At 65.8% G+C, this 224,109-nt stretch carries 206 protein-coding genes and 7 pseudogenes (2 of these 213 only partly in view); 105 read left to right on the forward strand and 108 right to left on the reverse strand.

Translation table 11 applies throughout. The features are described from left to right. Positions 1 to 485: the 3' portion of an ABC-type transport auxiliary lipoprotein family protein gene (locus AC731_RS02985; RefSeq protein ID WP_048709159.1), read on the forward strand. Its footprint begins 190 nt before the window's first position; 485 of the gene's 675 nt are visible here — the last part of the coding sequence; its start codon lies off the left edge, out of view; its stop codon occupies positions 483 to 485. 19 nt (positions 486 to 504) lie between these two features. Here the strand turns inward: AC731_RS02985 and AC731_RS02990 are convergent, their stop codons facing one another. After that, positions 505 to 3,711, reverse strand: a complete 3,207-nt coding sequence (locus AC731_RS02990) for an error-prone DNA polymerase (protein WP_048709161.1) — start codon at positions 3,709 to 3,711, stop codon at positions 505 to 507. Positions 3,712 to 3,912: 201 nt separating this feature from the next. On the opposite strand from AC731_RS02990, the gene AC731_RS02995 reads away from it, so the two are divergent. The 4 genes from AC731_RS02995 (at position 3,913) to gltX (ending at position 8,151) form a co-directional block, all read left to right on the forward strand. Continuing rightward, positions 3,913 to 4,884: an ABC transporter substrate-binding protein gene (locus tag AC731_RS02995; protein WP_004253343.1), complete on the forward strand. Its 972-nt coding sequence runs from the start codon at positions 3,913 to 3,915 to the stop codon at positions 4,882 to 4,884. A 91-nt stretch (positions 4,885 to 4,975) separates the two neighbouring features. Further along, on the forward strand, positions 4,976 to 5,866 hold the full coding sequence (locus tag AC731_RS03000; protein ID WP_004253346.1) for an ABC transporter permease: 891 nt from the start codon (positions 4,976 to 4,978) through the stop codon (positions 5,864 to 5,866). A 1-nt stretch (position 5,867) separates the two neighbouring features. Continuing rightward, positions 5,868 to 6,662 carry an ABC transporter ATP-binding protein gene (locus AC731_RS03005; protein WP_048709163.1) on the forward strand — a complete coding sequence of 265 codons (795 nt, stop codon included), beginning with the start codon at positions 5,868 to 5,870 and terminating at the stop codon, positions 6,660 to 6,662. 76 nt (positions 6,663 to 6,738) lie between these two features. Beyond that, positions 6,739 to 8,151, forward strand: a complete 1,413-nt coding sequence (gltX, locus tag AC731_RS03010) for a glutamate--tRNA ligase (protein WP_048709165.1) — start codon at positions 6,739 to 6,741, stop codon at positions 8,149 to 8,151. A gap of 80 nt (positions 8,152 to 8,231) precedes the next feature. Here gltX and AC731_RS03015 read toward each other — a convergent pair whose 3' ends face one another. The 6 genes from AC731_RS03015 to lysS form a co-directional block, all read right to left on the reverse strand. Then, a complete protein-coding gene (locus AC731_RS03015) occupies positions 8,232 to 8,669 on the reverse strand; it encodes a phasin family protein (protein ID WP_004253351.1) in 438 nt (145 codons plus the stop codon). Positions 8,670 to 8,822: 153 nt separating this feature from the next. Further along, complete coding sequence (locus tag AC731_RS03020; RefSeq protein ID WP_004253354.1) at positions 8,823 to 9,470, reverse strand: response regulator; 648 nt, start codon at positions 9,468 to 9,470, stop codon at positions 8,823 to 8,825. A gap of 11 nt (positions 9,471 to 9,481) precedes the next feature. After that, a complete protein-coding gene (locus tag AC731_RS03025) occupies positions 9,482 to 10,606 on the reverse strand; it encodes a PAS domain-containing sensor histidine kinase (RefSeq protein ID WP_048710526.1) in 1,125 nt (374 codons plus the stop codon). A gap of 178 nt (positions 10,607 to 10,784) precedes the next feature. Continuing rightward, positions 10,785 to 12,704, reverse strand: a complete 1,920-nt coding sequence (mnmC, locus tag AC731_RS03030) for a bifunctional tRNA (5-methylaminomethyl-2-thiouridine)(34)-methyltransferase MnmC2/FAD-dependent 5-carboxymethylaminomethyl-2-thiouridine(34) oxidoreductase MnmC1 (RefSeq protein ID WP_048709167.1) — start codon at positions 12,702 to 12,704, stop codon at positions 10,785 to 10,787. A 37-nt stretch (positions 12,705 to 12,741) separates the two neighbouring features. Continuing rightward, entirely contained in the window at positions 12,742 to 13,662 is a 921-nt protein-coding gene (locus tag AC731_RS03035) for a DUF808 domain-containing protein (RefSeq protein WP_048709169.1), read from the reverse strand. Between the two features lie 8 nt (positions 13,663 to 13,670). Further along, positions 13,671 to 15,170: a lysine--tRNA ligase gene (gene lysS / locus AC731_RS03040; RefSeq protein ID WP_004253365.1), complete on the reverse strand. Its 1,500-nt coding sequence runs from the start codon at positions 15,168 to 15,170 to the stop codon at positions 13,671 to 13,673. 264 nt (positions 15,171 to 15,434) lie between these two features. Here lysS and AC731_RS03045 point away from each other — a divergent pair, with 264 nt between their 5' ends. Next, complete coding sequence (locus tag AC731_RS03045) at positions 15,435 to 17,222, forward strand: methyl-accepting chemotaxis protein (RefSeq protein WP_048709171.1); 1,788 nt, start codon at positions 15,435 to 15,437, stop codon at positions 17,220 to 17,222. Between the two features lie 10 nt (positions 17,223 to 17,232). Here AC731_RS03045 and AC731_RS03050 read toward each other — a convergent pair whose 3' ends face one another. From AC731_RS03050 to AC731_RS03080, 7 genes are all read right to left on the reverse strand, one after another. Further along, on the reverse strand, positions 17,233 to 18,072 hold the full coding sequence (locus tag AC731_RS03050) for a phosphate/phosphite/phosphonate ABC transporter substrate-binding protein (protein ID WP_237266593.1): 840 nt from the start codon (positions 18,070 to 18,072) through the stop codon (positions 17,233 to 17,235). A 104-nt stretch (positions 18,073 to 18,176) separates the two neighbouring features. Next, positions 18,177 to 20,969: an AAA family ATPase gene (locus AC731_RS03055; RefSeq protein WP_048709173.1), complete on the reverse strand. Its 2,793-nt coding sequence runs from the start codon at positions 20,967 to 20,969 to the stop codon at positions 18,177 to 18,179. After that, positions 20,969 to 21,685: a hypothetical protein gene (locus AC731_RS03060; RefSeq protein WP_048709175.1), complete on the reverse strand. Its 717-nt coding sequence runs from the start codon at positions 21,683 to 21,685 to the stop codon at positions 20,969 to 20,971. The genes AC731_RS03055 and AC731_RS03060 overlap by 1 nt, the downstream gene beginning before the upstream one ends. Before the next feature lie 11 nt (positions 21,686 to 21,696). Further along, entirely contained in the window at positions 21,697 to 22,977 is a 1,281-nt protein-coding gene (locus AC731_RS03065) for a hypothetical protein (RefSeq protein ID WP_048709177.1), read from the reverse strand. Positions 22,978 to 23,425: 448 nt separating this feature from the next. Then, positions 23,426 to 24,530 (reverse strand): peptide chain release factor 2 gene (prfB, locus tag AC731_RS19990; RefSeq protein ID WP_205626624.1). Its coding sequence is split into 2 segments (ribosomal slippage): positions 23,426 to 24,448 and positions 24,450 to 24,530, totalling 1,104 coding nucleotides; the frame shifts between segments, so codons are not numbered across the junction. A gap of 149 nt (positions 24,531 to 24,679) precedes the next feature. Next, the gene (recJ, locus tag AC731_RS03075; RefSeq protein WP_048709178.1) at positions 24,680 to 26,383 is read right to left on the reverse strand and encodes a single-stranded-DNA-specific exonuclease RecJ; all 1,704 of its coding nucleotides are present in this window, start codon (positions 26,381 to 26,383) and stop codon (positions 24,680 to 24,682) included. Continuing rightward, positions 26,380 to 27,456: a hypothetical protein gene (locus tag AC731_RS03080; protein ID WP_048709180.1), complete on the reverse strand. Its 1,077-nt coding sequence runs from the start codon at positions 27,454 to 27,456 to the stop codon at positions 26,380 to 26,382. Before AC731_RS03080 ends, recJ begins: the two co-directional genes overlap by 4 nt. Before the next feature lie 172 nt (positions 27,457 to 27,628). Here AC731_RS03080 and parS point away from each other — a divergent pair, with 172 nt between their 5' ends. Both parS and AC731_RS03090 read left to right on the forward strand, forming a co-directional pair. After that, positions 27,629 to 28,099 carry a type II RES/Xre toxin-antitoxin system antitoxin gene (gene parS, locus AC731_RS03085; RefSeq protein ID WP_048709182.1) on the forward strand — a complete coding sequence of 157 codons (471 nt, stop codon included), beginning with the start codon at positions 27,629 to 27,631 and terminating at the stop codon, positions 28,097 to 28,099. After that, entirely contained in the window at positions 28,099 to 28,611 is a 513-nt protein-coding gene (locus AC731_RS03090) for an RES family NAD+ phosphorylase (protein WP_048709183.1), read from the forward strand. The genes parS and AC731_RS03090 overlap by 1 nt, the downstream gene beginning before the upstream one ends. A 73-nt stretch (positions 28,612 to 28,684) precedes the next feature. On the opposite strand, the gene AC731_RS03095 is transcribed toward AC731_RS03090, so the two are convergent. Both AC731_RS03095 and AC731_RS03100 read right to left on the reverse strand, forming a co-directional pair. Further along, entirely contained in the window at positions 28,685 to 29,047 is a 363-nt protein-coding gene (locus AC731_RS03095) for a baculoviral IAP repeat-containing protein (RefSeq protein WP_004253402.1), read from the reverse strand. A gap of 234 nt (positions 29,048 to 29,281) precedes the next feature. Next, positions 29,282 to 29,488 (reverse strand): cold-shock protein, encoded by a 207-nt coding sequence (locus AC731_RS03100; RefSeq protein WP_004253404.1) that lies wholly within the window; start codon positions 29,486 to 29,488, stop codon positions 29,282 to 29,284. Positions 29,489 to 29,854: 366 nt separating this feature from the next. Between AC731_RS03100 and AC731_RS03105 the strand changes: the two genes are divergently transcribed. After that, positions 29,855 to 31,966, forward strand: a complete 2,112-nt coding sequence (locus AC731_RS03105) for a YgiQ family radical SAM protein (RefSeq protein ID WP_048710530.1) — start codon at positions 29,855 to 29,857, stop codon at positions 31,964 to 31,966. A gap of 22 nt (positions 31,967 to 31,988) precedes the next feature. On the opposite strand, the gene AC731_RS03110 is transcribed toward AC731_RS03105, so the two are convergent. After that, positions 31,989 to 33,986 carry a GGDEF domain-containing protein gene (locus AC731_RS03110; protein WP_237266594.1) on the reverse strand — a complete coding sequence of 666 codons (1,998 nt, stop codon included), beginning with the start codon at positions 33,984 to 33,986 and terminating at the stop codon, positions 31,989 to 31,991. 176 nt (positions 33,987 to 34,162) lie between these two features. On the opposite strand from AC731_RS03110, the gene AC731_RS03115 reads away from it, so the two are divergent. The 4 genes from AC731_RS03115 (at position 34,163) to AC731_RS03130 (ending at position 39,438) form a co-directional block, all read left to right on the forward strand. After that, on the forward strand, positions 34,163 to 35,419 hold the full coding sequence (locus AC731_RS03115; RefSeq protein WP_048710533.1) for a lipoprotein-releasing ABC transporter permease subunit: 1,257 nt from the start codon (positions 34,163 to 34,165) through the stop codon (positions 35,417 to 35,419). Next, positions 35,412 to 36,107, forward strand: coding sequence for a lipoprotein-releasing ABC transporter ATP-binding protein LolD (gene lolD, locus AC731_RS03120; protein ID WP_048709187.1), 696 nt, complete (start codon positions 35,412 to 35,414; stop codon positions 36,105 to 36,107). The genes AC731_RS03115 and lolD overlap by 8 nt, the downstream gene beginning before the upstream one ends. A gap of 132 nt (positions 36,108 to 36,239) precedes the next feature. After that, entirely contained in the window at positions 36,240 to 37,274 is a 1,035-nt protein-coding gene (locus tag AC731_RS03125; protein ID WP_048705947.1) for an IS630 family transposase, read from the forward strand. Positions 37,275 to 37,413: 139 nt separating this feature from the next. Continuing rightward, complete coding sequence (locus tag AC731_RS03130) at positions 37,414 to 39,438, forward strand: methyl-accepting chemotaxis protein (protein ID WP_048709188.1); 2,025 nt, start codon at positions 37,414 to 37,416, stop codon at positions 39,436 to 39,438. Positions 39,439 to 39,501: 63 nt separating this feature from the next. Here the strand turns inward: AC731_RS03130 and AC731_RS03135 are convergent, their stop codons facing one another. Then, on the reverse strand, positions 39,502 to 40,047 hold the full coding sequence (locus AC731_RS03135; RefSeq protein ID WP_004253421.1) for a DUF2062 domain-containing protein: 546 nt from the start codon (positions 40,045 to 40,047) through the stop codon (positions 39,502 to 39,504). A gap of 145 nt (positions 40,048 to 40,192) precedes the next feature. On the opposite strand from AC731_RS03135, the gene AC731_RS03140 reads away from it, so the two are divergent. Together AC731_RS03140 and AC731_RS03145 are read left to right on the forward strand one after the other, a co-directional pair. After that, the gene (locus AC731_RS03140; protein WP_237266595.1) at positions 40,193 to 42,616 is read left to right on the forward strand and encodes a DNA internalization-related competence protein ComEC/Rec2; all 2,424 of its coding nucleotides are present in this window, start codon (positions 40,193 to 40,195) and stop codon (positions 42,614 to 42,616) included. Positions 42,617 to 42,803: 187 nt separating this feature from the next. Beyond that, complete coding sequence (locus AC731_RS03145; RefSeq protein WP_418081498.1) at positions 42,804 to 43,610, forward strand: alpha/beta fold hydrolase; 807 nt, start codon at positions 42,804 to 42,806, stop codon at positions 43,608 to 43,610. Positions 43,611 to 43,619: 9 nt separating this feature from the next. Here the strand turns inward: AC731_RS03145 and rsgA are convergent, their stop codons facing one another. From rsgA to AC731_RS03160, 3 genes are read right to left on the reverse strand one after another with little or no spacing between them, the layout of a single operon-like run. Next, the gene (gene rsgA, locus AC731_RS03150; RefSeq protein WP_004253428.1) at positions 43,620 to 44,564 is read right to left on the reverse strand and encodes a ribosome small subunit-dependent GTPase A; all 945 of its coding nucleotides are present in this window, start codon (positions 44,562 to 44,564) and stop codon (positions 43,620 to 43,622) included. After that, positions 44,561 to 44,902 (reverse strand): hypothetical protein, encoded by a 342-nt coding sequence (locus AC731_RS03155; RefSeq protein ID WP_048709190.1) that lies wholly within the window; start codon positions 44,900 to 44,902, stop codon positions 44,561 to 44,563. Before AC731_RS03155 ends, rsgA begins: the two co-directional genes overlap by 4 nt. Positions 44,903 to 44,925: 23 nt before the next feature. Next, positions 44,926 to 46,200, reverse strand: a complete 1,275-nt coding sequence (locus AC731_RS03160; protein ID WP_048709192.1) for a M48 family metallopeptidase — start codon at positions 46,198 to 46,200, stop codon at positions 44,926 to 44,928. A 158-nt stretch (positions 46,201 to 46,358) separates the two neighbouring features. Here AC731_RS03160 and orn point away from each other — a divergent pair, with 158 nt between their 5' ends. Further along, positions 46,359 to 46,907, forward strand: a complete 549-nt coding sequence (gene orn / locus AC731_RS03165) for an oligoribonuclease (RefSeq protein ID WP_048709193.1) — start codon at positions 46,359 to 46,361, stop codon at positions 46,905 to 46,907. Between the two features lie 4 nt (positions 46,908 to 46,911). On the opposite strand, the gene AC731_RS03170 is transcribed toward orn, so the two are convergent. Both AC731_RS03170 and rpmE read right to left on the reverse strand, forming a co-directional pair. After that, entirely contained in the window at positions 46,912 to 48,567 is a 1,656-nt protein-coding gene (locus AC731_RS03170; protein ID WP_048709194.1) for an ArnT family glycosyltransferase, read from the reverse strand. A gap of 176 nt (positions 48,568 to 48,743) precedes the next feature. Next, complete coding sequence (gene rpmE / locus AC731_RS03175; RefSeq protein WP_004253439.1) at positions 48,744 to 48,962, reverse strand: 50S ribosomal protein L31; 219 nt, start codon at positions 48,960 to 48,962, stop codon at positions 48,744 to 48,746. Between the two features lie 190 nt (positions 48,963 to 49,152). Between rpmE and AC731_RS03180 the strand changes: the two genes are divergently transcribed. From AC731_RS03180 to AC731_RS03195, 4 genes are all read left to right on the forward strand, one after another. Further along, the gene (locus AC731_RS03180) at positions 49,153 to 50,172 is read left to right on the forward strand and encodes a tRNA dihydrouridine synthase (RefSeq protein ID WP_205626625.1); all 1,020 of its coding nucleotides are present in this window, start codon (positions 49,153 to 49,155) and stop codon (positions 50,170 to 50,172) included. Positions 50,173 to 50,202: 30 nt separating this feature from the next. Continuing rightward, positions 50,203 to 50,904: a tRNA (guanine(46)-N(7))-methyltransferase TrmB gene (gene trmB / locus AC731_RS03185; protein ID WP_048709197.1), complete on the forward strand. Its 702-nt coding sequence runs from the start codon at positions 50,203 to 50,205 to the stop codon at positions 50,902 to 50,904. A 54-nt stretch (positions 50,905 to 50,958) separates the two neighbouring features. After that, positions 50,959 to 51,687: a YecA/YgfB family protein gene (locus tag AC731_RS03190; protein ID WP_004253448.1), complete on the forward strand. Its 729-nt coding sequence runs from the start codon at positions 50,959 to 50,961 to the stop codon at positions 51,685 to 51,687. Positions 51,688 to 51,924: 237 nt separating this feature from the next. Then, positions 51,925 to 52,299: a YkgJ family cysteine cluster protein gene (locus AC731_RS03195; protein WP_004253451.1), complete on the forward strand. Its 375-nt coding sequence runs from the start codon at positions 51,925 to 51,927 to the stop codon at positions 52,297 to 52,299. A 21-nt stretch (positions 52,300 to 52,320) separates the two neighbouring features. Here the strand turns inward: AC731_RS03195 and AC731_RS03200 are convergent, their stop codons facing one another. Then, positions 52,321 to 53,229, reverse strand: a complete 909-nt coding sequence (locus AC731_RS03200) for an ATP adenylyltransferase family protein (RefSeq protein ID WP_004253455.1) — start codon at positions 53,227 to 53,229, stop codon at positions 52,321 to 52,323. A 96-nt stretch (positions 53,230 to 53,325) separates the two neighbouring features. On the opposite strand from AC731_RS03200, the gene AC731_RS03205 reads away from it, so the two are divergent. After that, a complete protein-coding gene (locus AC731_RS03205; protein ID WP_048710540.1) occupies positions 53,326 to 53,550 on the forward strand; it encodes an RNA-binding S4 domain-containing protein in 225 nt (74 codons plus the stop codon). 26 nt (positions 53,551 to 53,576) lie between these two features. Here the strand turns inward: AC731_RS03205 and AC731_RS03210 are convergent, their stop codons facing one another. The 3 genes from AC731_RS03210 to AC731_RS03220 form a co-directional block, all read right to left on the reverse strand. Next, entirely contained in the window at positions 53,577 to 55,277 is a 1,701-nt protein-coding gene (locus tag AC731_RS03210) for an NAD-binding protein (RefSeq protein WP_205626655.1), read from the reverse strand. Between the two features lie 62 nt (positions 55,278 to 55,339). Continuing rightward, a complete protein-coding gene (locus AC731_RS03215; protein ID WP_048709201.1) occupies positions 55,340 to 55,723 on the reverse strand; it encodes a DUF6394 family protein in 384 nt (127 codons plus the stop codon). 75 nt (positions 55,724 to 55,798) lie between these two features. Beyond that, positions 55,799 to 56,197 carry a YchJ family protein gene (locus AC731_RS03220; protein ID WP_048709202.1) on the reverse strand — a complete coding sequence of 133 codons (399 nt, stop codon included), beginning with the start codon at positions 56,195 to 56,197 and terminating at the stop codon, positions 55,799 to 55,801. A 280-nt stretch (positions 56,198 to 56,477) separates the two neighbouring features. Between AC731_RS03220 and acnB the strand changes: the two genes are divergently transcribed. The 3 genes from acnB (at position 56,478) to AC731_RS03235 (ending at position 62,401) form a co-directional block, all read left to right on the forward strand. Continuing rightward, on the forward strand, positions 56,478 to 59,075 hold the full coding sequence (acnB, locus tag AC731_RS03225) for a bifunctional aconitate hydratase 2/2-methylisocitrate dehydratase (protein ID WP_004253469.1): 2,598 nt from the start codon (positions 56,478 to 56,480) through the stop codon (positions 59,073 to 59,075). A 179-nt stretch (positions 59,076 to 59,254) separates the two neighbouring features. After that, positions 59,255 to 61,570, forward strand: a complete 2,316-nt coding sequence (locus AC731_RS03230) for a diguanylate cyclase (protein WP_048709204.1) — start codon at positions 59,255 to 59,257, stop codon at positions 61,568 to 61,570. Positions 61,571 to 61,588: 18 nt separating this feature from the next. Then, positions 61,589 to 62,401, forward strand: a complete 813-nt coding sequence (locus AC731_RS03235; RefSeq protein WP_048709206.1) for an ABC transporter substrate-binding protein — start codon at positions 61,589 to 61,591, stop codon at positions 62,399 to 62,401. Between the two features lie 25 nt (positions 62,402 to 62,426). Here the strand turns inward: AC731_RS03235 and AC731_RS03240 are convergent, their stop codons facing one another. After that, positions 62,427 to 63,449 (reverse strand): LLM class flavin-dependent oxidoreductase, encoded by a 1,023-nt coding sequence (locus AC731_RS03240; protein WP_048709207.1) that lies wholly within the window; start codon positions 63,447 to 63,449, stop codon positions 62,427 to 62,429. Positions 63,450 to 63,510: 61 nt separating this feature from the next. Between AC731_RS03240 and AC731_RS03245 the strand changes: the two genes are divergently transcribed. The 5 genes from AC731_RS03245 (at position 63,511) to AC731_RS03265 (ending at position 67,644) form a co-directional block, all read left to right on the forward strand. After that, positions 63,511 to 64,416 (forward strand): ATP-grasp domain-containing protein, encoded by a 906-nt coding sequence (locus AC731_RS03245; RefSeq protein ID WP_048709208.1) that lies wholly within the window; start codon positions 63,511 to 63,513, stop codon positions 64,414 to 64,416. Between the two features lie 109 nt (positions 64,417 to 64,525). Then, the gene (locus tag AC731_RS03250; protein ID WP_048709209.1) at positions 64,526 to 65,317 is read left to right on the forward strand and encodes an ABC transporter substrate-binding protein; all 792 of its coding nucleotides are present in this window, start codon (positions 64,526 to 64,528) and stop codon (positions 65,315 to 65,317) included. 129 nt (positions 65,318 to 65,446) lie between these two features. Then, complete coding sequence (locus tag AC731_RS03255; protein WP_048709211.1) at positions 65,447 to 66,133, forward strand: ABC transporter permease; 687 nt, start codon at positions 65,447 to 65,449, stop codon at positions 66,131 to 66,133. Further along, positions 66,130 to 66,855 carry an ABC transporter permease gene (locus AC731_RS03260; RefSeq protein WP_004253490.1) on the forward strand — a complete coding sequence of 242 codons (726 nt, stop codon included), beginning with the start codon at positions 66,130 to 66,132 and terminating at the stop codon, positions 66,853 to 66,855. The genes AC731_RS03255 and AC731_RS03260 overlap by 4 nt, the downstream gene beginning before the upstream one ends. Before the next feature lie 24 nt (positions 66,856 to 66,879). Next, entirely contained in the window at positions 66,880 to 67,644 is a 765-nt protein-coding gene (locus AC731_RS03265) for an ABC transporter ATP-binding protein (RefSeq protein ID WP_004253493.1), read from the forward strand. Between the two features lie 39 nt (positions 67,645 to 67,683). Here the strand turns inward: AC731_RS03265 and AC731_RS03270 are convergent, their stop codons facing one another. Continuing rightward, on the reverse strand, positions 67,684 to 68,829 hold the full coding sequence (locus AC731_RS03270) for an MFS transporter (RefSeq protein WP_048710543.1): 1,146 nt from the start codon (positions 68,827 to 68,829) through the stop codon (positions 67,684 to 67,686). A gap of 204 nt (positions 68,830 to 69,033) precedes the next feature. Here AC731_RS03270 and AC731_RS03275 point away from each other — a divergent pair, with 204 nt between their 5' ends. Then, on the forward strand, positions 69,034 to 69,933 hold the full coding sequence (locus AC731_RS03275; protein ID WP_048709213.1) for a LysR substrate-binding domain-containing protein: 900 nt from the start codon (positions 69,034 to 69,036) through the stop codon (positions 69,931 to 69,933). 19 nt (positions 69,934 to 69,952) lie between these two features. On the opposite strand, the gene AC731_RS03280 is transcribed toward AC731_RS03275, so the two are convergent. Both AC731_RS03280 and AC731_RS03285 read right to left on the reverse strand, forming a co-directional pair. Further along, positions 69,953 to 70,942 carry an HpcH/HpaI aldolase/citrate lyase family protein gene (locus AC731_RS03280; protein WP_048709214.1) on the reverse strand — a complete coding sequence of 330 codons (990 nt, stop codon included), beginning with the start codon at positions 70,940 to 70,942 and terminating at the stop codon, positions 69,953 to 69,955. 110 nt (positions 70,943 to 71,052) lie between these two features. Further along, on the reverse strand, positions 71,053 to 72,042 hold the full coding sequence (locus AC731_RS03285; RefSeq protein WP_048709216.1) for a malate dehydrogenase: 990 nt from the start codon (positions 72,040 to 72,042) through the stop codon (positions 71,053 to 71,055). A 234-nt stretch (positions 72,043 to 72,276) separates the two neighbouring features. Between AC731_RS03285 and AC731_RS03290 the strand changes: the two genes are divergently transcribed. From AC731_RS03290 to zapE, 11 genes are all read left to right on the forward strand, one after another. Next, positions 72,277 to 73,005 carry a GntR family transcriptional regulator gene (locus AC731_RS03290; protein ID WP_038010876.1) on the forward strand — a complete coding sequence of 243 codons (729 nt, stop codon included), beginning with the start codon at positions 72,277 to 72,279 and terminating at the stop codon, positions 73,003 to 73,005. Positions 73,006 to 73,116: 111 nt separating this feature from the next. Continuing rightward, a complete protein-coding gene (sdhC, locus tag AC731_RS03295; protein WP_004253518.1) occupies positions 73,117 to 73,506 on the forward strand; it encodes a succinate dehydrogenase, cytochrome b556 subunit in 390 nt (129 codons plus the stop codon). Further along, complete coding sequence (gene sdhD / locus AC731_RS03300; protein ID WP_048709219.1) at positions 73,500 to 73,847, forward strand: succinate dehydrogenase, hydrophobic membrane anchor protein; 348 nt, start codon at positions 73,500 to 73,502, stop codon at positions 73,845 to 73,847. Before sdhC ends, sdhD begins: the two co-directional genes overlap by 7 nt. A 2-nt stretch (positions 73,848 to 73,849) precedes the next feature. Then, complete coding sequence (gene sdhA / locus AC731_RS03305) at positions 73,850 to 75,643, forward strand: succinate dehydrogenase flavoprotein subunit (protein ID WP_004253524.1); 1,794 nt, start codon at positions 73,850 to 73,852, stop codon at positions 75,641 to 75,643. 31 nt (positions 75,644 to 75,674) lie between these two features. Further along, a complete protein-coding gene (locus AC731_RS03310; protein WP_004253526.1) occupies positions 75,675 to 76,385 on the forward strand; it encodes a succinate dehydrogenase iron-sulfur subunit in 711 nt (236 codons plus the stop codon). Positions 76,386 to 76,400: 15 nt separating this feature from the next. Then, positions 76,401 to 76,637: a succinate dehydrogenase assembly factor 2 gene (locus AC731_RS03315; protein WP_048709222.1), complete on the forward strand. Its 237-nt coding sequence runs from the start codon at positions 76,401 to 76,403 to the stop codon at positions 76,635 to 76,637. A gap of 60 nt (positions 76,638 to 76,697) precedes the next feature. Continuing rightward, positions 76,698 to 77,993, forward strand: coding sequence for a citrate synthase (gene gltA, locus AC731_RS03320; protein WP_048709223.1), 1,296 nt, complete (start codon positions 76,698 to 76,700; stop codon positions 77,991 to 77,993). 161 nt (positions 77,994 to 78,154) lie between these two features. Further along, the gene (locus tag AC731_RS03325; protein WP_048710545.1) at positions 78,155 to 81,007 is read left to right on the forward strand and encodes a 2-oxoglutarate dehydrogenase E1 component; all 2,853 of its coding nucleotides are present in this window, start codon (positions 78,155 to 78,157) and stop codon (positions 81,005 to 81,007) included. Positions 81,008 to 81,031: 24 nt separating this feature from the next. After that, positions 81,032 to 82,210 (forward strand): 2-oxoglutarate dehydrogenase complex dihydrolipoyllysine-residue succinyltransferase, encoded by a 1,179-nt coding sequence (gene odhB, locus AC731_RS03330; protein WP_048709225.1) that lies wholly within the window; start codon positions 81,032 to 81,034, stop codon positions 82,208 to 82,210. Between the two features lie 84 nt (positions 82,211 to 82,294). Next, positions 82,295 to 83,719 (forward strand): dihydrolipoyl dehydrogenase, encoded by a 1,425-nt coding sequence (lpdA, locus tag AC731_RS03335; RefSeq protein WP_004252204.1) that lies wholly within the window; start codon positions 82,295 to 82,297, stop codon positions 83,717 to 83,719. Positions 83,720 to 83,822: 103 nt separating this feature from the next. After that, entirely contained in the window at positions 83,823 to 84,935 is a 1,113-nt protein-coding gene (gene zapE, locus AC731_RS03340) for a cell division protein ZapE (protein WP_048709227.1), read from the forward strand. 7 nt (positions 84,936 to 84,942) lie between these two features. Here zapE and AC731_RS03345 read toward each other — a convergent pair whose 3' ends face one another. From AC731_RS03345 to AC731_RS03400, 12 genes are all read right to left on the reverse strand, one after another. Then, positions 84,943 to 85,689, reverse strand: coding sequence for a type II secretion system protein GspK (locus AC731_RS03345; RefSeq protein WP_082794232.1), 747 nt, complete (start codon positions 85,687 to 85,689; stop codon positions 84,943 to 84,945). Next, positions 85,689 to 87,710, reverse strand: a complete 2,022-nt coding sequence (locus tag AC731_RS03350; RefSeq protein WP_048709230.1) for a PhoX family protein — start codon at positions 87,708 to 87,710, stop codon at positions 85,689 to 85,691. Before AC731_RS03350 ends, AC731_RS03345 begins: the two co-directional genes overlap by 1 nt. 148 nt (positions 87,711 to 87,858) lie before the next feature. Further along, positions 87,859 to 88,392 (reverse strand): type II secretion system protein GspM, encoded by a 534-nt coding sequence (gene gspM / locus AC731_RS03355; RefSeq protein WP_048709232.1) that lies wholly within the window; start codon positions 88,390 to 88,392, stop codon positions 87,859 to 87,861. Positions 88,393 to 88,394: 2 nt separating this feature from the next. Continuing rightward, on the reverse strand, positions 88,395 to 89,642 hold the full coding sequence (gene gspL / locus AC731_RS03360; RefSeq protein ID WP_082794234.1) for a type II secretion system protein GspL: 1,248 nt from the start codon (positions 89,640 to 89,642) through the stop codon (positions 88,395 to 88,397). Positions 89,643 to 89,703: 61 nt separating this feature from the next. Next, complete coding sequence (locus tag AC731_RS03365) at positions 89,704 to 90,270, reverse strand: type II secretion system protein GspJ (protein ID WP_048709235.1); 567 nt, start codon at positions 90,268 to 90,270, stop codon at positions 89,704 to 89,706. 8 nt (positions 90,271 to 90,278) lie between these two features. Further along, positions 90,279 to 90,644 (reverse strand): type II secretion system minor pseudopilin GspI, encoded by a 366-nt coding sequence (gspI, locus tag AC731_RS03370; RefSeq protein WP_004252188.1) that lies wholly within the window; start codon positions 90,642 to 90,644, stop codon positions 90,279 to 90,281. Continuing rightward, complete coding sequence (locus AC731_RS03375) at positions 90,641 to 91,147, reverse strand: pilus assembly FimT family protein (protein ID WP_048709237.1); 507 nt, start codon at positions 91,145 to 91,147, stop codon at positions 90,641 to 90,643. The genes gspI and AC731_RS03375 overlap by 4 nt, the downstream gene beginning before the upstream one ends. Beyond that, positions 91,135 to 91,614 (reverse strand): type II secretion system major pseudopilin GspG, encoded by a 480-nt coding sequence (gene gspG / locus AC731_RS03380; RefSeq protein ID WP_082794235.1) that lies wholly within the window; start codon positions 91,612 to 91,614, stop codon positions 91,135 to 91,137. The genes AC731_RS03375 and gspG overlap by 13 nt, the downstream gene beginning before the upstream one ends. Positions 91,615 to 91,622: 8 nt before the next feature. Then, positions 91,623 to 92,822: a type II secretion system inner membrane protein GspF gene (gene gspF / locus AC731_RS03385; RefSeq protein WP_048709238.1), complete on the reverse strand. Its 1,200-nt coding sequence runs from the start codon at positions 92,820 to 92,822 to the stop codon at positions 91,623 to 91,625. Then, positions 92,819 to 94,294: a type II secretion system ATPase GspE gene (gene gspE, locus AC731_RS03390; RefSeq protein WP_048709240.1), complete on the reverse strand. Its 1,476-nt coding sequence runs from the start codon at positions 94,292 to 94,294 to the stop codon at positions 92,819 to 92,821. Before gspE ends, gspF begins: the two co-directional genes overlap by 4 nt. After that, positions 94,291 to 96,528 (reverse strand): type II secretion system secretin GspD, encoded by a 2,238-nt coding sequence (gene gspD, locus AC731_RS03395; protein ID WP_418081509.1) that lies wholly within the window; start codon positions 96,526 to 96,528, stop codon positions 94,291 to 94,293. The genes gspE and gspD overlap by 4 nt, the downstream gene beginning before the upstream one ends. A 3-nt stretch (positions 96,529 to 96,531) precedes the next feature. After that, positions 96,532 to 97,059, reverse strand: coding sequence for a type II secretion system protein N (locus AC731_RS03400; protein ID WP_082794236.1), 528 nt, complete (start codon positions 97,057 to 97,059; stop codon positions 96,532 to 96,534). 197 nt (positions 97,060 to 97,256) lie between these two features. Here AC731_RS03400 and AC731_RS03405 point away from each other — a divergent pair, with 197 nt between their 5' ends. Beyond that, positions 97,257 to 99,218 carry an ATP-dependent DNA helicase gene (locus AC731_RS03405; RefSeq protein WP_048709246.1) on the forward strand — a complete coding sequence of 654 codons (1,962 nt, stop codon included), beginning with the start codon at positions 97,257 to 97,259 and terminating at the stop codon, positions 99,216 to 99,218. 10 nt (positions 99,219 to 99,228) lie between these two features. Here the strand turns inward: AC731_RS03405 and AC731_RS03410 are convergent, their stop codons facing one another. Continuing rightward, a complete protein-coding gene (locus tag AC731_RS03410) occupies positions 99,229 to 99,687 on the reverse strand; it encodes a DUF3429 domain-containing protein (RefSeq protein ID WP_048709247.1) in 459 nt (152 codons plus the stop codon). Positions 99,688 to 99,854: 167 nt separating this feature from the next. On the opposite strand from AC731_RS03410, the gene AC731_RS03415 reads away from it, so the two are divergent. The 4 genes from AC731_RS03415 to AC731_RS03425 are packed head-to-tail and all read left to right on the forward strand — an operon-like array spanning position 99,855 to position 103,921. Next, on the forward strand, positions 99,855 to 100,853 hold the full coding sequence (locus AC731_RS03415) for an NAD(P)/FAD-dependent oxidoreductase (RefSeq protein WP_048709249.1): 999 nt from the start codon (positions 99,855 to 99,857) through the stop codon (positions 100,851 to 100,853). Positions 100,854 to 100,889: 36 nt separating this feature from the next. Beyond that, positions 100,890 to 102,410, forward strand: coding sequence for a cryptochrome/deoxyribodipyrimidine photo-lyase family protein (locus AC731_RS03420; RefSeq protein WP_048709251.1), 1,521 nt, complete (start codon positions 100,890 to 100,892; stop codon positions 102,408 to 102,410). 16 nt (positions 102,411 to 102,426) lie between these two features. Continuing rightward, positions 102,427 to 102,588, forward strand: coding sequence for a DUF2256 domain-containing protein (locus tag AC731_RS19385; protein ID WP_205626626.1), 162 nt, complete (start codon positions 102,427 to 102,429; stop codon positions 102,586 to 102,588). Position 102,589: 1 nt separating this feature from the next. Continuing rightward, entirely contained in the window at positions 102,590 to 103,921 is a 1,332-nt protein-coding gene (locus AC731_RS03425) for a DASH family cryptochrome (RefSeq protein ID WP_205626627.1), read from the forward strand. 29 nt (positions 103,922 to 103,950) lie between these two features. Here the strand turns inward: AC731_RS03425 and AC731_RS03430 are convergent, their stop codons facing one another. The 21 genes from AC731_RS03430 to AC731_RS03530 all read right to left on the reverse strand — a co-directional run bounded on the left by AC731_RS03430 (position 103,951) and on the right by AC731_RS03530 (position 128,048). Beyond that, positions 103,951 to 104,445: a hypothetical protein gene (locus AC731_RS03430; RefSeq protein ID WP_048709253.1), complete on the reverse strand. Its 495-nt coding sequence runs from the start codon at positions 104,443 to 104,445 to the stop codon at positions 103,951 to 103,953. Positions 104,446 to 104,456: 11 nt separating this feature from the next. After that, positions 104,457 to 107,648: a DUF6519 domain-containing protein gene (locus tag AC731_RS03435; RefSeq protein ID WP_048709254.1), complete on the reverse strand. Its 3,192-nt coding sequence runs from the start codon at positions 107,646 to 107,648 to the stop codon at positions 104,457 to 104,459. 12 nt (positions 107,649 to 107,660) lie between these two features. After that, positions 107,661 to 109,841: a hypothetical protein gene (locus AC731_RS03440; protein WP_048709257.1), complete on the reverse strand. Its 2,181-nt coding sequence runs from the start codon at positions 109,839 to 109,841 to the stop codon at positions 107,661 to 107,663. Then, positions 109,838 to 112,648, reverse strand: coding sequence for a baseplate J/gp47 family protein (locus AC731_RS03445; protein ID WP_237266597.1), 2,811 nt, complete (start codon positions 112,646 to 112,648; stop codon positions 109,838 to 109,840). The genes AC731_RS03440 and AC731_RS03445 overlap by 4 nt, the downstream gene beginning before the upstream one ends. Beyond that, positions 112,645 to 115,215, reverse strand: coding sequence for a putative baseplate assembly protein (locus tag AC731_RS03450; protein WP_048709260.1), 2,571 nt, complete (start codon positions 115,213 to 115,215; stop codon positions 112,645 to 112,647). Before AC731_RS03450 ends, AC731_RS03445 begins: the two co-directional genes overlap by 4 nt. After that, positions 115,212 to 115,580, reverse strand: coding sequence for a GPW/gp25 family protein (locus AC731_RS03455; protein ID WP_004252131.1), 369 nt, complete (start codon positions 115,578 to 115,580; stop codon positions 115,212 to 115,214). The genes AC731_RS03450 and AC731_RS03455 overlap by 4 nt, the downstream gene beginning before the upstream one ends. 2 nt (positions 115,581 to 115,582) lie before the next feature. After that, positions 115,583 to 115,903, reverse strand: coding sequence for a hypothetical protein (locus AC731_RS03460; RefSeq protein ID WP_048709262.1), 321 nt, complete (start codon positions 115,901 to 115,903; stop codon positions 115,583 to 115,585). 86 nt (positions 115,904 to 115,989) lie between these two features. Further along, positions 115,990 to 116,499: a phage baseplate assembly protein V gene (locus tag AC731_RS03465; protein ID WP_048709263.1), complete on the reverse strand. Its 510-nt coding sequence runs from the start codon at positions 116,497 to 116,499 to the stop codon at positions 115,990 to 115,992. Next, positions 116,496 to 117,635, reverse strand: coding sequence for a hypothetical protein (locus AC731_RS03470; RefSeq protein ID WP_048709265.1), 1,140 nt, complete (start codon positions 117,633 to 117,635; stop codon positions 116,496 to 116,498). The genes AC731_RS03465 and AC731_RS03470 overlap by 4 nt, the downstream gene beginning before the upstream one ends. Continuing rightward, complete coding sequence (locus AC731_RS03475) at positions 117,628 to 117,990, reverse strand: hypothetical protein (RefSeq protein ID WP_048709266.1); 363 nt, start codon at positions 117,988 to 117,990, stop codon at positions 117,628 to 117,630. Before AC731_RS03475 ends, AC731_RS03470 begins: the two co-directional genes overlap by 8 nt. Then, complete coding sequence (locus AC731_RS03480; protein ID WP_048709268.1) at positions 117,987 to 118,640, reverse strand: hypothetical protein; 654 nt, start codon at positions 118,638 to 118,640, stop codon at positions 117,987 to 117,989. Before AC731_RS03480 ends, AC731_RS03475 begins: the two co-directional genes overlap by 4 nt. Beyond that, positions 118,637 to 119,338 (reverse strand): YkgJ family cysteine cluster protein, encoded by a 702-nt coding sequence (locus AC731_RS19995; RefSeq protein WP_048709269.1) that lies wholly within the window; start codon positions 119,336 to 119,338, stop codon positions 118,637 to 118,639. Before AC731_RS19995 ends, AC731_RS03480 begins: the two co-directional genes overlap by 4 nt. Then, positions 119,335 to 119,751, reverse strand: a complete 417-nt coding sequence (locus tag AC731_RS20000; protein ID WP_169800050.1) for a hypothetical protein — start codon at positions 119,749 to 119,751, stop codon at positions 119,335 to 119,337. The genes AC731_RS19995 and AC731_RS20000 overlap by 4 nt, the downstream gene beginning before the upstream one ends. Positions 119,752 to 119,762: 11 nt before the next feature. Beyond that, positions 119,763 to 120,938 carry an eCIS core domain-containing protein gene (locus AC731_RS03495; protein ID WP_048709273.1) on the reverse strand — a complete coding sequence of 392 codons (1,176 nt, stop codon included), beginning with the start codon at positions 120,936 to 120,938 and terminating at the stop codon, positions 119,763 to 119,765. Then, on the reverse strand, positions 120,935 to 121,186 hold the full coding sequence (locus AC731_RS03500; RefSeq protein ID WP_156480634.1) for a hypothetical protein: 252 nt from the start codon (positions 121,184 to 121,186) through the stop codon (positions 120,935 to 120,937). Before AC731_RS03500 ends, AC731_RS03495 begins: the two co-directional genes overlap by 4 nt. Before the next feature lie 8 nt (positions 121,187 to 121,194). Further along, on the reverse strand, positions 121,195 to 123,132 hold the full coding sequence (locus tag AC731_RS03505; protein ID WP_048709277.1) for an ATP-binding protein: 1,938 nt from the start codon (positions 123,130 to 123,132) through the stop codon (positions 121,195 to 121,197). After that, complete coding sequence (locus tag AC731_RS03510; RefSeq protein WP_048709279.1) at positions 123,129 to 124,439, reverse strand: Pvc16 family protein; 1,311 nt, start codon at positions 124,437 to 124,439, stop codon at positions 123,129 to 123,131. The genes AC731_RS03505 and AC731_RS03510 overlap by 4 nt, the downstream gene beginning before the upstream one ends. Continuing rightward, positions 124,436 to 124,759 carry a hypothetical protein gene (locus tag AC731_RS03515; RefSeq protein WP_156480635.1) on the reverse strand — a complete coding sequence of 108 codons (324 nt, stop codon included), beginning with the start codon at positions 124,757 to 124,759 and terminating at the stop codon, positions 124,436 to 124,438. Before AC731_RS03515 ends, AC731_RS03510 begins: the two co-directional genes overlap by 4 nt. Positions 124,760 to 125,235: 476 nt before the next feature. After that, complete coding sequence (locus tag AC731_RS03520) at positions 125,236 to 125,943, reverse strand: T4 family baseplate hub assembly chaperone (protein ID WP_053085861.1); 708 nt, start codon at positions 125,941 to 125,943, stop codon at positions 125,236 to 125,238. 8 nt (positions 125,944 to 125,951) lie between these two features. Beyond that, entirely contained in the window at positions 125,952 to 126,476 is a 525-nt protein-coding gene (locus tag AC731_RS03525; protein ID WP_048709282.1) for a phage tail protein, read from the reverse strand. 12 nt (positions 126,477 to 126,488) lie between these two features. Next, positions 126,489 to 128,048, reverse strand: coding sequence for a phage tail sheath family protein (locus AC731_RS03530; RefSeq protein WP_048709284.1), 1,560 nt, complete (start codon positions 128,046 to 128,048; stop codon positions 126,489 to 126,491). Between the two features lie 426 nt (positions 128,049 to 128,474). Here AC731_RS03530 and AC731_RS03535 point away from each other — a divergent pair, with 426 nt between their 5' ends. Then, entirely contained in the window at positions 128,475 to 129,617 is a 1,143-nt protein-coding gene (locus AC731_RS03535; RefSeq protein WP_169800051.1) for a sensor domain-containing diguanylate cyclase, read from the forward strand. A gap of 223 nt (positions 129,618 to 129,840) precedes the next feature. Here AC731_RS03535 and AC731_RS03540 read toward each other — a convergent pair whose 3' ends face one another. From AC731_RS03540 to AC731_RS19400, 3 genes and pseudogenes are all read right to left on the reverse strand, one after another. Continuing rightward, positions 129,841 to 130,473 carry a type B-3 chloramphenicol O-acetyltransferase CatB3 gene (locus AC731_RS03540; RefSeq protein ID WP_000186237.1) on the reverse strand — a complete coding sequence of 211 codons (633 nt, stop codon included), beginning with the start codon at positions 130,471 to 130,473 and terminating at the stop codon, positions 129,841 to 129,843. A gap of 94 nt (positions 130,474 to 130,567) precedes the next feature. Then, positions 130,568 to 131,122 carry an aminoglycoside N-acetyltransferase AAC(6')-Ib4 gene (locus AC731_RS19395; protein ID WP_003159191.1) on the reverse strand — a complete coding sequence of 185 codons (555 nt, stop codon included), beginning with the start codon at positions 131,120 to 131,122 and terminating at the stop codon, positions 130,568 to 130,570. A gap of 119 nt (positions 131,123 to 131,241) precedes the next feature. Beyond that, positions 131,242 to 131,619: pseudogene (locus tag AC731_RS19400) on the reverse strand (dihydrofolate reductase); the annotation flags it as partial. Between the two features lie 45 nt (positions 131,620 to 131,664). Between AC731_RS19400 and AC731_RS03545 the strand changes: the two are divergent. Next, the gene (locus AC731_RS03545; protein WP_048705947.1) at positions 131,665 to 132,699 is read left to right on the forward strand and encodes an IS630 family transposase; all 1,035 of its coding nucleotides are present in this window, start codon (positions 131,665 to 131,667) and stop codon (positions 132,697 to 132,699) included. 22 nt (positions 132,700 to 132,721) lie between these two features. Here AC731_RS03545 and AC731_RS19405 read toward each other — a convergent pair. Beyond that, positions 132,722 to 132,817 (reverse strand): annotated as a pseudogene (locus AC731_RS19405) (DfrA family trimethoprim-resistant dihydrofolate reductase); the annotation flags it as partial. Positions 132,818 to 132,972: 155 nt separating this feature from the next. Here AC731_RS19405 and intI1 (AC731_RS03550) point away from each other — a divergent pair. Further along, on the forward strand, positions 132,973 to 133,986 hold the full coding sequence (intI1, locus tag AC731_RS03550; RefSeq protein WP_000845048.1) for a class 1 integron integrase IntI1: 1,014 nt from the start codon (positions 132,973 to 132,975) through the stop codon (positions 133,984 to 133,986). A 183-nt stretch (positions 133,987 to 134,169) separates the two neighbouring features. On the opposite strand, the gene AC731_RS03555 is transcribed toward intI1 (AC731_RS03550), so the two are convergent. Next, complete coding sequence (locus AC731_RS03555) at positions 134,170 to 134,790, reverse strand: tyrosine-type recombinase/integrase (RefSeq protein ID WP_004265658.1); 621 nt, start codon at positions 134,788 to 134,790, stop codon at positions 134,170 to 134,172. A 481-nt stretch (positions 134,791 to 135,271) separates the two neighbouring features. On the opposite strand from AC731_RS03555, the gene AC731_RS03560 reads away from it, so the two are divergent. From AC731_RS03560 to AC731_RS20395, 6 genes are all read left to right on the forward strand, one after another. Beyond that, complete coding sequence (locus AC731_RS03560; protein ID WP_048709291.1) at positions 135,272 to 136,495, forward strand: ABC-three component system protein; 1,224 nt, start codon at positions 135,272 to 135,274, stop codon at positions 136,493 to 136,495. Beyond that, positions 136,492 to 136,980, forward strand: a complete 489-nt coding sequence (locus AC731_RS03565; RefSeq protein ID WP_048709293.1) for a three component ABC system middle component — start codon at positions 136,492 to 136,494, stop codon at positions 136,978 to 136,980. The genes AC731_RS03560 and AC731_RS03565 overlap by 4 nt, the downstream gene beginning before the upstream one ends. Next, complete coding sequence (locus AC731_RS03570) at positions 136,977 to 138,923, forward strand: DUF3732 domain-containing protein (RefSeq protein WP_048709294.1); 1,947 nt, start codon at positions 136,977 to 136,979, stop codon at positions 138,921 to 138,923. The genes AC731_RS03565 and AC731_RS03570 overlap by 4 nt, the downstream gene beginning before the upstream one ends. Before the next feature lie 91 nt (positions 138,924 to 139,014). Beyond that, positions 139,015 to 139,704, forward strand: a complete 690-nt coding sequence (locus tag AC731_RS19750) for a hypothetical protein (RefSeq protein WP_156480636.1) — start codon at positions 139,015 to 139,017, stop codon at positions 139,702 to 139,704. Between the two features lie 270 nt (positions 139,705 to 139,974). Next, the gene (locus AC731_RS19755) at positions 139,975 to 140,481 is read left to right on the forward strand and encodes a hypothetical protein (protein ID WP_156480637.1); all 507 of its coding nucleotides are present in this window, start codon (positions 139,975 to 139,977) and stop codon (positions 140,479 to 140,481) included. A 144-nt stretch (positions 140,482 to 140,625) separates the two neighbouring features. Then, positions 140,626 to 141,186, forward strand: a complete 561-nt coding sequence (locus AC731_RS20395) for a DUF6988 family protein (protein WP_418081716.1) — start codon at positions 140,626 to 140,628, stop codon at positions 141,184 to 141,186. Positions 141,187 to 141,449: 263 nt separating this feature from the next. On the opposite strand, the gene ampC is transcribed toward AC731_RS20395, so the two are convergent. The 4 genes and pseudogenes from ampC to AC731_RS03605 form a co-directional block, all read right to left on the reverse strand. Continuing rightward, a complete protein-coding gene (ampC, locus tag AC731_RS03590; RefSeq protein WP_048709300.1) occupies positions 141,450 to 142,613 on the reverse strand; it encodes a class C beta-lactamase in 1,164 nt (387 codons plus the stop codon). Positions 142,614 to 142,830: 217 nt separating this feature from the next. After that, positions 142,831 to 143,070, reverse strand: a complete 240-nt coding sequence (locus tag AC731_RS03595; RefSeq protein WP_237266598.1) for a type II toxin-antitoxin system RelE/ParE family toxin — start codon at positions 143,068 to 143,070, stop codon at positions 142,831 to 142,833. 41 nt (positions 143,071 to 143,111) lie between these two features. Further along, a complete protein-coding gene (locus AC731_RS03600) occupies positions 143,112 to 143,390 on the reverse strand; it encodes a hypothetical protein (protein ID WP_011342941.1) in 279 nt (92 codons plus the stop codon). A 288-nt stretch (positions 143,391 to 143,678) separates the two neighbouring features. Then, a pseudogene (locus AC731_RS03605) lies at positions 143,679 to 144,050 on the reverse strand (dihydropteroate synthase); the annotation flags it as partial. A 101-nt stretch (positions 144,051 to 144,151) separates the two neighbouring features. Between AC731_RS03605 and intI1 (AC731_RS20200) the strand changes: the two are divergent. The 3 genes and pseudogenes from intI1 (AC731_RS20200) to AC731_RS03615 form a co-directional block, all read left to right on the forward strand. Next, positions 144,152 to 144,451: pseudogene (intI1, locus tag AC731_RS20200) on the forward strand (class 1 integron integrase IntI1); the annotation flags it as partial. After that, positions 144,452 to 144,805 (forward strand): annotated as a pseudogene (locus AC731_RS20010) (TCP-1/cpn60 chaperonin family protein); the annotation flags it as partial. A gap of 226 nt (positions 144,806 to 145,031) precedes the next feature. Further along, positions 145,032 to 146,564, forward strand: coding sequence for an IS91-like element ISCR3 family transposase (locus AC731_RS03615; RefSeq protein ID WP_001747814.1), 1,533 nt, complete (start codon positions 145,032 to 145,034; stop codon positions 146,562 to 146,564). Between the two features lie 91 nt (positions 146,565 to 146,655). On the opposite strand, the gene AC731_RS19420 is transcribed toward AC731_RS03615, so the two are convergent. Both AC731_RS19420 and tet(G) read right to left on the reverse strand, forming a co-directional pair. Further along, the gene (locus AC731_RS19420) at positions 146,656 to 147,378 is read right to left on the reverse strand and encodes a LysR family transcriptional regulator (RefSeq protein ID WP_223151157.1); all 723 of its coding nucleotides are present in this window, start codon (positions 147,376 to 147,378) and stop codon (positions 146,656 to 146,658) included. A gap of 89 nt (positions 147,379 to 147,467) precedes the next feature. Continuing rightward, complete coding sequence (tet(G), locus tag AC731_RS03625; RefSeq protein ID WP_001257840.1) at positions 147,468 to 148,643, reverse strand: tetracycline efflux MFS transporter Tet(G); 1,176 nt, start codon at positions 148,641 to 148,643, stop codon at positions 147,468 to 147,470. A 103-nt stretch (positions 148,644 to 148,746) separates the two neighbouring features. On the opposite strand from tet(G), the gene tetR(G) reads away from it, so the two are divergent. Beyond that, positions 148,747 to 149,373, forward strand: coding sequence for a tetracycline resistance transcriptional repressor TetR(G) (gene tetR(G) / locus AC731_RS03630; RefSeq protein ID WP_000163574.1), 627 nt, complete (start codon positions 148,747 to 148,749; stop codon positions 149,371 to 149,373). On the opposite strand, the pseudogene AC731_RS20105 reads toward tetR(G), so the two are convergent. The 8 genes and pseudogenes from AC731_RS20105 to AC731_RS03660 all read right to left on the reverse strand — a co-directional run. Continuing rightward, positions 149,370 to 149,486, reverse strand: a pseudogene (locus tag AC731_RS20105) (DUF3363 domain-containing protein); the annotation flags it as partial. The gene tetR(G) and the pseudogene AC731_RS20105 sit on opposite strands and share 4 nt — an antisense overlap. Positions 149,487 to 149,579: 93 nt before the next feature. After that, a complete protein-coding gene (locus AC731_RS03640) occupies positions 149,580 to 150,794 on the reverse strand; it encodes a chloramphenicol/florfenicol efflux MFS transporter FloR2 (RefSeq protein WP_000214125.1) in 1,215 nt (404 codons plus the stop codon). A 216-nt stretch (positions 150,795 to 151,010) separates the two neighbouring features. Beyond that, positions 151,011 to 151,982, reverse strand: a complete 972-nt coding sequence (folP, locus tag AC731_RS03645) for a dihydropteroate synthase (RefSeq protein WP_000259026.1) — start codon at positions 151,980 to 151,982, stop codon at positions 151,011 to 151,013. Next, positions 151,976 to 152,323, reverse strand: coding sequence for a quaternary ammonium compound efflux SMR transporter QacE delta 1 (locus tag AC731_RS19425; RefSeq protein ID WP_000679427.1), 348 nt, complete (start codon positions 152,321 to 152,323; stop codon positions 151,976 to 151,978). The genes folP and AC731_RS19425 overlap by 7 nt, the downstream gene beginning before the upstream one ends. Before the next feature lie 163 nt (positions 152,324 to 152,486). Continuing rightward, positions 152,487 to 153,278, reverse strand: coding sequence for an ANT(3'')-Ia family aminoglycoside nucleotidyltransferase AadA2 (locus tag AC731_RS03650; protein ID WP_001261740.1), 792 nt, complete (start codon positions 153,276 to 153,278; stop codon positions 152,487 to 152,489). An 84-nt stretch (positions 153,279 to 153,362) separates the two neighbouring features. Continuing rightward, positions 153,363 to 154,583, reverse strand: a complete 1,221-nt coding sequence (gene ere(A) / locus AC731_RS19430) for an EreA family erythromycin esterase (protein ID WP_032084014.1) — start codon at positions 154,581 to 154,583, stop codon at positions 153,363 to 153,365. Between the two features lie 408 nt (positions 154,584 to 154,991). After that, positions 154,992 to 156,176 (reverse strand): IS91 family transposase, encoded by a 1,185-nt coding sequence (locus tag AC731_RS03655; protein ID WP_048707283.1) that lies wholly within the window; start codon positions 156,174 to 156,176, stop codon positions 154,992 to 154,994. Between the two features lie 12 nt (positions 156,177 to 156,188). Continuing rightward, a complete protein-coding gene (locus AC731_RS03660; RefSeq protein WP_048707287.1) occupies positions 156,189 to 157,037 on the reverse strand; it encodes a tyrosine-type recombinase/integrase in 849 nt (282 codons plus the stop codon). Positions 157,038 to 157,291: 254 nt separating this feature from the next. On the opposite strand from AC731_RS03660, the pseudogene intI1 (AC731_RS03665) reads away from it, so the two are divergent. Next, positions 157,292 to 157,879 (forward strand): annotated as a pseudogene (gene intI1, locus AC731_RS03665) (class 1 integron integrase IntI1); the annotation flags it as partial. A gap of 52 nt (positions 157,880 to 157,931) precedes the next feature. On the opposite strand, the gene AC731_RS03670 reads toward intI1 (AC731_RS03665), so the two are convergent. Together AC731_RS03670 and AC731_RS03675 are read right to left on the reverse strand one after the other, a co-directional pair. Then, a complete protein-coding gene (locus AC731_RS03670; protein WP_001389365.1) occupies positions 157,932 to 158,696 on the reverse strand; it encodes an IS6-like element IS6100 family transposase in 765 nt (254 codons plus the stop codon). Positions 158,697 to 158,770: 74 nt separating this feature from the next. Continuing rightward, positions 158,771 to 159,049: a hypothetical protein gene (locus AC731_RS03675; protein WP_011342941.1), complete on the reverse strand. Its 279-nt coding sequence runs from the start codon at positions 159,047 to 159,049 to the stop codon at positions 158,771 to 158,773. 253 nt (positions 159,050 to 159,302) lie between these two features. Between AC731_RS03675 and AC731_RS03680 the strand changes: the two genes are divergently transcribed. The 7 genes from AC731_RS03680 (at position 159,303) to moaE (ending at position 165,797) form a co-directional block, all read left to right on the forward strand. Then, the gene (locus tag AC731_RS03680) at positions 159,303 to 159,881 is read left to right on the forward strand and encodes a recombinase family protein (RefSeq protein ID WP_013521166.1); all 579 of its coding nucleotides are present in this window, start codon (positions 159,303 to 159,305) and stop codon (positions 159,879 to 159,881) included. Further along, positions 159,878 to 162,907 (forward strand): Tn3 family transposase, encoded by a 3,030-nt coding sequence (locus AC731_RS03685; RefSeq protein WP_013521167.1) that lies wholly within the window; start codon positions 159,878 to 159,880, stop codon positions 162,905 to 162,907. The genes AC731_RS03680 and AC731_RS03685 overlap by 4 nt, the downstream gene beginning before the upstream one ends. A gap of 61 nt (positions 162,908 to 162,968) precedes the next feature. Beyond that, on the forward strand, positions 162,969 to 163,232 hold the full coding sequence (locus tag AC731_RS03690; RefSeq protein ID WP_048709324.1) for a GGDEF domain-containing protein: 264 nt from the start codon (positions 162,969 to 162,971) through the stop codon (positions 163,230 to 163,232). Positions 163,233 to 163,332: 100 nt separating this feature from the next. Further along, positions 163,333 to 163,827 (forward strand): molybdopterin-guanine dinucleotide biosynthesis protein B, encoded by a 495-nt coding sequence (gene mobB, locus AC731_RS03695; protein ID WP_004252084.1) that lies wholly within the window; start codon positions 163,333 to 163,335, stop codon positions 163,825 to 163,827. After that, entirely contained in the window at positions 163,824 to 165,029 is a 1,206-nt protein-coding gene (locus tag AC731_RS03700) for a molybdopterin molybdotransferase MoeA (RefSeq protein ID WP_048709327.1), read from the forward strand. Before mobB ends, AC731_RS03700 begins: the two co-directional genes overlap by 4 nt. A 27-nt stretch (positions 165,030 to 165,056) precedes the next feature. After that, positions 165,057 to 165,311: a molybdopterin converting factor subunit 1 gene (gene moaD, locus AC731_RS03705; protein ID WP_004252068.1), complete on the forward strand. Its 255-nt coding sequence runs from the start codon at positions 165,057 to 165,059 to the stop codon at positions 165,309 to 165,311. A gap of 3 nt (positions 165,312 to 165,314) precedes the next feature. Continuing rightward, complete coding sequence (moaE, locus tag AC731_RS03710) at positions 165,315 to 165,797, forward strand: molybdopterin synthase catalytic subunit MoaE (protein ID WP_048709329.1); 483 nt, start codon at positions 165,315 to 165,317, stop codon at positions 165,795 to 165,797. Between the two features lie 123 nt (positions 165,798 to 165,920). Here the strand turns inward: moaE and AC731_RS03715 are convergent, their stop codons facing one another. The 4 genes from AC731_RS03715 to AC731_RS03730 all read right to left on the reverse strand — a co-directional run bounded on the left by AC731_RS03715 (position 165,921) and on the right by AC731_RS03730 (position 168,803). Then, on the reverse strand, positions 165,921 to 166,424 hold the full coding sequence (locus AC731_RS03715) for a phasin family protein (RefSeq protein WP_004252063.1): 504 nt from the start codon (positions 166,422 to 166,424) through the stop codon (positions 165,921 to 165,923). Positions 166,425 to 166,667: 243 nt separating this feature from the next. Beyond that, positions 166,668 to 167,207, reverse strand: coding sequence for a TPM domain-containing protein (locus AC731_RS03720; protein WP_048709332.1), 540 nt, complete (start codon positions 167,205 to 167,207; stop codon positions 166,668 to 166,670). Then, positions 167,208 to 168,173: a TPM domain-containing protein gene (locus AC731_RS03725; protein WP_082794241.1), complete on the reverse strand. Its 966-nt coding sequence runs from the start codon at positions 168,171 to 168,173 to the stop codon at positions 167,208 to 167,210. A 12-nt stretch (positions 168,174 to 168,185) separates the two neighbouring features. Continuing rightward, positions 168,186 to 168,803 (reverse strand): LemA family protein, encoded by a 618-nt coding sequence (locus AC731_RS03730; protein ID WP_004252056.1) that lies wholly within the window; start codon positions 168,801 to 168,803, stop codon positions 168,186 to 168,188. A gap of 267 nt (positions 168,804 to 169,070) precedes the next feature. Here AC731_RS03730 and AC731_RS03735 point away from each other — a divergent pair, with 267 nt between their 5' ends. After that, positions 169,071 to 169,400 (forward strand): DUF2249 domain-containing protein, encoded by a 330-nt coding sequence (locus AC731_RS03735; RefSeq protein WP_048709334.1) that lies wholly within the window; start codon positions 169,071 to 169,073, stop codon positions 169,398 to 169,400. A gap of 47 nt (positions 169,401 to 169,447) precedes the next feature. Here AC731_RS03735 and AC731_RS03740 read toward each other — a convergent pair whose 3' ends face one another. The 3 genes from AC731_RS03740 to AC731_RS03750 form a co-directional block, all read right to left on the reverse strand. After that, on the reverse strand, positions 169,448 to 170,080 hold the full coding sequence (locus AC731_RS03740) for a glutathione peroxidase (protein ID WP_205626629.1): 633 nt from the start codon (positions 170,078 to 170,080) through the stop codon (positions 169,448 to 169,450). Continuing rightward, positions 170,077 to 171,267: a polyphosphate kinase 2 gene (gene ppk2 / locus AC731_RS03745; protein ID WP_048709337.1), complete on the reverse strand. Its 1,191-nt coding sequence runs from the start codon at positions 171,265 to 171,267 to the stop codon at positions 170,077 to 170,079. Before ppk2 ends, AC731_RS03740 begins: the two co-directional genes overlap by 4 nt. Positions 171,268 to 171,345: 78 nt before the next feature. Further along, the gene (locus tag AC731_RS03750; RefSeq protein WP_048709339.1) at positions 171,346 to 173,031 is read right to left on the reverse strand and encodes a methyl-accepting chemotaxis protein; all 1,686 of its coding nucleotides are present in this window, start codon (positions 173,029 to 173,031) and stop codon (positions 171,346 to 171,348) included. A 282-nt stretch (positions 173,032 to 173,313) separates the two neighbouring features. Here AC731_RS03750 and AC731_RS03755 point away from each other — a divergent pair, with 282 nt between their 5' ends. Continuing rightward, on the forward strand, positions 173,314 to 174,261 hold the full coding sequence (locus tag AC731_RS03755; RefSeq protein WP_205626630.1) for an alpha/beta hydrolase: 948 nt from the start codon (positions 173,314 to 173,316) through the stop codon (positions 174,259 to 174,261). Positions 174,262 to 174,269: 8 nt separating this feature from the next. Here AC731_RS03755 and AC731_RS03760 read toward each other — a convergent pair whose 3' ends face one another. Continuing rightward, the gene (locus AC731_RS03760) at positions 174,270 to 175,133 is read right to left on the reverse strand and encodes an HDOD domain-containing protein (RefSeq protein ID WP_048709341.1); all 864 of its coding nucleotides are present in this window, start codon (positions 175,131 to 175,133) and stop codon (positions 174,270 to 174,272) included. 85 nt (positions 175,134 to 175,218) lie between these two features. Then, positions 175,219 to 175,827 carry a xanthine phosphoribosyltransferase gene (xpt, locus tag AC731_RS03765; RefSeq protein WP_048709343.1) on the reverse strand — a complete coding sequence of 203 codons (609 nt, stop codon included), beginning with the start codon at positions 175,825 to 175,827 and terminating at the stop codon, positions 175,219 to 175,221. A gap of 160 nt (positions 175,828 to 175,987) precedes the next feature. Here xpt and tadA point away from each other — a divergent pair, with 160 nt between their 5' ends. The 4 genes from tadA to AC731_RS03785 are packed head-to-tail and all read left to right on the forward strand — an operon-like array spanning position 175,988 to position 178,160. Then, positions 175,988 to 176,452 (forward strand): tRNA adenosine(34) deaminase TadA, encoded by a 465-nt coding sequence (tadA, locus tag AC731_RS03770; RefSeq protein ID WP_048710590.1) that lies wholly within the window; start codon positions 175,988 to 175,990, stop codon positions 176,450 to 176,452. Next, positions 176,453 to 176,932, forward strand: a complete 480-nt coding sequence (locus AC731_RS03775; RefSeq protein ID WP_048709345.1) for a L,D-transpeptidase — start codon at positions 176,453 to 176,455, stop codon at positions 176,930 to 176,932. Further along, positions 176,929 to 177,387 carry a GNAT family N-acetyltransferase gene (locus tag AC731_RS03780; protein WP_048709346.1) on the forward strand — a complete coding sequence of 153 codons (459 nt, stop codon included), beginning with the start codon at positions 176,929 to 176,931 and terminating at the stop codon, positions 177,385 to 177,387. Before AC731_RS03775 ends, AC731_RS03780 begins: the two co-directional genes overlap by 4 nt. Further along, positions 177,384 to 178,160, forward strand: coding sequence for a spermine/spermidine synthase domain-containing protein (locus tag AC731_RS03785; protein WP_048709348.1), 777 nt, complete (start codon positions 177,384 to 177,386; stop codon positions 178,158 to 178,160). The genes AC731_RS03780 and AC731_RS03785 overlap by 4 nt, the downstream gene beginning before the upstream one ends. A 12-nt stretch (positions 178,161 to 178,172) precedes the next feature. On the opposite strand, the gene AC731_RS03790 is transcribed toward AC731_RS03785, so the two are convergent. The 3 genes from AC731_RS03790 to ygfZ are packed head-to-tail and all read right to left on the reverse strand — an operon-like array spanning position 178,173 to position 180,311. Continuing rightward, complete coding sequence (locus tag AC731_RS03790; protein WP_048709350.1) at positions 178,173 to 178,943, reverse strand: NRDE family protein; 771 nt, start codon at positions 178,941 to 178,943, stop codon at positions 178,173 to 178,175. A gap of 3 nt (positions 178,944 to 178,946) precedes the next feature. After that, positions 178,947 to 179,237 carry a DUF4936 family protein gene (locus AC731_RS03795; protein WP_237266599.1) on the reverse strand — a complete coding sequence of 97 codons (291 nt, stop codon included), beginning with the start codon at positions 179,235 to 179,237 and terminating at the stop codon, positions 178,947 to 178,949. Positions 179,238 to 179,279: 42 nt separating this feature from the next. Further along, positions 179,280 to 180,311 (reverse strand): CAF17-like 4Fe-4S cluster assembly/insertion protein YgfZ, encoded by a 1,032-nt coding sequence (gene ygfZ / locus AC731_RS03800; protein ID WP_048709354.1) that lies wholly within the window; start codon positions 180,309 to 180,311, stop codon positions 179,280 to 179,282. A 190-nt stretch (positions 180,312 to 180,501) separates the two neighbouring features. Here ygfZ and mltG point away from each other — a divergent pair, with 190 nt between their 5' ends. Genes mltG through AC731_RS03830 form a run of 6 tightly spaced genes read left to right on the forward strand, consistent with a single transcriptional unit; the run spans position 180,502 to position 185,121 of the window. Next, on the forward strand, positions 180,502 to 181,506 hold the full coding sequence (gene mltG, locus AC731_RS03805) for an endolytic transglycosylase MltG (protein WP_048709356.1): 1,005 nt from the start codon (positions 180,502 to 180,504) through the stop codon (positions 181,504 to 181,506). Positions 181,507 to 181,517: 11 nt separating this feature from the next. Then, entirely contained in the window at positions 181,518 to 182,171 is a 654-nt protein-coding gene (tmk, locus tag AC731_RS03810) for a dTMP kinase (RefSeq protein WP_048710595.1), read from the forward strand. Beyond that, positions 182,168 to 183,226, forward strand: a complete 1,059-nt coding sequence (holB, locus tag AC731_RS03815; RefSeq protein ID WP_048709357.1) for a DNA polymerase III subunit delta' — start codon at positions 182,168 to 182,170, stop codon at positions 183,224 to 183,226. Before tmk ends, holB begins: the two co-directional genes overlap by 4 nt. Next, positions 183,223 to 183,588, forward strand: coding sequence for a PilZ domain-containing protein (locus AC731_RS03820; RefSeq protein WP_004252011.1), 366 nt, complete (start codon positions 183,223 to 183,225; stop codon positions 183,586 to 183,588). Before holB ends, AC731_RS03820 begins: the two co-directional genes overlap by 4 nt. 56 nt (positions 183,589 to 183,644) lie before the next feature. Beyond that, positions 183,645 to 184,421 carry a TatD family hydrolase gene (locus tag AC731_RS03825; RefSeq protein WP_048709360.1) on the forward strand — a complete coding sequence of 259 codons (777 nt, stop codon included), beginning with the start codon at positions 183,645 to 183,647 and terminating at the stop codon, positions 184,419 to 184,421. Then, positions 184,402 to 185,121, forward strand: coding sequence for an ankyrin repeat domain-containing protein (locus AC731_RS03830; protein ID WP_004252004.1), 720 nt, complete (start codon positions 184,402 to 184,404; stop codon positions 185,119 to 185,121). The genes AC731_RS03825 and AC731_RS03830 overlap by 20 nt, the downstream gene beginning before the upstream one ends. Before the next feature lie 15 nt (positions 185,122 to 185,136). Here AC731_RS03830 and dbpA read toward each other — a convergent pair whose 3' ends face one another. Further along, complete coding sequence (dbpA, locus tag AC731_RS03835; protein WP_048709362.1) at positions 185,137 to 186,591, reverse strand: ATP-dependent RNA helicase DbpA; 1,455 nt, start codon at positions 186,589 to 186,591, stop codon at positions 185,137 to 185,139. Positions 186,592 to 186,678: 87 nt separating this feature from the next. Here dbpA and AC731_RS03840 point away from each other — a divergent pair, with 87 nt between their 5' ends. Next, positions 186,679 to 187,020: a zinc ribbon domain-containing protein YjdM gene (locus AC731_RS03840; RefSeq protein ID WP_048709364.1), complete on the forward strand. Its 342-nt coding sequence runs from the start codon at positions 186,679 to 186,681 to the stop codon at positions 187,018 to 187,020. Between the two features lie 46 nt (positions 187,021 to 187,066). Here AC731_RS03840 and AC731_RS03845 read toward each other — a convergent pair whose 3' ends face one another. From AC731_RS03845 to murJ, 3 genes are read right to left on the reverse strand one after another with little or no spacing between them, the layout of a single operon-like run. Further along, positions 187,067 to 187,885: a DUF429 domain-containing protein gene (locus AC731_RS03845; RefSeq protein ID WP_048709366.1), complete on the reverse strand. Its 819-nt coding sequence runs from the start codon at positions 187,883 to 187,885 to the stop codon at positions 187,067 to 187,069. Positions 187,886 to 187,889: 4 nt separating this feature from the next. Next, positions 187,890 to 188,810: a histone deacetylase family protein gene (locus AC731_RS03850; RefSeq protein WP_048709368.1), complete on the reverse strand. Its 921-nt coding sequence runs from the start codon at positions 188,808 to 188,810 to the stop codon at positions 187,890 to 187,892. Between the two features lie 31 nt (positions 188,811 to 188,841). After that, entirely contained in the window at positions 188,842 to 190,377 is a 1,536-nt protein-coding gene (murJ, locus tag AC731_RS03855) for a murein biosynthesis integral membrane protein MurJ (protein WP_048709370.1), read from the reverse strand. A gap of 177 nt (positions 190,378 to 190,554) precedes the next feature. Here murJ and rpsT point away from each other — a divergent pair, with 177 nt between their 5' ends. Then, positions 190,555 to 190,821: a 30S ribosomal protein S20 gene (gene rpsT / locus AC731_RS03860; RefSeq protein WP_004335008.1), complete on the forward strand. Its 267-nt coding sequence runs from the start codon at positions 190,555 to 190,557 to the stop codon at positions 190,819 to 190,821. 121 nt (positions 190,822 to 190,942) lie between these two features. On the opposite strand, the gene AC731_RS03865 is transcribed toward rpsT, so the two are convergent. Next, on the reverse strand, positions 190,943 to 191,233 hold the full coding sequence (locus tag AC731_RS03865) for a DUF3579 domain-containing protein (protein WP_004251989.1): 291 nt from the start codon (positions 191,231 to 191,233) through the stop codon (positions 190,943 to 190,945). A 234-nt stretch (positions 191,234 to 191,467) separates the two neighbouring features. Here AC731_RS03865 and AC731_RS03870 point away from each other — a divergent pair, with 234 nt between their 5' ends. The 6 genes from AC731_RS03870 to AC731_RS03895 all read left to right on the forward strand — a co-directional run bounded on the left by AC731_RS03870 (position 191,468) and on the right by AC731_RS03895 (position 195,993). Further along, positions 191,468 to 192,643, forward strand: coding sequence for an aspartate aminotransferase family protein (locus tag AC731_RS03870; RefSeq protein WP_038010513.1), 1,176 nt, complete (start codon positions 191,468 to 191,470; stop codon positions 192,641 to 192,643). 10 nt (positions 192,644 to 192,653) lie between these two features. Then, positions 192,654 to 193,577 (forward strand): ornithine carbamoyltransferase, encoded by a 924-nt coding sequence (argF, locus tag AC731_RS03875; protein ID WP_004251984.1) that lies wholly within the window; start codon positions 192,654 to 192,656, stop codon positions 193,575 to 193,577. A gap of 71 nt (positions 193,578 to 193,648) precedes the next feature. After that, on the forward strand, positions 193,649 to 194,878 hold the full coding sequence (locus tag AC731_RS03880; protein WP_048709373.1) for an argininosuccinate synthase: 1,230 nt from the start codon (positions 193,649 to 193,651) through the stop codon (positions 194,876 to 194,878). Between the two features lie 39 nt (positions 194,879 to 194,917). Continuing rightward, positions 194,918 to 195,148 carry a DUF2788 domain-containing protein gene (locus AC731_RS03885; RefSeq protein WP_004251977.1) on the forward strand — a complete coding sequence of 77 codons (231 nt, stop codon included), beginning with the start codon at positions 194,918 to 194,920 and terminating at the stop codon, positions 195,146 to 195,148. Between the two features lie 14 nt (positions 195,149 to 195,162). After that, positions 195,163 to 195,486, forward strand: a complete 324-nt coding sequence (ppnP, locus tag AC731_RS03890) for a pyrimidine/purine nucleoside phosphorylase (RefSeq protein WP_004251974.1) — start codon at positions 195,163 to 195,165, stop codon at positions 195,484 to 195,486. Positions 195,487 to 195,507: 21 nt separating this feature from the next. Next, positions 195,508 to 195,993 (forward strand): YajQ family cyclic di-GMP-binding protein, encoded by a 486-nt coding sequence (locus AC731_RS03895; RefSeq protein WP_004251971.1) that lies wholly within the window; start codon positions 195,508 to 195,510, stop codon positions 195,991 to 195,993. A 14-nt stretch (positions 195,994 to 196,007) separates the two neighbouring features. On the opposite strand, the gene AC731_RS03900 is transcribed toward AC731_RS03895, so the two are convergent. Then, positions 196,008 to 196,823: an ankyrin repeat domain-containing protein gene (locus tag AC731_RS03900; RefSeq protein ID WP_048709375.1), complete on the reverse strand. Its 816-nt coding sequence runs from the start codon at positions 196,821 to 196,823 to the stop codon at positions 196,008 to 196,010. Positions 196,824 to 197,002: 179 nt separating this feature from the next. On the opposite strand from AC731_RS03900, the gene AC731_RS03905 reads away from it, so the two are divergent. The 11 genes from AC731_RS03905 (at position 197,003) to AC731_RS03960 (ending at position 208,310) form a co-directional block, all read left to right on the forward strand. Beyond that, positions 197,003 to 197,206, forward strand: a complete 204-nt coding sequence (locus tag AC731_RS03905) for a YjfB family protein (RefSeq protein WP_048709377.1) — start codon at positions 197,003 to 197,005, stop codon at positions 197,204 to 197,206. A 127-nt stretch (positions 197,207 to 197,333) separates the two neighbouring features. Beyond that, a complete protein-coding gene (locus AC731_RS03910; RefSeq protein ID WP_048709378.1) occupies positions 197,334 to 197,786 on the forward strand; it encodes a type IV pilin protein in 453 nt (150 codons plus the stop codon). Beyond that, positions 197,780 to 198,316: a GspH/FimT family pseudopilin gene (locus tag AC731_RS03915; RefSeq protein WP_048709380.1), complete on the forward strand. Its 537-nt coding sequence runs from the start codon at positions 197,780 to 197,782 to the stop codon at positions 198,314 to 198,316. The genes AC731_RS03910 and AC731_RS03915 overlap by 7 nt, the downstream gene beginning before the upstream one ends. Continuing rightward, the gene (pilV, locus tag AC731_RS03920; RefSeq protein ID WP_048709381.1) at positions 198,313 to 198,777 is read left to right on the forward strand and encodes a type IV pilus modification protein PilV; all 465 of its coding nucleotides are present in this window, start codon (positions 198,313 to 198,315) and stop codon (positions 198,775 to 198,777) included. The genes AC731_RS03915 and pilV overlap by 4 nt, the downstream gene beginning before the upstream one ends. Beyond that, entirely contained in the window at positions 198,774 to 199,877 is a 1,104-nt protein-coding gene (locus tag AC731_RS03925) for a PilW family protein (protein ID WP_048709383.1), read from the forward strand. The genes pilV and AC731_RS03925 overlap by 4 nt, the downstream gene beginning before the upstream one ends. After that, on the forward strand, positions 199,877 to 200,503 hold the full coding sequence (locus tag AC731_RS03930) for a pilus assembly PilX family protein (protein ID WP_237266600.1): 627 nt from the start codon (positions 199,877 to 199,879) through the stop codon (positions 200,501 to 200,503). The genes AC731_RS03925 and AC731_RS03930 overlap by 1 nt, the downstream gene beginning before the upstream one ends. 9 nt (positions 200,504 to 200,512) lie before the next feature. Continuing rightward, the gene (locus AC731_RS19435; protein WP_082794242.1) at positions 200,513 to 204,727 is read left to right on the forward strand and encodes a pilus assembly protein; all 4,215 of its coding nucleotides are present in this window, start codon (positions 200,513 to 200,515) and stop codon (positions 204,725 to 204,727) included. 20 nt (positions 204,728 to 204,747) lie between these two features. Then, positions 204,748 to 205,389, forward strand: a complete 642-nt coding sequence (locus AC731_RS03940; RefSeq protein WP_237266649.1) for a retropepsin-like aspartic protease family protein — start codon at positions 204,748 to 204,750, stop codon at positions 205,387 to 205,389. Positions 205,390 to 205,426: 37 nt separating this feature from the next. Next, positions 205,427 to 206,035, forward strand: a complete 609-nt coding sequence (locus tag AC731_RS19440) for a CoA pyrophosphatase (protein WP_418081539.1) — start codon at positions 205,427 to 205,429, stop codon at positions 206,033 to 206,035. Positions 206,036 to 206,173: 138 nt separating this feature from the next. Then, the gene (locus AC731_RS03955) at positions 206,174 to 207,100 is read left to right on the forward strand and encodes a CobD/CbiB family protein (RefSeq protein ID WP_004251920.1); all 927 of its coding nucleotides are present in this window, start codon (positions 206,174 to 206,176) and stop codon (positions 207,098 to 207,100) included. 28 nt (positions 207,101 to 207,128) lie between these two features. Continuing rightward, complete coding sequence (locus AC731_RS03960; protein ID WP_048709387.1) at positions 207,129 to 208,310, forward strand: acetyl-CoA C-acyltransferase family protein; 1,182 nt, start codon at positions 207,129 to 207,131, stop codon at positions 208,308 to 208,310. 111 nt (positions 208,311 to 208,421) lie between these two features. On the opposite strand, the gene msrB is transcribed toward AC731_RS03960, so the two are convergent. The 3 genes from msrB to ppsR all read right to left on the reverse strand — a co-directional run bounded on the left by msrB (position 208,422) and on the right by ppsR (position 210,939). After that, positions 208,422 to 208,823: a peptide-methionine (R)-S-oxide reductase MsrB gene (gene msrB / locus AC731_RS03965; RefSeq protein ID WP_048709389.1), complete on the reverse strand. Its 402-nt coding sequence runs from the start codon at positions 208,821 to 208,823 to the stop codon at positions 208,422 to 208,424. 26 nt (positions 208,824 to 208,849) lie between these two features. Further along, positions 208,850 to 210,019, reverse strand: coding sequence for a DUF2863 family protein (locus AC731_RS03970; protein ID WP_004251911.1), 1,170 nt, complete (start codon positions 210,017 to 210,019; stop codon positions 208,850 to 208,852). An 86-nt stretch (positions 210,020 to 210,105) separates the two neighbouring features. Then, positions 210,106 to 210,939 carry a posphoenolpyruvate synthetase regulatory kinase/phosphorylase PpsR gene (gene ppsR / locus AC731_RS03975; protein WP_004251909.1) on the reverse strand — a complete coding sequence of 278 codons (834 nt, stop codon included), beginning with the start codon at positions 210,937 to 210,939 and terminating at the stop codon, positions 210,106 to 210,108. Between the two features lie 129 nt (positions 210,940 to 211,068). On the opposite strand from ppsR, the gene ppsA reads away from it, so the two are divergent. Next, a complete protein-coding gene (gene ppsA / locus AC731_RS03980; protein WP_048709391.1) occupies positions 211,069 to 213,435 on the forward strand; it encodes a phosphoenolpyruvate synthase in 2,367 nt (788 codons plus the stop codon). Positions 213,436 to 213,599: 164 nt separating this feature from the next. Here ppsA and AC731_RS03985 read toward each other — a convergent pair whose 3' ends face one another. Beyond that, the gene (locus AC731_RS03985; RefSeq protein WP_048709393.1) at positions 213,600 to 215,132 is read right to left on the reverse strand and encodes a fumarate hydratase; all 1,533 of its coding nucleotides are present in this window, start codon (positions 215,130 to 215,132) and stop codon (positions 213,600 to 213,602) included. 282 nt (positions 215,133 to 215,414) lie between these two features. On the opposite strand from AC731_RS03985, the gene acs reads away from it, so the two are divergent. From acs to AC731_RS04015, 6 genes are all read left to right on the forward strand, one after another. After that, complete coding sequence (gene acs, locus AC731_RS03990; RefSeq protein ID WP_048709395.1) at positions 215,415 to 217,379, forward strand: acetate--CoA ligase; 1,965 nt, start codon at positions 215,415 to 215,417, stop codon at positions 217,377 to 217,379. 188 nt (positions 217,380 to 217,567) lie between these two features. Continuing rightward, positions 217,568 to 217,765, forward strand: coding sequence for a hypothetical protein (locus tag AC731_RS03995; RefSeq protein ID WP_205626657.1), 198 nt, complete (start codon positions 217,568 to 217,570; stop codon positions 217,763 to 217,765). A 10-nt stretch (positions 217,766 to 217,775) separates the two neighbouring features. Beyond that, entirely contained in the window at positions 217,776 to 220,517 is a 2,742-nt protein-coding gene (locus AC731_RS04000; RefSeq protein ID WP_048709398.1) for a sensor histidine kinase, read from the forward strand. Between the two features lie 31 nt (positions 220,518 to 220,548). Then, positions 220,549 to 220,917, forward strand: coding sequence for a response regulator transcription factor (locus tag AC731_RS04005; RefSeq protein WP_004251893.1), 369 nt, complete (start codon positions 220,549 to 220,551; stop codon positions 220,915 to 220,917). A gap of 2 nt (positions 220,918 to 220,919) precedes the next feature. Next, entirely contained in the window at positions 220,920 to 223,112 is a 2,193-nt protein-coding gene (locus AC731_RS04010) for an exonuclease domain-containing protein (protein WP_048709400.1), read from the forward strand. A 43-nt stretch (positions 223,113 to 223,155) separates the two neighbouring features. Beyond that, on the forward strand, positions 223,156 to 224,109 hold the 5' end (the start) of the coding sequence (locus AC731_RS04015) for a VC_2705 family sodium/solute symporter (protein WP_048709402.1). Its footprint extends 1,098 nt past the window's final position; 954 of the gene's 2,052 nt are visible here — the first part of the coding sequence; its start codon is at positions 223,156 to 223,158; the stop codon falls past the right edge of the window.

Consider the following 224,109-nt stretch of genomic DNA (forward strand, 5'->3'; position numbering starts at 1 on the left):
TGTCGCTGCGGGTGTCCCGCCCGGTGGCGGGCACGCAGCTGTCCGGCCAGCGCATCCTCGTCGTGCCCGACGCGAACCGCGTCAGCGTGTACAAGGGCGCGAACTGGAGCGAACCCGTGCCGGTGCTGCTGCGCGATCGCATCGTCGAGGCCTTCCGCAGCGACGGCCGCATCGCGGCCCTGAGCAGCGATGAACAGCGGCTGCAGGCGGACTACGAGATCGCCAGCGAACTGCTGGCCTTCCACAGCGAGTACCGCGACGGTGCGCCCGAGGTGGTCGTGCGCCTGGACGCGCGCCTGGTCCAGCGCGACGGGCGCCGGATCGTCGCCTCGCGGCTGTTCGAGGCGCGCCAACGCCCGGCGGGCGTGGCGGTGCCGCAGGTGGTGGCGGGCTTCGGCGAGGCATCGACGGCGGTGACAGGCGCGTTGGTGGACTGGGCGGCTGGCGAGATCGCACGCTGCCTGCCGAAGGCCTGCGCCGACTGAAATCGCGCGTGGGGCGCGCTCAGTGAAAGTCGCGGCTCCTGGCCTGCAGCGTGCCCAGCAGTTCGGAGTGGTCCACCACCCGGCTCGCCACCAGATGCACGACCCGCCCCTGGCGGCTGATCTGGCCGAACACGCCCATCAGCCGCGCGCCGAGCAGGATGCGGCGCTGCTGCTCGAACAGCTCGGGGCGGACGATGACGTTGGTCAGGCCGGTCTCGTCTTCCAGCGTGACGAACAGCGTGCCCTTGGCGGTGCCCGGGCGCTGGCGGCAGGTGACCAGTCCGGCGCCGCGAGCGAGCATGCGGTCAGGCGCGCGGGCGATGTCGGTCGCGGTGAGGAAGCGTAGCCGCGCGAGCTGGTCGCGCACGAATGACAGCGGATGGCGGCCCAGCGTGAAGCCGAGGCGGGCGTAGTCGGCGAGCAGGTCCTCCGTCTCGGCCGGGGCGGCGAGGCTGACGGCCGCATCTCCCCCCGGCGCATTGGCCAGCACGCCGGGCAGGGGGGCAGCGCCGCTGGCCTGCCACAGCGCCTGGCGGCGATGACCGGCCAGCGTGGCCAGTGCGCCACCGGCGGCGAGCGTGCGCAGCGCGCCGGCATCGAGCCGGGCGCGAGCGGCGAGCTCCTGCACGTCGGCGAAGGCGTGCGAGCGGCGGGCCGCGGCGATGCGGGCGGCGGCATCCTGCCCGAGGCCGTGGATCATGCGCAGGCCGAGGCGAACGGCGGGCTGTGGCTGAACGGGGGGGGTGGCGCCGGCATCCGTCGGTGCGGGCGTCGTCGGGTCCGAGATCTGCACGCCTGCCGGCTCCAGCGTGCAGTCCCAGTCGCTGACGGTGACGTCCGCCGGGCGCACTTCCACGCCGTGGCGGCGTGCGTCCTGGATCAGCTGCGAAGGCGAATAGAAGCCCATCGGCTGGCTGTTGAGCAGCGCGGCGAGGAAGGCGGCGGGTTCGAAGCACTTCAGCCAGGCCGAGGCATAGACCAGCAGCGCGAAGCTGGCGGCGTGGGATTCGGGAAAGCCGTAGCTGCCGAAGCCCTCGATCTGCTGGCACAGGCGCTGGGCGAAATCGGCGTCGTAGCCGTTGTCGGCCAGGCCCTGCAACAGCTTGTCGCGGTAGCGCTCGAGCTCGCCCTTGCGTCGCCAGGCACCCATCGCGCGCCGCAACTGGTCGGCCTCGCCACCGGTGAAGCCGGCCGCCACCACCGCGAGCTGCATCACCTGTTCCTGGAAGATCGGTACGCCCAGCGTGCGCGCCAGCACGCCGCGGATCTCCGCGCGCAGGCCGTCCATCGGGTCTTCGTGCCGCGCCGCGCGTTCGCGCGCGTGCAGGTAGGGATGGACCATGCCGCCCTGGATCGGACCGGGGCGCACGATGGCGACCTCCACCACCAGGTCGTAGAAGCAGTGCGGCTTGAGGCGCGGCAGCATGGTCATCTGCGCGCGCGATTCGACCTGGAACACGCCGACCGAATCGGCGCGCGACAGCATTTCATACACCGCGTGCCGTTCGCGCGGAATGCTCGCCAGCGTCAATGACTGCCCGCGCCAGGCCGACACCAGCGCCAGCCCGCGGCGCAGCGCCGACAGCATGCCAAGCGCGAGCACGTCGATCTTCATCAGGCCGACCGCGTCGAGGTCGTCCTTGTCCCACTGGATCACGGTGCGCTCGGGCATCGCGGCGTTCTCGACCGGCACCAGCTCGTCGAGCCGGCCGCGGGCGATGACGAAGCCGCCGACATGCTGCGACAGGTGGCGCGGAAAGCCGATGAGTTCCTCGGTGAGTGCGACCAGGCGCCGGGTGACCGGGCTGGCGGGGTCGAGTCCGGCTTCAGCCAGGCGCTCGGGCAGGATGCGGCGGCCGTCGAACCAGTGGTGCTCGCGCGTCAGGCGTTCGATCTGCGTCTCGCCCAGGCCGAGCGCGCGGCCGACGTCGCGCAGCGCGCTGCGGGCGCGGTAGCTGATGACGGTGGCGGCGAGCGCGGCGCGGTCGCGGCCGTACTTGCGGTAGATGTACTGGATGACCTCCTCGCGCCGGTCATGCTCGAAATCGACGTCGATGTCGGGCGGCTCGTTGCGCTCGCGCGAGATGAAGCGCTCGACCAGCATGATGCCCAGGGTCGGATCGACTTCGGTGATGCCCAGCGCCCAGCACACGGCCGAGTTGGCCGCCGAGCCGCGGCCCTGGCACAGGATGCCCTGGCTGCGGGCGAAGCGGACGATGTCGTGCACGGTGAGGAAGTAGGGCTCGTAGCCGAGTTCGGCGATCAGCGCCAGTTCGTGTTCGATCTGGGTCCGCACCGACGGTGGTGCCGTTGCGTCCGTCTGGTCGCGGTAGCGCCAGGCCAGGCCGTCTTCCACCAGGCGGCGCAGCCAGCTGGCCGGTGTTGCGCCATCGGGCACGAGTTCGGCCGGGTATTCGTAGCGCAGCTCGTCGAGGCTGAAGCTGCAGCGGGCGGCGACGGCCAGGGTTTCGGCGAGCAGCGCGGGTGGATAGCGGCGGGCGAGGGTGTCGCGGTCGTGCAGCCGGCGTTCGGCGTTGGGGGCGAGCGCCAGGCCCGCCTCGGCCACGCTGCAGTGCAGGCGTAGCGCCGTCATCACGTCGGCCAGCGGGCGGCGCGCGGCGTCGTGCATCAGTGCGCCGCTGGCGGCCACGGCCGGGATGCCGGTGCCACGGGCGATGCGGCGCAGCAAGGTGATGCGTGCGCGGTCGCGGCCGTCGAGCTGCGTCGTCACCGCGATCCACGCTCGACCGGGAAAGTGCTGCGCCAGCCAGGCGGCGTCAGCCTCCAGTGCAAGGTGGTCTTCTGCGCCGTCCTTCAAGGGCGGAAAGCCGGGAGGGGGCACGAGCAGGGCGAGGCAATCGGGACAGGCGCCGTCGAGCATCGCCCGCGTGATCCGGTAGGTGCCCTTGTCGGCGGCGCGCCGGGCGCGGGTGACGAGGCGCGACAGCTGGCCGTAGCCGGCGCGGTTGGTCGCCAGCAGCACGACGCAGGGACCGTCGGCCAGATGCAGCTCACTGCCGATGATCAGCTTCGGGCGATTGTCCTCGGGCAGTGCCTTCAGTGCGCGATGGGCGCGCACGATGCCGGCCAGCGAGCATTCGTCGGTGAGGGCGATGGCCGCGTAGCCGAATGCGGCTGCCTGCGCGACGAGCTCCTCGGGGTGAGAGGCGCCGCGCTGGAAGCTGAAGTTGCTCAGGCAGTGGAGTTCGGCATGTTCGTTCGCCATGTGTTGACTGTAAAAAAATACAGTCATCGAGGCAATGCCGGCTTCCGGATCTCGCCTCGTTCGCTGGCGCAGCGTTCAATTTCGGGTCCACCACAGTCGCCTAAATCATTGATGCCCGGTACACTTCGCAGCCTTGCTCCGCCCCGGCGGAGCGAAGCCTGTCCAACCTTCCTGGCCGAGATGGCCGCAGAGGAGTCCTGAATGCCTTTCATCAAGTCCCGCAAGGTCCTGTTCGGTGCGATGGCGCTGGCTTTTGCGATGGCGGCACCGGTCCATGCTCAGCAGAAATCCGTCGCGATCACCGCCATCGTCGAGCATCCGGCGCTGGATTCCGTACGTGACGGCGTCAAGGAAGCGCTGACCGCCGCCGGCTACGAGGAAGGCAAGAACCTCAAGTGGCAGTACCAGAGCGCACAGGGCAACACCGGCACCGCGGCGCAGATCGCGCGCAAGTTCGTCGGCGACAAGTCGGACGTGATCGTCGCCATCGCCACGCCCTCGGCCCAGGCCGTGGCTGCGGCGACCAAGGACATCCCGCTGGTGTTCTCGGCGGTGACCGACCCGGTGGCGGCCAAGCTGGTGCCCTCGATGGCCGCGTCGGGTACGAACATCACCGGCGTGTCCGATGCGCTCGAACTCGGCAAGCAGATCGAGCTGATCAAGCGCGTAGCGCCCAACGCCAAGCGCGTCGGCATGGTGTTCAACCCGGGTGAGGCCAACTCGGTGGTGGTGCTGGAGCAGCTGCGCAAGCTACTGCCCGAGCACGGCATGAGCCTGGTCGATGCGGCCGCGCCGCGTTCGGTCGACGTCGGCTCGGCCGCCCGCAGCCTGATCGGCAAGGTCGATGTGTTCTACACCAGCACCGACAACAACGTGGTGTCGGCCTACGAGGCGCTGGTCAAGGTCGGCATGGATGCCAAGATCCCGCTGATTGCCGCCGATACCGACAGTGTCGGGCGCGGCGCGGTGGCCGCCTATGGCATGGACTACAAGGCCCTCGGCGTGCAGACCGGCCAGATGGTGGTGCGCATCCTCAAGGGCGAGAAGCCGGGTGCCATCGCCCCCGAGACCAGCAACAAGCTCGAACTGCACGTGAACCCCGGCGCAGCCCGGAAGCAGGGCGTCACGCTGTCCGAAGAACTCGTCAAGGACGCTTCCAAGGTCGTCCAGTAACAACGACCCGCACGCGGCCGGCTGGTGCCGGCCACGGCGGGTGCTTCCCTTCTGAACGCCCGCCAGGTTTCCTCCCCCAACGGTATCCCCCATGTCCCTCTACACCCTGCTCGGGGCGCTGGAGATCGGCCTGATCTTCAGCCTCGTCGCCCTCGGCGTGTACATCTCCTTCCGCCTGCTGCGCTTCCCCGACCTCACCGTCGACGGCAGCTTCCCGCTCGGCGGCGCCGTGGCCGCCACCATGATCGCGGCCGGCTACGATCCCTTCGTCTCGACCATCGTGGCGACCATCGCCGGCGCGGTCGCGGGGCTGATCACCGGCTGGCTCAACGTGCGCCTCAAGATCATGGACCTGCTCGCCAGCATCCTGATGATGATCGCGCTGTACTCGATCAACCTGCGCATCATGGGCAAGCCCAACGTGCCGTTGATCATGGAGCCCACCGTCTTCAACCTGCTGCAACCCGAGGCGCTGGCGGACTACGTGTTCCGTCCGCTGCTGCTGGTGTTCGTGGTGCTGGCGGTGAAGCTGATGCTCGATGCCTACTTCGCCACCCAGAGCGGTCTGGCGATCCGTGCGACCGGCTCCAACGCGCGCATGGCGCGGGCGCAGGGCGTCAATACGGGGCTGGCGGTGCTGGCCGGCATGGCGCTGTCGAACGCGCTGGTGAGCCTGGCCGGCGCACTGTTCGCGCAGACCCAGGGCGGTGCGGACATCTCGATGGGGGTGGGCACCATCGTCATCGGCCTCGCGGCGGTGATCGTCGGCGAGAGCCTGCTGCCCTCGCGCAAGCTCTACCTGGCGACGATCGCGGTGATCGTCGGCGCCATCGTCTATCGCTTCTTCATCGCACTGGCGCTCAACTCGGACTTCATCGGCCTGCAGGCGCAGGATCTCAACCTCGTCACCGCGGTGCTGGTGACGGTCGCGCTGGTGGTGCCCAAGCTGCGCGCCCACTGGTCCGGAAAGAAGGGGAACTGAGATGTTGAAAGCAACCGACCTGCGCCTGACCTTCAACCCCGGCACGCCGATCGAAACCCAGGCCCTGCGCGGCATGACCCTCGAGATCCCGACCGGACAGTTCGTCACCGTGATCGGCTCCAACGGCGCCGGCAAGTCGACCTTCCTCAACGCCGTCTCGGGCGAGCAGCGTGTCGACAGCGGCAGTATCGAGATCGACGGCATCGACATGACCCGCCAGCCGGTGTGGGGGCGCGCGCGCCATGTGGCGCGGGTGTTCCAGGACCCGCTCGCCGGCACCTGCGAGGACCTGACGATCGAGGAGAACATGGCGCTCGCCAAGATGCGCGGCCAGCGCCGCGGTTTCTCCTTCGCGGTCAAGCCGGCGCTGCGCGAGGAGTTCCGCGCCCAGCTTGCCACGCTCGGCCTCGGCCTGGAGAACCGCCTGTCCGACCGCATCGGCCTGCTCTCCGGTGGCCAGCGCCAGGCGGTGAGCCTGCTGATGGCGGCGCTGCAGCCTTCGCGCCTGTTGCTGCTCGACGAGCACACCGCGGCGCTCGATCCGCGCACCGCCGCCTTCGTGCTGGAGCTGACCGTGCGCATCGTCGCCGAGCACAAGCTCACGACGATGATGGTCACGCATTCGATGCGCCAGGCGCTCGACGTTGGCCAGCGCACCGTGATGCTGCACCAGGGCCGCGTGGTGCTGGATGTCTCCGGCCCCGATCGCGAAGGGCTCGACGTGCATCACCTGCTCGACATGTTCGAGAAGGTGCGCGGCGAGGAGGTCGACGACGATGCGCTGCTGCTGAGCTGAGCGCCGGTCCCCCGTCAGCTCCTTTTCAATCCCTTAGAATCCGCGCTTCGCCCGAGCGTCACCAACGAATTCAACCATGTCCCAGTCTCCTGCTTCCCGTCCCGTCCGTACCCGCTTCGCCCCCAGTCCCACCGGCTACCTGCACATCGGCGGCGCGCGCACCGCGTTGTTCTCGTGGGCGTTTGCCCGTCGCCATGGCGGCACCTTCATCCTGCGCATCGAGGACACCGACGTCGCCCGCTCCACCCCCGAAGCGGTGCAGGCCATCCTCGACGGCATGCACTGGCTGGGCCTGGAGCACGACGAGGGCCCGTTCTACCAGATGCAGCGCATGGACCGGTACAAGGACGTCATCCAGCAGATGCTGGCCGCCGGCACCGCCTACCACTGCTACATGTCCTCGGAAGAACTCGACCGCATCCGCGAGGAGCAGCGCGCCCGCGGCGAGAAGCCGCGCTATGACGGCCGCTGGCGTCCCGAGGCGGGCAAGACCCTGCCGCAGCTGCCGGAAGGCGTGCAGCCGGTGGTGCGCTTCCGCAACCCGACCGACGGTGTCGTGGCCTGGGACGACCTTGTGAAGGGGCGCATCGAGATCGGCAACGCCGAACTGGACGACTTCATCATCGCTCGCGCCGACGGCACGCCGACCTACAACTTCTGCGTGGTGGTGGACGACTGGGACATGGGCATCACCCACGTCATCCGTGGCGACGACCATGTGAACAACACCCCGCGCCAGATCAACGTGCTGCGCGCGCTCGGCGCCGAGGTGCCGCTGTACGCCCACCTGTCGATGATCCTCGGCGATGACGGCACCAAGCTCTCCAAGCGCCACGGCGCGGTGAGCGTGATGCAGTACGACGACGACGGCTACCTGCCGGACGCGGTCATCAACTACCTGGCGCGCCTGGGCTGGAGCCACGGCGACGATGAAGTCTTCAGTCGTCAGCAGTTCGTCGAGTGGTTCGACCTCGACCACATCACGCCTTCGGCCGCGCAGTTCAACACCGAGAAGCTCAACTGGCTGAACGCCCAGTACATCAAGAAGGCGGACGACGCTTTCCTGGCCGCGCAGGTGGCGAATCGTCTTGCCCGTCGCGGCGTTAACCCCGAGACCGGCGTGACGCTGGAGGCGGTGGTGGCGCTGTACAAGGATCGTGTCGCGAACCTGAACGAACTGGCCGATTCGGTCGAGTTGTTTGTCGCGGACGTGCATCCGGCGCCCGAGCTCATCGGCCAGCACCTCACCGATGCGGCGAAGGCGGCGCTTGCCAGCCTGCGCGGACGCCTGGCGGGCGCCGACTGGAACAAGGCGGCGCTGTCGCAGGCGATCAAGGACACCATGGCCGAGCACGGCCTGAAGATGCCGCAGGTCGCCATTCCGCTGCGGGTGGCGGTGCTGGGTGTGCCGCAGACACCGTCGATCGATGCCGTGCTCGAGGTGCTCGGGCGCGAACGGGTACTGGCACGTCTGGACCGCCATGCCTGAGCTGGACTGCCTCGCCGCGTAAACGACGAAGGCCCCGGAATTCCGGGGCCTTCGTCGTTCTACCGCGCGCGTTTCGGCGATCAGGCCGCCTTGCGCGTCGTCCGCGTGCTCGCCGGGGTGGCGATCATTTCCAGGCCGGCAGCCGGCGTCAGCTTGGCGACTTCGCCGAACAGCGTCTGCATCGAGCTGCTCATTTCGTTGATGTGACGGGTGCCGATCTCGGCGACTTCCGACTGCGTGCGCAGGCAGATCTCATTCACGTTGCGCAGGTATTCCGCAGCCTGCTCCAGACCCTGGTGTTGCGCGGCGATGCGGTCGGCCAACTGGTTGGGCAGGGCTTCGCCACTGACCGGCAGGCTCTGGGCCGAGGCGAAGGCGCACAGCGAGCGGGCGGCACCGACGTTCAGCGCAATCAGTTGCTCGGTGGCATCGAGCACGATGTCGGTGAGCGACTGGAAAGTCTGCAGGCTGGATTCGGTGGTGGTGGAAAAACGCTGCATGGACGGATGGATGTTCATCTGGTCTTCCTCTCGATTGACTCGGAGCGTGTGTGGAGCCCAGATGCTAATGCCTTGGGCATGAGCCGGATATACCTCGTTCTTGGTGTTTATACGTACCGGAAAACCGGTAGATCGTGTCACGTGGTGGAAAGGTGGCCGAACTTGGAACGCTCAGTCAGCCGCCCGGCATATGCCGTTGACGATGGCGTAGCGGGTGAGATCGGCGACGTTGTGCAGATCGAGCTTGCGCATGATGTTGCGGCGATGGACCTCGACCGTCGACGCCGCAATGTGCAGCCGATCGGCGATGCGCGCCGAGGTATGGCCTTCTGCGATCAGCTGCAGGACCTGACGCTCGCGGGCGGTGAGTTGCCGCGCACTGGCCTGCGCATCGGTGCCGAAGCGCAGGGCGCTGGCAATGGCGCCCGCCACATCCGGGCACAGGTAGGTGCGTCCCTGCCTTACGTTGTGGATGGCGCGCAGCAGTTCGTCGCCCGCGTCGGCCTTGGTCACGTAACCGTGTGCGCCGGCGTTGAGCAGGTCGATGACGAACTGGCGGTCGGCGTAGGCGGACAGGCCGATCACACGGATGTCCGGGCGCACTGCATGCAGGCGCCGCGTGGCTTCGATGCCGTTCATGCCCGGCATGCCGATGTCGATGCAGACGATGTCCACAGGCGCTTGCTCGACGAGCCGCAGCAATGCCTCGCCGTCGGCGGCCTCACCGACCACTTCGATCCCGGGATCGTTCTCCAGCAGCGCGCGCAGGGCGTGACGGAACATCTGATGGTCGTCGGCGAGCACGATGCGTAGCTTCATGGCGGACTCCTTCATGCGGTGCACGGCGGTACCGCAAGTTCCACTTCGATGTCGCATCCCTGATCCGCAGCCGAGCGTAGCTGGAAACGCCCGCCGGCCAGTTCGGCGCGTTCGCGCATGGTGATCAGGCCGAGCCCCGGCCTTGTGCCGGGCTGCCCCAGTTCCGCGGGCTCGAAGCCGCAGCCATCGTCGCTGATCCGCAAGCGGATGCATCCGTCCTCACTGTGCAGGCTGACGCGCACGAGGCTGGCGGACGCATGCTTGGCACAGTTGGTGAGTGCTTCCTGTGCGATGCGGAACAGCAGTGTCTGGAGGTCGGGCGGCAAGCGAATGTCGTCGTCGGCCAGATCGAGCAATACCGCGCTGCCGCTATGACGTGCGACCTGATTGGCGTATTCGCGGATGGCCGGCGCGAGGCCGGCGTAGTCGAGCGTGGCCGGGCGCAGTGTCGTGCAGATCTCGCGGATGCCCGCATCGGTGTCGGCCAGCAGCGCGATGGCATCGTCGAGCAAGGGTTCGAGTTCCGCGCGTACCGGGGCGGGCAGGGCGCCGACCAGATTGGTGAAGGTTAGCTTCAGCGCGGCCAGGTTCGGGCTCGCGTGGTCGTGCAGGGCCGCAGCAAGTTGTCGTCGCTCGCGTTCGCCCACGTCCAGCAGCCGGCGCGACAGTTCGGCCACGCGCGCCACATGGCTCAGGCGTTCCGCCTCGAGGGCCTTGCGTTCGGTGATGTCCTGCACCGTTCCATATAGCATGAACACCCTGCCGCGTTCATCGGCTACCGGAACGATCACGGTGACATGATGCCGCCTTGCGCCTGACGGCAGGATGACTTCCTGTTCAAGCGTGCAGCGTTCGCCGCTGTCGATGGCGTGCCAGAAGGCCGTGCGCGTGAGCTCGAGCGACTCGGCGCCGAAATAGGACAGGGCTTCATTTACGTCCGGCACGCCGTATTCGAGGGGTCGCTCGAACAGCCGGAACAGTTCGGGCGACCAGGTCATGCGCGCGGTGTCGCGCTCCAGGGTCCAGTCGCCGACGCGGGCGAGCGCCTGCGTCGCCGCCAGCCGCCGCTCCACCGCCTCGAGCGCGGATGCGATGTCGGCATCTCGGATGGCGTGGCCCAGGGTGCGGACGGACATGCTCACCTCGTTCGACAAGAAACCTGTCTCTGCCTCGAGCGAAGAGGCCCGTGGCGTCATTCGGCGTTGCGGACGCCAAGCTCCGGCGCACTCGAGGCATGCATGTTACGTACTCGCCCCAATTCTAGGTCATGGCGCCACGGTGTGCCGAGTCAGGCACCTGCAGTGCCGGATTGGATCAGTCCTCCAGGCGGACTGCGCGCGGCGGGCGCAGCAGGAAGCGTGCAGGATCGACGGCATCGCACAGATCGCGTTCAAGGGGCAGGGGGTCTCCCTCGATCTGGCTCGCCAGCAGCTCGGCTGCGATCGCCGACCACACCAGGCCGCGTGCGCCGTAGCCCGACAGCACGTATGCCCCCGGCTGGCGCGGAATGTCGCTCAAGACCGTTCCGCGGTCGATGCCGTGCGCCGCCGGCAGGGCGCCGACCATCGGCAGGCGGTCGGGTGAGGCCGGGCGGAAGCCGACGCGCCCGGCCAGCTGGTCGGCGTCGAACCCGGTCGCTGCGCCGGGCAGCATGTTCTCGAGCTTGGCCAGGTTCTCAGCATGATCGGCGGCGCGCAGTGCGGGCTCGGCATCGTCGACCGCGAACGTCGCGCCGGCGCAACGCACACCATCGACCTCGGGGCTGACGTAGCCGCCGCAGCAGACCACGACGCGTGGCGGGCTGCCGGCGCCGGCGGGCAGGAGGGAAACCTGGCCACGGGCGCTGACGACGGGCAGGCCGTGCGCCACCGGGAAGCGCATGACGCCGGTTCCCGCCGCCAGGATCAGCGTCGGCGCCTCGGCAATGACGCTGCCGTCTGCGGCGAGCGCTTGCCACCGCCCATCCACGCGGGCGAGACCTTCCACCTGGCGACCGAAGTGGGTGCGCAGCGGGGCACTGGCTTCGGCGCGCTGCAGCAGCGCACGGCACAGGCTGGGCGGTTGCACCCAGCCGCTGTCGCTGAAGAACCAGCCGCCGTACTGGACGGCACAGCCTGCGATCGCCGCTGCTTCGGCGCTGTCGACGAAGCGCAGGTGGGCCCGAGGCAGGTCCAGCGCATCGACGACCTTGCGCATCTTGCCCTCCTGCACGCCGTCGCGCGCGAGATGAAGCACGCCGCACGCGTCGGCCTTTGGTGCCAGGCCCTCGCGGTGCAGCCTGGCGATCGTCTGCCAGCCGTACAGGCTGCCGGCGCGGGTCAGCCGGCTCATGCGGTTGTCGTCGAGGCTGGGCAGCGGGCGCAGCACGCCGGCGTGGTTGCCGGAGGCGCCCTGGCCAGGGCCGTCGGCGGCATCGATCAGGTCGATGCGCCAGCCACGCGCAGCCAGCCGCTCGGCAATGCTGCAACCGGCGATGCCGGCGCCGAGGATCAGGGCGTGACGGTCTGGAGTGGACTCGCGCTGTGCGGGCCAGGTGCGGTGGCCGCGCAGCATCTGGCGCTTGCCGCCGAAGCCGGGCGACTTCTCGAGTTCGAAGCCGGCGCGGCGCAGCCCTTCGCGGACCGGGCCGGCGACCGACCAGGTGGCGAGCGTGGCGTCCGGTGCAGCCAGGCGGGCCAGCAGGTGGAAGATGCGCTCGGACCACAGTTCGGGGTTGCGCGCGGGCGAGAAGCCATCCAGATAGAAGGCGTCGGCGCAGAGCGTCAGGCGGTCGAGTCCGTCGCGTGCATCGCCGAGATAGAGCGTCAGGCTGACGCGTCCGCCGTCGAGGTGCAGCCGGTGCAGGCCGGGCGCAAGGACCGGCCAGCGGTCCTGGAGTTCGGCCGCGAGCGGCGCCAGTTCCGGCCAGCGGGCGTGCAGGGTGGCGAGATCCTCGCGGCTGAACGGGTGCAGCTCGCAGGAGATGAAGTGCAGCCGGGCGCAACGTTGCGGGTCGGCTCGCCAGGTCGCCCAGGTGGCGAGGAAGTTGAGCCCGAGGCCGAAGCCGGTTTCGAGGATGACAAAGCGTTCGCGCCCCTGCCAGCGCCGTGGCAGGTCGTTGCCCGCGAGAAAGACATGGCGGGCCTGTCCGAGACCGCCGTCGGCCGAGTGGTAGACGTCGTCGAAAGTAGCGGAGTAGGGCGTGCCATCTGCGGCGAAGGCCAGCCGAGCGGGGATGAGGGGTTTTGCTGCCATGCTGCGACCGGAAGGAAATCGCCTGGTGCGCCGCCGCTCAGTGCGTGGCGGCGCGGCGGGGCAGCAGACGCTTGCCGAGGCCGACGACCACCAGCACCAGGGCGCCGACGACCATCCCGACCACGCCGTCGAGCAGGGTGGGCAGCAGGGCGCCCGTCAGGCCCGTCATGCCGGCCGTGAGGGTTTCGATCAGGTGATGCACCGGCGGAAGACCGTGGCTGAGGATGCCGCCGCCGACCAGGAACATCGCCGCCGTGCCCAGCACCGACAGGGCCCGCAGCAGCCAGGGGGCGAGCCACAGGACGGCCGCACCGATGCCGCGCGCCACCGCATTGCCCATGCGGCTGAGCAAGAGCCCGGCGTCGTCGAGCTTGACGATGCCAGCGACAAGGCCATAGACCCCGATCGTCATCATCACCGCGATGCTGATCAGCACCGCGACCTGCGTGCCGAACGGCATGCCGCCCACCACGCCGAGCGCGATCACGATGATCTCGGCCGACAGGATGAAGTCGGTGCGCACAGCGCCCTTGATCTTGTCCTTCTCCAGCGCGACCAGGTCGACCTCGGGGGCGGCCAGCGCCCTGACCACCTCGCTGCGGTGTCCGGCTTCTTCCTTGCCGTGAAGGAACTTGTGCGCCAGCTTCTCGAAGCCCTCGAAGCACAGGAAGGCGCCGCCCAGCATCAGCAGCGGGGCGATCAGCCAGGGCGCGAACACGCTGATTGCCAGCGCTGCCGGCACCAGGATGGCCTTGTTGAGCAGCGAGCCCTTCGCCACGGCCCACACCACCGCGATTTCGCGGTCGGCGCGCACGCCCGTTACCTGCTGGGCGTTGAGGGCAAGGTCATCGCCCAGTACGCCTGCGGTCTTCTTGGTCGCCACCTTGGTCATCGTGGCGACGTCGTCGAGCACGCTCGCGATGTCGTCGAGAAGCAGGAACAGGCTGCCGCCGGCCATGGTGGGGATTACTCCGGACGCATCTGCGGGAACAGGATGACGTCGCGGATCGAGGGCGAGTCGGTCAGCAGCATCACCAGGCGATCGATGCCGATGCCGCAGCCGCCGGTCGGGGGCAGGCCGTACTCGAGCGCGCGGATGTAGTCGGCGTCGAAGTACATCGCTTCCTCGTCGCCGGCCTCCTTGGCCTCGACCTGGGCGCGGAAGCGCGCGGCCTGGTCCTCGGGATCGTTGAGCTCGGAGAAGCCGTTGGCGATCTCGCGGCCGACGATGAAGAGTTCGAAGCGCTCGGTGATCTCGGGGTCGGTGTCCGAGGCGCGCGCCAGCGGCGAGACCTCCACCGGGTAGTCGATGATGAAGGTCGGCTCCCACAGCTCGGCTTCGGCGCAGGCTTCGAACAGCTGCAGCTGCAGGCTGCCCAGCCCGCCCGGCTTCACCTTTTCGCCGAAGGCGACGATCTTCTCCTTCAGCCACGCGGCGTCAGCCAGCTGTTCCTCGGTGAAGCCCGGGTGGTACTTGCGGATCGCCTGCACGATGGTCAGGCGGTGGAAGGGCTTGGACAGGTCCAGCTCGCGACCCTGGTAGACGAAGGATTCGGTGCCCAGCGCCTCGCGTGCGGCCTGGCGGATCAGGCCTTCGGTGAAGTCCATCAGCGTCTTGTAGTTCGCGTACGCCTCATAGAACTCCATCATGGTGAATTCGGGGTTGTGGCGCGGGCTGAGGCCTTCGTTGCGGAAGTTGCGGTTGACCTCGAACACCTTCTCGAAGCCGCCCACCACCAGGCGCTTGAGGTAGAGCTCCGGCGCGATGCGCAGGAACAGCTCCATGTCGAGCGCGTTGTGGTGGGTGATGAAGGGCTTGGCCGCTGCGCCGCCGGGAATGGGGTGCATCATCGGCGTCTCGACCTCGAGGAAGCCGTGGCCGGTCATGTAGTTGCGGATCGACTGCACCATGCGGCTGCGCGCCACGAAGGTGAAGCGCGTCTGCTCGTTCATGATCATGTCGACGTAGCGCTGGCGGTACTTCTGCTCGACGTCGGTGAGGCCGTGGAACTTGTCCGGCAGCGGGCGCAGGCTCTTGGTCAGCAGGCGGATCTCGCTGGCCTTGACCGACAGCTCGCCGGTCTTGGTCTTGAACACGGTGCCCACGCAGCCGACGATGTCGCCGATGTCCCAGGTCTTGAACTGGGCATACACGTCCTCGCCCACGCCGTCGCGCTGCACGTACAGCTGGATGCGGCCGGAGAGATCCTGGATGGTGACGAAGCTCGCCTTGCCCATCACGCGCTTCAACATGATGCGCCCGGCCACCTTGACCTCGACCGGCATCGCTTCCAGCGCTTCGGCGTCCTTCTCGCCATACAGCTCGTCGAGCTTGCCGGCCGTGTTCTCGCGCGAGAAGTCGTTGGGGAAGGCGCGGCCGCTCTGGCGCCAGGCGGCGAGTTTCTCGCGGCGCTCGGCGATCAGGTGGTTCTCGTCCTGCGGCGGGGTGTTCGTCTGGTCGGACATGGTGTCGATTCGGATCGGATGGAAATTCGTCGGCGCCGGCGCGATGCCGGCGGCAAAGGCGTGATTGTCGCAGGCGGAGGGGGGGCAGGGCAATTGCGGCGGCGGGCCGGGGGGCTCGCGGACGGGCGGGCGAAGCGCGGCGGTGCAGTGCGAGGGTCGCAACCGTGCATTGTTTCGCGGAAATATTTCATCTTCAGCTCTAAAGTGCGCGTTTTGCACACCGATAGTGCATTTACCGATCCATCTCGTCTCAGGAACCCGGCGATGAGCAGTTTCCGCGAGCTTTACGAATCAGTCGAAAAGACTTTCTGGAACTCACTGACCAAGAAGCTCAGCAGTCTGCTGCTGCTGTTCGTGATCAACATCCTGTACCTGGCCGTTTACTGGTGGCATGCCTCCGAGATCGAGACGATGCTCGGACGTGGTCCCGAGGCCGCCGCGGGCATCATGGCGATGCTCGACAAGGGGTTCGTCATGATGGTCTCGCTCAGCGTGTTTGCACTGCTGCTGACGGTGGGACAGATCCTCTACCTGCGCCACCTGATCGTGAGGCCGGTACGCGCGATCCGCGAAGTCTTCGACGATGTCAGCCATGGCGAGGGCGATTTCTCGCGCAACCTGCCGCTGTGCAGCCACGACGAGTTCCGCGATCTCGCGATCAGCTTCAACCGCTTCGCCGACCGCATGCGCGAGATCATTGGCGAGGTGCGCAACATGAGCGTGAACATCGCCCGTGAGGCCGTGCAGGTGAAGCTGCGCATCGAGAACTCGGCGGCCGGCGCCCGCGAGCAGGAGCGCATGACGGCCGAGGTCTTCGAGACCAGCACCGCCTCGACCGCGGCGATCGAGGAGGTGTCGCACGGCGCCCGCCAGATCACCGAATCGACCAGCGCGAACCTCGTCATCGCGCGTGATTCGCTCGCGGAGATGCAGGAGATCGCCGGCAAGATCAACACGGTCAGCGAGAAGGTGCTGAAGTTCAACACCACGGTGGATGACCTGTCGACGCGGTCCGAGAGCGTGAAGCACATCGCGGTGCTGATCCGTGAGATCGCCGACCAGACCAACCTGCTGGCCCTGAACGCCGCCATCGAGGCGGCGCGGGCGGGCGAGGCCGGTCGCGGTTTCGCCGTCGTCGCGGACGAAGTGCGCAAGCTGGCCGAGCGGGTGAACAAGGCCACCGAGGAGATCGTCGGCAACATCAACGGCATGCTGGGCCTGGTGGCCAACACCCGTAGCGAGAACGAGGTCATCAACGTCGATGTGCAGGACACGCGCGCCGTGGTCGAGCGCTCGGCGAGGCAGTTCGAGCACATGGTCGGCGAGTTCGAGACCTCCGGCCGGCAACTGAGCCAGATCGCCGTCGCGATGGAGTCGCTGAGCGAGACCAACGCGCGTGTCCATGAGAACGTCACCGCCATCAACCAGCTCTCTGCCAAGGTCGGCGAGCAGATGCAGGACAGCGAACGACGCACGCTTGATCTCACGGAGGCGACCGAAGCGGTGCAGGAGCTGGTGTCCCGCTTCAAGATCGGCCGGGGCGCGTTCGACCTCGCGGTGGACCAGACCCGCATCTTCCGCGACCGCATCCAGGCGCAGCTCGAAGAGATGGCCGCCAGCCGCATCGACGTGTTCGACCGCCGCTACCAGCCGATACCCGGCACCAATCCGCAGAAGTTCAAGGTTACATGGGGTGAGGAATTCACCCGACGCTGCCAGGCCCTGCTGGATGGCACCCTGGGCGCGACCCAGGGCGCGGCCTTCGCGGTGGCGGTCAATACCGATGGCTACCTGTCGGCGCACAACGGCAAGTTCTCGAAGCCGCTCACCGGCAACTACGAGGCCGATCTGGTGGGCAACCGCACCTGCCGCAAGTTCGAGCGTCCGCCCGAGCTGCGTGCCGCACGCAACACCGAGTCGATGCTGCTGCAGACCTACCTGCGCGACACCGGCGAGATCCTGTGCGACATCGCCATGCCGATCATGATCGGCGGGCGGCATTGGGGCAACGTCCGGGTCGGCATGCCGGCCGAGGCGCTGCTGGGACGCTGACGGTCGCCGATCACACGCCCAGCCAGCCCAGCAGCTTGCGCAGGCGGTCTTCCTCGCTGGCGGAGAAGCCGGTGATGCCGAGCTGGCGCAGGAAGGCCTGGCCGGCCTCGTCGCTCGACAGGCCGACGAGCACCTGGCGTGCCTTGGCGATGTCTCCGGGCGACAGGCCGGGGTGGCCAACCACCGGCATGTAGGGCTGGCCGACCGATTCGTGCAGGATGCGCTGCCCGCTCTCGCGCCACTTGCGTACGGCGCCCGAGTACGACGCCAGGCCGCCGACATCGGCAATGCCTTTCTCGAGCCCGAAGGGAATCGCACCCTGTTCGCGCACGTAGAAGACGCTTTCCTTGCTGAGGTCGATGCCCTTGTCGCGCAGTTCGGCGCGGCAGAAGCGCGTCATGTAGGCAACCTCTTCCGGCAGCACGAAGGTCTTGCCGCGCAGGTCGGCGACCGCCTTGACCGGCGAGTCGGCGCGGACCACCAGCATGCAGTGGCCTTCGGGTTCGGCGTTGGCGACATACTGGTAGCGGTAGTCGCGCAGACCGCGTGCCGGGTAGTCCGACGGGCGGGCGATCACGAAGTCGAACTTGCCGTCGCGCATGCCTTCTTCGAGCGCGGCAAATTCGCGCACGAAGGCGACTTCGACCTTGCGCCCGAGCGCGGCGGACAGACGGTCGGCCATCGGCGCGTACTTCTTGCGCGCGGTGGCGGCGTCGATGCCGCCCGAAGTGCCTTCGCTGACCGCGAGGCTGAGGGGCCTCGCATCCTGAGCCACGGCAGGCAGCCCCTGGCCGAGGGCGAGGGCTGAGATCAGGGCGAGCAGCGAACGTTGGGGCAGGGATGTCGTCATGTCTTTACCGGCGGCAGGAAAGTTGGAATGCATGAATTGAGAATGCAGCCGGGATGGTCTCAATTTTGATGCAGGTCAAGGTGTGGAATCGGTCACGGCAGGCATTAGTCCAAGGCCCTCTGCAACACGCCGACCGGCGGGGCCCAGTCGTTGCCCGGCTGTTTCTTGCGCGTCACGAGCGTGAGCTGCGCCGGCGCGAACACGTTGGCGTTGTGGGTGACCGGCGTGGTGATCAGGTACTGCGCGCGGGTGGCGCGCAGGAAGGTGCCGACGCGGTCGATGTTGGCGACGTCGAGGTGAGCGAAGGGCTCGTCGATGAAGACGAAACCGCCGGGGCGGGCTTCGTCCATCAGCAGGCCGATCAGCAGGATCAGCGACTTCATGACCTGCTGGCCGCCCGAGGCTTCGCCGTCGTTCAGGCCCACCGCACCCTTGCGGTCGAAATCGAAGCGGACCTCCAGCCCGGCCTGCGATAGCGAGACGTCGTCGTTCTCGAGGTGCGGCGTGGGGCAGTCCACGCTGACGTTGGCGAGGTCGCCCAGGGCCTTGAGGTTCTTCGCGTACTGGCGCACGGTGGCGCGCAGCTTGGCGATGTAGGCGGCGCGTGCGTTGTCGCTGTGGTTGCGCGCGGTGGCGCAGTAGCCCTGGCGGTCGAGGTAGTCGCGCTCGCGGCGGCCAACGTCGGCGGCGAGGCGGTCGCGCACGACCAGTACGGCCGGGTCGGTGATCCAGTCGCCCTCGTCGATGTGGCGGCGCAGGCGCTCGAGCTGGAGCCGGGCACCCCGGGCGTCGCCGTACTTTTCGGCGAGCAGGGCGAGTTCCCCGGCGTCCAGCCAGTGCGCCGGCATCCCCCGGCGGCGACGGCGCAGCGTCACGATGCGTTCGGCCTGCGTGCGGCGGCGCGGGCCGTGCTCGCGGGCGATGTCGGCCAGACGCAGCTCGATGGCCTTGAGCTCGCGCTGGCGGCGGTCGACCTCGATCTGGATGCCGCTGAGCTTCTCGTTGAGCGCGTCGAGCGTGCCGCGCATGTCGGTGCGCTCGGCGATCGCGGCCGTCAGCGCCTTGCGCGCCTGGGGCAGCTCCGAGTCGGCGGTGGCGTAGCGTTCGGCATTGGCCGCCAGCAGTTGCGCCGACTGCAGGCCGAGCATGCGCTGACGGATCGTGGTGACGCGCGCAGTGGCTTCGTCCAGCTTCGGGCGCAGGGCCTGGAGCTGCTTGTCGAGCGCGATGATTTCCTCTTGCAGCGCGGCGATGCGCGACTGGCGGGCGAGCTCGCCGAAGTGGAACTCCTGCGGCCGGCCGAGGTGGCGGGCGCCGCGGCGCTCGCGGTGGTAGCCGTCGCGGGTGATCCATTCCTGCTCGCGCGGCAGGTCGCGGGCGGCCTGGGCATCCTCGACGCGGCGGATGCGGTTGAGCAGGTCGGCCAGCCAGCGCGGCACCGGGCCGTTGAATTCGACGACTTCGGCCAGGCTCATCGGGCGCGGCGGCGGGGCGGGCTCGCGCTCGGGCACGATGAAGTGGCGGAAGCGCTCGCGCTCGCCCAACGCCCAGGCGGCGTGGCGGTCGGCCTCGCGCTCGAGCAGGATCAGGTGACGGTAGGGGCGCAGGATGGCCTCGAGCGCCGCCTGCCAGGCCGGATCGGTGATCTCGACGACCTCGGCCAGGCTCTGGTGGGCGATGCCCTCGGCGCTGAGCTTGACGCGGAAGCGCGACACCTCGGCGTCGCCCGGCGGGCCGCTGCGGTTGCGTTCGCTGCGCAGGGTCTCGGTGCGGTCCTCGAAGGCGGCGACGAGCTCGCGTTCCCGGGCGCGCAGGCGGGCGCGCTCGGCGTCGGCCTCCTCGTGTTCCTTCTCCAGCGCCACCGCGTCGGCACCGTGCTCGGTGGCGAGCTGGGCGCGCAGGGCGTCGCGCTCGGCCAGCAGCTTCTCGAGGTCGCGCACGCGGTCGTGGGCAGCCAGATAGCGCTGCTCGGTGGCGGTGTCGCCCTCCTTCAGGCGCTTGCGTTCGGCGCTGGCGGCGTCCTGTTCGGCGCGCACGGCGTCGAGCCGCAGACGGGCCTCGCGCTGCTCCGCGATCCTGTCGATGCGTTCGCGGCTGACGCGGCGCAATGCGTCGCGCTCGTCGGCGATCTCGCGCGCCAGCTCGGCGATCTCGAGCCGCGGCACGATCTCCGCCTGCAGGGCCTGGGCTTCGTCGGCGAGCTGCTTCCATTCGAGGAAGCGGTTGGCCTCGGCCTTCTTTTCCTCGGCCTGGGTCTTCAGGCGGTCGAGATCGATGCCGAGTTCGCCCAGCTCGCGCTCGGCGTTCTTCTGCTCCTCCCGCGCGGCCTGGTAGTTGTCCAGCACCTCCTTGTCGCCGAAGACATCGAACACCAGCTCGAGCAGGGCCTTGGGCGAGTACTCGCACAGCTTGTCGGTGTCGCCCTGTTCCAGCGCCAGCACCTTGGTGATGGCCGGGGTCAGGCCGCCCCAGGCGAGGCGGTTCTGGTAGTCGCGCAGGCCGATCCAGTCGTTGTTGGCCTCGAGCGCCTCGATGTCCTGGTTGCCGTCGACGATGGCGTAATCGCGGATCCAGTCGCCGCCGGCCTTGCGGATGCGGCAGGCGAGCGTCACTTCGTCCGACAGGCAGGGGAAGAACGGGCGCTTGCCGGTGCTGCCGGGCACGTTGGCCACGATGGCGCGGATCCACGCGAAGCTGCGGTCGGCGCGGCGCACGTAGCGGCGGAAGTCGCGCTTGCCCGAGCAGCGCAGCGCGAACAGCGTGCGCAGGGCGTCGAGCAGGGTGGTCTTGCCCGAGCCGTTGGGGCCGACGATGGTGATGATCTGGGCGTCCAGCGGCAGCGAGAAGCGGCGCCAGAAGTCCCAGTGCACGAGTTCGAGCGTCTTGATATGGAACATCAGCGGTTGTCTCCGGCGTCGTCGTTAGTCCCGTCCTCGTCGGGCAGAATGTCCGCCACCTCGAAGGCATTGGTTTCGGGCATGGCATGGCCGGCGGCGGCGAGCACTTCGCCCAGCGTGCCGTGGATGATGCGGTCGGCCATCACGCGGTAGTCGAGCGCCACGTCGAGCAGCGGCCCTTCGCTGATGACACCGTTGCGGCGCTCGATGAAGCCCAGCCTCGCGAGCTTGCCGAGCGCGATGGTCATCTTGGTCTTGCCGCCCAGGCGCGGACCGAAGTCGGCTACCAGCGAGCTCTCGGCCAGGCTGCCGGAGACGCTGTCGCCGTGGGCGACGGGCTTGTCGCCGCCGAACATGTCGGTCTGGCCGTCGTCGATCAGTTCGCGCCGCGTGACCTGGCGCTCGCGCTTGGGTAGCACGACCAGCGACCAGATCACCACCAGCAGCGCGATCTCGTCGCGCGCCAGGCCGAGGTTGCTGGCGGCGTACTCGCGGCCGGCACCGAACACGGGTTCGGCCATCTCGGCCTGCAGTGCGACACCGACGTGGGCGGCGTAGGGGTTGTCGAGCAGTTGCAGGCCGACGTCGGCCAGCCGGCGGTCGAGCTCGAGGCGGAAGGTCTCGTCGACCAGTGCGCGCCGCACCATGCGGTCGCTGCGCGGCAGCCAGCGCTGCGCGAGCAGGCGCGCGGTGAGCGTCTTCAGTTCATGTTCCATGGGCGCACCGTTCAGGATTGGGCGGGCAGGGCGGTCGCACGCGGGACCACCTCGCCGGCGTTGATGGCAGCGATCTCGTCTTCGCCGACCGGCACCAGCTCGTCGCCGAAGCGCACGTCGAGCGGCAGACGCATGAAGGCGCCGATCGGGCCGTCGACCGGACTGGCGTCCTCGCCGTCGGCCAGCAGCGCGAGCAGCGACAGGCGGTAGCTGGCCAGCGCAAAGCCGCCGCCCGCGATGACGTGGTGCAGGGGGCGCGGTTCCGGCAGGGACTCGAGACGATGGGTGAAGTGCTCGAGCATCGCCAGGTCTTCGGCGTCGGGTGCGGTGCCGACGGGCGAGCTGTCCGGTGGCGGCAGCGTGGCGTCGACCTCGCCGCGCACCTTGTCGTCGCCGAGCGCGGTCTCGGCGCGGTCCAGCAGTTCGTGGCCGCCGGCCAGCAGCGGCAGGTCCGGCACCGCCGCCAGCCCGCCTTCGGCAAAGCTTGCCAGCATGGCGATGTCGAGCCGGCGCAGCCAGGCGGCAACGTCCGACGACGAGATGCCCGAGCCGCCCAGCGTCACGCGCTGCGCTTCGATCTTGTTCAGTGCGCGCTGGAAGGCGGCATCCACGCGCGCCAGCCGCGACTGCGCGAGGCCGATGCGCTGTGCGATGCGGGCGATGTCGAAGTCGACCTCGGGATCGGCGAGCAGCTTGTTGAGGATGTCGGTGCCGCGCTCGAGCCAGCGCCCGTTGGCCGACAGGCGGCGACGGGCGTCGAGGATGCGGAATTCGGAACCGGAGGCGATGGCTTCCTCGAAGTGCCAGGTGAGGTCGTTGAGCTTGGACAGCAGGTGGCCGAGCGATTCGGCGGTGACGCCGCCCACGGCCTGCAGGCCGGCGAGCTGGGCGGTGAGGAAGCCGAGCTCGGCATCCTCTTCCTCGCCGAAGCGCAGCAGCATGGCGATGGCGGCCACCGCGTTGCGGCCGATGTCGGAGAGGTGGTACTGCCCGTCTTCGCCGATGGCGAGCAGGGCGTTGTCGCGCAGGCGCTTGAGTACGGTTTCGAGCTTGACCGGATCGAGATAGGTGAAGCGCGCGCGCAGGGCGTCCGGCGACCAGCGTGGGGCCTCGGCTTCACGGCCGATCTCGCGCAGCACGAGCAGGCGCATGAGGACTTCGGCCTCGGTGCCGCGGAAGAGCGTGATGAAGGCGTCGAGCAGCGGCCGTGCACTGTTCAGCGCCGCGAGTTCCGGCACTTCGTCGGCATCGACGCCGGGTGCGAGAAAGTCCGACAGGAACGGTTCAGTCATCGATTCTGGGAGCGCTGCAAAGTCGGGTTGAGTCGGTTCGGTGGAGCTTGCCGGTGGTCGGAATCAAACCAGGCGGCGACGGCGGCTGGTTCGACCTCGTCGTTGTTCTTCAGCCTATTCAGCCTCGGTTGCCGGAGGACGTACGGGGTGTTTGTGGAGCCGGCGAGGACTGTCCGACCGAAGCGAGTTCCGCAGCCGGCGGAACAAATACCCCGTGCGTCCGACCGGGGCGGCGCGGCCGATGCAGTTCGAAAGAACAGTGGGGCCGAAGCCGTGGTGCAAGAACCGGCTTGACTGGGGCACTTGTTCCGAAGGCTGCGGAACTCGCCTGCGCTGCGCTTGGCTCAGACAGTCCTCGCCTTCTCCACAAGTGCCCCAGCCAAGCCTCAGGTTGTTCCTGGCTCAACGGCCGACGCAAGGCGTCGGTCGCGAAACGAGGGCGGGCGTCTTAAACGCCCTGTTTCAGACTCGCCGCAATGAAGTCATCCAGGTCGCCATCCAGCACCGCCTGCGTGTTGCCCACTTCGTAGTTTGTGCGCAGATCCTTGATGCGGGACTGGTCCAGCACGTAGCTGCGGATCTGGTGGCCCCAGCCGATGTCGCTCTTGCTGTCTTCAAGCTTCTGCTGCTCGGACTGGCGCTTGCGCAGTTCCAGCTCGTACAGCCGCGCCTTCAGCATCGACATGGCCTCGGCCTTGTTCTTGTGCTGCGAACGGTCGTTCTGGCATTGCACGACGATGCCGGTCGGCTCGTGCGTGATCCGCACCGCCGAGTCGGTCTTGTTGATGTGCTGGCCGCCCGCGCCGGAGGCACGGTAGGTGTCGATGCGCAGGTCGGCCGGGTTGATCTCGATCTCGATCGAGTCGTCCACTTCCGGATACACGAACACCGAGGTGAAGCTGGTGTGGCGGCGGGCGTTGGAGTCGAACGGCGACTTGCGCACCAGACGGTGAATGCCGGTCTCGGTGCGCAGATAGCCGTAGGCGTACTCGCCGCTGACCTTGATCGTGCAGTTCTTGATGCCTGCGACTTCGCCCTCGGTCTCTTCCATCAGCTCGACACCGAAGCCCTTCTTCTCGCTGTAGCGCAGGTACATGCGTTCGAGCATGCCCGCCCAGTCCTGCGCTTCGGTGCCGCCGGCGCCGGCCTGGATTTCGATGAAGCAGTTGTTCGGGTCCATGGGATTGCTGAACATGCGGCGGAACTCGAGCCTCTCGACTTCCGCTTCCAGTCCTTCGAGGTCGGACTCGACGGCTTCGAAGGTATCGTCGTCGTCCTCGGCTTCGGCCAGCTCGTACAGATCCTTGAGGTCACGCGATTGCGCGTCGATCGTCTGCAGCGTCAGCACAACGTCCTCGAGCTGGCGCTTCTCCTTGCCGAGTTCCTGCGCGCGCTCGGCGTTGTTCCAGACGGCCGGGTCTTCCAGTGCGCGATTGACCTCTTCGAGCTTCGATGCTTTCACATCGTAGTCAAAGATACCTCCGGAGTTCCCGACCGCGGGCGGCGAGGTCGGCGAGTTTTTCGGCGATGGCGTTCTGGCGTTCGGCTTCCATGGGCAAGGCTCCGGCGGAATCTGGAAAACCGCGCATTATACCGGTAGCGAGGTCGGGGCAGGCGGCGATGCGAGGGAGGGCGCTGCGGGGTCCGACCTGCGCGGCCTGATCGGGGAGTAGCCCTCGCCGCACAACTGAGCCGCGCGCGTTCAGGCGGCTTCGAAGTGCTCCAGCATCAACTGCACGCTCGACACGCCGTTGTACTCGTTGATGCTCAGGCGGTAGGCGGCATGGATCTGCGCTGCTGCGCCTTCGGCGTGGTTGAACTGGATCGCCTCGTACCGGGTGTTGCCGCGCGTCAGTTCGAGCTTGAGATGCTTGTCCTTCAGCACCCGCTGGCGTTCGACGCGAAACACGTCGTCGAACACCGGTGCCGGAAAGCCCTGGCCCCAGATTTCGTTGTCGAGCATGCGCACGGCGTCGAGCGCGAAGTAGCCGGGCTCCAGGTTGCCGTCGGTCTCGATGCGGCGCTCGAGTTGGGCAGGTTCGAGCAGTTCGCTGACGACGTCCTCGAAGGCAGCGTCGAAGCGGGCGAGTTCGGATTCGCGGATGGTGAGTCCGGCTGCCATCGCGTGGCCGCCGAAACGCACGATCAGGTCGGGATGGCGCTTGGTCACGAGATCGAGCGCGTCGCGCAGGTGCAGGCCCGGAATCGAGCGACCCGAGCCCTTGAGCTCGCCATCGTTCGCGCGTGCGAAGGCAATGGTGGGCCGGTGCAGCTTTTCCTTGATCCGGCCGGCGACGATGCCGATCACGCCCTGGTGCCAGTCGGGCTCGAACAGGGCGATGGTCGCGCGGTTGCCGGCGCTCACTTCCCCATTGAACCCGGACAGGCGCGCCAGCGCTTCTTCCTGCATGCCGGCCTCGATGCTGCGGCGCTCGCGGTTGAGCTTGTCGAGCTCCTGGGCGATGTTCATGGCGCGCCCGGCGTCGTCGGTGATCAGGCATTCGATGCCCAGGCTCATGTCCGACAGACGGCCAGCCGCGTTGAGGCGCGGACCGATCATGAAGCCGAGGTCCGTGGTGCTGGCGCGTGCCGGATCGCGCCCGGCCAGTGCGAACAGGGCGCGGATGCCCGGCTGCAGGCGGCCGGCGCGCATGCGCGCGAGTCCTTGCGCGACCAGGATGCGGTTGTTGCGGTCGAGCTTGACCACATCGGCCACGGTGCCCAGCGCCACCAGATCGAGCAGGTCGGCCAGGTTCGGTTCCTTGCCCCCGGTAAAGGCGCCGCGTTCGCGCAACTCGGCGCGCAGCGCGAGCATGGTGTAGAACATCGCGCCCACGCCAGCCAGCGCCTTGCTCGGGAAGTCGCAGCCGGGCTGGTTCGGATTCACGATCACATCGGCCTCGGGCAGCACGTCGCCGGGCAGGTGGTGGTCGGTGATGACGGTGGCCATGCCGTGCGCGCGCGCAGCGGCGATGCCTTCGACGCTGGCGATGCCGTTGTCGACGGTGATCAGCACGTCAGGCTCGAGCCGCGCGGCGATCTCGACCATCGCCGGCGTGAGGCCGTAACCGAGCGTGACGCGATCCGGAACCAGGTAATGCACGTCGGCGCCGAAGGCGCGCAGTGCACGCATGCCCACCGCGCAGGCGGTGGCGCCGTCACAGTCGTAGTCGGCGACGATCACCATGCGCGCGCCGGCCTCGATGGCGTCAGCGAGCAGCACGGCGGCCTCCTGGGTGCCGGTCAGCGCTTCGGGCGGAAGCAGGTTCTTGAGGCTGGTGTCGAGCTCGTCGGCGCGGGCAATGCCGCGTGCGGCATACAGGCGGGCGAGCAGCGGGTGCAGGCCGGCATCGGCGAGGCGGGCGAGGGCTTGCTGCGAGACAGGGCGGGACTGGATGCGGGTCATCGGTCGGTATGCGGGGCGGTGGGCGGGGGGGCGTCCGGCAGGGTGATCGGCGCGGGGGCGGTCGACTTCAGCAGTGCATCGAAGGCGTAGGGCTTGCGCCAGAACTTCCAGTGATCGCTGCGGCGGTTGGCGACGACCAGCGTGCCGCGATCACCCGGCGCGGTGAGGCGCAGGGTATCGATGCGACCGCGTCGCAGTGCCTCGGCAAGGGGGGCGAACCAGTCGCGTTCCAGCGCTTCGAGCCCGCGGCGCCAGGCGTCGAGATCGAGGCGTTGCGCCGGCTTGTGCAAGCTGTCGATGACGACGAGCGTGTCCTGCCTCAGCGCCGAAGCGAGATCGGGCGTGGCGACCGGGCACTGGCTTGCACGTGCCAGGCCGATGCTGAGCGGATCGGTGGCCTGCACCAGGGCTGCGGGCGCCTGCGGCATCCGCTCGAACTCGCCTGCGCCCCACAGCCACACGCTGTTGACGGCACGCAGGCCGGACGCTTCCCGGGCCCGGCTGAGCGCATGGTTGTGCAGCACGATCTGCGCTTCGTTCATGGTGCGCTGCCACAGCCGTGCGTCCTCGCCTTCTGGCAGGAAGTGCTTCACCGGCCGGCCGACGACGTCATCCAGGGGGTACAGCGTGACCCGGCTGGCCTGCGGCAGGCGCAGATACCAGCGCGTCGGTGTGCACGCCTCGAAGCGGCCGAGATCGGCGAAGACCTCATTGAGTGCCGCGACGAGCTGGGCGGACTCCTCTGCGGGCAGCTGGTCGTCGTCGAACGCTTGCAGCAGCATGTGCTCGCGCGCGAACGACAGGTTGACCGGGTCGGCGCACAGCCAGTGGTTGCCGTCCGTCGGGGGCGGGGCGTCGGTTTCGCCGAGACGCCTCAGCGCGGCCAGCGGCAGGGCGTCGCCTTCCAGGCCGAACAGGCGCGCCAGTTGCCGGTCGTACGGCTCGAAGCCGAGCATCGAGTGCGTGCCGCGGCCGAGCAAGGCCGCCAGCCCGTCGAGCGCAAGCCCGGCAGCAGGGCCGAGCAGGGTTGCGGTGGGCCACAGCAGGCCGGGGATCAGGAGCTGAATCTGCATCGGAAGCGCATCATTGGGAGCGGCGCGAGTCTAGCACGCGTGACCGTGCCGCCTCTTTGCATCACCCTTTCCCGCCGCCGCAGGCAGGTGCAATGGACGCCGGTTGACAGATGGGGCTGATAAGTCTTCAATTGATGTGTATGAGTGAATCACATGATTGCATGGATGAAGCATGAAGACGACAAGAGCCCTTGTCCGCGAGCCTGAAGCGGCGTATGCCGCGCGCGGTAGTGTGGGCGGCGCAAGCATCGAACATTACCTGCATGCCGCGTCGGCACTCGAGCGCGACCACATGGTGCGTGAAGGCTTCGAGACCGGCTCGCTGGATGTGTTCGCCCACCGTTTCGGCCGCAGCGGGCGGAGTCTCGCGCAACTGCTGGGTGTGGCGCCGGCCACCTACGACCGCCGTGTGCGCGAGGGCAAGCCCTTGTCGCAGGACGATTCCGATCGCGTCGCCCGGTTGATCGATGTGGAGCGCGCGGCCGCGCGCGTGTTCGGCGACGAAAGCGCCGCCCGCGAATGGCTGGCCGCGCCCATTCCCGTACTGGGTGGCGCGATCCCCATCGAGTTGGTGGCCACCACGCCTGGCCACCAGGCAGTGATGAATGCCCTGCGCCGCATCATGGCCGGCACTGCCGCCTGATGGCGGCGAGAACGGCTACGCTGTGGCGGCTGGCGCAGGACTGGATCGACCTTGAAACCGGCGCGCTGCTATGTGCGGCCGAGGATTTCACGTGCGCGGGCAATGGCGCGGTGGCCGTAGGGGGGCGCTGGAACAGCGTTGGCAAGCCGGTCATCTACCTGGCCGACAGCCTTGCGCTGGCCCAGCTCGAGAAGCGGGTGCATACGCCGCTGCGGCCGCCGCGGGATCTGGTCGCAGTCGAGGTGACCCTGCCCGCTGCGCTGGTCGCCGCGGCCGAGACCGTCGAGCCGCCCGAGGGCTGGGATGCGCCCAACGTGGATTGGTCGGTGGGCAGCACGGTGTCGCAGCGCACAGGCGATGAATGGTTGGCGCGCGGCACGTCGCTGCTGCTGCGCGTCCCTTCGGTCGTGGTGCCCGTTGGATGGAACTACCTTCTGAACCCGGCTCACGCCGGTGCGCGGCGCCTGTTGACGCGGCGTATCGGCTACCGGCCCGATCAGTGTTTGTGGTGAGTGGGTAGGGCTGCGGCGCGGCGCTTGCGTACCGGAGCGCGCCAGTGCTCAGCGCCCCCGGTCTGCGGGCGCCTTACTCGATCGGGGCAAAACCGTAGTAGGAGCCGTATGCGGACGGCGCCGGCGCGTAGGCAGCCACCTTGATCGCATCGGCCAGGCTCACCTTGTCCGTGAGCCCGTCAATGCCCCGTCCGTCCGCGAGCCACCGGGCTTCGATATCCTGTTCCGACATCCCGCTGAGGCGGAGATTCTGGTCGAGACGCTCCGAACGGTATTCGAAAGCCGTGTCGTGCGCGATGAACAGCGTGTGCGGGCAGGCGGTGATGCGCGTCTCGTCGTCGGGATCGGCCCCCATGACACGCACGCCACAGAACGGACAATGGACTGGCGTGTAGTAGAAGGTCTTGAGTTCGGTTCTCTGGATCAGATGGGACATGGGACTTTCCTTGTTCGATGGAGATGAGCGTAGGGCGCGGCGCTGCTGGAGGGCGCATGCCGGGCCGACGTCGCGGGGCTACCTCGTCGTGGGTGTCGTTGCGGAGGCAAGGCTCAATCCGGCTGCCCGGTAAGCGGGCACGGTCCGGTATTTACGGAGGGCAAAATGCAAAAGGCCCGACGCACGTCGGGCCTTCGGGTGACCTGCGCCGAAGGCGCGAGGTCGCAGCGCTGCTTAGTTGGCCGCGCGGATGTTGGACGCTTGTAGACCCTTGGGGCCGGTGGTCACGTCGAAGGTGACGCGCTGGCCTTCTGCGAGGGTCTTGAAACCCTGGCCTTCAATGGCGGAAAAGTGGGCGAAAAGGTCGTCACCGCCGGCTTCCGGCGTGATGAAACCAAAGCCCTTCGAATCGTTGAACCACTTGACGGTACCTGTTGCCATGTCTTGAATCTCCTGAAAATGGGGAAAGCCCCCTGAATGGGGCGAGTATCAAGACAGCGAGGTATGACTTGGAGGTACGACCGAAGAATCGGATATGCCGACAAACAAACTACACGACTTGAAGTTCGCTGCGGCGCAGTATGAGTGAAGTGCCGCAATAAAGATAGCTATATTTACAGCAGCAAGGCATGCCGGGCAGGGCAATGGCGCGCAAGCGAGATTGCAAGGATGCCGCCCGCGCCTGTCACGACCGATACAATGGCGTCCATCATGCGTTCACTCACTACTTCCTCTGCCGTAGAACTTGCGGCCCCCAGCCTGTTGTCCGGTGCCGTTCCCGGCTACGCCGCCGCGCCCTTCCTGCCCATGTCGCGCAAGGAGATGGAGGCGCTCGGCTGGGACCAATGCGACGTCATCCTGGTGACCGGCGACGCCTACATCGACCACCCCAGCTTCGGCATGGCCCTGGTCGGACGCTTGCTCGAGGCGTACGGATTCCGTGTGGGCATCATCAGCCAGCCTGACTGGCACTCCGCCGAGAGCTTCCGTGTGCTCGGCAAGCCGCGTCTGTATTTCGGCATCACTGCCGGCAACATGGATTCGCTGGTCAACCGCTACACCTCGGACCGCAAGATCCGCTCCGAGGACGCCTACACGCCGAACGCCGAGGCGGGCAAGCGGCCAGACCGTGCCGTGACGGTCTATGCGCAGCGTGCGCGCGAGGCATTTCCGGGGACACCCGTCGTTGTCGGCAGCATCGAGGCCTCGCTGCGCCGCATCGCGCACTACGACTACTGGTCCGACAAGGTAAGGCGTTCGGTGCTGCCGGACTCGAAGGCCGACATCCTGCTGTTCGGCAATGCCGAGCGCGCGCTGGTGGCGCTGACCCACCGCCTGGCGGCGGGCGAGCCGATCGAGTCGATTCGCGACCTGCGCGGCACGGCCTTCATGGTCAGGCCGGGCTGGCGGCCTTCGGAGCAATGGCACGAGATCGATTCACTCGCGCTCGACAAGCCCGGCCGCATCGACACGCATCCCGACCCCTATGCCATGGAGCCGGCTGCCGCCGTTCCCAAGCCTGCGGCAGATGGCGCGCAGCCGGTGCGTATCGTGCCGGCTGCCGAACGTGTCGCCGCCCGTCGTGCCGATCGTGCGCAGACAGTGATTCGCCTTCCGTCTTACGAACAGGTGAAGGACGATGCGGTGATGTATGCCCACGCCTCGCGGGTTTTCCATCTCGAGTCCAATCCGGGCAACGCGCGCGCGATGGTGCAGTGCCATGGCGAGGGGCCGGGCGCGCGGGACGTGTGGATCAATCCGCCGCCGGTGCCGCTGACCACGCCGGAGATGGACTTCGTCTATGACCGTCCGTATGCCCGTGCCCCGCATCCGGGCTATGGCGATGCGCGCATCCCGGCCTGGGACATGATCAGGTTCTCGATCAACATCATGCGTGGCTGTTTCGGTGGCTGTACCTTCTGCTCCATCACCGAGCACGAAGGCCGCATCATCCAGAGCCGGTCGCACGAGTCGATCATCCACGAGATCGAGGAGATCCGCGACAAGTCGCCCGACTTCAAGGGCCACATCACCGACCTCGGGGGGCCGACCGCCAACATGTACCGCATGGCGTGCAAGAGCAAGGCGATCGAGGAGAACTGTCGCCGACTGTCCTGCGTGTATCCGGGCATCTGCGAGAACCTGAACACCGATCACTCCTCGCTGGTCGAGCTCTACCGCAAGGCGCGGGCGGTGCCCGGGGTCAAGCGCATCACCATCGGTTCGGGCCTGCGCTACGACCTTGCGGTGCGTTCGCCCGAGTACGTGAAGGAGCTCGTCACGCACCACGTCAGCGGCCTGCTCAAGATCGCGCCCGAGCACACGGAGGAGAACACCCTCTCCAAGATGATGAAGCCCGGCATCGGCGCGTACGAAGAGTTCGAGCGCATGTTTGAGAAGTACTCGAAGCTCGCAGGCAAGAAGCAGCATCTGGTGCCGTACTTCATCGCCGCGCATCCTGGGACGACCGACGAGGACATGCTGAACCTCGCGCTCTGGCTCAAGGCACACAATTTCCGCCTCGACCAGGTGCAGACCTTCCTGCCCACGCCGATGGCGCTGGCGACCACGATGTACCACTCGCGCAAGAATCCGCTGAAGAAGGTGTCGGGGGATTCGGAAACGGTCGAGACCGCGCGTGCCGGCAAGGTCCGCAAGCTGCACAAGGCCTTCCTGCGCTGGCACGACCCGGAGAACTGGCCGGTCCTGCGCGAGGGGCTGATGCGGATGGGGCGCGCGGACCTGATCGGCAACGGGCCCAATTGCCTGGTGCCGCGCCAGCAGCCGGTAGCCGCCGCGCCCGCCGCCGGTCGTGAAGGCTGTGCCAAGCGCAAGCCGGCGGGTCCGGCGGCGCACAAGGGCCGGCGCGACAAGCCTGTGGCTGCAGCCACGCCGCGACCTGCACGTCGCCCGCGCTGAACCCGGCGCGCCGCCGCCGCACTCAGAAGGCGAGATGGTGTTCGATACGGTTGCGGCCTGCGGCCTTGGCGCGGTACATCGCGCGATCGGCGCGCTGGATGAGTTCGTCGGCGCCCGGGTCCTGTCCGCAGAAGATTGAAATGCCGATGCTCGGTGTCGCGGTGACGGCATGTCCGCCGACCGTGAGCGGCTCGCCGAGTTCGGCGAGGATCTTGCCGGCAATGGCCTCGGCCTTCTCGACCGCGTCCTCCGCCTTGTCGCCCAGGTTCTCGAGCATGACGATGAACTCGTCGCCGCCGAGACGCGCGACCGTGTCGCCTTCGCGCACGCCGTGCTTGAGCCGCTGCGAGATCTCGGTCAACACGCTGTCGCCTGCTTCGTGCCCAAGGGTGTCGTTGACGTCCTTGAAGTGATCGAGGTCGATGAAGAGCAGGGCGCCAAAGAGGCGGGTGCGGTCGCTGTTGGCGAGCGCCTGACGCAGGCGGTCGAGCAGGAAGCGTCGGTTCGGCAACTGCGTCAGCGGGTCGATGAAGGCGAGCTGGCGGATGGCGGCCTCGGCCGCCCGGCGCTCGGTGATGTCCAGCATCACGCCGTCCATCCAGCGCGCGCTGCCGTTGCGGTCGAACACGCCCTGCCCACGTGCGCTGACCCAATGTATCCGACCAAAGCGGCTGCGGACGCGGAACTCGGCCTCGTAAGGCGTCCGCCCGAGGATCGAGGACATCATCGTCTCTTCGAACCGCGGCCGGTCGTCCGGATGGATGACTTCGGCAAGCGAGTGCGCTTGCCCCATGAAGTGCTCCGGCGGTTCGCCGGTCAGATCGAGGATGCCCTTGTTGATGTGCAGGATGCGCCAGGGCGGCTGGGGGGCACAACGGAAGACCACTCCGGGGACGTTTTCGACCAGCGTGCGAAATTCGTCCCGGCTTTCGGCCAGGCGGGCCGCGGAACGGCGCATCTTGCGACGATGGCGGATGCTGCCGTAGATCACCGCGAAGATGAGGATGTCGACGACGATGCCGGCCAGAAGCACGAGGTAGGGTTCGGAGTGGCGAACGTCCTGTTCGAACTGCGCGCTGCTGCCGATGCGCAGGACCCAAACCCGTCCGCCGAATTCGACCATGCGGTCGGTTGTGAAGCGGGGCGTGTGATCGGGGGTACGGGACGAATAGAGCAGGTTTCGTGGATCGGCTTCAAGGTCGTAGACCTCGATCTCCACGTCATGTGTCGTCGTGCCGCTGGTGTTGCGGCTGGTGTCGCCGCTGGAGTTGCCAAATACGCCTTGCATCAGGTCGTGGGCACGGAAGGGGCTGTAGACGAATCCGTGCAGCAGCGCACGGCGGCTCAGCACGTCATCGACGTCGTTGTCGCGGTATACCGGCAGATAGATCAGGAAGCCGGCCTGCAGGTCGTCCTCGGTTTCCTGCACCAGCACGACCTTGCCCGACACGGCGGCACGCCCGGTGTCCCGCGCGCGGTTCATCGCCTCCCTGCGGATCGGTTCGGAATACATGTCGTAGCCGAACGCACGCAGGTTCCGCCCTTCGAAAGGCTCGAGGTACAGGATGGTGCTGTAGGTGTCGCGCTCGCCTTCCGGATGGATGCGGTAATCGGGGAAGCCCTCGGCACGTACGGCGGCCACGTGGGCAGGGCGCTGGGTGCCCGGGACCATCAGGGTGAAGCCGGTTCCCTGGATGCCGGGCAGCGCCTCATCCAGTTCGAGGGACTCGACGTAGCGGCGGAACTCGGCGCGACTGACCTCGGTGCTCGCCGCGAAAAGGCCCGCGGTCCCATTCAGCACCTGTTCGTAGGCCTGCATGCGGTTCTTGAGCGCACTGCGGGCGTTGTCGACCTGGTGCTGGAAGCGGTCGTGCGAGCGGTCTTCGAGCTGGGCGTCGAAGAAGCGCCACATCGAGAACGTGAACAGCAGCAGCACGCCAAGCACGATCCAGGCCGCGGCGCTCTGGTCGAGCAACCCTTGAGGCCGGATCGCTGGTGCGTCGTCTGGCTGCGCCATCATGGCTCTCCCGCGTTCTGCGTGTCGTGAGTGTTCCACGAAATGCCGTGCCGAACCAGTGCGCCGGCGCTTCCCGGCCCGGCCAGCGCTTACAGTCCGATGCCATTCACGCTGGCCACGTGGCGCGGTCCACGGGCACAATGCCGGGCTTGTCGCATTCCCAACACACCGTCCACTCGATGCGCTACGAATTCCTTGTCGGCCTGCGCTACACCCGCTCGCGCAAGCGTGCCCAGGGCCGCAACCGCTTCATCTCCTTCATCTCCTTCGTTTCCATGCTGGGCATCGCGCTCGGTGTCGCGGCGCTGATCGTCGTGCTTTCGGTGATGAACGGTTTCCAGGAGGAACTGCGCTCGCGCATCCTCGGCGTCGCCTCGCACGTGCAGGTGCAGAGCATGGACGGCGGGCTCTACAACTGGCAGCAGGTCGCCGAGGATGCACGGCGCCATCCCTCTGTGCTCGCGACCGCGCCCTATGTGCAGGAGCAGGGCATGCTGTCCTTCGATGAGGGCGTGCGCGGCACCATCGTGCGCGGCGTGATCCCGAGCGAGGAGGACAAGGTCGCCGACTTTGGCGCCTACATGAAGGCGGGCAGCTTCGATGCGCTGCAGCCCGGTCGTTTCGGCATCGTGCTGGGGCGCGACCTGGCGCTGGCACTGCGCGTCCAGCTCGGCGACAAGGTGACGCTGATCGCGCCGCAGGGGCTGGTGACGCCGGCGGCCGTGCTGCCGCGGGTGAAGCAGTTCGAGGTGGTCGGCGTGTTCGAGGCCGGCATGTACGAATACGATTCGGGCCTGGCACTGGTGCATGTCGAGGATGCGCAGGCCCTGTACCGACTCGGCGACGCGGTGAGCGGCGTGCGCCTCAAACTGGCCGACCTGTTCGCGGCGCCGCGTGTGGCGCGCGAGCTGGCCGGACTGATCACCGAACCGGGGCTGATGGTCAACGACTGGACGCGCAGCCACGCCAATTTCTTCCGCGCGGTCGCGCTCGAGAAAACCATGATGACCCTGATCCTGTTCCTGATCGTCGCCGTTGCCGCATTCAACATCGTGTCGACGCTGGTGATGGCGGTGCAGGAAAAGTACGCCGACATCGCGATCCTGCGTACGCTGGGTGCGAGCCCCGCGTCGATCATGACGATCTTCGTGCTGCAGGGCTCGATCATCGGCCTGGTCGGGCTGCTGGCGGGTGTCGTCGGCGGGCTGGCGATCGCCAACAACCTCGACGTCGTGATCCCGGCGCTCGAGACCGTTACCGGCGCGACCTTGTGGAACAAGGAGATCTACTACATCAACGAACTGCCGTCCAAGGTGCTGCCGGCCGACGTCATCAGCATCGTGTCGGTGTCCTTCGTGCTGACGCTGCTCGCGGCGCTGTATCCGAGCTGGCGCGCGTCGCGCGTGAATCCGGCGGAGGCCCTGCGCTATGAGTGAGGCAGCGATGAAGCAGACTGATCCGGTGCTGGCCTGCGACGGGCTGGCGAAGCATTTCCGCGAGGGCGCGGACGCGGTGGCGGTGCTCGACGGCGTGAGCCTGGCGGTGCAGCGCGGAGAGCGTGTGGCGATCGTCGGCGCCTCGGGCTCGGGCAAGAGCACGCTGCTGCACCTGCTGGGCGGACTGGACGTGCCCAGCGCAGGATCGGTGCGGCTGATGGGACGCGATTTCTCCACGCTGTCGGAGACCGAGCGCGGCCGCCTGCGCAACAGTGCGCTGGGTTTCGTCTACCAGTTCCACCACCTGCTGCCCGAGTTCTCCGCGCTCGAGAACGTGGCAATGCCGCTCTACATCCGCCGTGTCGACAAGGCTGCGGCGGATGAGCAGGCGGCCGCCATGCTGCGCGAAGTGGGGCTGGGACACCGCCTGACGCATGCGCCGGGCGAGCTGTCGGGCGGCGAGCGCCAGCGCGCGGCGATCGCACGGGCGCTGGTGACGCAGCCAGCCTGCGTGCTGGCCGACGAGCCGACGGGCAACCTCGACCGCCGCACCGCGGAGGCCGTCTTCGACCTGATGCTGTCGCTCAACGAGCGGCTGTCGACCAGCTTCGTCATCGTCACCCACGACGAAAGCCTGGCCGCGCGTGCGCAGCGCACCCTGCGGCTGACCGACGGCCGGCTCGATTGAGAACGGGGCTGCGCCCACCGGCCTCATCCCCAGTCGCGACGCGAACCCGGTCTGTGGCCTGTCATGGCCGGGCACTGCTGCACACTTACTAACGTTCCCGTAAGTAGTGTCATGTGAGCGATAATATGCCCCATGAAATGCAAACGACCTTCCGACGGCCGTGCCCTCGATCATCACACCTTGCAGGTGATGCGGCAGCAGGCTGTCAAAGCAGTGCGTGAGGGGCAGACAGTGCAAAGCGTCGCGGCGGCGTATGGCGTGAATGAGCGCAGCGTTTTCCGGTGGCTCGCCGACTTTGCCAATGGCGGGCAGAACGCATTGCTGGCCAAGCCGATTCCGGGGCGCCCCAGCAAACTCAGCGCCGAGGAGTTGTCGTGGATCGCCAATGCCGTTCGTGACCATAACCCGCAGCAGTTCAAGTTCGAGTTCGGCTTGTGGACGCTGTCGCTGATCCGTCACCTGATCAAGCGCCAGTTCAAGAAGGAGTTGTCGGTCTCCTCGGTCCACCGTCTCATGAAGATCCTGGGCTTCAGCGCCCAGAAGCCGCTCTACCAGGCGTGGCAGCAAGACCCGGTGCTGGTGCGCACGTGGGAGACGGAGACCTACCCCACGATCCGCGCCGAAGCCAAGCGGGTCGGCGCAACGATCTACTTTGGCGACGAGTCGGGTATCCGCTCGGATTACCACACCGGCACGACCTGGGCGCCGCAGGGCCAGACGCCGGTGGTGCAGGCGACGGGCCGGCGCTTCTCGCTGAACATGATCTCGGCGGTTAGCACGCAGGGCGAGTTTCGATTCATGTTGCATGAAGGCTCGGTTGGCGCGAAGGTGTTCGTCGAGTTCCTCAAGCGCTTGATGGTCAATGCCGAGAAGCCGGTGTTTCTGATCGTCGATGGTCATCCGATCCACAAGGCAAAGATGGTCAAGAGCTACGTCGAGGGCTTGGACGGCAAGCTCAAACTCTTCTACCTGCCGCCGTACTCGCCGCATCTGAACCCCGATGAAACGGTCTGGGCTCATGTGAAGCGCAAGGTTTCGCGCCAGTTGGTCGAGAGTGCCGAGGAGATGAAGCGACTCGCACTCGGTGCATTGCGCAGCATCCAGAAGCTCCCTGAACTCGTGAAGTCATTTTTCAGGCAGCCAGAGTGCCGCTATATCCTGGAATGACTCTACTTATTGAAAAGTTAGTATCCGTAGAAAAGGACAGCAGTGCCCGCCATATTGATGCGGGTCATTAAGTTACGACGGGGCATGCCGATAATTCGTAACATCAAGAACGGCAGCCGGCTCCCGCCGGTACATCGAAATGAAAGCCCTATTCCTGCCGGCCATCCGGCTTCTGGATCGCCTCAATTACCCGCTCAAGTTCAGCCTGATCCTGCTCGTCTGCGGTCTGTCGGCCGCGGCCTTGCTGGCGCAGATCTTCGTCAGCCTGCGCGAGGACATGACGGTGGCCGAACGCGAGATCGCCGGCCTGACGCTGTTCGACGCCGGCTTCGGTGTGGTGCTGCTGGCCCAGCAGCATCGTGGCCTGAACGCTGGCGTGCTGGGTGGCAGCACCGAGCTGATTCCCCGACGCGAGGCGAAGGCGGCCGAAATCGAAGGCGCCATCTCCAAGCTGGACGCCGCGATCGCGGCCGAGCCGATGTGGCAGCCGCTGCAGCCCGACTGGCTGGCGGCGCGTGGCGAGCTGCAGCGCATCCTGGCGGGCGCGAGCCAGATGTCTGCGCCGCAGAGCTTCAAGGCGCACACCGAGGCGATTGCACGCCTGCTGCGCTGGATCGGGGATCTGGGCGGCGTGTCGGGCTTGTCGCGGGATCCGGATCCGGCGACCTCCAACCTCATCGGCCCGCTGCTGACCTCGCTGCCCGAGTTGAGCGAGCGTCTGGGACAGCTTCGTGCGCGTGGCACCAACATCATTGCGCGCCGCGAGGTGCTGCGCGCTGACGAACACGGCGTGGTGGCCCTGCTGGCCGAGATCGCCCGCACCGAGGCCACCCTGCTCGAAAGCCTGGAGCGCGCGGGCAAGGCGAATGCCGGGATGGCCGCGGCGCTCGAACGCTCGCGTACCGAGATCGCGGCGGCGATCGCGAACGTCCGCCAGGCGGTGACCCGCGACATCCTCGAACAGCAGTTCACGCTCGCTGCGCCGGCCTACTTCGATCTCACGACCCAGGCAATCACCACGGCGGTGCGCAATTTCGACGAAGTGCTGCGTCCTCAGACCGGGCAGTTGCTGCAGCAGCGGCTCGACCTGCTGTCGGATCGGCTGCAGTTCCAGATTGCGCTTTCGGTGGTGGCGATGCTTGTGGCGGGCTATCTCTTCACCGCGGTGTATCTGGCGATCGTGCGCTCGGTGCGCGAGCTGTCGGCCGGTGCCAAGCGCTACGCGGCGGGCGACTACCGCACGCGCGTCGAGTTTTCGGCGCGCGACGAACTGTCGGAAGTCGCAGCGCAGTTCAACGTGATGGCCGACGAGGTCGCCGCATTGATCCGCGAGATCCAGCAAGGGGCGAGCCAGGTGGGGCGCTCTGCAACCGAACTGTCGGCCTCGGCGCGGCGGGTGTCGGACGGTTCGGACGCGCAGAGCCAGTCGGCGTCCGACGTGGCGGTCGCGGTCGAGGAGATGACCGTGGGCGTGGAGGAGATCTCGCGCCACGCCGGCACGGCGCAGCAGCTGGCAGAAGCCTCGGGGCGGCTGTCGACCGAAGGTGGCGTGGTGATGCGCAGGTCGGTCGAGGAGATGGAGCGCATCGCGCAGGCGGTGGATCAGTCCAGTGACGCCATCCGCGAACTGGGCGAGAAGTCGCGCGAGATCACGGCGATCGTCGGCTCGATCCGCGAGATTGCCGACCAGACGAACCTGCTGGCGCTGAACGCGGCGATCGAGGCGGCGCGCGCCGGGGAATCGGGCCGCGGTTTCGCGGTGGTGGCCGACGAGGTCAGGAAGCTTGCCGAGCGTACGACATTGGCGACGCAGGAGATCGCCAGCATGGTGCAGGCGATCCAGGACGGCACGGGCCGGGCGGTCGACACGATGCAACAGGGTGTGCAGCGGGTGCGCGAAGGGGTGGCGTTGAGCAACCAGGCGGGCGCCTCGATGGCGCAGATCAACGACGGGGCGCAGCAGGTGCTGGCCGCGGTCCGGGAGATTTCGCTGGCGCTCAGCGAGCAGAGCACGGCGAGCAACGAGATTGCGCAGAACGTGGAGCGCATCGCAACGATGGCGAGCGAGAACAGCGTGGCGGTGCACCAGACGACGGCGACGGCCGACCTGCTGGAGAGCCTGGCGGCAAACCTGCGCAAGCAGGTGGAGCGCTTCCAGTTGTGACGCAGTCGCGTCCGGAACGGGCGCGCAACGTTAACGGCACGGGCCTGCGGGCCCGTGCCGCGTTTACGGCTGCGGACTCTTTGCCTGCCGCTTGCGCCACTGGCGGATCAGCCAGGCACGCCAGGTCCATTTGACCGCGACATAGCCGGTCACCGACAGCAGGGCGGCCAGCAGCACCAGGCCGAGGGCGAGCGGTCTCCCAAGGCTCGCCATCCAGTCGATGAGCATCGGGATCCAGTTGGCGATGGCGAGGCCATCCAGGTCGGGCGGTGCCGTGAACTCGGCCTCGCCATCGCCGAGCGCCAGCTTGCCGAGCCCGAAGGCGAGCACATACAGCGGGACGATGGTGAGCGGGTTGCTGTAGAGCGTGGTGATCAGCGCCAGCGGCAGATTCACGCGGAACAGCACACAGAAGATTGCTGCGCCGAGCATTTGCAGCGGCCCCGGGATCAGGCCGCAGAAGAGTCCGACAGCGACGGCGCCCGCAGCGGAATGGCGGTTGAGGTGCCACAGGCGCGGATGCAGCAGCGTCGATGCGAACGGCCGCAGCCAGCGATTGTCGTGAATCGCGGCATGATCGGGCAGGAGGTTCTTGAGCCGTTTGCGCATGATGTCTGGTGCGCGGGAGTTTAGCAGCGGGCCGCCGGGACAAGGTACGGCCGAAGGCGGCGAATGTGTCGCAGAACGTGAATTTGCGAGGACAGCGTGTGGGCCGGATTGTCCGTGTGTGTATGCCAACGGCAACATGACGGACATGAGATTCTTCGCTGCAAGTTTCGCCCTGGGGGTCGTCGTGCTCCAGATGCAGCCGGACCTGCCGGTGACCGAGGGTGCGCTGGGAGCGGTGCTGGGAGTGGTGCTGGCATTGGCGCTGGTATTGGCGCAGGGGCCGGCCGCGGCGGCGATGCTGCTGTCCCTCGGCAGCAGGGGCACAGGCACTCGCACTGCGGGTCGGTCGTGGTCTTTCGGGCAACGCTGTGTCGTGCTGGCATGCGCCGCCGTGCTCGGATTCTCCTGGGCTGCGGTGCGCGCCGACTGGCGCCTGGCGGATGCGCTGCGGAACGACCTGGAAGGCCGCGATGTGATGGTCGCCGGCCGCGTGAGCGCGCTGCCGCAACTGCTGGACGAGGGCGTGCGCTTTCACTTCGAGCTCGCGTCGCCGCCCGAGGGGGTGCCGCGGCACCTGCTCCTGTCGTGGTACCGCCCACGGGACGGGATGGCAGCGCTCCCGGTCGTGCGCGCTGGCGAGGCGTGGCGCTTCTCCGTGCGCCTGAAACGCCCCCATGGCCAGGCTAATCCGGGTGGGTTCGATTACGAGGCCTGGCTCCTCGAGCAGGGCGTCCGCGCCACCGGGCATGTGCGCGGATCGGCCGAGCGGCTGGCTGCGGAGCCCGGATCGGCCATGCAGTGGATTCATCGGCTAAGAGGCGACATCCGTGAGCGCTTCATCGTCGCGCTCGGCGACAGGCCCTATTCCGGCATGCTGGTCGCGCTGGCGATCGGTGAGCAGCGCGGCATCTCGCCGGCGCAGTGGGAGGTGTTCCGGCGCACCGGCATTGCCCATCTGGTGGCCATCTCCGGGCTTCACATCACGCTGGTGGCGACCGTTGCAGGTGCCGTCGCCGGCTGGGTGTGGCGCCGCCGGACGGCACTGGTGTTGCGCTGGCCGGTACGCAAGGCACAGGCGATCGCTGCCCTGGGGGCGGCGGCTGCGTATGGGTTGCTGGCCGGTCTGGGTATTCCGGTGCAACGTGCCTTGATCATGCTTGCGGTCGTCGTGGCGGCGCTGCTGTCTGATCGCCGTGCGGCACCGTCCCGCGTGCTGGCGGTGGCCCTGCTGTGCGTGCTGATCGCCGACCCGTGGGCATGCCTGTCGGCGGGTTTCTGGCTGTCCTTTGGCGCGGTGGGGGTGATCCTGCTGTTGATCACGGGTCGGCCCGCGCGCGAGTCGCAATGGCGGGCTGCGCTGCGCATCCAGATGGGGATCAGCGTTGCGCTGCTGCCTCTGCTGGTGCTGATGTTCAATGCCTTTCCGGTGCTGTCGCCGCTTGCCAACGCGCTCGCCATTCCGGTCGTCAGCTTCGTCGTGACGCCGCTGGTGCTGGTCGCTGCGTTGCTGCCGTTCGAGTTTCCATTGCATCTGGCGCATGCGGTGACCGCCGTCACGATGCGCTGGGTGGAGTGGCTGTCGGGCTTGGACATGGCGCTGTGGCGCCAGCCTTCGCCACCATTGTGGCTGGCGCTGGCTGCGGTGGTCGGGATGATGATCCTGCTGCTGCCGCGGGGCACGCCGGGTCGGCTGGCCGCTGCGGTGCTCGTTGCCGCTCTGGTGGCCTGGCAGGGCGCTCGTCCGGAAGAGGGCGCATTCAGGGTGACGGTGCTGGATGTCGGTCAGGGGCTCGCCGTGCATGTGCAGACCGCCAGACATGACCTGCTGTTCGATGCGGGGCCGCCCTATGGCACGAGTGCGGATGCCGGCGACCGGGTGGTGCTGCCCTATCTGGCTGCCGCGGGGGTGAGCCGGTTGAACGCCGTGGTGCTTTCGCACGGTGACAAGGATCACGTCGGCGGGGCGGAGAGTGTCGCCCGTGGCATCGCGGTGGAGCGCTGGCTGATGGGGGGCGCGTTTCCCGATGCGCCGCATCGGGCAGGCCTGGACAGCGTCCGCGTGACACCCTGTCTTGCAGGCGCGGGCTGGTCGTGGGATGGCGTCGGTTTCGAGTTCCTGCATCCGACACCGCCGATGCAACACCGCGCGTCGACCGAAGACAACGACGGTTCCTGCGTGCTCCGGGTGAGCAACGCCGCAGGGCGCCTGCTGATCATGGGCGACGTCGGTGCCGCGGCCGAGCGTGACATCGTCGAGCGTGAGCACGGTGGCGGTGGTGAGCTGGCGGCCGAGGTCGTGGTGAGCGGCCATCACGGCAGTCGTTCGTCGTCATCGGACGCGCTCGTGGTGGCGACCCTGCCCGAGGCGGTGATCCATTCCGCCGGTCACCGCAATCCCTTCGGCCATCCGCATCCCGAGGTGTGGGCGCGCTGGGCGCAGGCCGGTGCGCGCAACTGGCGGACTGACAGCCAGGGTGCGGTCCACGCGCTGTTTCCGCCCGGGGAGGGCGACGGCGTCGAACTGAGCGCGCAGCGGCAGGTCGAGCCCCGCTACTGGCATGGCCGCTGAATGCGTGGCACGGGGCCTGTCCGCAGCGGTGCTAGACTCGGGCTCGTCGCGTCAACCACAGCTCCCTGCCATGTCCCTGTCTTTCGAACCGAATGCTGCCGTTCCGTCGTCTCATCGAGTGTCCCGCCCGCTGGAGGGGGTGCGGGAACGGCACGTCCAGTGCATCGGACCTCATGGCTTGCATCGCATGGCCTACACGGAATGGGGGGCGCCGGACAATCCGCGTGTCGTTGTCTGTGTTCATGGGCTGACACGCAACGGACGCGATTTCGACGATCTCGCCCGGGCGCTGGCCGACGATTTCCGCGTCGTGTGTCCGGACGTGGTGGGGCGCGGGCGCAGCGACTGGCTGGCGGTGAAGGCCGACTACGGCTTCCCGCTTTACGTGGCGGACATGATCACGCTCATCGCGCGGCTCGACGTCGAGCAGGTGAACTGGGTCGGCACATCGATGGGCGGCATCATCGGCATGCTCGTCGCCAGTCAGCCACATACCCCGATCGCGCGGCTGGTGCTCAACGATGTCGGTCCGGTGATCACTGCGGTGTCGTTGCAGCGCATCGCACAGTACGTGGGTACGGCGCCGAAGTTCCCGACGATGGAGGCCGCCGAGGCCTATATCCGCATGGTGAGCGCGCCCTTCGGTCCGCTGAGCGATGCCCAGTGGCGGCACCTCACCAACTTTTCGGTGCGTCCGGTGGGTGGTCCCGGCGGCGGCTTTGCGATGGTGTACGACCCGGGCCTGGGCGATGTCTTCCGCGCGGCGCCCGTCAGCGAGGACATCGACCTGTGGCCGGTGTACGAGCGCGTCGCCTGTCCGACCCTGGCCCTGCGCGGTGCCGAGTCCGACCTGCTGGAGCGCTCGACCTTCCTTGCCATGGCCGAGCAGGGCCCGCGGGCGCGGACGGTCGAGTTTGATGGCGTCGGTCACGCGCCGATGCTGATGGATCCCGCGCAGATCGCCGTCGTACGCGACTTCCTGCTGGCAGCTTGAGTCCCGGCCTTACCAGCCGGGGTTGAGTCGTTTCGCTTCGGCGATCTCGGCGCGAATGGTGCGGTAGTGCTCGAAGCGCCGAGGATGGATGCGACCGTCGGCCAGCGCCGCCAGCAGTGCGCAACCGGGTTCGGCTTCGTGCCGGCAATCGCGGAAGCGGCATTGGCCCAGCAGCGGGCGAAACTCGATGAAGGATTCGGCGAGGTCGTCCGCTGCGAGGTGGGCGAGGCCGAAGACCTGCAGGCCCGGGCTGTCGATCAGCCAGCCGTGGGCGTTGTCGGGCGCAGTGCCGTCCAGCGCGTAGAGGCGGGCGAAGGTCGTGGTGTGCTTGCCCGAATCCAGGGCTTCGGAAATCTCGCGGGTGGCGGCATTCGCCTCCGGGATCAGGGCGTTGGTCAGCGTCGACTTGCCCATGCCGGACTGCCCCACGAGGATGGCGTGGAGACCCGCCAGGCGCTTCATCAGCCCTTCGGCCCCGTTCAGGGCCGACACCTCGATGACCTCATAGCCGAGTGCGCGGAAGGGGGCGAGTTGCGCACGCGCCGCCTCGAGTCGTTCCCCCAGGTCGGCCTTGTTCAGCACGATCAGGGGCGTGATGTCCTGGCTTTCGGCGGCGACGATGCAGCGTGACACCAGCAGATCGGAAAAGCCCGGCTCGGTCGCGACGACGATCAGGATATGGCTGAGGTTCGCGGCGATCAGCTTTTCGCGGAAGGCATCCGAACGCCACAGCAGGTTGCGGCGCGGGTGCAGGGTTTCGATCACGCCCTGGCCGTCGCCGCCGGGAACGACCGCGACCCGGTCGCCGCAGGCGAAGCTGCTTTTCTTGCCACGCGGGTAGCACTGCAGGCGGCCCGCAGGCGTTGCGACTTCGTAATGGCGGCCGAAGGCGGCAACGATCACGCCCTCGATCGCGGAGGCGCCCTTGTTACTGCGCTGGTGTCGTTGGGTCACTGAAACTTGTAGTAGTGCGTGTTGAGATAGCCCGCGAGGTGATGCTCGTCTTCGGGAAAAAGATCGAGGTTGAGCATCGTGGTACAGGCGGTGAGTTGCTGCGCGAGTCCGCTGGGGGTGGTCACGCGGCGGTCGAAGCGAGTGTAGATCTCCGAGCCGTCCTCACCGCCGAAGCGCTTGGCATGGCATTCGACGCATTGCGCGGCATGCATCTGCTTGGCGACGGCGAGGTCAGCGCCGGGGAAGGGATCGGCCACGGCCGGCGCGGCGAGGCTGGCGAGGGCGATGCTCGCAGCGATACGAAATGCATTCCGGGTGTGGGGGCGCGGGGTCGTCATGTTCTCGTCTCCTCTGGTGGGGGTCAGGACTGCAGGGACTGCAGGCGGGCGACACGCAGGGCGGCCGGCGGGTGGGAATCGAAGAAACGCGAATAGAGCGGGTCGGGTGTCAGTGTCGAGGCATTGTCGCGGTACAGCTTGACCAGCGCGGCGACCAGATCGGCCGCGCGCGTCTGCTGTGCGGCATACGCGTCGGCTTCGAACTCGTGCACCCGTGACCAGTAGCTCAGGATCGGGGCGAGCGGAAAGGTGAAGGCCGGCAACACCAGGAAGAACAGCGCCAGCGCGGTCGCGGTGTCGGTGGCCGTGCTGCCCAGGCCGGTGAAGAACCAGGGCTGCTCGATCAGCCAGCCCAGCAGTGCGAGCAGGGCCAGGCTGGCGGGAGCGAGGACGGCCAGGCGCTTGATGATGTGGCGGTGGCGGAAGTGGCCCAGTTCGTGCGCCAGCACCGCCTCGACTTCGTCCGGGTTGAGCTTGTCGAGCAGGGTGTCGAAGAACACGATGCGCTTGGAGGCGCCGAAGCCGGTGAAGTAGGCGTTGCCGTGGGCCGAGCGTCGCGAGCCGTCCATGACGAACAGACCCTTGGACTGGAAGCCGCAGCGCGCCAGCAGGCCTTCGACGCGGGTCTTGAGCGCCTCGTCGGCGAGCGGGGTGAAGCGGTTGAACAGCGGCGCGATGAAGGTCGGCCAGATCAGCATCACCAGCAGATTGAACGACAGCCAGAAAGCCCATACCCACAGCCACCACAGGCTGCCCATCGCGGCGGTGAGCCACAGCAGCACGGCCAGCAGCGGCAGGCCGATCGCCGCGGCCAGTGCAGCCTCGCGTGCGGTGTCGGCCGCGAACAGGCCCGGCGTCATGCGGTTGAAGCCGAAGCGTTTTTCGATGACGAAGGTCTTGACCAGCACGAACGGCAGGTCGATCAGCCAGCCGAGCACGCCGAGCGTGGCCAGCAGGGCCACGCCATGGGCGATGCCGCCCGGCGGGAACATGGCGGACCAGGCGTCATGGATCGCCTGCAGTCTGCCGCCCAGGGTGAGCAGCAGCACGAACAGCGCACTTACCGCGATCTCGGACATCGCCAGGCGCATGCGCGCGGCGGTGTAGTCGGCTGCGCGCTGATGCGAGGCGAGGGTGATCGATTCGGCAAAGGCCTGCGGAACTTGCTCGCGGCGCGCCAGCACATGGCGGATCTGGCGTCGCATCAGCCCGGTCTTGACGACCAGGCTCAGCAGCAGCAGCGTGACGAAGAGGGCGGCGAAACCGCTGGCAGCGGAGGAAACAGGGTCGGCGGACATGGTGCGGTCGTGGGGTCGAGCGTTTCAGGCAGGCCCGGGCCGACAGGCGACGGGCGGTTCGGGCGTCGGCTCCGGTCTGCGCCGAATGCCAACACGTTCTGTGACACAATCGCGCCCTCGAATGTTTCGCATGAATACGTCAGAAAGGCGCACGGATTATGGCACAGGACCCGAACACCCTGATATGGCTGGACATGGAGATGACCGGCCTCGAACCCGATCGCGATCGCATCATCGAGATCGCCATCGTGCTGACCAATGAGAAGCTGGAGACCATCGCCGAGGCGCCGGTGATCACCGTGCATCAGCCCGATGAGGTGCTCGATGCGATGGACGACTGGAACAAGAACACCCACGGCAAGTCCGGTCTCATCGATCGCGTGCGCGCGTCGACGGTGTCGGAGGCCGAGGCCGAGGCGCAGATGATCGAGTTCCTGAAGGAGTGGGTGCCCGCGCGCACCTCGCCGATGTGCGGCAACTCGGTGTGCCAGGACCGCCGTTTCCTCGCGCGCTGGATGCCGCAGTTCGAGGCCTGGTTCCACTACCGCAACCTGGACGTCTCCACGCTGAAGGAACTCGCCAAGCGCTGGCGGCCCGAGGTGTACGCCGGCGTGAAGAAGTCGGGCGCGCACACGGCGCTGGCCGACATCCAGGAGTCCATCTCCGAACTGCGGCACTACCGCGACAATTTCCTGCGCCTGGAATGAGGTATCAGGACCCTTCGCGTCGCAGCAGCGTGAAGGTTTCGGCGCGGCGGCCGGCCCCGCGGCGGAATTCCCACACGGGTTTCCATTCGGGTGCGAGCTGCATGACTGGCTTGCGGTCGTTCATGACCAGCAGCAGCGGGCAGGGCGTGCTGTCGCCTACGATCGGTACGGTCCGGATGTCGGCAAAGTAATCCAGCGAGCTCTTCACGTGGTCCGGCAGGCCGGTGCTGGCGATGCACGCGCCGGGCGTGCTGCTGCGCTCGCCCGCCACGGCGATCTCGAGCGAGCGAACGGTCTCGCGGTAGCTGCGGCCGTTGTCGAACCACGGCATCAGCAGCACGACCGCCAGACACCACAGCATCGTCAGGCCAATGGCCCAGTTTGCCGGCGCCCGCGAACTCGAGCGCGGCAGCCTGGAGACGAGCGCGATCCACAGCAGGGTGATGCCGGCGCCGAGCGCAAGCTGCAGGCCCGGCTGGTGCAGCACGAAGTCCGGCGCATTGCGCGCCACGTGCCGGGCCAGGCCTGGCGGCCAGCCCACGGCCTGCGCCGACCAGGCGAGCCAGACGAGGATGCCGAATACGGCCAGACTCATGAGCGAGAACCAGTCGAAGGCGTTGGCGGCGCCGCGGCGCAGTGTGGGTACGCCGGCGGCGGCCAGCAGCGCCATCGCCGGAATCAGGGGCAGGGCGTTGGCTTGGGACAGGTCGCCCTGGATGACGAAATGAGTCAGCACGAGGACGGCGCTCAGCAGCGGCAGCAGCCAGCGCAACTGGCTGATGGTGCGGCGGGCGCGCCACAGGCTCCACAGCACGATGGGCCACAGCGGCCAGGTGAACCAGCCCAGCAGTTCGAGTCCGCGCACGATGTCGCCACCCGACAGCGCCGGGCCGCTCAAGCGTGCCCATTCGCCGCGCAGCCAGAGACCCAGCTGATCGGGCTGACTCAGGTGGATGGCCAGCGGCCACAGCGCCGCAAGCGCGAGGGCCAGGCAGAGTCCCAGCAGTAGCGCGCCACTGGCGCGCGGCGTGCGGCAGTCGGCGCTGAGCATCATCACCAGTGGCAACAGGGGAGCGGTGGCGATCAGGCCCCCGATGCCGCCGGCGAGAAACGCGAGCGCCGTGCCTGCGGCGGCCAGCAGGCTGCCGGCTACAGGCTGCTGCGGCACCAGTGCGAGGCCGCGCAGCGTCATCGCCAGCATGGCCAGCACGGCGAGCAGGGGCTGGATCTCGTGGGCGTGCAGCACGAGGCCAAGCCCACCCATCGTCAGCAGCGCGGCGGGCGTCCGGGCCGGGCGGCCATACAGCGCCTCGGCGGTACGCGCGGAAAAATACACCCCAATGGCGACGAATACAGCACTGGCGAGCCGTGCGCCCTCGTGCAGTGCGAGGAACCCGCTCCCGGCCCAGGCCAGCAGGGCACCCACCCAGTAGTAGAGCGGCGGGTAGTCGACGAGTGGCTCGCCCGCCAGCATCGGGAACAGCCAGCCCTCGCCGCGCAGCATGCTCAGGATCGGACCGAGGTAGCGCGCGTCATCGCCGCGCCAGGGGTCGTGGCCGACAAGACCGACGAGCAGGTAAAGGGCCACCAGCACCGCGATGCCGACGGTGCCGTAGATGCGGCGCTGCAGCAGGGAAGGTGTTTCGGGTTCTCGAGTCATTCGCGCATTGTGGGGCGGAGCGTTGATCGAGGCAAAGCCCCGGACGGCGGGATGCAATGCCGGCCAAAGGCCGGAGATGCATGGGGCATGCGGCCAGACGTGAAAAAAGGCAGCCGCAGCTGCCTTTCTTGCGGTGCGCCCGCAGGCGGGCGCATGTTCCAGTGTCGCGGCCGGGATCAGCTGGCGCGCTGGACGTTGCCGTACTTCTGGCGGAAGCGCTCGACGCGACCGGCGGTGTCGACGATCTTCTGCTTGCCGGTGTAGAACGGGTGGCATGCGGAGCAGACTTCGACGTGGTACTGGGGCTTGCCGAGGGTGGAGCGGGTGACGAAGGTGTTGCCGCAGGAGCAGGTCACATTCACGTCGTTGTACTTCGGATGGATGTCCGCTTTCATGATCGATTCCTGATTCGAGCGGGCGGCGGTTGTGACCGCCCTGATTGGTAAAGAGGCAAGATTATCCGCTGGCGCGCAAGGACTGGCAAGCGAAAAAAGGGGTTTCGCGCAGGACTGCATTAGAATTGCGGTCCTTTGCGCGGCCCGCTTCGGCACGCGTCCGTCCGATTGTCTGATAGGAATTCCCGGCTTGCGTCTTCTGCTCGCCCCCATGGAAGGTCTGCTCGATGACGTCTTGCGCGCGGTGCTCACCGCGTCAGGCGGATACGACTATGCAGTGACCGAGTTCGCGCGCGTGTCCGGCACGCTGCTGCCCGAACGCTTCTTCCGCCGTCTTTCTTCGGAGCTTCAGCAGGGCAGCCGAACCGTGGGAGGGACTCCGGTGCGGGTGCAACTGCTCGGCTCGGACCCGGCCTGCATGGGGGAGAATGCCGCGCGGCTCGCGGCGCTGGCGCCGGCGGGCATCGACCTCAACTTCGGCTGTCCGGCACCGACGGTGAATCGCCATCGTGGCGGCGCGGCCCTGCTCGATGAGCCGGAACTGCTCGGCCGCATCGCGGCAGCGGTGCGCCGCGCCGTTCCGCGACGGATTCCGCTGACGGCGAAGATGCGGCTTGGCATCAACGATCCGGGACGTGCCGTCGAATGCGCCCAGGCGCTGGTCGATGGTGGTGCCGGGGGGCTGGTGGTGCATGCGCGCACCAAGGCCGACGGTTACCGGCCGCCGGCGCACTGGGAATGGGTGGCGCGCATCGCCGAAGCGGTCGCGGTGCCGGTGGTGGCCAACGGCGAAGTGTGGTCTGCGGCGGACTGGCAGCGTTGTCGGGCGGTGTCGGGCGCCGCCGACGTGATGCTGGGCCGTGGCGCGGTCGCCGATCCCTTTCTGGCCGCGCGTATCCGTGCCGGCCGGCTCGATGTGCCCGATGCCGACGAACGTGCCCGCGAGTGGGCTGCCCTCCTGCCGCTGCTGGGCGATTTCCGCGACCGGGTGCTGCGCAAGGTCGAGCCACGGCATGCACCCGGCCGCATCAAGCAGTGGCTGCACCTGCTGGCGCGCAACTACCTGCAGGCTCAGCATCTGTTCGCGGCGATCCGCCCCCTGCGCACCTTGCCCGAGATCGAGTGCATGCTCGTGCTGCATGGCGTGCCGGCCGCCGCGGTCCGCCCAATGGCGCCGGCCAGGGCGCTGCGGTTGCTCGAAGCCGCCTGAGCCCGCACGCCGCAACAGACTGGATTCATCATGAGCTACGCCAATTCCCGCATCCCGCAAAGCGCCCAGTCCGGCGTGCATGAGCGCCTCGAGGCGGTGGTGCGCAAACACCTTGCCGAGCCTTTCCGCAAACCGATCGCGCCCTATAACCGGGAAGCCTTCGATGCGGCCCTCGCAGACTGGAACCGCGCTGCGCCGCTGATCCTCGATGCCGGCTGCGGTGTCGGACACAGCACGATCCAGATCGCACGCGCCCATCCCGAGCACTGGGTGATCGGCGTCGATCAGTCACAGGACCGCCTCGAACGCAAGAAGCCCTATCCGGATGCGCTGATGCCGCGCAACCTGGTGTTCGTGCGTGCGGATCTGGTCGATTTCTGGCGCCTGCTCGACGAGGCCGACCTGCGGCTCGCCCGGCACTACATCCTGTATCCCAATCCCTGGCCCAAGATCGGCCATCTCGCCCGGCGCTGGCATGCCCACCCCGTGTTCCCCTTCATTCCGCGGCTGGGCGGCGTGCTGGAATGCCGCAGCAACTGGGATGTCTATATGCACGAGATGGCCACCGCGCTGTCGATCGCGCTCGGGCACGACGTGCCCTGGGGCGCGTTCGAGGCCGAGGTGCCGCTGACACCGTTCGAGCGCAAGTACCGCGACTCGGGGCAGACCCTTTACCGGCTCACGCTCGACCTCGACGCTGCGCGCCCTGTGGCGCACCCGCGCGAGATTTGACTTGCCGATCACCGTGGCTTGGGCCACCCTTCGTCCCATTTCCGGAGAACTGCCATGACCGAGACCACGCCCCAGCAAGACAATCCTTACCTGATGAGCGATGACGACTTCGAGGCGCTCGAAGAGGTGCTGACCTCGGACATCGTGCCCGAGGACTGCATGGATCTCGAGATGCTCGACGGCTTCCTCGCCGGCGTGCTCATTTCGCCGCGGCCGATTGCGGTCGAACGCTGGTTGCCCAACGTGTGGTCGGCGCATGGAGAAGAAGCGAGCTTTGGCGGCGGCAGTGGGCTGCAGCGCGCGATCCGACTGGTGAAGGCCTACCACAACGAGATGGTGACCACCCTCGGCCTGGACGATGAGGAAGAGGTGTGCTGGGAGCCGTTCTGCTTCGCCATCGCAGAGGGCGATCCGCTAAAGATTGGCGAGGAGTGGCTGGAGGGCTTCGCCCAGGGGCTCGACCTCTGGCCGGAAGGCTGGGAGGAGGGACTCGACGCCGAGGCGGTCGAGGCCGTGCGCGAGACGCTCGACGAAGTGCTGGCGCCGTGGGCCGAGGATTCCGCTGCCGAGGCCGACGACGAGACGCGCCTCGGCTGGCTGGGGGCGCTGGGCGAGGCGGTCAATGACATCTACGCCCACTGGCGTGACATCGGCCTGCCGGCGCCGCAGGTGCTGCAGGCCGATGCGCCGGCCGCGCCCGCCGTCGCCGGCCCCGGTCGCAACGACCCCTGCCCCTGCGGCAGCGGCAAGAAGTACAAGAAGTGCTGCGGTGCGTTGAGCTGAGGCCGGGCCACGGCTTCCCTTGAGCGGATTGCGGCGCCCTCCGTGCCGCAGTCTCGCGCCCGTGCGTGACGAGGGGCGCGCGCTCAAGGGGAGGACTGTCGTGCAATGACAGTTCTATTGCTGAAATATTGTCCGCAAACGATTGATCGAAAAGCGCTTTCCGTCTCTTGCAGGCGCCGTGCGAGCCGCTAGAATGCGCGCCGAACCCGGTCCTGCAACCTGCTCCAGAAAGCGCTCATGGAAGACCCGAATCCCTGCATCAGTTGTGGCATCTGCTGCACCCACTTCCGTATCTCCTTCTACTGGGCCGAGGCAGACGACGCACCCGGGGGATTCGTGCCCGCAGGCATGACCGAGAAGCTCAACCACACGATGCGCTGCATGAAGGGAAGCAACGAGGTGCCGCGCCGCTGTTCGGCGCTGTCGGGCAAGGTGGGCGAGCAGGTTGCGTGCACCATCTACGAGAACCGTCCCACGCCCTGTCGCGAGTTCCCGGTGTATTTCGAGGATGGCTCGCCCAATCCGAAATGTGACGAACTGCGCGCGACGATCGGCTTGCCGCCGCTGCCCCGTTCTCCGCTGCCCAACGCGCCGCTGCCGCAGGCCGCCTGAGCGTCGCCCGTCTGCCCACCTTCAGCGCGGATAGCCGACCGCACGCAACACCGCCAGCGGACCCTCGGCGCGCAATCTCTCGATCTGCGCCGGGCTGCGCACGAACAGCGATCCGGCGTAGCCCAGCGCGTTCACCGAGACGTCCTGCCATTTCTCGAACTGGCGGGGCACGACCAGAAGCCACTGGCGGCTTGCCAGCAGGTTGTAGGGTGGCATCGGGTTGGCGTTCGATGGCAGCGAGAGGGCGCGGCAGGCGCTTTCGAAGGTCAGCTGCAGCTGCCTGCCCGCCTGCGGCGCGTCGCACCAGTCGATGTCGGCCAGGCTCATGAAGGCGTGCTGCCAAGGCAGTTCTGCCCTGGTCTGCGCCTCGGCGGTCTGCTGGCTGTCCAGTCCGCTGCTGAAGGTCGCAAAACCATCGTCAGCGCGCAGGGCTGCTTCGGGTACCCACTGCAGATGCTTGTGCGGCTGGCTTGCGCCGGCGACGCTGCCGCCGTTGTAGAAACCGAGCCCCCCTTGTGCGGCGAGCACGGTCGCCAGGGCGCGAAAATCATCCTTCGTCAGCGGCGCCGTCTGCGCCTCGAACGCCCGTGTCACGATCAGCAGGTGATGGTCGATCACCGGAAACTTGTTGAGCACGACGAAGTGCTGCGCGCCCAGTCGGCTGACCGTCAGTGCGGGCTCGGGGGGCAGGAAGGGATTGAAGTCCGGCCGCCGGCGGGTGACCGTGTCCACGCGGGCGCGATCCTTGAGGGCAAGCGAGGACACCCAGCGAACCGAGAAACTGAAGCCACGATCGGTGAGTGTCGTGCTTTCGGTTTCGATCGGCTGCAGTGCGCCGGTGGCCAGCGCATTGCGGATCGTCTTCTCGGAGAGGTCGAGCAGCGCGTTGCTGCGGCAGTCGAGCGGGGCGGTAGCGGAGAAGCTGTTCATGGGCAGGCGGAACGGGCGACAATTCCCGGATTCTGACATGGCCACGCCCGTACGCATCGCATGCGGGTGGTGGCCGAACCCTTTGCGGAGCGCTTCATGAGCATTTCCTTTGCCGTTCGCGGCGATCACATCCAGCTCGATCAACTGCTCAAGGCCGTCGGCCTGGTGGGCTCGGGCGGTGCCGCACATGCGATGGTCGAGGCGGGCGAGGTGCGGGTCGATGGGCAGGTCGAAAGCCGCAAGCGCGCCAAGCTGCGTCCGGGTCAGCGTGTCCAGTTCGGCGGCGAGGAGATCGTGCTCGTCGCCGGCGACGGCGCCTGAGGGAAAACGGCGCGAGATCGACGCCGTCAGGGCAGGAGCGGTTTCATGGGGCGGCGGCTGTCGCGTGACAGCCGTTCCCAGATCCATCCGCCGGGCAGCTCCTTGCCGGTGACGAGATACTCGAGGGTGTGCTCGTTGGCGAGGTTGAGCGCCAGATCGTTCCGCGCGTGCCGGGTGCCGGCGAGCAGCAGCTCGTCGCCCGCTCGCAGCACCGTGCTGCCCGCGGGCATCAGGAGGTGATCGTCGTCATCGCGGTCCAGGTAGAGGACCTCGCAATCGAGCGCGCTGCTGCGGTCGGTGGGCGAACGCAGCAAGGTGTCGAGCGTCAGGTGCTCGCCCTGCATCAGGCGCCTGTGCAGGGCGGGTGACCGGGCCAGATTCACGCGCTCGCTCCACACCTCGGGCACGGTCCAGCCCAGGCGGCCGGCCAGGCGTTCGAGCTGGGCCGCGCACCAGGTTTCGTCGCGCAGGCGCACTTCGCGCAGGAAGGGGGCGAGCAAGGGCGTGCCGAGGATCGCGAGGCATTCGTGGGCGATGATCTCGCTCGGCAGCACGGTGATGTCGGACTCGAAGGCGTCGAACAGCGCCTGGTTGGCGGACTGGTTCTGGCGCAGGATCACGAACAGGCCGGGGTTCAGTTCGCGCGCGGTCACCGCGATCGACAGGTTGTCGACGTCGGAGCTTGTCCCGGCGACGATGCCGGTTGCCTGCAGCACGCCGGCTTCGCGGAGGGCGTCGGCGCCCGTGCCGTCGCCATGTATCCAGCGATGGGTGCCGTCGGGCAGCGGGTTGCGGTCGATGATCGTCACCGGCAGGTCCTCGGCGTCCATCGCGTCGACCATCGAGCGGCCGAAACGCCCATGGCCGCAGACGATCCAGTGGCCGCGGGGCGGATCGCGCCGGCGCTCTACGGTGCTGCCGGGCAGGCCGGCGAGCCAGCGGAGCATTTGCGAGGCGGCCGGGGCATGCAGGGCGAGGGCGAGCGTTTCACCGAAGCGCTCGAAGGGGTTGATGATGTGGCGGGTGCCGAAGGACGCCATGTTGGCGGCGGTTTCCCGGTGCTCCGCGCGGCACAGTGCCGGCAGCTTCGGCGCCAGCAGGCGGGCGGCGATCGCGATGGCGAGGTTGGTGGCGTCCTGGTTTGTCAGGGCGATCACGCCTGCGCAGTGCGGGTGCGTCAGGCCAGCGTACTTCAGTGTCTCCGGGCTGGATGCGTCGGCGCACAGCGCCGGCACGTCGGCGGAGAAGCTGTGCAACTCGATCTCGCCAACCCTGGCTTCGTCGATCTCGATCACCACCGAGCGCAGCCCCATGCGCTCGAGCGCGCTGCAGATCAGGCGGCCGGTCTCGCCGTAGCCGCACACTAGGTAGAAGGGTTCCCGCAGCCGGCGCACGGCGCGCACGAAGCGCTGTGTGGCGATGGCCTGCTGCAGGCTGCGGTCGGAGAGCAGGCTGAACACCGAGCCGAGGGTATAGGCCCAGCCCACGACCGACAGGTAGATGCTGACGACGACCCAGAGGCGCTGCTCGTCGGAGAAGCTGTAGGGGATCTCGCCGAAGCCGATCGTGGTGGCGGTGTAGCTGATGAAGTAGAAGGCGTGGAAGAAGCTGAGGTACTGCACGTTGCCATGCTCGTCCTGGCCGGGCGCGAGCGTCAGCCCGAGCACGGATACCGACATCAGCACGATCAGCAGGATCAGCGGCGCGCGCAGGCGGCGCAGGATCATGAGGAAGATGCTGTGGTGGCGGGGCAGGGCTTGCACGTCGGGGCCTTGTCGCGCGGCGGGGCTCAGCGGCGCTGCATGATCGTCTCGGCGATAAGGATGATCACCGAGACGATGTTGGCGAACAGCGCACCGCCTGAGAGCGAGACGATCCTGGACACCATCTCGGGACTCAGCCCCGCAGCCGAGACGTGTGCGGCATAACCCCACACCATGGCGGCTGCGATCAACTGCAGGTCGGCCACCAGGCTCGTCGAGAGGTGCACTGCGCCGATCTGCGTGCGGTCGCCGAACTTGAGCACGGTTGCGATCAGGCTGACGACCAGGGCGGCGAACAGCTCATACACATCGTGGTGTGCCGGGTTGTCGATGTCGCCGACGAAGAAGCCGAAGTTCAGCGTGGCGGCAAGGACGATGAAGAAACCGAAGATGACTTTTTCGAGGTTCATGGCCTGGGTGTCCTCGGCGTGCAGCGCAGATGGGCGGTCGATGATCGGATTATGCGCGTGCCCACAGCGCTTGCGTCAGTCGTGGATGATGCCGTCGACGTAGTACCAGCGGCCGTCCTGCCGCAGGAAGCGGCTGGTCTCGTGGAGGCGGTGGGCGCGGCCGCCGACACGGTAGCGCGCGACGAACTCGACCTCCGCGGCGGGCGGTTCGCGACCGGCGATGGTGGCCGTTCGGCGGACCTCGAGCCCGATCCATTTCGGACGGGGCTCCTCGTCGAGCTCGAGGTTCGCCGGGCGCGTGTCCGGGTGCCAGGTGGCGAGCAGGTAGTCGCCGCGCTGCAGCACGAACGCCGTGTAGCGCGAGCGCATCAGTGTTCTTGCGTCGCCGGCGGGCGTCTGGCCAGCGATGATCGGTCCGCAACAGGCTTCGAGGGGGTGGCCGGAGCCGCAGGGGCAGGATGAGGCTGGTTTCATGAGATTAGGGTGGGGTGAGATGGGGTACGGGCACGTTGCCCGCACAAGGTGCGATGGTTCGTGCGCAGTATGCTTCCGGTCACATCCCGAAACGATACGCGCGTGTGACGAACCTGCACGCTGCAGGAGTAGAATTCAAAAGATTTTTTGCGCCCGCTTCCTTCGCGCGGGTGTTGCACTGCACCGCAAGTCTTATAAAAGACATATAATTCTTTCCGATTCGCGCGGGCGATCCCCGTGCGGAGCCCTGAACACCGCCACGAAAAGTGAGGAAGTCGCCGTGCTTGAAGCCTACCGTGCCCATGTCGCCGAACGTGCCGCCCTCGGCATCCCGCCGCTGCCGCTGAGCAAGCAGCAGGTCACCGAGCTGGTCGCTCTGCTGAAGAACCCCCCCGCTGGCGAGGAGGCTTTCCTCGTCGAGTTGCTGACCTATCGCGTGCCCGCCGGCGTGGACGACGCCGCCAAGGTCAAGGCCGAGTTCCTGGCCAAGGTCGCCAAGGGCGAAGAAGCCTGTGCCCTGGTGTCGCGCGCCAAGGCCACCGAGCTGCTCGGCACCATGCTGGGCGGCTTCAACATCAAGCCGATGATCGACCTGCTCGCCGACGCCGAAGTCGGTGCGGTCGCGGCTGAGGGCCTGAAGAAGACCCTGCTGATGTTCGACTACTTCCACGATGTCAAGGAACTGGCCGCTGCCGGCAACGCCAACGCCAAGGCCGTCATGCAGTCGTGGGCCGACGCCGAGTGGTTCACCAGCCGCCCGGAAGTCCCGGCTTCGCAGAAGCTGACCGTGTTCAAGGTCACCGGCGAGACCAACACCGACGACCTGTCGCCCGCGCCGGACGCCTGGTCGCGCCCCGACATCCCGCTGCACGCGCTGGCCATGCTCAAGAACCCGCGCCCGGGCATCGAGCCGGAAGAAGCCGGCGTGCGCGGCCCGGTCAAGTTCCTCGAAGACCTGCGTGCCAAGGGCAACCTGGTCGCCTACGTCGGTGACGTGGTCGGTACCGGTTCGTCGCGCAAGTCCGCCACCAACTCGGTGCTGTGGTTCACCGGCGAGGACATCCCCTTCGTCCCGAACAAGCGCTTCGGCGGCGTGTGCCTGGGCTCCAAGATCGCCCCGATCTTCTTCAACACCATGGAAGACGCCGGCGCGCTGCCGATCGAGATCGACGCCGGTCAGATGGACATGGGCGACGAGATCGAGCTCAAGGTCGATCACGCCTCCGGCAAGGTCACCGCGCTCAAGAACGGCGCCGTGATCGCCGAATCGCAGCTCAAGACCCTGGTGATCCTCGACGAAGTGCGCGCCGGTGGCCGCATCCCGCTGATCATTGGCCGTGGCCTCACCACCAAGGCGCGCGAAGCGCTGGGCCTGCCGCCCTCGACCCTGTTCCGCCTGCCGCAGGCGCCCGCCGACTCCGGCAAGGGCTTCTCGCTGGCGCAGAAGATGGTCGGCCGCGCCTGCGGCATGCCGGAAGGCCAGGGCATCCGTCCGGGCACCTACTGCGAGCCCAAGATGACCACCGTCGGCTCGCAGGACACCACCGGCCCGATGACCCGTGACGAACTGAAAGACCTCGCCTGCCTCGGCTTCTCCGCCGATCTGGTGATGCAGTCCTTCTGCCACACCGCCGCCTACCCGAAGCTGGTCGACGTCAAGATGCACCGCGAGCTGCCGAGCTTCATCAGCACCCGCGGCGGCGTGTCCCTGCGTCCGGGCGACGGCGTCATCCACTCCTGGCTCAACCGCCTGCTGCTGCCCGATACCGTCGGCACCGGCGGCGACAGCCATACCCGCTTCCCGATCGGCATCTCCTTCCCGGCCGGCTCCGGCCTGGTGGCCTTTGCCGCCGCGACCGGCGTCATGCCGCTCGACATGCCGGAATCGGTGCTGGTGCGCTTCAAGGGCACGATGCAGCCGGGCGTCACCCTGCGCGATCTGGTCAACGCCATTCCGCTGTATGCGATCAAGGCCGGCCTGCTGACCGTCGAGAAGAAGGGCAAGAAGAACGTCTTCTCCGGCCGCATCCTCGAGATCGAAGGCTTGCCGGACCTGAAGGTCGAACAGGCTTTCGAGCTCACCGACGCCTCGGCCGAGCGCTCCGCCGCCGGCTGCACGGTCCACCTCAACAAGGCGCCGATCGTCGAGTACATGAACTCGAACATCACGCTGATGAAGTGGATGATCGCCAACGGCTACGAAGACAAGCGCACCCTGGGCCGCCGCATCAAGGCCATGGAAGAGTGGATCGCCAACGGCGAACTGCTGAAGGGCGATGCCGACGCCGAGTACGCTGCGGTGATCGAGATCGACCTCGCCGACATCAAGGAGCCGATCGTTGCCTGCCCGAACGATCCGGACGACGTGAAGCTGCTGTCCGAAGTCGCCGGCGACAAGATCGATGAAGTCTTCATCGGCTCGTGCATGACCAACATCGGTCACTTCCGCGCCGCGGGCAAGGTGCTGGACGGCAAGTCCGACATCCCGACCCGCCTGTGGATCGCCCCGCCCACCAAGATGGACGCGATGATCCTCAACGAGGAAGGCTACTACGGCGTGCTTGGCAAGTCCGGCGCCCGCATGGAGATGCCGGGCTGCTCGCTGTGCATGGGCAACCAGGCGCAGATCCGCAAGGGCAGTACCGCGATGTCGACCTCGACGCGCAACTTCCCGAACCGCCTCGGCATCGACACCCGCGTCTATCTGGGTTCCGCCGAGCTGGCTGCGGTGTGCGCGCTGATGGGCAAGATCCCGACCGTGGCCGAGTACATGGCGCAGGTGGAAGTGGTGAACAAGAAGGCCGCCGACATCTACCGCTACATGAACTTCGACCAGATCGAGGAGTTCCGCAGTGTGGCGGACACCGTGACGGTCTGATCCCAGCCTGACCGGTCCGGCTCGACCGGACCCCGACGACGCCCCCGGTGCGCATCGTGCGCCCGGGGGCGTTGTCTTTTCTGCATCCACCGAACCCGATTGAGCGGTGTCACGGGCGCCGGTAACGGCTGGACGTGAGGCCATCGTTTATCATTCGGAAAAAATGACGACGCCCCTCCGTGGGCGCCCACGATCCCTTGCTCTCCAAGCTCCTGCTCTACCACCGTCGCACCGATGTGGTGCTTCCTCTCCCGCGTAGTGCCCTGTGGCGCGCCCTTGCCGGCTGGATGGCCATCCTGCTCTGCCTGGGCGTGTATTGGTTCGAGTTGAGCCAGACGCACCAGTCTCAGCTCGACGAGGTCGAGGCCAATGTCAGGTTGCGTGCGGAGCAGACGGTGCACGCGCTGGCGCTGCAGGTCAGCACCATGATCGAGAAGCTGGATTACCTGACGCTGCAGCTCGGGGAAAGCTGGCTGGCGGAGGACGAGCGGACGTTCCGCCGCACCGTCGCCGTCGCGCAGGGGGCCTTGCCCGAGGGCGCCGTGGTGCAGGTCGCAATCGCCGACGAACGCGGAGAGATCCTCTTTTCCAGCCTCGTGCCCGCGGGCGCCACCGCCGCGGCGACGAAAGTCTCGATCGCGGACCGGCCGCATTTCGCGGTACACCTCAAGCGCGTCGAGCCGGCCTTGCACATCAGTCATCCGGTCCTCGGACGCATATCGGGCCAATGGACCGTGCAGCTGTCGCGGCCCGTGCTCCGCGATGGGCAGATCAGGGGGGTGATCGTCGTCTCGGTGTCGGCGGAACACCTGTCGCAGGCCCTGCGCGAGATCTTCCCCGACCCGGCGGATGTCGCCTTGCTGTTGCGTGAGGACGGCGCCTACATCGCGCGTTCGCATCTGCTCGAGGGCGTGCTGGGAAAGAAGGTGCCGGACGACCGTAGCTTCCTGCAGGACCGCGCGATACGGCATGGCTTCTACGACGTCGTCGCACCCGTCGACGGCGTGGAGCGCTATTACGCATGGCGCCGGGTGCCGGACCGGCCGCTCGTCGTCAGCCTCGGTCTCAGCAAGTCGGTGGCGATGGCGACGGTGCGCGATTCGGTGCGGAGCAGCGGACTGTACAACCTCCTCACCACTGTGGCGCTGCTGCTCGCGGCGCAGTGGATCACGCGGTTGTTCCTGCTGAAGAGCCGTCAGACCGCAGCCTTGGCGGAAGCCCGGGAGCGACTCGACTTCGCCCTCCAGGGGGGCGGACTCGGTGCCTGGGACTGGAACTGCGTGACCGGCGAGAACCGCTGTAACGCACAGTGGGCGAGGATACTCGGCTATGCGCCCGGCGAGGCCGCGCCCAATTTCGCGACCTGGTACACCAACATCCACCCCGGCGACCGCGATCGGGTGCATGCGGCGCTCGATGCTCACCTGCGAGGCGAGACCCGTCAGTACCACGCTACCTACCGCATGCTGCGCCGCGACGGCGAGACGATCTGGGTGCTCGACCGCGGGCGGGTGGTGGCAAGGGATGAGAGCGGGATGCCCTTGCGCGCCGCCGGTACTCTGGCGGACATCACCGAGCGCCACGCCGTCGAGCTTGCGCTGGATGCCGAACGGCTGCGGCTGACCACGCTGCTGCAACGCTTCCCCGGGGGCGTGCTGATGGAAGACGCGACGGGAAGGGTGACGATCGTCAATCGCGGCATGTGCGAACTGCTGGGCCTCGGCGACGATCCGGATGCGCTGCAGGGCCTGACGCACGAGGCGCTGTGTGCCCGGATCGGACCGCAGCGGGCCGCCTGGCTGCACGTTCCCGATGCCCGCCGCGACGGCGAGCGCCGGCGCTCGGTCGAGCTCACTGATGGCGACGGTCGTACGTTCGAGATCGACTGGGTGCCGATCATGCGCGACGACGCCCAACTCGGGCGAGTCTGGCTGGTGCGCGACGTATCCGACCGCAAGCAACGGGAGACGATGCTGGCGACGCTGGCCTCGACCGATGCGCTGACCGCGTTGCCCAACCGGCGCAGCTTCATGAGCAGCCTGGAGGCGGCGACCGCGGCGCTGCGCAGCAACCCCGGGCGCCAGGGGGTGCTACTGATGATCGACATCGACTATTTCAAGCGCGTCAACGACACCTACGGCCATGCTGCGGGGGACCGGGTGCTGTGCCATGTCGCCAGCCTCATCCGCAATGGGCTGCGCCAGCAGGACGTGGCCGCCCGGCTGGGCGGGGAGGAGTTCTCGGCGCTGCTTCTCGCCGTGGGACTGGAGGATGCCCGCCTGCTCGCCGATCGGTTGCGTGCGCGCATCGCAGAATCGTCGGCGGAGATTGGCGAGGGGGGCGAGGACGGCGTGACGGTCACCGTCAGCATCGGTCTCGCTGCGCTCAGTTCGGCCGGCGCCGAAGCGGTGCTGAAACAGGCCGATCACGCCCTCTACGCGGCCAAGGCCGGCGGCCGCAACCAGGTCCGGGTGTATGCCGGCGAACAGACTTGACACACAGAAACTCAGCACATGACTACCGCTCGCCTTCCTTCACGCATCGTCTGCCTGACCACCGAGACCGTCGAGGTTCTCTACGCCCTCGGCGAGGAGGATCGAATTGCCGGCATCAGCGGCTACACCGTGATTCCGCCCCGCGCGCGCAAGGAGAAGCCGAAGGTGTTCGCGTTCTCCAGTGGTGACCTGGAGAAGATCCTCGCGGTCGAACCGGATCTGGTGCTGGGCTTTTCGGACATGCAGGCCGACGTCGCGCGTGACCTCATCAAGGCCGGCGTGACGGTGCATGTGTTCAACCAGCGCAGCATCGAGAGCATCCTGGCCATGATCGAGACGATCGGCCGCCTGGTCGGCGCGGCGCAGCGTGCGCTGGACCTGGTGGCGGAGTTGGAGGCGACGATGGATGCGGCGCGCGCGCGGGCCGCTGCGCTGCCGCGGCGGCCGCGGGTGTATTTCGAGGAGTGGGACGAGCCGCCGATCAGTGCGGTGGGCTGGGTGTCGGAGCTGATCGCGATCGCCGGCGGCGAGGACGTGTTTGCCGAGCGTGCGCGTCATCCGGGTGCAGCGCAGCGCATTCTCGCCGATCCGCTGGAAGCGGCGCGGCGGGCGCCGGACATCGTCATCGGTTCATGGTGCGGCAAGCGCTTCCGGCCGGAACGGGTCGCTGCGCGGGCGGGGTGGGAAAGCGTCCCCGCCGTGCGCGACGGCGAGTTGCACGAGGTGAAGTCGGCGCTGATCCTGGCGCCGGGGCCGGTGGCGATTCGCGAGGGGCTGCCGGCGCTGGCGGAGATCTTCGCGCGCTGGGCGGCGCGTCAACCCGCGTCCTGAGCGCTCGCGCCGGCAGCCGGGCGCGTCAGCTGGCGGTCCCCGCGAGCCCCCAGGCGTCGGCGACCAGCGCGAACGACTTCAGTCGGGCTGCGTGTTCGAAGATCTGCGCCGTCAGGATCAGCTCATCGGCGCCGGTTTGCGCGATCAGCGCCTGCAGTTGGCTGCGTACTGTGGTCGGCGCGCCGACCGCCGAGCAGGCGAGCGATTCGTCGGCGAAGGCGAGTTCGGCCGCCGTCCAGTCGGTTTCGACGAAGGCCTCGGGCGGTGGCAGCTGGCCGCGCACGCCACGGGCCATGGCGGCAAAGCGCAGTCGCAGCGAGCCCATCAGGTGCTGTGCTTCGGCGTCGCTGTCGGCGGCGATGGCGTTGGCGGCGACCGCGACGTAGGGCCGATCGAGGGCTTCGGATGGCTGGAAACGGCTGCGGTAGAGCTCGATGGCGCGGTCGAGGAAACGCGGCGCGAAATGGGACGCGAAGGCGAAGGGCAGGCCGAGATGGGCAGCGAGTTCCGCGCTGTAGAGGCTGGAGCCGAGCAGCCAGATCGGCACCGGCAATCCGGCACCGGGCACGGCCTGCACCGCCTGGTTCGGCTGCACTGGCCTGAAGTAGGACTGCAGCTCGATCACGTCTTGCGGGAAGCTGTCGTCGCTGCCCATGCGGTTGCGGCGCAGCGCGCGGGCGGTGAGCTGATCGGTTCCGGGCGCGCGCCCCAGTCCGAGATCGATGCGACCGGGAAACAGGGATTCGAGGGTGCCGAACTGCTCGGCGATCACCAGCGGCGCGTGATTGGGCAGCATGATGCCGCCTGCCCCGACGCGGATGCGTTGGGTCGCGCCGGCCACGTGGCCGATGACGACTGCGGTGGCCGCGCTGGCGATGCCAGTCATGTTGTGATGCTCCGCGAGCCAGTAGCGGGTGTAGCCGCTACGGTCGGCGAGCTGGGCCAGTTCGCGCGTGTTGCGCAGCGCATCGGCCGGCGTGCTGCCGGCGGTGATGGGCGCCAGATCGAGGATCGAGAGCGGAACGGAGGTCGGGGGCGGTGTGGGCATGGGCGAGGGCCTGCAGGAGTCTTGCTAGAATCGCGGCCCCCGATTACGCCACAGGCCGCCCATGCATGCAAAGCCGATCGACGTCGTGATCCTGACCGAGGATCGCTACGTTCACCCTGACCTCGACGACTGGTACCAGGCCCAGATCGCGCGCGAGGAGGGCCTCGTCGCGGCCGCGCTCGAGGCGCACGGCCTTCGGGTGGAGCGCCGGGCCTGGTCCGATGGCGACATGGACTGGACGCAATGTCGCGGCGTCCTGTTCCGCTCGACCTGGGACTACTTCGACCGCTTCACCGAATTCGCGCCGTGGCTCGAGCGCGTTTCGGGCGCGACACGACTCTTCAACGACGCGCCCCTGATCCGCTGGAACGTGGACAAGCACTATCTCGCCGAGCTCGCTGCGCGAGGCGTGCCGATCGTGCCGACCCGCTTCGTCGAGCGGGGCGATGCCGTATCGCTGGCTGCGATCATGGAGGCCGAGGGCTGGGACGAGATCGTGTTCAAGCCCGCGGTTTCGGGCGCTGCGCGCCTCACGTTCCGCGCGAACCGGGCCTCGCTGGCGCAGCACGAGCCCGTGTTCGCACGCTGCGTGGCCGACGAGGCGATGATGGTGCAGCGTTTCGAACCGGCGATCGTGAATGAGGGCGAACTGTCATTGATCGTCATCGCCGGCCGCGCGACGCATGCGATCCGCAAGACGGCGCGCGCGGGCGACTTTCGCGTGCAGGACGACCATGGCGGTACCGTGCACCCGCATGCGCCGGATGCGGCGCAGTGCGCCTTTGCCGAGGCGGCGGTGGCGGCATGCCCGGCGCTGCCGCTGTATGCGCGCGTGGATTTCGTTCGCGCACAAGCCGGCGGCTACCGCTTGATGGAACTCGAACTGGTCGAGCCCGAGCTGTTCTTTCGCTTCCACCCTCCGGCCGCCGACGCCCTTGCGCAGGAGCTGGCGGAAAAGCTGCGTTGAATCAATGGTTTTTGCGCATTGCAACATGGCCCGCTGTGGTGAAATCCGCAAGCAGCCCGGCGGGGACAGCGGTTAGAATGCCGCGATAAACAAAGATGAAGGACTCCACATGATTCGACGCACACTGATGCTCGCCGCGCTGGCCCTGGCCGCCCAGGGCGCGATGGCAAAGGACTGGAGCACCATCCGTTTCGCGACCGAAGGGGCATACCCCCCGTTCAACACGGTCGATACCAGCGGCGCGGTCCAGGGCCTGGACGTGGATATCGCCAACGCCCTGTGCGAGGAGATGAACGCCAAGTGCGTGTGGGTCAAGCAGGAGTGGGACGGCATGATTCCCGCGCTGCTGAGCCGCAAGTTCGACGCGATCTCGGCCTCGATGTCGATCACCGAGGAGCGCAAGAAGCGCGTCGACTTCACCGACAAGTATTACGCGACCCCGCTCGCGCTGGTGGCGAAGAAGGGCAGTCGCCTGCTGCCCGAGCTGAACCTGATCAAGGGCAAGCGCATCGGTGTGCAGCGTGGCACCGTGGCCGACAGCTTCGCGACCCGTTTCTGGGCCGAGCAAGGCGTGACGATCGTGCGCTATGCACGCCAGGAAGAGGCCTACCTCGACCTCTCCGCCGGCCGTATCGACGCGGCCTGGGCGGACGCACTGGTCGCCGACGGTGGTTTCCTGAAACAGCTTGCGGGTGCCGACTACGAGTTCGCCGGTGGCCTTTACCACGGCCGCAACGCGGACGAGAAGGGCGTGATCGGCGAAGGCGTGGGCATCGCGCTGCGCAAGCAGGATGCCGAGCTCAAGGACAAGCTCAACAAGGCGCTGGCGGCGATCCGCGCCAATGGCAAGTACGACGAGATCCGCAAGAAGTACTTCGACTACGACATCTACGGCGAGTGATTCCGAGGCTGCACGCGGGCGTGAGGATGCGCCCGCGGCGCTTCGCATCCGAACCGGCGGCCTGACGGCCGCCTTCATGTTTCTGCTTTCTGTCCGCGGCCATCGTGCGTCCGGGACAGGGCTTCTGCGATGCTCCACGGCTACCTTCCTTCCCTTCTCGATGGCGCCTGGGTGACGCTGCGCGTGGCGGTGTTCTCGCTGCTGCTCGCGCTCGTGCTCGGGCTGATCGGCGCTTCGTCGCGACTGTCGCCCAATCCGCTGCTGCGCCTGCCCGCAACGCTCTACACCACGGTGGTGCGCGGCATCCCCGACCTCGTCATGATGTTGCTGATCTTCTACGGCGGCCAGGTCGGCATCAACCTCGTCACCGACGCCCTCGGCCTCGAGTATGTCGACGTCAATCCATTCGTCGCCGGCATCCTGACGCTGGGCTTCATCTTCGGCGCCTACTTCACCGAGACCTTCCGCGGTGCCTTCATGGCGGTGCCGGCGGGGCAGCTCGAGGCCGGGCGTGCTTACGGCATGAGCCGCTGGCAGGTCTTCCATCGCGTGCTGTTCCCGCAGATGCTGCGGTATGCGCTGCCCGGCCTGGGCAACAACTGGCAGGTCATGCAGAAGAGCACTGCGCTCGTGTCCATCATCGGCCTGTCCGACATCACCTGGCTGGCCGACCAGGCCGGGCGGACGACTCATGAACCCTTCCTGTTCTACGGAGTGGTGTGCGTGTTCTACCTGCTGATGACGGCGGTGTCCGGGCTGCTGTTCCGCTGGCTCGAGCGACGCTACTCGGTGGGTATGCGGAGGGCGGCGGCATGATCGAATGGAGTCTGTTCGCCGAGAGCTGGCCGGCGTATGCGGGCGGCCTGTGGCTGACGTTGAAGCTCACCGTCCTGTCGCTGGCGGCCGGCCTGGTACTCGCGATCCCGCTGGCGGTGCTGCGCGTGTCGCCTTCGCGCTGGGTCTCGGGCCCGGTGTGGGCCTACAGCTATTTCTTCCGCGGCACGCCGATGCTGGTCCAACTGCTGCTGATGTACTACGGCCTCGGCCAGTTCGAGTGGATACAAGCGCAGTGGGACGCCGGCAACGCTTTCTGGCTGGTGTTTCGCGACCCCTACGGCTGTGCGCTGATCACCTTCGCGCTCAACACCGGCGCCTACACCACCGAGATCATCGCCGGCGCCTTGCGCGCCATGCCGCATGGCGAGATCGAGGCCGCGCGCGCCTGTGGCATGAGCCGCTACACCATGCTGCGCCGCATCCTGCTGCCGGGTGCGCTGCGCCGCGCCCTGCCGGCCTACAGCAACGAGATCATCTTCATGCTGCATGGCACGGCGATCGCATCGACGGTCACCCTGGTCGATCTCACCGGTGCCGCGCGCAATGCGTATTCACAGTTCTTCGCGCCGTTCGAAGCCTTCATCTTCGCCGGCCTGATCTACCTCTGCATCACCTTCGCGCTGGTCGGCCTGTTCCGCGTTGCCGAGCGGCGCTGGCTCGCCCACCTGCGGCCGCGCACCACGACGCGCAAGGCCGCCTGAGCGCGCGCTTCGAGGAAACCTCTCATGACCCAACTCACCGTCCAGGATCTGCACAAGCGCTACGGCGACCACGAGGTGCTCAAGGGCGTCTCGCTGTCGGCTGAGGCCGGCGACGTCATCACCATGATCGGTTCGTCCGGCTCGGGCAAGAGCACCTTCCTGCGCTGCATCAACTTCCTCGAGCAGCCCGACGCCGGCCGCATCCAGGTGGCGGGCGAGGAGATCCGTCTGGTGCCCGGCAAGGACGGCCACCTGCGCGTGGCCGACGCCAAGCAGCTGCAGCGGCTGCGCACGCGGCTGGCGATGGTGTTCCAGCATTTCAACCTGTGGGCGCACATGACGGTGCTGGAGAACGTGATCGAGGCGCCGGTGCATGTATTGGGCGTGTCCAGGCGTGAGGCGACGGAGCGTGCGATGGCCTACCTGGACAAGGTCGGGATCACCCGCTTCAAGGACAGCTATCCGGCGCACCTGTCGGGCGGCCAGCAGCAGCGCGTGGCGATTGCCCGCGCACTGGCGATGGAGCCGGCGGTACTGCTGTTCGACGAGCCGACCTCGGCACTCGACCCCGAGCTGGTCGGCGAGGTGCTGAAGGTGATGCGCGGGCTGGCCGAGGAGGGGCGCACGATGGTGGTCGTGACGCACGAGATGGGCTTTGCGCGCGAGGTCTCGAGCAAGGTGATGTTCCTGCATCAGGGACTCGTCGAGGAATACGGCCCGCCGGCAGAGGTGTTCGGCAACACGCGCAGCGAGCGCTTGAAGCAGTTCCTTTCCGGCAACCTCAAATAGATTGCAGTCTGGCTGCGGCGCAACTGGGTACAGCGCGCTTCAATCCCGGTTGGAGGCGGCCGGCAGCCGGCGCAGCCGCAGTGCGACCGCGGCGGTCAGCAGCAGGCAGGCGCCGAGCAGGGCGGTGAGCCCATTCCAGTGTCCGGCGCTCCAGGCCATGCCCGCAAGGCTGCCGATCACGCTGGCGCCCAGGTAATAGCTCGACAGATACAAGGCCGACGCAAGCGCCCGCCGTTCGCCGGCACGGCGTCCCACCCAGCCGCTCGCCAGTGCGTGTGCGGCGAAGAAGCCGAAGGTGAAGATGCCGACCCCGGCGATGATCAGCCACAGCGGCGAGGCCAGCGTCAGGGCCAGGCCGGAGCCCATCACCGTCACCATGACCCACAGGGTGTTGCGCCGCCCGTAGCGTTCGGCGAGACGCCCGCTGAGCGCCGAGGCCCAGGTGCCGACCAGATACAGCAGGAAGATCGCGCCGATCGCGGTCTGGCCCAGCGTGTAGGGCGCTTCGAGCAGGCGGAACCCCAGGAAGTTGTAGAGGCCGACGAAGGCGCCCATGCCGAGGAATGCGGTCAGGAAGAGCCAGGGCAGGCCCGCGTCGCGATAGATGGCGAGCGTGTCGCCGACGATGCGTGCCGGCGTGGCGGCCCGGGGGCGGAAGTGGCGCGAGGCCGGCAGACCGCGCCAGAAGACGAAGGCGGCAAGCAGGCCCAGCAGGCCGATCACGCCGAGCGCGATCCGCCACGAGGCGACATCCGTGAGCAGGGCGGCGATGAAGCGCCCGCTCATGCCGCCGAGCGCGTTGCCGGCGATGTAGAGACCCATGGCGCGCGCCTGCGCGTTGGCAGCGAACTCCTCGCCGATGTATGCCATCGCTGCCGCCGGCAGGCCGGCAATCACGGCGCCGAGCAGCGCGCGCAGCACCAGCAAGGTAGCGAAGTCCGGAGCGGCGGCGGTCGCGAGGGCGAGGACGGCTGCCATGGCGAGCGCGATCTTCATGACCGGCTGGCGGCCGAGCCGGTCGGCGAGGACGCTGCCCGGGATCAGCATCAAGGCCAGCCCGGCGGCGGTGGCCGAGACGGTCAGGCTGGCACTGGCCGCGCTCACGCCGAAGTCGTCCGCCAGCAGGGGCAGCAGGGGCTGCGTGCTGTACACCATCGCGAACGTGGCGAAGCCGCCGACGAACATCGCGAGGTTGGCGTTCCGGTAGGCGAGCGTGCCGGCCTCGAGCTGGGTCGAAGCGGGGGCGGTGTCGGCGGTCGGGGATGAAGCGGCAGTGTGCGCCATGCGGATGGGCCGGGGGTGCGGGTTGGCGATGTCGTGATGCTAGGTTGTCGCGACGCTGCGGGTCCAATATATTCGAACGCTGTGATTGATATCGAAGAGATATGAATGGAGCTGCGACATCTGCGCTACTTCGTGGCCGTTGCCGAAGAACTGAACTTCACCCGTGCCGCGGCGCGCCTCCACATCGGGCAGCCGCCGTTGTCGATCCAGATCCGGGCGCTGGAAGAGGAGATTGGCGCCCGGCTGTTCGACCGGAACCAGCGCCGGGTGAGCCTGACGCTGGCGGGCGAACGGCTGCTGCTGCATGCGCGCGGGGTGCTGTCTGCGGTCGAGGCGGCCGTGATCGACACGCAGCGCGCGGCGCGCGGGGAGCTGGGAGAGCTTCGCGTCGGCTTCACGTCCTCGCTGCCGTTCACCGATCTGCTGCCCGATGCGCTGCAGGCCTATCGCCGGCGCTATCCGGGTGTCCGCCTCCAGTTGCGCGAGATGTTCACCCCGCGCCAGTTCGAGGCGATCGCCGGTGGCGAGCTCGATGTCGGCTTCGTGCGCCTTCAGACCGACGCCGCGCCGCGTGGGATCGTGGTGCGCGAGATCGCGCGCAATCCGCTGCGACTCGTGGTGAATGCCGCACACCGGCTGGCGGGTGCCGCGTCGGTGTCCTTCCGCGACCTGGTGGATGAGGACTTCGTCAGCTTTCCGCCGGATCTCGGCACCGATCTGCCCGAGGTGCTGCGCCGGCTGTGCCTGGAGGCCGGTTTCGAGCCGCGCATCGTGCAGACCGCGCGCGAGGCAACGACGCAGATCGGGCTGGTCGCGGCAGGGCTGGGCGTCGCCCTGCTGCCCGCGCCGCTCGAATCGGTGCGCATGCCGCGTGTGCGCTACGTGCCGCTGCAGGAGGCGGATGCGCAGTTCCGCATGGCGATCGCGGTGGCTGCGCAGTCGACGTCGCCCCTCGTGGCCGGGTTTCTGGAAAGCGTCGAGCGGATCCGCGACGGCGCCGCGTGAGCTTGCTGCGGCGGGGGGCTCAGTGGGCGAAGAAGCGTTGCCGCGCCTCGTCTGGCAGTTCCATGCCCGTGTGGCGGGCGCGCAGCAGCAACTCCCAGTAGTAGCGATAGGAGGCGCGGTCGTGCAGGCGACCCTTGTGCTGTATGGGTCCCCAGGCGGTGTCCTGCGCGGCGATCAGGATCTCGGCGGCTTCCGCCACTTCCGAGAAGTCGGGCTGCATCGCGGCAATGATCGGCAGGATCTGGTTCGGATGGATGCTCCACATGCGCAGGTAGCCGAATTCGCGCCGCGCACGCTCGGCGTCGTGGCGAATCACGGCGACGTCCTGCAACTCGGTGGTGACGTTGTGCGAGGGCACCACGCCGTTGGCGAGTGCGGCGGCGGCGATGTCGGTCTTGGCGCGCACGATCAGCGGATGTTCGAATTGCCCTGGACTCTTCATGGCGCTGCCGGGAATCGCGCCGTGGTGGCCGGAGACGAAGTCCATCAGGCCGAAGTCGAGCGACTCGACCCCGTCGAGCGCGGCGATCTCCCAGGCCTCGCGCAGCGCGCCGTGGGTCTCGATCAGCACGTGAACCGGCAGCGTGCGCCTGGTGGCGAAGGCGGCCTCGATCCGGCGCAGTTCGGCGATCTGGGTCGCTGCGTCGGCGCAGGAGCGCACCTTGGGCAGCGTGACGAAGGCCAGCCGCTTGCCGGCGCCGCCGACGAGGATCTCGAGGTCCTGCACCCAGTGCGGATGCGTGATGTCGTGGATGCGAGCGCCCACACGGCCGAAATGGTTCTCCGCGCCATTGACGATGTCGACCACCATGCGCGCGTGTTCGGCCTCGGCGCCCGCCCGGGCGCCGTCCTCGCAGTCGCAGGTGATGTCGAACACCGGGCCGAGTTCCTGCTGCAGCTTGAGCGCCTTCAGCATCAGTTTCTCGGCGCCCGCATAGTGGTCGACCGCGGGCAGGGCGGGGAAGGGCTTTTCGCCGGCGAACAGGACATCGGCAGGGTGCAGGTGCATGAGGGATTCCTTGATGGGCACCGCCGGGGGCGGGGCAGGAAACAAAAAGGCCACGGGATTTTACCCCCGTGGCCTCTCGCGAAGGCGGCTCGACGCCGCGCTTGCGTCGCTTACTTCAGCATGTCGGCAACGGCCGCGCGCTCTTCCTCGAGTTCCTTCAGGGTGTTGGCGATCTTGCCCTTGGAGTACTCGTCGATTTCCAGGCCCTGGATGATCTTGAACTCGCCGTTCTTGCATTCGCACGGGAAGCCGAACACCACGCCTTCGGGGATGCCGTAGGAGCCGTCGGAGGGCACGCCCATGGTGACCCAGTCGTCGGAGCCGAGGGCCCAGTCGCGCATGTGGTCGATGGCAGCGTTGGCGGCCGAGGCGGCCGAGGACAGGCCGCGGGCTTCGATGATGGCGGCGCCGCGCTTGCCGACGGTCGGCAGGAACACGTCGTTGTTCCAGGCGTGGTCGTTGATCAGCGCCTTGACCGAGTCACCGTTCGAGGTGCAGAAGCGGTAGTCGGCGTACATCGAGGGCGAGTGGTTGCCCCACACGACCATCTTCTTCAGGCTCGACACCGGGCGGCCGGCTTTCTGGGCCAGCTGCGTCAGGGCGCGGTTGTGGTCCAGGCGCAGCATGCCGTGGTAGTTGGCCGGGTTGGTGCGGCCCACCTTGATGGCGGCAGCGCGGGCGATGTAGGCGTTGGTGTTGCAGGGGTTGCCCACGACCAGCACCTTGACGTTCTCGTTGGCGTTCTCGGCGATTGCCTTGCCCTGAACGGTGAAGATGGCGCCGTTGGCGGTCAGCAGGTCGGCACGCTCCATGCCGGGGCCGCGCGGACGGGCACCGACCAGCAGGCAGTAGTTGGCGTCCTTGAAGGCGACGTTCGGGTCGTCGGTGGCGACCATGCCGGCCAGCAGCGGGAAGGCGCAGTCGTCCAGTTCCATCATCACGCCCTTCACCGCCTTCTGGGCCTGGGGCAGATCGAGCAACTGCAGGATCACGGGCTGGTCCTTGCCCAGCATTTCGCCACTGGCGATGCGGAACAGCAGGCTGTAGCCGATCTGGCCGGCTGCGCCGGTGACTGCAACGCGGACGGGGGCTTTGCTCATGTGGATACTCCCTCTAAAAAGACGGTCGGTGATGTCGGTATCGAGAATTCGACGCTCGGGTGCGCGCTGTGGAACCGGCGGCGAATTCCACCGTTTCCTGACTCGTGGCACGTGCATCTCGGGCGCGGAGATACTAAGATCATTCAGGTACGGTGTCAAATCATGGCTTATATCTTATATAAGACATAAGACACTGCGTGGACGATTCCGGATTTTTGTGATCAAATGGCGCGCATGTCACAGGAAGCCCCCACTTTCAGCCCGCTCTACCGGCAGATCAAGGCCTTGATTCTTCAGGCGCTTGAGTCCGGCGAGTGGCGTCCTGGTCAGGCGATTCCGAGCGAGCAGGAACTGGCGAGCCGCTTCAGTGTTTCGCAGGGAACCGTTCGCAAAGCGATCGACGAGATGGCCGCTGAGAACCTGCTTGTGCGCAAGCAGGGCAAGGGCACTTATGTGGCCTCGCACAACGATCCGAGAGCCTTGTTCCGCTTCCTTCGCCTCGTGCCGATGGATGGAGATCTGTCCCATCCGCAGAGCGTGCCGCTCGACTGCTGGCGGGCAAAGGCGGGGCAGGAGGCGTCGCGCATGCTCGGGATCGAGCTTGGTGCGCCCATCATCATCGTTCGGCGTCTGCTCAAGTTTGCCAACAAGCCGGTGGTCATCGACGAGATCTATCTTTCGGGCGAGATCTTCCAGGGTTTGACTGCCGAAGTCCTGCAGGGCTGGAGTGGATCGCTGTACAGCCTGTTCGAGACCCGCTTCGGGCTGCGGATGATCCGCGCGCAGGAGCGTATCCGCGCCGTGGCCGCCGACCGCAACGCGAGCGAGGCGCTCAAGGTGGCGGAAGGTACGCCGCTGCTGTCGGTCGAGCGCGTCACCTATACCTACGGCGACAAGCCGGTGGAGTGGCGCCGCGGGCTGTATTCGACGGCCGAGCACTTTTATCTGAACGAGTTGAGTTGACGTAATGGTGCGCTGCGAGACGGCGCTATAATTACGAATTACGTATAACGCCGTACGTAATTTTGAAAGTCCGCGGCGAATCTTTCGTCGTGCATGCAGAGGGGAGTCTTCATGTCAGATGTGACTGTGCGCAAACCGAGGCCGAAGCACCTGGCCTTGAACCAGATCCGGCTGCCGCTGCCGGGTATCGTGTCGATCCTTCACCGGATCAGCGGGGCAGGCCTGTTCCTGTTGCTGCCCTTCCTGTTGTTCCTGCTCGATCGCAGCCTTGGCTCGCCCGAGACCTTCGAGACCTTCAGCGCGGTGGTCGGCCATCCGCTGGTCAAGCTGCTTCTCATCGGTCTGCTGTGGGCCTACCTGCACCACTTCTGTGCCGGCATCCGCTTCCTGCTGCTCGACATGCACAAGGGGCTGGAGCTCGAAGCGGCTCGCAACTCCTCGCGCATCGTTCTGGTCGTGAGCATCGTGCTTACCGTCATCATCGGGGTGAAACTATGGTGAAGCGTCAACCTGTCGGCGCGCACTACGGTCTGAAGGACTGGATTGCGCAGCGTGCCACTGCGGTCTTCATGGCCATCTATACGATCATCTTCGCGGTCTGTGCGCTGGCGCTGCCGGAGTTCAGCTACGAAGCCTGGTCCGGGCTGTTCTCCGCCGGCCTGTTCCGGTTCCTGAGCTTCCTGTTCTTCCTGTCGCTGTTCTACCACGCCTGGATCGGCGTGCGTGATATCTGGATGGACTACGTCAAGCCGACCGGTGTGCGCCTGGCGCTGCACCTCGTCACTCTCTTCCTGCTCGTCGGCTACGCCGGCTGGGCGGCCCAGATTCTTTGGAGGCTGTAAGCGTGAACGTCGCAAAGCGTACCTTTGATGCGGTCATCGTCGGCGCGGGTGGTGCTGGCCTGCGTGCGGCCCTGCAACTGTCCGAATCCGGTCTCAAGACCGCAGTGCTGACCAAGGTCTTCCCGACGCGTTCGCATACCGTCGCAGCCCAGGGCGGCGTCGCCGCCTCGCTCGGCAACTCGACCGAGGATAACTGGCACTGGCACATGTACGACACCGTGAAGGGTTCGGACTGGCTGGGTGACCAGGATGCCATCGAGTTCATGTGCAAGAAGGCGAACGAAGTCGTCGTCGAGCTGGAACACTACGGCATGCCTTTCGATCGCACCGACAATGGCAAGATCTATCAGCGCCCGTTCGGTGGTCACTCGATGAACTACGGCCAGGCGCCGGTGATGCGCTCCTGTGCGGCTGCCGACCGTACCGGTCACGCCATGCTGCATGCGCTCTACCAGCGCAACGTTCGCGCGAACACGCAGTTCTTCGTCGAATGGATGGCGCTGGACCTGATCCGCAACGCCGATGGCGATGTGCTCGGCGTGACCGCGATGGAGATGGAGACCGGCGAGGTCTCGATCTTCCACGCCAAGGCCACCATCTTCGCGACCGGCGGCGCCGGCCGTATCTACTACTCCTCGACCAACGCCTTCATCAACACCGGTGACGGCGTGGGCATGGCGGCGCGTGCCGGCATTCCGCTGGAAGACATGGAGTTCTGGCAGTTCCACCCGACTGGCGTGGCCGGTGCGGGCGTACTGATCACCGAAGGTGTCCGTGGCGAAGGCGGCATCCTGCGCAACGCCTCGGGCGAGCGTTTCATGGAGCGCTACGCGCCCAACCTGAAGGATCTGGCCTCGCGCGACGTCGTCTCGCGCGCGATGACCACCGAGATCAATGAGGGTCGCGGTGCCGGTCCGGACAAGGATCACGTTCTGCTGGACATCACCCACCTGTCGCCCGACACGATCATGAAGCGCCTGCCGGGCATTCGCGAGATCGCGATCCAGTTCGCCGGCGTCGATCCGATCAAGGCGCCAATCCCGGTCGTGCCGACCTGCCACTACCAGATGGGCGGTATTCCGACCAACTACAAGGGCCAGGTCGTGGTGCCGAAGGACGGCAATCCGAACACGCCGGTCCAGGGTTTCTACGCCGCTGGCGAATGCGCCTGCGCCTCGGTCCACGGCGCGAACCGCCTCGGCACGAACTCGCTGCTCGACCTGCTGGTGTTCGGCAAGTCGGCGGGTGAGACCGTGGTCGAGGACTTCAAGTCGGGTCAGCTGACCCTCAAGCCGCTGCCCGAGAACGCGGCCGATGTCTCCCTGGCTCGCCTCGCGCGCCTGGAGTCGCAGACCAACGGCGAGAGCGTGTTCGACGTCGGCATGGAAATGCGCCGCACGATGCAGAAGCACGCCGGCGTGTTCCGTTTCGACCAGCTGTTGAAGGAAGGCGTGCAGAAGATCGGCGAGGTGGCCGAGCGTGCCAAGCGCACCGAGATCAAGGACAAGTCCAAGGTCTGGAACGTGGCCCGCATGGAAGCGCTGGAACTGGACAACCTGATTGAAGTCGCTCGCGCCACGATGGTGTCGGCCGAGGCCCGCAAGGAGTCGCGTGGTGCTCACGTGCGCGACGACGCGCCGGATACGCCGGAGAATCCGAACGGTCGCGATGACGCCAACTGGCTCAAGCACACCCTGTGGTACAGCGAAGGCAACCGTCTGGATTACAAGCCGGTCAACCTGAAGCCACTGTCCGACGACGTCGAGCCGATCGCGCTCGCCAAGCGCACTTATTGATCAGCGTGATGAGCGCACGGGAGAAACACACATGACCAAGCGTACCGTTCAATTCAAGATCTACCGCTACGATCCGGACAAGGACGAGAAGCCCTACATGCAGGACATCTCGGTCGAGCTCGAGGCCTCCGACAAGAAGCTGCTCGATGCGATCGTCCGCCTGCGCGCAAAGGACGATTCGCTGTCCTTCCGTCGCTCATGCCGCGAAGGCGTGTGCGGTTCGGACGCGATGAACATCAATGGCAAGAACGGGCTGGCCTGCCTGACCGACATCGACAGCCTGCAGCAGCCGATCACGCTGCGTCCGCTGCCGGGTCTGCCGGTCATCCGCGACCTGATCGTCGACATGACGCAGTTCTTCAAGCAGTACCACTCGATCAAGCCCTATCTGGTCAACAACGACCCGACCCCCGAGCGCGAGCGCCTGCAGTCGCCGGAAGACCGCGAGGAGTTGAACGGCCTGTACGAGTGCATCCTGTGCGCGTGCTGCTCGACGTCCTGCCCGTCGTTCTGGTGGAACCCGGACAAGTTCGTCGGCCCGGCCGGTCTGCTTGCCGCATACCGCTTCCTCGCCGACACGCGCGACCAGGACACGAACGCGCGCCTCGACAACCTCGAGGACCCGTACCGTCTGTTCCGTTGCCATTCCATCATGAACTGCGTCGACGTCTGTCCGAAGGGTCTGAACCCGACCCGCGCGATCGGCAAGATCAAGGACATGATGGTTCGGCGTGCGGTATAAGGGCGAGACGGACCTATGAGCATCAATAGGGGGCGTGTGCGCTGGCAGTGCCGCAGGGCTTTGCTGGAGCTTGATCTCGTGTTCACGCGCTTCCTCGAGCGGCATTTCGATCGTCTCACCGACGATCAGCTGGCGGATCTGGATGACCTGCTGCGCTGCGACGACTACGACATCTGGGCGATGGTCAATGGCAGCAAGGCGTGCGAGGTGGACCGCTGGAAGGAGATGGTCGGCCTGCTGCGTCAGACTTGACGCGGCAGGTACGGCTGCAACACGACAAGCAGTTAAACCGGCAAGTAGAAGGGACGATCTATGAGCACTGAACGCACGGCAACGCTAACCGTCGATGGCAAGACCGTCGAATTCCCGGTGATGACCGGCACCCATGGTCAGGATGTGATCGACATCCGTACCCTGGGCGGCAAGACTGGTCTGTTCACCTACGATTCGGGCTTCCTGTCAACTGCGAGCTGCAAGTCGAAAATCACCTTCATCGACGGCGACAAGGGCGAGCTGCTCTATCGCGGTTATCCGATCGAGCAGCTGGCCGAGAAGTGCAACTTCCTCGAGGTCGCCTATCTGCTCAAGAATGGCGAGCTGCCCAATCAGTCGCAGAAGGTCGAGTTCGAGGATCTGATCAAGCGGCATTCGATGCTGCACGACCAGATGACGAAGTTCTACTCGGGCTTCCGTCGCGACGCACATCCGATGGCAGTCATGGTCGGTGTCGTGGGTGCCCTGTCGGCCTTCTACCACGAGGCGATGGATTTCTCCGACGCCGAGCACCGCAGCGTGTCGATCAACCGCCTGATCGCCAAGCTGCCGACCATCGTTGCGATGGCCTACAAGTACAACAAGGGCGAGCCCTTCATGTACCCGCGCAACGATCTCGACTACACCGCCAACTTCATGCACATGATGTTCGGCACCCCGTGCGAGAAGTACGAGCCGAACCCGGTGCTGGTGCGTGCGCTGGACGTGATCTTCACGCTGCATGCCGACCACGAGCAGAACGCCTCGACCTCGACCGTCCGCCTGGCTGGTTCGTCGGGTGCCAACCCCTTCGCCTGCATTTCGGCCGGTATCGCCTGCCTGTGGGGGCCGGCGCACGGCGGTGCGAACGAAGCCTGCCTGAACATGCTCGAGGAAATCGGCGACGTGTCGCGCGTGGGCGAATACATCAAGCGTGCCAAGGACAAGAACGACAGCTTCAAGCTGATGGGCTTCGGCCACCGCGTGTACAAGAACTTCGATCCGCGCGCCAAGCTGATGGGCAAGGTGTGCGCCGACGTGCTGGGCGAACTGGGCCTCGAGAATGACCGCCTGTTCAAGCTCGCCAAGGAACTCGAGCGCATCGCGCTGGAAGACGAGTACTTCGTGGAGAAGAAGCTCTACCCGAACGTCGACTTCTACTCAGGCATCGTCCAGAAGGCCCTGGGTATCCCGACCTCCATGTTCACCTGCATCTTCGCGCTGGCGCGCACGGTGGGCTGGATCACCCAGTGGGAAGAAATGATCACCGATCCGGAATACAAGATCGGCCGTCCGCGTCAGCTCTATATCGGTGCTACGCGACGCGACGTTCCGGCGATGGAACAACGTCCGTAAGAGACGATGGAGAGGGGAGGGAGTTTCCGCCGACTCTGACGAAAACGGGGTGGCTGCGCCTGCGCGGTCATCCCGTTTTTCCTTAAGGGATCGGATCCAGGTTTCTCCGACCACCGTAATACCCGTAAGCAGGGCAACAGAAAACACAGGTGGCTTTCATCATGATGAAGCAACTCGAACAGACATCGCATTTGTTCGGCGCGAACGCGCCGTTCATTGAAGAGCAATACGAGAATTACCTCGCCGATCCGGCCTCGGTGTCGGAAGAATGGCGTGCCTATTTCGACCAGCTGCAGAACCAGGCGGGTGCCGCCGCGCGCGATGTCGCGCACGGTCCGGTCATCGCCGCCTTCGAGCAGATGGCCAAGCGCGGACCGGTCCGCACCGTCGTCTCCGGCGGCGGCGAGGACAAGCAGCAGGTTTCGGTGCTGCAGCTGATCAACGCCTATCGTTTCCTCGGTAACCGCTGGGCCAACCTCGACCCCCTGAAGCGCACCGAGCGTCCGCAGATCGCCGAGCTCGAGCCGTCCTACTACGGCTTCACCGAGGCCGATCTGTCGAAGAGCTTCAACGTCGGCTCCTTCCACGGCTTCTCGACCGAGCATGCCAGCCTGCGCGAGATCCTCGAGGCGCTGCGCCAGACCTACTGCGGCTCGATCGGCGCCGAGTACATGTACATGACCGACATCGGTCAGAAGCGCTGGATCCAGAGCCGCCTCGAGAGCGTGCGTGGCACGCCCAAGTTCTCGGCGGAGATGAAGAAGCGCATCCTCGAACGCACCACCGCGGCCGAGACCCTCGAGCGCTACCTGCACACCAAGTACGTCGGCCAGAAGCGCTTCTCGCTCGAAGGCGGCGAATCGGCCATCGTGGCGATGGACGAACTGATCCGCGTCGGCGGCAGCCTCGGCGTCAGTGAGACGGTGATCGGCATGGCCCACCGCGGCCGCCTCAACGTGCTGGTCAACACGCTCGGCAAGTCGCCGTCGATGCTCTTCTCCGAGTTCGAAGGCAAGGCCGCGGCCGACCTGAGCGCCGGCGACGTGAAGTACCACATGGGCTTCTCGAGCGACGTGATGACCCCGGGCGGTCCGATGCACCTGACCCTCGCGTTCAACCCCTCGCACCTGGAGATCATCAACCCGGTAGTCGCCGGTTCGGTGTATGCGCGCCAGGTGCGTCGCAAGGATGCGAGCAAGACCCAGGTGTTGCCGGTGCTCATCCACGGCGATGCGGCGGTCGCCGGCCAGGGCGTCAACCAGGAAATGCTGAACTTCTCGCAGACCCGCGGCTACGGCACGGGCGGCGCGGTTCACATCGTCATCAACAACCAGATCGGCTTCACCACATCCGATCCGCGCGACTACCGCTCCTCGCTGTACTGCACCGACATCTTCAAGATGGTCGAGGCGCCGATCTTCCACGTGAATGGCGACGACCCCGAGGCGGTTGCCTTCGTCACGGCGCTGGCCGTCGAGTTCCGCCAGGAATTCAAGAAGGATGTCGTCATCGATATCGTCTGCTTCCGCAAGCTCGGCCACAACGAGCAGGACGAGCCGATGGTCACGCAGCCGCTGATGTACCGCAAGGTGCAGCAGCATCCGGGCACACGCAAGCTCTACGCCGACCGTCTGGTGGTGGAAGGCACCCTGAAGTCCGACGAGCCCGAGAAGATGATCGCGGACTACCGCGAGCACCTCGACCGCGGCGAACTGCTCTACAACCCGGTGCTGTCGGGCCACAACCGCCAGTACGCGGCTGACTGGACGCCGTACCTGAAGAAGTCCTACACCGACGAGTGCGACACCACGGTGCCGGTGCAGGAGGTCAAGCGCCTCGCCGGACGCCTGACCGATATCCCCGCGACCTTCGCGCTTCATTCGCGCGTCAAGAAGATCATCGAGGATCGCGCTGCGATGGGCCGCGGCGAACTGCCGCTGGACTGGGGCATGGGCGAGAACCTCGCCTACGCCAGCCTGCTGGCGCAGGGCTACGCGGTGCGCATCTCGGGTGAGGACGTGGGCCGTGGCACCTTCTTCCACCGTCACGCGGTGCTGCACGACCAGAAGCGTGAGCGCTGGGACGAGGGCAGCTACAAGCCGCTGGAACACATCCAGGATGGCCAGGCCGGCTTCCAACTCTTCGACTCCGTGCTGTCCGAGGAGGCCGTGCTGGCCTTCGAATACGGCTACTCGACCACCGAACCCGACGAACTCGTGGTCTGGGAGGCGCAGTTCGGCGACTTCGTGAACGGTGCCCAGGTCGTGATCGACCAGTTCATCAGTTCCGGCGAGGCCAAGTGGGGCCGCCTGTCGGGTCTGGTCATGATGCTGCCGCACGGCTACGAGGGCCAGGGTCCTGAGCACTCTTCGGCTCGTCCGGAGCGCTTCATGAACATGGCGGCCGAGAACAACTGGCAGATCTGCGTGCCGACCACCCCGGCCCAGATCTTCCACCTGCTGCGCCGCCAGATGATCCGCAAGCTGCGCAAGCCGCTGATCATCATCACGCCGAAGTCGCTGCTGCGTCACAAGGAGGCGATCTCGACCATCGACGAACTGGCGAACGGCCGCTTCCAGACCGTGATCCCGGAAGTCGAGAAGCTGGATCCGAAGAAGGTCAACCGCGTGGTCCTGTGCCAGGGCAAGATCTACTACGAACTGCTGGCTCACCGCCGCGAGAACAAGATCACCGACACCGCGCTGGTCCGCGTCGAGCAGCTCTATCCCTTCCCGGCGGACGACTTCGCCAAGGCGATCGAGCAGTTCCCGAACGCCAAGGAAGTGGTCTGGTGCCAGGAAGAGCCGCGCAACCAGGGTGCGTGGTACTGGCTCGCGTCGCGCCAGCACCTGGTCAACGTGCTCGGCACCAAGCGCAAGCTCCTGCTGGTCAGCCGTCCGGCAGCCGCGTCGCCGGCCGTGGGTTACTACGCCAAGCACAACCAGCAGCAGAAGGCCGTGATCGAACACGCTTTCGGTCCGATCCAGGAAACCACGCCGCAGTCCCCGAACTGACAGAACAACCAGGGAGAGAACTCCATGCTGATCGAAGTCAAAGTACCGCAGCTGTCCGAATCCGTCTCCGAAGCCACGCTGGTCGCGTGGCACAAGAAGGAAGGCGACGCCGTCTCGCGCGACGAGAACCTTATCGACATCGAGACCGACAAGGTCGTGCTCGAGACGCCGGCGCCTGCCGACGGCGTGCTGGTCAAGATCATCAAGGCCAACGGTGACACCGTGACCTCGGGTGAGCTGATCGCGCAGATCGACACCGAAGCCAAGGCCGCGGGCGCCTCGGCACCGGTGGCCGCGCCGGTGCAGGCCGTGACCCCGCCGCCGGCCGCTTTGGCCGCTGGCGCCGCCAGCCCCGCCGCACGCAAGATCCTCGACGAGAAGGGCATTGCCGCCGCCGATGTCGCCGGCTCGGGCCGTGGCGGTCGTGTCACCAAGGAAGACGCCGTCGCTGCCCAGCCCAAGGCGGCCGCTGCCGCGCCGGCCGTGATCGCGGCCGTTGGCGATCGTGCCGAAGAGCGCGTGCCGATGACCCGTCTGCGCGCCCGCATCGCCGAGCGCCTGATCCAGTCGAAGAACGAGAACGCCATCCTGACCACGTTCAACGAAGTGAACATGGCGCCGGTGATGGCCCTGCGCAAGCAGTACGGCGACAAGTTCGAGAAGGCGCACGGTGTCCGCCTGGGCTTCATGGGCTTCTTCGTCAAGGCCGCCGTGGCCGCGCTGAAGAAGTTCCCGATCCTGAACGCCTCGGTCGACGGCAGCGACATCGTCTACCATGGCTACATCGACATCGGCATCGCGGTCGGTTCGCCGCGTGGTCTGGTGGTGCCCATCCTGCGCAACGCCGAATCCATGTCGATCGCCGAGATCGAGCTCAAGATCGCCGAGTTCGGCCAGAAGGCCAAGGATGGCAAGCTGTCGCTGGAAGACCTGTCGGGTGGCACCTTCTCGATCTCCAACGGTGGCGTGTTCGGCTCGATGATGTCGACCCCGATCATCAACCCGCCGCAGTCGGCCATCCTGGGTATCCACGCCACCAAGGATCGCCCGGTGGTCGAGAACGGCCAGATCGTCATCCGCCCGATCAACTACCTGGCGATGTCCTACGACCACCGCATCATCGATGGTCGCGAGGCCGTGCTGGGTCTGGTGACGATGAAGGAAGCGCTGGAAGATCCGGCCCGCCTGATCCTCGACGTCTAAACGATCCGTGCCGGGGCGCGTTCCGTTGCAAGGCTGCGGCCTGCGCGACGGGGCTGCGCCCCGTTTTCCTGTTGGGAGAGATGAATGTCCAAAGAATTCGACGTCCTCGTCATCGGCGGCGGTCCCGGCGGCTATGTCGCGGCCATCCGCGCTGCGCAGCTCGGCTTCAAGACCGCCTGCTGCGAATCCAATCCCTATGCCGACCCCAAGGGTGAGCCGCGCCTCGGCGGCACCTGCCTGAACGTCGGCTGCATCCCGTCCAAGGCGCTGCTGCACACCTCGCACCTGTTCGAGGAAGCTGGCCACAGCTTCGAGAGCCAGGGCATCAGCGTGGGCACGCCGAAGATCGACGTCACGAAGATGGTCGCGCGCAAGAGCAGCATCGTCGACCAGCTCACCGGCGGCATCAAGGGCCTGTTCAAGAAGAACAAGGTCACGCTGCTGAATGGCCACGGTTCCTTCGCGGGCAAGGGCGATGCCGGCTGGCACGTCAAGGTCGGTGACGAGCTCGTCGTCGCCAAGCAGGTCATCGTGGCCACCGGTTCGTCGCCGCGCCACCTGCCGGGCATCCCCGTCGACAACAAGATCGTGTGCGACAACGTCGGCGCGCTGGACATCGACGCGGTGCCGAAGAAGCTCGCCGTGATCGGCGCCGGCGTCATCGGCCTGGAGATGGGCTCCGTGTGGCGCCGCGTGGGTGCGGAGGTGACCGTGCTCGAAGCGATGCCCGACTTCCTCGCCGCTGCAGACCAGGACGTGGCGAAGGAAGCGCTGAAGGTCTTCACGAAGCAGGGCCTGGCGATCAAGCTCGGCGTGCAGATCGGCGAGGTCAAGATCGGCAAGAAGGGCGTGACGATCGCCTACAAGGACAAGGACGGCGCGGACCAGAAGCTGGAAGCCGACCGCCTGATCGTGTCCGTCGGCCGCGTGCCCAACACCCAGGGTCTGAACCCTGAAGCGGTCGGCCTCAAGATCACCGAACGCGGCATGATCGAGGTCGATGACCACTGCCGCACCAACCTGCCCGGCGTGTGGGCGGTGGGCGACGTGGTGCGCGGCCCGATGCTGGCGCACAAGGCGATGGAAGAGGGCGTGATGGTCGCCGAGCTGATGGCGGGCCAGGCCGGCCACTGCAACTTCGACACCATCCCCTGGGTCATCTACACCAGCCCCGAGATCGCCTGGGTCGGCAAGACCGAGCAGCAGCTCAAGGCCGCCGGCGTGGCCTACAAGGTCGGCAAGATCCCCTTCCTGGCCAACGGCCGCGCGCTGGGCATGGGCGACCCGACCGGCTTCGTGAAGATGCTGGCCGACGCCAACACCGACCGCATTCTCGGCGTGCACATCATCGGCGCCAATGCTTCGGAGCTGATTTCCGAAGCGGTGGTGGCGATGGAGTTTGCCGGTTGCTCCGAAGACCTGGCGCGCATCTGCCATGCCCACCCGACCCTGTCGGAAGTGGTGCACGAAGCTGCGCTGGCCTGCGACAAGCGTCCGCTGCACTTCTGAACGGCGCCTGACCCGCACGGGGTGAGGGAGGAGGGGGCAACCCCTCTCGACTCACCCCGTTTTTCCGTCAACCCTTCTGTTTCTCGACGAGTCGTTTCGCACCATGCCCCATCGCATCCTCAACGTGGCCGAGCACGGCATGCTTGATGCCTACGAGGCCGAGCTCAAGGCCCGCGGCTTCACCGCCGATCCGGCGCAGCGCGCAGCGGCCAGCCGCCTGCAACGCCTCTACACCGAACTCATCGGCTTCAAGGCCGCGCGTCGCAGCAAGTTGCGCAAGATGTTCGCGCGTCCCGCCATGCCGCGCAGCGTCTACTTCTGGGGCGGCGTCGGGCGTGGCAAGAGCTTCCTGATGGACTGCTTCTTCAACTCGGTGCCCTACAAGCGCAAGCGCCGGGTGCATTTCCACGCCTTCATGCAGGAAGTGCAGAACGACCTCAAGAACCACAACCACGAACCCGATCCGCTGCAGAAGGTGGCCGACCGCATCGCGGCGGAGACTCGCCTGCTCTGTTTCGACGAGTTCCACGTCTCGGACATCGCCGACGCGATGATCCTCGGTCGCCTGCTCGAGGCGCTGTTCGCGCGCGGCGTGATCTTCGTCATGACCACGAACTACCCGCCGGATGGGCTCTACCCGAACGGCCTGATGCGGGTGAATTTCCTGCCGACGATCGAGTTCATCAAGAAGAGCTTCGACGTCATCGAGGTCGACGACGGCACCGACTACCGCCTGCGCACGCTGGAAGCGTTGGAGATCTACCTGGTGCCACACGACGCCGCGGCCGAGCGCAAGCTCGAGGATGACTTCGTCCGCCTCGCGGGCGGGGCCGGAGACACTGGCGAGATCGAGGTCCTGGAGCGCAGGCTGCCGGTGATCCGCAAGGCTGCAGGCGTGATCTGGTTCGACTTCGAGACGCTGTGTCGCGGCGCACGTTCGCAGAACGACTACCTCGAGATCGCACGCGAGCACCACACGCTGGTGCTGTCGAACGTACCGAAGATGCTGCCCGGCAACGCCGCCGAGGCGCGGCGCTTCACCTGGCTGATCGACGTGCTCTACGACCACCGCGTCAAGCTCATCGTCAGCGCCGAGGTGCCGGCTTACGAGTTGTATACCGAGGGGCAGAACGCCCACGAGTTCGTGCGCACCGTCAGCCGGCTGATCGAGATGCGTACGCGCGACTACCTGGCCGAGGCGCACCGGGTGGAGTGATCGACGCTCAATGCTGGCGCAGTGCGAGGACGCGGACGCTGTCGCTTTCGCGTACGAGCAGCGCCTGCAAGGTGACCGTCGCCACGCGATACTGCACGACCGCCTCGGCAAGGAAGGTGTCGCTGGTGACTCCAACCTGTTCGGGGTGCGGGAGTTCGACGCCTTCGGGCAAGCGCTCCGCCAGGGCCCTCAGTGTCGGGGCCGGTTCAGTCCTCAGCTGCTCGGCGATCGCCCGTGCCTGTGCGGGCGTCGCGCCGGGGAGGATTGCCGGCAGGATGATCGCCGGGGCGGTGTTGATGTTCACCGGCACGCGTAGCGGGGTCGGGACGGGCACTGACGGATACCGTGCGGCCTGAGTGCCGCCGCCGCCATCGCCACCCGCAGCCTGTCCGATCATGCCGTTCAGCGCTGCGTCAGCCGATGCGTCGGTGATCATCAGCTGGATGCGGCCGTCGGCGTGCAGCGCGGGCTGCTGCACCTGTGCCCAGGGCTCGCCGAGCCAGTCGATGCGGCTGTTCCGGGTGTCGGCTTCGAGCATCTGGCGGGCGAGGTCGAGCGCACTCAGTGCCAATTGGCGCGCCTGGACGAAGTCGTCGCGATCCGACGCGAGTTCGATGCGTGTGTCGAGCCGCGCCAGCATCGTGGCTGCAAGCGCCGAAACGACAGCGACCGCGAGTAGCGCGACGATGATCGCCGCGCCTCGCGGTCGTTCGAGGCGCCACCCCTTACGGGGTGGCCTGCGCAGGGGCGGCATCAGGTACCGATGATGCCGCCGTCCTTCTTGGTCACGACGACGGTCGCCGAGCGCGGACGGCCACCGCTCGCTTCCGGCCACTGGCTGAAGGCCAGCGGATTCTGCGAGATGAACTGATCCATCGACATGCCCGCCGTCGGCGTCGGGGAGTTCGGGTGGCCGCTGGCTTCGCCGGGGTGCTGGACGTTGATGAACATCGTCTTGCCGTCCGGGGTGAAGGTCAGGCCGGTGATCTCGCAACCCGACGGGCCCACCAGGAAGCGCTTGATCTCACCCGAGACCGGGTCGGCACACAGCATCTGGTTGTTGCCCTGGCCGGCGTAGACGCCGGTGTTGCTGTAGTTGCCGTCGGTCTGGATCCACAGGCGGCCGTCAGCGTCGAAACCAATGCCGTCCGGGCTGTTGAAGGTGTTGTCGGCGGTGATGGCAGCCGAGCCCGAACGCAGGTCGCTGCGGTCCGGATAGGCGATCGGGTTGCCGGCGACAACGAACAGGTCCCATTCGAAGCTGGTCGCGGCGGCATCGCTGCCCGCCTCGCGCCAACGGATGATCTGGCCGTAGCGGTTCTGCGCACGCGGGTTGGCATCGTCGGTGACGGTACGGCTGCTGTTGTTGGTCAGCGTGCAGTAGACCTCGTTGGTGCCAGGATGGACCGTAATCCACTCCGGACGGTCCATCTTGGTCGCACCGACCGCATCCGCAGCCAGACGGGTCTTGATCAGCACTTCGGCTTGATCGGCGAAGCGGCCGTCGGCAGCCAGCACCGGGTTCGCCTGCTTGTCGAGCAGGATCCACTGACCATCGCCCATGAAGTCACCGCTGGCCGCGCCATCGCTGAACTTCGCGACGTAGAGCTTGCCGTTGTCGAGCAGGCGGCGGTTCGCTGCGTCCTTGCCCGGCACGAAGCGGCCATCCGATACGAACTTGTAGATGTAGTCGTTGACCTGATCATCACCCATGTACACCACGACGCGGCGGTCAGCGGTGAAGGCGTAGGCACAGTTTTCGTGCTTGAATCGGCCGAGTGCGGTGCGCTTGACCGGCATCGAGGACGGATCGAACGGGTCGATTTCGACGATCCAGCCGAAACGGTTCGACTCGTTCGGTTCCTTGACGTAGTCGAAGCGTTCGTCGAACTCTTCCCAGCGATATCCGGTGCCGCGGGCGCTGATGCCGTAGCGGCGCATCACGTCGTCGCGGCTGTCAGCGGCGCTGGTGGTGCCGAAGTAGCCGTTGAAGTTCTCTTCACAGGTGAGGTAGGTGCCCCAGGGCGTGAAGCCGTTGGCACAGTTGTTCAGCGTGCCGAGCACGCGCTTGCCGCTGGGGTCGGCCTTGGTGCGCATGAGGCTGTGACCGGCCGCCGGCCCGCTGATCTGCATCGGCGTGTTGCCGGTGATGCGGCGGTTGTACTTCGAGTTGCGGACGATGTCCCACTTGCCCTTGTGCTGGCGCACGTGCAGCACCGAGGCGCCGTGGGCGTTTTGTGCCTTGAGGACCTTGTCGGCGGTCCACGGGGTCATGAACTCGGCACCGAACAGGTACTCGTAGTTGGTGTACTCGTGGTTCATGACCAGCAGGCCTTCCTTGGCCGACTTGCCGTTCAGCGGGAAGAAGTGCATGCCGTCGTGGTTGTCACCGATCTGGCGGCCCTGATCAGCGCCGGTGTTGGTGCCGTCCGGGCGCCAGGCCGGCGAGTCGGCGAACAGCGGGTCACCCCAGCGCGCGAAGATCTGCGCCTGATAGCCCTCGGGGACGACGATGGTATCGGCGCTCGAGGTGCCAATCGGGGTGAAGCCGATGCGCGGACCTTTTTTCGGACCGTGACCGCGGCCATGATCCATGTGCTGGTGGGCATGCTTGCCAGCCTGGGCAAAAAGCGGTGCGGCCAGGAAGGCGGCGGCACCAAGGCCCAAGCCGGATTTGAGGAAGCCGCGGCGCGACACGGTGCGGTCGACGATCTGCTGGAAATGTTCGTTGTCGGACAGGTTGCTCGGCAGGTCGTCCTGGTCGAAATGGCTCATCTACATGCTCCGTTGAGGGGGATGGCAGGGAGCGTGTATTCTCATAAGGCCAGATTGCGCATGAATGAAAGCGGTATTGCGTCAATATTTACCGAAATCAGATTTGGCGCAGCTGCCATAAATCGGCAAAACCGCGGTGGATGTGGCGTCAGCTGCCCCTGAGCCGGAGTCGTCCGCGCACCGTATCCGGCCCGTCGTGCGTCCGCAGGGCGAGGTCGAGGGGCTCGACGCCATGGATCGCCTGCGCTTCGGCCAGCCATTCGAGTGCAGCCTGGGCTTCTCCAAGACCTTCGAAGCGGACCTGCTCAGGGTGTTCGCCGTCCGCCTCCCTCTCGAGCGCCAGATTCAGTCCCCGCGCGGCAGCGAGTGCGGAGAGGGCCGCGATTGCAGCGGATTCGGTGTCGGCAGCCTCGGCCGGAGCGGGGCGGGATATCAGCCGGGTGATCTCGGTCGCTGCGTTTGCAACGACGTGCTGGCGTGCCTGTGCGCGGGGCAGGGCGTCGCGGAGACGTGCATGCTCGCGCGCCAGCGCTTCGCCGAGGCTGATCAGCCCGAGTGCCGCCAGCGCTGCAAGTGCCTGTATGACGAGACGCCGTTCGCGCGGCGAGAAGTCCAGCCAGCGGACCTGCAAGCGGTCAATGGCCGGGCGAAGGGGAGACAGGAATTGACGTGCGAGCTTCATGCTCATCGTCCTTCTTCAGCAGCAGATGCAATCTCGACGTCGGGTGCGAGCAGCGTGCGCAGGCGATCGATCTCCCGGGCGTCTGCGCCGGCAAGTGCGAGCGACAGCGTGCCTTCGCGGTAGTCCAGCGCCACGATGGACGCCGCTGGCGCTTCTGCGCGGACGGCGGCGAACTGATCGAGACGGAACAGCAGGCCGTCGCGGGTGACGGCGCCGCTTCGCTGGCGCAGGTGGTCGAGCTGTCGGTTCAGCTGCGACTCCGGCATGACCATTGGGGTGCCGGGCAGGGCGGTGGAGAACCGGGTCGCGATGTCCTCCTCCAGCACCGCTACCGCGGCGCGCATGCGCAGGATGTCCGCCACGGTGACAGCGGCGAGCACGATCATCGCACCGGCTGCGACCGCCAGCGGGCGCCGATGGCGCCCGGCGCGCCGGGCGCCATCGGCGCCCGTGGCGAAATCGCCATGCAGCAGGTTAGCCGCCAAAACCTGGCGAGCTGTGCGCTCGTCGGGATGACCCGGGATGGCGGAACTCCACCACGCGTAAGGACGGTGCGTTACCGTAGCCTGCGCGCCGAGCGCGTCCGCGAGCCCTGCGGCGAGCGAACGGCAGGCGGGGTCGGCCCGCAGTTCGACACGCGCCGGCTTGGATGTCGCGGGCAGCAGGTCACCGATCATGTCTCCGAGGAAGGCGCTCAGGTCGGCGAGATCGTCGCGCAGCACGATGGGCATACCGCCAGCGTGGCGCAGCAGGGCCGCTCCGGGGCGCAGGCGGAGCTGGAGGTCGGATTCGCCCGCTGGACCAGTTGGGGCGATGCCCTGCAGCTCGCTCAGCACCTGGCGTGGGTGCCGCCCCGCCGCATGCAGTTCGCCGATTACCGTGCGCAGGCGCGCCTGTGCGGTCACGATCAGCTCGGCCTGGGTGCCGGTTGCCTCGTTTTGCCGATCGACGACCGTGATGTGCTGGGCCTGTGGTGCTTCGAGCAGGGCATCCTCCAGCGCATAGGCGATGACCCGCGGGTCGAACGCCGCGCCCCCGAGGGGTAGCGTGACGCGATGCCAGCTACTCTGGCTCGCGCCCAGGATGACGACGAGCGGCACGTCCTGCGGCCACTCCGCCAACGGACCGGTGCCTTGCGCGTGGATCACGCCTGCATCGTCGGCAAGCACCCAGGGCGCAGCCGGTTCGTGGGGCCAGTGCTCGTCGATCAGCACGCAGAGCGTCTGTCGTGGTGGAGGCGAGGTACGCATCTTTGGTGAGTGGTGAGGAAGTGACGGGAGATGGAGAAGGCAATGGGCGATGTGGAGGCGTTCAGCGCAGCGCCACGAGGCGGACGAGCGTGCCGATGCCGCTTACCTCGAGGCGGATCTCGACCGCATCGGGCCGTTGGGACGGGTCGCCGTCGCCCGGGGGCCAGGCCGCTAGCCAGCGGCCGTCATGCATGAAACGCCATGCCAGGTGATCGATGTTTTCCAGCAGCACCTCGTCGGTAGCAGGGGCGGTGCCCTGGCGCGATCGCAGCAGGCGCCCTCCGTCGTGGCGCAGGGCGACGGCCAGCCGTTGCGGTGGCTCGCCGTCGTCGATCAGCATCTGCAGGTTCTGCCCACCACGCTGTTCCTGTACGCGCAGGGCGGCCATGCCGGGCGGCAACAGGGCGAGGCGGAGGAGGTCGGTCTCGATTCGGTGGGTGGCGTATTCCAGATCGCGCCAGCGCGCATGTTGAGCTGCGAGCTGCAGTTCGAGACTGCTCATCCGGTCGATCGCGCGAAAGCTCAGGGTGCCCAGGATGGCGAACACGGCGATCGCGACCAGCAGCTCGACGAGCGTCAGGCCTTCTGTCGCGTGGCGGCATATTCGCGCAGGAACGGGGCGGCGCATCGGCGGCGTCAGCGTTGTACCAGCACGTGGCCGCCGAGGCGCGCACGCGGGCGTCCGTCGTCGTCACGGACGACGATGTCCACGGCACGCCACGCCGGCTGCGCGGTCTGCGCGACGGTCTGCTCCCAAAGGAATCGGTAGCGGCCCTGAACGGCCTCGCCGCTGCTGTGGCCAGGCGCGGGCGGGGCGGGCTGGACGCGCAACTCGACGAGCCGGTTCTGCGCCACCCAGCGCGCCAGCGTGCGCTGCGCCAGCGCTTCGCCGGTGTCGATCGCCTGCGTGCCAGCGCGCACCGCCGCGCTCAGCGCGACGGCGACGATCGCGAGTGCGATCAGGTTCTCGAGCAGGCTGAACCCGCGTGTTGCCGCAGTCATGGTCCCGTCCCCCCGGCCAGCCGTTCCACCCGCCCGTCGCGGCCACCGAGTGCCGCGTGCCAGCCCGAGCCATCGGTGAGCTCGAGCCGGAATGTCGTTTGCGCAGGACCGAATACGAGCAGGGCCTGGTAGTTAGCGGCGCGTCCCTCGACTTCGAGTGCCGACCAGCGCAGCGCGTCGGGCAATCTGCGCTCGGCCAGCACGCTGCTGTCGGCCACTGGCTGCCAGCCGCCTCCTGTGGTGTCGCGTGCGAGGAAGCGGTAACCGTCCGGTGTGCGCTCGAACGCTACCGGTTGGCCCCGTACCCAGGCGCGTTCGGCGGCGAAGGCCAGACGCATGCGCAGCACGTCGACTGCACGGTCGCGATCGCGCGATTGCAGTGCGTCAAGGCTCATCGACAGTCCTTGTGCCAGCATCGCCAGCAGGCTCAGCACGACCATCACCTCGATCAGCGTGAAGCCGCGAGGCGTCTTGGTCCCGCGGATCGGGCTCAGAGCTTCCACGAGCCGATGTCGGCGTCGGCACCTTCGCCCCCCGGCTTGCCATCGGCGCCGAAGCTGAAGACGTCGATCTCGCCATTCACGCCGGGGTTCAGGTACTGGTAAGGCGCGCCCCAGGGGTCGTTGGGCAGGCGCTCGAGGTAGGCCTTCCAGTTGTCCGCCCGCGGGCCGACGCCGGGCGGCGTCACCAGCGCCTGCAGGCCCTGTTCGGCGGTGGGGTAGCGCCGGTTGTCCAGGCGGTAAAGCTTCAGCGACTGCATCAGCGTGGCGATGTCCTGCCTCGCGGCGACGGCACGGGCCTCGTCGGGGCGGCTGAGCACGCGTGGCACCACCAGCGCGGCCAGTACGCCCAGGATCACGATCACCACCATCAGCTCGATCAGCGTGAAGCCGCGGTCGCTGCGTGCGGGACGGGGTGCGGCGTCTGGACAGCGCCGGCTGGAAAAGGGGTCGTAAATCGGACAGGTCATGTCTTTTCTCAGTTCATCAGGGTGTTCAGTTCGATGATCGGCTGCATCACGGCGAGCACGATCAGCAGCACCAGGCCACCCATCAACAGCAGCAGCGCGGGTTCGAGCAGGCTGGTGAGGGCGGTGATGCGGTTCTCGACGTCCTGCTGCTGCAGGCGGGCAGCCCGGTCCAGCATCTCGCCGAGGCGGCCGGTGGCTTCGCCGTTGGCGATCATGTGCAGCAGCAGGGGCGGAAACTGGCGGGCCACGCCAAGCGCGCGCGCCAACGAATGGCCTTCGCGCACCTGCGCCGCGGCGCCTGCAACCGCGTCCTGCAGCGGCATCAGGTTCAACACCTTGCGGCCTGCGTCCAGCGCCTGCAGCAGTGCCACACCGCTGCCGCACAGGATGGCGAGCGTGCTCGCCAGTCGAGCCGCCTCCAGACTGCGCAGGTGGCGTCCCAGCAGCGGCAGGGCCAGCAGCCGCGCATGCCAGCGCCGTCGCAGTGCGGGCTGGCGCAGTGCAGCCCGTGCTGTCAGCAAAAGCGCCAGCAGCATCGGCGGTAGCAGCCAGCCCCAGTTGCGCAGCAGATCGCTGATCGCGATCAGGCCGCGGGTCAGCGGTGGCAGGGCCTGGCTGCCCTGCTGGAAGACGGTGACGACCTGCGGCACGACGTAGGTCATCAGCCCCATGACCACCAGCAGTGCGACCAGCGCGACGATGGCGGGGTACAGCAAGGCCTGCAGCGTCTTCTGGCGCAGGCTGCTGCGCCGCTCGAGATAGCCGGCGAGTTGCTCCAGCACGTCGGCCAGGCGCCCGGATTTCTCGCCCGCAGCCACCGAGGCGCGGTAGATGGGCGGAAACTGTGCGGCGAAGGCCTCGAGCGCGGCGCTGAGCGCCATGCCGGACATCACCTCGGCGCGCACGCCGGCAAGCAGGCGGCCGACCTGTTCGTTCTCGGCCTGGTCGATGAGCGCCGTCAGCGACTGTTCCACTGTCAGCCCGGAGGCGAGCAGGGTGGCCCACTGCCGCGTCAGCAGGGCCAGTGCGCCTTCGGCAATGCGCCGCTGAGTGCGTCCGTCGCGATGCGCCCTGACGGCGCCGACGTCGAGCGGAAACAGCCCGCGCTCACGTAACACGGCGCGTGCGCCGCGGCTGCTGTCGGCTTCGATCACGCCGCGGGTCTCGCGACCTTGCAGGTCTAGCGCGCGGTAGTGGAAGGCGCTCATTCGCGCGTCACCCGCAACAGTTCCTCGGGCGAAGTGCTGCCGTCGGCGAGCAGGCGCAGGCCGTCGTCGCGCAGGCCGCGGGCGCCGGCTGCGCGTGCGGCGGCCCGCAGCACGCTCTCGTCGGCGCGGTCGTGGATCAGTGCCGTCAGCGTGGCATCGACCGTGATCAGCTCGTGGATGCCGGTGCGGCCGGCATAGCCGGTGTGAGCGCAGGCGGGGCACTCGCCGGCGGCCCAGGCGTGGTCTGGCACGCGGGGGCCGAACAGCGCGCGTTCTTCGTCGCCGATGGCGTGTGGGCGGCGGCAGGCGGGGCACAGGCGCCGAAGCAGGCGCTGCGCCAGCACGCCGCGCAGGCTGGACGCGAGCAGGAAGGGCTCGATGCCCATGTCCACGAGCCGCGTCACGGCCGATGCGGCGTCGTTGGTGTGCAACGTCGCCAGCACGAGGTGGCCCGTCAGGCTGGCCTGCACCGCGATCTGAGCGGTCTCGAGATCGCGGATCTCGCCGATCATGATCACGTCCGGGTCCTGGCGCAGAATCGCGCGCAGCGCGCGGGCGAAATCGAGGTCGATGCGCGGATTGACCTGGGTCTGGCCGATACCCGGCAGGTCGAACTCGACCGGATCCTCGACGGTAACGATGTTCAGTCGCCGTGCGTCCATGCCCTGCAGCGCGGCGTACAGCGTGGTGCTCTTGCCCGAGCCGGTGGGTCCTGTTACCAGCACGATGCCATGGGGCTGGCGCAGCAAGGCGTCGAAGCGTGCGCGGGTGTCTTCGGCCATGCCCAGCGACTCGAGCCCGAGGCGTGCCGCACCCTTGTCGAGCAGGCGCAGCACCAGGCGTTCGCCATGCGCGGTGGGCAGCGTCGATACGCGCACATCCACCTGTCGACCGGCCAGGCGCAGGCCGATGCGGCCGTCCTGCGGCAGGCGCTTTTCCGAGATGTCGAGGCTGGCCATGATCTTAATGCGCGACACCATCGCCGCGTGCAGCCCGCGATGAGGCCGTGCGGCGTCATGCAGCACCCCGTCGCGCCGGAAGCGGACCACCGAGTCGCGTTCGTAGGGCTCGATGTGGATGTCCGAGGCGCCGTCGCGCACCGCCTGCGTCAGCAGCGCGTTGATCATGCGGATGATGGGCGCTGCGTCCTGCGCCGCGAGCAGGTCCTCCACCGCGGGCAGCTCGCTCATCAAGGCGCCCAGGTCAAGCGCCTGGCCGATGTCGGCGACGAGCTCGGCAGTGCTGCCGTCGTGGCCGCCGTAGTGCTCGGCGAGTCGGGTGTCGAAGCGCTCTGCGTCGACCCGGCTCAGTCGCAGCGGACGCGCCACGACCCGGCGTACTTCGGCCAGTGCCGTCAGGTTCGCGTCGCTGCGCAGGACCAGTTCGGCCTCGTCCTCTGCGACGCGCGTGAGCAGGACGCCGTGCCGGCGCGCGAAGGCATACGGGATCGTGGGCGCGATGTCAGCGCTCATTGCCAGCCGCGCTCCTCGAGCGGCGCGGGGGGCTGGTTGTCGACCGGCGTGCCGGCCAGCCATTCGGCGGGGAGTTCGCGCGTGCGCGGCACAGCCGGCGGCGAGGTGCCGAAGGCAGGCAGCTCAGCCGGTGTCGGCTCGCCGCGCAGCAGCGTGCCGGCCATGCGTTGCTGCTGTCCGATCACGTAGTCGTAGCGCGAGGCGGTCAGGCCCGCATAGCTGTCGGCGTCGCGCAGCACGACCGGGCGCAGGAAGATCACCAGATTCGTCTTGGTGCGTTTGCGGCCGTTGTACTTGAACAGGTTGCCAGCCACCGGAATGTCGCCGAGCAGGGGCACCTTCTCCTCGTCGGCGCTGTAGCTGTCCTCGATCAGGCCGCCGAGCGCGATGATGGCGCCGTCGTCGACCAGCACGGTGGATTCGATCGAGCGCTTGTTGGTGATCGGGCCATTGGCGCTGTCGACGCCGCCGACCACGCTCGAGGCCTCGTGGTAGATCGCGAGCTTCACCACGCCGCCCTCGGACACCTGCGGCCGCACTCGCAGCGTCAGGCCGACGTCGCGGCGCTCGATGGTCTGGAAGGGATTGACCGCGCCGCCGCTGCCGCCCGTATTGGTGAACTGGCCGGTGACGAAAGGCAGGTTGCGACCGATGACGATCTTGGCCTCCTCGTTGTCAAGGGTGACGAGGTTGGGCGTGGACAGGATGTTGATCTTGCTGTCGCTCTCGAGGAATCGCGCCAGTACCGCCAGGCTGGGCACGGTGCCGATGCCGGGCAGGGTCACCGAGCCGGTGCCAAGGCCGATGTTGATACCATTGCCCGGCAGGCTCGGCTTGCCCGCTGCAGCGTTGGTGACCAGCGTCTGCAGGTTGTTGCTGCCGCTGCCGAACCCGGTCAGGCCGATGACAGAGGTCGAGCCGCGATTGCTCGCCGCGGCCCACTGCAGGCCCCATTCAGCCGCGCGTTCGGCGGTGATCTCGGCGACCAGCGCCTCGACGTAGACCTGCGCCCGGCGGCGGTCGAGCTGCTCGATGACGTTGCGCAGGTTGTTGTAGATGGCATCCGGCGCGGTGATGATCAGCGCGTTGCTCGCCGCGTCGGCCTGGATCAGGCTGCCGGCGGACAGGGCGTTGGCCGGTTGTGCATTCGCGAACGGCGCCGGCGCGGCGCTCGGGGCCTCTCCGCCGCCTTCGCCCGAGCGGGAAGAAGTGGGCGGAGGGACCGTGCCAGGCGTGGGCGCGGTCAGGGCCATGCCGGCAAGGGCGTTGCCTGCAGGGGGCGTGTTGCTGGCCTCGGTGGCGAGGATGGCGCGCAGGGTCTCGGCCACGCGAGTGGCCTCGGCGTTGCGCAGGTAGACCACGCGGATGTTGCCCCCAGCGCCCGGACGATCGATCGAGGCGACGATCTGGCGCACGGCCGCCAGCCGGGACGGGCTGCCGGCGCGCACCAGCAGGCTGTTGCTGTGGGTGTCGGGCACGACCGTCACCTCCAGCAGCGGGTCGGCGGCGCCGCGCGTGCCGTTGCCCAGCAGGCGCATCACGGTTTCGGCCAGATCGCGCGCCGCGGCGTGCTGCAAGGGGATGACCAGCACGTCGCCCTGCGGCACGTCGATCGAGCTGACGATCTGTGCGATGCGCGCGAGGTTGTCGGCGTAGTCGGTGACGACCAGCGCATTGCTCGAAGGCAGTGCCGAAACGGTGTTGTTCGGGCTCACGAGGGGGCGGATCGCCGCGACCAGGCCGGGTGCAGACTCGTGCTGCAGCGTGAAGACCTGCGTCACGAGGCCGGTCCCGCGGGGCGCGGTGCTCCCGGTCGCGACCGGCACGCCGTGCAACTTGGCATCGGCTTCGGGCACGACGCGGGCGACGCCGCCGGATTCGACGACCGTATAGCCCTGCAGGCGCAGCGCCGACAACAGGATGTCGTAGGTCAGCGCGCGGGGTACCGGCGTGTTGGTGACGATATTCAGGCTGCCTTCGACGCGTGGATCGATGATGAAGTTATGCCCCGTGATCTGGCCCACGGCCTTGATGACCGAGGTGATCTCCGCGTTGGCGAAATTGAGTTCGACGCGTTCGGGTTCCACGTTCGCGTGCGCCGCACCGAGGGTGAGCAGCGCTCCGGCCAGCACTGCCGCGGGCAGCCAACGGGAACGATGGCGAACGAGTGAGGCGGCGAGGTGTGCTCCGCGTTGGGCGCTTGCACGGGGAGGTAGGCACGGACGTGGCGGCATCGGTCAGTCTTGTTGGAGGGTGTCAGGGGCATCGGACCTCGGAGGTGGCGGCATGCGTGCGCTGCGGTGCAGGGGCAGGTCGAGGCGTTGCTCCCCGGCACCCAGTTCGACCCTGTCGGACAGGATGTGCAGGAGTTGCCAGTCCCCGGCCACGGTCTCCCCGGCGCGGTGCGCCACGCTCCGGCCGTCGCGCTCGAACACGGCAAAGGCTGTGCCGCCGGCGAATCCGGTGGCAACGCCGACGAGGACGATGCCCGCGAGCGCGCGGCGTTCGTCGGCGCGCGCCGCAGTGCCGTCCGACTGGTTCGCGAACAACTGCTGCCGTGCAAGGGCCGCAACCAGCGTGCGTACGTCGCCCTTGTCCTCCACCGCTGCGGGCTGCGTGGGGCCGGGGAGCTGGGCGAACAGCCGCGGGGCGAGCAGGGCGGCGGTGCCGAGTGCCGCGATGGCGACGGTCCACGCCATGCCCGCCACAAGCGAGGCCGGTGCAAGCGCAATACCGGGCGGGTGAATGAGGCGGCGGAGGGACATGCTGGGCCGGCGGTTAGGGTAAGACCGCTTTTTACGACAGCAATGTGACGCTTTTTCGAAGCTGTCATGTTTCGCCCGGGTTACAGCGCATGGGGCAGGAGGGCAGCCCGGGACGAGATCTGCGCAGGTGCGGGCAGCGTCCCGAGCACGTACAATCGCCGACTTCCCCGACCCGATCACCGAACTGCCGCGGCCCGATGTCCGACCCCACCCCGATCTTCGCCGCCGACGGCCCGCTCGCCGTCGCCATCCCCGGTTTCCGCGCGCGTCCGCAGCAGATCGAGATGGCGCAGAAGATCGCCGAGGCGATCAAGGCCAACCGTATCCTGGTGGCCGAGGCGGGCACGGGTACCGGCAAGACCTTCGCCTACCTGGTGCCGGCGCTGCTGGCTGGGGGCAAGGTCATCATTTCCACCGGCACCAAGACCTTGCAGGATCAGCTCTTCAACCGCGACCTGCCCACCGTGCGCGCCGCGCTGAAGGTGCCGGTGTCGATCGCGCTGCTGAAGGGCCGCGCCAACTACGTCTGCCATTACCACCTCGAGCGCAACGCGCGCGACGGCCGCTTCCTCACCGCGCAGGACGCCGCCGACCTGCGCGCCATCACGCGCTTCGCGCAGGTGACGCAGACTGGCGACAAGGCCGAATGCACCGACGTGCGCGAGGACTCGATGGCCTGGATCGCCGCCACCTCGACGCGCGACAACTGCCTCGGCCAGGACTGCCCGTTCAAGGAAGAGTGCTTCGTCATGCAGGCGCGGCGTAATGCGATGGAGGCGGACGTGGTGGTGGTCAACCATCACCTTTTCTTCGCCGACGTGATGCTGCGCGACGAGGGTATGGGCGAGTTGCTGCCGGCGTGCAACGCGGTGATCTTCGACGAGGCCCACCAGCTGCCCGAGACCGCGAGCCTGTTCTTCGGCGACAGCGTATCCACCGCGCAGGTGCTGGAGCTGGCGCGCGACACCCGCTCCGAAACGGTATCGGCGGCGCGCGACTGCGTACCGATGATCGACCAGACGCGCAACCTGGAGAAGGCCGCGCGCGACCTGCGCCTGGTGTTCGGCACCGAGAGCGCGCGCCTGTCGGCCGCGCAGGCCTCCGAGCGCGAGAACTTCGACGCGCAGGTCGAGGCCCTGGAAAAGACGCTGGGCGAATTCCACGCCGTGCTGGACACCCAGGCCGAGCGCTCCGAAGGACTCGCCAACTGCCTGCGCCGCACCGAGGAGATGGCCGAGCGCCTCGCGCGCTGGCGCAATTCCGCCGAGACCGACCTCATCCGCTGGGTCGAGGTCTTCACCCAGTCGCTGGCGCTCAACGCCACGCCGCTGCATGTCTCGGACGTGTTCAAGCGCCAACTCGACGGCCACCCGCGCGCTTGGGTGTTCACCTCGGCGACGCTGGCGGTGGGTAAGGCCGACTTCGGCCACTACTGCCGCGAGCTCGGCCTGGCGTGGATGGATCCGCCGCCGATGACGGCCGTGTGGGGCAGCCCCTTCGACTATGCCGAGCAGGCGCTGCTGTATGCGCCGGCCGGCATGCCCGACCCGAATGCGCCCGATTACACCGAGCGCGTCGCCAAGGTGGCGCTGCCGCTGATCCGCGCCGCCCGGGGCCGCGCCTTCGTGCTGTGCACTTCGCTGCGCGCGATGCGCCGCATCCACGAGCTGATCGTCGACGGCCTGCAGCAGAGCGGCGACGCGCTGCCGGTGCTGCTGCAGGGCGAAGGCTCGCGCACCGAACTGCTCGAACGCTTCCGTCGCCTGGGCAATGCGGTGCTGGTCGCCAGTCAGAGTTTCTGGGAAGGGGTGGACGTGCCCGGCGACGCGCTGTCGCTCGTCGTCATCGACAAGCTTCCCTTCGCGCCGCCCGACGACCCGGTGCTGGCCGCGCGCGTCGAGCACATGCAGAAGCAGGGGCTCAGCCCCTTCATCCACCACCAGTTGCCGCGCACCGTCATCAACATGAAGCAGGGCGCCGGTCGGCTGATCCGCACCGAGCGCGACCGCGGCGTGCTGTGCATCTGCGACCCGCGCATGATCGAGAAGTCCTACGGCAAGGTCGTGTGGCGCAGCCTGCCGCCGATGCGGCGCACCCGCGCCGAGGACGATGCCGTGGCCTTCCTGCAGACCCTGCCGCCGCCGCGGCGCGGCGACTGAGCCGCCAGGCTCAGCCCAGCGGCACGAAGGCGCCGAGGATCAGGCTGAGGCAGGCGACCGTCGTCAGCCTCAGCCGCAAGGGCAGATACCACGCCGGAAAGGCCATGTGCCGGGCGAGCCGGCGATCCAGCAGATAGTGCGCCACGAAGCCGAACACCAGCAGCGCGGCGGCCCCTGCGGGGGCGAGCAGCAGCGCGGGCCAGGCGAACAGGGCAGGCACGACGCTCCACACGAGGCAGCGCACGCGCCGGACCTCCTCCAGCCCCGGTGCGCTCATCGCGAAACCCCAGTGCAGCGCACCGACGAAGCTCAGGATGATCGCTCCGTAGCCATACAGCGCATCGCTCCAGGTCCAGCCGTGGTGATGATCGAGCAGGCTCGCCGGGGCGAGGACGATGAAGGGGATCAGGCCGCCGTAGCCCAGCCAGGCTGCGGCGCGACGGAGGGGGTCGGGGGACGGCGAGTTCATGTGTGCGAGGGCGTGAATGATGAAGGAGAGGCGAGAGAATCGTTCCTCCCAGAATGCTAGGTGCGGCGCGCCTGTTTGTCCATGACAAACATGGTGTATTCTAGCGCTGCCCCGTAGCTCCCGCGGGGTCCGCCTCCTTCGCCTCACATGCCCTGATATACGCGCTCATGAACCCGAATCCCCGTTACCTCGTGATTGGCGCCGGCCTTGCCGGGCTGTCTGCCGCCCAGACCCTGCGCCAAGCCGGTTTCTCCGTAGATGTCGTGGACAAAAGCCGTGGCGTCGGCGGGCGCATGAGCACCCGGCGGGGCGACGGCTGGACCTGCGATCACGGGGCGCAGTACTTCACTGCGCGCGACCCGGGATTCCGCGCCGAGTTGGCACGGTGGCAGCAGGCCGGCGTGGCGGCCCTGTGGTCGCCACGGATCGTGGTCATCGACGCCCACGGTGTCCGCGAGGCGGGAGAGCGCACGGAACGCTTCGTCGGCGTGCCGGGCATGACCGCGCCGGCCCGCTTGCTTGCCGAGCATCTGCGGGTGCAGACCGGCATGACGATCACCGGCCTGAGGCGCGATGCCGATGGCTGGCGCGCAGTCTGTGCCGAGCAGGGCGAACTCGAGGCACGATTCGATGGCGTGGTTCTCGCCGTGCCCGCCCCGCAAGCCGCGCCGCTGCTCGCGCCAGTGTCGTCCAGGCTGGCGACGGCGGCGTCGCGCGCAAGGATGGAAGGCTGCTGGTCCGTGATGCTGCGCTTCGACCAGGCGCTCGACCGGCCTTTCGACGCAGCCTTCGTCAATGACGGCCCCTTGCGCTGGGTGGCCCGCAACAGCGGCAAGCCCGGACGGGAAGGACAGGAAACCTGGCTCCTGCACGCCAGCGCGGCGTGGAGCGAAGCGCATCTGGAAGCGAAAGCCGAAAGGGTCGCGCAGGCACTGATCGACGCATTCGTGGCATTGGGCGGCAAACCGCCGCAAGCGTGGTCGGCACACCGCTGGCGCTACGCGATCACCGAATCCGCGGTCGACGGCGGCTGCCTGTGGTGTCCCGAACAGGGGCTTGGCCTTTGTGGCGACTGGCTGAACGGCGGCCGGGTCGAAGGCGCATGGCTCAGCGGCCGTGCGCTCGGGCGCGAGATGGTGGGCAGCTTCGAGGCTCTGGCACGGTAGTCGGACGGCAGGGCGGCGACAGATCAGGGGTAGCGCATGGACTACGGCGTCGTCTGGTTCAAGCGGGACTTCCGCGTCGTCGATCACGCGGCACTCGCGGCCGCCGTCCGCAGGGGGCCGGTGCTGTGCCTGTGCGTGGTCGAGCCCTCGCTGTGGGCACAGCCGGATGCCGCAACCCAGCACTACCACTTCATGCTCGAAGGCGCGCGCGAGCTGCATGCCGAACTGCGCCGCCTCGGCGGGCGGCTGCACCTCGTCGTCGGTGACATGCCGGCGGTGCTGGACCGGCTGCAGGCACTGGCGCCGTTCTCCACGCTGTATTCCCACGAGGAAACCGGCAACGGCGCCAGCTACGCCCGCGATCGCGCCGTGGCGCGCTGGTGTCGCGAACACGGCGTGCGCTGGCACGAGTTCCCGCAGTTCGGCGTCCTGCGCCGGCTCGCGGACCGCGACCGCTGGCAGCCGGCGTGGGAGGCACATGTCGGCGCACCGCAGGTGCCGCAGCCCGCGCCCGTCTTCGTCCCCTTGCCGTGGCCGGCCGAGCGCGCGCCGGCTGCCGCCTCGCTCGGGCTGCCGGCAATGGAGCCGGCGCTGCGTCAGCGCGGCGGGCGCGAGGCGGCGCTAGCCTGTCTCCATGACTTTCTCGATGTCCGCAGCGGCCAGTACCGGGGTGGCATCTCGTCGCCACTGTCGGCGCCGACGGCCTGTTCGCGCCTGTCGCCGTATCTCGCCTGGGGCCAGCTCAGCCTGCGCGAGGTGGTGCAGGCCACGCGCGAACGCATCGCCTGTCTGCCCGAGGGCGACCGCCGCCGCGCCGGCCTGTCGGCTTTCGTCAGCCGCCTCTACTGGCATTGTCACTTCATCCAGAAGCTCGAGAGCGAACCGGCGCTGGAGTTCGAGAACCTGCATCGCGGCTACGACGGCCTGCGCGAGCACGACTGGAACCCGGCGCATTTCGAGGCGCTGGTCGCGGGTCGCACGGGCTGGCCGCTGGTCGATGCCTGCGTGGCGATGCTGCGCGCGACCGGCTGGATCAACTTCCGCATGCGCGCGATGCTGGTGTCGGTCGCCGCCTACCCGCTGTGGCTGCACTGGCGGCCGGTCGGCCTGTGGCTGGCACGGCAGTTCCTCGATTACGAGCCGGGCATCCACTGGAGCCAGATGCAGATGCAGTCGGGTACGACCGTCATCAACACCACGCGCGTCTACAACCCGATCAAGCAGGCACGCGACCACGACCCCCAAGGCCGCTTCGTGCGGCGCTGGCTGCCAGCCCTGCGCCGCGTGCCCGATACCTGGCTGTTCGAACCCTGGCGCATGCCACCGGACCTGCAGGTGCGCTGCGGCGTGTGCGTCGGCGAGGACATCCCGGCGCCGCCGGTCGAGCTCGAGTCCGCGACACGCGCGGCCAAGTCCCGCCTGCATGCGCTGCGCGCCCGGCCCGAGGTGCGTGCGGCCAAGGCCGCGATCGTCGAGCGTCACGGTTCGCGCAAGCGGCCGGCGGCGCGGGGCCGCAGGCCGTCCGGCTCCGGCGGACAACTGCAATTCGAGTTCTGAGGGAGCCACCGTGCGCATGCGCAAGAAATCCGACCTGCCCACCAAGCGCTGCGCCTGCTGCGGACGCCCCTTCGCCTGGCGCAAGCGCTGGGAGAAGGACTGGGACGCGGTGCGTTACTGCTCCGAGCGCTGCCGTCGCGAGCGTCGCATGGCAGCTCACGCCGAGGAGGTGGGCTGAAGTGGCTCTGCGCACGGTGATCTTCTGGTTCCGAAACGATCTGCGTCTGGCCGACAACCTCGCGCTGCGCGAAGCCTGCGCACAGGCCGATCGCCTGCTGCCGGTGTTCGTCCACGACCCGGGGGACGACCAGTCGACGCCCTGGGGTTTCGTTCGCCGCGGACCGCATCGAAGGGCGTTCCAGGCAACCGCTCTGGCCGCGCTCGACGAGGCCCTGCGTGCCCGCGGCAGTCGCCTGCTGCAGTGCGCCGGGGCGCCGGCAGAGGTGCTGGTCGAACTGGTGCGGCAGATTGGCGCCGACACCATCGTGTGTGAGGACATCCCCGCGCCCGAGGAGCAGGCCGCCGTCGATGCCCTGCGCGCGGCGGGGCTGCGGGTGCGGACCGTGTGGCAGTCCAGCCTGCTCGATCCCGCTGCGTTACCCTTCGATCCGTCGCGGCTGCCGCCGGTGTTCACCGCCTTCCGTCAGGCCGTCGAGGCGGCAGGCTGCGTGCCAGCCGACCCCTTGCCCGCGCCCGTCGTCCTGCCGCCGCTGCCGTCAGGGGACGAGGAAGTCGGAAAGGGTGCAGCAGCTCCGGGTGCGCACCGGCCTGCGCCGTCCGGATGCTCGGGCCTGTCGGCGGCGCAGGCCTCGTTCCCCTACTGGACCCCGGCCTTCGAGGGCGGGGAGCCCGCCGCGCAGGCCCATCTGCAAGGCTATTTCGCCGGCGATTTCGCCCATCGCTACAAGGCCACGCGCAACGGCCTGATTGGCACCGACTTCTCCAGCAAGTTCTCGCCCTGGCTGGCACAGGGCGCCCTGTCGCCGCGCAGCGTATATGCCGCGCTGCGCGCATTCGAGGCACGACGCGGCGCCAGCGAAGGCAGCTACTGGCTGTGGTTCGAGCTGCTGTGGCGGGACTATTTCCGTTTCCTGCACCTGCAGCACGGGCGGCGCCTGTACCGTGTGCGCGGCCTTGCCGAACGCGCCGTGGCGCCCGCCCACGATGCCGCAGCCTTCGCACGCTGGTGCCGTGGCGAGACCGGGCAGCCGCTGGTCGACGCCGGCATGCGCGAGCTGGCGGCAACCGGCTACCTGTCCAACCGCCTGCGCCAGCTTGTCGCCAGCTATCTGGTGAACGACCTCGGTTGCGACTGGCGCGCCGGCGCGGCCTGGTTCGAGGCGCAACTGGTCGATTACGACGTCTGCAGCAACCAGGGCAACTGGTTGTACATCGCCGGGCGCGGCACCGATCCGCGCGGCGGGCGGCGTTTCAATCCGGACAAGCAGGCGCAGGAGCACGATCCGGACGGCGTTTACCGCCGCCTCTGGGGCTGCGACGTCGGCGCCTGACAGACCGCCGCTGGTGAGTCTCGTCCGACTCAGAGGCTGTCGAGATCCTTCAGGATCTGCGCCACCGCGAGTTCGAAGCGCTTCTGTCGGTCGGCGAGTTCCTTGCTGCGCACTTCGCCGGCCTTGACAATGCCCTCGACGACCTCGGGTAGCGCAGGGTTCTTGTGGATGGCTTCGGCCAGCGCTTTGTCCTCGAGATGACGCCGGGTGTCCTCGAGCGCGGTCAATGCCTGTCGGTTGCGCTCCGCCAGGCGCTTGCCGTGTGCGTCCAGGGCTTCGCGCAACTGGGAGACGATCTGGTCGTCGGGGCTTTCCAGCTTGCGCGTGGCCTTCGCGCGCAGTTCGGGCAGCACCGGCAGGTTCAGCAGCGCGCCTTGCGGCACCTTGTCGATCTCGGCCAGTTGCGGGTTGGCCTTCAGGATCGCGTCGACGGCCAGTTCGCGCTGGCGCGGGGTCAGCTTGGTGTAGAGCTTGTCGGCGAGGTCGGCGACACTCTTCTCGCCGCGGAAGCTTGCGATGGCCATGAAGGTCTCCCTCAGATGCCGATGATGTTGGTCAGGCTGATGTCGGCCGGCACCGGCGCGCCGGACGGCACGCGGATGTTGCCGCTGCTGGTGTTGCCGATGACGATGGCCTGCTTGCGCTCGGGCAGCAGGTGCAGGGTGTCGGTGTCCCCGGGGCCGCGCAGGTGGTTGTTGCTCGCGTTCAGGCTGCGTCCGCCGATCTGGCCGATGACCGGCCCGCGACCCCCTTCGCCCTGCGCCTCGCAGTGGTTGTCGGCAAACAGGCAGTAGGTCATCTGCAGGCACTGGACCAGAGGGACGGCGCTCTGCTGGCCGCGCATGCGGTTGCCGCGAATCGACAGGTTCGACGGGGTGAGTGCGATCGCCCGCACGCGGTTCGCCGTCAGCAGGTAGGCGCTTTCCGCCGCGGTGGTCAGGTACGAGATGCCGTAGTGGTGCGTCGCCGTGGCCAGTTCTCCGGCCGCACCGCGGGGTTCGATGGCGACCAGCAGCGCCCACCATTGCGCCATGACCGGCTTCTGGTCCGGACCGGAGACGCGGTCGAGCGTGTTGTCGTCGATCGCAACGCGGTCGAAGGGCGGCAGCAGCCGGATCGCGGCGACCGGCCCGCCGATGCGGTCGGGGCCGATGCCGTGCAGGCGGTTGCCGGCGATGCACAGCTCGCCGACCGCCAGCGCGCGCAGGCCATCCACGCCCGGGCTGTTGGCCGCCTCGCGGGCCACGTCGGCGATCAGGTTGTCGAGCACGTCGCCGCGGGTGATGTCCACCAGCTGCACGCCGGCGAAGCCGCGCTCGGCGTCTTCCAGCAGCAGGCCCAGGCGGCGGAACTGGTTGCCGCGCAGCATCAGGTAGCCGGCTGCGCCGCCTTCCTCCATCAGCAGGCCCGCCTGGCCCGTGGCGTCGATGAGGTTGTCGGCGATCAGGGCGTCTTCCACGCGGTGACGGATCGCGATGCCGTTGGCGCGCATCAGGCTCACGCGGTTGGCGACGATGCGCACACGGTCGAGTGCCACCGGGTCCAGCCCTTCCTGCAGCACGATGCCGTTGCGGTTGCGGGCGCCCAGGCCGGTGATCTCGTTGCGTTCCAGCGCGAGCCGGTCGATGCCGGCACGCACGCCGTCGCCCATCGCGTACATCACGTTGTCGGCCACGCTGACGGACGAGCCGGGCAGCACGCCGCCGGTCGCGACGACGCTGGCGTCGGTGCAGAGCAGCATCAGGTTGTGGTCGAGGCGGGTCGTGCCGTAGTGCAGCGTGGTGGCGTCAAAACTGATGGCGCGCTGGCCGCACAGCAGGATGTTGTCGGTGATGCGCAGCTCGGCGCTCAACAGCTGGCTCTGCCGCTCGCGCGCCAGCGTGGCGATGCCGCGTTCGGCGACGACGGCGCAATCGCGAATGGCGGTCGCCAGCGCGAAGCCGGACAGGCCGATGCCGACGCTGGTGCCGTCGCCCACCGCGACACCCAGCACATTCACATGCTCGATGCGCAGATCGACGACATTGTGTGCGGCGATCACCGCCGTCGTGCCCGAATTGCCGCCCGAGCCCAGCGCGCTGAGATTCTCCAGCGCCACGCCGGTGCTCGCGCTGATGTCGAAGAGGCTGCCCGGCGCCGCCCCGGTCAGCAGCGTCGCCCAGCCCTGGCCGCGGATGCGCAGCGATCGCGCGCCGGAGATCGTCAGCGGCGCAGCGATGCGGAACTCGCCGATGCCCAGGCAGACCGTGCCGCCGTGGTCCTTGATGCTGTCGATGGCCTGCTGGATGGTGGCCGCGCCGCTGTTGTGGCCTTCGGCGCTGACGCACACGCTGCAGTCGCAGCCTTCGCCCTCTTGCAGGGGCGGCCACAGGGTACGGCAGTCATCCTCGCCGGACGGGAAGGTGACGACCGCCAGGCGCGCATAGTGATGGTGGATGCCCAGCGGGGGCGCGTGGTCGAGGCGCTCGATGCTGACGTCCACGGTACGGGCGGCGAACACCCAGTGGTCACCGCTGCGGAAATGTCCACCGCCGGCGGCCAGGCTGAATTCCACCAGCACGCCGTGTTCGAGGAACAAGCGCGTGCCGGCGGCCGGGATGCTGATCGTGCCGTGGCTCGCGGCGTTGTCCAGGTCCTGGAACACGGTGCCGTCCTCACGCCGAACCGCGCCGGCCTGGTCCCAGCGCCGGACGCGCGTGTTGCGCTGTGCCTGGGTGGCGCGCTGCGCATCGGTCGGGAACATGCCCGCCGGCAGCGGCGTGTCGAATTCCAGCGTGCGCGCGGTGTCATCCACGCCACCCGGCACGCGCAGGCGCCGCATTTCGCCCGGCAGGTTCTTCAGCTCGCGCCAGTCGTCGGTGATCTCCACCCAGTCGCCATCGTTGAAGCGCAGCACATCGTCGCGGCCGACGCTCTCCACCGTGATGCGGGTGCGCGCGGCGTTGATGTGGGTGACGCGCGAGGCCACCGTTGCGTTGTCGCGCGACCACTTGAAGGTCGCCGTGCCGAGTGCGCCACCGGTATGCACTTCGACACGATAGAGCTGGTTCTCCAGTCCGAGATAGCCCGCCGCGGGCGGCACCTCGCAGGGGTTGGGGGTGAAGTCCGGCGTACCGGTCGTGGTACTCAGGCGTGCGGGCGAGGGCGCGGTGATCGCGGCCCAGCCCGGCACGTCCTCGTCCGCGCTGCTGCAGCCGGCATTGCCGATGTCGGGCAGCAGCTTCACCTGCCAGACCGTCTGCCGACGGCCGGTGGTGTCGACACCCACCGCCTGCTCGATCAGGTCCGGCGCCTGCACCGCGGTCAGGTCGCGCTGCCACACGTCCACATACACCAGATGGCGGCCCTCCGCGGGCAGGGCTGGCGGATCGGGGTAGTAGGGCTGGGCGGCATAGTCCACCGCCGTGCTGCCGGTGGGCTCCGCCAGGCGGTCGTCCCAGGCCGCTTCGCCGGCGCCGTGGTTCTCGGCCAGCAGGCCGTCGACGTAGATGCGGCCGCGCCCGATGGTGAAACCGCCGCCCGTCGCCTGGATCAGGAAACCGTCGGGCGTGGTGCGCGGCACGACCGAGCCGCCGAAGGTATCGAGCGTGCCGGCCTGCAGGCGGCGGCCAAGCTGGGCGACCCATTCGTTCCAGTCCGCATCGAGCTGGACGCGGCCCTGCTGCATGATGACGCCCAGGAAGTCGCGGCGGGCGTCGAAGCGGATGCGGCTCAGATCGAAACTCATGATCGGACTCCGTCAGGATTCGTGGAACAGGCCGGCGCACAGCCCGACCCGCAGGTATTCAGCCAGCCGGATGCGCAGGTTGGTCTCGCGCTGCGCGGCGTACAGGTGGTGCAGCGCCCCCATCTCGCCCTCGTCGTCGGCGCCGCGGCGGATCTCGGCGGGGGTACGGGCGGCAAGCTGGGCGTAGGCCGGCGTGCCATAGCGACGCGACACGAACTGTGGCGAGATGCGCTGGTCCGCCGCCGAGGCCGGCTGGCAGCGGTAGCGTTGCGGCACGATGGCGTCCAGCGGCAGCCAGCTGAAGCGGATGCAGCCGGCCTGCTTGCGGGCGGCCCGCACCGGTGCGGGCCAGGTGTCTCCGCTGCCGAGTGCCGCGAACAGGATGCTGTTGGCGATGAGGCCGACCTCGGCGGTGTGCAGCTTGCCGATCACGCTGCAGGCAGCGAGCGAGAGTTCGGCGCCGGGGGAGGCGTCGTCCAGCCCGGCGAAGGCGACGCGCGCGCCACCGGTGGCGTCGATCACGCTGTCGCTGGCGGCAAAGCGGGCGCGCGGATGGGCACGGATGCCGCCGACGATGCAGCGGACGAGGGTGGTTTCGAGCCCGGCGAGTTCCAGGCGCAGGCTGGCGGTGTCGGGCTGCAGGGGCGCGGCATCCGGTGTCAGGGCGATGCCCGGAACCAGCGTGCAGTGCAGCAGCGTGAGCCGTGCGAGCGCATTGCCGCCCGCGTCCGGCACCACCAGCGGCGCGCCGGCGATGAGCAGGCCGTTGAGGGTGCAGGCGGCGTTGTCGCCGCCGCGGATCGACAGCCCGTCCACTACCAGCACCGGGCGGAAGCCGTTGGCGGCGCGGATCTCGACGCTGCCGTCGGCCACCACGTCGATCGCCAGCGTTTCGGCGTAGCGGCGGTTGTCGGCGATCTCGACGACCCCGTTGCCGTCGATCTCGGCCAGCGCGGCGGCCAGCGTGGCGTGTTCCGCCGGCACGCGGGCGACGGGAACGCCGCCCGGCGGTATCGGCAGGCTGTCGCCGCGCTCGTACTCGCCGCCACCGAGTTCGGCGCTGAAGCCTTCGCGCCAGTCGAGGCGGACGTCGGCGGGGTCGGGAGCATCGCCGGGCAGGGCGATGCGGCCGAGTTGCGGATCGATCGAATACACGCCGTCGGGCGGTGGCGTGTGGGCCCAGCCAGCGCCATCGTCGCTCAGGTTGCAGATGCGGATGCGGTCGCGCTCGATGGCGGTCCCGTCCACCCACAGCTGCAGCGCCGGTGCCCGGTTGTCGACCGCTTCTCCGGCGCCGGGGCGGCTGCCGTAGTGGCGACCGAGTTCGGCCGCCAGGCGACGGCGCGACAGGGGCCACGGCACGTTGTCCGGGCCGGCGAGGTGGCTGATGTCATCCTCGGCCAGGGGGCGGTTGTAGAGCGGCAGGTCGTGGTTCAGGGGGCTGGCACGGTAGCAGCGCACGCCCGCATGGGCCGCGGGGCTGGCGCTGTGCGGGAAGGCCTGGATGCGCCACAGGTGCAGGCCGACATTGGGGATGTTGTAGCGCCCGCCGCCGTACTCGATGCGGCGCACCTCGACCGTGCGCATGCTGGTGTCGAAGGGCGTGCCGAGCCATGCCAGCGCGCGTCCGCGGCGCAGGTCTGGCGACTGCAGCGCGTGCGGGCGCGGGTGGTTCATGTACTGGGTGGCGGCAAGGCGCTGGAAGTACTCGACCGCGCGCGCGTCCCAGCCGGTGACGTCGCGCGCAAGCTGCTCGAGGACCAGTGCCGTGCCCTTGCGCCGGCGCAATGCGATCGTGTGCGCCACCTCGGCGCGCGGGCTGGCCACTTTCGGTGCCACGCTGTGCAGGCTCTCGTAGCCGATCAGGTCGCCGATGTAGGGCACGACCCAGTCGGCGCAGGTCTCGATGAACAGGTCGTCGTAGAGCTGGGCGAGGTTCTCGTCCATCGCGCCGATCTGCTCCGCGAACAGGGCGATCAGCGATTCGAGCGGTCCGCGCGCGGCCTTTTCGTTCAGGGCGGCGAGGCGTTGCTGCTCGTCCGCGCTGGGCGCGGCGAGTGTCGCCAGCGCATCGCGTTCCGTGCGTTCGGCCAAGGTCAGCAGGCTGTCGCCCATCTGCTGCGCCAGCTCGGCGTCGCGGATGCGATGGATCGCGGGGAGCAGTTCGAACAGGCTGCGGGCGTCGAAGCTCATGGCAGCACCTCCACCTCGAGGCCGTTCGTCGCCAGCGTCAGCAGTTCTGCGGGGGCCGGCACCGCCGTCAGCGAGGGCTGGGGCAGCGCGGCGAACAGGCGCGGGTGTTGGGCGGGCGGCTGGCCGCTGCGGTAGAGCCGCGCCACATGGGCCGCTTCGACGCCGCGCACGCCCTGCACCGCGGCCGCGATCTCGTCGAGCGATACGGTCTGCCCGAAGGCGCGCGCGGCGAAGGCGAAGCGCGCCAGAAGGGCGACGCGCACTGCGGCCACAACCGTCGCAGGTTCGAAGCCGCCGAGGGCGCGCACCCGCACGCGGCACCGGAAGCGCGCGTCGATGAAGTTCTCGAGGCGAAGCGGGACGAGCGGGTCGCCCCAGGTGCGCAGCGCGTCGAACAGGTGACGGTAGGTGTCGCTGGTGGCCTCGACTCGCGCGCCGCCGATGCCGGCAATCGTCACGAAGACGCCGCGCGCCGGACCTGCAGGAATCCACAGCGCATGCGCCTTGTCGATGCCGGCGAAGGCGCGGGCGAAGTTGGCGTAGTCGGTGATCGACACCGCGCGATCGAGCGTCAGTACCGTCAGCGGTGCGCTGTCGCGCGCGTGTTCGATCGTCTCCGGGTCTTCGCCACCGCTGGCCGCTTCCGGGTTGCTGGCTTCGCCGACGCCCAGCGGGCGGCTCAGCAGGGTGGTGAGCGTGCCCGCGCCGACGTTGCCGCCAGCGCCGATGCCCTTGCGGTAGCGCACGCGCACATTGGCCGTGCCGGTCGGCAGGCGCGCGCCCTCGATGCCGTCGCCGAACTGGATGTGCGTGTGCCCTTCGTCGTCTTCCCAGGTCTCGAAGGCGCGGGCGCCCGCCGGCGCGGCGTAGAGACTGGCACGTTCGGTCCACAGGACATCGTCGACCCGCAGGGCCAGCGTCGACCGCCGTCCGCTCGGCGTGCTGGCGCTGACGTAGGTCAGCGGGGCCTGCGCCAGGCGGAAGCGCTGGTTGGGGCGGCCCGCGTCGCCGTCGCCGAGGATGGCTTCGACGGTTTCGCCGTGCGTGGCGGGGGCGACGTTGGCGTTGACGCGCAGCGAGGCGCGCGCGAAGACGTGCTTCAGCGGTGCCGCCAGCGTCAGCGTGGTGTCGTCGCGGCCGTGCGTGACCGCGGTGGCAGTGTTCGCGATCCACGCGATTTCGGCCACGCGTGGGTCGTCCTTGCGTGCGGGCGCAAGCGCCAGTTCGCTGGCGTTGGCTTCCAGCGTCCCCGCGCGACCGTCGCGGTCGAGCAGGCACAGACGCAGGCGTGTGCCGGCACGTTCCAGTTGGGCGAGGAAGGCTTCGCCATCGAGTGCGACGGCGTTGCCACCGATGAGGCGTGCCGCGGGTGCCAGCATGAACAGCTCGTCGCCACCGGCCAGCGGCACGGTGGCGCCGTCGTCGGTCGCCAGCACCAGGCTGGTAGCGCCGGCGGCGATGGCGATGCGCTGACGCGTGCCCGATACCGCGATGGCCTGGCCCTGCTGCAATCCCTCGGCGCGCACGCCCAGAGGGAGCAGCTCGTCCTGCACCGGATGGCGCAGTGGACGGGCGTGGGTCGCGAGGCGCTCGCTCTGTGCCAGCACCAGCGTACGGCGCAGCGGGAAGCGGCTGGCGGTCAGATTCTCGGTGGTGTCCGGGGTGATGCGGGTCACCTTGCCCGAGATACCGAAGGCGTTGCGGCTGCGATGCGCGACCGCGCGGGCGCGGTAGAGCTCGGTGTAGCCCGGCAGGTCGGCGCTGCCGCGTCCCACCTCGTTCGAAACCAGCGCGATCCAGCTGCCGCCGACGATCTTCGGGTTGTCGGTGTCGAGGTCGAGGGCGGCCGGGTCGAGCGCGAAATTCTTCCAGTTCCAGTGCGCGCTGCTGGTGTCGATCAGCTGCGCGATGTTGGAGTCGGCATTGCCGAACAGGTTGGCGTCGGGCGCGTTGTGGCCGAAGAGCGCGGTGCGCAGGCGCAGTGCATGGACTTCCGCGCCGAGGCTGGCCGGGGCCATCGCCGGAAAGGCGCTGCCGAGCGGATGCGTCCACTGCAGGCGGGTGCGGCCGCCGGCAATGTCGGGCTTGACCGCCGACAGGACGCGCACGTCCCAGCGCTCGCTGCCCGGGTCGCGCTGGCGCTCCAGGCCGACGATGAGGATCGCGTCGCCCGGCGACAGCCCGCTGGCGACGCCTTCGAGCCACAACTCGGTATCGCCGCGCCGCGGTTGCCATGCTTCGGTGGTGCGCGCGGGCATTGCGTTCCAAGCTGCGCGGGCGCTGATCTCGGCGATGGTCTCGAAGGTCTGCGCAGTCTCGCCCTGGCCGGGCACGCTCTGTACCCGGGTGCCGGCCGGAATCGTCGTGGTCGTTGTGGGTGTGGGGGCCGCACCCGGCGTGTCCTGCAACGTGAAGGCGAGATGCGTGCCGGCGGCGACGCCGGGCGCGAGGCGGTAGCCGATGAGCCGCGCCAGTTCGCCCACCGACAGGCGCTCGGTGGCGGTGCGCAGGTAGTGCTCCTGGGCGATGCGCTCGGTGTAGAACGACAGCACGTCGAGCGAGCTCGCCAGCGCATCGGCCAGCGCGAGCGTGAAGTCGCTCGACTCGCGCGTGCCGAGGCCGGCCAGCGCCGGGTAGTCGGCGCTCGACAGCCGGGCCTGGATCGAGGCGAGGAAGTCGCCGTGGCGCCCGGCGCGGTAACTGATGCTCGGCTGGCCCGGCAGGTTCGCGATGCGTTGCGGCGTGTCGGTGCCCGTGCCGCTGCAGCAGTCACAGCCGGGCAGACGGGAGCGGTCGGTGCTCATCATTTGCCTCCGTGCAGGTCGAGCCGCAGCACGCCGTGCTCCGGGAAGTTGGGGTCGTTGGCCAGCCGTGCGATCTCGAGCCGGCCCAGCGCCATGAAGCCATCTGCGAGCGGCCGCGGGTCGGCCTGGCCCTGACGCTGGAAGCGCGTGACCTGCACCGAATCCACGCCCGCCACGCTGCGTGCGGCGGCCTGGATCGGGCCGAGGAAGACGGTCTGCCCGAAGCTGAAGTTGTCCGGATGGAAGAGGCCACGGCGGCCATCGGGCAGGCTGCGGCTACCGAGCGCCTGCAGCAGGCCGCGCCGCACGTCGCTGCGGAAGTGGGCGCGATTCACGCAGACGAGCAGGTCGAGTTCGAGCGACACGGGGATCGGCTCGTCGATGCGCAGGTCGTGGCCCGCCATGCGGAAGCGCTCGAGGTGGGCGCGCACGTCGGCGGCGAAGCCGCCATCGACCGCGCGGCCAGCGCGGCGATCGACGGCAATGAGCACCGTATGCCAGCTGCCGGTCCAGCGCAGCGTGGCCGTGGCGCGCTGCACATCGTCGAGGCGTTCGGTGACTTCCGCATAGTCGGCCGGGGTGACGGCACGCTGCTGGGTGCGGAAGGCCTGCGGCGCGGCGCGGCGCAGCGCAGCGGCGGTCTCCGGTGCGAGGCCGCCGCGTGCGGGCAGCGGGTTGGTGACCGACTGGATGCGTCCCTCACTGGTCACTGCGTGGGCGATGCTGTCGGCGCCGACGTTGCCCTGCGGGCCGTTGCCGATGCGATAGCGCGCCGTGAAGGTTGTGCCGCTGTCGGGCCGGCGGCCGTGGACGTCGTCGCCGAAACGCAGGCGGGCGCTGCCATCGTCCTCGGTCTCGAGTACGAAGTGGGTGTCGGACGCACGGCTGGCCAGCAGATCGCGCCTTGCCGTCCACGGCCGACCGCTGTCGTCGGCGAGCTCGATCGCGGGCAATGCATCGGCCGCCCGCCAACGCACGGCCGCTGCAGCGGGTGCATCGAGGTCGAACGTGACCCGCTCGTGGCGGCTGCCGCCGTCGTGCGGCACGACGCGCAGCACCGTGCCCTGGTGCGTGACCGGCCCCTCCGCAAGCTGCGGGCGGTAGCGCGGTGGCAGGGGTTCGGGTTCGGTGCGCTGGCAGGCATCGCCCCGGCGCGGCGGATAGTGCAGCCTTGGCGCCGGCACGCGGCCGAGGTGCTCGCCGACGACGCTGCGGCCGTGGTCGACCAGCAGGTTGTTGCCGAGCGCGATGCTGACCCCGTCGATCTGCCGGCTGCCGTGGGCGGCGTCGGTTTCGCTGGAAAGGCAGAGCGAGAAGGGTAGCGCGTCGTCGGCGTGCCAGCGGATCTCGGTGATCTCGCTGCCGTCGAGCGGATCGGTGAGCCGGTCGCTACCCGCGAACGCCAGCACCGCCGTCACGCGCACGGCGTGGCGGCGGGCGGGGTCGGCGTCCTCGGCCAGACCGGTCAGCGGACCGCAGATTTCCTGGAAGATCAGCACCTCACCCGCAGCAAGCTCGGGATGGTGGCCGCGCAGGGTTGCCCCTGTGGCGCCAGCCGGCAGGCAGCAGCGGGCATCGCCCCAGGTGTAAAGCTCGAAGCGGTTGTGTGTCTCGCGCAGGGTCGGTGCGTGGATCGGCTCGAACACCAGCGGTCCGGCTTGCAGCGCGTTGCGTTCCTCGGGCGAATCCGCGTCGATGCGAGGCGGTATGCCCGGCACCCGGGTGTAGAAGCGGATGCCGGCTGGCAGTGCGAACGGGCCGCCTGCCACGTCCAGATGCAGCCAGCTTCTGGCGTTGCAGCCTTCGTGCAGTGGATAGTCGACCAGCAGCGCGTGGCGGCGCAGGCTGGTGCGGCGGCGCGCGGTGCCCAGGTAGGCTTCGGTGGCGATGGCGTCGAGCTGGTAGTGCTGCAGGTCGCCGACGTAGGCGATGAGTTCGGCGAGCGTGGTGGCCAGGTCGGCCGGACTGCGGTCGCGCCAGCCGGGGACCGTGCGGCTCAGGCGGTCGATGAGCAGCCGCCGCAGGCTGGCGTAGTCGCGTGCCAGGTAGTTGAGGTCCGGCGCGGGCGGCGCGCCCTGCGGGCAATCGTGCTGCGGCGCGCAGTCGAAGTCGCTCGGGCATTCGACCTTGAAGCGGAAGTCGATGCTCGACAGGCGCGGGTCGAAACCCGGCAGGGGGTGCTCGCTGGCAACACCGAGGACCAGTGCGAGCCGGTAGAGGCTGTGGTCGCCCTCGCTGTCGGTACGCACCAGCAGCACGTGCTCGGCTGCGTCGAGCGCGGTGAAGAAGGCCTGCTCGGCGGCGTTGGCGGCAGGCGGCGGGGCGTCCGCCGCGGCGACCCATTCGATGCCGACCTCGCGGATGCGTTCGCCGCCGTCGATGCGCAGGTTGTCGCGCGTGAGGCCGGCCGGCACCGGTTTCAGCAGCCGGATCATCAGCGTGCGCTGGCGCGGGCTGCCGGCCGGTGCGTCGAGGTCGAGCACTTCGAGGTGATCGATGCCGTTCAGCGTGGGGTGCAGGGCGACCGCCGTGCGGCGATTGTCCTCGCAGCAGGTGTAGATCGCGCTCATGCCTCGCCTCCGCGCTGGAAGGTCGCCGACTGGCGGCTTTCGTCACGGCGCACCACGTACTGCACCGTTACCGCGAGCCGCGCATCGACCGCGTCGACCGTGACCGCCTCGACGGTGATGAGATCGCCAAGCCACTGCTGCAGGGCGCCGTGCACCAGGAACTGCGTGGTGGCCGCCAGTTCCGGGCTGTTGGGGGCGAACACGAGTTCCCGCAGCCCGCAGCCGAAGTCCGGGCGCATCACGCGTTCCCCCGGTGCGGTGAACAGCACTTGCTCGATCAGGCCGCGTATCCAGGCATCGGCGCCATCGGTGCGCGTGGTGCCGCGGCCGTCGAACTGGTAGGGAAAATGCAGGCGGGTGTCCATGATCAGCTCCCGATCACGCGTGTCTGCGCCGAAATCGGCAGCAGCGGCGTGCCGTTGGGGGCGCACAGGGCCTGGCTGTCCATCAGGACCAGCGGCTGGCCGCCGGAGCTGACGCGTAGCGCCGCGACCACCCACTGCGCGCTGATGCAGGGCGAGGGGCCGCCGGAGACGTTGAACGGGCAGCCGGCCACCACGTAGGGCGCGCTCATCGTCACCGTCGGCATGCCCCCGACCAGCACCCGTGGGTTGGGCTGGGTCGGGCTGGCGGTGCCGCCGTGGGCGCACAGCACGCTGGCGCCGGCGTGGAGGAGAGGGCCGGGCATGTCAGGTCTCCCGCCGGGCCGCCCCAAGGGAGGCCTGCGCCCCCATGGGGGGCCGCGAACAGCGTAAGCGTGGGGGCTGTCTCATCTCAGGTCACCATCAATGCGCCGTTGTTGATCGTCACGCTGGGCCCCAGCAGCGTGATCGAGGCGCCCTTGCCGTTCTGGATGTAGATGCCGGTGTCGTTGACGATCAGCGTCGCCCCGGTGGCGCTCTTGAGCATGATCCCGCCAGTGGGGCCGGGGAGGTCGGAGATGGTCAGGCCGTTCTGCAGCGGCGTCTGGAAGGTGATCGCCGGCAGGCCCGGCGGCGTCGCCAGCGCCAGCGCAGGGACCTCGGCGGCGCTGCCCCAGAAGCAGCCGACCCAGATCGGAAATTCCGGGTTGCCCTGCTCGAACTCGATCCATACGCCGGAACCGATCACCGGCAGGGCGACCATGCCGTTCTGCAGCCCGGCGATCGGCACACAGGGCATGGCCCACGACGCCGGCGCCAGCCCGGCGACATCCGGCACCTGGACCTGCAGCCGGCCCTGCTGCATCGGGTCGATGTTGTTGAGCACCATGCCCCGGTACTTGCCGTAATAGCGTTCGCTCATGTCGGCACCCTCGGCGTGATGGAGATCAGCCCGTTGCGCGTCAGCTCGAAGTTCTGACGGAACTGGCCGCGGCGGATCGTGCTGGTGACGCTGCTCACGTAGTACAGCCCGTCGTAGGCGATGCCCGCGCCACGCACCCCCACCAGCCGGCGCGCCTTCAGCATGCGGCCATAGCGCAGCACGTCGAGTGCGCCGCGTCCGCTCACCGCGTCCTGCGAGTTCTTGGCCTCCGCCAGACCGGCCGAGATGGCCTGCATCGGGTTCATCTTGGCCGTCTGCTTCATCATCTTCAGGCGTGCCAGGGGTGCCGGCAGCAGGCCGAGGGGGGGCTGCAGCGGATTCAGGTTCGGGATCGGGATGGGGATCGGCGCCCGCGTGGCGGCGTTCTGGATGAAGACGACCGGGAGCACGCCCTTGGTCGGATCGAAGCTGAAGTTCAGCGACTCGACGTTGGTGTGGGCGTTCATGTCGACGTTGAGCGCGGGCTGGGGCGGACCGACCTTGATCTCCGGGCCGAAGTAGGCCACGTTGGTCATCGGCACCTCGCCCGGCTCGATGTAGAACACGTGGCCGATCTCGTCGGCGAGTTCGCGCAGGTAGGCGAGGTCGGTGCCCTGCTGCGCGGGGATGCGTTCGATCGGGATCGGCACGTCGGGGAACAGGGCCGGGATCGGCAGCGGGATGATGCCGAACGCGGCGTACTTGGCACAGATCAGCGCCACCCGTGCCTCGATCGGCATCGCCGGGTAGGGCAGGCCGCTGAAGTCGATCAGGTCCATGACCTTGGTGAGATCCTCGCCGGTCACGGTGATGCTGCCCGGCTGGCCGTCCTGGCCGGACTGGACCTCGACATGGGTGACGACGCCGTCGAACAGCGGCTGCGGCCGACCGTTCAGCGTCACGATCAGCACCACCCGCAGCGGGGGCGTGCCCAGGCTGGTGTTCTGACCCACGGCGACGAGGAAGATTGTGTTCAGCGCGGACTTGCTGTGGACGCGAAAGCGCAGCTGGAAGCCGCTCACCGAGCCGGCGGCATGCGTGACCGTCGCTTCGTCGAACGCGTCGATCAGCGCCGCAGGGACCGGCACGGGAACGATCGGGCCCATCAGCAGGCTCAGGTGCAGGGCGCTAGACATCCGTGCCTCCCGGTATGCCTGCGGGCAGGGTGATGCGGATGCGGCGGCCGAGCGTGGTGGTGAGCTCGTCCGGGCGCATCGCGCCGTTGCCGTCGCACAGGCGCCAGTACTGCTCGGCGTCGCCGAGGTAGCGTGCGGCGAGGTTGTCCACCCGGTCGCCGACGGCCACGGTGTGATGTTGCAGCGTGGCGAAATGTTCGGGTGGCGGGATGAAGCGGCGGCGCACATAGGTGACGGGCTCGCCGTCCGGCCCCGTCCAGTGCGCGGTGTCGAGGCCGTGGTAGCGGCTGTCGGGGGCGAACGCGGGCGAGGTCAGCGCGTTGGCCTGCATGAAGGCTTTCAGCGGATCGCTCATGGCAGTCCTCCTATCCCGAGGGCATCGAAGCCGAAGGTGGCGGCCTTGCCCGCCAGTCGCTCGCGCGACTGCAGGTAGGCCATGAACAGCCCGCCGCCCTTGTGATCGAAGCCGAGATCGTCCACCGACAGGCTGCGCAGGCCGAGGGTCACGGTGGCATTGATCGGGTTGAGCAAGGGGTCGAAGGCTTCCTCGACGATGGAGAAATCGGTGACGCGCACCGGCACGATGCGGTTGGCGCCCCACACGAACAGCACCAGCGCCGACTCCATCGGCGCGATCTCGAGCGTGCCGGCGGCGGCCAGCGCGCGCGAGGCAAGCAGATCGCCGGCGGCCGGATTGACGAGCCCTTCGAGCACCGCCAGTTGCGGCGCGATGCCAGCCTCGACGGTGGTGACATGACGATCGGGAAACTCGAGCTGGTCGGCCGCGTCGATCTCGGCCTCGATGCGGAAGGTCTCGACCGCCGGACCACGCAGGCGTAGCGCCTCGGCGCGGTCGACCGGCTCGCCCATGCCTTGCATCTGCAGGCTGCGGGTGAGCTTTTCCGGGTTGTATTGCAGCGCGATCACGCGCCGGACCTGGGCCGACTTCGGATCGACCAGCACCAGCCCGGCCTTGACCACGCGTGGGGATGTGGACAGGGTCATGGTGCGGCGTCCTCGTTGTTGCCGGCGCCGTCCGCTTCGGTCGGGGGCCGCGGAATGAAGTGCATGCGTACCGTTTCGGCGCGGGGGCGGGTGGCCGTGTCCAGATGGGCGGCGATCCAGTCCGTGTTCAATACCCGGCCTTCGAAGTCGCGCCAGATGCGTTCGTCGTGCGCGCAGCTGTAGCGCCGGCAGACGCCGGGGCGATGGGCATAGACGCCGCAGGCCCGGGTGTCGGCATCGTGGTGGACACAGTGGCCGTCCTCGCGCTTGCGGATGAAGTAGGGCTGGCCGAGGTCCCAGCGCACCTGACCGGCCTCGATCTCCGGCACGCTCAGTGCGAAGTTCAGGCGGCAGCACACGGCCTGACAGATCGGCAGGCGGCTTTCGCAGTCGACGCTGACCTCGGGCGCCGGTGCAGCGTCGTCCGCGTCGACACGGATGCGCGTGCCGGGGCCGAGCTGCTCGCCACGCGCGTGCAGTTCGTCGTTCGCGCGCTGTATCGCCGCGGCGAGTTCGTCAGCATCGATGAGCCCGCGTGCGAGCAGGGTGTCGGCCAGGCCATGCACGATGGCCTGCAGCTCGGCCAGGCGCGCGGCGTTCTCGCCCAGCGCGGTGTGGGTGAAGAGACTGCCGCGCTCGAGCTGGGTGCCCAGCTCGGCAAGCGCCGTGGGGAGCGAGAGGGGCGTGGGTGCGTTCATGGCGAAGCGCTGCGGTTGTCCATGTCGAGCCACGCCCGCCAGGCTGCGAGGCTGCGCTCGCGTGCGTCCTCGTCCGCGTCCCAGTCGTAGCTGCCCCGACCGGTCCATAAGGCGCGGAAGCGGTCTTCGCCATCGGGGGTGGAAAAGCCGCGTCCCGGCACGAAACCCATCTCCACCATCAGGATGCCCTCGAAAGTGCGCTGGGCGTGCAGGCGGGTTTCTTCGTTGGATGAGGCCATCAGGTTCAGCAGCCCGGGCAGGGCGGGGCGGCCGATGGTGACGAGCTCGTTTGCGGCGGGTGTGCGGTCGACGTGCAGTTCGTCGGCGGCGGCGTCGATGCGCTTCAACAACTCGGCAACGCGCACCGCTGCTGGGCGAGGGCCTGTGCTGTCGTGGTGGGTGCTCGCGTTCATCAGCGCGCCCTCTACTTGGTGGGGGCGGTCGATGCGCCCGGATTCTTGTAGAACTCGTTGAAGGCCGACACGGCGCGGACGAAGGTGCGGGACGGCCCGCGATAGGCCTTCGCATGTTCGTTGGTGACGTTGCCCTTGGCGGGATCGCTGATCGTGAAGCCCCACTGCAGTGTCGCGAAGATGTAGCCGGTATCGGCCCCCTTGGCAGCCGTCTCGAACGTGAAGCGGCGTTTGCCCGAGGAGCCGGGGTAGTCCCACAAGGAGGCTTCCTTGACGGTCTTGCCTTGCTTGCTGCCGTCCTGGCTACTGGCTGCGTTCGGCCAGTAATCGCGGTAGTAGGGCGAGACGGCCGGATCCGCCTTCGATGTCCTCGGGTTCGCCAGTGCAGCGGAGTGGTCGACGAAGAAGCCAGACCGGAATCCACTGCCTTTCGTGGCCTTCGTCATCATCTTGTTGCGGTCCGCCTCGTCGCCGGTCCATTGATATTCCTTGCCGGTTTCCAGGTTCTGGTCGCGAACCACCTGGAGCAGGCGGATGTTCTTCGAGTCCGGCGCCTTGTCGCTGGCGGTGAACTTGATCGTGCCGCTCATGCCGTTCTTGGCGCCGGGGTGGGATTCGGTCTTGAGGTTGACGTCGAAGTGGCCGTCCCTGACCGAGTGCTTGCCCTTGAGGTCGCGCTGGATGTGGGGTGCCACGGCGCGCTGGATGCGCGCGGGGGACGGCCCCAGCACACGGTCGCGCAGCGCCAGCGAAGGCGAGGGCGGGTGGCCGAGGTGTGCTGCCAGCGCATGCGCCTCGCGCTCGGCGGCGTCGTCGGGACGGCTGACGCCCAGGGCATCGCTTGGGCGGACCTCGCCGGCGCCCTGCTGCACCGTGTGGATCGCCTCGTGTGCCAGCAGTTGCTGGCGTTCGTCCGATGGCAGCGCCGGGACCTCCCGCCCCAGATGCACGTCACGGCCCAGCGTGTAGGCGCGCGCGCCGAGCGCCTCGGCGGCAGCGGCCGAGGCGGGACCGGCATGGATGCGGACGTGGCCGAAGTCGTGGCCGAAGCGCGCCTGCATGCGATGCTGCAGTGCGTGCGGCATCGATTCGGCCGACTCGCTGGCGGCGCGCTCGAGCAGGGGGGCGGGCGAGGGGGCGGCGGCCGTGTTGTCCTGCATGGCTTGGGCGGGGGCGTGGTGCTTCATGATTTCACTCCGCGCAGAATCGGGCCGGCAAGCGCGCGGCCGAGTGTTTCGGGCGGGGCGCCGCGGGCGACCCGCAGCGATGGCGCCTTGATGCGGTTGCGGCCGACGATCCCGCGCAGTGCGGCAAGGGCGTCGGCTTCGCCGTTCGTGCCGAGCTGGCGCTGCAGTTCCGCTTGCAGTGCACTAACCAGTGCCTGGGCGTCCTGCGGGTCGATGCCGTGCAGGACCAGGCGGTCGATGTGGAGCACGAGCCGGCTCATAGCCACCCCCGCGTTTCGGCTTCGGATACCGGCTTGTCGCGCTTGGCGGCTTCGGCATGGGCCGCATGCAGCAGGTGCGTCATGCCCACGGCGGTGCCGGCCTCGGCGGCGAGAAAAGCGGCGGCGAGGGCGATGTTGCGGATCGATCCGCCAGGCACCGCGAGACGGGCGAGTTTCGCGTAGTCCAGCGCGTCGAGCGGTGTGGCCGGTGGAAACACGCTGCGCCACAGGGCTTCGCGCTGGCGCTCATCGGGGAAGGGAAAATGCACGACGAAACGCAGCCGGCGGGCGAAGGCGTTGTCGAGCGCCGTCTTGTGGTTGGTCGTCAGGATGGCGAGGCCGCGATAGGCCTCCATGCGTTGCAGCAGGTAGCTGACCTCGATGTTGGCGTAGCGATCGTGGCTGTCCTTGACCTCGCTGCGCTTGCCGAACAGCGCATCGGCCTCGTCGAACAGCAGGATGGCGCCCGACTCCTCGGCGGCATCGAAAACCTGGCGCAGGTTCTTCTCCGTCTCGCCGATGTATTTGCTGACCACCGCCGACAGGTCGATGCGGAACAGCGCGAGTTGCAGGCTGTTGGCCAGCACCTCGGCCGCCATTGTCTTGCCGGTGCCCGAATCGGCCCAGAACAGCGTGGCGATGCCCAGCCCGCGCGCGCCGCGGCCGGCAAAGCCCCAGTCGTGATGGACCGTGAGCCGATGGCGCACGTGCGTCTCGATCTGCCGCAGCGCCAGATGCTGGGCGTCCGGCAGGATGAGGTCGTTCCAGCTCGCGCACGGCTCGATGGCCTGCGCGAGCGAGCCCATGGCGCTCGCCTGGCTGCGGCATGCGCCGCGCAGCCGGGTGGCCAGCACATCGTCGGGCATCGCCGCGGACCGTTCGGCAAGCGCCGCGATGCGGCGTGCGCTCAGCCGGTAGTGGCTGGCCAGTGCATCGAAGGCAGCGGTCGGGGTGAGGGTGGGACGGTACGCGGCGAGCGCCAGCCGCCATAGCCGGCATTGGGCCGGTGCGTCCGGGAGGTTGACGGCGAAGGCTTCGGCGTCAGAGAACACGGGTGCGCGTCCAGCAATGCAGATCAGGCGACCGAACCCCTTGTTGCGGCCAACGAAGCGCTCGACCGTCGCCGCAGGGTCGCCCTCCGCGTGCGTGAGCAACAGGGCACTGCCGAGCAGCATGGCGTCGCGCTGCCACAGGCGGGCGAGCGCGTCCTGCTCCGTGGCGCTCGCCGGCAGGTCTGCCGCGCGCAGGCGGAACAGGCTCAGGCCGTGGCGCTCGGCGAGCGCCACGGCGACTTCCTGCTGGCCGTCGGGGTCGTCGCCATGGAAGACGATTGGGCCGGGCAGCCGACCGCGCTCGTCCTGCACGGCGAGCAGGCGTTCGACCAGAAGGGCGTGCTCAGGGCACATCAGCGCTGGCGGGGGCACTGGTTCGAGCAGCGGGGCTAGGCGGGCGTCGAGGGCGTCGAGGCCGGCGAGGAAGTGCAGCACGTTCTCCGTAATGCGCAGCCGGCCGCCCGTCAGTCCGGCGCCTTCGTCGACCGAGACCAGTTGCCATGTCCGTAGCGGACCCTGGGGCGCCAGCGCGCTCCAGTGCGGCTCCGGCAGTGCCGCCAATGCCAGGCCGAAGCTGGGCCAGGGGGCGGTCTGCCCTTGGGCCTCGGCGCAGCGTGCGGCGAGCCGGCTGTCCATCTCGCACCCGGCGCACAGCAGGACGACGTCGCGCTCGAAGGGGCTGAGGCCGAAGCGCTGCGCCAGCACGTCGATGGCCGGCGGCGCGGGCTGCCGGGCGCGAAGGGCGTCGGCTTCGACCTGCAGGCGATCGAGCTCGTCGGCGCGGGCTGGCTCGTCGCCCAGCAAGGCATGCAGGCGGGCGAACTCGAGTACCAACAGTCGCTGGTTGGCGGTGCTCCAGTCGAGGTCGAGCGACGCGTTCATGTGATCGTCAGCCGAAGGTCGAGGAAGCGAGGTGGCACGACACTGTGGTCGATGATCGGGCTGTCGATGCCATCGACGCGAAGCCGGACGAGATGCGCGCCGGTCTCGGCGTTGTCGATCACGAAGTCGAGGGTGGCGGTCGGCGCGGTGTAGGTCTGAGGGGCGAGTTCGCGCTGGCCGACGATGAGCGTGGCGCGCTGCCCGGCGCGCAGCTCGGGCGTGAAGGTGATGGTGACGAGGGCATCGCCCGCCGGGTTGCGTGCCACGGTTTGCGGCAGGTTGGTGATGTCCGGGGCGAGGGTGAAGCCGAGGCGATTGCTGTCACGCGGGCGCGGCTCGCCCGCGCGCACGAGCCGCGCGCGCGCTTCATAGACACCGACCGGGAAATCGGCCGCGCGCGATGCGGGGATGCTGAACACCATGCGCCCGGATTCACTGGCGCCACTTGCCGGCAAGGTCTCCGCCACGGCGAAGCGTTCGCTGGCGAGCAGCACTTCGCGTGCGCTGCCATCCAGGTGGTGGCCCTGCAGGGTGACGGCTTCGCCCAGTCGTGCCGCGGGCTGGCCGGCGGCCGGCAGCACCGCCTCGAGTGCGGGCAGTGGCGGGACGAGATCCGGGGTCACCACCACGCCGCGTTCGCGCCCGGAAACCGGGTCGCGCTCGCCGCGTGTCAGCACCGGCAGGGGCGCGCGCGTAGACCGGGTCGCTTCGATCAGCACCACCGAGACCTGGTAGGCGGCGCTGGGCCGAAAACTCGACTGTGTCGCCGACCACAGGCGCGACACCTCCTCGGTGTCGATCGTCAGCGGCGTGATGCGCAAGATCTCGAGCTGGTCGGCCAGGCCGCAGTCGGACAGTGCCCGTAGCGCCGGCGGCAGCAGTACGCCGACGTCGGGCGAGGGGGTCAGCGCGGCACGGATCATCTCGCGCGTGAGGACCGGGAACTCGTGCAGCAACTGCATCGCATAGCCCAGCAGGATCTCCGCGTGGAGGTCGCCGCCACTGTAGGCGGAGAGCAGGTAGTTCAGGTCGAGCGCCAGCGGCGGGTTGCCGACCCGATGGCGTCCGTCCGGATCGTGGGCCGGGAGGCCAGCGTTGCGCCAGGCAGCGTTGGGTGCGACGCGATACAGGAACAGGTTGAGCTGGCTCGACTCGGCACCGTCGGCCGGCACGACGCGATCCGGTGCGCGTACGCTGACCGTGACCGCGTTGCCGATCAGTCCCGCCACGTTGTGGTTGACCAGCCCGTCGTTGAGCCGGTCGCGCAGCACGGCGGTGACCCCGGCGATGGCGAGCGCGGTGCTCATGCGCCACCCCGGTTGCGGCGATCGAGGTAGTCCTGGAGCGACATCGGTGCCGTGGCGGCGCGCTCGCGGGCCCTGGGGGTGGCCGCTTCCTGCACCGCCGTCACCTCGATGCGGCCGATGTGGATGTGGATCTCGTCAGTAGCTGCCGGGCCAGCCTCACTGGGTTGCGGGCGAGCATCGAATGCAGACGACGCGCCCGGCACGCGCATTCCGCCGCCACGCGCCGTTTTCAGTGGCGCAGGCGCGATGCGCGACCACGTCCCGGCGCCAGGCGCGACGCCTGAAGCCGGCAGCGACGCCGGGTCCGAGACCTCCGGCAAGGGTGCGGCAGGCCGGGCAGTCGTTTGCCCGCTCGACTCGCGGCCTGGTGACCGAGCACCGGGTGACTGCGCTGGAGCGTCTGCAGGCTCTGTCAAACGTCCGGGCTCACGCGCGATGGGGCCCGGCAAGGGGGCGGGAAGATCCTGCGCGAGGTCGACGGCCGACGCTGCAAGGGTGCCGGTCGCATCGCGCTCGGATGCGGCGACGGATTCCCGCCGGCCCGTGTTTGCGCCAGGGGGGGCAAACAAGGCTTGCGGTGCGGCGATCGTCGTCGCGCCGGCCGTCCGTACGCGTCCGGCTGTTTCGGCGCCGGCCGAAACCGCACGCGCTCCAGAAGAAGCGTCACGCGTTTCCTCCGGCGTCGCCAGCGCCGGCGGCGCATGAAAGGGCAGGTGTGCGGGCGCATGCAGGCGTGGTTCGCGCGTCCCGCTGGCCCGTCTTGCCAGCCGGCTGAAGAGTCCTCCGCCCGATCCGCTCATGGCGTCACCCGCGCGAGATAGGCGGCCCGTCGCACGTCACCGAGGGCGAGGATCTCGTCCTCGCGCCAGCCGTAGCTGCTCGCCAGCAGATGAACCTCGTCGAGCAGCCTGCCGGCATGGGCTTCGATCTCCTCCCACAGGTAGCTGGCGATGTCGAAGGCGGCCTCGCCCGCATGCCCGCAGGCGGGACACTGGTAGTCCACCGCCAGATCGGCCCAGGGATCGGCTGCTTCGATGGCATGCTCCGCATGCACCAGCAGCTGGTCGAGCATCGCGTTGTCCGCTGGCGCTTGCGCCTCGTCGGCGATGCAACTCAGGAGCAGTCGCCGCGCGGCTTCGTCAGCGTCCGGGCAGTCGGCCAGCGCGGCGAGCTGCCGCGCACCGGGGCAGCGGAAGCGATGCCCCTCGACCTCGACCACATCGGGAACCGGCGTCATGGCCGGCAGTTGCGCAAGGTCGAGCTCGAAGCTCATGCGTTCCCCGCACGCTGGACAGTCGGTCCAGGCCGGGATCGCAGCGCCGAAACAGTCGCGCCGCAGCCGCATCAGCGCGGCATTGCAGGCGCCCAGCGGCGCATCGGCAAGCGCGTCGGGCGCCAGCCCCGGCTCGGCCACCGCGAACAGCAGCAGTGCGCGGTCCAGCGGATGACGCAGAGCGCCATGCTCCCAGACCGACAGCAGTTGTGCGGCGCTCAGGGCGGGCATGGTGATGCTCAGGCCGGTTCGTTGAAGCTGGGCTCGGTCGGTTCGCCGACCTCGTAGTCGCGCTCCCAGCCCTCGTTCTCGAGCTTGATCGTCTGGATCGCGACCGCGTTGGCGTTGGCATCGAGATCGGGCAGGGCCTGGTACTCCGAAACCCAGCAGCGATACACCTTGTAGGCGATCGCCAGCTGGCCGGCCTCGTTGTAGACCTCGATGATCAGGTCCTTGCGAAAGTCCTTGAGCGAGACTTCCGCGCCGAGGCCGGAACCGAAGTTCCACACCTTGTTCGCCCACTGCTCGAACTCGCGGTCGTGGGTGACGCCGCGTTCGAGGGTGATCGCATCGAAGCGGGTGCGGCCCGGCGACTTGCGCGAGGTCGAAGGGTCGCCGCCCTCGCGGTGTTCGACCAGTTCGGTGCTGCGCTTGAGGGCGCCCACCTTGCTGATGCCGGCGACGTAGCGACCATCCCATTTGACGCGGAATTTGAAGTTCTTGTAGGGATCGAAGCGCTGCGCGTTGACGCTGAACTGTGCCATGACGGTCTCTCCTTAGGCTTCGATCTGTCCGGCCATCTGCTGGATCTTGATGACGACGAACTCGGCCGGCTTGAGCGGCGCGAAGCCGACCAGGATGTTCACGACGCCGCGGTCGATGTCGTTCTGGGTGGTGGTTTCGGCGTCGCACTTGACGAAGTAGGCGTCGCGCGGGCTGCTGCCCTGGAATGCGCCCTGGCGGAACAGATCCTGCATGAAGGCGCCGATGTTGAGCCGGATCTGTGCCCACAGCGGCGAATCGTTCGGCTCGAACACGACCCACTGCGTGCCGCGGAACAGGCTTTCCTCGATGTACAGCGCCAGCCGCCGGACCGGCAGGTACTTCCATTCCGACGCCAGTGCATCGGCGCCGGCCAGCGTGCGTGCACCCCACAGCAGGTGGCCGGTGACCGGGAAACTGCGCAGGCAGTTGAGTCCGACCGGGTTGAGCACGCCGTTCTGCGCGTCGGTCATGGTGTAGGTGAAGCCCTGCACCCCGGAGAATGAGGCCGCGAGGCCGGCCGGCGCCTTCCACACGCCGCGCTGGCCGTCGGTGCGGGCGATGATGCCGGCGACCGCACCGCAGGGCGCGAAGTCGGCGAGGCGGTTCTCGCTGAGCGGGTCGGGCATGCGCAGGCGCGGGAAGTAGGCTGCGGCGTTGATCGCATCGTCGTTGCCGATCGTGGCGCGCAGGCCGTTGACGCCGGCTTCGGCGGTCGCGATCGCGGTACTCGCGTTCGCAGTCCATGCGGCTGGCGCATCGATGATCAGCATCGCGCGCCGTTCCTGGCAGTAGGCGGCGGCAGTCGCCCAGGTCGCGGCCACCAGGTCGGCGTCGAACGAGGGCGGCGGAATGCACAGCAGGTTGAAGAGGTCCGCCGCCTCGAGCGCGTACAGCCCGGTGCGCGCGTCGCGGTCACCGGCGATCTGGGTGTCGGTGATGGCGCCGCCGTCGGTAGCGGTGGTGGTGGCGTTCGCCGTGCCATCGACCGGACTCTCGTCGGCCGGGGCGGATGTCCTTACCCTGACGAGGGCGGACTGCGCCTTCAGCACCGTATCCACGAAGCGCGCGCTGCCCGTGTTGACGGAGACGTTGCGGAACGGTTCCGAGGCGACCACGGTGGTGCCGCCGGCGCGGTCGAGTTCCTCCACCGTCAGGTTGAACAGCAGCGTGTCCGACGTGTCTCGGGTCAGATGGTCGACCCGCGCCCGCAGGCGATTGCCCCAGGTGCCGGGGCTCGCGGCCTCGAGTACCAGGTTGCCGGAGGTGGTCGCCAGCGTGATCGTCGCGGTGTCGGTGTCGGCATCGCCATTGAACACGCGCACGATCAGGGCATCACGGCCACCGTGCTGGAAGAAGTGACTGACCGCGTAGGACATCGTGCTCGAGCGCGACAGCCCGCCGAACAGGCGGCTGTACTCGGCGAAACTCTGTACGCGGATGGCGCGGTCGACCTCTCCGCGCAGGGCGCGACCGATGAAGGCGGTAATCGACGTGGCGACACCGGTGATCGTGCGTACGCCACTCGGAATCTCCTCGATGTAGACCCCGGGGTAACTCAGGACTGACGGCATGGACGCTACTCCTCGGCTGGGCAGGGCCGGGCAGAGCCGTATGCGTCAGGGAATCGGGCGCGCTGGCGGGGCCGGCCTCGAAATACCCCGCTCGATCCCCCCGGTGGCAACGGATGCCTGCCTGGCGGGTCGTACGGGAATCAGCATGGGGTGCCAGTCCTGCAGGTCGAGCGGGAGAAACAGGACCTCATGCGCGGTGCTGCTGCTCGACTGCCCAAATGGGGCCGTCAGTGCTACCAATCTAGATCACGCGATTGCGAATGCAAATCCGGTTGCATTTTATGGAATATGAGTAATGCGAGCGTCCATCCCCATCCGTCGCAAGGCTTGCGACACGCACGGGCTCCCGCAGGGGGTGCCCGTGCGTGCTCAGGGCCCGTCCCGGGCTGTTAAGCTTGCGGCCTTTCAATCCTGTCGCGATTGCCAATGAGCACTTCACAACTGCAATTGTTCCAGGCGGCCGTCATGCAGTCGTGGAACGCGATCGTCATCACCGATGCGGATCTTGCCGGCGGCTGCCGCGTGCAGATCGCCAATCCGGCATTCTGCGCGATGACGGGCTACACGCTGGAGGAATTGCGCGGGCGCACCTTGAGCATGCTGCAGGGTCCCGACACGGATGCAGCGGTGATCGAGGACCTTCGTACCTGCCTGCGGGAGGCGCGCTTCTTCGAGGGCACCGCGACCAACTATCGCAAGGACGGTTCGAGCTACATCGTTCGATGGAACATCTCGCCCGTCCGCGACGACGAAGGCGTGCTGACGCATTTCATCTCGGTGCAGCAGGACATCTCCGAGCATGTGCGCACCGAGCGGGAGAATCACCTTCTCGCCCGCGCGCTGGACGCCACCAGCGACCCCGTATTGCTGACGGATGCGCAGGCGCGGATCATCTTTGCCAACACGGCCTTCACCGAGCTCAACGGCTACTCGGCGGCGGAGATCCGCGGCCGCACGCCGGCCCTGTTCAAGTCGGGCATGCATGACGAGGCCTTCTACGCCTCCTTGCGCCGTTCGCTCGCCTGCGGGCGGGATTTCCGCGCGACTTTCATCAACCGGCGCCGCGACGGATCGCTTTATCACGCGGAACAGAGCATCTCCCCGATCTGCGATGAGAAGGGACGGGTCACGCATTACGTCAGCGTGAGCAAGGACATCTCGAAGCGGGTCGATATGGAGCAGACCCTGCGCGACGCGGCCACCCGCGACATGCTCACCGGCCTCTACAACCGCCATCGCGGCGATCAGCTGCTCGAGGAAGCGGCGGCCAACGCGCGCACCGACGGCGGCCAGCTGAGCGTGGTCGTGTGCGACGTCGATCATTTCAAGCAGGTCAACGACCGGTTCGGCCATCCCGCCGGCGACCGCATCCTGGTCGAGATCTCCCGCATCCTGAGAGGGGTTCTAAGCCGGAACCGCCGAAAATTCCGTCAGCCGATCAACGTGGCTTGTCCCTCGCCCGGTCGATGGGGTAGACCCAACAGTCGTGTCACTAGCCGCCATTTCGATCACGGCAATGCCAGCCGGATGTCACGTCCAGATTGTTCCGGTCTGGACGGGGCCGACTGACGTCTCGGATGGCGGGTGGCATACAACTGCTGTGACTCCTGCAGGGGGGCGGCTGCCTGACCGGACGGCGAGCATCAACCCATCTCACGTATTCGTCATGTCAGCTTTGACACTGCGCACGCGACGGCACCCGACCCAGAGCAGCCGTAGAGCTTTTGGGAAAGCTGTCGTTCAACGCCTGAAATAAGCCGTGCCGCGAAGCGGCATCGGCTTGATTGAATTGTTAGACGGCAAACTCGAGCCAATACTTGTGCAGGCCAACAATATTAGACGAGCACAGCATGGGCATTGCCGCTTTGATCTTCTCCAGTGACCAATTCCACCACTCCATCTCCAGAAGCAATGAAATTTCCTCATCGGTGAAGCGTTTCTTAATCTTCTTAGCGGGATTGCCGCCAACGATAGCGTAAGGCTCCACATCTTTTGTCACCAACGAGCGGCTGCCTATCACCGCACCGTGCCCGATCTTGATTCCGGGCATGACCATTGCCTCAGAGCCGATCCAAACGTCATTGCCAATGACAGTATTACCTGCTTTTTGGAAGGCATCGAGTGCGCTTGAGAATGCAGGTTCTTCCTGCATATAAAAGAACGGGAAAGATGATGCCCAGTCGTACCGATGCCCCTGATTGCCAGCCATGATAAAGGAAGCCCCACTCCCGATAGAGCAGAAACTACCGATGATCAACTTATCAACGTCATCACGGTCCGGAAACAGATACCGTGCGCAGTCATCGAATGAGTGCCCATGATAGTAGCCAGAGTAATAGCTGTACCGCCCAACTTTGATATTGGGGTTCTTCACTTGCTCAGAAAGCAGCTTGCCTTTGAAGGGGCTATCAAAGTAGTTGGTCATAAGAGATCCCGCGGTCTGTGACTTTGCCGTCTAACGTTTGACATGAGGGGCGGCCAAGGGCGCCAGCCCTTGGACGTCCCCCTCGATGGAAGGGTTAGGCATCACTGCGTGTTCGCTCGAATGCCTGGCGTGTTTGAACCATGTACACGGCTGGACCATCTGGGGTGGTTACGGTACCTTGCCTCTCAAACCCCGCTTTCTCGTAGCATCGGATCGCTCGCAAGTTGCTCGGCGACGGGTCCGTTTGGATCTTGGTGACCTCGGGATCATTGAACAGCAACTCAACCAGAGCTCGAACCAGCTTGGTTCCCAAGCCTTTGCCCAGTTGTGATGCATTCGCCAGTGACTGGTCTATTCCGCGTACTCCTGGATCGGTTTCTTCTTCCCACCATCCGTCCCCGCTTCCAAGAGCAACGTACGACTGGGCATACCCAATCGGCTCTCCATTCAGCATTGCAATGTATGGAGTGACGGACTCTTGCGCTAAAACGCTTGGCAAGTACTGTTCCTGTACGTCAGCAAGTGTCGGGCGTGCTTCTTCTCCGCCCCACCACTCGACGATATGAGATCGATTTAGCCACTCATAGAGCATCGCAAGGTCATGCTCAGTCATGAGGCGCAGTGTGACGGAATCGTTGCTGTTGGTCACGATGCTGTACTTTGTGATGCCTAACGCCCGCCTCAACTGCCGGAGGTTAATGGCGCCTTTTTTGCAGCTCCACCGCAAAAAAAGGTGACAGTAACCGGAGGTCAGATTGCAGGCGCTTGTTAACTCTTTTGCCAGATTTGATAACAATAGTTAATGTTAGACTCGAAATCTTGCTCAAATACCAACTTGAATGTATCTGGGATTTCAGGAAAAACTATGTCTCCATCTCGCTCGATGTCGACTGTTGAAATATGCAAAGTATCTACTTTGGAAATCAAGCTTTTGTATATTTCACCACCACCAGAAACGATAACATGATCCGTGATTTCCTCTAAATTTATTAAGGCATCCTGAATTGAGGAGAAAACCATTACACCCTCATCATTCGTAGAAAAATTAGAGCGAGTTACAACTGCATACTTTCGATTTGGGAGAGCGCCCATTGACTCAAAAGTTTTGCGCCCAACTAAAAGCCATTGATTATATGTAATTGCCTTACTAACGTTCCCGTAAGTAGTGTCATGTGAGCGATAATATGCCCCATGAAATGCAAACGACCTTCCGACGGCCGTGCCCTCGATCATCACACCTTGCAGGTGATGCGGCAGCAGGCTGTCAAAGCAGTGCGTGAGGGGCAGACAGTGCAAAGCGTCGCGGCGGCGTATGGCGTGAATGAGCGCAGCGTTTTCCGGTGGCTCGCCGACTTTGCCAATGGCGGGCAGAACGCATTGCTGGCCAAGCCGATTCCGGGGCGCCCCAGCAAACTCAGCGCCGAGGAGTTGTCGTGGATCGCCAATGCCGTTCGTGACCATAACCCGCAGCAGTTCAAGTTCGAGTTCGGCTTGTGGACGCTGTCGCTGATCCGTCACCTGATCAAGCGCCAGTTCAAGAAGGAGTTGTCGGTCTCCTCGGTCCACCGTCTCATGAAGATCCTGGGCTTCAGCGCCCAGAAGCCGCTCTACCAGGCGTGGCAGCAAGACCCGGTGCTGGTGCGCACGTGGGAGACGGAGACCTACCCCACGATCCGCGCCGAAGCCAAGCGGGTCGGCGCAACGATCTACTTTGGCGACGAGTCGGGTATCCGCTCGGATTACCACACCGGCACGACCTGGGCGCCGCAGGGCCAGACGCCGGTGGTGCAGGCGACGGGCCGGCGCTTCTCGCTGAACATGATCTCGGCGGTTAGCACGCAGGGCGAGTTTCGATTCATGTTGCATGAAGGCTCGGTTGGCGCGAAGGTGTTCGTCGAGTTCCTCAAGCGCTTGATGGTCAATGCCGAGAAGCCGGTGTTTCTGATCGTCGATGGTCATCCGATCCACAAGGCAAAGATGGTCAAGAGCTACGTCGAGGGCTTGGACGGCAAGCTCAAACTCTTCTACCTGCCGCCGTACTCGCCGCATCTGAACCCCGATGAAACGGTCTGGGCTCATGTGAAGCGCAAGGTTTCGCGCCAGTTGGTCGAGAGTGCCGAGGAGATGAAGCGACTCGCACTCGGTGCATTGCGCAGCATCCAGAAGCTCCCTGAACTCGTGAAGTCATTTTTCAGGCAGCCAGAGTGCCGCTATATCCTGGAATGACTCTACTTATTGAAAAGTTAGTAAATAGAAGTTGCTCGCCTTTGGCGCTCCATGGAATATCTGGTCCATTACCGATAATACCGTTCTTCGACTTGGCAGCCATTAGTGATAACTTCACGATTTCTCCCTCGAGTTAACTTTGTTTTAGGGCGACTGCCCTGCTGCGTAACATCGTTGCTGCTCCATAACATCAAACATCGACCCACGGCGTAACGCGCTTGCTGCTTGGATGCCCGAGGCATAGACTGTACAAAAAAACAGTCATAACAAGCCATGAAAACCGCCACTGCGCCGTTACCACCGCTGCGTTCGGTCAAGGTTCTGGACCAGTTGCGTGAGCGCATACGCTACTTGCATTACAGTTTACGAACCGAACAGGCTTATGTCCACTGGGTTCGTGCCTTCATCCGTTTCCACGGTGTGCGTCACCCGGCAACCTTGGGCAGCAGCGAAGTCGAGGCATTTCTGTCCTGGCTGGCGAACGAGCGCAAGGTTTCGGTCTCCACGCATCGTCAGGCATTGGCGGCCTTGCTGTTCTTCTACGGCAAGGTGCTGTGCACGGATCTGCCCTGGCTTCAGGAGATCGGAAGACCTCGGCCGTCGCGGCGCTTGCCGGTGGTGCTGACCCCGGATGAAGTGGTTCGCATCCTCGGTTTTCTGGAAGGCGAGCATCGTTTGTTCGCCCAGCTTCTGTATGGAACGGGCATGCGGATCAGTGAGGGTTTGCAACTGCGGGTCAAGGATCTGGATTTCGATCACGGCACGATCATCGTGCGGGAGGGCAAGGGCTCCAAGGATCGGGCCTTGATGTTACCCGAGAGCTTGGCACCCAGCCTGCGCGAGCAGCTGTCGCGTGCACGGGCATGGTGGCTGAAGGACCAGGCCGAGGGCCGCAGCGGCGTTGCGCTTCCCGACGCCCTTGAGCGGAAGTATCCGCGCGCCGGGCATTCCTGGCCGTGGTTCTGGGTTTTTGCGCAGCACACGCATTCGACCGATCCACGGAGCGGTGTCGTGCGTCGCCATCACATGTATGACCAGACCTTTCAGCGCGCCTTCAAACGTGCCGTAGAACAAGCAGGCATCACGAAGCCCGCCACACCGCACACCCTCCGCCACTCGTTCGCGACGGCCTTGCTCCGCAGCGGTTACGACATTCGAACCGTGCAGGATCTGCTCGGCCATTCCGACGTCTCTACGACGATGATTTACACGCATGTGCTGAAAGTTGGCGGTGCCGGAGTGCGCTCACCGCTTGATGCGCTGCCGCCCCTCACTAGTGAGAGGTAGGGCAGCGCAAGTCAATCCTGGCGGATTCACTACCCCTGCGCGAAGGCCATCGGTGCCGCATCGAACGGCCGGTTGCGGAAAGTCCTCCCTGCGTCCGCTGATGGCCGATAGTACCCCCTCAGCATCATCACCGTAAGCAGCCGCCCGCCGGCAAATGGCGCTTGGCGGGCAGCCGCGCCGGGCTCAGATCTCAATCTGCTCGGAGATCTCCAAGGCATCATCGACCTCGATGCCCAAGTACCGCACCGTCGACTCGAGCTTGGAGTGACCCAGCAGGAGTTGCACCGCCCGCAGGTTCTTCGTGCGCTTGTAGATCAATGTCGCCTTCGTGCGTCGCATCGAGTGCGTACCGTAGGCGGACGGATCGAGGCCGGCGGCCACCACCCAGTGCTCGACGATCCTCGCGTACTGACGGGTAGAGACATGCGGTGAGTCGTGCAGGCGGCTCGGAAAGAGGAAGTCCTCCGCCCTCAGGCCGGCCTTCGCGATCCAGGCAGCCACAGCCGTACGCGTGGGCTCGGTCAGTTCGAACTGCACAGGCCGCTGCGTTTTCCGTTGCACGACCATGGCGCGTGAGAGCACCTGGTTTCCATGGGTCACGTCGCGCACCCGCAGGCTGACGAGGTCACACCCTCGGAGCTTGCTATCGATCGCGAGGTTGAACATGGCGAGGTCACGGACTTCGTGCGCGTTCTGCAGATGAATACGGATGGCCCAGATGTCCTTGGGTTTGAGCGGTGCCTTCTGGCCCACCAGCTTCCCCTTGTTCCAGGCTTCCCGATGCGGATGTTCTCGGGTTTCCATGACAGACTCCTTGTTGTTGATCGGAGTCTGATTCTTGAGCCCGTGGCGTGCGGCGGCTATCGGGGAAGATGCCCACAGCGTACTATCGGCCATCACCTGCCGTTGGACATCCCAGCAGAATTTTACTAGTCGGCTTGTACTGGAGGACCGGTTTACGGCGGCCAACTCGGAGCTCGCGTTGGCTCAACCCGGCCAGAAGCCGTCACTGGTCACCCGATCCGGATAGCGGCCACCCGGGCGAGGCGGTATGCTCTCTGCCTATGCGTCAGATGACTCGCAGCAGCCCACTAAGCCGTCGGCTGCTGCTATTCCTGTCTTGTTGGCGTGCCTTGCGCCTGGTTCTTACATCTAAACAGTAACTTGCAGGACAAGTTATCTGGCATTCCGAGGATATGCGGAAGAACTGCCGCCCTAGAACAAAGGTGTCGACAAGTAGGCAGCGCCGTCGATGGTGTGCCCATGCTAATTAGCGATTGAACCGATGACAGGCAAGACCACTGACCAATTTTCAGCTGGCGAGCAAGGCTTGGGATACATGTATCAAGCGCGACTCGCCCTGCTACAACTGCTCCAATTGCCGGAAGATACTGCCATCTTCCTGGAAAAGGACGACGACCTCGACTTCATCGACAGCGACGGCGGCAAGTCCTTGGCATCACTCAAGCACAAGGCGATCGGCGATAGGCTGACTGACCTGTCAACGGATTTCTGGAAGTCCGTCAACATCTGGCTGACGCGATACAAGCGTGATGGCCGCGCTACATCGAACCTGCGGTTCTTCCTGTTCACCACCGGCACGGTATCGAGCGGTTCGTTCCTAGCCCGTCTTCTCCCTGATCAGCCCGTCGCCACAGGCGATGCGACAGCGCTAACCGAACTTGCCGATGCCGCGCTTGCCGGATCGACATCAAAACTCATCGCGCCGATCGCCACGGCTTTCAACGAACTGAGCGATCCGGAGAAGCAGGATTTTCTCGAACGAATCCTAATTCTCGATGGCAACCCACGCATCGGCGACATCCCGGCGCTCATTAGGGACAAGCAGTTGCGCTGCATCCGGCGCGAGCACCGCGAGTTCGTCTTCGAGCGGCTGGAGGGCTGGTGGACCGATGCCGTGATCAAACAGTTGACTGGCGCCAGGCCGGAAGGAATCTTCGGTTACGAGGTGTCAGACAAACTCTCGAATCTCGCTGAGGAATATAAGGCAGACAACCTGCCTATCACCTTCCGTGGAAAGGCACCCGCTGACGAGATCGACACGGATGCCGACCCGCGCCTGTTCGTGGCGCAATTGCGCGAAATCGGTATTTCCTCGAATAGGATCAGGAGTGCGATTTTGGATTATTACCGGGCTTTCGAACAACGGTCGGCCTGGGCGCGCGAGAACCTGCTTGCGTTGGGAGAAGTCGAGGAGTACGAGGATCGCCTCGCCGATGAATGGGGTCGCTACAAGGATGTCGCTTTCGAGAAGCTGAAGGGCGACAGCGCGGAAGAGGCACTGCGCGAAGCCGGCTCCGCCCTCTATAACTGGGCAGAATTTGAGACCGGAAAGATCGAATCCCTACGCATCCGCGCAAGGGTGACTGAGCCTTATGTCCTTCGCGGCAGCCTCCACATTCTGGCAGATGCCACGCCAGAACCCAGGGTCTACTGGCATCCCAGATTCCTCGATCGCCTTGGCGAGTTGCTGGGGGTGGCCTCGTGAAACGATGGGATCAGCGCCCCTTCGAGATCCGGAACCTGTTCAACCCTGCGTTCTGCGGCTTGGTCTTGTCCCGCGCCCTGCACGGCTATGAGGAAGAAGACGCCCGCGGCATGCCCTTCTCGCTGACGCTGCTTGTGCTGCCCCTGTGCCTGCACAAGGATTCGCGCGAGGTGATCGCCAACAGTCCGCGCAGCTACCTGCTCAAGACTGCAGAGAAGAACCAGCAGCTTATGGTGGGCTTCGCCGACCGGGTCACGCAGATGCTGCCGTATGCCTTTGAGGGGTTCGGTCTGCTAATGGAACGGGGCTGCATCGCCATCTTGGAAGACGGTCGTATCCAGACCGTGCCCAAGAAGGTGCGCAAGACCGTCGATGGAACCGCCGAAACCGTCTCCTGCCAGAAAGTGGCGCGCATCGTCGGAAAGGAATTCGCACGCATCGCCGACCGGGCGACTGTTTACACGACTTTCGGGATTCGACCATGAAGATCAGCTCCATCCATGTCTACAGCCATGACGGCCAGCGTCGTGACCTCCGGTTCAACGTAGACGGACTCAACGTCATCACTGGTCGTTCCTCCACCGGCAAGTCGGCGCTCTCGGAGATCATCGAATACTGCATGGGACGCTCCTCGTTCAACGTCCCCGAAGGCATTATCCGCGACAAGGTGGCCTGGTTCACCGTGATCTATCAGTTCGAGAAAGAACAGGTGCTGGTTGCAAAGCCGACCCCGCCCGGTGGTGGTGCCAGTTGCAGCACGGCAATGCTGCGAAGAGGGGGGCAATTGCAGACGCCCGCGTTCAATGAGCTGGTGGTGAACACTGACGACGACAGTATCGTAGAACTACTGTCGCGCTTGCTCGGTATTCCCGAGAATCGCACCCAGGTCGCGCTTGAACACAGCCGCAATAGCTACGACGCGAACGTCAAGCACACGTTTTACTACCTGTTCCAGAAGCAGGGGCTGGTCGCAAACAAGGACCAACTTTTTTACCGACAGAACGAGCAGTTCCAGCCGCAGGCGATCCGCGACACGCTTCCGATCCTGCTCGGCGTCTCCTCAAATGACCGCTATGAGTTGGAATCCAAGTTGCGCACAGCGCAGCGGGATCTGAGAATCACCAACAAAAAGCTGGAGCAGGCGCGCGACGCCGTCGGCACGTCGCATGAGCAGGCTATCGGCCTCTATTCGGAAGCAAAGACGGTCGGGGTCATCGGCAACATCGACGAGAATCCGAATGCCGAAGGGATCATCGAGGCCTTGAGGTCGGCACTGTCTTGGATGCCCGAAACAGTGCCGGACGACGATGGCAGCCGCGTCTCGCTTCTGGAGGATGAACTGGCCCAGTTGCGCCAAGATCGCCGCGACACTCAGACCCGGATCGATGCCGCGCGACAGTTCGCTAAACGTTCAGGCGGATACGAGAATGAGGCCGCCGAACAGATAAGCCGGCTCGCCTCGATCAAGGCGCTGCCGAAGAACCCCGGCAGTGGTGAGTGGCAATGGCCGTTCAGCGAACGAAACCTTGCGCTGGATTCCCCGGTCGCCGTCGTTCTGCTCAACGAATTGGAATCACTCGACAGGGAATTGCGCATCGCTACCGGCCAGCGCCCCAAGCTCGAAGCCTACTTGGCCGAGCTGACCAGCAGGGCGGACGGAATAGCGGGCCGTATCAAGCAGAAGGAAGCGGAACTGTCCGCAGCGATCTCGGCCAACGAACTGATGGACCAGATGGGCACCCGCAACAACGCCGCTGCACGCGTGGTCGGCCGTATCAGCCTGTTCTTGGAAACGCTTCTCCCGAATGACGATCTTGCCAAACTGGAAGCGGAGAATCGCCGTCTCAACAATAAAGTCAAGCAGCTTGAGGAACAGATCGGCGTCGACGACAGCAACGAGCGCCTAACCTCGATCCTCAACAACATCTCCGCACAGGTGTCGCGATACATTCAGAAGTTCAACGCCGAATTTGCTCCGTACCCTGCACGGCTCAACCTGCCGCAGCTAACGATCATCTTCGATCGGCCCGAGCGTCCAGTGCCGATGAGCCGAACCGGCGGCGGCGAAAACCATCTGGCCTACCATCTGTCGGCACTGCTAGCCCTGCATCTGTTCGCGGCGCAGAACAGCCGCCCAATTCCGCGCTTCCTGCTGATAGACCAACCAACCCAAGTCTACTTTCCGTCCGAACAGATTTACAAGGATGCCGATGGCTCGGTGCAGAAGACGGAAAAGGATGCCGATCTTGATGCGGTGCGTCGGCTGTTCGAGCTATTGCTTAAGTTCACCCAAGAAGACGTCCCAGGTTTCCAACTGATCGTCACTGAGCATGCGAACCTGCGCGAGCAGTGGTTCCAGGACGCGCTCGTCGAGGAACCGTGGACCAAGCCGCCCGCGCTGGTTCCGGAGGATTGGCAACACCAGTGATCCATGTCATTTGTCGCGTGGGGCGGAATAACCGGTTGCAGCGGACGGACCGCCGCGCGCCCCGCCGCTGAACCAGAGCGTTAGATTTTCTATGCACATACCCCCATCTCACGTCTTCGAAGCACTCTCGGAAAAGGGTGTCACCGAACTGCATCACGCCAACAGCGTTGCAACCGCCTGTCAGTTCATACGGGCGGGATCACTACTTTCTAGAGGCTCTGTGGAGCGGCTTGGCGTTGCGCAAACTCCTCAGGCATCTGACGAAGCGGATCGGCGATACAGTATCTGGTTCGATGTCTTTCTAGATTCTGTCGATATTCACAGGCGCGCCAGTCGCGCAAACGTCTACGGCCCCGTAATGTTTGTTTTTGACATTAACATCATCAACGCAAACGGAACTGGAAGGATTTGGCTTACAAAACTGAACCCCACTAAATGGGCCGGCAAGCCGGACAGCCAACGCTGGTTCCAAGATAGGAACGACCTTGAACGGAACTTTGTTAAAGGGCGTTTCGATCAGATGCTCGTCTTGCGCCATTGCGGTGGGGCACTGCCATTTGGAAGGCACCTCAAAAAGATCATCCTCGACGACCCTAAGCACCAAACGGACCACGATGTTGATCTCTACAGCATGGCAGTTGGAGCTCTTCGTTTGGCGATGCAGGACGCCAAGATCGACGTTCCTATAGTTCGGCGGACATGTACTGAAGGGTGTACCTGCGAACAGGACTGGGCAGCAGACGCTGAGAAACTATTTCAGATGTTCGACCCGAAAATCTAACCCTGCCGTCCACACAGACCTTACGTGTAGAGCAGCGCTAGGCCGGTTACCTCCACGTTTGAACGACAGCTTTCCCTTAAGCTCATAGGCAGCAACGGGTCGGGTCGAGACGGACGGGGGCCGTCGGCCTTGTGCCGCATCACTGGCGGAGGTCTCAGTCCGGCCCGGAGCCGACGGTGAGCGTTGGCGCCCGTAAGCGGACATCCACGATCCGCATACGGTATGCTTCTCGCGTTAGGCCCAAAGAATAAACGCCTTGGAGGAATAGATATGCCGCTACCACTTATTCCGATAATCGCCGCGCTCGCTGCTGGCGGCACACTCGTCCCACATGCCGCTGGCGGCATGATCGTCACTTCGGCAACTGGGTATGTCGCTGGTACGTATCTGAGCACCGCAGCTATCGGAAGCATTCTTGCCGCTGGCTCTACCGCACTTGGAGCCGGTGCCTTATATCTTTCCGGCGTCGCGGGTAGCGTTATCGGTAGTGCGGGAATATTTGGAACAACTGTCGGGGCAACTGGAGTCACTGGTGCACTGATGTCCGCCGGTATCATTTCTTCCACCCCCATCTGGGTTCCCATCGCTGTCGGCGGTGCGGCAATTGGTGGGGCGGTAGGGCTCGGCTATGGTGGCTATCGGCTATTCAAGCTGAAGAAGAAGATCGCTAGCACTGCAAATAGTGAGGAAGCCCAGTTCACAGAAACCGATGCGAAAATCGTTGAGCAGGTTATCAAACGTCTGAGTAACCAAGAGAAGCCGAACGATAAATCCTGAAGAGCGCTTGCAGCGGACCGTCACAATGCTGCGCATTGCGCCGTCCGCTGAAGGCTGTCCTTAGGCTTTCGTAGGAGTGCCGCCATCAACGAACTGCTTACTAAATCCGCAGCACTTGAACAGTCGTTGTCGGAGTTTCTTGCTTTGCCACTGTATGACACCTCTGATCGACTGAGGGCAAGCAAAATCGTTTGCAGTATTGCGTTCGAGCATGCTGAAAGCGCGAAACTCTTAGTTGCAACTGGAAACTACACGTCCGCTGTTAGTCTAGTTCGCCTTCAATATGAAGCGTTGGTACGTGCAATGTGGCTATTGTACGCGGCATCAGACGATGCCGTGTCGAAGCTCATGAGCGAACTGTGCGCGGAGTCGGCTCAGAAGGCCAACTCCATTCCGATGCTCACCGAGATGTTGGAGAAGCTTCAGGGTAAGGCGCCCTCTGAGGCCCTCGAAATGCTGCGAGAATTCAAGGAGTATTCTTGGAAACCTCTAAGCTCCTTTGTTCACGGTGGAATTCATGCAATTTCACGGCACAGTAAGGGGTATCCAAAGCCTTTGCTTATCCAGTTGCTGAAAATATCTAATGGCGTATCTGCAATGGCTGGCATGTTGCTCGTTATCTTGAGTGGCGATGCTCGGCAACAGGGCAAAATTCCGGCAATCCAGCGCGCGTTCTCAGAATGCCTGCCAGAACCGAAAGTCTAGTCTTATCCACGTGCCGTTGGAACACTACGTAAGTGGACAGCCCACTGGCGGCGCTGCGCACCGCCAGTGGCGTCCGCCCGAGCCTTCACCGCTACGGCTACCGATTAGCCCCACGTTGAATGGCAGGTCCCCTCAAGGCTCAGTGACCGCATTGGGTCGGCTGCACTCGATGGCGTCCGGCAGCTTTCGGGATGCGAAACTTGAGCGGCCGGTTTCCGGCGCCGAACTAAGAAGGTTGCTCGTCGCGTCCCGACCCAAAGCTGTCATTGTTTCCCGGTTAGATTGCTATAAATTTTGTGGGCAATTTCTACCCGTTCAGCATTGGGGTAGTTTTTATTGGCCAGCAACACAACCCCGAAGCGCTTTTCAGGCACAAACGCAACATAAGCACCGAAGCCGTTGGTAGCACCAGTCTTGTTAACCCACACATTGCTGTTAGGTGTGGCTGCAGGAACCTTAGCGCTTACTGGGGTTGGATTCAGGATAAGTTTGGGAGCATTGCCTTCTTGCAGCATAGGCAAGTCAACAGGCATTGCATACTCCTCCCAGATGAGGTCTTGAGTCATCTGGCCTACGCTGAAATAGCTCTTGCGGGTATTGTTTAAAGCCGATTGCAGCATGCTATCCAAGGGCAACATGCCCATGTTGGCCTTCACAAAGGTGATCAGGTCAGTAGCCGTGGTTTTGATGCCGTAGGCTTCACTGTCCAACATGCCTGGATTGACACGCACAGGCTTCTTATCGTTGTTGTAGCCCCAAGCGTAGCTGGACATCTTCTGTGCAGGGATGCTCAGATAAGTGCTAGTCAAACCGAGGGGCTGGAAAATGGTTTGAGTCATGGCGGTGCTGAAATCTTGCCCCAAACTTTTCGCCGTTATCCACCCTAAAGCACCGATGCTTGGGTTTGCATAAGTACGCATCGTGCCGGTTTTGTACGCAGGCTTCCAGGTGCGGAGGTATTCCAGAAGCTGCTCCCGAGTTTGGACTTCATCAGGCACCTGCAGAGGAATGCCGCCAACGGTGTGCGTTCCAAGATGGAAAAGCTGCAAGTTACCGAAGTCCGTACCAGACAACTCAGGCAAATACTTTGCTGCTGTATCGGTCAGTTTCAGCTTCCCAGTGGCTTCTGCGTGCGTCGCCAGTGTGGCTGTGAAGGTCTTACTGATAGAGCCAATCTCAAAAATCGTCTCGTCAGTTACCGGTGTTTGTTTCTCAACATCTGACACGCCATAGTTTAAGACATAAGTCTTGTCCCCCAATACCAATGCCACAGCCATACCAGGAATCTGGTTCTTTTCCATGGCAGGCAGCACGGCTGCAGAGATGGCTTTCATTGCTTCAGCACTGGAAATTTCAGCAGCATTGACAGCCGAGCCAAGACCAAAGACAGCGGCTGTCAGAAGTACAGTAAACAGACGGTTTTTCAATTTTTACCTTACGGGTGAAGGAGGAAAGCCAACGCTGGCACTTGCGATGCAACTGAGTGCTGTAGCGCTACGAGCTGGGGATTCTAAAAAATTTGATAGCAAATTGGCTCGGCATCGCGGAGCGATGAGTGACTGCTTCTGGCCGCCTGCCGCCGACCGCGGTCTGGCTCGAAAGCGGCCTGTCAACGCGCCGTTTCATCGTTGCCATGATCGTTTCTTAATCGCGCACAGGCGGCCACAGGCGGGCAGTATGAACCAGCGTCAGTATCCACACCGTTTCGCCGTCGATCTGATACACCAGGCGATAGCTTTCGTGCGGGATCAACTCGCGGGTCCCGGGAATCTTTCCCGGCTTGCCCAGCATGGGGTGCTGGATCAAGCGGGCGGCCGCGTCGCTGAAAATCTCATCCATCCGGGCCGCCGCGCGCGAATTGTCGGCTGCGATGTAGTCCCACACATCGGCACGGTCTTGCTGCGCTTCGGGCGTCCAAACAACCCTCACGCCTGGCTCGCCACACTGGCACGCCGTGCGGCGAATTCGGCCTCAACTTCATCGTTCGACCGCCCCAATCCAGCGCGCATCGAAGCCCGGCCGGCTTCGACCTTGCGGCGCAGGAACTCGTCGTACTCGCGCGACTCGCGCTGGCGCTGAACGAACTCGCGCATCAGCTCGCGCAGCACTTGCGACGCCGGGCGATGGGCCGCCTCGGCTTCGGCCATAAACTCGGCGCGCAACTCAGGCTCCAGCTTCATCGTGAAAACGGCTTGTTTTGACATGATCGGGGCCTCCTGCCACTTGATACTAACAAAGTATATACGCCGTCATTACTAAGCGCTATTCACAGAACGCTGCAAGGCGGGCGTGCGCTAGGCCAAGGCCTGTCGGAAAACATTTGTTTTTCGACAGGCCTTCAACGGTCCTCTGCTGTCATTTTCAGAAGACGACTGCACCAGTTGATTGGGCGTAATGGCTGTTGTGCAGCCAGCTCCTGACAGTTCAATATCAGAAGTGATCTGCACCAATCTCGACTATGCTCAATACTCGTGTGCACCAAAGCGAGGTGAGCATGGCGACGGAGCAATATCGGGATAGAGCGCAGGGTCAGGAAATCCTTGGATATCGTTCAGGTAGCCCACGCCGCGCTTGAGCGCATAGCGCTGGGTTTCCGGTTGGAAGCTGTCGATTGAAACACGGTGCATCTGATCGGACAGGGCGTCTAAGAGCGGCGCAATACGTCTGATCTCATCGGCCGGCGATACAGGCCTCGCGTCCGGATGGCTGGCGGCCGGTCCGACATCCACGACGTCTGATCCGACTCGCAGCATTTCGATCGCCGCGGTGACAGCGCCGGCGGGGTCTAGCCGCCGGCTCTCATCGAAGAAGGAGTCCTCGGTGAGATTCAGAATGCCGAACACCGTCACCCTGCTGCGTAACATCGTTGCTGCTCCATAACATCAAACATCGACCCACGGCGTAACGCGCTTGCTGCTTGGATGCCCGAGGCATAGACTGTACAAAAAAACAGTCATAACAAGCCATGAAAACCGCCACTGCGCCGTTACCACCGCTGCGTTCGGTCAAGGTTCTGGACCAGTTGCGTGAGCGCATACGCTACTTGCATTACAGCTTACCAACCGAACAGGCTTATGTCCACTGGGTTCGTGCCTTCATCCGTTTCCACGGTGTGCGTCACCCGGCAACCTTGGGCAGCAGCGAAGTCGAGGCATTTCTGTCCTGGCTGGCGAACGAGCGCAAGGTTTCGGTCTCCACGCATCGTCAGGCATTGGCGGCCTTGCTGTTCTTCTACGGCAAGGTGCTGTGCACGGATCTGCCCTGGCAGGGCATCAACGAAGACCAGAACCTGGGCATCGCCATCACCCGCCGTGCGCTGGAAGCCCCGCTGCGCGCCATCGTGGCCAACGCCGGTGAAGAACCGAGCGTGATCGTGGCCAACGTCAAGGCCGGCGAAGGCAGCTACGGCTACAACGCCGCCACCGGCGAGTTCGGCGACATGATCGCCATGGGCATCCTGGACCCGACCAAGGTGACCCGCTCGGCCCTGCAGCACGCCGCTTCCGTCGCCGGCCTTGCGATCACGACCGAAGTGGTCGTGGCCGAAGTGCCGAAGAAGGAAGAGCCGGCCATGCCGGGTGCTGGCGGTATGGGCGGCATGGGCGGCATGGATTTCTGATCCGGTTGGCCCGGTCGTCAGGGAACCGGACCGCGCCAGCGCGGTCCGATCCCGGCAACGACCCGACATCAAGGCCCCAAGGACGGGGCCGGAGCCCGGCAGCGATGCCGGGCTTTTTGTTGTGCCCGCGCCGCGGCAATGTCTGACGCGAAGATCAGAACGCACCGATACGAACGTGCGAACACAGGCGCAACACTGAGCAGCCGTCCCCGCACCGGAGCGCTGCGTGCCGCGCCTCGCCACATCCCGGCGGCAAGCCGCGGGATGCGCGCCACTGCCGTCCGCCCACACCGGTTCGCGGTACGCGCGCCACGCGCCCGAGCGCACGCTGCTGTACGCGTTGGTAGAGGCGCACTACCCGGACTTCATTGCACGGATCGAAGCGGAGGGCCGCTCGCTGCCCGGGTATGTCCGCGAGGCGTTCGATGCCTACCTGCGTTGCGGCGTACTCGAGCACGGCTTCCTGCGGGTGGTGTGCGAGCACTGCCGTGCAGAGAGGCTGGTGGCCTTCTCCTGCAAGAAGCGCGGGTTCTGCCCGAGTTGCGGCGCGCGACGCATGGCCGAGAGTGCGCGGCACCTGGTCGAGGAGGTGTTCGGCCCGCGGCCTGTGCGGCAATGGGTGCTGAGCTTTCCGTACCCCTTGCGTTTCCTGTTCGCCAGCAAGCCAGAAGCCATTGGCCCGGTGCTGGGCATCGTGCAGCGCGTGATCGCCGGCTGGTTGGCCGATCAAGCCGGCATCGACCGCGCCAGCGCCCAGTGCGGCGCGGTGACGCTGATCCAGCGTTTCGGCAGCGCGCTGAACCTGAACATCCACTTCCACATGCTGTGGCTCGACGGCGTGTACGTGGAAGCCACCGAGCTGCCGCGGCGCGAACTGCGCCTGCACCGCGCCCGTGCGCCCACCACCGCGCAGTTGACCCAGCTGGCAGCTACCATCGCGCACCGGGTGTGTCGGCACCTGACGCGCAAAGGCTGGCTCGAAGGGGAGGGCGAATCGGCCTTCCTGGCAGACAGCGCTGCAGGCGACGACAGCATGGATGGGCTGCGGATGAGTTCGATCACCTACCGCATCGCCACCGGCCGCGACGCTGGCTGCAAGGTCGTCACGCTGCAAACGCTGCCCGGTGACGCCGGTTCGCTGGAGGGCGAAGCCGGCAAGGTCGGCGGCTTCTCACTGCATGCCGGCGTGGCGGCCGAAGCACACGAAAGCCACAAGCTGGAAAAGCTGTGCCGCTACATCACGCGCCCGGCGATCAGCGAGAAGCGGCTGTCGATAGCGCTCCAGGGCAGGGTGCGTTACCAGCTCAAGACCCCGTGGCGCAATGGCACCACGCATGTGGAATGGGATCCGGTGGATTTCATCGCCAAGCTGGCGGCGCTGGTCCCGCCACCTCGCGCGCATCTCACCCGCTTCCACGGCGTATTCGCCCCGAATGCAAACCTGCGTGCGCAGCTGACGCCCTCGGGGCGCGGCAAGCGGCCTGCGGGCGATGCGGCGCCAGTGGACGTCAGCGCCCACGACGCGCCGCGCAGCCCCGAGGAGAAGCGCCGTGCGATGAGCTGGGCGCAACGGCTCAAGCGGGTCTTTTCCATCGACGTCACCGCCTGCGTCCACTGCGGTGGCACCGTGCGGATCGTCGCCAGCATCGAGGAACCCACCGCCATCCGCGCCATCCTCGCCCACTTCGAGAAGCACGGCGCGCGGGAAGAAGCGCACTACAGGCCCGCAGCGCGCGCGCCGCCAGTGCAAGCCGCGTGACGATCTGCCGGCTGCACAGCCGACGGCGAAACCGGAATCCGAGCCGATGCGGCCACGATCCGCAGGGCGGCGCTCGGCCCGCTGTCGGGAATCAGCGAAGCATGGCTGCTGACAACGCCGCTGCGTGGCCCCGCGATGCCGAAATCCCACTCACAGACGTCCGATCCGTGCCCAAAACGGGGCTTGCGCGACCGCCGCCTACCCAGCAGACTGCCCGAAAAGGGCGTTTGAACTTCCTATACGCAAGGAACGTCTCGCCTGCCAAATCGGGCCATGTGACGGCTGACCGCTTGGCGAGCGGATGCCGTTCCGGTAGCACCGCCAAGAGCGGTTCGGTCCATGTGCGACGGGAATGGCAGTCGGGTGGTTGGGGCGTGCCCGCGACGAACGCCACGTCCAACCTGCCGGCGCGAAGCTGCACCACCGCTTCACGGGCCGGGCCTTCGGCGATCTCGACTTCAACATCGGGGTAATCCTTGCGGTATTGGCCGATCAGCTTTGCGAGGAAGCTATGCGGAATCAGGGCATGGATACCGATACGAAGCCGGCCGCTTTCTCCGGCTGCCGCCATGCCGGCGGTTTTCACCGCATGGTCGAGTTGGTCAATACCTACGGCTATCCGCTCGACGAAATGGCGTCCGGCCTCGGTCAGCCGAACGCCGCGCGCATGACGCTCGAACAAGAGGATGCCGAGGTCTTCTTCCAGTGCCTTCACGCGGGCGCTGACGCTGGACTGTGCAACGCCGAGCGCGTTGGCGGCGTGACGGAAGTTGAGATATTCGGCGACAGCGAGAGTGTGAACTAAGGTCATCATTGGCACTCGCCCCGAAAGGAGATGATTGCTCAACAGATTTAATCCGTCATTTCTCCTAAGTCTACGCATGCCAAATCGCCATGACTAAATCACAATGAAGTTGCGAATGGTCTGCGTAGTATTGGCAGACATATTAAATAGAGGATCGCGCCGACAATCCAAACCCAACCGTTCCATGCCCCGGCGGTGGCAGAATAGAGTGCTGTGAAGCCAAGCGGTCCTGCGATAGAGCTTAGATTGGTGAGGCTCGTTAGCGTTCCTTGCAAAGCCCCTTGCTTGTTACTGCTGACATTGTTTGAGAGCATTGCCTGCAAGGCCGGCATGCCAACACCCCCGGCGGCAAGCAGCAACAGAATCGGGAACACCATCCATCCCTGCGTGGCAAAAGCCAGAAGAACGAAGCCAGTCGCATCCGCAGCCATGCCAAACAGCAGCGTGCGCCGCTCTCCAAGCCGGCTTGAAAGCGGGCCGGTAACAAACGCTTGGAAGATCGCATGTGTTGCCCCAAACGCCGCGAGCGACAAACCAACGGTCGCGGTGTTCCACTGAAAACGGTCCTCGCCATATATGACCCATAGGGCTGCAGGCACTTGGCCGATCAGTTGAATAATGAAGAAAACTGCGAAAAGCGCACCTAGCCCGCGCAATGCATCATCCAGCCGTAACAGAACGAATGGTTTGATGCGAACCGGCTTTCCGGTCCCGCCATGGCTGTGATGAGTCTCCTTGAGGAAAATGCAGGCAAGCAGGAACGCGAACCCGTTGAGAAGGGCGGCGGCGATAAACGGGGCATGAGCAGAGATACCACCGAGCATGCCACCAAGTGCTGGCCCGGCAATCATGCCCGCCCCATAACAGGCCCCCATGTAGCCGAACCAGCGTGCGCGAGAACCTTCCCCCGTCGAATCGGCAATGGTTGAGGCTGCTACAGCTCCGGTTGCGCCCGTGACGCCGGACACGAGTCGGCCGATATAGAGCACCCATAAGACCGGCGCTGATGCCATAATCGTGTAATCGACTGCGGCTCCTGCAAGAGAAGCCAGAAGTACCGGACGCCGACCGTAAGAATCCGAAAGCTGTCCAAGCATGGGCGCGAAGACGACCTGCATCAATGCATAGAGCGACAGCAAGGCACCATAGTGTCCAGCGACCTGCTCTGCTGGCACAAGCTCACGCAGAAGCGTCGGAAGGACGGGCATGATGAGGCCGAGACCCATGGCGTCAAGACCCACGATCAGCAGGGCAATGATGGCAGAGCTGCGCACCTGAAACTCCAGCGCCGCTCAATGGAGCGACTTTATCAACGATAAGGAGATGGAAATATAACTTATCGGTGATAAATTGTCAAGCACTGGCGAAGGAACGTGAATGACCAAACTGGACAAGGGCACCGTGATCGCGGCGGCGCTAGAGCTGTTGAACGAGGTTGGCATGGACAGCCTGACGACGCGGAAGCTCGCTGAACGCCTCAAGGTTCAGCAGCCTGCGCTTTACTGGCATTTCCAGAACAAGCGAGCGCTGCTTGATGCGCTCGCCGAGGCGATGCTGGCGGAACGCCATACCCGCTCGCTACCCGAAGAGAATGAGGACTGGCGGGTGTTCCTGAAAGAGAATGCCCTGAGCTTCAGAACGGCGTTGCTCTCTTATCGGGACGGCGCGCGTATCCATGCCGGCACTCGACCGACAGAACCGAATTTTGGCACCGCCGAGACGCAAATACGCTTTCTCTGCGCGGAGGGCTTTTGTCCGAAGCGCGCCGTTTGGGCGCTCCGGGCGGTCAGTCACTATGTGGTCGGTTCCGTTCTCGAGCAGCAGGCATCTGATGCCGATGAGAGAGTTCCGGACAGGCCAGATGTGTCCGAGCAAGCACCGTCGTCCTTCCTGCACGATCTGTTTCACGAGTTGGAAACAGACGGCATGGATGCTGCGTTCAACTTCGGACTCGACAGCCTCATCGCTGGTTTCGAGCGGCTGCGTTCATCTACAACAGATTAGAGGCTTATGCCCCTTTGCCGCCCCAACTGCCACGACACCGATCCGCTTTGCACGATGCCCATGACCTCACGGCCGAGCTGGCGGTCGATGACCGGCCGCCACGGGACAAGGGAAATGAGCGGTATCTTGCCAGACAGGATACCGCCATTCACGAGGTTTCGAAGATTATTGCGCCGCATCGGAGCGGGCTTGCTTCCAGTCGTCGGCTAGACGACTGGCGACTTCTCGGTGGCAGCATCACGGGATCGAAGGAGCGCCAGCCCCAACGACACCAGCACTGCCATTGCCGTGGCGTAACAAATCACGGGCCACGCTGTATCGCCGTTTAACAGCGTCACCGCCAATGTCCCGACGATACTGACTATCAGGCTTTGGATGCAGAAGTAGAACGCAACCGCTGATCCAGCGATGTCGTCGAACTGCGCAAGTGCGCCGTTGGCGGTAACGGACACCGTGAAGACAATGCCGACCGCGACAACCCACATCGGCAGGATGAAGCTGAAAAATGACGGCGATCCGAAAAGTTGGCCGATCCCCAACAGGATCGCGCCGGAAACGAGCAACGCCATCCCGCGCGCTACGCATCCCGCGATACCCCATTTGGCAACGAAGGACTTTGCGAAGCGGGTTGTCGTGACCATGACCAGCGCGACAGTCGCGAAGGCCAAGCTAAATCCGATCTCGGAATAGCCGGCTTGGCCTATGAGAACACGGGGGGCTGTCGAGAAGAAAACGAAGAATGTGCCCATGCCGGCACTAAATCCGACCGTGTAAACCCAAAAGGCCGGACTCGCGAAGATCGGCAAAACAGATCGTTGCGTTCTGGCCTGATCCAACGGTCGGGTTTCATGCCACCTGAAACTGGCGTTTAAGAGTGCGAGCGAAGCCAGTGCAGCCAGTGTGATGAAGATCGCCTGCCATCCCCAAAACTCGCCGATCAGCGCACCGGCTATAGGGCCGAGCGCAGGCACGAACGCCAGCATCGAACTGAAAAGGCCGTAGATGACGGCACCTTCGGGACGATTGGCATATACGTCGCGCACGGTCGCGAAGGTGGCCACCAGCATGGCCGATGCTCCAACAGCCTGAACCAGACGAAACGCAACAAAGGCTAATGCAGTTGAAGAACAAGCCGCTCCCAGAGACGCAGCAACGAAAGCCGTTGCGCCTACAAGCAGGATCGGCCGTCGCCCGACGCGATCGGAGAGTGGCCCAAAGATCACTTGGCCCACACCGAGCATCACCATGTAGAGGCTCAACGTGAGTTGGATTATGGATGGAGTCGTGTTCAGGACGCCCGGCATCGCCGGAACGACTGGAAGATAAATATCCATCGCCAGCGAGGCGAGGATGTCGAAGGGAGCCATAAGCAGCAAGGCTGCCGGCAGCGTATAGGCCCACGCGGGGCGTGTGGTGGTCATGACGAATCAACCGCTCGATTAAGGATACCGGGCAGCGTCTGCTCGTCAGCAATCAGATGGGATTGGTCTTACAGAGCGCCGCAACAACAATTCTGATGTTGCGGCTTACTTGTCTGCTGACTTGGAATTTCCCATGCTGATGGCTCCACGATTACGAAATTGAATAGCAGCTCTTATCGAATTAGTTGTTGCGTTGCAATGCGGTATCGTTGGCTCCTATAGCCCCAACCCCCGCTGCCGCCCTAACTGCCACGACACCGAACCGCCCTGCATGATACCCGCGACCTCGCGGCCGAGCTGGCGGTCGATGATCGGCCGCCACGGGACAAGGGTGAACTCGTGGCTCTTTTCCACGATGGCGAACTTGCCGCTCGTTAGCTGGACAGTCCCGGTGAACTTGCCGCTGACACTCTCACCATCCTTGGCGGCGCGGAACGGCAGCGCCTTGCCCTCGGCCATCTCCGCACCGGCGCGCGCAACTTCCCGCTCGCGCAGGGTGGCGAGAAGATTGCGCCGGTAGAAGATTCGGCCGTCCCTGTTGCGCGTGGCGTCGCGCTGTTCGATATGATGCTCGCGGCGCTGGTCCATGGCTTCGCGGACCTGTTGCCCGAAGCCGGTCGGCGCAAGGTCGGCCGTTTCGCCATGGACCAATCGCCGGTCCATCCCCGGATCGAGGATGAGCCGGTCGGCAGCGACCCCGCTCCGTCGCAAGGCGGAAACCCGCGCCTCGAAGAACCGCACAATCTCGTCGAGCGCGTCTTCGGGTCGAAGGTGACCGGTGCGGGTGGCGATGCCATCCCGCTGCGCTGAGTGCATAACCACCAGCCTGCAGTCCGCCTCAGCAATATCGGGATAGAGCGCAGGGTCAGGAAATCCTTGGATATCGTTCAGGTAGCCCACGCCGCGCTTGAGCGCATAGCGCTGGGTTTCCGGTTGGAAGCTGTCGATTGAAACACGGTGCATCTGATCGGACAGGGCGTCTAAGAGCGGCGCAATACGTCTGATCTCATCGGCCGGCGATACAGGCCTCGCGTCCGGATGGCTGGCGGCCGGTCCGACATCCACGACGTCTGATCCGACTCGCAGCATTTCGATCGCCGCGGTGACAGCGCCGGCGGGGTCTAGCCGCCGGCTCTCATCGAAGAAGGAGTCCTCGGTGAGATTCAGAATGCCGAACACCGTCACCATGGCGTCGGCCTCCGCAGCGACTTCCACGATGGGGATCGGGCGAGCAAAAAGGCAGCAATTATGAGCCCCATACCTACAAAGCCCCACGCATCAAGCTTTTGCCCATGAAGCAACCAGGCAATGGCTGTAATTATGACGACGCCGAGTCCCGACCAGACTGCATAAGCAACACCGACAGGGATGGATTTCAGAACCAGAGAAAGAAAATAAAATGCGATGCCATAACCGATTATGACAACGGCGGAAGGGGCAAGCTTAGTAAAGCCCTCGCTAGATTTTAATGCGGATGTTGCGATTACTTCGCCAACTATTGCGATAACAAGAAAAAGCCAGCCTTTCATGATATATCTCCCAATTTGTGTAGGGCTTATTATGCACGCTTAAAAATAATAAAAGCAGACTTGACCTGATAGTTTGGCTGTGAGCAATTATGTGCTTAGTGCATCTAACGCCGGAGTTAAGCCGCCGCGCGTAGCGCGGTCGGCTTGAACGAATTGTTAGACATCATTTACCAACTGACTTGATGATCTCGCCTTTCACAAAGCGAATAAATTCTTCCAAGTGATCTGCGCGTGAGGCCAAGTGATCTTCTTTTTGTCCCAGATAAGCTTGCTTAGCTTCAAGTAAGACGGGCTGATACTGGGCAGGTAGGCGTTTTATTGCCCAGTCGGCAGCGACATCCTTCGGCGCGATTTTGCCGGTTATTGCGCTGTACCAAATGCGGGACAACGTAAGCACTACATTTCGCTCATCGCCGGCCCAGTCGGGCTGCGAGTTCCATAGCTTCAAGGTTTCCCTCAGCGCCTCGAATAGATCCTGTTCAGGAACCGGGTCAAAGAATTCCTCCGCTGCCGGACCTACCAAGGCAACGCTATGTTCTCTTGCTTTTGTAAGCAGGATAGCTAGATCAATGTCGATCATGGCTGGCTCGAAGATACCCGCAAGAATGTCATTGCGCTGCCATTCTCCAAATTGCAGCTCGCGCTTAGCCGGATAACGCCACGGGATGATGTCGTCATGCACGACAAGGGTGACTTCTATAGCGCGGAGCGTCTCGCTCTCGCCAGGGAAAGCCGAAGCCTCCATAAGGTCATTGAGCAATGCTCGCCGCGTCGTTTCATCAAGCTTTACGGCCACAGTAACCAACAAATCAATATCGCTGTATGGCTTCAGGCCGCCATCCACTGCGGAGCCGTACAAATGCACGGCCAGCAACGTTGATTCCAGATGGCGCTCAATGACGCTTAGCACCTCTGATAGTTGGTTCGAAATTTCGATGGTCACCGCTACCCTCATGATGTCTAACGCGCTGATCACCGGCGGTTGAAAACCGTCCGGTGGATTCGCAGGTTATGCTCCCTCATTTTCATTTCCGGTTTCCTATAGGGCAACTAGGCTGTCCTTGCCGGCGCTTGGAACACAGACGATGGCATCAAATGCCTCGCTCAATTTCGTTTTTACAGAGGCGCTTTGAGACCGCATTCGCTTTGCTTCCATGGGGGCATCTGTCAATGTCAGACATGAATTCTCCGTACCACAGGCGTCGATGACATACTGTTCCATACTATCCTCACGGATTGCATCGGCAGGCGTGGTCACAACAGAGAATCCAAGAGGACTGTCGGGCGATGGGAAATGCATTTCCGGCACGGTGGGTCCAAGATGGGTGAATGCAATCGCACGGTAATTCACCCTCTCTGCGAGGTGCTGCCCCATGGGAACAGCCGTAAGCTCGCCTGAAAAGGAGACTGGGGTTTTTTGTAAATGATTGTTGTGCGCCAGCAGAATTATCTTCACATCCGGATTCGCTCGAACCATTCCATCTACTACGCCCGCCATATACGAGTCACGTACGGAAGTATCTCCCTCAAGAGAGGTACCATCGAAGAAAGTTTTCATTATACGCAAGGTTTCCAACGTATACTCTATCGACTCTATTCGATCAGAGGCTTTTCGGAACAAATCGCTGTTGACGTGTTTTTTCAGTACAGGGGCAAGCGACGCCAAGCGGAGCTTCAATCTGGTTACCCCTGAGATAGCTTTCTCCTGCCGAGCCGTTTCTAGCTCCCCCCATTTTGCCGATGAAATAACCGCCGACTGGCCATCAATGGACGCCAACAAGTGAGTCAGCATATCAACGTGCGGTTTCATGAGGTGATCGATGAGCTGGATAATTTCGGCCAATTGCGCTAGGTCGTCCCTTGGGTTCAGGGTGTTGGGTAAGTCGATTCCGACTAACTGCAGTTTTCTTCCTGATTCGCGGAGATATGATTTCAGCCAGATCAGCACTGAGCCATACACAGAAAAGGTCAGGGTATCCGAAAATCGCTCAAGTTCATGAGCACCGGCTGTTGAGTTGAGCCATTCAGATAACCGGGATGCCTGAATCGCCCCACATTCCAAACCAATCGCATTAAAATCATGCCTTTCGACCAAATAGCGGATAAGACTTGCTCTAGCCAGTGAAAACTCCGCGACAAAATGAGCGCCCTCGCCAATGCCGACAATTCGGGCGCCCTCAATTACGGAAGTAAGAATCTCAAACTCATTGAAGTCCAGATTTTGAGGCTGTAAAAGTGTTCTGGTCGTTCTCCACGTCATTATTTTACCTTTGCGTTTATTACTTTAATCGCCATACGTTCGCTTCGCCAACAACCCGGGTCACAGCATAACGAATAGGGTTTATCCCTCGCGCCGCAAGCGCCGTTCGGTGCGCAGGCGCCTGCCGCGAGGGATAAGCCTTGTTGAACTGAACCGCCGCTCAGGCGGTGATACTGGGGATTCTACGCGCGGGTCATCCACATCGGATAGCGCGCGGCAGGGTCGGGTCAGCAACGAGTATCCGACGCCGCTGAGCCGCTCGCGACCATCGCCGTAATGGGCCGCGATCGGGTGCCGGCCGTGCATCCGGCGTGCGGTGTCGGTCGCGTTCAGCAGACGGGGGACGTGCCACGGCCTGCCGGTGCGGACGTTGCATCGGCAAGGGCCGAGACGGGGGAGCGTGAGTGTTCATGGCGGCCCATCCCGACAGCGCGGTGCAGGCGCGGGCGGATCGTACCGGCGAGCCATGACGATCTCGACCGTGTGCCAACGCCCGACCCCACAGTGCGGGCAGCATCGCGGGTCCTCACCGCTCACGCGGGCGAGGAAGTCTGCGGCCGCTTCGATCACCGCCGGCTGCGGTGCCGGCGTCTGGAGTGCCACACGGGCGGCGGCGAGCCGGGCCCGCTTGTGGCCGCAGGCGAGCAGCCCGTAGTGGCGCAGGCGCTTGAAGCCGGCCGGCAGCACGTGGCGCAGGAAGCGTCCGATGAAGGTGTCGGTCGGCAGGCTGACCGTACGTTTGCCACCGGTCTGGTTGTCGCGCACCCGAAGGCGCACCTGGCCCGCATCGCAGCCAAGCAGGCGGTCGTTCGAGAGCGCCACGCGGTGCGTGTAGCGGGCAAGGTAGTCGAGCACCTGGGCGGGTCCGCCGGGCGGCGGCTTGGCGTAGACCACCCAGTCGTGCGCGAGCAGCGCACGACGTCGGGCTTGCCATGCACCCGGCGCAGCGCTCGGATCGTCGGCCAGCTCGCCGCTGCGGTGGGCCGCGTCGAGCCGCGTGAGGAGCTTGCCGCGAAACACCTTCGAGGCGGCCTGGACGGGAAACAGGAAGCGCGTACCGCGCGCCGGTGTGCGCCATCTGCCCTCGGCGTCGAGCCCGCCACAGGTGATCAGGGCGTGCACATGCAGGTGCATGCGCAGGTCCTGGCTCCAGGTGTGGAGCACGAGGCTGAAACCGGGCACGGCGCCCAGCCAGCGCGGGTTGGCGGCGAGCTCGAGCAAGGTGGCCGCCGCACTATCGAACAACGCACCGTAGAGCCAGCGCGGGTGCCGGATCGCCAGTGGATTGAGCGCGTGGGGCAGCGTGAACACCCAGTGTGCGTAGGGCACCGGCAGCACCTCGCGCAGGCGCGCCGCACGCCAGGCCTCCTTGGCCCGCGTCTGGCACTGCGGGCAATGGCGGTTGCGACACGAGCGCCAGACATGGCGCTCGGCGCCGCAGTTTGCGCAACGCTCGCGTACGCCGCCGAGCGCGGCGGTGCGGCAGTCGACGATGGCACGCCAGGCCCGCGCCTGGGTGGGCGACAGCGCATGGCTGCTGCGGTAGCTGCTGCCGTGCGTGCGCAGGATGCCGGCCAGCGTGGGCCGGTCCATGGCCGCTCGGCCTCAGAGCCGGCGCAGCAGATCGAGCGGGCTGTCGTGGGGGATTGAACCCGGACGCGCCAGATGCAGGTAGCGCTGCGTGGTCGACAGGTGGCCGTGGCCCAGGAGCTTCGCGAGCGTGGCAAGATCGACGCCGGCCTCCAGCAGATGGGTGGCGAAGGCGTGGCGTAGCGTGTGGATGCCGCCCGTCTTGGTGATGCCGGCCCGATCGCGGGCACGGTAGTACGCACGTTGCGCACTGCTGACGTCGAATGGCCGGGCGGCGTCGGTGGTGCGAGGGAACAGCCAGTCGCGGGGTTTGCAGATGCGCCAATAGACGCGCAGCGCTTCGAGCAGGCTCGGACTGAGCAGCGTGTAGCGATCCTTGCCACCCTTGCCCGCCACCACCCTGATGCACATGCGATCCGGCGCGCTGTCGATGTCGGCGACGCGCAGCGCGCACACCTCGGACACCCGCAGTCCGGCCGCGTAAGCCGTCATCAACAGCGTGCGCGTGCGCAGATTGGCGGCCGCCTCGAACAGGCGCGCCAGTTCCTCGCGCGAGAGGATCTCCGGCTGACGCTGCGGCGTGTGCGCGTAGGGAATCGTGATGGCCTCGGCCGTGCGGCCCAGCACGATGTCGAAGAAGAACTTCAGGGCGCACACGGCTTGGTTCACGGTGGTGTAGGCCAGGTGCCGCTCGGTGATCCGGTGCAGCAGCCAGGCCTTCACCTGTGCGGCATCGAGGCGGTCGGGACTGCAGTGGTAGTGCGCGGCCAACTGCGCCACCACCGACAGGTAGGCCTGCTGCGTGCGCCGTGCCAATCCGCGCAGCACCATCGCGTCGATCATCTGCTGACGTAAGGGGCTCATGACACTTCTCCTTGAACGCGGGGACATCCCCGGTTTCAAGGTAGGTCGTCGTCGCAGACGTCATGAAAAACGCGGTGGCGCTTGGGTTCGCGGCCACCGCGTCAGCGGTTTAGTTCAACTTTGTTTTAGGGCGACTGCCCTGCTGCGTAACATCGTTGCTGCTCCATAACATCAAACATCGACCCACGGCGTAACGCGCTTGCTGCTTGGATGCCCGAGGCATAGACTGTACAAAAAAACAGTCATAACAAGCCATGAAAACCGCCACTGCGCCGTTACCACCGCTGCGTTCGGTCAAGGTTCTGGACCAGTTGCGTGAGCGCATACGCTACTTGCATTACAGCTTACGAACCGAACAGGCTTATGTCCACTGGGTTCGTGCCTTCATCCGTTTCCACGGTGTGCGTCACCCGGCAACCTTGGGCAGCAGCGAAGTCGAGGCATTTCTGTCCTGGCTGGCGAACGAGCGCAAGGTTTCGGTCTCCACGCATCGTCAGGCATTGGCGGCCTTGCTGTTCTTCTACGGCAAGGTGCTGTGCACGGATCTGCCCTGGCTTCAGGAGATCGGAAGACCTCGGCCGTCGCGGCGCTTGCCGGTGGTGCTGACCCCGGATGAAGTGGTTCGCATCCTCGGTTTTCTGGAAGGCGAGCATCGTTTGTTCGCCCAGCTTCTGTATGGAACGGGCATGCGGATCAGTGAGGGTTTGCAACTGCGGGTCAAGGATCTGGATTTCGATCACGGCACGATCATCGTGCGGGAGGGCAAGGGCTCCAAGGATCGGGCCTTGATGTTACCCGAGAGCTTGGCACCCAGCCTGCGCGAGCAGCTGTCGCGTGCACGGCTCTGTTGCAAAGATTGGCGGCAGTCAGAGGTAGGCTGTCGCTCTGCGCCGATCAGGCGGCTGCTGCGAAATGGTGGTTGAGCATGCCCATGGCCTCCGTCAGCGCCGAGGGCCCAATGCCAAAAGCTCTCTCCACAAGGCGCACCTCGCCCCTGATGCCGGGCTGCAGGCACCAGGGGCGAGCCTGTCCTTTGCGCAGGGCTCGCATGACTTCGAATCCCTTGATCGTGGCATAGGCCGTGGGGATCGATTTGAAACCGCGCACCGGCTTGATCAGTATCTTGAGCTTTCCGTGATCGGCCTCGATCACGTTATTGAGATACTTCACCTGCCGGTGGGCCGTCTCCCGGTCCAGCTTTCCTTCGCGCTTCAATTCGGTGATCGCTGCACCATAGCTCGGCGCTTTGTCGGTATTGAGCGTGGCAGGCTTTTCCCAGTGCTTCAGGCCTCGCAGGGCCTTGCCCAGGAACCGCTTCGCTGCCTTGGCGCTGCGGGTCGGCGACAGGTAGAAATCGATCGTGTCGCCCCGCTTGTCGACTGCCCGGTACAGGTAGGTCCACTTGCCCCGCACCTTGACGTAGGTTTCATCCAGGCGCCAGCTCGGATCAAAGCCACGCCGCCAGAACCAGCGCAGCCGCTTCTCCATCTCCGGGGCGTAGCACTGGACCCAGCGATAGATCGTCGTATGGTCGACCGAAATGCCGCGTTCCGCCAGCATTTCCTCAAGGTCGCGATAGCTGATCGGATAGCGACAATACCAGCGCACCGCCCACAGGATCACATCACCCTGGAAATGGCGCCACTTGAAATCCGTCATCGTTCCGTCCGTCCAATCTCCGCCAAGCATGCTCAAGCTTCACGATTTTTGCAACAGAGCCGTCCAAACAACCCTCACGCCTGGCTCGCCACACTGGCACGCCGTGCGGCGAATTCGGCCTCAACTTCATCGTTCGACCGCCCCAATCCAGCGCGCATCGAAGCCCGGCCGGCTTCGACCTTGCGGCGCAGGAACTCGTCGTACTCGCGCGACTCGCGCTGGCGCTGAACGAACTCGCGCATCAGCTCGCGCAGCACTTGCGACGCCGGGCGATGGGCCGCCTCGGCTTCGGCCATAAACTCGGCGCGCAACTCAGGCTCCAGCTTCATCGTGAAAACGGCTTGTTTTGACATTATCGGGGCCTCCTGCCACTTGATACTAACAAAGTATATACGCCGTCATTACTAAGCGCTATTCACAGAACGCTGCAAGGCGGGCGTGCGCTAGGCCAAGGCCTGTCGGAAAACATTTGTTTTTCGACAGGCCTTCAACGATCCTCTGCACCAACCTCCGAGTGGCCGCAAAATTGTGCGGAAAACTCTGTCGCCAGACGCTACCATACGGAAACCTCGTCTTAATGGTTTTCCGCTTATGTTGGTAGGTTACATGCGCGTGTCGTCGGACTCCGACCGCCAGAGCACGAACTTGCAGCGCGATGCGCTGCTCGCCGTCGGCGTCGATGCGCGGCATCTGTTCGAGGATCATGCTTCCGGCGCGAAGGACGACCGCGCGGGCCTGGCGCGGGCGCTCGAATTCGTTCGCCCTGGCGACGTGTTGGTCGTGTGGAAGCTCGACCGGCTCGGCCGTTCGTTGTCGCACTTGCTCGCCATCGTGACCTCGCTCAAGGAAAAGCAGGTGGCGTTCCGCTCGCTGACGGAGAACCTGGATACCACGACGCCCTCGGGCGAGTTTCTGTTCCAGGTGTTCGGCGCGCTCGCGCAGTACGAACGCGCCTTGATCCAGGAACGTGTCGTCGCCGGTCTGGCTGCCGCCCGCAAACGCGGCCGGATCGGCGGCCGGCCGCAGGCGATCACCGGCGAGAAGCTGGAGGCCATCGTCGCTGCGCTCGATGGCGGCATGTCCAAGGCGGCGGTGTGCCGCAACTTCGGCGTCAAGCGAACCACGCTGATCGAGACCCTGGCACGGGTTGGTTGGACGGGCTCTCGTGGAGCGTCATCGCGATGACGACCAAGAGCGAACGATTGACCGTCCTGTCGGACGCCGAGCAGGAAGCCCTGTACGGCCTGCCGGACTTCGACGACGCCCAGCGGCTGGAATACTTGGCGTTGACTGAAACCGAACTGGCGCTCGCCAGCAGCCGGCCTGGTCTCCATGCACAGGTCTATTGCATCTTGCAGATCGGTTACTTCAAGGCCAAGCATGCCTTCTTCCGCTTCGACTGGAGTGAGGTCGAGCACGATTGCGCCTTCGTGCTGAGCCGCTACTTCCACGGCGAGTCCTTCGAGCACAAGCCAATCTCCAAGCACGAGCACTACACCCAGCGCGAGTGGATTGCCGATCTGTTCGGCTACCGGCCGTGGGCGGCCGAGTTCCTGGCGCAGCTCGCGCAGCAGGCCGCGCAGACCGTGCGGCGCGACGTGATGCCGGGGTTCATCGCCGCCGAGCTGATCGTCTGGCTAAACGAGCACAAGATCATCCGGCCCGGCTATACCACCCTGCAAGAGCTGGTGAGCGAAGCCCTGTCCGCCGAGCGTCGGCGGCTGGCTGGCCTGCTGTCGGAAGTGTTGGACGAATCGGCCAAGGCCGCGCTGGGTCGGCTTCTAGTGCGTGACGACACCCTGTCGCAATTGGCGGCGCTCAAGCAGGACGCCAAGGACTTTGGCTGGCGTCAGATGGCCCGCGAACGCGAAAAGCGCGCCACGCTGGAGCCGCTGCACCGGATCGCCAAGGCGCTGCTGCCCAAGCTCGGCGTCTCGCAGCAGAATCTGCTGTACTACGCCAGCCTGGCGAACTTCTACACCGTCCACGATCTACGCAACCTGAAGGCCGATCAGACCTACCTCTACCTGCTTTGCTATGCCTGGGTGCGCTACCGGCAGCTTTCCGACAACCTGGTCGATGCGATGGCCTACCACATGAAGCAGTTGGAGGACGAAAGCAGTGCGGGCGCAAAGCAATCCTTTGTCGCCGAGCAGGTGCGCCGTCAGCAAGACACACCGCAGGTCGGCCGCCTGCTGTCGCTTTACATCGACGACAGCGTGCCCGATCCCACGCCGTTCGGCGATGTGCGCCAGCGCGCCTACAAAATCATGCCCCGCGATACGCTGCAAACCACCGCGCAGCGCATGAGCGTGAAGCCGGTGAGCAAGCTGGCTTTGCACTGGCAGGCGGTGGACGGCCTGGCTGAGCGCATCCGCCGCCATCTTCGGCCGCTGTATGTCGCGCTCGACCTCGCTGGCACTGATCCGGGCAGCCCGTGGCTCGTGGCGCTGGCCTGGGCCAAGGACGTGTTCGCCAAACAGCAGCGCCTATCGCAACGGCCGCTCGCCGAATGTCCAGCGGCCACGCTGCCGAAACGCTTGCGACCGTACCTGCTGACCTTCGATGCCGATGGCAAGCCGACGGGCCTGCATGCCGACCGCTACGAGTTCTGGCTGTACCGCCAGGTCAGGAAGCGCTTCCAGTCGGGTGAACTCTACCTCGACGACAGCTTGCAGCACCGGCATTTTTCCGACGAGCTGGTTTCGCTGGAGGAGAAGGCCGCCGTGCTGGCGCAGATCGACATCCCGTTCCTGCGGCAGCCACTCGATGCCCAGCTCGATGCACTCGCGACCGAGCTGCGCTCTCAGTGGCTTGCCTTCAACCGCGAGCTGAAGCAGGGAAAGCTGACGCACTTGGAATACGACAAGGACACGCAGAAGCTGACATGGCGCAAGCCCAAGGGCGAGAACCAGAAGGCGCGCGAGAAGGCGTTCTACGAGCAACTGCCGTTCTGCGACGTGGCCGACGTGTTCCGCTTCGTCAACGGCCAGTGCCAGTTCCTGTCGGCGCTGACGCCTTTGCAGCCGCGCTATGCGAAGAAGGTCGCCGACGCCGACAGCCTGATGGCGGTCATCATCGCGCAGGCGATGAACCACGGCAACCAGGTCATGGCACGCACCAGCGACATCCCGTACCACGTGCTGGAGAGCGCCTACCAACAGTACCTGCGCCACGCAACGCTGCACGCGGCCAACGACTGCATCAGCAACGCCATCGCCGCGCTGCCGATCTTCCCGTACTACTCGTTCGACCTCGATGCACTGTACGGTGCCGTCGATGGTCAGAAATTCGGCGTCGAGCGGCCGACCGTGAAAGCGCGCCACTCGCGCAAATACTTTGGGCGCGGCAAGGGCGTGGTCGCCTACACGCTGCTGTGCAACCACGTGCCGCTCAACGGCTACCTGATCGGCGCGCACGATTACGAGGCCCATCACGTGTTCGACATCTGGTATCGCAACACGTCGGACATCGTGCCGACCGCGATCACCGGCGACATGCACAGCGTCAACAAGGCCAACTTCGCTATCCTCCACTGGTTCGGCCTGCGTTTCGAGCCGCGCTTCACCGACCTTGGCGATCAGTTGAAGGAGCTCTACAGTGCCGACGATCCGGCGCTGTACGATCAGTGCCTGATCCGGCCGGCCGGGAGAATCGACCGCGATCTCATAGTCAGCGAGAAGCCGAACCTCGACCAGATCGTCGCCACGCTCGGACTGAAGGAGATGACGCAGGGCACGCTGATCCGCAAGCTATGCACCTACACCGCGCCGAACCCGACGCGGCGCGCCGTGTTCGAGTTCGACAAGCTCATCCGCAGCATCTACACGCTGCGCTACCTGCGCGATCCACAACTGGAGCGCAACGTGCACCGCTCACAGAACCGCATCGAGTCCTATCACCATCTACGCTCGACCATCGCCCAGGTCGGCGGCAAGAAGGAATTGACCGGGCGCACCGACATCGAAATTGAGATCAGCAACCAGTGCGCCAGGCTGATCGCCAACGCGGTCATCTTCTACAACTCGGCCATCCTCTCGCGGCTGCTGATGAAGTACGAGGTGAGCGGTAACGCCAAGGCGCACGCTCTCCTGACCCAGATATCGCCGGCGGCCTGGCGGCACATCCTGCTGAACGGGCATTACACCTTCCAGAGCGACGGCAAGATGATCGACCTGGATGAGCTCGTGGCGGGGCTGGAACTGGGATGACGGAAATTTCGGCGGTTCCGGCTTAGAACCCCTGAGACAGTCGGTTCGCGGCCACGACGCGGTGATCCGTTGGGGCGGCGAGGAGTTCGTGATCGTGCTCGATGCCTGCCGGCAGGCCACGGCGATCGATCTCGCCGAGCGCATTCGTGCGCGCGTCGCAGCCTATCGGGACAGTGAGGTCGGCAAGGTGACCCTGTCCTTGGGACTCGCCACGCTGGCGCCCGGCGAAATGACGGACGCGCTCTTCGCGCGCGCGGACGCTGCGCTGTACCAGGCCAAGCGTGGTGGCCGCGACCGGCTGTCGATCGCGCCGCAGCCCGACTGAGCGCGCGAGAGGGGCGGTCCACGGCCCGACAGCCTGCGTCGACGGGGGCTCTGTTGTATCCTTCGGCTTTGTCACACGTGGCAGCGGGTCTGTACTCTCGATGAAAGTCTTCGGTTTCGCCGGCTGGTCCGGCTCGGGAAAGACCACCCTGGTCGAACGCCTGATACCCGAGTTCACGGCGCGCGGCTTGCGCGTCTCCGTCATCAAGCATGCGCATCACGGCTTCGATCTCGACAAGCCGGGCAAGGACTCCTGGCGCCATCGCGAAGCCGGTGCGACCCAGGTGCTGATGCTCTCCAACGACCGCTGGGTGCTGATGCACGAATTGCGCGGGGCCCCCGAGCCGACGCTGGATGAACAACTGCGTCTGCTCGAACCCTGCGACCTCGTGCTGATCGAAGGCTACAAGGCCGCGGCCGTGCCCAAGATCGAGATCCATCGGCCTGCGCACGGCAAATCGCCGCTGTGGCCCGAGAATCCGCACGTGGTGGCGGTGGCGAGCGACGCCGAGCTCGACTGTCCGTTGCCCTGCCTCCCGCTCAACGAGCCGGCCGTCATCGCCGGCTTCATCCTCGACTATCTGGATGTCCAATGAACGGCAACATGCTTTCCTTCGACGAGGCTTACGAGAAGCTGCTCGGCTTCGTCCGTCCGGTCCGCGAGATCGAGAACGTCGACACCATGGTGGCCGCTGGCCGGGTGCTTGCCGTCGCGCTGAACTCGACGATCAACCAGCCGCCGATGGACAACTCGGCCATGGACGGTTACGCGCTGCGCGCGGCCGACGTGCCAGCCGCCGGCACGCGCCTGCCGGTCAGCCAGCGCATTCCGGCCGGCAGCGTCGGCCATGCACTGCAGCCGGGCACGGCGGCGCGCATCTTCACCGGCGCGCCGCTACCCCCGGGCGCCGACACCGTTGTGATGCAGGAACTGTGCGAGCACGACGGCGAGCACGTGGTGATCAATACGGTGCCCATGCCGGGCGAGGCCGTGCGGCGGATGGGCGAGGTCATCGCCGAGGGCGAGCAGGTGCTGCCCGCCGGGCTGCGCCTCACACCGCAGGCCGTGGCACTGGCGGCCTCGGTGGGCGCCGCGCAGCTGCCTGTGTATCGACGCCTGAAGGTGGCGGTGTTTTCCACCGGAAGCGAGCTCGTGATGCCGGGCGAGCCCTTGCCGCCCGGCGGCATCTACAACTCCAACCGCTTCATGCTGCGCGCGCTGCTCGTGGGGCTGGGCTGCGAGGTCGAGGACTTCGGCATCGTGCCCGACCGCCTCGACCAGACCCGCGATGTGCTGCGCCGCGCCGCCGAAGGCCATGACCTGATCCTCACCAGCGGCGGCGTTTCGGTCGGGGAGGAGGACCACGTCAAGCCGGCGGTCGAGGCCGAAGGCAGCCTCGACATGTGGAAGATCGCAATGAAACCCGGCAAGCCGCTGGCCTATGGCCGCGTGCACGGCGCGGCCTTCATCGGCCTGCCCGGCAACCCGGTGTCGAGCTTCGTCACCTTCCTGCTGATGGTGCGGCCCTTCGTGCTGGCGACGCAGGGCGTACGCGAGGTGGCGCCGCAGTCGCTGATGCTGCGCGCCGATTTCGACTGGCCCCGGCCCGACCGCCGGCGTGAGTTCCTGCGTGCGCGCATGAATGCCCAGGGCGGCGTGGAGCTGTTTGCCAACCAGGGGTCGGCAGCGCTCAACTCCACCGTCTGGGCCAACGGGCTGGTCGACATTCCGGCCGGTACGCCGGTGGCGTGGGGCGAACAGGTTCGCTTCCTGCCCTATGGCGACCTGCTGCACTGAGCGCGAGATCGCGAGAGGACCGAGAAGATGACTGTGAAAGTGCTGTATTTCGCCAGCCTGCGCGAAGCGCTGGGCAGGCCTGCCGAGGAGCTTGCCTTGCCCGCCGGTGTGGCGACCGTCGGCGGCCTGCGTGCCCACCTTGCCGCGCGCGGTGAGAACTGGCAGGCCCTGGGGGAAGGGCGCAACGTGCGCGCGGCGGTCAACCAGCGCATGGTCGGCGCCGATGCGACCGTGGCGAGCGGGGACGAAGTCGCCTTCTTTCCGCCGGTGACGGGGGGCTGAGCCGTGACGCAAGCGCTTCCTTTCGTTGTCAGCGTCAGCGTGCAGCAGGCCGACTTCGATGTGGGCGGCGAGATTGCCGCACTGAGCGAGGGGCGGCGCGACGTGGGCGCGATCGCCAGTTTCGTCGGGCTCGTGCGCGATCTCAATGACGGCAGCGGTGTCTCGGCGATGACGCTCGAGCACTACCCGGGCATGACCGAGAAGGCGCTGGAGGAAATCGTGGAGCAGGCCCGTCAGCGCTGGTCGCTGCAGGGCGTGCGGGTGATTCATCGCTTCGGGCGGCTGGAGCCGGCGGATCGCATCGTCTTCGTCGGCGTCGCCAGCCCGCATCGGGGCGAAGCCTTCGCCGCCTGCGAGTTCATCATGGACTACCTGAAGACCCGCGCGCCGTTCTGGAAATGCGAGGAAACGCCCGGGGGGGCACGCTGGGTCGATGCGCGCGAGAGTGACGATTCGGCCGCCGCCCGCTGGCAGGATCGGGGCTAGCGGATCGGGCGGGGAGCCCTGCGGCGGCTGGCGTGCGGATGACGACACGCCGTCTTGCCGGATAGAGGGAGATCAAAAAAAACGGCGCCGCGTGGCGCCGTTTTGCATACCTGGCCCGAAGGCTTACTTGCGGCCCTTCGGCTGCTGCGCGAGCGCCTGGAAGGCCTCGGTCGAGGCACGCGTCATCTGCTCGAACGCGGCACGCGTGGTGTCCATGGCCGTCTGCATCGCGCCCAGTGCGTTCTGGTCGGCGATCGGCATGCCCTTGAACATCTTCTGCATGGCGTCGAACATGTCGTGGCTGCCGCTGGTGAGTTGCTCGCCGACCAGCTTGCCGAAGGCAGCCTGGGTGGTCGTCGTGATCTCGGCGATCTCACGGGCGCAGGCCAGCATCTTCTCGGTCGTGGCCTGGGCGTAGTGAGCACGCAGGTCCATCATGTCCTTCGGGTCCTTGGCCGACGACAGCGCCTTGGCGTTCTGCACGCCTTCCTCGAACAGGCTCTTGGCGGTGGAGACCTGGATTTCCATGATGCGCTGCGAGTTCTCGATCGAGAGCTGGGCGAGTCGCATGGCAGCCTCGAGATTCTTCTTCTGAAGTTCGTTGAATTGGTCCTGCTTGGTAGCCATACACACCCTCCGCTCGCGATCTGAATTGTCTGGAATCCGTGAGGTCCCGGGCTTGCGCCGCGGTTGAAGCTCTGAACATTCGGCATGATCCTTGCCGAAGCGACCTCGCTATCGACAATAGCACAGCCGTCCGGAGGTCGTGCGCAAACCTTGGATCCGAGGGGGAAAAGGCGAAGGATTGTTGCGATGCAGCAACAATTTGAATACCCATTCTGGGCTGCCGCGGCGGCCGCTTGCGAGCACTCAGCCGATGACAGGGCGATCCGGAAGTCCCTTGTCGAGCATGTCTTCATCATCTGCGTGAGCGCGTGGGAAGTGCCGGACGAGGAGGGCATGAACGTCGTCGATCGCCGTATTCAGTCCGTCTTCGATCCTTCCCCGGCGGAAGTGGGCGAGGGCGGCGTCGATCGTTCGACGCCAGGTCTCGGCCGGCACCCGTTTCGCGAGTGCGCGGTCGGCAAGGATGTCGATCTCATGCTCAGCCAGCAGCATGTAGATCAGCACGCCGTTGTTGTGCTCGGTGTCCCAGACGCGCTGCTTGCCGAACATGGTGAGGGCTCGGTCAGCGATCACCGATTCGATCGGTTCGTTGCGCAGCAGGTTACGCGACAGATAACGCAGCGGCAGGCTTGCCTCGATGCAGAGGCAGATCTGGCCATCGTGCTCGCGCTCGCTCGCGGCGACGCGCTGTTCCAGGCGGTCGAACCCAGTTTTGCCGAGGGCCTTCTCGGCATCGTGGGCGTCAAGCCACAGGTGCCGCAGCAGCCGCGTGAGCTTACCCATTCACCACCTCCCCGATGCGCCGCCGCCGCCAAAGCTGCCGCCGCCACCCGAGCGGAATCCGCCGCCGGAACCAAAGCCGCCGGAGCGGCCCCCGCCCCAGATGACCGGCCCGCCACCACGGTGGAAGCCGCCCGGGCCACCGCGTCCGCCGCCGCCACCGCCAATGCCGAGCGCCAGCACGAGGAGCAGTGCAGCGATGCCCGCGCCGATCCCCAGCAGCAGACTGCCGGTGAGCAGCTTGACGATGAATCCCGTGGCGCCGCCCGTCAGCGCCGAGCCGAGCTTGCGCCCGAACAAGCCTGTCAGGAATGAGGCCGCGAAGGGGATCGCAACGAACAGGAAGGCACCGAGATCCTGCAGGTCCAGGTCCTCGGTCGCAGTGGTCCGCGCGGCTGGCAGCGGCAGGTCCTCGCCGCGGATCAGGCGCATCAGGCCGTCGACCCCGGCCATCAGGCCGCCCGCGAAATCGCCTTGGCGGAAAGCGGGGGTGATCAGCGCGTCGATGATGCGATAGGCCGCGAGGTCGGGTATGGCACCTTCGAGCGTGCGGGCGACCTCGATGCGGACAGTGCGGTCGTCCTTGGCGACCACGACCAGAACGCCGTCGCCCACGTCCTTGCGCCCGATCTTCCAGCTGTCAGCCACGCGGTAGGCGTAGGCGGCGATGTCCTCCGGCGCCGTGGTCCTGACCAGCAACACCACGATCTGGCTGCCGCGCTCCCGTTCGAAGGCCGCGAGGCGACTGTCGAGTTCGCCGATCTGTTGAGCGTTCAGGGTGCCGCTGTTGTCGATCACCCGTGCCGTCAACGCCGGCACCGGTTGTACCGCCTGCGCCAGGACGGTCGACGAGAAGAGCGCGCCGAGCAGGACCACGACGAGCCCGCGCGCCAGGCGGGCGAGCCAAGCGTTGCCCTCCCGCACTGCTCTGCAGGCCGAAGACGGGTAGGGCGGCACCGTGCGCATCATCCGCCGAAGCCGTCAGCGTGCGCCCTGAGCGCCGAAATCGACCTTCGGCGGTGACGAGATTTCGGCTTCGTTCGTCACCGTGAAGCCGGCCTTGGGCGAGTAGCTGAAGATCATGGCGGTCAGATTGGTCGGGAAACTGCGCGCCAGGACGTTGTACTGCTGCACGGCCTCGATGTACTTGTTGCGCGCCACGGTGACGCGGTTCTCAGTGCCCTCGAGCTGAATCCGGAGATCCTGGAAGCCCTGGTTGGCCTTGAGGTTGGGATAGTTCTCCGAGACCGCGAGCAGCCGCGAGAGCGCGCTGCCGAGTTGCCCCTGCGCTTGCTGGAAGCGCTCCATTGCCTGCGGGTCGTTGAGCATTTCGGGTGTCACCTGGATGGCGGTGGCGCGCGAACGGGCTTCGATGACGCGACTCAGCGTTTCCTGTTCGAAGTTGGCCTCGCCCTTCACCGTCTCGACGAGGTTGGGGATGAGGTCGGCGCGGCGCTGGTACTGGTTCAGCACCTCCGCCCAGGCCGACTTGGTCTGTTCGTCAAGGCGCTGGAAGTCGTTATAGCCACAGCCACCGAGCGTCAGCGAGGCGCTGATCAGCAGGGCCAGCGGAAAGTGTCGGGCGAGTCGGGCGATCATCAAGGGCCTCCGGTCGGACATGAGTCGGTCTCGGCGGACTTTAGCAGGTCGCGCCGCGCTTGGTGCGGACGCAGCCTTGCTTCGAGAGGGCATCGGCAGGCCGCTCCCGCGCGGGCGTTCCTGAGGTCGATGCCCGACGTCCGGCGTTTCTTGTTCTCGCTCAAGGTTTTGGGCTGCAACGGACCGTACGCTTCGGCCTACTGCGAAACCGGCCGCAAGCTCCAACTTTGTCCGGCAAACGACTTTCACTTTCAGGATGGAAACCCGATGTTCGACAACGCTGTTCACCCCTTCGACGCTCGCGGCGTCGCCAAGCGCTTCCGCCATGCCGCCATCTTCGGCGCCCTCGAGTCGCTCGAGGACGGCGAGACGATGCGATTCGTGAACGACCACGACCCGCTGCCCCTGCTGGGTCAGATCCAGCAACGCTATGGCAATCAGGTGGGGATCAACTATGTCGCGCGCGAGCCCGGCAACATCGTGATCGACTTCCGCATCCAGCTTGGCGCGTCGGCAGAGGCCGTGCCGGCGGTTGGCGCAGCGGCAGCAGCCGGTAGTTGCGGCGGCGGCCACGGCTGCGGTTGCTCGGGTGGCTGAGGCGCACCCGTTGCCTCATCGATTCATCGGGGCGGTCCGGGCGGTGGCTAGAGCACCTTCTCGATCGCCCTGATCACATCGGGTGCGTCGGGCCTGATCCTGCTCGGGAAACTGGCGACCACCTTGCCGTCGCGGTCGATCACGTATTTGTGGAAGTTCCAGCGCGGCTCCTCGGCCTGGCGGGCAAGTTCGCGGAACAACGGGTGGGCGCCTGCGCCACGCACCGGAATCGTGGCGAACATGTCGAAACTGACGCCGAAGTTCACGAAGCAGACCTCGGCAGCCTTGGCCTCGCTGTCTGCCTCCTGGTCGAAATCGTCGGACGAGAAGCCGACGACCTTCAGCCCCCTGTCCTTGTAGCGCTGGTGGATCGCCTCGAGCTCCTTGAACTGGTTGGTGAAGCCACAGTGGCTTGCGGTATTGACCACCAGCACCGGTTGCCCGGCAAAGCGTTGGGCGAGGTCCACCGTCTCGCCCGAGTGCAGGCGGCGAAGCTGATGGTCGAACAATGCCTGCTGTGCAGAGGCGCCGGCCGTGGTCAGGAGCAGGCTAGCACCGAGCAGCGGGGACGAGACGAGGGTTCGAGTGCAGCGAACGGACATGATCGGGACTCCTTCAAGCGTGCTCCATTGACCACGCGGCGCACGCGAGGTTCGCCGCGCCGCGCGCTCGGGACTCACAACAGCGCGATGGCGTCCTTCTCGCCGCGCTCATACACCACGTTGGCACGACCGACCAGCAGCGGGTCGAGCGGACCGATGCGGTCGATGTCCTTGTTGGCGTAAGGCATCTTGTGCAGCACGTAGCGCAAGGCGTTGAGGCGCGCGCGCTTCTTGCAATCGGACTTCACCACCGTCCAGGGTGAATCCGCGGTGTCCGTGTAGAAGAACATCGCCTCCTTGGCCTTGGTGTAGTCGTCCCACTTGTCGAGCGAGGCAAGGTCGATCGGCGACAGCTTCCATTGCTTGAGCGGATGGGTCTCGCGTTCCTTGAAGCGGCGGCGCTGCTCCTCGCGGCTGACCGAAAACCAGAACTTGATCAGGTGGATGCCGCTGCGCACCAGGTTGCGCTCGAACTCGGGCACCTGGCGGATGAACTCGTTGTATTCGTCGGGCGAACAGAAGCCCATCACGCGCTCGACGCCGGCGCGGTTGTACCAGGAGCGGTCGAACAGCACGATTTCGCCGGCCGTGGGCAGGTGCTGGATGTAGCGCTGGAAGTACCACTGGCCGCGCTCGATTTCCGAGGGCTTCTCCAGCGCCACCACGTGCGCGCCCCGGGGGTTCAGGTGTTCCATGAAGCGCTTGATCGTGCCGCCCTTGCCGGCGGCATCGCGGCCCTCGAAGAGGATGACCACGCGCTGGCCGGTTTCCTTGACCCAGGCCTGCAGCTTCAGCAATTCGACCTGCAGTCGATACTTCTGCTTCTCGTAGGCCTTGCGCGACATCAGGTTGCGGTAGGGGTAGCCACCGCTGCGCCAGTCGGGAGCGAGCTCCTCGTCGGGGTTGGCGGTGTCGCCCTCGATGTTGGCCTCGGCTTTCATCAGGGCGCGGCGCAGGGCATGGATGTCGTCCGGCGATGCGCCGGCGAGGATGGCCTCGAGCGCCTTCACCGCGGCGCCGGGCGTCGCGGCTTCGTGCTGCAGGATCTCGGTGAGGGCGACGAGCTTGGCGTTGCGTGCGGCGGCGGTCGCCTGCTCGAGTTCGAAGCGCTCGATGCCCTCGGGGGTGAGTTCGGGTGCGGTGTCGCCACGTTGCACGGCGCGGGCGCGCCGGTTCGTCGTCCGGGCGCCCGACGGCGTGTCGGAATGGATGCTGGTGTCGCGCTTGCGCGCGTGCGTGGTGGTTTCGCGTTCGCTGGTCGTCATGCTTGGCCCTCCGCAGTTGCAACACCGCACTTTACTATCAGACGGCCGTTCGGTGCCCGAAGGCGGGCGATGGGCCGCTTACAGCCTGAATCGTCCCACCGCAGCCTGCAGTTCCGCAGCGCGGGCCGAAAGATCGCGCGCTGCGCCGGCGGCCTCCCGCACCGCACCGCTGTTGTTCTCGCTCATCGTCGCGATCTGCTCGACATTGCGTGCGATCTCGGTGCTGGCCGTCGATTGTTCGACCAGGGCCTGCGAGATTTCCTCGACGGCCGAAACGACTTCGCGCGAGCCGGTGTTGATGTCTTCGATGGCCTTGCCTGCGCGGTCCGACAACTGCACGCTGCTGCGCACGTTCTCGCTCTGACGACGCATGGTCTGGACTGCACGTTCCGTCCCGGAATGAATCTCGCTGACGATGCGGGCGATCTGGTCGGTCGAGCTGGAGGTACGCTCGGCGAGCTTGCGCACCTCGTCGGCCACGACGGCGAAGCCGCGGCCCTGATCACCGGCGCGCGCCGCCTCGATCGCGGCATTGAGCGCCAGCAGGTTGGTCTGATCCGCCAGCTCGCGGATGATCGTCACCACCGACGAGATCTCCCGCGAATGCACGCCCAGCTCCTCGATGCTCTCGGTTGCCTCGGCGACCTCGCGGGCGATGCGGTTGATGTCGGCCACCACGTTGCGGATGGCATCCGAGCCGCTCCGTGCGGCTTCGCCGGACTGCTTCGCCATGCGGTCGGCGTCGGTCGCGGAGTTCGACACGTGGTTGATGCTGACGGTCATCTCCTCGACCGATGCGGCCATCGACGTCGCGGACTGGGATTGTTCGTCGCTCGCCGACGCGATGCTGTCGGAGGCGGCCGAGAGCTGCTCGCTGGCCGCAGCAATGTGATTGGCGTTGTCGCTGATGATGCCGACGAGGCCCTTGAGCTGATTCACCATCTCGCGCAGCGCGAACAGCATGCTCGAGCGGTCGCTTGCCCGCAGCGCGATGTCGACCGTGAGATCACCGCTCGCGACCTGGCGCAGCAGCTTGTTGGCGTAGGCCGGCTCGCCACCGACCTGGTTCATCACCGCGCGATAGATCATGAAGCCCGTGACGGCTCCGAGCACGAGCCCCGCCGCCATCAGCACCACCGTAATCGCCAGGGCGCGCGCGCCATCGGCGGCCGCGCGGGCCGCGTCGCTGTTCGCACGCGCCACCTGAGCGGCGTTGACCTCATCCAGCGTGGCACCGAGCGTGCGCGAAACCGGCAGCATCGCTTCGTACTGGCGACCGTACTGTGCATGCAGCTCGGCGAAGCGGTTGAAGTCCTCGGCTTTCGACGCCTCGGTCATACCGGCGATGGTGGCATCCAGTCCGACATAGTGCTGCCGCCATTCCTTGTACTGCGCAAGCATCGCGTCGTGCTGACGCTGCGCCTCGGCAGAGATTCGCGGAAGCCTGTCGACCTCCCCGAGGCGTTGCTCGACGGCCTCCCACGAAGCCGCACGCGCCTTGGCGACGTCGTTGAGCACCGCCGTGGTCTGCTCGGCCGGGAAGCGAAGGTTCAGCACCTCGAGGGTCTGGCTGCGGATTCGCATGCGCTCGATGTTGAGCATGCCGTAGCCGACCGTTGCTGGCAGGCGTCGGTTGGCCAGGTCGTCGATGTCTGCGGTCATCGACCGCTCGCTGACGATGGCGTAGCCGCCTACGAAGAGCAACAAGGCCAGGATCGTGCCGAAGCCCAGCGTCAGCAGGGCGCGCAAACTCATGTCTTTCATGAAAACTCCTCAGCGCAGTGGGGGAGTCACTTCGATCGCCGTCGGACGTCGAGCGACTCATTCTTGTGGCGGGGGTACGACGCCGGAGTCTGGTGCCGGACCTGTAATGTCCATATCGACATCAGGGCGTCCAACTTGAGCATTAAATGCGGTGTTTTGTCCAGGACAAATCATCTGAAGTGTGATGAATGCCTCATGCAGGTGATTGCTGAGCTGACGCGCTAGAATCGCGCTCCACCCACGAATCGATCGCCGCGACATACCGCGACCACGACAACCGACATGCCCTTGAGCCCCGAGGCCCAATCCCTGCTCGCGATGGCGTACCGCGTCGGCGCGCCGAAGTTCCACGAGCTTTCCCCGGCGCAGGCCCGCCACTCGTTCCAGAAGCTGCAGTTCGCCTTCAGACCCGAGGCGCCCGCGGTCGCTTCCACCACCGAGGTGCCGATGGCGCGGCCCGATGGATCGGCGCTGCTGGCGCGGCTTTACCGGCCGCTGTCGAGCCAGCCGCACCACGTGTTGCCGCTGCTGATCTTCCTGCACGGTGGAGGCTGGTGCGTGGGCGACGTCGCGAGCTACGACGTGCTGTGTCGCGAACTGTCCAACCTCTCCGGGTGTGCGGTGCTGTCGGTCGACTACCGCCTGGCGCCCGAGCATCCGTTCCCGGCCGCGCTGGACGATGCGGCGTTCGCGTTCCAGTGGGCCGTGGAGCACGCCGAGCTGCTGGGCGTCGATCCGGCCCGGATCGCGCTGGGCGGCGACAGCGCCGGCGGCAACCTGTCGGTCGTCACCGCGCTGGCGCGGCGCGGTGCGGCGGTCGCGCCCCGTTTCCTGCTGCTGGTCTATCCCTGTACCGAGATCCTCAGTGCGCGGCCTTCACGCCAGCGTTTTGCCGACGGCTTCTTTCTGGATAGCGGCACGCTGCAGTGGTTCTTCGAGCGCTATCTGCCCGCGGGCAACAGCGAGGACTGGCGCGCCTCGCCGATGCGGGCGGAGTCCTTGCAGGGGCTCCCGCCGGTGCTGATGGTGACGGCCGAATACGATCCGCTGGTCGATGATTGCCTGGCATTCGCGGAGCGCCTGCGGCGCGAAGGCGTCGACACCGAGTATCTGCAGGTGGATGGGGTCGTCCACGGCTTCCTGACGCTGGGGAAGCAGTTTCCGCAGGCGGCGCAGACCATCGCCACAGCCGCGCGGACGCTGGCGCGCGCCTTGAACACGGAAGACTGAGGAAATGCTCAGGCGCTGGTGACGACCGCGAGCATCTGCTGGCGGGTTTCGCGTGCCGCGGCGAGCAGCGCGTCGAACTCGGCCCGTCCGTCGTCGCCGAGACTCGCATCGAGCAGTTCGGGACGGCGGCCGAGTCCGAGGATGTCCGCGAACGGGTTGGGGGTCTCGGCCGCCTGGATCGCGAGGAACAGCACGTCGCCCAGTGAGCGTGGCGGCCAGGTGATCGGCGTGGCGAGATCGACGTTGACGGCGTCGATGATCTGCTCTGGCAGTTCGAAGGCTTCGAGCACGGCCTGACGCACCGCCGTTTCCCATTTGAGGACAAACTGGGCGAACAGGCGCACGTCGCTCTCGATGGCCGGGTGCCGGGCGGCCATGGCCATCAGGTAGAACTGGCCCAGGTGGGTCATCAGCCCGGCCAGCAGCGCGGTGTCGGGGTTGCCGCGCCCAAGGTGACGAGCAAAGGCATAGGCCCACGATGCGACGTCAATCGAATGCATCCACAGGCCCGAGGCCACCAGCTGCATCTGGCGCGAGCGCTGGTCGCGGGCGAGCTGGTCGGCCGCCACCGCGTAGGCCAGGCAGCGCAGCGCCGACGAGCCGATGCGCGACACCGCCGTTGAGACGTTGGAGATCTCGCGCTGGTAGGGGTTGAGCAGCAGGCTGTTGGCCATCTTCAGCACCTTGGCGCTCAGTACCGGCTCGGCGCGCACGAGCTTCGCCATGTCTTCGGTCGAGGCGTTCGGATCGTCGGCCATCTGCTTGATGCGCAGCGACAGATCGAAGACGGTGGGAAAGCTGAGGTTACCGGATTTCAGCTCTTCCTCGATTTCGGCACTGAAGGCGCCGATCTGAACGTCGAACTCTCTCATTGCTTCGCTACCCCGATGCGTGTTGTGCGCAGTTTAAGGGATCCGCCACGGGCGGCGGCGGATCGTGGCCGATGGCTGGTCCGACTCAGTCCTGCGGCTGGGTCAGGACGGCGTGCCCATTTTCCAGCGCCTCGACCTGGGCCAAGGTGCATACCGGCACGCCGAGCGCCTCGATGGAGGCATGGCCCTGCTTGAAACGCTTCTCGACGATGAAGCTCGCGCACAGCACCTCGGCACCGGCCTCCCGCGCCATCTCGATCAGCGCGACGGCGGTGCGACCGTTCGACAGGAAGTCGTCCACGATCACGACGCGGTCGGCGGGCATCACGTAGCGCTGCGACAGCACCAGCTTGGTCTCGCCCCCCTTGGTCGGCGACGGAATCACGCGCGCGATGGCGGGCGATTCGACCTGCGGCGCGTACTTCTTCGCATAGACCAGCGGCACGTTAAGCGCCTGCGCCACCACCAGCCCGGGGGCGATGCCGCTCGCCTCGGCGGTGAGGACCACGGTCGGCTCGAAGCCCGCGAGACGCTTGGCGAGCTCCTGTCCCATCTCGGTGATGAAGCTCGGCTCGATGCGGTGGTTGAGGAAGTGGTCGATCTTCAGGATCTGGTCGCCGATGACCGTGGCTTCGGCTTCGATGCGGCGCACCAGGGGGCCGTAGGGGCGGAGGAGATTGAGGTCGGCAGTCATGCACTAGGGTCCGTAAACGAAACGACCCCCTGGAGGCGGGGGCAGGTGGCGGGATTCTAGCGCAGTCCTCGCCGGCCCGCGCCGCTGCGACAACACGCTGCAACGGCGCGGGCGGTGGGCGGGTCGGCTAGAATTCCGCCGACTGGAAACGAGTGTGATGATGAACGACGAAGATTTCATGCGCGCTGCGATGGAGCAGGCGCTCCAGGCCGGCGCCTGCGACGAGGTGCCGGTCGGCGCCATCGTGGTGCTCAACGGCGAGATCGTCGGCCGCGGCTTCAACCAGCCGATCGGCCGCCACGACCCGACCGCCCACGCCGAGATCATGGCCTTGCGCGATGCCGGCGAGCGCCTGGGCAACTACCGGCTGCCCGGTTGCGAGCTGTACGTGACGCTCGAGCCCTGCGCGATGTGCTCCGGGGCCATCATGCACGCACGCATCGCCCGGGTCGTCTATGGCGCACGCGACCCCAAGACCGGCGTCGCCGGCAGCGTGCTCGACCTCTTTGCCGAGACGCGGCTGAATCACCATGCGGCGATCGAAGGCGGTGTGCTGGCCGACGAGTGCGGGCGCATGCTGTCGAGCTTCTTCGCTGCGCGCCGCAGCAAGACCCTGGTGGCCTGAATGCGCATCTGCATCGACCTTGGCCGCCAGAGCCTCGAACTCTTTGGCGATGATGGCGCCTGCATTCGGCGTTACGCGGTGTCGACCGCACTCAACGGCCCGGGTGAGGAAAGCGGCAGCCAGCGCACGCCGCGCGGCCGCCACCGCATCCGCGCGCGGATCGGCGCGGGGGCGCCCAGCGGCGCCGTGTTCCGCGGTCGCCGGCCGACCGGGGAGTGCTGGACGCCCGAGTTCGCCGCTGCGCACCCGGGACGCGACTGGATCCTGAGCCGCATCCTTTGGCTGTGTGGCGAGGAGCCGGGGCGCAACCGGCTGGGGCGCGTCGATTCGATGCGGCGCTACATCTACATCCACGGCACGGGCGACGACCAGCCGATGGGCGTGCCGTTGTCGCATGGCTGCGTGCGCATGCGCAACCGGGAGATCATCGAGCTGTTCGATCTTGTGCCGGCCGGAACGAAAGTGGAGATCCGCGAATGACAATGGCAGAGGGCGTCCGCATCGAGATCGTCGACTGGACGGCGGCGCAGCCGCGTGTGATGCCGCTGCGCATGCAGGTGTTCGTGGTGGAGCAGGGCGTGCCGGCGGAGATCGAGCTGGACGAGTTCGATCCGCTCAGCCGCCATGCGGTGGCAAGCGGCGCAGGGGGCGAGGTCGTCGCCACGGGGCGTCTGCTGCCGGATGGGCATATCGGCCGCATGGCGGTGGCCGCGGCGTGGCGCGGGCGTGGCATCGGCGGCCGCGTGCTCGAGGCGCTGGCGACCGAGGCTGTCCGCCGTGGCCTGCCACAGGTCGTGCTCAACGCCCAGGTGCAGGCGCTGGCCTTCTATCGCCGACACGGCTTCGTCGAAGAGGGCGAGGTCTTCATGGAGGCGGGGATTCCGCACCAGACCATGCGGCGGTCGTGCGCGCGACCGGCAGGCGGCGGCGCATGACGGACACGCCGGGGTGGGACGAGCCCTTCGTCGCCGAACTGGGCCCGCTGCGTTCGCTGCAGTTCGACGGCCTGACCGTGCAGAGCGTGATGTCGGTCGTCGAGCCCGACGCGCTGGCGCTCGACTACACCCGGGCGATGATGGGCTTCCTGCTGTTCAACCCGCACCCGCGCCACATCGTCATGGTGGGGCTCGGCGGTGGCTCGCTGGCCAAGTACTGCCTGCGCACGCTGCCGGAGACGCGATTCACCGCGGTCGAGATCAATCCGGCGGTGATCGCGCTGCGCGATCGCTTCGGCATTCCGTCGGACGACGACCGCTTTCGTGTGGTGTGCGCGGACGGCGCCGACTATGTGCGTGACTGCGAGGATGCGCCGGACGTGCTGCTGGTCGATGGTTTCGTCGCCGCCGGCTTGCCGCCGCGCCTGGGCAGCGCCGATTTCTACGCCGACTGCTGTCGTGCGCTGACGCCCGGTGGCGTGCTGGTGGTCAATCACTGGGCGGGTGACAGCCGCTACGCCGTGTATGCCGCACGGCTGCGTGAGGCGTTCGATGGGCGCGTGTTGGCGATCGGTGCCGAAGACGGCGACAACCGCATCAGCTTCGCGGTATCCGGGCCGTCGTTTCCGCCTTCGCGCGGCCAAGTGCTGGGACGCAGCGCGGCGCTGTCGGCGTTGCACAGCTTCGACGTGACGGACATCGCGCAGCGCGTGCTCGGCCGTCTCGACCGCATGATGGGACGTCGTGCCGGCGGAGCGCGCATCGAGTCCTGACCAGGCGCGGACTCAGACCGGGGGCGAGACCTTGAACTGGTGGGTGACTTCGCTGCGCAGTTCGCCGTGACCATCCCAGGTCCACTCGTGCAGGCGGGTCTGGCCGTGGCGGTCGGTCATGACCAGGCTCGAACAGCGCGTGCCGTAACCGGGGGCACGGATGAAGGCGGGGGATAGCCAGCGTTCCCATTCGAGGCTGACGCCGGTGTCGGGCAGGTGGGGATCGGGCGCGGGCGTGCCATCGCGCAGCAGCGCCAGCACCGCGTCGTCGTCGGGCAAGCGCGGCAGCAAGGCGTGCAGACCTTCGCGCGTCTTCTTCAGCTTGGGCCAGGGGGTGTCGAGCAGGTGGTTCGACAGCCCGTAGATACCGGGTTCGAGCATGCGCACGCGGCCGGTGGTGCTCTCGAGGACACCGAGCGAGCGCCCGTCGCCCACCAGCAGGTTGAAGGCGGCGTAGGCCGCACTGTCGCTGGCCAGGTGCTGCAGCGTGGCCTCGGCACCGGCGTCGTGCTCCAGGGCCATGCGCACCAGCGCGCCGCGCGAGGGGGCGCCGGCAACATGGCGGCTCGGGTCGCGATAGTTGGTCAGCGCGGCGAAGCGTCCGTGGCGGCTCAGCCCCATCCAGGTGCCGCCGGCCTCGAGGTCGCGCCCGGCAAGGATGTCGCCGGCGTCGGTCCACCAGTGCGCGGGCGCTGCCGGTCGATTCAGGAATTCGTCGCGGTTTGCGGCGACGATCAGCGGGTACGCTTCATGCGCCTGCCAGGCGAGGACGATCAGGCACATTGTTCAGCGCTGCTCGACGAAATGCTCGACGTGCCGGGCAGCGCCTTCGGCGACGAGGTCCGCAAGCCGGTGCGCGACAGCTTCCGCCTCGAGCACGACCATGAAGGCCGCGCGATCGCCGACGTCCTCGTAGACCTCCATCCAGGTCGTCGCGTCGTCCGCCCGTTGCATCAGCCGGCCCTGCACGCCCGTGCGACGGGCCGCGGCGGCCTGCATGGCCGCGACACTGGCGCGGGCGATCTCCACATCCTGCTCCGGGCGAACCCGGTAATAGATATAGACGTGCGTGAGCATGCCCTGTCGCATCGTGTGTGGTCTCCGTCGGGAAAGGGCTGATCAGCCCAGTGCGTAGGGCAGGTCGAGCAGGGCGAGGCGGGGGCCATCGACGCTGCCGAGGTGAATTTCGCCGGCCTCGGCGCTGCTGGTCTGCAGCACCGCCAGCGCTTCGAAGCCGCCATCCGCAGCCGGTGCGACGTTGACCAGCTTGCCTGCCGACTGCTCGCCGAAATCCGGTGCGTACAGGTCGGTGCCCGCCTGCGCGGCGCTGCCCGCGGGAATCGCCACGCGGTACATGCGCTTCTTCAGCTTGCCGAGGTACTGCGTGCGGGCGACGATCTCCTGCCCGGGGTAGCAGCCCTTGTGAAAGCTCACGCCGCCGATCAGCTCGTAGTTGAGCATCTGCGCGACGAACTCTTCCTGGGTGGGCGCGGTGATGAGCGGCAAGCCGGCGCGGATCATCGCCAGCTGCCAGGCTGCCGTGCCGGCGCGGCTTGCGCCACCGGCCTGCAGCGCATCGAACAGGGCCGGTGCCGCTGCGGTATCGACCGCCACGACGAAACTGCTGTCGTTGAGCCGGATACAGCGCGGCGCGTCTCCGCCGCCCGTCTGCTTCATCGCCTCGGCCGGCACGGCGAGGCCGGCGGCGCCCAGCGCCGCTGCAGCGTTCGCCCCGCTGACCCCGATCAGGGCGATGCCGCTGCTCGCGTCGGACAGCTTCACCTTGCTGCGCAAGACATACATCGAGAACTTCTTGAGGAAGGCCGGCAGGATGTCGGCTGACACCATCATCGCGTGTCCTTCCGCTTCCGACCACATCAGGAAGCTGGCGATCATGCGGCCCTTGGGGGAGTTGAAGCTGTTCCAGGCGGCGCCGTCGGCGGGGAGTTTCTTGACGTCGTTCGAGACCAGGTTGTGCAGGAACTCGGCCGAATCCGGACCGACCGAGCGGATCGTGCCCAGATGCAGCAAGGGCACGGCGATCGTGGCGTCGGTCGTCGCGCACGCCTCGTCGGCGGGGGCTGCGAAACTCAGTGCGTTGTCGGCCAGGGTGGCGCCAAGGTGTGCGAGGTGATCGGTCCAGACGGTCATGGTTGGAATATGCGGTCCAGTGGGGTAGGGAAGGGAATACAGGCTGAACGCGCCCGCCCCCTCGGGTGTCCGGCGCCACCCTCACATGCGTTGAGGATGGCGGGATGGGGCGGTCGCGTGTTGCAGTATTATAGGCGCCCCGCCATGCGGCGGTCGCCCACGCGGCCGCCATGGTTTTCGCCGGCCTTCGATGAAACGTCTCCTGCTTCGCATCGTCCTGTTGCTGCTCGCCCTGGCCGTCCTCGCGGCAGGCGCGCTGTATGTGCTCGCCCATCGACCGCTGCAACTGAAGGACGAGGTGGTCGACTTCACCGTGTCGCGCGGGCTGGGCATGCGCCAGGCAGCCAACGTCATCGCCGCGGCCGGCGTCGATGTGAATCCCGCGCTGCTGAGCGGGCTGGCGCGCATCTCCGGGCGGGCCACCTCGATCAAGGCCGGTAGCTACGAGGTGCACCGCGGCGTCACGCCGTGGCAGATCGTGCTCAAGCTGTCCGACGGCGACGTGTCGCAGGCCGAGGTGCTGCTGGTGGAAGGCTGGACCTTTGCGCAGGTGCGCCGCGCGCTCGAGAGCCATCCCGAGATCGAGCCCGATACGGCCGGGTTGAGCGACGCCGAGATCCTGGCGCGGATCGGCGCCGCCGAATCGCATCCCGAGGGCTTGTTCTTTCCCGATACCTACCTGTTCGACAAGCGCTCGCAAGCCTCCGGCGTGCTGCGCAGGGCCTACCACGCCATGCAGTCGCGGCTGGCGCAGGCGTGGGCGCAACGCGATCCGGCGCTGCCGCTGCAGTCGCCCTATCAGGCGCTGATCCTTGCCTCGATCGTCGAGAAGGAGACCGGGCGTGCCGAGGATCGCGGGCTGGTCGCCTCCGTGTTCGCCAACCGATTGCGCATCGGCATGCCGCTGCAGACGGATCCGACCGTCATCTACGGTCTCGGCGCCGATTTCGATGGTCGCCTGCGGCGCAAGCACCTCGACACCGACCACCCCTGGAACACCTATACGCGTGGCGGCTTGCCCCCGACGCCGATTGCGATGCCGGGGCCCGAGGCCCTGCGCGCAGCGGTCAAGCCGCAGCAGAGCGAGTACCTGTATTTTGTCGCGCGCGGCGATGGCAGCAGCCAGTTCTCGCGCACGCTCAACGAACACAACCAGGCGGTCAACCGCTACATCCGCAACGGGAGCAAGCCTTGAGCGACAGCCTGATGCCGACTCATGGGGCCGCGGCAGGCAAGACCCGGTCACGCGGCTGTTTCATCACTTTCGAAGGCATCGACGGTGCGGGCAAGAGCAGCCAGATCGCGGCCGTCGTGGCGTTGCTGCGCGCGCGCGGGATCGATGTCGATCAGTCCCGCGAACCGGGCGGTACGCCCTTGGGCGAGCGTCTGCGCGAACTGCTGCTGCACGAGCCGATGCATCTCGAGACCGAGGCGATGCTGATGTTCGCGGCGCGTCGCGAGCATCTGGCGGCACGTATCGAACCCGCTCTGGCTGCAGGACGCTGGGTGGTGTGCGACCGCTTCTCCGACGCCACCTTCGCCTACCAGGTCGGGGGGCGCGGGCTCGCACGCGAGAAGTTCGAGGCGCTCGAGGCCTGGGTCCATCCCGGCCTGCAGCCCGATCTGACCTTGCTGTTCGATCTGCCGCCCGACATCGCCGCGGGCCGCGTCGCGTCCACCGGCGTCGATCCCGACCGTTTCGAGCGCGAGCAGCGCGATTTCTTCGAGCGGGTGCGTGGCGCCTATCTGGAACGGGCCCGCCAGGCGCCGCAGCGTATCCGCGTGATCGATGCCAACCGGCCGCCCGAGGTGATCCGAACCGAGATCGAGCGCATCGTGGCCGAGGCCCTGTCGGCATGATCCATCCCTGGATGCAGCCTGCCTGGACGCGGCTCGTCGAACTCGGCGAACGCCTGCCGCATGCGCTGCTGTTCGTCGGGCCGCCCGGCCTGGGCAAGCGCGAACTGGCCGAGGCGCTCGCTGCGCGTCTGTTGTGCGACACGCCCCGTGCGGACGGCCACGCCTGCGGCCAGTGTGAGCCCTGTCAGTGGCGTCTTTCGGGGAACCACCCCGATCTGCACTACGTCGTGCCGGCCGCTGACGCGGTGGTCGAGGGCGGTGACGCCGAAGGCGGCGAGGGGGCAGGCAAGGAGGGCGGCAAGGCCAAGTCCGAGCAGATCGTGATCGAGCAGATCCGCGAGCTGCAATCGGCCCTGAGCGTGACCGGGCATCATGGCGCGCGTCGCGTGGTGGTGCTCGATCCGGCCGAGGCGATGAACGTGTTCACCGCCAACGCCCTGCTGAAGCTGCTCGAAGAGCCGCCCGCGGGCTGTGTCTTTCTGCTCGTCTCATCGGCGCCGCGGCGCCTGCTGCCGACCATCCGCAGTCGCTGCCAGCAGTGGCCGTTCTCGCGGCCGGACGCACAGTCACTGGCGCACTGGAAGGCAGGCGCCGAGCCCGGCACCCGGGCGCTGCTCGCGATTGCAGGCGGCATGCCATTGGCGGCGGAACGCATGGCGCAGAACGGTAGCGCTGCGCTGCTCGAGCGCTTCGTGCGCGACATCGGTGGCTTGCAGCCCAAGGATGCGTTGCGCCTGGCGAGTCAGTGGGAAGCCTGGTTGAAGTCCAAGGAGGCGCTGGCGGCGGGCTTCGGCCTTCCGCAACTCGCCGACTGGATGCAGCGCTGGGTCGGTGACCTGGCGACCCTGAGGCTGGGCGGAAGCGTGCGCTTCTTCCCCGACCATGAAGGTCTGTTGTCGTCGCTCGCGAGCCGCCTCAGCGTCGCCGCAGTGAGTGGCTGTTACAATGAAATCACGCAGATCCGCAAGGTGTCCCGGCATCCATTGAACCTGCGCCTGGTGCTGGAAGACATGCTGTTGCGCTACGCGCGCGCCATTGCCGGAGTCCGAGGATGAGTACCCAAGCCAAGCCCCAGATGGCGCGCCCCGGCGTGCTGTCGCTGAACATCAATTCCAAGTCGGCACTGTACGCGGCCTACATGCCCTTCCTGAACAACGGTGGCTTGTTCGTTCCCACGCCCAAGACCTATAACCTGGGCGACGAGGTGTTCATGCTGCTGCAACTGATGGACGATCCGACCCGCCATCCGGTGGCGGGCCGCGTGGTCTGGGTCACTCCGCCGGGCGCGCAGGGCGGCAAGACGCCGGGGGTGGGCGTGCAGTTCTCGGACGACGAGGCAGGCAAGGGCCTGCGTGGGCGGATCGAGCAGATCCTCGCGGGCCACCTTGGTTCGAACCGTCCGACGCATACACTTTAAGCTTCGCTCCGTCGCGAGCGCCGATCGCGCCGCCGGGGCATTCCAGAAGACCTCCGATGTACGTAGATTCCCACTGCCATCTCGATTTCCCCGATCTTGCCGCGCGCGAGGATGAGGTGCTGGCCACGATGGCCGCCAACGACGTGGGCACGGCGCTGTGCATCAGCGTCAAGCTCGAGGACTTTCCGCGTGTGCTGGGCCTGGCCGAACGCCATCCGCAGCTGTGGGCCTCGGTTGGCGTCCATCCCGACAACGCCGACTGCGACGAGCCCGACGTGGCGCGCCTCGTGGCGCTCGCCGATCACCTGAAGGTGGTGGCGATCGGCGAGACCGGGCTCGACTACTACTGGCAGAAGGATGCCCCCGAGTGGCAGCGTGCGCGCTTTCGCACCCACATCCGCGCGGCACGCGAGACCGGCAAGCCGCTGATCATCCACACGCGCAGTGCGGCTGACGACACCTTGCGCTTGATGCGCGAGGAGAATGCGGGCGAGGCCGGCGGCGTGATGCACTGCTTCACCGAGAGCTGGGACGTGGCGGCCGGTGCGCTGGAACTCGGCTTCTACATTTCTTTCTCAGGCATCGTGACCTTCCGCAACGCGAAGGACCTGAAGGAGGTCGCAAGGCGCGTGCCGCTCGACCGCCTGCTGATCGAGACCGATTCACCCTACCTCGCACCCGTACCCCACCGCGGCAAGACCAATGAGCCGGGCTGGGTGGTGCATGTGGCCGAGGAACTTGCCCGCCTGCGCGACGAGCCGCTGGAAACCATCGCAGCGGCGACCACCGACAACTTTTTCCGCCTGTTCAGCCATGCACAAAGACCTGCCTGAAGTCCGTTCGCCGCGCGTCCGTGCGCGCAACCTGTTCGCAGCAGGCGCGCTCGCGGCCTGCAGCCTGCTGTCGAGTGCGGCGCTGGCCGGCGCCTACGACGATGCGCTGAGCGCGGCCACCTCGGGCGACGCGAGGGCGCTGTCCAGCCTGCTGCAGCGTGGCGTCGACCCTGACACCGTCGATTCCAACGGCAACACCTTGCTCATCCTGGCCGCGCGAGACGGGCGCACGGACGCAGTGCAGGCCCTGCTGCAGTATCGCGCGAAGATCAACTACCGCAACGCCGCGGGCGACTCGGCGCTGATGCTGGCGGTGCTGCGCGGCCATGAGGACACCGCCCGTTTCCTCATCAAGGCGGGAGCAGCCCTCAATCAGGAAGGCTGGGCCCCGCTGCACTATGCCGCGTTCGAGGGGCGTGAGGCCTTGCTCGACGATCTGGTTGCGGCCGGAGCAGACGTCAATGCGCCCGCCCCGAACCAGGCGACGCCCCTGATGCTGGCCGCGCGCAACGGCCACATCGGCTTCGTGCGTCGCCTGCTGGCGAACCCGCGCACCGAGCTCAACGTGCTCAACGATGCAGGCCTGTCGGCCGACGCCTGGGCGCTGCAGAACCGCAACACCGACATCGCCGAACTGATCCAGGCCGAGCGCAAGCGTCGCGGCCTGCCGGCGCCGGCGATCAGGGTCACGATCGAGTAGGGCAAGGGGCCCCGTTCATCCTTCGAGCACGCGGACCTTCACCGTCCGCCCCTTGAGCTTGCCCGCAGCCAGCCGGCGGGCGGCATCGCTGGCGATCTCACGCGCAACGGCCGCGTAGGTGTTCTGGTCGGTGACGGTGATCTTGCCCACCTGCTCTCGAGTCAGGCCTGCCTCGCCCGAAAGGGCGCCCAGCACGTCGCCGGGGCGGATCTTGTCCTTGCGTCCGCCCAGGATCAGAAGCGTGGCCATCGGCGGCTGCAGCGGCGACGAGTTCGGGATCTCCAGGTTTTCAAGCGCCTGCCATTCGGGCGTGAAGCCCATGGCCTCGGCGATCGTCGCCACGCGGCGTCGATCGGCGTTGCTGCACAGGCTGAGCGCGAGTCCGGCCTCGTCGCCCCGCCCGGTGCGCCCGATGCGATGGACGTGAACCTCGGGGTCGGGCGTGACATCGACGTTGATCACCGTCTCGAGTTGTGCGATGTCCAGCCCGCGTGCGGCGACATCCGTGGCGACCAGCACCGAGCAGCTGCGGTTGGCGAACTGGATCAACACCTGGTCGCGCTCGCGCTGATCCATCTCGCCATGCAGCGCCAGCGCACGGAAGCCCTCGCCGCGCAGCAGTTCGACCAGCGCACGGCATTGCTGGCGCGTGTTGCAGAAGGCCAGCGTGCTGGCGGGCCGGTAATGGCGCAACAGGGTGGCGACGGCCTGCAGGCGTGCCGCGTGTTCGATCTCGAAGAAGTACTGGCGGATCTTGTCCGGTGCGTGCTGCTCGGCGAGCTTCACCTGCAGCGGTTCGCGCTGGTAGCGCTGTGCCAGCGCCGCGATGCCTGCGGGGAAGGTGGCCGAGAACAAAAGCGTCTGGCGGCGAACCGGGCAGTGGCTGGCGATCCACGCGATGTCGTCGTGGAAGCCCATGTCCAGCATGCGATCGGCCTCGTCGAGCACCAGGGTGCTCAGCGCCTCGAGCTTCAGGCTGCCACGCTCCAGATGGTCCATGATGCGGCCCGGCGTGCCGACTGCGATATGCGCGCCGTGCGCCAGGCTTTCGCGCTGCGGGCGCATGGGCGTGCCGCCGCATAGCGACAGCACCTTGATGTTGTCGGCGAAGCGGGCGAGACGGCGGATCTCCTGCGTGACCTGGTCGGCCAGCTCGCGCGTCGGGCACAGCACCAGGGCCTGCACGTCCAGCCGTTGCGGATCGAGCCGGTTGAGCAAGGGCAGGGCGAAGGCAACCGTCTTGCCGCTGCCGGTCTTGGCCTGGGCGATGAGGTCGCGGCCATCCAGCGCCGGCGGCAGCGCTGCGGCCTGGATCGACGTCATCGACAGATAGCCCAGTTGCTGGAGGTTGGCCAGCATCGCAGGCGGCAAGGACAGGGCGTCGAAGCCCCGGGCCGAGGCAGCGGGCGTGGTGGCGAGTGGGACGGCGTGTTCGGCGCTGGGGCCGTCAGGGGGGATAATGTCGGTCATGCGCGCAATTATCAGGCCTGGGACGGCGCACGCCGCGACTTTTCTGGCGACATGCCCGGGCGCATCACATAACGACAAGGAAACAGGATGAGCAGTCTGCCCAAATGTCCCGCATGCGGTTCGGAATATACCTACGAGGACGGCGCCAATTACGTCTGTCCCGAATGCGCCCACGAATGGCCGCAGGCCGGCGTCGAGGACGCGGGCGAGGCGCAGAAGGTGTTCAAGGACGCCAACGGCAACGTGCTGCAGGATGGCGATAGCGTCACCGTGATCAAGGACCTGAAGGTCAAGGGCTCGTCGCTGGTGGTCAAGGTCGGCACCAAGGTCAAGAACATCCGCCTGGTGGAGGGTGATCACGATATCGACTGCAAGATCGACGGCATCGGCGCGATGAAGCTGAAGTCGGAGTTCGTGAAGAAGCTGTGACGTGCGTTCCGTCGCCCGGCACAGGCAGTGGCGGGCGGCGGAAGGGTCAGGCGCCGGCGATCCAGCCTTCGAGCGGGTCCAGGTCTGGTGGCAATCCGTAGTGCGGTGCGCCTGCGCGGGCGCAGGCGGCGGCCTGCAGCAGTGCGAGGACCGCGTCCAGGCTGTCGCCGCTGGCGTCCTCGATCAATGCGGTCTGCTGTGCCTGTGTGGCGTGCAGCGCAATGCCTGCGATGCCGTGGCCGGCGCCAATGGCGTCCACGATCCGCGTGCGGGCGGTGCGCCGTTCGGGCGTCTGCTTGTGCTTGTCGTCGCTCTTGTACGATTCGGCTGTGATGCTGCGTGCGAGCAGGCCGGGGTAGGCCTCCACCGCGAGTCGATGCGCGTCCGCCGCATGCACGCCGGGTACGGACAGTCCCGCGGCCAGCAGGCGCGGCACGCCTTCCAGGAACATCAGCCCCACCGGCGGGTTGACCAGCTTCAGCGGGCTGTGCGAGCGCGCCGGCAGGTCGGTGGCGCGGTGGGCGTAGCGCTTGCCGATCGGGCGCGTTTCACGATAAGCGTCCAGCGCGGCACGGAAGGCCGTCTTTCCCAGGTGGGCGCAGTATCGGACCAGCTCGGGCCAGGTCGTCGGCCAGCCCAGGTCGACGACTGCCTCGCGGGGCAGGCCGAAGGGAAAGTCGAAGGCGCCCAGCCATGGACCGGAACGCATCAGCAGGGACTCGAAGGCGGGCCAGTCAACCAGCTTCTCCACCCGCTCGAGGACGACGGTGTCTCCTTCGAGCCTCCCGAACGCGGCGGTGATCGGCTTGGCCGGACGCGGCGCGGAAGTGAAGTCGACGCCGATCAGCGTCAGCGCGGCTGCCATCGGTTCAGGCACCGTCGCGCAGCAGACGGGCTGCCGTCGTGACGGTGTTGACGTGGATCGTCACGGTGTCGTCGATCGGCTCCGCATAGCCGCCCGCCATGGCGATCGCGACCGGCACGCCGGCGTCGCGACAGGCGGCCAGCACGCGCTCGTCGCGCAGGCGCAGGCCGTCGATGCTGAGCGCGAGGCGTCCGAGGCGGTCGCCGGCATAGGGGTCGGCGCCGGCGAGATAGATCACCAGCTCGGGCTGCGCGCGCTCGAAGACGCTCTGCAGGGCTGCGTCCAGTGCCGTCAGATAGGCGGCGTCGCCGGTCTCGTCGGGTAGCTCGATGTCGAGGTCGCTCGTCTGCTTGCGGAAGGGGAAGTTCTTGGCGCCGTGCAGGCTGCAGGTGAAGACTTCGGGCTCGTCGGCGAGGATGGCCGCGGTGCCGTCACCCTGATGCACGTCGCAATCGACGATGGCCACCCGGCGCACGCGGTGTTCGGCGCGCATGGCCAGCGCGGCGATCGCCGCATCGTTGAAGACGCAGAATCCGGAGCCGAAATCGCGATGGGCGTGATGCGTGCCGCCGGCCAGGTTCACTGCGCAGGCCGTGCCGCCGTCGCGTGCGAGGGCACTGCGACAGGCTGCGAGGGTGGCGCCGGCCGAGCGGCGCGAGCGCTCCACCATGGCGGGCGACCATGGAAAGCCGATGCGCCGAACTTCGGCGGCGTCGAGCGTGCCGCGGGCGACCCGCTGCAGATAGGCGGGGTCATGCGCGCGCAGGATGGCGTCGTCGCTCGCCGCATCGGGTACGCAGAAATCCGCTTCGGCGAATGCGCCGCTGGCGAGCAGGCGACTGCGCAGGCGGGCGTACTTTTCCATCGGAAAGCGGTGGCCTTCGGGCAGCGGCAAGACGAAGTGGTCGGCGTAGTAGAGCTTCATGGTGGGGATGCGGGGTCCGGGTGCGTGCCGCTCAGGCGCCCCGACGGCGGAAATCGCGCAGACGGAAACCCAGCGCGAACAGCGTGGCGAAGTAGGCGAGCGCGCCGCCACCGACCACGGCGGCGAGGCGCAGGCCGCGTTCGAGCCCGCCGATCTCGACCCACAGCCGGTCCGGCCCGGCGCCGAACCACAGCACGCAGCCCATGACCGCGAGCGCTGCCAGCAGCTTCAGCGCAAACGCAATCCAGCCGGCTCGCGGCACATACACCTCGCGCCGGCGCAGACCGCGATACAGCAGTGCCGCGTTGAGACACGAGGCCAGGCCGATCGCCAGCGCCAGTCCTGCGTGGCGCAGCGGCACCACGAAGGCGAGGTTCATCAGCTGCGTCGCGGCGAGTGTGATGAGGGCGATCTTCACCGGCGTGCGGATGTCCTGGCGGGCATAGAAGCCGGGCGCCAGCACTTTCACCAGGATCAGGCCCGTGAGGCCGACGCTGTAGGCGATCAGCGCGCTGCGCGTGTGCATGACGTCGTCGGCACCGAAGGCGCCGTAGTTGAACAGCGTCGCCACCAGGGGCACGGCCAGCAGCGCGAGGCCGAGCGCCGCGGGCAGCGTCAGCATCAGCGTCAGGCGCAGGCCCCAGTCGAGCAGCGAGGAAAACTCCTGTGCCTTGTCGTCGGCATGGAGCTTCGACAGGCTGGGCAGCAGGATCGTGCCGAGCGCGACGCCGAGCAGGCCAGCGGGGAATTCCATCAGCCGGTCGGCGTAGTAAAGCCAGGACACGCTGCCGCTCTCGAGGAAGGACGCGAAGATCGTGTTGATCAGCAGCGAGATCTGGCTGACTGACACGCCAAGGACGGCCGGCGCCATCAGCTTCATCACGCGGCGCACGCCCGGGTCCGACAGGTTGAGGTCGAAACGCGGCAGCATGCCGATCTTCCACAGCGGGCGGACCTGGAGCAGCAGCTGCAGCAGGCCGCCGAGGAAGACCGCCCAGGCCAGCGCCAGCACCGGCGGATCGAAGTAGGGCACGGCGAACAGCGCCATGCCGATGAAGGCCAGGTTCAGCAGCACTGGCGTGAAGGCTGGAATCGCGAAGCGGCTCCAGGTGTTGAGTACCCCGCCCGCCAGTGCGACAAGGGACATGAAGAAGATGTAGGGGAAGGTGATGCGCGTGAGTTCGACGGTGAGTTCGAACTTGCCAGGGTCGCCCGAGAAGCCGGGCGCCGAGACATAGATGATCAGCGGCGCGGCGAGCGCACCGAGGGCCGCCACGACGGCGACGACGAGCCCGAGCAGGGTGGCGACGCGGTTGATCAGGGTGTGGGTGGCGTCCGGCCCCTGCTTGTTCTTGTACTCGGCCAGGATCGGGACGAAAGCCTGGGAAAATGCGCCTTCGGCGAACATGCGGCGCAGCAGGTTCGGCAGGCGGAAGGCAACGAAGAAGGCGTCGGTCGCCATGCCGGCGCCGAAGGCGCGGGCGATGACGAAGTCGCGCACGAAGCCGAGGATGCGGGACAGCAGGGTCATGCCGCTCACGGTGGCGAGGGCGCGCAGCAGGTTCATGCGGTGTACGGGAAGGATGAGGTGGGCCGTTGGCGGCAAGGCTCGCATGATAGCCGGGCACTACGGTCACTGTAAGTCGAGACACTATCGCCGGGTCGCAAATCGTGCTTGCGTTCGCTGCGCGGCGTCGTTAGAATCGCGGGCTTTCCAGAACCATTCAATAACGGAATCACATCTATGGCCAACTCGGCACAAGCTCGCAAGCGCGCCCGCCAGGCAGTCAAGTCTCGCGCCCACAACGCCAGCCTTCGTTCCCGCCTGCGTACCGCGATCAAGGCCGTGCGCAAGGCCATCGTGGGTGGCGACAAGGCGGCGGCTCAGTCGGTCTTTCGCACCTCGATGAGCACCATTGACAGCATCGCCGACAAGAAGATCATCCACAAGAACAAGGCTGCCCGTCACAAGAGCCGCCTGTCGGCCGCCGTCAAGGCGATGGCTGCCTGATCTTGCGTGATCCTTGCCGCAGCCAAGGCTGCGCTCGAAGAAAAAGCGACCTGCGGGTCGCTTTTTTTCTGCCTGCGCCGGTGGTGTGTCTTGCTGGGTTGGCTGAATCGAGGTGGCTGCGTCAGAGCGGCGCGTCACCCATCCAGTCGATCTGGAGGTCGTTGTCCTTCGCGAAGTTGATCATGAACTTGTAGGCCATCGGCTCGATGTCGTAGAGCCGGGCGTCGACCAGGACGGTCTTGTCGCCCTTGAGCGTGCAGCCGGGGCGCACATAGGGTGAATACATCATGCGATGGTCGGCGCCGAAGGCCGACATGATGCCGCAAAGGCGATCGGCCCAGTCGCTTGGGCGGAATTTCTTCCCGTCATTGGTGATGCCGACGATGATGAAATTTTCGATCTTCTGAGTCATTTCTTGCGCCCTGGCTGCCGAGGAGGTGCTCAGTGCGCGCAGGCCAGCGGGCGGCGCCCAAAGCGGGGCGCATTCTAGCAGAAATCGGGCCTGCTGAAGGTCATGTACAAGACTTCGCTGCGGGTCGGTCGCCTGTACAGGACCGGCGATTTTGGCTTAAGATCCCCACTCATTTGAGCACGGCGGCGACGGCCGCCGTGCACGTTTACAGCGTCGTTTCGATCGAGGTACAGCATGTCCCATGTCATGAACACCTACGCCCGGCTGCCCATCGCGTTCACGCATGGCGAAGGTGTCTGGATGTACGACGAGACCGGCAAGCGCTATCTCGACGCTCTGTCCGGTATTGCCGTCAATACCCTCGGCCACAACCATCCGCGGCTGGTCAAGGCGATTGCCGATCAGGCTGGCAAGCTCATTCACACCTCGAATCTTTACCGCATTCCGCTGCAGGAACAGCTCTCCGACCGCATCGCCGAGACCTCCGGCATGGACGAGGTGTTCTTCTGCAACTCGGGCTGCGAAGCCAATGAGGCCGCGATCAAGCTCGCGCGCATGTACGGGCACAAGAAGGGCATCGAACTGCCGCACATCATCGTCATGGAGAGCGCCTTCCACGGCCGCACCATGGCGACGCTGTCGGCCACCGGCAACCGCAAGGCACAGGCCGGCTTCGAACCGCTGGTGCAGGGCTTCATCCGTGTGCCGTACAAGGATATCGACGCCATCCGCAAGATTGCCGAGCACGACCACTCGGTCGTCGCGGTGATGCTGGAGATGATCCAGGGCGAGGGCGGGGTCAATGTGGCCGACGAGACCTTCCAGCGCGAGTTGCGGGCCCTGTGCGACGACAAGGGCTGGCTGATGATGTGCGACGAGGTGCAGTGCGGCATGGGGCGTACCGGCAAGTGGTACGGCTGGCAACACGCCGGCACCAAGCCCGATGTGATGACGCTGGCCAAGGGGCTGGCCTCGGGCGTGCCGATCGGCGCCTGCGTGACGTCCGGCAAGGCCGCAGGACTGTTCGGGCCAGGCAACCACGGCTCCACCTTCGGCGGCAACCCGCTGGCTTGCGCTGCCGGTCTTGCGACCTTCGACGCCATCGTCGACGAAAAGCTGATGGACAACGCGCTGGCAATCGGCGACCAGATCCGCAAGGGCATGGCCGAGGCGCTCGCCGGCGTTGCCGGTGTGGTCGATATCCGTGGGCGCGGCCTGATGATCGGCATCGAGCTCGATCGTCCCTGCGGCGGGCTGATGGCACGTGCCGCCGAGCAGGGGCTGCTGCTCAGCGTCACGGCCGACCGCGTCATCCGCCTGCTGCCGGCACTGACCTTCACCGCAGAGGAGGCACGGACCCTGGTGGGCATGCTGGCGCCCATGGTGCGCGACTTCCTCGCGAACGGCTAAGGATCTGCCTATGACTTCCATCAAGCATTACCTGCAGTTCAAGGACTTCACGCGCGAGGAATACGACTACGTGTTCGAGCGCGCGAAGTGGATCAAGGACAAGTTCAAGCGCTACGAGCCTTACCACCCGCTGTTCGACCGCACGCTGGTGATGATCTTCGAAAAGGCGAGCACCCGAACCCGCCTGTCCTTCGAGGCAGGCATGCACCAGTTGGGCGGCTCGGCCATCTACCTCAACACCCGCGATTCGCAGCTCGGGCGTGGCGAACCGGTGGAGGATGCGGGGCAGGTGATCTCGCGCATGAGCGACCTGGTGATGATCCGCACCTTCGAGCAGGACATCGTCGAGCGCTTTGCCGCCAATTCGCGTGTGCCGGTCATCAACGGCCTGACCAACGAATACCATCCGTGCCAGATCCTGGCCGACATCTTCACCTTCATCGAGCATCGTGGCTCGATCCAGGGCAAGACGGTGGCCTGGGTCGGTGACAGCAACAACATGTGCAACACCTGGCTGCAGGCGGCCGAAGTGCTGGACTTCAACGTCCACGTATCGACCCCGCCGGGCTACGAGGTCGAACCCGAGCGCGCAGGGCTTTACGGCACCGGCCACTTCGAGCAGTTCGCCGACCCGATGGATGCCTGCCGCGGCGCCGATCTGGTGACCACGGACGTGTGGACCTCGATGGGTTTCGAGGCCGAGAACGAGGCGCGCATGAAGGCTTTCGCCGACTGGTGCGTGGATGCCGAGATGATGTCGGTGGCCAACAAGGACGCGGTCTTCATGCACTGCCTGCCTGCGCACCGCGGCGAGGAAGTGACCGCCGAAGTCATGGATGGACCGCAGTCGGTGGTGTGGGACGAGGCCGAGAATCGCCTCCACGCACAGAAGGCCCTGATGGAATACCTGATGCTCGGGCAGATCAAGGTCTGATCCGGTCCGGCGACATTTACGGTGCGCACGGGCGTGCGCGCCGGCAACACAGCAGAAAACAGGAAAACAGCATGAGCGACGTCAAGAAAGTAGTGCTCGCCTACTCCGGCGGGCTGGACACTTCGGTCATCCTGAAGTGGCTGCAGGACACTTACCAGTGCGAAGTGGTCACCTTCACCGCCGACCTCGGGCAGGGCGAAGAGCTCGAGCCCGCGCGCACCAAGGCGCTCAAGTTCGGTATCAAGCCCGAGAACATCTTCATCGACGACCTGCGCGAGGAGTTCGTGCGCGACTTCGTCTTCCCGATGTTCCGCGCCAACACCATCTACGAGGGCGAGTACCTGCTCGGCACCTCGATTGCGCGTCCGCTGATCGCCAAGCGCCAGATCGACATCGCGCGCGCTACTGGCGCTGACGCCGTGTCGCACGGCGCCACCGGCAAGGGCAACGACCAGGTCCGCTTCGAGCTCGGCTACTACGCGCTGATGCCCGGCGTGAAGGTCATCGCCCCGTGGCGCGAGTGGGACCTGCTGTCGCGCGAGAAGCTGCTGGCCTACGCCGAGAAGCACGGCATCCCCATCGAGATGAAGCACAAGCAGGGCGGCTCGCCCTATTCGATGGACGCCAATCTGCTGCACATCTCCTTCGAGGGTCGCCACCTCGAGAACCCCGCCGCCGAGGCCGAAGAGTCGATGTGGCGCTGGACGGTGTCGCCCGAAGCGGCGCCGGACGCCGCCGAGTACGTCGATCTCGAGTTCGAGAAGGGCGACCTGGTCGCCATCAACGGCACCCGCATGAAGGCGCACGAACTGCTCGCCAAGCTCAACGAGCTGGGTGGCAAGCACGGCATCGGTCGCCTTGATCTGGTCGAGAACCGCTACGTCGGCATGAAGAGCCGCGGTTGCTACGAGACCCCGGGCGGTACCATCCTGCTGCGCGCCCACCGTGCCATCGAGTCGATCACGCTTGACCGCGAAGTCGCCCATCTCAAGGACGACCTCATGCCGCGCTACGCCAGCATGATCTACAACGGCTACTGGTGGAGCCCCGAGCGCCAGGCCATCCAGGCGCTGATCGACAACACCCAGCAGAGCGTCAATGGCTGGGTGCGCCTCAAGCTCTACAAGGGCAACGTCATCGTCACCGGGCGCGACTCGAAGACCGATTCGCTGTTCGACCCGACGATCGCCACCTTCGAGGACGACCAGGGCGCCTACAACCAGAAGGACGCGCACGGCTTCATCCGCCTCAACGCCCTGCGCATGCGCATCGCGGCCAACGCCAGGGCGAAGCGCGACTAAGGAAGCGGCTCAAGTCGCAAAGCTCTTTGGAAACCGGTGATGGACAACGAGATACTGATCTTCGGCCTGACGATGGCCGAGTTCGAGGACATTTCACTCAAGGTCTGCTTCACGGCCCTGATCCTCTACATGTTGTTCATCATCGGCAACCTCGCCAAGGAGTCCAAGGCGGGCAAGTACGGCGCGATGTGGATGTTCATCGGCCTCGGCCTGGGCTTCATCGGCTTCGTCGCCAAGGGCTTCATCCAGAGGCTGCTTGGAATCGAATAGAAAAGGATCGTTTGATGAGCATCACCGAAAAGCTCGACGGCGTGGCCGTCACCACCAAGGCCAACGTCTATTTCGACGGCAAGTGCGTCAGCCACAGCGTCCGTTTCGCCGACGGCACGGGGAAGTCGGTCGGGGTGATCCTGCCGGCTGCGCTGACCTTCAATACCGGCGCGCCCGAAGTCATGGAAGGCGTGGCAGGCAGCTGCCGCGTCCGCCTCAAGGGTGAGGCGGAATGGAAGACCTACGGCGCCGGCGAGTCCTTCGACGTGCCGGGCAACTCGAGCTTCGACATCGAAGTGTCGGGCGAGCCGTATCACTACATCTGCCACTTCGGCTGAGCACGCGGGAGGAGGGGAGCGATGCCGTCATTCGACATCATGTCCGAGGTCGATCAGCCCTCGCTGCGCAACGCGGTGGAGCAGGCGAACCGCAAGATCGATGGCCGCCACGACTTCAAGGGCACCAGCGCCAAGATCGAACATGCCGAGAAACTGCTCACCCTCTACGGTGACAGCGATTTCCAGCTCGACCAGATCAAGACCATCCTGCTGCCCGAGATGACCAAGAAGAACGTCGACGTCCGCTGCCTCGACTACGGCGACGTGCAGAAGATCTCCGGCAACAAGGTCAAGCAGGAAGTGAAGGTGCGCGTCGGCGTCGATCAGGATCTGGCGAAGAAGATCGTCAAGCTGTTGAAGGACAGCAAGATGAAGGTGCAGGCTGCCATCCAGGGCGACGCCGTGCGCGTGTCCGGCGCCAAGCGTGATGTCCTGCAGGAGGCGATTGCGCTGGTGAAGAAGCAGATCACCGACTTTCCGCTGCAGTACGGCAACTTCCGGGATTGACTGCCTCGTAACCGTCAGGCTGCAGCCCATTCTCCAGACAGGCTTCGTCCGGCCGACGAGGCCTGTTTCATTTTGAACTCGATCAGTCGCAGCAGGCGCTCGTCGCCGAGTTTCTGCGCCAGCGACAGCGCGGTCGCGCCGTCGCGTCGGCTGGCAAACACGTCCGCGCCCTGTTCGATCAGTGCGAAAGCGATGTCGGGCGTGCCGCCGGTGATCGAGAGGAGTAGCGGCGTGTTACCCAGCGGGTCACGCACGTTGATATGAGCCCCTTTCTTCAGCAGCAGGTCGACCGTATTGCGGTAGCCGCTCGTCGGTTTTCCGCACGCTACAAGTAACGGGGTGAGTCCGAGTCGATCCCTCGCGTTCGGGTCGGCCCCTGCGCTCAACAGAATCTGCGCGATGATGGTCAGGCCGCGTTTCAGCGCCGTAATCAGCGGAGGCGTGCCGTCCTCGGCGGTGAGGTTCACGTTGAAGTTGGCACGAACGAACAGATCGATGACCTGCTGGTCGCCTTCTTCCAGGAAGTGGAAGAAGTTCTTGGGCAGGAAGGCGATACCGCGCGCGGTCAGATCATGCATTGCGTGTTCCTTGCGCTCTGCCGCCTTGAAGGTCTCCAGTTCGCGCGCGTCCCGCAGGCGGATGATGTCCGCCAGCACGTCAGGCGGAAAGCCCTTGCGGCCCCCGCGCTTGTCGATGAGCAGGTCGCTGAAGTAGTCGTGGATCTGGGGGGTGTCCCACAATGCCTCGATCTTGATCAGGATCCGCTCGAAATCGCGTTCAAGGCTCGAGGGGTAACTCGTGCCCATGAAGGCGAAAAATTCATGTTTCATAAAAAGAGAACTTCAGGTGATGATCTCTTTTTACGTTGATTTTGTTCTTTTGTATAACCCTACCCATACTGGGGCGTGATGTGGGTCACGACCTGCGGTCATCCACAGCAATGCCCTCCGGCTTACTGTTCTGGCGGGCGTAAGATGAAACTGAAAATAAAGGAATACAGGAGTCGATCATGGATGTAAGCGCTATTGCTGCGGCGGCCAGCGCCAATGCCGCAACGAAGGTCCAGGCCGAAGCGTCGGTCAGGGTGCTGAAGATGGCGATGGACCTGCAGGCCGAGAGTGCGCTGCAGCTGCTTCAGACTATTCCTGCGGCGGCCGCGCCTGCACCGGCGGTCGGAAGTGCGGCGGGTGGGGTGGTGGATACGTGGGCTTGAGGGGGCGACTGTCTTTGCTGTGAGTCTTCTTACGCCGCTGGTCCCGGTCGTCATTCCGTTCGTCTCCGAGGCGTACGGAAGCGAGTCGAAAAAGAATACAGTCCAGTCACCACTAAAGGACCGGGACATGAAGAGAGCTCAAGGTTTCAGCCTGATCGAACTGATGATCGTGGTTGCCGTCATCGGTATTCTCGCGGCGGTGGCGGTGCCCCAATACAACCAGTACATCCTCAAGAGCAAGCTTGCCGAGGCCCGTGCTGAGCTTTCCGATGCACGGGTGCGGATGGAGCGCTATTTTCAGGACAATCGGCGCTATAACAACGCAGCCGACGAGTGCGGTGTGAATATCAACGCCTTCGGTGAGAAGCGGTATTTCGGTTATGTATGCGCCGTGGTCGATGCTGATGGTGACGACTGGGCGGAGGGTTACACGGTCACGGCGACTGGTATCGCAGCCCAAGGTACTGCGAACTTCGCATTCACCATCAATCAGGACAATGACAAGGTCACGACCAGCGTACCTGCGGACTGGACGATCAACGCAGGCTGCTGGGTGACCGGGCCGGGGGGAGGATGCTAAGCCAACGCCAAGGCGCCAAAGGCGTCACCCTGATCGAGTTGATGGTCGGCATCGCGATCCTGACAATTCTGTTCGGCATCGCAGTGCCCAACTTCCGCGTCTGGATCCAGAACGGAAAGGTCCGCACTGCGGCAGAGTCCATCCAGAACGGTCTGCAGGTCGCCCGGGTGGAGGCCATCCAGCGTAACCGGCGGGTTCAGTTCGACCTTCGTGATGGCTCGTCCTGGACCGTTTGTCTTCAGCCCACCCCCGCCGGCTCGTGCCCGGATCCCGATGATGCAACCACGATTCAGAGCCGTTCGGCGGACGAGGGTTCGTCGGACGCAGTGACGGTTGATGTCGATGCAGTGCCCATCGTGTTCGATCCTTCGGGCAGGGCGCCCGGAAATGCCGCGGAGTTCCTGATCGACACGACGGCACTCGCTGAAGACGAAAGTCGGCAGTTGCGCGTGATCGTCAGTACGAGCGGCAGCATCCGCATGTGCGAAGACACGCTTCCCGCGGACGATCTGAGGGCTTGCCCACCATGAGCACAGTAAAGATGCTGCGTGCGCTGCCGCAGGGCAGGCACATTGCCAAGGCGGAACAGTGGGGCATGGCCCTGCTCGAGGCGCTGATTGCCTTGCTGATCTTTTCGATCGCGGTGCTTGGTCTGATCGGTATCCAAGCCAACATGGTGACGAATACGACCGAGGCTCAGTTCCGGAGTATTGCGACGTATATCGCGCAGCAGAAGATAGGTCGGATTTGGGCGAACCCGTCGGAAGATGAGAGAGCTGCCCTGATTGGGGCGGAAGTCTCTCAACCTATTGATCCGAGCCTCTTGCCGTCAGGCTTGTCAACCGTCTCTGCGCCGGACCTTGGGATGCTGAGAGTCACCGTCACTTGGGGGGTCTCTCCTGAAGAGCATGAAGCGCAGGTTGCGGAAGAGGTTCCGAGGTTCAACAACGTCACCATCGATGCACGCGTGATGGAAGGGGATGAATCGTGAGCGGCCGGAGTTCTGCTGGGCTGAAGCGCGCCTCGGGTTTCACGTTGGTCGAGATCATGGTCGGCATGGTCGTGGCCTTGCTCGCCTTGCTCGTGATCATGCAGGTGTTCGGCAGCTTCGAAGGCCAAAAGCGGATGACGACCGGAACGGCCGATGCGCAGACCAACGGGGCGCTCGCCCTTCAGTCGGTATTGCGGGAGACGCAGCTGGCGGGTTTTGGAATTTCGGCGTTCGATCGTCGGGTCGGGCCGCTCGAGTGCTCAACAGCGCAGAACGCAAGTCTCGCCTTGGGGGTGTTCAGTATGGCGCCCGTGGAAGTGACGGATGGCGGGGCTGCTGGTAGTGACACGCTCACAATCCGCTATGGCAGTTCCATGTCGGGAGGCGTAGCGACGCGTATCACGTCGGTTTCGGGGAATCAGCTCTCGGTCGACAGTAATTTGGGATGCCGGGTTGGTGACACTGCTGTGGTGTCAAATGGCGGCGACACCTGCTTCGTCGTGAGCGTCGATAGCCTGGATGCAGGTACGCCACCGGCCGTGCCTCCGAAGATCAATCTCGAAAATCCCGTGACGCCGGGGGTGTCCCTAGGCAGTTTGCCTACGGTGAACGCCTTTGTTTCGTGCATGGGGCAATACCGCGAAGTTACGTTTGCCGTGAACGGCGATCGTCTCGAGCGGGACGGCGAGGAGGTTGCATCGGGAATAGTAAATATGCAGGTCCAGTACGGCATCACGGCTACGCCTGCTGATATACAGATCGCGCAATGGGTCGATTCGAACGCTGACTGGGCGAATCTGAGTGACCAGGGTGCAACGGATATCGACCGGCGCAAACGGATTAAGGCCCTGCGTGTTGCGATCGTGGCCCGCAATCCGACGCGTGATGCGGATGTCGTATCCCAGGCCTGCGTCCAGCCTGCCGATCTGGCGGATCCAGCGATTGGCGTTTGTGCCTGGAAGAATGAAGCTGGGTCTCCGGCACCGGCGATCAACCTGAGCGACCCAGCTGATCCGAATGAATGGCGCCATTATCGTTACCGGGTTTTCGAGACGATCATTCCGCTCCGTAACGTAGTCTGGGCGCGGGAGGCAATGTGATGAGCAAGCGCCTCGCGGACTTTTCGGTGTCGACGCAGTCTGGACGTCGCATCAGACAGCGTGGTGTGGTGTTGCTGATCACGCTGATCGCCTTGGTTACATTGGCATTGGCCGCGCTCGCGCTGGTGCGCTCGGTGGATACCAACATCATTGTGGCGGGCAACGTCTCTCTGAAACAGGCTGCGACGCTGACCGCTGACAATGGGGTCGAGTCAGCGATCGCGTGGCTCAACCAAATAGAGGTGGCACCCGGGATCGCGCACTTCAACAACGACGACGTCGATGATGCCTATTACGCAACCTCGGACGATTTCGATCCCCTGAGCGATGCCACCTGGAACGGTGGCGTCACCGTTGCCGTGGCAACAGGAACCGGGATTGATGAGGATGGACGTGATCTGTCCGGTAACCGCATCCGCTACGTCATTCAGCGCTTGTGCTCTGAACCGGTCGCACCGGACGTCAACAACTGCCTGATCGTCGAAGGCGAATCCGACACGAGTTCGATGCGCGTCATGGACGACCCGCCTCCGAGCGAACCACCGCTGAGTCCGATCTACCGCATCACCGCCCGTGTCGACGGGCCGCGCAATACCGTCAGCTACGTTCAAGCATTCGTTTATTGAGAGCACATCATGAAAACCAAGGCTCTGCAAAAACTTGTGGGCTCGACCGCCTTAGGTCTGATGCTCGCTGCCTCGTTGCTTGCTCCGCATGCCGCTCGGGCGGAGGTCGTCGATCTAGCGACCTCGCCGTTGGCAAATGCGACGACGACGAACGTGCGTCCCAACTTGATGTTCATCCTCGATGATTCCGGCAGTATGAACTGGGACTACATGCCCGATCTTGTGGTCGACTCCAATTACTGCAAGGGCAGTGGTACAGGTACCTCCTTGCGTTGTTGCCGGACGGCTGGCGGCACCAGTCTCAGTTCCTCGACACGTACTAGTACTTGCCTGCCGTCTTCATCCGCTACTGATCTCCGAGGAATGCCCCCGTTCTATTCGGCAGATTTCAATAAAATTTACTACGACCCAACGGTCACCTATTCTCCACCCTTCAACCATGATGCGACCGAGCGGACGAGTTATACCGGCACGAGCAGCGTGCCTCTGGATGGTTACAACATTCAGACGACTGCGTCACTGAACCTGTTGAGCAACTATCCGGATGTGGAATGGTGTACAGATTCGACTCATACGGATTGCTTGCGAAATGGTGACTACCTGCTTCCAGGTGTCGTCGGCGGTAAGTCCTACACGACGATGCGTGCGACCACGGCGAGCGGTACGAGTACATTTGCTGTAGGCACGGTTGATGCCCCCGCAACGGAGACGCGCACCGCGGGTCCCTTTTACTACGTGATGGTTCCTGGTGAATACTGTACGAACAATGACCTGACGAGTTGTATCGCAGCAACTGGGCCGACGGGGACTCACCCTGTCCCGGCGAAGCTGCGTTGGTGCCGTAACGTGGATCGCACGGACTGCCGCGCGACTCAAAACTCAACGTACAACTATCCGCGGTATCCGACCATTATTACGAATGCGGGTGCAGGCGCGACCGCGAGTACTGCAACATTTTCAATCAGTGGGGTTGGCCGTAGTAATGGTAGTGGGAGTGGGACGGACAACGAATGCAACGGTCGCACAAATGTAGTCACGGTGACTAGTATCCGTGTGACCGGGGTGGACCTCCTTCCTGCTTCTTTCCGTTATTGCAATAGCAATAACAACGACACTACCCGAAATAGAGGACTTGCAGAAGAGATCGCGTCGAGAATTGGCAATGGATTCAGCGGTAGTCGCTCTGGGACGAATGTCACTGTGACGGCTCCTGACGGGTCTTATAATAGCCAGAGTTTGACCTACAACGTTACGGCTGCTTCCCTTTCAGGTGCCACGTTCTCGGGAGGTGCCCCCGCTAGCCCGCCAGTCTTTGTGCCCGGTGCATTCACTCGAATTGACATAGTTTCGGGTGCCACTTACGGCAATATCGTCGTCGATGGGACGGTAGTCGTCGACCGCAGTCGCCGCACAGATTGCGCTGCGGCACCCAGCTGCACCTATACAGAGGAACTGAGAAACTTCGCGAATTGGTTTGCGTGGTATCGGACTCGCATGCAGTCGATGAAGACTTCAGTGAGCAGAGCTTTTGTGACTATCGATAGCACCTATCGGGTCGGGTTTCGCTCGCTGAACAACAACAGCAGTGTCAATTTGAAAATTGATAATTTCAATCCGGGATCGGATGGGCACAAAGACAAGTGGTACAAGAGCCTGTTCAAAGCCTACCCGAACAGCGGTACGCCGCTGCGCCAAGCACTGGCTGATGTTGGTCGGATTTACGCTGGAAAGCTAGATAGCACAAACGACCCTGTGCAGTATTCGTGTCAGCAGAACTTCGCGCTACTAACATCCGATGGATATTGGAATGGGTCGGCCGGAACTGATGTTGCCGGCGGAAGCATCGGCAATCAGGATGGAGCGGGGACTCTACGCCCATATTATGAAGGGCCGACTGCTAGCTCGGGCAGTCTGGCCGATATCGCAAAGTACTATTACGAAACAGACTTGCGTACGGTGGAACTCAGCAATTGCTCGCGGTCGGGTTCAGATGAGGATCTTTGCAAGAACAACGTATTCACAAGCGGGGACGACAATAATCCGAAGCAGCACATGACCACGTTTACTCTTGGCTTGGGCGTGGATGGTGAGTTGCGTTACCGGAGTGACTACAAGACCGCTACCTCGGGAGATTACTGGAACATCCTGAATGGCCTCGGCACGCCCCAAGCCAATTGGCCTGTTCCCGCTGCAGACACGGCACGGGCTGTTGATGATATGTGGCACGCAGCGGTCAATGGTCGCGGTACCTATTTCAGCGCTGGGAACCCGACCGAGCTTTCAAATGGCCTGCGCAGTGCCCTGACCGAGATTAGAGTGAAGATCGGCGCCGGCGCCGCGGCCGCAACCAGTACGCTCTCACCCGTCGCGGGTGACAACTTTGCATACGTTGCGAGCTACACGACTGTTAAATGGACCGGGAATCTAGAGGCGCGCGAGATCAACCTCACTACGGGTGCTGTTGGTTTGGAGCCGCTTCATTGCGTGGAAAACGTCTCGTCTGAGTTCGGCTCCTGCACTGGGACCATGGCGACCAAGGTTGGAGCTGCGAGCGACACGCGAGACATCTACACAAGCAGCGGCAGTGGATTGGTGAGTTTTACATATGACAATCTCAGCGAGGCTCAGCGGAGCTACTTCAACCCGTCAACGCTGAGCCAGTGGGGTGATCTCACGGAGACGCAGCGGGCACAGGCAACTGGGATCAATCTCGTCAATTACCTTCGAGGTCAGCATGGCTTCGAGATGCGGACGGATAACGCGGTTGATAACCAGGTCTTCCGCCGGCGTGACGCGGTACTGGGTGACTTGGTCGAATCGACGCCGAATTACGTTGGCCGACCGAAGTTCAGTTACACTGATCCGGGTTACGAAGCATTCAAGACAGCGAATGCGGGACGTGGCGGCACGATCTATGTGGGGTCTAACGACGGCATGTTGCATGCTTTCGACGCTGCGGACCTGACGGAGCGTTGGGCATTCATCCCGAGCATTGTGATTCCGAGCCTGTCGCTACTCGCTGACCAGAACTACGGCACGCTCCATCGCTACTACGTGAACGGCTCGCCGGTCGTATCCGATATCTGCACGTCCAATTGCACGGATGCAGCCTCCGCTGTGTGGAAGACCGTGTTGATTGGCGGACTGAATGGCGGCGGTCGTGGCTACTACGCCCTCGACGTGACGAACCCGACCTCGCCTGCACTTCTTTGGGAGTTCACGCTTGAGGATGACGATGACTTGGGCTTCAGCTTTGGCAACCCTGTCGTAACCAAGCTGGAAGGGGGGCAGTGGGTCGTCGCCTTGACCTCAGGCTACAACAACGTCGGTGGTACAAATGCGGGCGAAGGGTTTCTTTATGTGCTCGATGCCTGGACGGGGGCGGTGGTGCGCAAGATTGGCACTGGCGTTGGCAGTTCGACCAACCCGAGTGGGCTGTCTCGTATCGCGGTCTGGGTTGATGATTTGAGTCGAAACAATACCGCGGGCTATACATACGGAGGCGACTTGCTGGGTAACGTGTGGCGCTTCGATCTAAATAACGGCGAGGAAGCGGGCGTTAACCCGCTCAAGTTTGCCACTTTGTTCTCTGATGCCGCTGCGACTGAGCCTCAGCCGATCACTACGCGACCGGAATTGGGTAGGCTGAACGGCAAGCGGATGGTTTTCGTCGGTACAGGGAAATACCTTGAAGTGGGAGACTTGAGTGACGATCAAGTGCAGTCGCTTTATGCCATTAAGGATAATGACGAAACGACGACTTTGGTGAATCCGCGCACTTCACTCGTCCAGCAAGGCTTCACCGAGACGGATGAAGCGACACGTGTAGGAACGAGCAACCCAGTGCCGTCGAGCGCCCGAGGTTGGTACATTGATCTGCCCGACGATGGTGAGAGGCAGAATGTTGCCTCTGAGTTGGTTAGTGGTGTGTTGATCGTTCCGACCACGGTGCCGACAACGACTGCGTGCGAGCCGGGCGGCTATAGTTGGCTGAATTTCGTCGACTATAGAACTGGCGGTGAGGTGCCGACATGGAGTCGCGTATCGAGGCGCTTCAGCGCGCCAATTGTCGGTATCAACATCGTCTATATCGATGGCAAGCCGAGGGTTTCAGTGGTCAAGGCTGACAACCCCACGCCAGAGATCGTCGACACCGAGGAGTTCCCTGGTGGTGGGGCAGCGTTTCAGAGCAAGCGGGCCGTCTGGCGGGAGGTGATTCAGTGAGGCTTGAGTTGCCCCACTTGATGCAACGGATCGGCGGCCCGCTGGCCGCCGGCGCAGTCCTCTGTAGCGGAAGCGTCTTGGCGAGCGATGTCGGTCTGTCGGGTGTGTTCGGTGATCGCGCGGTGATCGTGACCGGTGATGACCGCTTGCATACCTTGAGGGTGGGGCAGTTGACGCCGGATGGCGTGCGATTGATCTCGGTCAGGGGAGACTCCGCTGTTGTTGAGATTGACGGAAAGCGGCAGACCCTTGCGCTGGGGCAGCGGGTGGTCAGCAAGAGTTCACCGGATGAACGTGCGCGCATCGTCATCGAAGGTGACAGCCGCGGTCACTTCGTCGTGCCGGGTACGGTCAATGGCGCGTCGATGCGCTTCCTGGTCGATACGGGCGCAACCGCTGTGTCGTTGAGTGCCGCCGATGCGCAGCGCGCCGGAATCGACTACAAGAAGGGGCTACGCGGCCAGAGCAATACCGCGAATGGCATTGCACCCATCTGGATCGTCAAACTGAACTCGATTCGTGTCGGAGGCATCGAACTCTCTGGCGTCGATGCTGCGGTCCACGAAAGCGAGATGCCTTTCGTTCTTCTGGGCATGAGTTTCTTGAACCGCATGCAGATGACCCGGGACGGCAGCCGTCTCGTACTGGAGCGACGCTATTGACTGAAGGTGCGAGCTTGAGAGACGAGGATCAAGGAACATGGCCGTAACAATGGCTAAGCAACTTGAGCAGTTGCGTTCACTCCTTGCACTGGCTGGAGATCGCCCCCGGAACGGCGATTGGCCCGAGATGCTTGATGGCAGCCACCATAAACCGGCAGCGGTGCTTGTGCCCCTTGTGATGGGCCGCGCTGATCCCGCGATTCTCCTCACCCGCCGTACCGACCATCTCCATCACCATCCGGGCCAGATCAGCTTCCCGGGTGGCCGCGTCGAGGCGCAGGATTCTACGCCCGTTGACACCGCACTTCGTGAGACCGAGGAAGAGATCGGTCTCGACCGTCGCCACGTCGAGTTGCTTGGCGCCTTGCCTGACTATTACACCGGCACGGGATTTCGCGTGACGCCTGTGGTCGGACTTGTGCATCCGCCGTTCGAACTCCAACTGGATGCGTTCGAGGTGGCGGAGGCCTTCGAGGTGCCGTTGGGGCATTTTCTCGACCCGGCTAACCATCAACGCTATAGTCTGGTGCACGAGGGGCGAGAAAGACACTTCCACGCCATGCCTTACAAGGACTACTTCATCTGGGGTGCGACTGCTGGGATCCTCATGTCCTTGTACCGTCTGCTGAGGGAGCCGGAGCGTTGATACAGAGACCTCAGGGGGCGATCTGAAACGCCTTGTTCACGGGGGTCGGCGCCCGTCGTGCGCACGAGCTGTCATTGGCAGTTGTGGTATCGTGGATGAAACAGATTCCGAGTCCCTTCCTCGTTCCCCGGTTGCTGCATGACGCTCTTCTCGCTGATCATTGCCCTGCTGCTCGAGCAGGTGCGCCCGTTACCGGTCAAACACGTTGTACTCGACCCGCTCGCGACCTTGTCGGGCGCCTTGGTGCGTCGGTTTAATGATGGACAGGCGCAACATGGACGAATGGCATGGGCTCTGGTCGTCATAATCGGGACGGGCGGTACGGCGCTGCTTCATTACCTTCTTTGGGAAGTACATCCGGCGCTCGCGTTTGCGTTCAACGTGGCGGCGCTTTATCTGACGATGGGCTTTCGTCAGGAGAGTCATTTCTTCACCGACATCCACCTGGCCTTGCGGATGGGGGAACTCGACCGGGCGCGGACCCTGCTCGGAGAGTGGCGGGGAGGCAGCTATCGGGATGCGAGTTCGAGCGAGGTGGCGCGCCTGACAATCGAACAGGCGCTGGTGGCAGCGCACCGCAACGTGTTCGGCGTGGCTTTCTGGTTCGTGATTTTGCCGGGCCCGAGCGGCGCTGTGATGTATCGACTGGCGCGTTTCTTCGCCGAGGACTGGGGGCGGCGTACCGACCCCGAGTTCGGCGAGTTTGGCCGCTTCGCGCGCAGGGCGTTCGAGGTGATCGACTGGTTGCCGGTGCGACTCACCGCGGCCTCTTTCTCGATCGTTGGTAACTTCGAGGATGCAATCTACTGTTGGCGCACGCAGGCCGTGCTGTGGCCCGACAGGTCGTCGGCTATACTGCTTTCAAGTGGCGGGGGAGCGCTGGGCGTCAGACTTGGCATGCCCATCCATGAGTCCGGCGAGATCGTTGACCGACCTGAACTGGGGCAGGGCGACGAAGCCGATGCTGACCACATGCAAAGCACGGTAGGCCTGGTATGGCGGGCGCTGCTGGTGTGTTTGTTCATGCTTGCCCTGCTTGGCCTAGCCGGCTGGGTGGGCGGGTAAGATTTCGATTTCCTAGGAGGGAGTTCGCATGGCAAACCGTGAAGTCGTTGTTCTGAGTGCTGTTCGTTCCGCTGTCGGCGGTTTTGGTGGTTCGCTGAAGGATATGGAGCCGTCGGAGCTTGGCGCCGTCGTCGCCAAGGAAGCGTTTGCCCGTGCGGGTGTGGACCCGAAGGCGGTTTCGTTCGCTGCGGTGGGTAACTGCATTCCGACCGACTCGCGCTACGCCTATGTGGCCCGCGTGGCGACGGTGAACGCTGGCATGTCGATGGACTCGGTAGCGTTTGCGGTCAATCGGCTGTGCGGTTCGGCGCAGCAGGCCATCGTCAGCGCCTCGCAGGCGATCATGCTGGGCGATGCGGACTATGCGATCGGCGGCGGCGTCGAGGTGATGTCGCGTGGTGCCTACTTGATGCCGGCGCTGCGCAGCGGTGCGCGCATGGGTGACACCAAGGCGATCGATGCCATGGTGGCCGTGCTGACCGATCCGTTCGGCGTGGGTCACATGGGCATCACTGCGGAGAACCTGTGCTCCAAGTGGGGCATCTCGCGTGAAGAGCAGGACGCCTTTGCGCTGGAGTCGCAAAAGCGTGCTGCAGCCGCAATCGCCGAAGGGCGCTTCAAGGACCAGATCGTCCCGATCACCTTCGAGACGCGCAAAGGCACCGTGGTGTTCGACACCGATGAGCATCCGCGCATGACCACGATGGAAGCGCTGGGCAAGATGAAGCCGGCGTTCAAGAAGGATGGTTCGGTAACCGCCGGCAACGCCTCGGGCATCAATGACGCCGCCGCCTTCCTGGTGCTGGCCGACGCCGCCAAGGCTGCCGCTGCCGGCCAGAAGCCGATCGCCCGCCTGGTGTCCTATGCCATTGCAGGTGTGCCGAACGATGTGATGGGCGAAGGCCCGATTCCGTCGACCAAGCTCGCGCTGCAGCGCGCTGGCCTGAAGCTCGACCAGATGGACGTGATCGAGTCGAACGAAGCCTTCGCGGCCCAGTCGATCGCGGTCAACCGTGGCCTCGAGCTCGATACGAGCAAGGTCAACCCGAACGGTGGCGCCATCGCCTTGGGTCATCCGGTGGGTGCGACGGGCTCGGTGATCATCACCAAGCTGTTGCATGAGCTGATCCGCGTGAATGGCCGCTACGGCCTGGCCACGATGTGTATCGGTGGTGGCCAGGGCATCACGACGGTGTGGGAACGCGTCTAAGCGCGCTCGGTCGGCGCCACGAAAAAACCGCGCAGCCCATTTGGGCTTGCGCGGTTTTTTTGTTCCTGGCTTGCGAGCCCGCGCCTGCGTGCGCCGGTCAGCAAAGGGGCGTCAGTCTCTATCCTTTTCCAGCTTGATCGATGCCGAGTTGATGCAATAGCGCAGTCCGGTGGGCTGCGGCCCGTCTTCGAAGACGTGGCCGAGGTGGGCGCCGCACTGCTGGCAAAGCACTTCGGTGCGTACCATGAAATGGCTGCGGTCGATGGCGGACTCGACGTTATCGGGTTCAGCGGCCGTCCAGAAGCTGGGCCAGCCGCAACCGGCGTCGAACTTGTGCTCTGAGCGGAATAGCGGGGCGCCGCAGCAGACACAGTTGTAGGCCCCCTTGTCCCAGACGTTCCAGTACTCGCCGGTGAAGGCGCGCTCGGTGCCCTTCTCGCGCGTGACGTGGTACTGCATGTCGCTGAGTTGGGCACGCCATTCGGTGTCCGGTTTTTCGATCTTGCGAGTCATCGTCGTATGCCTGCCTGAGTAAGCGCTTAGTGCAGATGGCGCGGCATTTGTTCCGCGCGATCCTCGGGCATCTCTGCATGCACGACCTCGCCCTCGGGCGACGGGTACATCGGGGCGCCGCAGTCGTCGCAATACTCGAGCGGGAACTGGTGATCGAGGTGCACGACGTCATTCACGCCACACTCGCGCAGCACGGCTTCGATCTGCGCGGCGCAGTCGGTGCTGTCGTCCTCTGCGCCAAGCAGTGGCCAGACCACGCCATGCACGACCTGGTCGCTGCCGCGCACCGTGATGCCGACGCGGTACTCCTCGAGCTGGCGGTCCCAGAAGGGGGCAATGACTGCGCGAAGGTTGGCGGCCGGCGTTTCGAGCGCGGTGCCGAGGAAGGCCACCGAGGCGCGGATGGAGTAGGGGCGGCTGTCCTTGTCCGCCGCGCGGCTGGCGGCGAAGTAACTCTCGGGCAGCACGAGATCGATGGCGCAGCCCGGCAGCAGCGGCGCAAGGCAGGCGCCGCCCTGGGTGCGCCATTGGTCGCGGGCGGTGTCGCGGCTGCCGTCGTCTTCCTGCCAGCGGAAGAGGGCTGCGCCCCGCGGAACGGCGACCGCGGCGAGCAGGTAGCGGGTGTCCGACAGGAACTGCGCCGTTTCGGGCATGCCTTCGGTGCTGATCCGCAGGTCGTGGTTGTCCATTGCGGCGGTGCCCAGCACCTTGGCGAACTCTGCCGTGGCGCAGTAGCCCTGCGGCAACTGGTCGGGACTGAAGAGGAAGTCTGCCAGCGCAAGCCGTGCCCCCTTGGCGAGTACGTGCGCCTGCAGATGCACACGAAGGTTCGCCAGAACGGCCGGCGGAATGCTCGAGGCGGGAATGCGGTAGCGAGACCACGCCAGAATGGGGGCTGCGACCAACACCACGTCATGCGTCGAAAAAGCGCCGGCGGCACATTCGGCACGCGACTCGATGAAGTCGGCAAGTTCGTCGTAGGCGCGCGGTTCGGTGCTGTAGAGGTGATCGAGTGCTGCGTTGAGCGCCTCTTCCTCATCGTCGGCGAGATTCGCGTCGATGGTGCTGCTCAGTTGCTGGTCCCAATAGCGGTCTTCGACACGGCTGCCGGATTCGGTCAGTCCGTTGGCGAGCCAGACGAGTCTTTCGGCGATGCGGCCAAGGCCGCCACGGCGCTTGAGGCGCGTTCTTTTCATCGGGATGTCCTGTTGCTGTTGGGGCGTCCGCAGGCGCGGGCGCGACGGATCGTATTGTAGTCGATCGTGCGCGGAAGCCCCGTGCATCAGAATCCGGGGCGGTCGACGCGAACGGTCTGCAGGATCGTTGCGGAGATCTCCTCGATGGATTTCGTGGTCGAGTCGAGCCAGCGGATGTTCTCGCGCCGCATGAGCTTGTGTGCGGCGTCGATTTCGTAGCGACAGTTCTCGAACGAGGCATATCGGCTGTTCGGGCGGCGCTCCTGGCGGATCTGCGACAGGCGTTCCGGCGCGATGGTGAGGCCAAACAGTTTGGTGCGGTACTTGTGCAACTCGCCTGGCAGCTTGTTGCGCTCGAAGTCCTCGGGAATCAGCGGGTAGTTGGCGGCCTTGACGCCGAACTGCATCGCCAGGTAGAGGCTGGTAGGCGTCTTGCCGGAACGCGAGACGCCGACGAGGATCACGTCGGCTTCCGCGAGTTCGCCGTCGCTCGACACGCCGTCGTCGTGCGCCATCGCGAAGTTGATGGCTTCGATGCGGTGCTTGTAGTTGATGCTGTCGGCGATGCCGTGGAAGCGTCCGACAGCATGGGTCGAACGTTGCCCGAGTTCGGTTTCGAGCGGGCCGATGAAGCGTTCGAAGAGATCGAGGAACAGGGCGTCGGCCTTGTGCAGCGCAGCAATCGTGTCGTCGTTCACAAGGGTGCTGAACACGATCGGGCGGACGCCGTCGGCTGCGGCGGCCTCGCGAATCTGCGCCGCACATTCGATGGCCTTGTCGATGTCGTCCACGAACGGCGCACGGACCTGCCTGAACCTGCCTTCAGGAAACTGTGCAAGCAGGCTGTGGCCTAGGGTTTCGGCCGTGATGCCGGTGCCGTCGGAGACGAAGAATACGGTGCGGGTGGGCACTTCACTCATGATGGATACCTGTATGCGCCGGCCGGAGCGGCCGGGTGGGTATTGGGGCAAACCCTGTCGTGCGGCAGAGCACAATAAAACGGTAAAATCGCATTTTGCTTTCTATCTCCCTTTTGCGGAAGTCCAGCCATGACTCGCTACGTGATCCCTTTCAACGAACTGCGCATGACCGATGTCGAAAAGGTCGGCGGCAAGAACGCCTCGCTCGGCGAGATGATCAGCCAGCTGCCGTCCAGCGTACGCGTGCCCGGTGGTTTTGCGACGACCGCAGAAGCCTACCGCGAATTCCTTGCCCATGACGGCCTGGCTGATCGCATCAATGCCGCGCTCGACGCCCTCGACGTCGACGACGTCGACGCGCTGGCAAAGACCGGTGCGCAGATCCGCCAGTGGATCATCGACATTCCGTTCCCGGCTCAGCTCGAAGCGGAGATCAAGTCGGCGTACGAGAAGATTACCGCCGAAGGCGAGGGCAGTTTTGCCGTGCGCTCGTCGGCAACCGCCGAAGACCTGCCGGACGCTTCTTTTGCCGGCCAGCAGGAGACCTTCCTGAACATTCACGGCTACGAGAGCATCCTGCATGCCATGAAGGAAGTGTTCGCGTCGCTCTACAACGACCGCGCGATCGCCTACCGCGTTCACAAGAACTTTGCCCACGCCGACGTGGCGCTGTCGGCCGGCGTGCAGCGCATGGTGCGCTCGGACTCAGGTGCCTCGGGCGTCATGTTCTCGATCGACACCGAGTCGGGTTTCGATCAGGTCGTGTTCATCACCGCGTCCTACGGCCTGGGAGAGACGGTGGTGCAGGGTGCAGTGAACCCGGACGAGTTCTACGTGCACAAGCCCACGCTGGCGCTCGACAAGCCGGCGATCATCCGCCGCAACCTGGGCTCCAAGCTGATCAAGATGGTGTTCACCGACAAGGCCGTGGCGGGTAAGTCGGTTCGCACGGTGGATGTGCCCGAAGCCGATCGCAACCGCTTCTCGCTGACCGACGAGGATGTGCTGGAGTTGGCCCGCTACGCGGTGATCATCGAGAAGCACTACGGCCGCCCGATGGACATCGAGTGGGGCAAGGATGGCGTCGACGGCAAGCTCTACATCCTGCAGGCGCGACCCGAGACCGTGAAGAGCCAGGACACCGGTCTGGTGATGGAGAAGTACCGCCTCAAGCAGTACGGCAAGGCGCTGACGCACGGCCGTGCCATCGGCCAGAAGATCGGCGCCGGCGTGGTGCGGGTGGTGAGCGATGCCTCCGAGATGAATCGCGTGCAGGCGGGCGACGTGCTCGTCACCGACATGACCGACCCGAACTGGGAGCCGGTGATGAAGCGCGCCAGCGCCATCGTCACCAACCGCGGCGGCCGTACCTGCCACGCTGCGATCATCGCGCGCGAACTGGGTATCCCCGCCATCGTCGGCTGCGGCAACGCGACCGACGTCCTCAACGAGGGTGAATCCGTCACCGTGTCCTGCGCCGAAGGCGATACCGGCTACGTGTATCGCGGCAAGCTCGACTACGAGGTTATCACCACCGACATGGGCAACCTGCCCGAGATTCCGGTGAAGATCATGATGAACGTGGGCAACCCCGAGCTCGCCTTCGAGTTCGCGCAGATCCCCAACGGCGGTGTAGGCCTGGCTCGCCTCGAGTTCGTCATCAACAACATGATCGGCATCCACCCGAAGGCGATCCTCGATCTCGGTCAGGTGCCGGCCAACTTGCGGGACGAGATCAATCGCCGCTCGCGTGGCTACGCGACGCCCAAGCAGTTCTTCATCGAGAAGCTGGTCGAGGGCGTGGCGACCATCGCCGCCGCCTTCTATCCGAAGCCCGTGATCGTGCGCATGTCCGACTTCAAGTCGAACGAGTACCGCAAGCTGCTCGGCGGCGAGATCTATGAGCCCGAAGAAGAGAACCCGATGCTCGGCTTCCGTGGCGCCTCGCGCTACATCGCCCACAGCTTCCGCGACTGCTTCGAGATGGAAGTGGCGGCGATGAAGAAGGTGCGCAACGAGTTGGGCCTGACCAACGTTCAGATCATGATCCCGTTCGTGCGCAACCTCGAAGAGGCCGCCGGCGTGGTCGATCTGCTGGCCGAGCACGGCCTCAAGCGCGGTGTGAACGACCTCAAGCTGATCATGATGTGCGAGATCCCGTCCAACGCCATCCTGGCCGAGCAGTTCCTGCAGTACTTCGACGGTTTCTCGATCGGCTCGAACGATCTGACCCAGCTCACGCTTGGCCTGGATCGCGACTCCGGTCTGGTGGCGCATGCCTTCGACGAGCGCGACCCGGCGGTCAAGCAGTTGCTGTCGATGTCGATCCAGGCGGCCAACAAGCTCGGCAAGTACGTCGGTATTTGCGGTCAGGGGCCGTCCGACCACGCCGATTTCGCCGAGTGGCTGATGGATGAGGGGATCCAGACCATCTCGCTGAACCCGGATACCGTGGTCGACACCTGGTTGAAGCTGGCCGCGCATCGCGCCCAATAAGCTGGGCGCCGGCCGCGAGCCGGTGCTGAAGTGAGGAACGAGGGAGGGGCGTGATGCCCGCTCCCTCGTTCCTTTTTTCTCCCCATGAAAAAGCCCGGCCGAGGCAGGTTTCCCTTGGCCGGGCTGTGGCGCTGCGCCGCGGGTGGCGGCGAGCGCTTACCTGCTTAGGCGACGACGACCGGGATCTTGCCGATCTTCGCCTGCCACTCCTTGGGGCCGGTGTTGTGGACGCTGGTGCCGTTGGCGTCGACCGCGACCGTCACCGGCATGTCCTGCACGGTGAATTCGTAGATCGCTTCCATGCCGAGGTCCTCGAAGCCGACGACCTTGGCTTCCTTGATCGCCTTCGACACCAGGTAGGCGGCACCGCCCACGGCCATCAGGTAGGCCGACTTGTTGTCCTTGATCGCCTCGATCGCGACCGGGCCGCGCTCGGACTTGCCGATCATCGAGATCAGGCCGGTCTTCTCCAGCATCATGCGGGTGAACTTGTCCATGCGCGTGGCGGTGGTGGGGCCGGCCGGGCCGACGACTTCGTCACGCACCGGGTCGACCGGGCCGACGTAGTAGATGACGCGATTGGTGAAATCGACCGGCAGCTTCTCGCCCTTCTCCAGCATGTCGGCGATGCGCTTGTGCGCGGCGTCGCGGCCGGTGAGCATCTTGCCGTTCAGCAGCAGGATCTGGCCTGGCTTCCAGGAGGCCACTTCTTCCTTGGTCAGCGTGTCGAGGTTCACGCGGGTGGCGACGTTGGTGTCGGCCTTCCAGGTGACCTGCGGCCAGTCTTCGAGCTTCGGCGTCGGCAGCTGGGCCGGGCCGGAGCCGTCGAGGTGGAAATGCACGTGGCGGGTGGCGGCACAGTTGGGGATCATCGCCACCGGCAGCGACGCGGCGTGCGTCGGGTAGTCCATGATCTTCACGTCGAGCACGGTGGTGAGGCCGCCCAGGCCCTGCGCGCCGATGCCGAGCGCGTTGACCTTGTCCATCAGTTCCAGGCGCAGCTCCTCGACGCGGGACAGCTTGGCGCCCGAGGCGGCCTTCTCGCGCAGTGCGTGGATGTTGACCGGCTCCATCAGCGATTCCTTGGCCAGCAACATCGCCTTCTCGGGCGTGCCACCGATGCCGATGCCGAGGATGCCCGGCGGACACCAGCCCGCGCCCATGGTCGGTACGGTCTTCAACACCCAGTCGACGATCGAGTCGGACGGGTTGAGCATGACCATCTTCGACTTGTTCTCGGAGCCGCCGCCCTTGGCTGCGCAGATGACTTCGACTTCGTCACCTTCGACGATCTCGTAGTGGACCACGGCCGGCGTGTTGTCCTTGCTGTTCTGACGCTTGCCCGCAGGGTCCAGCAGCACCGAGGCGCGCAGCTTGTTGTCGGGGTTGTTGTAGGCGCGGCGCACGCCCTCGTTGATCATCTCCTGGACGCTCCGCTTCGCATCCCACTGGACGTTCATGCCGACCTTGAGGAAGACGACGGCGATACCGGTGTCCTGGCAGATCGGGCGATGACCCTCGGCGGCCATGCGCGAGTTGGTCAGGATCTGCGCGATCGCGTCCTTCGCGGCCGGGCTCTCTTCGCGTTCGTAGGCTTCGCCGAGTGCCTGGATGTAATCGAGCGGGTGGTAGTAGCTGATGTACTGGAACGCATCCGCAATCGACTGAATGAGGTCTTCTTCGCGAATAATCGTCATGACGCTTGGTCTCCGGATGACTTGAGGGGCAGAATGCCGTAGGTGGATCGCAGCTCGATCAACGTTGGAATTTTAGCACCGCGCCCCGGCCGCGTCCTTCATGGCCCCGATAGCAGGCATGTAAGTCCTGTGTAAGATACATGTTCTTAAATGCATGCCATTCGGCGGCAGCCCGGTGACCGGTTGTCGAAACGGATGAACGGATTTCAAGACTGGAGCCAACCAGTCGAGGACCCGCAATGGGTCGGCTTCAACCATTTGATCAGTTGAGGAGAGGTGAGCATGTCCAACGAACAGCAAGTCCGCATTTACAACCCGTCGGAAGAGATGGTGAAGAACGCCGCGGTTTCCGGCATGGACGGATACCGAGCGCTGTGCAAGGAAGCAGAGGACGACTACGAGGGCTTCTGGGGCCGCCGCGCCAAGGAACTGATCGACTGGAAGGTGCCGTTCACCCAGGTGCTCGACGAGAGCAATGCGCCGTTCTTCAAGTGGTTTGCCGACGGCAAGCTCAACGTCTCGTACAACTGCCTCGACCGCAACGTCAATAACGGCCTGGGTGAAAAGGTCGCGCTGATCTTCGAAGGCGACAACGGCGACGTCACTCGCGTCACCTACAAGGATCTGCTCGGCCGCGTCAGCAAGTTCGCCAATGCCCTGCGCGGCATGGGCGTCAAGAAGGGCGACCGCGTCGTCATCTACCTGCCGATGTCGATCGAAGGCGTCGTCGCGATGCAGGCCTGCGCCCGTATCGGTGCCACCCACTCGATCGTTTTCGGTGGGTTCTCGGCACACGCGCTGCGCGACCGCATCGAGGATGCGGGCGCGGTCGCCCTGATCACCTCGGACGGCCAGCACCGCGGCGGCAAGGCGCTGCCGCTCAAGCCCATCGCCGACGAAGCCCTGTCGCTGGGTGGCTGCGACACGATCAAGAACGTCGTGGTGGTCAAGCGCACCGGCGGCGACTGCAACATGGTGGCCGGTCGTGACAGCTGGTTCCACGACGTGTGTGCCAACCAGTCGGACGTCTGCGAGCCGGAGTGGGTCGAGGCCGAGCATCCGCTGTTCATCCTCTACACCTCGGGTTCGACGGGCAAGCCGAAGGGCGTCCAGCACTCCTCGGGCGGCTACCTGCTGCAGGCCGTGCTGTCGATGAAGTACACCTTCGACATCAAGCCGAACGACATCTTCTGGTGCACCGCGGACATCGGCTGGGTCACCGGCCACACCTACATCACCTACGGCCCGCTCGCCTGCGGTGCGACCGAGATCGTGTTCGAGGGCGTGCCGACCTATCCGGATGCAGGTCGCTTCTGGAAGATGATCCAGGACCACAAGGTCAGCATCTTCTACACCGCGCCGACCGCGATCCGCTCGTTGATCAAGGCCGCGGACAACAACCCGACCGTGCATCCCACCAGGTACGACCTGTCCAGCCTGCGCCTGCTCGGCTCGGTGGGCGAACCGATCAACCCGGCGGCCTGGGAGTGGTACTACCAGAACGTCGGTGGCAGCCGCTGTCCGATCGTCGATACCTTCTGGCAGACGGAAACCGGCGCCCACATGATCACGCCGATGCCGGGTGCCACGCCGATGGTGCCGGGCTCCTGCACGCTGCCCTTCCCAGGCATCCAGGCTGCGGTGGTCGACGAGACCGGTACCGAAGTGCCGTGGGGGCAGGGCGGGATTCTGGTGGTCAAGAAGCCGTGGCCGTCGATGATCCGCACCATCTGGGGCGATCCGGACCGCTTCGTGAAGTCCTACTACCCGGCGGACTTCCAGGGCAAGCTCTACCTCGCTGGCGACGGCGCGATCCGCGACGTGGAAACGGGCTACTTCACGATCACCGGCCGCATCGACGACGTGCTGAACGTGTCCGGTCACCGCATGGGCACCATGGAAATCGAATCGGCGCTGGTGGCGCACGAAAAGGTTGCCGAGGCTGCCGTCGTTGGCCGTCCGGACGATGTGACCGGCGAGGCGATCGTGGCCTTCGTGGTGCTGAAGGGGCCGCGCCCCACCGGCGAAGAGGCTGCCAAGACGATCAAGGAACTGCAGAACTGGGTTGGACTCGAGATCGGGCCGATCGCCAAGCCGAAGGACATCCGCTTTGGCGAGAACCTGCCGAAGACCCGCTCGGGCAAGATCATGCGCCGTCTGCTGCGCCAGCTTGCCAAGGGTGAGGACGTCACGCAGGACACCTCGACGCTCGAGAACCCGCACATCCTCGAGCAGCTCAAGGGCTGACCGGTTTCAGGCCGGGCAGGTGTCCGGCCTGCAATGATCGACAGGGGAGGACCCGGCGCGATGCCGGGTGGGAAGGGGAGACGGGCGCGCAGTGCGCGCCCCCTGTTCGTACGGTGCGCCCAACCTGCCACTCAGAGCAGGGGGCGCATTCGTCTTTTGGTCGGGGCGTCCATCATGGGAGGGACATGATGCGCAAGGCACTCGCGGGGCAGCGCCTGGTGGCGGTGTTCATCGCCGGCGTACTGCTGCTCAATTTTCCCTTGCTCGCGCTGTTTGACGGGCCGTCGACGCTGTTCGGCTGGCCCTTGCTCCATGTCTATCTGTTCGGCGTGTGGTCCGCGCTGATCGTGCTCGTGGCCTGGATCGTCGAGCGCGGGGCGCGCTGAGGAAGGTGCGATGCTGCCAGGCTGGCTGATCGTCGGCGTATCGTTCGCCTATCTGCTGACGCTGTTCGCAATAGCCTATGTCGGCGACCGCCGCGCGGATCAGGGGCGCTCCATCATCGCCAACCCCTGGACCTACGGCCTCTCCCTGGCCGTCTATTGCACTGCGTGGACCTATTTCGGCAGTGTCGGGCGTGCAGCATCGGGCGGAATCTGGTTCCTGCCCACCTACCTGGGGCCGACCCTGGGCATGGCACTGGCCTGGCTGGTGGTGCTCAAGATGATCCGCATCGCGCGCAGTCATCGCATCACCTCGATTGCGGACTTCGTCGCGTCACGCTATGGCAAGAGCCATCTGCTCGGTGGCCTGGTGACCGTCATCGCGGTCGTCGGCATCGTTCCCTATATCGCGCTGCAACTGAAGGCCGTCTCGAGCGCCTATGCACTCCTCATCGAGGATGCCGACACGCTGCTGCACCTTGGCGAGTCGGGCGGCTGGTGGCTGGACAGCACCCTTTACGTCGCCCTGACGCTGGCGGCGTTCACCGTCCTGTTCGGCACGCGGCACCTCGACACGACCGAGCGCCACGAAGGCATGGTGGCCGCGATTGCGTTCGAGTCGGTCGTCAAGCTGCTGGCATTCCTCGCCGTCGGGTTCTATGTCACCTACGTCCTTTACGACGGCTTTGGCGACCTGTACGCGCGCGCCCTTGCTGAGCCCGGACTTGCCGCCCTGCTCGCGTTCAACGGCAGCGGACAAAGCGGATACGGCGGCTGGTTCGCCTATGTCCTGCTGGCCATGCTGTCGGTGATCTTCCTGCCGCGTCAGTTCCAGATCGCCGTCGTCGAGAACGTCAATGAGCAGCATCTGCGGCGGGCGACGTGGCTGTTTCCCGCTTATCTGCTGGCGATCAACATCTTCGTCATCCCGATTGCGCTCGGCGGCCTGCTGCATTTCGGGCGGGGCACGGTCGACCCCGATACCTTCGTGCTGACCTTGCCGCTCGCCCACGACAATGCCGCGCTGGCGCTGTTCGCCTTCATCGGCGGGCTCTCGGCGGCGACCGGGATGGTCATCGTCGAGGCGATCGCCTTGTCGACCATGGTCTGCAACGACCTCGTGATGCCGCTGCTGTTGCGCAGTCGCCGCCTTGCGCTGTCCGAGCAGCGCGACCTGACCCGCCTCCTGCTCGGCATCCGTCGGGGCGCGATCGTCGGCGTGCTCCTGCTGGGCTACGTCTATTTCAGGCTCGCCGGTGAAGCCTATGCGCTGGTCAGCATCGGCCTCATCAGCTTTGCAGCCGTCTCGCAGTTTGCCCCTGTCGTGCTCGGCGGCATGTACTGGCGGGGCGGCACGCGGGAGGGCGCGTTTGCCGGTTTGCTGGCCGGATTCGTGGTGTGGGGCTATACCCTCCTGCTACCCTCGTTCGCGAAGTCGGGCTGGCTCGACCCGTACTTCCTGCAGCACGGACTGTTCGGCTTGAGCTGGTTGAGGCCCGAACACCTGTTCGGCCTGACCGGGCTCGACAACATCAGCCATTCACTGTTCTGGAGCATGCTGGCGAACATCGGCTGCTACGTGTTCGTGTCGCTGCTGCGCGTACCGACCGGCGTCGAGGCGAGCCAGGCGGCGCTGTTCGTCGATGTCGGTCGTCGCGGCGATCCGCGTCCCGCCGGGTTCTGGCGTGCGGGGGCCGAGGTGGCAGACCTCGTACCGCTGGTGGCGCGTTTTCTCGGACAGCGTCGCGCCGAAGAGACCTTTGGTGCCTATGCACGGGCGCACGGGCTGGAGCGCATCGATCAGCTCAAGGCCGATCCGGAGCTTGCGCACTTTGCCGAGTCGCTGCTTGCCGGGGCGATCGGCAGCGCGTCGGCGCGCGTGATGGTGGCGACGGTGGTGCAGGAGGAGCCGCTCGGCCTCGGCGAGGTGATGGACATCCTCGACGAGGCCTCCCAGGTCCGTGCCTATTCGCACCAGCTCGAGGAGAAGTCGCGGGCGCTCGAGGCCGCCACCGCGGAACTGCGCGCGGCCAACGAGAAGCTCAAGGAACTCGATCGCCTGAAGGACGATTTCATGTCTTCGGTCACGCACGAGTTGCGCACGCCCTTGACCTCGATCCGGGCGCTGTCCGAGATGATGAAGGATGATCCGGACATCGACGTGGAGGATCGTCAGCGCTTTCTCGGCATCATCGTGTCCGAGACGGTGCGGCTGACCAGGCTCGTCAACCAGGTGCTGGACATGGCGAAGATCGAGTCGGGTCATGCCGAATGGCACAACACCGACATCGATATGTGCGAACTGGTGAGCCATGCCGTCGATGCGACACAACAGTTGTTCCGCGACCGCCGCGCGCAGGTCGAGCTCGATCTGCCCGAACATGTGCCGCTGCTGCGGGCCGACCACGATCGTCTGCTGCAGGTGATGCTGAATCTGTTGTCCAACGCAGCCAAGTTCGTTCCGGTGGACAGCGGTCACGTGCTGGTGCGGCTGCGCCGCAATGGACAGTGGCTGCGGGTCGATGTGCGTGACAACGGTCCCGGGATCGAGCCCGCCCTCGAGCCCGAGATCTTCCAGAAGTTCAGGCAGGGTGGCGACGAGCGTTCGCGCCCGCAGGGCACCGGGCTGGGCTTGCCGATCAGCCGGCAGATCGTGGAGCACTTCGGCGGACGGCTGTGGCTGGAGTCGGTACCCGGGGAGGGGGCGACGTTTTCATTCGAGCTGCCGCTGCCGTCGGCTGCAGGCGGCGAATGACATAGAATGGCGCAGGAGGGAGGAGAAGCGCATGAGTAAAAAGATTCTGATTGCAGACGACGAGCAGAACATCGTAATTTCCCTGGAATTCCTCATGAAGCGCGAGGGCTTCGAAGTGCTGGTGGCGACCGACGGCGAGGAGGCCGTGGCGCGAATCCGCAAGGACTGTCCCGATCTGGTGCTGCTCGATGTCATGATGCCCAAGAAGAGTGGCTTCGAAGTCTGCCAGGAGATCAAGTCCGATCCGGCACTGGGCGGGGTCCGCATCCTGATGCTGACGGCAAAGGGGCGTGACACCGAAGTCGCCAAGGGGCTCGCGCTGGGCGCGGACGCCTACATGACCAAGCCTTTCTCGACCAAGGAGCTCGTCGAAAAAGTCCGCAGCCTGCTGGGGGCGTGACCATGTCCGCCCGGCTCCGGTTCGCGCTCGCGGTGGTCGTGCTGGGACTGCTGATGACGGGCCCCTTCATCCTCACTGCGCTCATCGTCTGGTTCGAGACCGAGGGCGATGGCCGACAGCAACTCGTCGATGTGCTCGCGCCACATCTGGGGGTGGGGATGATGCTGACCCTCCTTGGTTTTGCTGCCGGCGTCGGGGTGCTGCGGACGCTGTTCCGCCAATACGTGCAGGGCCTGCTGCGCATGGCCGAGAATCTGCGCCTGATGCTGGGCGCAAACCGTGGTTTCCGCGTGCAGCCCGACGGACCGCCCGAAGTGCAGATGCTCGCGGTTGCCGCCAACGAGCTGGCGAGCCAGCGCGACGAGATCTTCGGCGACGTCGAGGCGCAGATCGCGCGTGCGAAGGATTCGGTGGAGCAGGAGAAGAACCGCCTCGCGGCGCTGATGTCCGAGCTGACCCAGAGCGTCGTCGTCTGCAACCTCGACGGACGCATCCTGCTCTACAACAACCGCGCACGCATGCAGTTCCGCGCGCTGTCCGACGCGCCTGGCGTGGCGGGCGGTGGCGAGCTGATCGGCCTCGGCCGCTCCATCTATGCGGTGTTCGAACGCAACCTGATTGCCCACGCGCTTGAAACCATCCAGCAGCGCCTGAAGCGCGGGGTCGCACAACCGCAGGCGAATTTCGTCACGACGACCCGTGCAGGCCAGCTGCTGCGCGTGCAGATGTCGCCGGTGCTGGCGGTCGCACGCAGCGAGGAAAAGATCGAAGGCGGGGAGGCTGTGCCCGAGCGCACCTTCACCGGCTTCATCCTGATGCTCGACAACATCACGCGGAACTTCGAGACCGAGTCGCGGCGCGACCAGATGCTGCACAACCTCACGGAAGGCAACCGCGCCTCGCTGGGGAATGTCCGGGCCGCTGCCGAAATGCTCGAATACGGCGACCTGCCCGACGAGATGCGTGACCGCTTCCGCAAGGTCATTCGCGATGAGGTGCAGGCCATGGGCCAGCGCCTGAACGATACCGCAAGCGAGTTTGCGGATTCGCTGAAGGTGCGCTGGCCGCTGGAGGAGATGCTGGGGGCCGATCTCATCGCGGCGGTGCAGCGCCGCATCGAGGAGCGCATCGGCTTGCCTACCAAGCTCGAGGAGGTGGACGAGCGCCTGTGGGTGAAGGTCGACAGCTTCTCGCTGATGCAGGCGCTGACCTACCTCGCAAACCGTCTTTCCGACGAGTTCGAGGTGCGCGAGGTGCGTTTCCGCCTGAGTTCGGCGGGCCGGCTCGTTCACCTCGACCTGATCTGGTCGGGCCAGGCGATGAGCACCGAGACGGTCATGAGCTGGGAGCTCGAGCCGATGAAGATCGACGACGAGAGCAGCCCGCTGACGGTGCGCGACGTCATCGACCGCCACGACGGCGAGATGTGGCTCGAGCGCGAGAAGGTCCGCCATCGTGCCTTCTTCCGCATCCTGTTGCCTGCCGCCATCCCGCAGGAGCAGTCGGAAGCGGAACTCTTCCTGCGTGGCGAGAGCCGTCCCGAGTACTACGACTTTGACCTGTTCGCGTGGTCGGAGAAATCGCACGGTATCGAGGATCGCCCGCTCACCGAACTTGCGTTCACGGTTTTCGACACGGAGACGACGGGCCTGAACCCGTCGCAGGGCGACGAGATCATCCAGATCGGCGCAACGCGGGTGCTCAACGGCAAGCTCTTGCGCAACGAGTCCTTCGAGCAGTTGATCGACCCGCGCCGCCCGCTGGCTGCCGAGTCGGCGAAAATCCACGGCATCACGGCCGAGATGCTGCGCGGACAGCCCACCATCGAGTCGGTGCTGCCGGCTTTCCACGCATTTGCCGCGGATACCGTGCTGATCGCGCACAACGCCGCGTTCGACATGCGCTTCCTGCAGTTGAAGGAAGCGCAGACCGGGCTCCGCTTCGACCAGCCTGTCATCGACACCCTGCTGTTGTCGGCCGTCGTGCATCCGAACCAGGAGTCGCATCGGCTCGAGGCGATTGCCGAGCGCCTCGGCCTGACCATCGTCGGTCGTCACACCGCACTGGGCGACGCGATCGTCACCGCCGAGGTGTTCCTCAAGCTCCTGCCGCTGCTGGCCGAGAAGGGCATTCGTACCCTGCGCGAAGCGCGCGAGGCGGCGGAAAAGACCTACTACGCGCGGATCAAGTATTGATGGACTGCGCTGCGGGGTTGCGAACCGGCCGGCGGAGGGGACGATGAGCAACCCTTCGGCGTTCGCGCGCCGCCTGCGACGCTATTACGCCTGGTACACCGGTACCTTCCTGCTGTTCGTGATCGGCCTCGCGATTGGCGAGTACTACGGGCTGTCGTCGCACCTGATCGGTCACATCTTCCTGTTCGTCACCATCGCCATCTACGCCGGTATCGGCGTGATGAGCCGTACCTCCGACGTGTCGGAGTATTACGTCGCGGGACGTCGTGTGCCCGCCATGTTCAACGGCATGGCGACCGCGGCGGACTGGATGAGCGCGGCCTCGTTCATCGGCCTGGCGGGCACGCTGTACTTCTCGGGCTTCGAAGGACTGGCCTTCGTCACCGGCTGGACCGGAGGCTTCGTGCTGGTGGCCTTGTTGCTGGCGCCCTACCTGCGCAAGTTCGGCCAATACACCATTCCGGATTTCCTTGGCGCGCGCTACGAGGGCAACGTGGCGCGCCTGGTGGGACTGGGGGCCACGATTCTCGCGAGCTTCGTCTATCTGGTCGCGCAGATCTATGGCGTGGGCCTCGTCACCAGCCGCTTCGTCAGCATCGAGTTCGAGATCGGTCTGTTCGTCGGGCTGGCCGGCATCCTCGTGTGCTCATTCCTCGGCGGCATGCGGGCGGTGACCTGGACCCAGGTGGCACAGTACGTGATCCTGATCATCGCCTACCTCGTGCCGGTGGTGATCCTGTCGTACAAGCTCACCGGCATCCCGATCCCGCAGGCGGTGTATGGCACGGTGCTGCAACAGATCAGCGAGCGCGAGCAGGATCTGTTCGAGGCGCCCAGCGAGATCGAGGTCCGCTCCCTGTACCGCCTTCGCGCCGAGGGCTATGCGGCCAAGATCGACGCGCTGCCCGGTTCGCTCGAGGTCGAGCGGCGCGCCTTGATCGAGCGCCTCAATGCGCTGCGGCTCGGTAATGCGTCGGCGCGTGACATCGCCCTGACC

It is taken from the genome of Thauera humireducens (genome assembly GCF_001051995.2).
In the GTDB taxonomy this organism is placed as follows: domain Bacteria; phylum Pseudomonadota; class Gammaproteobacteria; order Burkholderiales; family Rhodocyclaceae; genus Thauera; species Thauera humireducens.

What these genes read in the sequence shown, in the direction of transcription:
- AC731_RS02990 (WP_048709161.1), bottom strand. Translation starts at nt 3,711, where the DNA reads ATGGCGAACGAACATGCCGAACTCCACTGCCTGAGCAACTTCAGCTTC.
- AC731_RS02995 (WP_004253343.1), top strand. Translation starts at nt 3,913, where the DNA reads ATGCCTTTCATCAAGTCCCGCAAGGTCCTGTTCGGTGCGATGGCGCTG.
- AC731_RS03000 (WP_004253346.1), top strand. Translation starts at nt 4,976, where the DNA reads ATGTCCCTCTACACCCTGCTCGGGGCGCTGGAGATCGGCCTGATCTTC.
- AC731_RS03005 (WP_048709163.1), top strand. Translation starts at nt 5,868, where the DNA reads ATGTTGAAAGCAACCGACCTGCGCCTGACCTTCAACCCCGGCACGCCG.
- gltX (WP_048709165.1), top strand. Translation starts at nt 6,739, where the DNA reads ATGTCCCAGTCTCCTGCTTCCCGTCCCGTCCGTACCCGCTTCGCCCCC.
- AC731_RS03015 (WP_004253351.1), bottom strand. Translation starts at nt 8,669, where the DNA reads ATGAACATCCATCCGTCCATGCAGCGTTTTTCCACCACCACCGAATCC.
- AC731_RS03020 (WP_004253354.1), bottom strand. Translation starts at nt 9,470, where the DNA reads ATGAAGCTACGCATCGTGCTCGCCGACGACCATCAGATGTTCCGTCAC.
- AC731_RS03025 (WP_048710526.1), bottom strand. Translation starts at nt 10,606, where the DNA reads ATGTCCGTCCGCACCCTGGGCCACGCCATCCGAGATGCCGACATCGCA.
- mnmC (WP_048709167.1), bottom strand. Translation starts at nt 12,704, where the DNA reads ATGGCAGCAAAACCCCTCATCCCCGCTCGGCTGGCCTTCGCCGCAGAT.
- AC731_RS03035 (WP_048709169.1), bottom strand. Translation starts at nt 13,662, where the DNA reads ATGGCCGGCGGCAGCCTGTTCCTGCTTCTCGACGACATCGCGAGCGTG.
- lysS (WP_004253365.1), bottom strand. Translation starts at nt 15,170, where the DNA reads ATGTCCGACCAGACGAACACCCCGCCGCAGGACGAGAACCACCTGATC.
- AC731_RS03045 (WP_048709171.1), top strand. Translation starts at nt 15,435, where the DNA reads ATGAGCAGTTTCCGCGAGCTTTACGAATCAGTCGAAAAGACTTTCTGG.
- AC731_RS03050 (WP_237266593.1), bottom strand. Translation starts at nt 18,072, where the DNA reads ATGACGACATCCCTGCCCCAACGTTCGCTGCTCGCCCTGATCTCAGCC.
- AC731_RS03055 (WP_048709173.1), bottom strand. Translation starts at nt 20,969, where the DNA reads ATGTTCCATATCAAGACGCTCGAACTCGTGCACTGGGACTTCTGGCGC.
- AC731_RS03060 (WP_048709175.1), bottom strand. Translation starts at nt 21,685, where the DNA reads ATGGAACATGAACTGAAGACGCTCACCGCGCGCCTGCTCGCGCAGCGC.
- AC731_RS03065 (WP_048709177.1), bottom strand. Translation starts at nt 22,977, where the DNA reads ATGACTGAACCGTTCCTGTCGGACTTTCTCGCACCCGGCGTCGATGCC.
- recJ (WP_048709178.1), bottom strand. Translation starts at nt 26,383, where the DNA reads ATGACCCGCATCCAGTCCCGCCCTGTCTCGCAGCAAGCCCTCGCCCGC.
- AC731_RS03080 (WP_048709180.1), bottom strand. Translation starts at nt 27,456, where the DNA reads ATGCAGATTCAGCTCCTGATCCCCGGCCTGCTGTGGCCCACCGCAACC.
- parS (WP_048709182.1), top strand. Translation starts at nt 27,629, where the DNA reads ATGAAGACGACAAGAGCCCTTGTCCGCGAGCCTGAAGCGGCGTATGCC.
- AC731_RS03090 (WP_048709183.1), top strand. Translation starts at nt 28,099, where the DNA reads ATGGCGGCGAGAACGGCTACGCTGTGGCGGCTGGCGCAGGACTGGATC.
- AC731_RS03095 (WP_004253402.1), bottom strand. Translation starts at nt 29,047, where the DNA reads ATGTCCCATCTGATCCAGAGAACCGAACTCAAGACCTTCTACTACACG.
- AC731_RS03100 (WP_004253404.1), bottom strand. Translation starts at nt 29,488, where the DNA reads ATGGCAACAGGTACCGTCAAGTGGTTCAACGATTCGAAGGGCTTTGGT.
- AC731_RS03105 (WP_048710530.1), top strand. Translation starts at nt 29,855, where the DNA reads ATGTCGCGCAAGGAGATGGAGGCGCTCGGCTGGGACCAATGCGACGTC.
- AC731_RS03110 (WP_237266594.1), bottom strand. Translation starts at nt 33,986, where the DNA reads ATGATGGCGCAGCCAGACGACGCACCAGCGATCCGGCCTCAAGGGTTG.
- AC731_RS03115 (WP_048710533.1), top strand. Translation starts at nt 34,163, where the DNA reads ATGCGCTACGAATTCCTTGTCGGCCTGCGCTACACCCGCTCGCGCAAG.
- lolD (WP_048709187.1), top strand. Translation starts at nt 35,412, where the DNA reads ATGAGTGAGGCAGCGATGAAGCAGACTGATCCGGTGCTGGCCTGCGAC.
- AC731_RS03125 (WP_048705947.1), top strand. Translation starts at nt 36,240, where the DNA reads ATGAAATGCAAACGACCTTCCGACGGCCGTGCCCTCGATCATCACACC.
- AC731_RS03130 (WP_048709188.1), top strand. Translation starts at nt 37,414, where the DNA reads ATGAAAGCCCTATTCCTGCCGGCCATCCGGCTTCTGGATCGCCTCAAT.
- AC731_RS03135 (WP_004253421.1), bottom strand. Translation starts at nt 40,047, where the DNA reads ATGCGCAAACGGCTCAAGAACCTCCTGCCCGATCATGCCGCGATTCAC.
- AC731_RS03140 (WP_237266595.1), top strand. Translation starts at nt 40,193, where the DNA reads ATGAGATTCTTCGCTGCAAGTTTCGCCCTGGGGGTCGTCGTGCTCCAG.
- AC731_RS03145 (WP_418081498.1), top strand. Translation starts at nt 42,804, where the DNA reads ATGGCCTACACGGAATGGGGGGCGCCGGACAATCCGCGTGTCGTTGTC.
- AC731_RS03155 (WP_048709190.1), bottom strand. Translation starts at nt 44,902, where the DNA reads ATGACGACCCCGCGCCCCCACACCCGGAATGCATTTCGTATCGCTGCG.
- AC731_RS03160 (WP_048709192.1), bottom strand. Translation starts at nt 46,200, where the DNA reads ATGTCCGCCGACCCTGTTTCCTCCGCTGCCAGCGGTTTCGCCGCCCTC.
- orn (WP_048709193.1), top strand. Translation starts at nt 46,359, where the DNA reads ATGGCACAGGACCCGAACACCCTGATATGGCTGGACATGGAGATGACC.
- AC731_RS03170 (WP_048709194.1), bottom strand. Translation starts at nt 48,567, where the DNA reads ATGACTCGAGAACCCGAAACACCTTCCCTGCTGCAGCGCCGCATCTAC.
- rpmE (WP_004253439.1), bottom strand. Translation starts at nt 48,962, where the DNA reads ATGAAAGCGGACATCCATCCGAAGTACAACGACGTGAATGTGACCTGC.
- trmB (WP_048709197.1), top strand. Translation starts at nt 50,203, where the DNA reads ATGAGCTACGCCAATTCCCGCATCCCGCAAAGCGCCCAGTCCGGCGTG.
- AC731_RS03190 (WP_004253448.1), top strand. Translation starts at nt 50,959, where the DNA reads ATGACCGAGACCACGCCCCAGCAAGACAATCCTTACCTGATGAGCGAT.
- AC731_RS03195 (WP_004253451.1), top strand. Translation starts at nt 51,925, where the DNA reads ATGGAAGACCCGAATCCCTGCATCAGTTGTGGCATCTGCTGCACCCAC.
- AC731_RS03200 (WP_004253455.1), bottom strand. Translation starts at nt 53,229, where the DNA reads ATGAACAGCTTCTCCGCTACCGCCCCGCTCGACTGCCGCAGCAACGCG.
- AC731_RS03205 (WP_048710540.1), top strand. Translation starts at nt 53,326, where the DNA reads ATGAGCATTTCCTTTGCCGTTCGCGGCGATCACATCCAGCTCGATCAA.
- AC731_RS03210 (WP_205626655.1), bottom strand. Translation starts at nt 55,277, where the DNA reads ATGATCCTGCGCCGCCTGCGCGCGCCGCTGATCCTGCTGATCGTGCTG.
- AC731_RS03215 (WP_048709201.1), bottom strand. Translation starts at nt 55,723, where the DNA reads ATGAACCTCGAAAAAGTCATCTTCGGTTTCTTCATCGTCCTTGCCGCC.
- AC731_RS03220 (WP_048709202.1), bottom strand. Translation starts at nt 56,197, where the DNA reads ATGAAACCAGCCTCATCCTGCCCCTGCGGCTCCGGCCACCCCCTCGAA.
- AC731_RS03235 (WP_048709206.1), top strand. Translation starts at nt 61,589, where the DNA reads ATGACTACCGCTCGCCTTCCTTCACGCATCGTCTGCCTGACCACCGAG.
- AC731_RS03240 (WP_048709207.1), bottom strand. Translation starts at nt 63,449, where the DNA reads ATGCCCACACCGCCCCCGACCTCCGTTCCGCTCTCGATCCTCGATCTG.
- AC731_RS03245 (WP_048709208.1), top strand. Translation starts at nt 63,511, where the DNA reads ATGCATGCAAAGCCGATCGACGTCGTGATCCTGACCGAGGATCGCTAC.
- AC731_RS03250 (WP_048709209.1), top strand. Translation starts at nt 64,526, where the DNA reads ATGATTCGACGCACACTGATGCTCGCCGCGCTGGCCCTGGCCGCCCAG.
- AC731_RS03255 (WP_048709211.1), top strand. Translation starts at nt 65,447, where the DNA reads ATGCTCCACGGCTACCTTCCTTCCCTTCTCGATGGCGCCTGGGTGACG.
- AC731_RS03260 (WP_004253490.1), top strand. Translation starts at nt 66,130, where the DNA reads ATGATCGAATGGAGTCTGTTCGCCGAGAGCTGGCCGGCGTATGCGGGC.
- AC731_RS03265 (WP_004253493.1), top strand. Translation starts at nt 66,880, where the DNA reads ATGACCCAACTCACCGTCCAGGATCTGCACAAGCGCTACGGCGACCAC.
- AC731_RS03270 (WP_048710543.1), bottom strand. Translation starts at nt 68,829, where the DNA reads ATGTTCGTCGGCGGCTTCGCCACGTTCGCGATGGTGTACAGCACGCAG.
- AC731_RS03275 (WP_048709213.1), top strand. Translation starts at nt 69,034, where the DNA reads ATGGAGCTGCGACATCTGCGCTACTTCGTGGCCGTTGCCGAAGAACTG.
- AC731_RS03280 (WP_048709214.1), bottom strand. Translation starts at nt 70,942, where the DNA reads ATGCACCTGCACCCTGCCGATGTCCTGTTCGCCGGCGAAAAGCCCTTC.
- AC731_RS03285 (WP_048709216.1), bottom strand. Translation starts at nt 72,042, where the DNA reads ATGAGCAAAGCCCCCGTCCGCGTTGCAGTCACCGGCGCAGCCGGCCAG.
- AC731_RS03290 (WP_038010876.1), top strand. Translation starts at nt 72,277, where the DNA reads ATGTCACAGGAAGCCCCCACTTTCAGCCCGCTCTACCGGCAGATCAAG.
- sdhC (WP_004253518.1), top strand. Translation starts at nt 73,117, where the DNA reads ATGTCAGATGTGACTGTGCGCAAACCGAGGCCGAAGCACCTGGCCTTG.
- sdhD (WP_048709219.1), top strand. Translation starts at nt 73,500, where the DNA reads ATGGTGAAGCGTCAACCTGTCGGCGCGCACTACGGTCTGAAGGACTGG.
- AC731_RS03310 (WP_004253526.1), top strand. Translation starts at nt 75,675, where the DNA reads ATGACCAAGCGTACCGTTCAATTCAAGATCTACCGCTACGATCCGGAC.
- AC731_RS03315 (WP_048709222.1), top strand. Translation starts at nt 76,401, where the DNA reads ATGAGCATCAATAGGGGGCGTGTGCGCTGGCAGTGCCGCAGGGCTTTG.
- gltA (WP_048709223.1), top strand. Translation starts at nt 76,698, where the DNA reads ATGAGCACTGAACGCACGGCAACGCTAACCGTCGATGGCAAGACCGTC.
- AC731_RS03325 (WP_048710545.1), top strand. Translation starts at nt 78,155, where the DNA reads ATGATGAAGCAACTCGAACAGACATCGCATTTGTTCGGCGCGAACGCG.
- odhB (WP_048709225.1), top strand. Translation starts at nt 81,032, where the DNA reads ATGCTGATCGAAGTCAAAGTACCGCAGCTGTCCGAATCCGTCTCCGAA.
- lpdA (WP_004252204.1), top strand. Translation starts at nt 82,295, where the DNA reads ATGTCCAAAGAATTCGACGTCCTCGTCATCGGCGGCGGTCCCGGCGGC.
- zapE (WP_048709227.1), top strand. Translation starts at nt 83,823, where the DNA reads ATGCCCCATCGCATCCTCAACGTGGCCGAGCACGGCATGCTTGATGCC.
- AC731_RS03345 (WP_082794232.1), bottom strand. Translation starts at nt 85,689, where the DNA reads ATGCCGCCCCTGCGCAGGCCACCCCGTAAGGGGTGGCGCCTCGAACGA.
- AC731_RS03350 (WP_048709230.1), bottom strand. Translation starts at nt 87,710, where the DNA reads ATGAGCCATTTCGACCAGGACGACCTGCCGAGCAACCTGTCCGACAAC.
- gspM (WP_048709232.1), bottom strand. Translation starts at nt 88,392, where the DNA reads ATGAAGCTCGCACGTCAATTCCTGTCTCCCCTTCGCCCGGCCATTGAC.
- gspL (WP_082794234.1), bottom strand. Translation starts at nt 89,642, where the DNA reads ATGCGTACCTCGCCTCCACCACGACAGACGCTCTGCGTGCTGATCGAC.
- AC731_RS03365 (WP_048709235.1), bottom strand. Translation starts at nt 90,270, where the DNA reads ATGCGCCGCCCCGTTCCTGCGCGAATATGCCGCCACGCGACAGAAGGC.
- gspI (WP_004252188.1), bottom strand. Translation starts at nt 90,644, where the DNA reads ATGACTGCGGCAACACGCGGGTTCAGCCTGCTCGAGAACCTGATCGCA.
- gspG (WP_082794235.1), bottom strand. Translation starts at nt 91,614, where the DNA reads ATGACCTGTCCGATTTACGACCCCTTTTCCAGCCGGCGCTGTCCAGAC.
- gspF (WP_048709238.1), bottom strand. Translation starts at nt 92,822, where the DNA reads ATGAGCGCCTTCCACTACCGCGCGCTAGACCTGCAAGGTCGCGAGACC.
- gspE (WP_048709240.1), bottom strand. Translation starts at nt 94,294, where the DNA reads ATGAGCGCTGACATCGCGCCCACGATCCCGTATGCCTTCGCGCGCCGG.
- gspD (WP_418081509.1), bottom strand. Translation starts at nt 96,528, where the DNA reads ATGCCGCCACGTCCGTGCCTACCTCCCCGTGCAAGCGCCCAACGCGGA.
- AC731_RS03400 (WP_082794236.1), bottom strand. Translation starts at nt 97,059, where the DNA reads ATGTCCCTCCGCCGCCTCATTCACCCGCCCGGTATTGCGCTTGCACCG.
- AC731_RS03405 (WP_048709246.1), top strand. Translation starts at nt 97,257, where the DNA reads ATGTCCGACCCCACCCCGATCTTCGCCGCCGACGGCCCGCTCGCCGTC.
- AC731_RS03410 (WP_048709247.1), bottom strand. Translation starts at nt 99,687, where the DNA reads ATGAACTCGCCGTCCCCCGACCCCCTCCGTCGCGCCGCAGCCTGGCTG.
- AC731_RS03415 (WP_048709249.1), top strand. Translation starts at nt 99,855, where the DNA reads ATGAACCCGAATCCCCGTTACCTCGTGATTGGCGCCGGCCTTGCCGGG.
- AC731_RS03420 (WP_048709251.1), top strand. Translation starts at nt 100,890, where the DNA reads ATGGACTACGGCGTCGTCTGGTTCAAGCGGGACTTCCGCGTCGTCGAT.
- AC731_RS19385 (WP_205626626.1), top strand. Translation starts at nt 102,427, where the DNA reads ATGCGCAAGAAATCCGACCTGCCCACCAAGCGCTGCGCCTGCTGCGGA.
- AC731_RS03430 (WP_048709253.1), bottom strand. Translation starts at nt 104,445, where the DNA reads ATGGCCATCGCAAGCTTCCGCGGCGAGAAGAGTGTCGCCGACCTCGCC.
- AC731_RS03435 (WP_048709254.1), bottom strand. Translation starts at nt 107,648, where the DNA reads ATGAGTTTCGATCTGAGCCGCATCCGCTTCGACGCCCGCCGCGACTTC.
- AC731_RS03440 (WP_048709257.1), bottom strand. Translation starts at nt 109,841, where the DNA reads ATGAGCTTCGACGCCCGCAGCCTGTTCGAACTGCTCCCCGCGATCCAT.
- AC731_RS03445 (WP_237266597.1), bottom strand. Translation starts at nt 112,648, where the DNA reads ATGATGAGCACCGACCGCTCCCGTCTGCCCGGCTGTGACTGCTGCAGC.
- AC731_RS03450 (WP_048709260.1), bottom strand. Translation starts at nt 115,215, where the DNA reads ATGAGCGCGATCTACACCTGCTGCGAGGACAATCGCCGCACGGCGGTC.
- AC731_RS03455 (WP_004252131.1), bottom strand. Translation starts at nt 115,580, where the DNA reads ATGGACACCCGCCTGCATTTTCCCTACCAGTTCGACGGCCGCGGCACC.
- AC731_RS03460 (WP_048709262.1), bottom strand. Translation starts at nt 115,903, where the DNA reads ATGCCCGGCCCTCTCCTCCACGCCGGCGCCAGCGTGCTGTGCGCCCAC.
- AC731_RS03465 (WP_048709263.1), bottom strand. Translation starts at nt 116,499, where the DNA reads ATGAGCGAACGCTATTACGGCAAGTACCGGGGCATGGTGCTCAACAAC.
- AC731_RS03470 (WP_048709265.1), bottom strand. Translation starts at nt 117,635, where the DNA reads ATGTCTAGCGCCCTGCACCTGAGCCTGCTGATGGGCCCGATCGTTCCC.
- AC731_RS03475 (WP_048709266.1), bottom strand. Translation starts at nt 117,990, where the DNA reads ATGAGCGATCCGCTGAAAGCCTTCATGCAGGCCAACGCGCTGACCTCG.
- AC731_RS03480 (WP_048709268.1), bottom strand. Translation starts at nt 118,640, where the DNA reads ATGACCCTGTCCACATCCCCACGCGTGGTCAAGGCCGGGCTGGTGCTG.
- AC731_RS19995 (WP_048709269.1), bottom strand. Translation starts at nt 119,338, where the DNA reads ATGAACGCACCCACGCCCCTCTCGCTCCCCACGGCGCTTGCCGAGCTG.
- AC731_RS20000 (WP_169800050.1), bottom strand. Translation starts at nt 119,751, where the DNA reads ATGAACGCGAGCACCCACCACGACAGCACAGGCCCTCGCCCAGCAGCG.
- AC731_RS03495 (WP_048709273.1), bottom strand. Translation starts at nt 120,938, where the DNA reads ATGAAGCACCACGCCCCCGCCCAAGCCATGCAGGACAACACGGCCGCC.
- AC731_RS03505 (WP_048709277.1), bottom strand. Translation starts at nt 123,132, where the DNA reads ATGAACGCGTCGCTCGACCTCGACTGGAGCACCGCCAACCAGCGACTG.
- AC731_RS03510 (WP_048709279.1), bottom strand. Translation starts at nt 124,439, where the DNA reads ATGAGCACCGCGCTCGCCATCGCCGGGGTCACCGCCGTGCTGCGCGAC.
- AC731_RS03520 (WP_053085861.1), bottom strand. Translation starts at nt 125,943, where the DNA reads ATGCCCGCCCTGAGCGCCGCACAACTGCTGTCGGTCTGGGAGCATGGC.
- AC731_RS03525 (WP_048709282.1), bottom strand. Translation starts at nt 126,476, where the DNA reads ATGGCACAGTTCAGCGTCAACGCGCAGCGCTTCGATCCCTACAAGAAC.
- AC731_RS03530 (WP_048709284.1), bottom strand. Translation starts at nt 128,048, where the DNA reads ATGCCGTCAGTCCTGAGTTACCCCGGGGTCTACATCGAGGAGATTCCG.
- AC731_RS03535 (WP_169800051.1), top strand. Translation starts at nt 128,475, where the DNA reads ATGAGCACTTCACAACTGCAATTGTTCCAGGCGGCCGTCATGCAGTCG.
- AC731_RS03540 (WP_000186237.1), bottom strand. Translation starts at nt 130,473, where the DNA reads ATGACCAACTACTTTGATAGCCCCTTCAAAGGCAAGCTGCTTTCTGAG.
- AC731_RS03545 (WP_048705947.1), top strand. Translation starts at nt 131,665, where the DNA reads ATGAAATGCAAACGACCTTCCGACGGCCGTGCCCTCGATCATCACACC.
- intI1 (WP_000845048.1), top strand. Translation starts at nt 132,973, where the DNA reads ATGAAAACCGCCACTGCGCCGTTACCACCGCTGCGTTCGGTCAAGGTT.
- AC731_RS03555 (WP_004265658.1), bottom strand. Translation starts at nt 134,790, where the DNA reads ATGGAAACCCGAGAACATCCGCATCGGGAAGCCTGGAACAAGGGGAAG.
- AC731_RS03560 (WP_048709291.1), top strand. Translation starts at nt 135,272, where the DNA reads ATGACAGGCAAGACCACTGACCAATTTTCAGCTGGCGAGCAAGGCTTG.
- AC731_RS03570 (WP_048709294.1), top strand. Translation starts at nt 136,977, where the DNA reads ATGAAGATCAGCTCCATCCATGTCTACAGCCATGACGGCCAGCGTCGT.
- AC731_RS19750 (WP_156480636.1), top strand. Translation starts at nt 139,015, where the DNA reads ATGCACATACCCCCATCTCACGTCTTCGAAGCACTCTCGGAAAAGGGT.
- AC731_RS19755 (WP_156480637.1), top strand. Translation starts at nt 139,975, where the DNA reads ATGCCGCTACCACTTATTCCGATAATCGCCGCGCTCGCTGCTGGCGGC.
- AC731_RS03600 (WP_011342941.1), bottom strand. Translation starts at nt 143,390, where the DNA reads ATGTCAAAACAAGCCGTTTTCACGATGAAGCTGGAGCCTGAGTTGCGC.
- AC731_RS19420 (WP_223151157.1), bottom strand. Translation starts at nt 147,378, where the DNA reads ATGATGACCTTAGTTCACACTCTCGCTGTCGCCGAATATCTCAACTTC.
- AC731_RS03640 (WP_000214125.1), bottom strand. Translation starts at nt 150,794, where the DNA reads ATGACCACCACACGCCCCGCGTGGGCCTATACGCTGCCGGCAGCCTTG.
- folP (WP_000259026.1), bottom strand. Translation starts at nt 151,982, where the DNA reads ATGGTGACGGTGTTCGGCATTCTGAATCTCACCGAGGACTCCTTCTTC.
- AC731_RS19425 (WP_000679427.1), bottom strand. Translation starts at nt 152,323, where the DNA reads ATGAAAGGCTGGCTTTTTCTTGTTATCGCAATAGTTGGCGAAGTAATC.
- AC731_RS03650 (WP_001261740.1), bottom strand. Translation starts at nt 153,278, where the DNA reads ATGAGGGTAGCGGTGACCATCGAAATTTCGAACCAACTATCAGAGGTG.
- AC731_RS03655 (WP_048707283.1), bottom strand. Translation starts at nt 156,176, where the DNA reads ATGGACCGGCCCACGCTGGCCGGCATCCTGCGCACGCACGGCAGCAGC.
- AC731_RS03660 (WP_048707287.1), bottom strand. Translation starts at nt 157,037, where the DNA reads ATGAGCCCCTTACGTCAGCAGATGATCGACGCGATGGTGCTGCGCGGA.
- AC731_RS03670 (WP_001389365.1), bottom strand. Translation starts at nt 158,696, where the DNA reads ATGACGGATTTCAAGTGGCGCCATTTCCAGGGTGATGTGATCCTGTGG.
- AC731_RS03675 (WP_011342941.1), bottom strand. Translation starts at nt 159,049, where the DNA reads ATGTCAAAACAAGCCGTTTTCACGATGAAGCTGGAGCCTGAGTTGCGC.
- AC731_RS03680 (WP_013521166.1), top strand. Translation starts at nt 159,303, where the DNA reads ATGCGCGTGTCGTCGGACTCCGACCGCCAGAGCACGAACTTGCAGCGC.
- AC731_RS03685 (WP_013521167.1), top strand. Translation starts at nt 159,878, where the DNA reads ATGACGACCAAGAGCGAACGATTGACCGTCCTGTCGGACGCCGAGCAG.
- mobB (WP_004252084.1), top strand. Translation starts at nt 163,333, where the DNA reads ATGAAAGTCTTCGGTTTCGCCGGCTGGTCCGGCTCGGGAAAGACCACC.
- AC731_RS03700 (WP_048709327.1), top strand. Translation starts at nt 163,824, where the DNA reads ATGAACGGCAACATGCTTTCCTTCGACGAGGCTTACGAGAAGCTGCTC.
- moaD (WP_004252068.1), top strand. Translation starts at nt 165,057, where the DNA reads ATGACTGTGAAAGTGCTGTATTTCGCCAGCCTGCGCGAAGCGCTGGGC.
- AC731_RS03715 (WP_004252063.1), bottom strand. Translation starts at nt 166,424, where the DNA reads ATGGCTACCAAGCAGGACCAATTCAACGAACTTCAGAAGAAGAATCTC.
- AC731_RS03720 (WP_048709332.1), bottom strand. Translation starts at nt 167,207, where the DNA reads ATGGGTAAGCTCACGCGGCTGCTGCGGCACCTGTGGCTTGACGCCCAC.
- AC731_RS03725 (WP_082794241.1), bottom strand. Translation starts at nt 168,173, where the DNA reads ATGATGCGCACGGTGCCGCCCTACCCGTCTTCGGCCTGCAGAGCAGTG.
- AC731_RS03730 (WP_004252056.1), bottom strand. Translation starts at nt 168,803, where the DNA reads ATGATCGCCCGACTCGCCCGACACTTTCCGCTGGCCCTGCTGATCAGC.
- AC731_RS03735 (WP_048709334.1), top strand. Translation starts at nt 169,071, where the DNA reads ATGTTCGACAACGCTGTTCACCCCTTCGACGCTCGCGGCGTCGCCAAG.
- ppk2 (WP_048709337.1), bottom strand. Translation starts at nt 171,267, where the DNA reads ATGACGACCAGCGAACGCGAAACCACCACGCACGCGCGCAAGCGCGAC.
- AC731_RS03750 (WP_048709339.1), bottom strand. Translation starts at nt 173,031, where the DNA reads ATGAAAGACATGAGTTTGCGCGCCCTGCTGACGCTGGGCTTCGGCACG.
- AC731_RS03755 (WP_205626630.1), top strand. Translation starts at nt 173,314, where the DNA reads ATGCCCTTGAGCCCCGAGGCCCAATCCCTGCTCGCGATGGCGTACCGC.
- AC731_RS03760 (WP_048709341.1), bottom strand. Translation starts at nt 175,133, where the DNA reads ATGAGAGAGTTCGACGTTCAGATCGGCGCCTTCAGTGCCGAAATCGAG.
- xpt (WP_048709343.1), bottom strand. Translation starts at nt 175,827, where the DNA reads ATGACTGCCGACCTCAATCTCCTCCGCCCCTACGGCCCCCTGGTGCGC.
- tadA (WP_048710590.1), top strand. Translation starts at nt 175,988, where the DNA reads ATGAACGACGAAGATTTCATGCGCGCTGCGATGGAGCAGGCGCTCCAG.
- AC731_RS03775 (WP_048709345.1), top strand. Translation starts at nt 176,453, where the DNA reads ATGCGCATCTGCATCGACCTTGGCCGCCAGAGCCTCGAACTCTTTGGC.
- AC731_RS03780 (WP_048709346.1), top strand. Translation starts at nt 176,929, where the DNA reads ATGACAATGGCAGAGGGCGTCCGCATCGAGATCGTCGACTGGACGGCG.
- AC731_RS03785 (WP_048709348.1), top strand. Translation starts at nt 177,384, where the DNA reads ATGACGGACACGCCGGGGTGGGACGAGCCCTTCGTCGCCGAACTGGGC.
- AC731_RS03790 (WP_048709350.1), bottom strand. Translation starts at nt 178,943, where the DNA reads ATGTGCCTGATCGTCCTCGCCTGGCAGGCGCATGAAGCGTACCCGCTG.
- AC731_RS03795 (WP_237266599.1), bottom strand. Translation starts at nt 179,237, where the DNA reads ATGCTCACGCACGTCTATATCTATTACCGGGTTCGCCCGGAGCAGGAT.
- ygfZ (WP_048709354.1), bottom strand. Translation starts at nt 180,311, where the DNA reads ATGACCGTCTGGACCGATCACCTCGCACACCTTGGCGCCACCCTGGCC.
- mltG (WP_048709356.1), top strand. Translation starts at nt 180,502, where the DNA reads ATGAAACGTCTCCTGCTTCGCATCGTCCTGTTGCTGCTCGCCCTGGCC.
- tmk (WP_048710595.1), top strand. Translation starts at nt 181,518, where the DNA reads ATGCCGACTCATGGGGCCGCGGCAGGCAAGACCCGGTCACGCGGCTGT.
- holB (WP_048709357.1), top strand. Translation starts at nt 182,168, where the DNA reads ATGATCCATCCCTGGATGCAGCCTGCCTGGACGCGGCTCGTCGAACTC.
- AC731_RS03820 (WP_004252011.1), top strand. Translation starts at nt 183,223, where the DNA reads ATGAGTACCCAAGCCAAGCCCCAGATGGCGCGCCCCGGCGTGCTGTCG.
- AC731_RS03825 (WP_048709360.1), top strand. Translation starts at nt 183,645, where the DNA reads ATGTACGTAGATTCCCACTGCCATCTCGATTTCCCCGATCTTGCCGCG.
- AC731_RS03830 (WP_004252004.1), top strand. Translation starts at nt 184,402, where the DNA reads ATGCACAAAGACCTGCCTGAAGTCCGTTCGCCGCGCGTCCGTGCGCGC.
- dbpA (WP_048709362.1), bottom strand. Translation starts at nt 186,591, where the DNA reads ATGACCGACATTATCCCCCCTGACGGCCCCAGCGCCGAACACGCCGTC.
- AC731_RS03840 (WP_048709364.1), top strand. Translation starts at nt 186,679, where the DNA reads ATGAGCAGTCTGCCCAAATGTCCCGCATGCGGTTCGGAATATACCTAC.
- AC731_RS03845 (WP_048709366.1), bottom strand. Translation starts at nt 187,885, where the DNA reads ATGGCAGCCGCGCTGACGCTGATCGGCGTCGACTTCACTTCCGCGCCG.
- AC731_RS03850 (WP_048709368.1), bottom strand. Translation starts at nt 188,810, where the DNA reads ATGAAGCTCTACTACGCCGACCACTTCGTCTTGCCGCTGCCCGAAGGC.
- murJ (WP_048709370.1), bottom strand. Translation starts at nt 190,377, where the DNA reads ATGAACCTGCTGCGCGCCCTCGCCACCGTGAGCGGCATGACCCTGCTG.
- rpsT (WP_004335008.1), top strand. Translation starts at nt 190,555, where the DNA reads ATGGCCAACTCGGCACAAGCTCGCAAGCGCGCCCGCCAGGCAGTCAAG.
- AC731_RS03865 (WP_004251989.1), bottom strand. Translation starts at nt 191,233, where the DNA reads ATGACTCAGAAGATCGAAAATTTCATCATCGTCGGCATCACCAATGAC.
- AC731_RS03870 (WP_038010513.1), top strand. Translation starts at nt 191,468, where the DNA reads ATGTCCCATGTCATGAACACCTACGCCCGGCTGCCCATCGCGTTCACG.
- argF (WP_004251984.1), top strand. Translation starts at nt 192,654, where the DNA reads ATGACTTCCATCAAGCATTACCTGCAGTTCAAGGACTTCACGCGCGAG.
- AC731_RS03880 (WP_048709373.1), top strand. Translation starts at nt 193,649, where the DNA reads ATGAGCGACGTCAAGAAAGTAGTGCTCGCCTACTCCGGCGGGCTGGAC.
- AC731_RS03885 (WP_004251977.1), top strand. Translation starts at nt 194,918, where the DNA reads ATGGACAACGAGATACTGATCTTCGGCCTGACGATGGCCGAGTTCGAG.
- ppnP (WP_004251974.1), top strand. Translation starts at nt 195,163, where the DNA reads ATGAGCATCACCGAAAAGCTCGACGGCGTGGCCGTCACCACCAAGGCC.
- AC731_RS03895 (WP_004251971.1), top strand. Translation starts at nt 195,508, where the DNA reads ATGCCGTCATTCGACATCATGTCCGAGGTCGATCAGCCCTCGCTGCGC.
- AC731_RS03900 (WP_048709375.1), bottom strand. Translation starts at nt 196,823, where the DNA reads ATGAAACATGAATTTTTCGCCTTCATGGGCACGAGTTACCCCTCGAGC.
- AC731_RS03905 (WP_048709377.1), top strand. Translation starts at nt 197,003, where the DNA reads ATGGATGTAAGCGCTATTGCTGCGGCGGCCAGCGCCAATGCCGCAACG.
- AC731_RS03910 (WP_048709378.1), top strand. Translation starts at nt 197,334, where the DNA reads ATGAAGAGAGCTCAAGGTTTCAGCCTGATCGAACTGATGATCGTGGTT.
- AC731_RS03915 (WP_048709380.1), top strand. Translation starts at nt 197,780, where the DNA reads ATGCTAAGCCAACGCCAAGGCGCCAAAGGCGTCACCCTGATCGAGTTG.
- pilV (WP_048709381.1), top strand. Translation starts at nt 198,313, where the DNA reads ATGAGCACAGTAAAGATGCTGCGTGCGCTGCCGCAGGGCAGGCACATT.
- AC731_RS03930 (WP_237266600.1), top strand. Translation starts at nt 199,877, where the DNA reads ATGAGCAAGCGCCTCGCGGACTTTTCGGTGTCGACGCAGTCTGGACGT.
- AC731_RS19435 (WP_082794242.1), top strand. Translation starts at nt 200,513, where the DNA reads ATGAAAACCAAGGCTCTGCAAAAACTTGTGGGCTCGACCGCCTTAGGT.
- AC731_RS03940 (WP_237266649.1), top strand. Translation starts at nt 204,748, where the DNA reads ATGCAACGGATCGGCGGCCCGCTGGCCGCCGGCGCAGTCCTCTGTAGC.
- AC731_RS19440 (WP_418081539.1), top strand. Translation starts at nt 205,427, where the DNA reads ATGGCCGTAACAATGGCTAAGCAACTTGAGCAGTTGCGTTCACTCCTT.
- AC731_RS03955 (WP_004251920.1), top strand. Translation starts at nt 206,174, where the DNA reads ATGACGCTCTTCTCGCTGATCATTGCCCTGCTGCTCGAGCAGGTGCGC.
- AC731_RS03960 (WP_048709387.1), top strand. Translation starts at nt 207,129, where the DNA reads ATGGCAAACCGTGAAGTCGTTGTTCTGAGTGCTGTTCGTTCCGCTGTC.
- msrB (WP_048709389.1), bottom strand. Translation starts at nt 208,823, where the DNA reads ATGACTCGCAAGATCGAAAAACCGGACACCGAATGGCGTGCCCAACTC.
- AC731_RS03970 (WP_004251911.1), bottom strand. Translation starts at nt 210,019, where the DNA reads ATGAAAAGAACGCGCCTCAAGCGCCGTGGCGGCCTTGGCCGCATCGCC.
- ppsR (WP_004251909.1), bottom strand. Translation starts at nt 210,939, where the DNA reads ATGAGTGAAGTGCCCACCCGCACCGTATTCTTCGTCTCCGACGGCACC.
- ppsA (WP_048709391.1), top strand. Translation starts at nt 211,069, where the DNA reads ATGACTCGCTACGTGATCCCTTTCAACGAACTGCGCATGACCGATGTC.
- AC731_RS03985 (WP_048709393.1), bottom strand. Translation starts at nt 215,132, where the DNA reads ATGACGATTATTCGCGAAGAAGACCTCATTCAGTCGATTGCGGATGCG.
- acs (WP_048709395.1), top strand. Translation starts at nt 215,415, where the DNA reads ATGTCCAACGAACAGCAAGTCCGCATTTACAACCCGTCGGAAGAGATG.
- AC731_RS03995 (WP_205626657.1), top strand. Translation starts at nt 217,568, where the DNA reads ATGCGCAAGGCACTCGCGGGGCAGCGCCTGGTGGCGGTGTTCATCGCC.
- AC731_RS04000 (WP_048709398.1), top strand. Translation starts at nt 217,776, where the DNA reads ATGCTGCCAGGCTGGCTGATCGTCGGCGTATCGTTCGCCTATCTGCTG.
- AC731_RS04005 (WP_004251893.1), top strand. Translation starts at nt 220,549, where the DNA reads ATGAGTAAAAAGATTCTGATTGCAGACGACGAGCAGAACATCGTAATT.
- AC731_RS04010 (WP_048709400.1), top strand. Translation starts at nt 220,920, where the DNA reads ATGTCCGCCCGGCTCCGGTTCGCGCTCGCGGTGGTCGTGCTGGGACTG.